This window comes from Micromonospora sp. NPDC002575, assembly GCF_042889525.1.
Lineage (GTDB): Bacteria > Actinomycetota > Actinomycetes > Mycobacteriales > Micromonosporaceae > Micromonospora > Micromonospora carbonacea.
The window spans coordinates 1-225172 of sequence record NZ_JBIARA010000009.1 but is presented as its reverse complement, the minus strand read 5'-3'; the positions used below and the strand labels follow the sequence as shown (position 1 = coordinate 225172).

219 protein-coding genes, 1 tRNA gene and 1 riboswitch (1 of these 221 cut by a window edge) are annotated in these 225172 nt (G+C 74.3%); of the genes, 92 read left to right on the top strand and 128 right to left on the bottom strand.

Annotated elements, in window-relative coordinates; translation table 11 throughout:
- Both ACFYWL_RS16450 and ACFYWL_RS16445 read left to right on the top strand, forming a co-directional pair.
- Positions 1–810 carry the 3' portion of an ATP-binding cassette domain-containing protein gene (locus ACFYWL_RS16450; protein WP_386973099.1) on the top strand. It extends 150 nt beyond the left edge of the window, so 810 of the gene's 960 nt are visible here — the last part of the coding sequence; its start codon lies off the left edge, out of view; it ends in the stop codon at positions 808–810.
- A complete protein-coding gene (locus ACFYWL_RS16445; protein ID WP_386973096.1) occupies positions 807–1667 on the top strand; it encodes an ABC transporter permease in 861 nt (286 codons plus the stop codon). Before ACFYWL_RS16450 ends, ACFYWL_RS16445 begins: the two co-directional genes overlap by 4 nt.
- Before the next feature lie 18 nt (positions 1668–1685).
- On the opposite strand, the gene ACFYWL_RS16440 is transcribed toward ACFYWL_RS16445, so the two are convergent.
- The 7 genes from ACFYWL_RS16440 to ACFYWL_RS16410 all read right to left on the bottom strand — a co-directional run bounded on the left by ACFYWL_RS16440 (position 1686) and on the right by ACFYWL_RS16410 (position 7933).
- Positions 1686–2060, bottom strand: coding sequence for a DUF4259 domain-containing protein (locus ACFYWL_RS16440; protein ID WP_386973094.1), 375 nt, complete (start codon positions 2058–2060; stop codon positions 1686–1688).
- Between the two features lie 196 nt (positions 2061–2256).
- Positions 2257–3888 (bottom strand): SulP family inorganic anion transporter, encoded by a 1632-nt coding sequence (locus ACFYWL_RS16435; RefSeq protein ID WP_386973091.1) that lies wholly within the window; start codon positions 3886–3888, stop codon positions 2257–2259.
- A 240-nt stretch (positions 3889–4128) separates the two neighbouring features.
- Positions 4129–4752, bottom strand: a complete 624-nt coding sequence (locus tag ACFYWL_RS16430) for a hypothetical protein (protein WP_386973089.1) — start codon at positions 4750–4752, stop codon at positions 4129–4131.
- Between the two features lie 191 nt (positions 4753–4943).
- The gene (locus ACFYWL_RS16425; protein WP_386973087.1) at positions 4944–6167 is read right to left on the bottom strand and encodes a S8 family peptidase; all 1224 of its coding nucleotides are present in this window, start codon (positions 6165–6167) and stop codon (positions 4944–4946) included.
- A gap of 106 nt (positions 6168–6273) precedes the next feature.
- Positions 6274–7050, bottom strand: a complete 777-nt coding sequence (locus tag ACFYWL_RS16420; protein ID WP_386973084.1) for a nucleotidyltransferase domain-containing protein — start codon at positions 7048–7050, stop codon at positions 6274–6276.
- Positions 7051–7076: 26 nt separating this feature from the next.
- The gene (locus tag ACFYWL_RS16415) at positions 7077–7565 is read right to left on the bottom strand and encodes a roadblock/LC7 domain-containing protein (protein ID WP_386973081.1); all 489 of its coding nucleotides are present in this window, start codon (positions 7563–7565) and stop codon (positions 7077–7079) included.
- A complete protein-coding gene (locus ACFYWL_RS16410; protein WP_386973079.1) occupies positions 7562–7933 on the bottom strand; it encodes a hypothetical protein in 372 nt (123 codons plus the stop codon). Before ACFYWL_RS16410 ends, ACFYWL_RS16415 begins: the two co-directional genes overlap by 4 nt.
- Positions 7934–8370: 437 nt before the next feature.
- Here ACFYWL_RS16410 and ACFYWL_RS16405 point away from each other — a divergent pair, with 437 nt between their 5' ends.
- The 4 genes from ACFYWL_RS16405 (at position 8371) to npdG (ending at position 11806) form a co-directional block, all read left to right on the top strand.
- On the top strand, positions 8371–8574 hold the full coding sequence (locus ACFYWL_RS16405) for a hypothetical protein (protein WP_036372683.1): 204 nt from the start codon (positions 8371–8373) through the stop codon (positions 8572–8574).
- A gap of 82 nt (positions 8575–8656) precedes the next feature.
- Positions 8657–9466 (top strand): histone, encoded by an 810-nt coding sequence (locus ACFYWL_RS16400; RefSeq protein WP_386973076.1) that lies wholly within the window; start codon positions 8657–8659, stop codon positions 9464–9466.
- Positions 9467–9596: 130 nt separating this feature from the next.
- Positions 9597–11015, top strand: coding sequence for an RNB domain-containing ribonuclease (locus ACFYWL_RS16395; RefSeq protein ID WP_386973074.1), 1419 nt, complete (start codon positions 9597–9599; stop codon positions 11013–11015).
- A gap of 92 nt (positions 11016–11107) precedes the next feature.
- Positions 11108–11806, top strand: a complete 699-nt coding sequence (npdG, locus tag ACFYWL_RS16390; RefSeq protein ID WP_386973071.1) for an NADPH-dependent F420 reductase — start codon at positions 11108–11110, stop codon at positions 11804–11806.
- Positions 11807–11955: 149 nt separating this feature from the next.
- Here npdG and ACFYWL_RS16385 read toward each other — a convergent pair whose 3' ends face one another.
- The 3 genes from ACFYWL_RS16385 to ACFYWL_RS16375 all read right to left on the bottom strand — a co-directional run bounded on the left by ACFYWL_RS16385 (position 11956) and on the right by ACFYWL_RS16375 (position 15367).
- Positions 11956–12465, bottom strand: a complete 510-nt coding sequence (locus tag ACFYWL_RS16385; RefSeq protein WP_386973068.1) for a hypothetical protein — start codon at positions 12463–12465, stop codon at positions 11956–11958.
- A 138-nt stretch (positions 12466–12603) separates the two neighbouring features.
- Positions 12604–13449, bottom strand: a complete 846-nt coding sequence (panB, locus tag ACFYWL_RS16380) for a 3-methyl-2-oxobutanoate hydroxymethyltransferase (protein ID WP_386973066.1) — start codon at positions 13447–13449, stop codon at positions 12604–12606.
- 127 nt (positions 13450–13576) lie between these two features.
- Positions 13577–15367: an NAD+ synthase gene (locus ACFYWL_RS16375; RefSeq protein ID WP_386973063.1), complete on the bottom strand. Its 1791-nt coding sequence runs from the start codon at positions 15365–15367 to the stop codon at positions 13577–13579.
- 225 nt (positions 15368–15592) lie between these two features.
- Between ACFYWL_RS16375 and glnA (ACFYWL_RS16370) the strand changes: the two genes are divergently transcribed.
- The 4 genes from glnA (ACFYWL_RS16370) (at position 15593) to ACFYWL_RS16355 (ending at position 18699) form a co-directional block, all read left to right on the top strand.
- Positions 15593–16942: a type I glutamate--ammonia ligase gene (gene glnA / locus ACFYWL_RS16370; protein ID WP_386973061.1), complete on the top strand. Its 1350-nt coding sequence runs from the start codon at positions 15593–15595 to the stop codon at positions 16940–16942.
- Between the two features lie 103 nt (positions 16943–17045).
- Positions 17046–17471, top strand: coding sequence for a DUF350 domain-containing protein (locus tag ACFYWL_RS16365; protein WP_077938941.1), 426 nt, complete (start codon positions 17046–17048; stop codon positions 17469–17471).
- A 35-nt stretch (positions 17472–17506) separates the two neighbouring features.
- On the top strand, positions 17507–18199 hold the full coding sequence (locus ACFYWL_RS16360; protein ID WP_386973058.1) for a helix-turn-helix transcriptional regulator: 693 nt from the start codon (positions 17507–17509) through the stop codon (positions 18197–18199).
- A gap of 122 nt (positions 18200–18321) precedes the next feature.
- Positions 18322–18699 (top strand): VOC family protein, encoded by a 378-nt coding sequence (locus tag ACFYWL_RS16355; RefSeq protein ID WP_386973056.1) that lies wholly within the window; start codon positions 18322–18324, stop codon positions 18697–18699.
- Positions 18700–18819: 120 nt separating this feature from the next.
- Here ACFYWL_RS16355 and ACFYWL_RS16350 read toward each other — a convergent pair whose 3' ends face one another.
- Together ACFYWL_RS16350 and ACFYWL_RS16345 are read right to left on the bottom strand one after the other, a co-directional pair.
- Positions 18820–19308, bottom strand: coding sequence for a hypothetical protein (locus ACFYWL_RS16350; protein ID WP_386973054.1), 489 nt, complete (start codon positions 19306–19308; stop codon positions 18820–18822).
- A 197-nt stretch (positions 19309–19505) separates the two neighbouring features.
- Positions 19506–20453, bottom strand: coding sequence for an LD-carboxypeptidase (locus ACFYWL_RS16345; RefSeq protein WP_386973257.1), 948 nt, complete (start codon positions 20451–20453; stop codon positions 19506–19508).
- A gap of 129 nt (positions 20454–20582) precedes the next feature.
- Here ACFYWL_RS16345 and ACFYWL_RS16340 point away from each other — a divergent pair, with 129 nt between their 5' ends.
- The 6 genes from ACFYWL_RS16340 to mptB (ACFYWL_RS16315) all read left to right on the top strand — a co-directional run bounded on the left by ACFYWL_RS16340 (position 20583) and on the right by mptB (ACFYWL_RS16315) (position 30488).
- The gene (locus ACFYWL_RS16340) at positions 20583–21350 is read left to right on the top strand and encodes a type 1 glutamine amidotransferase (RefSeq protein ID WP_386973052.1); all 768 of its coding nucleotides are present in this window, start codon (positions 20583–20585) and stop codon (positions 21348–21350) included.
- Between the two features lie 6 nt (positions 21351–21356).
- On the top strand, positions 21357–24593 hold the full coding sequence (locus tag ACFYWL_RS16335) for a bifunctional [glutamine synthetase] adenylyltransferase/[glutamine synthetase]-adenylyl-L-tyrosine phosphorylase (protein ID WP_386973049.1): 3237 nt from the start codon (positions 21357–21359) through the stop codon (positions 24591–24593).
- A 67-nt stretch (positions 24594–24660) separates the two neighbouring features.
- Entirely contained in the window at positions 24661–26247 is a 1587-nt protein-coding gene (locus ACFYWL_RS16330; protein ID WP_386973046.1) for a hypothetical protein, read from the top strand.
- 735 nt (positions 26248–26982) lie between these two features.
- The gene (locus ACFYWL_RS16325) at positions 26983–27309 is read left to right on the top strand and encodes a helix-turn-helix domain-containing protein (protein WP_386973254.1); all 327 of its coding nucleotides are present in this window, start codon (positions 26983–26985) and stop codon (positions 27307–27309) included.
- Between the two features lie 134 nt (positions 27310–27443).
- The gene (mptB, locus tag ACFYWL_RS16320; protein ID WP_386973044.1) at positions 27444–28859 is read left to right on the top strand and encodes a polyprenol phosphomannose-dependent alpha 1,6 mannosyltransferase MptB; all 1416 of its coding nucleotides are present in this window, start codon (positions 27444–27446) and stop codon (positions 28857–28859) included.
- A gap of 9 nt (positions 28860–28868) precedes the next feature.
- Positions 28869–30488: a polyprenol phosphomannose-dependent alpha 1,6 mannosyltransferase MptB gene (gene mptB / locus ACFYWL_RS16315; protein ID WP_386973041.1), complete on the top strand. Its 1620-nt coding sequence runs from the start codon at positions 28869–28871 to the stop codon at positions 30486–30488.
- 392 nt (positions 30489–30880) lie between these two features.
- Here mptB (ACFYWL_RS16315) and glnA (ACFYWL_RS16310) read toward each other — a convergent pair whose 3' ends face one another.
- A complete protein-coding gene (gene glnA / locus ACFYWL_RS16310; protein ID WP_386973038.1) occupies positions 30881–32305 on the bottom strand; it encodes a type I glutamate--ammonia ligase in 1425 nt (474 codons plus the stop codon).
- 255 nt (positions 32306–32560) lie between these two features.
- Between glnA (ACFYWL_RS16310) and ACFYWL_RS16305 the strand changes: the two genes are divergently transcribed.
- Positions 32561–32956 (top strand): RDD family protein, encoded by a 396-nt coding sequence (locus tag ACFYWL_RS16305; protein WP_386973251.1) that lies wholly within the window; start codon positions 32561–32563, stop codon positions 32954–32956.
- Positions 32957–32998: 42 nt separating this feature from the next.
- On the opposite strand, the gene ACFYWL_RS16300 is transcribed toward ACFYWL_RS16305, so the two are convergent.
- From ACFYWL_RS16300 to ACFYWL_RS16275, 6 genes are all read right to left on the bottom strand, one after another.
- Positions 32999–33688, bottom strand: a complete 690-nt coding sequence (locus ACFYWL_RS16300; protein WP_386973035.1) for a DUF4191 domain-containing protein — start codon at positions 33686–33688, stop codon at positions 32999–33001.
- A 51-nt stretch (positions 33689–33739) separates the two neighbouring features.
- Entirely contained in the window at positions 33740–35218 is a 1479-nt protein-coding gene (locus tag ACFYWL_RS16295) for an NAD(P)/FAD-dependent oxidoreductase (protein WP_386973033.1), read from the bottom strand.
- Between the two features lie 120 nt (positions 35219–35338).
- Entirely contained in the window at positions 35339–36406 is a 1068-nt protein-coding gene (gene lipA / locus ACFYWL_RS16290) for a lipoyl synthase (RefSeq protein WP_386973031.1), read from the bottom strand.
- 757 nt (positions 36407–37163) lie between these two features.
- Positions 37164–37553, bottom strand: coding sequence for a VOC family protein (locus tag ACFYWL_RS16285; RefSeq protein WP_386973028.1), 390 nt, complete (start codon positions 37551–37553; stop codon positions 37164–37166).
- 27 nt (positions 37554–37580) lie between these two features.
- Positions 37581–38222, bottom strand: a complete 642-nt coding sequence (lipB, locus tag ACFYWL_RS16280; protein ID WP_386973025.1) for a lipoyl(octanoyl) transferase LipB — start codon at positions 38220–38222, stop codon at positions 37581–37583.
- 29 nt (positions 38223–38251) lie between these two features.
- Positions 38252–40081 carry a DUF2079 domain-containing protein gene (locus ACFYWL_RS16275; protein WP_386973022.1) on the bottom strand — a complete coding sequence of 610 codons (1830 nt, stop codon included), beginning with the start codon at positions 40079–40081 and terminating at the stop codon, positions 38252–38254.
- 164 nt (positions 40082–40245) lie between these two features.
- On the opposite strand from ACFYWL_RS16275, the gene ACFYWL_RS16270 reads away from it, so the two are divergent.
- A complete protein-coding gene (locus tag ACFYWL_RS16270; RefSeq protein WP_386973019.1) occupies positions 40246–41487 on the top strand; it encodes a PHB depolymerase family esterase in 1242 nt (413 codons plus the stop codon).
- Between the two features lie 59 nt (positions 41488–41546).
- On the opposite strand, the gene ACFYWL_RS16265 is transcribed toward ACFYWL_RS16270, so the two are convergent.
- On the bottom strand, positions 41547–42446 hold the full coding sequence (locus ACFYWL_RS16265; RefSeq protein WP_386973016.1) for a TIGR01777 family oxidoreductase: 900 nt from the start codon (positions 42444–42446) through the stop codon (positions 41547–41549).
- Between the two features lie 114 nt (positions 42447–42560).
- Positions 42561–43574, bottom strand: a complete 1014-nt coding sequence (locus ACFYWL_RS16260) for an aldo/keto reductase (RefSeq protein ID WP_386973013.1) — start codon at positions 43572–43574, stop codon at positions 42561–42563.
- Between the two features lie 53 nt (positions 43575–43627).
- Here ACFYWL_RS16260 and ACFYWL_RS16255 point away from each other — a divergent pair, with 53 nt between their 5' ends.
- A complete protein-coding gene (locus ACFYWL_RS16255) occupies positions 43628–43987 on the top strand; it encodes a MerR family transcriptional regulator (RefSeq protein WP_386973011.1) in 360 nt (119 codons plus the stop codon).
- A 132-nt stretch (positions 43988–44119) separates the two neighbouring features.
- Here the strand turns inward: ACFYWL_RS16255 and ACFYWL_RS16250 are convergent, their stop codons facing one another.
- The 4 genes from ACFYWL_RS16250 to lpdA form a co-directional block, all read right to left on the bottom strand.
- Entirely contained in the window at positions 44120–45037 is a 918-nt protein-coding gene (locus ACFYWL_RS16250) for an LLM class flavin-dependent oxidoreductase (RefSeq protein ID WP_386973008.1), read from the bottom strand.
- A gap of 185 nt (positions 45038–45222) precedes the next feature.
- Complete coding sequence (locus ACFYWL_RS16245; RefSeq protein WP_386973005.1) at positions 45223–46548, bottom strand: low temperature requirement protein A; 1326 nt, start codon at positions 46546–46548, stop codon at positions 45223–45225.
- A 137-nt stretch (positions 46549–46685) separates the two neighbouring features.
- Complete coding sequence (gene sucB, locus ACFYWL_RS16240) at positions 46686–48482, bottom strand: 2-oxoglutarate dehydrogenase, E2 component, dihydrolipoamide succinyltransferase (RefSeq protein WP_386973002.1); 1797 nt, start codon at positions 48480–48482, stop codon at positions 46686–46688.
- Positions 48483–48554: 72 nt separating this feature from the next.
- Positions 48555–49946 (bottom strand): dihydrolipoyl dehydrogenase, encoded by a 1392-nt coding sequence (lpdA, locus tag ACFYWL_RS16235; RefSeq protein ID WP_386973000.1) that lies wholly within the window; start codon positions 49944–49946, stop codon positions 48555–48557.
- Between the two features lie 179 nt (positions 49947–50125).
- Here lpdA and ACFYWL_RS16230 point away from each other — a divergent pair, with 179 nt between their 5' ends.
- Complete coding sequence (locus ACFYWL_RS16230) at positions 50126–50455, top strand: hypothetical protein (protein ID WP_386972998.1); 330 nt, start codon at positions 50126–50128, stop codon at positions 50453–50455.
- A gap of 91 nt (positions 50456–50546) precedes the next feature.
- Here ACFYWL_RS16230 and ACFYWL_RS16225 read toward each other — a convergent pair whose 3' ends face one another.
- The gene (locus ACFYWL_RS16225; RefSeq protein ID WP_386972995.1) at positions 50547–52118 is read right to left on the bottom strand and encodes a leucyl aminopeptidase; all 1572 of its coding nucleotides are present in this window, start codon (positions 52116–52118) and stop codon (positions 50547–50549) included.
- 164 nt (positions 52119–52282) lie between these two features.
- Here ACFYWL_RS16225 and gcvT point away from each other — a divergent pair, with 164 nt between their 5' ends.
- On the top strand, positions 52283–53413 hold the full coding sequence (gene gcvT, locus ACFYWL_RS16220; RefSeq protein ID WP_386972992.1) for a glycine cleavage system aminomethyltransferase GcvT: 1131 nt from the start codon (positions 52283–52285) through the stop codon (positions 53411–53413).
- A 3-nt stretch (positions 53414–53416) separates the two neighbouring features.
- Here gcvT and ACFYWL_RS16215 read toward each other — a convergent pair whose 3' ends face one another.
- The 3 genes from ACFYWL_RS16215 to ACFYWL_RS16205 form a co-directional block, all read right to left on the bottom strand.
- Complete coding sequence (locus ACFYWL_RS16215; protein ID WP_386972990.1) at positions 53417–54736, bottom strand: DUF2314 domain-containing protein; 1320 nt, start codon at positions 54734–54736, stop codon at positions 53417–53419.
- Positions 54737–54801: 65 nt separating this feature from the next.
- Positions 54802–55590 (bottom strand): adenosylcobinamide-GDP ribazoletransferase, encoded by a 789-nt coding sequence (locus ACFYWL_RS16210; protein ID WP_386972987.1) that lies wholly within the window; start codon positions 55588–55590, stop codon positions 54802–54804.
- Positions 55580–57607 carry a bifunctional adenosylcobinamide kinase/adenosylcobinamide-phosphate guanylyltransferase gene (locus ACFYWL_RS16205; RefSeq protein ID WP_386972985.1) on the bottom strand — a complete coding sequence of 676 codons (2028 nt, stop codon included), beginning with the start codon at positions 57605–57607 and terminating at the stop codon, positions 55580–55582. Before ACFYWL_RS16205 ends, ACFYWL_RS16210 begins: the two co-directional genes overlap by 11 nt.
- A 237-nt stretch (positions 57608–57844) precedes the next feature.
- On the opposite strand from ACFYWL_RS16205, the gene ACFYWL_RS16200 reads away from it, so the two are divergent.
- Both ACFYWL_RS16200 and ACFYWL_RS16195 read left to right on the top strand, forming a co-directional pair.
- Positions 57845–58045 carry a hypothetical protein gene (locus ACFYWL_RS16200; RefSeq protein WP_386972982.1) on the top strand — a complete coding sequence of 67 codons (201 nt, stop codon included), beginning with the start codon at positions 57845–57847 and terminating at the stop codon, positions 58043–58045.
- Entirely contained in the window at positions 58042–58845 is an 804-nt protein-coding gene (locus ACFYWL_RS16195; RefSeq protein ID WP_386972980.1) for a site-2 protease family protein, read from the top strand. Before ACFYWL_RS16200 ends, ACFYWL_RS16195 begins: the two co-directional genes overlap by 4 nt.
- A 67-nt stretch (positions 58846–58912) precedes the next feature.
- Here ACFYWL_RS16195 and ACFYWL_RS16190 read toward each other — a convergent pair whose 3' ends face one another.
- Positions 58913–59911: an aldo/keto reductase family protein gene (locus tag ACFYWL_RS16190; RefSeq protein ID WP_386972978.1), complete on the bottom strand. Its 999-nt coding sequence runs from the start codon at positions 59909–59911 to the stop codon at positions 58913–58915.
- Between the two features lie 61 nt (positions 59912–59972).
- On the bottom strand, positions 59973–64739 hold the full coding sequence (locus tag ACFYWL_RS16185) for a WG repeat-containing protein (protein ID WP_386972975.1): 4767 nt from the start codon (positions 64737–64739) through the stop codon (positions 59973–59975).
- A gap of 160 nt (positions 64740–64899) precedes the next feature.
- Between ACFYWL_RS16185 and ACFYWL_RS16180 the strand changes: the two genes are divergently transcribed.
- The 3 genes from ACFYWL_RS16180 to ACFYWL_RS16170 are packed head-to-tail and all read left to right on the top strand — an operon-like array spanning position 64900 to position 67548.
- On the top strand, positions 64900–65751 hold the full coding sequence (locus ACFYWL_RS16180) for an ABC transporter permease (RefSeq protein WP_386972972.1): 852 nt from the start codon (positions 64900–64902) through the stop codon (positions 65749–65751).
- A complete protein-coding gene (locus tag ACFYWL_RS16175; protein ID WP_386972970.1) occupies positions 65744–66550 on the top strand; it encodes an ABC transporter permease in 807 nt (268 codons plus the stop codon). Before ACFYWL_RS16180 ends, ACFYWL_RS16175 begins: the two co-directional genes overlap by 8 nt.
- Positions 66547–67548: an ATP-binding cassette domain-containing protein gene (locus ACFYWL_RS16170; RefSeq protein ID WP_386972967.1), complete on the top strand. Its 1002-nt coding sequence runs from the start codon at positions 66547–66549 to the stop codon at positions 67546–67548. The genes ACFYWL_RS16175 and ACFYWL_RS16170 overlap by 4 nt, the downstream gene beginning before the upstream one ends.
- Positions 67549–67605: 57 nt before the next feature.
- Here the strand turns inward: ACFYWL_RS16170 and ACFYWL_RS16165 are convergent, their stop codons facing one another.
- The 3 genes from ACFYWL_RS16165 to nadA all read right to left on the bottom strand — a co-directional run bounded on the left by ACFYWL_RS16165 (position 67606) and on the right by nadA (position 71058).
- Positions 67606–68202 carry a DUF3043 domain-containing protein gene (locus tag ACFYWL_RS16165; protein WP_386972965.1) on the bottom strand — a complete coding sequence of 199 codons (597 nt, stop codon included), beginning with the start codon at positions 68200–68202 and terminating at the stop codon, positions 67606–67608.
- Between the two features lie 88 nt (positions 68203–68290).
- Positions 68291–69646: a UDP-N-acetylglucosamine 1-carboxyvinyltransferase gene (gene murA, locus ACFYWL_RS16160; protein WP_386972962.1), complete on the bottom strand. Its 1356-nt coding sequence runs from the start codon at positions 69644–69646 to the stop codon at positions 68291–68293.
- 212 nt (positions 69647–69858) lie between these two features.
- The gene (nadA, locus tag ACFYWL_RS16155; RefSeq protein WP_386972959.1) at positions 69859–71058 is read right to left on the bottom strand and encodes a quinolinate synthase NadA; all 1200 of its coding nucleotides are present in this window, start codon (positions 71056–71058) and stop codon (positions 69859–69861) included.
- Between the two features lie 96 nt (positions 71059–71154).
- Here nadA and ACFYWL_RS16150 point away from each other — a divergent pair, with 96 nt between their 5' ends.
- From ACFYWL_RS16150 to ACFYWL_RS16140, 3 genes are all read left to right on the top strand, one after another.
- Positions 71155–72291 (top strand): glycerate kinase, encoded by a 1137-nt coding sequence (locus ACFYWL_RS16150; RefSeq protein ID WP_386972956.1) that lies wholly within the window; start codon positions 71155–71157, stop codon positions 72289–72291.
- Positions 72292–72428: 137 nt separating this feature from the next.
- Entirely contained in the window at positions 72429–72797 is a 369-nt protein-coding gene (erpA, locus tag ACFYWL_RS16145) for an iron-sulfur cluster insertion protein ErpA (RefSeq protein WP_013735179.1), read from the top strand.
- Positions 72798–73086: 289 nt separating this feature from the next.
- Positions 73087–74064, top strand: coding sequence for a carbohydrate kinase family protein (locus tag ACFYWL_RS16140; RefSeq protein WP_386973248.1), 978 nt, complete (start codon positions 73087–73089; stop codon positions 74062–74064).
- A 193-nt stretch (positions 74065–74257) separates the two neighbouring features.
- On the opposite strand, the gene ACFYWL_RS16135 is transcribed toward ACFYWL_RS16140, so the two are convergent.
- Together ACFYWL_RS16135 and ACFYWL_RS16130 are read right to left on the bottom strand one after the other, a co-directional pair.
- Positions 74258–74482 (bottom strand): DUF397 domain-containing protein, encoded by a 225-nt coding sequence (locus ACFYWL_RS16135; protein WP_386972952.1) that lies wholly within the window; start codon positions 74480–74482, stop codon positions 74258–74260.
- 15 nt (positions 74483–74497) lie between these two features.
- On the bottom strand, positions 74498–75346 hold the full coding sequence (locus ACFYWL_RS16130; protein WP_386972949.1) for a helix-turn-helix domain-containing protein: 849 nt from the start codon (positions 75344–75346) through the stop codon (positions 74498–74500).
- Between the two features lie 105 nt (positions 75347–75451).
- Here ACFYWL_RS16130 and ACFYWL_RS16125 point away from each other — a divergent pair, with 105 nt between their 5' ends.
- On the top strand, positions 75452–75754 hold the full coding sequence (locus tag ACFYWL_RS16125; protein WP_386972946.1) for a hypothetical protein: 303 nt from the start codon (positions 75452–75454) through the stop codon (positions 75752–75754).
- Between the two features lie 97 nt (positions 75755–75851).
- Here the strand turns inward: ACFYWL_RS16125 and ACFYWL_RS16120 are convergent, their stop codons facing one another.
- Both ACFYWL_RS16120 and ACFYWL_RS16115 read right to left on the bottom strand, forming a co-directional pair.
- The gene (locus ACFYWL_RS16120; RefSeq protein ID WP_386973245.1) at positions 75852–76061 is read right to left on the bottom strand and encodes a sulfurtransferase TusA family protein; all 210 of its coding nucleotides are present in this window, start codon (positions 76059–76061) and stop codon (positions 75852–75854) included.
- 128 nt (positions 76062–76189) lie between these two features.
- A complete protein-coding gene (locus ACFYWL_RS16115) occupies positions 76190–77341 on the bottom strand; it encodes a cysteine desulfurase family protein (RefSeq protein WP_386972945.1) in 1152 nt (383 codons plus the stop codon).
- Between the two features lie 170 nt (positions 77342–77511).
- Between ACFYWL_RS16115 and coxB the strand changes: the two genes are divergently transcribed.
- Together coxB and ACFYWL_RS16105 are read left to right on the top strand one after the other, a co-directional pair.
- Complete coding sequence (coxB, locus tag ACFYWL_RS16110) at positions 77512–78483, top strand: cytochrome c oxidase subunit II (RefSeq protein ID WP_386972942.1); 972 nt, start codon at positions 77512–77514, stop codon at positions 78481–78483.
- Between the two features lie 10 nt (positions 78484–78493).
- On the top strand, positions 78494–78922 hold the full coding sequence (locus tag ACFYWL_RS16105; protein ID WP_386972940.1) for a cytochrome c oxidase subunit 4: 429 nt from the start codon (positions 78494–78496) through the stop codon (positions 78920–78922).
- A 219-nt stretch (positions 78923–79141) separates the two neighbouring features.
- Here the strand turns inward: ACFYWL_RS16105 and ACFYWL_RS16100 are convergent, their stop codons facing one another.
- The 4 genes from ACFYWL_RS16100 to ACFYWL_RS16085 form a co-directional block, all read right to left on the bottom strand.
- Positions 79142–79354 carry a hypothetical protein gene (locus tag ACFYWL_RS16100; RefSeq protein ID WP_386972937.1) on the bottom strand — a complete coding sequence of 71 codons (213 nt, stop codon included), beginning with the start codon at positions 79352–79354 and terminating at the stop codon, positions 79142–79144.
- Between the two features lie 241 nt (positions 79355–79595).
- Positions 79596–80642, bottom strand: a complete 1047-nt coding sequence (trpD, locus tag ACFYWL_RS16095) for an anthranilate phosphoribosyltransferase (protein ID WP_386972935.1) — start codon at positions 80640–80642, stop codon at positions 79596–79598.
- Positions 80643–80796: 154 nt separating this feature from the next.
- Positions 80797–81192 carry a hypothetical protein gene (locus ACFYWL_RS16090; protein WP_386972932.1) on the bottom strand — a complete coding sequence of 132 codons (396 nt, stop codon included), beginning with the start codon at positions 81190–81192 and terminating at the stop codon, positions 80797–80799.
- Between the two features lie 104 nt (positions 81193–81296).
- Positions 81297–82265 (bottom strand): cytochrome c oxidase assembly protein, encoded by a 969-nt coding sequence (locus tag ACFYWL_RS16085; RefSeq protein WP_386972929.1) that lies wholly within the window; start codon positions 82263–82265, stop codon positions 81297–81299.
- Positions 82266–82373: 108 nt separating this feature from the next.
- Between ACFYWL_RS16085 and ACFYWL_RS16080 the strand changes: the two genes are divergently transcribed.
- The 4 genes from ACFYWL_RS16080 (at position 82374) to ACFYWL_RS16065 (ending at position 86660) form a co-directional block, all read left to right on the top strand.
- The gene (locus ACFYWL_RS16080) at positions 82374–82973 is read left to right on the top strand and encodes a heme-copper oxidase subunit III (RefSeq protein WP_043967173.1); all 600 of its coding nucleotides are present in this window, start codon (positions 82374–82376) and stop codon (positions 82971–82973) included.
- A 72-nt stretch (positions 82974–83045) separates the two neighbouring features.
- Positions 83046–83882 (top strand): cytochrome c, encoded by an 837-nt coding sequence (locus tag ACFYWL_RS16075; RefSeq protein WP_074474819.1) that lies wholly within the window; start codon positions 83046–83048, stop codon positions 83880–83882.
- 67 nt (positions 83883–83949) lie between these two features.
- On the top strand, positions 83950–85038 hold the full coding sequence (locus ACFYWL_RS16070; protein ID WP_386972927.1) for a ubiquinol-cytochrome c reductase iron-sulfur subunit: 1089 nt from the start codon (positions 83950–83952) through the stop codon (positions 85036–85038).
- A complete protein-coding gene (locus ACFYWL_RS16065; protein WP_386972924.1) occupies positions 85035–86660 on the top strand; it encodes a cytochrome bc complex cytochrome b subunit in 1626 nt (541 codons plus the stop codon). Before ACFYWL_RS16070 ends, ACFYWL_RS16065 begins: the two co-directional genes overlap by 4 nt.
- A gap of 133 nt (positions 86661–86793) precedes the next feature.
- On the opposite strand, the gene ACFYWL_RS16060 is transcribed toward ACFYWL_RS16065, so the two are convergent.
- Positions 86794–88179 carry a transposase gene (locus ACFYWL_RS16060; RefSeq protein ID WP_386972921.1) on the bottom strand — a complete coding sequence of 462 codons (1386 nt, stop codon included), beginning with the start codon at positions 88177–88179 and terminating at the stop codon, positions 86794–86796.
- Positions 88180–88676: 497 nt separating this feature from the next.
- On the opposite strand from ACFYWL_RS16060, the gene ACFYWL_RS16055 reads away from it, so the two are divergent.
- A complete protein-coding gene (locus ACFYWL_RS16055) occupies positions 88677–89273 on the top strand; it encodes a sigma-70 family RNA polymerase sigma factor (protein WP_386972918.1) in 597 nt (198 codons plus the stop codon).
- Between the two features lie 97 nt (positions 89274–89370).
- Here ACFYWL_RS16055 and ACFYWL_RS16050 read toward each other — a convergent pair whose 3' ends face one another.
- Complete coding sequence (locus tag ACFYWL_RS16050; RefSeq protein WP_386972915.1) at positions 89371–90183, bottom strand: zf-HC2 domain-containing protein; 813 nt, start codon at positions 90181–90183, stop codon at positions 89371–89373.
- A 233-nt stretch (positions 90184–90416) separates the two neighbouring features.
- Between ACFYWL_RS16050 and ACFYWL_RS16045 the strand changes: the two genes are divergently transcribed.
- Positions 90417–91433 (top strand): methyltransferase, encoded by a 1017-nt coding sequence (locus ACFYWL_RS16045; RefSeq protein WP_386972913.1) that lies wholly within the window; start codon positions 90417–90419, stop codon positions 91431–91433.
- 45 nt (positions 91434–91478) lie between these two features.
- Here the strand turns inward: ACFYWL_RS16045 and ACFYWL_RS16040 are convergent, their stop codons facing one another.
- From ACFYWL_RS16040 to ACFYWL_RS16020, 5 genes are all read right to left on the bottom strand, one after another.
- On the bottom strand, positions 91479–92510 hold the full coding sequence (locus tag ACFYWL_RS16040; protein ID WP_386972911.1) for a methyltransferase: 1032 nt from the start codon (positions 92508–92510) through the stop codon (positions 91479–91481).
- Positions 92507–93685, bottom strand: a complete 1179-nt coding sequence (locus ACFYWL_RS16035; protein WP_386972908.1) for an aminotransferase class V-fold PLP-dependent enzyme — start codon at positions 93683–93685, stop codon at positions 92507–92509. Before ACFYWL_RS16035 ends, ACFYWL_RS16040 begins: the two co-directional genes overlap by 4 nt.
- Positions 93682–94983: a tryptophan 2,3-dioxygenase family protein gene (locus tag ACFYWL_RS16030; RefSeq protein WP_386972905.1), complete on the bottom strand. Its 1302-nt coding sequence runs from the start codon at positions 94981–94983 to the stop codon at positions 93682–93684. Before ACFYWL_RS16030 ends, ACFYWL_RS16035 begins: the two co-directional genes overlap by 4 nt.
- Before the next feature lie 62 nt (positions 94984–95045).
- Complete coding sequence (locus ACFYWL_RS16025; protein ID WP_386972902.1) at positions 95046–95741, bottom strand: tryptophan 2,3-dioxygenase family protein; 696 nt, start codon at positions 95739–95741, stop codon at positions 95046–95048.
- A 220-nt stretch (positions 95742–95961) separates the two neighbouring features.
- Complete coding sequence (locus ACFYWL_RS16020) at positions 95962–96636, bottom strand: HAD family hydrolase (protein WP_386973242.1); 675 nt, start codon at positions 96634–96636, stop codon at positions 95962–95964.
- Positions 96637–96816: 180 nt separating this feature from the next.
- Between ACFYWL_RS16020 and ACFYWL_RS16015 the strand changes: the two genes are divergently transcribed.
- Positions 96817–99618, top strand: coding sequence for a DEAD/DEAH box helicase (locus tag ACFYWL_RS16015; RefSeq protein WP_386972900.1), 2802 nt, complete (start codon positions 96817–96819; stop codon positions 99616–99618).
- Positions 99619–99783: 165 nt separating this feature from the next.
- Positions 99784–100674, top strand: a complete 891-nt coding sequence (locus ACFYWL_RS16010; protein ID WP_386972897.1) for an MHYT domain-containing protein — start codon at positions 99784–99786, stop codon at positions 100672–100674.
- A 98-nt stretch (positions 100675–100772) separates the two neighbouring features.
- On the opposite strand, the gene ACFYWL_RS16005 is transcribed toward ACFYWL_RS16010, so the two are convergent.
- Together ACFYWL_RS16005 and ACFYWL_RS16000 are read right to left on the bottom strand one after the other, a co-directional pair.
- A complete protein-coding gene (locus tag ACFYWL_RS16005) occupies positions 100773–101693 on the bottom strand; it encodes a 5'-3' exonuclease H3TH domain-containing protein (protein WP_386972894.1) in 921 nt (306 codons plus the stop codon).
- A 50-nt stretch (positions 101694–101743) separates the two neighbouring features.
- Positions 101744–101971: a hypothetical protein gene (locus tag ACFYWL_RS16000; protein ID WP_386972892.1), complete on the bottom strand. Its 228-nt coding sequence runs from the start codon at positions 101969–101971 to the stop codon at positions 101744–101746.
- A gap of 267 nt (positions 101972–102238) precedes the next feature.
- Between ACFYWL_RS16000 and ACFYWL_RS15995 the strand changes: the two genes are divergently transcribed.
- The 3 genes from ACFYWL_RS15995 (at position 102239) to ACFYWL_RS15985 (ending at position 104995) form a co-directional block, all read left to right on the top strand.
- Positions 102239–103381, top strand: a complete 1143-nt coding sequence (locus ACFYWL_RS15995; protein ID WP_386972890.1) for an acyl-CoA dehydrogenase family protein — start codon at positions 102239–102241, stop codon at positions 103379–103381.
- Positions 103382–103509: 128 nt separating this feature from the next.
- The gene (locus ACFYWL_RS15990) at positions 103510–104391 is read left to right on the top strand and encodes a peptidoglycan DD-metalloendopeptidase family protein (RefSeq protein WP_386972888.1); all 882 of its coding nucleotides are present in this window, start codon (positions 103510–103512) and stop codon (positions 104389–104391) included.
- 94 nt (positions 104392–104485) lie between these two features.
- Positions 104486–104995, top strand: a complete 510-nt coding sequence (locus ACFYWL_RS15985; RefSeq protein WP_386972885.1) for an Lrp/AsnC family transcriptional regulator — start codon at positions 104486–104488, stop codon at positions 104993–104995.
- Here the strand turns inward: ACFYWL_RS15985 and ACFYWL_RS15980 are convergent.
- Positions 104922–105536 (bottom strand): histidine phosphatase family protein, encoded by a 615-nt coding sequence (locus ACFYWL_RS15980; RefSeq protein ID WP_386972882.1) that lies wholly within the window; start codon positions 105534–105536, stop codon positions 104922–104924. The two genes, ACFYWL_RS15985 and ACFYWL_RS15980, sit on opposite strands and share 74 nt — an antisense overlap.
- Before the next feature lie 164 nt (positions 105537–105700).
- Here ACFYWL_RS15980 and ACFYWL_RS15975 point away from each other — a divergent pair, with 164 nt between their 5' ends.
- Complete coding sequence (locus ACFYWL_RS15975) at positions 105701–105895, top strand: CsbD family protein (RefSeq protein WP_386972880.1); 195 nt, start codon at positions 105701–105703, stop codon at positions 105893–105895.
- Positions 105896–105981: 86 nt separating this feature from the next.
- Here ACFYWL_RS15975 and ACFYWL_RS15970 read toward each other — a convergent pair whose 3' ends face one another.
- The 3 genes from ACFYWL_RS15970 to ACFYWL_RS15960 form a co-directional block, all read right to left on the bottom strand.
- Positions 105982–106947, bottom strand: coding sequence for an N-acetylmuramoyl-L-alanine amidase (locus ACFYWL_RS15970; protein WP_386972878.1), 966 nt, complete (start codon positions 106945–106947; stop codon positions 105982–105984).
- A complete protein-coding gene (locus tag ACFYWL_RS15965; RefSeq protein ID WP_386972875.1) occupies positions 106947–107099 on the bottom strand; it encodes a hypothetical protein in 153 nt (50 codons plus the stop codon). The genes ACFYWL_RS15970 and ACFYWL_RS15965 overlap by 1 nt, the downstream gene beginning before the upstream one ends.
- 315 nt (positions 107100–107414) lie before the next feature.
- Positions 107415–108821, bottom strand: coding sequence for a KamA family radical SAM protein (locus ACFYWL_RS15960; protein ID WP_386972872.1), 1407 nt, complete (start codon positions 108819–108821; stop codon positions 107415–107417).
- Between the two features lie 155 nt (positions 108822–108976).
- On the opposite strand from ACFYWL_RS15960, the gene ACFYWL_RS15955 reads away from it, so the two are divergent.
- The 9 genes from ACFYWL_RS15955 (at position 108977) to ACFYWL_RS15915 (ending at position 119191) form a co-directional block, all read left to right on the top strand.
- On the top strand, positions 108977–110026 hold the full coding sequence (locus tag ACFYWL_RS15955) for a zinc-binding alcohol dehydrogenase (protein WP_386973240.1): 1050 nt from the start codon (positions 108977–108979) through the stop codon (positions 110024–110026).
- Positions 110027–110030: 4 nt separating this feature from the next.
- Positions 110031–111602, top strand: a complete 1572-nt coding sequence (locus ACFYWL_RS15950; RefSeq protein WP_386972870.1) for an amidohydrolase — start codon at positions 110031–110033, stop codon at positions 111600–111602.
- Positions 111599–113158: a lysine 5,6-aminomutase subunit alpha gene (locus ACFYWL_RS15945; protein ID WP_386972867.1), complete on the top strand. Its 1560-nt coding sequence runs from the start codon at positions 111599–111601 to the stop codon at positions 113156–113158. The genes ACFYWL_RS15950 and ACFYWL_RS15945 overlap by 4 nt, the downstream gene beginning before the upstream one ends.
- Positions 113159–113211: 53 nt before the next feature.
- Positions 113212–113967 carry an OAM dimerization domain-containing protein gene (locus ACFYWL_RS15940; protein ID WP_386973237.1) on the top strand — a complete coding sequence of 252 codons (756 nt, stop codon included), beginning with the start codon at positions 113212–113214 and terminating at the stop codon, positions 113965–113967.
- Entirely contained in the window at positions 113964–114356 is a 393-nt protein-coding gene (locus ACFYWL_RS15935; protein ID WP_386972865.1) for a hotdog domain-containing protein, read from the top strand. Before ACFYWL_RS15940 ends, ACFYWL_RS15935 begins: the two co-directional genes overlap by 4 nt.
- Entirely contained in the window at positions 114353–115690 is a 1338-nt protein-coding gene (locus ACFYWL_RS15930; protein WP_386972862.1) for a glutamate mutase L, read from the top strand. Before ACFYWL_RS15935 ends, ACFYWL_RS15930 begins: the two co-directional genes overlap by 4 nt.
- 456 nt (positions 115691–116146) lie before the next feature.
- Positions 116147–117766 carry an apolipoprotein N-acyltransferase gene (gene lnt, locus ACFYWL_RS15925; protein WP_386973234.1) on the top strand — a complete coding sequence of 540 codons (1620 nt, stop codon included), beginning with the start codon at positions 116147–116149 and terminating at the stop codon, positions 117764–117766.
- Between the two features lie 27 nt (positions 117767–117793).
- A complete protein-coding gene (locus ACFYWL_RS15920) occupies positions 117794–118606 on the top strand; it encodes a polyprenol monophosphomannose synthase (RefSeq protein WP_386973231.1) in 813 nt (270 codons plus the stop codon).
- A gap of 60 nt (positions 118607–118666) precedes the next feature.
- Positions 118667–119191 (top strand): FxsA family protein, encoded by a 525-nt coding sequence (locus tag ACFYWL_RS15915; RefSeq protein WP_386972859.1) that lies wholly within the window; start codon positions 118667–118669, stop codon positions 119189–119191.
- A 67-nt stretch (positions 119192–119258) separates the two neighbouring features.
- Here ACFYWL_RS15915 and ACFYWL_RS15910 read toward each other — a convergent pair whose 3' ends face one another.
- Positions 119259–119600 (bottom strand): RNA polymerase-binding protein RbpA, encoded by a 342-nt coding sequence (locus tag ACFYWL_RS15910; protein WP_007070998.1) that lies wholly within the window; start codon positions 119598–119600, stop codon positions 119259–119261.
- Between the two features lie 382 nt (positions 119601–119982).
- Positions 119983–120576, bottom strand: coding sequence for a LysE/ArgO family amino acid transporter (locus ACFYWL_RS15905; RefSeq protein ID WP_386972857.1), 594 nt, complete (start codon positions 120574–120576; stop codon positions 119983–119985).
- A 69-nt stretch (positions 120577–120645) separates the two neighbouring features.
- Here ACFYWL_RS15905 and ACFYWL_RS15900 point away from each other — a divergent pair, with 69 nt between their 5' ends.
- The gene (locus ACFYWL_RS15900) at positions 120646–121518 is read left to right on the top strand and encodes a LysR family transcriptional regulator ArgP (RefSeq protein WP_386972854.1); all 873 of its coding nucleotides are present in this window, start codon (positions 120646–120648) and stop codon (positions 121516–121518) included.
- 76 nt (positions 121519–121594) lie between these two features.
- Here ACFYWL_RS15900 and ACFYWL_RS15895 read toward each other — a convergent pair whose 3' ends face one another.
- Positions 121595–122740, bottom strand: a complete 1146-nt coding sequence (locus ACFYWL_RS15895) for a hypothetical protein (protein WP_386972852.1) — start codon at positions 122738–122740, stop codon at positions 121595–121597.
- 123 nt (positions 122741–122863) lie between these two features.
- Positions 122864–124204 (bottom strand): MFS transporter, encoded by a 1341-nt coding sequence (locus tag ACFYWL_RS15890; RefSeq protein WP_386972849.1) that lies wholly within the window; start codon positions 124202–124204, stop codon positions 122864–122866.
- Positions 124205–124277: 73 nt separating this feature from the next.
- On the opposite strand from ACFYWL_RS15890, the gene ACFYWL_RS15885 reads away from it, so the two are divergent.
- Positions 124278–124940 carry a TetR family transcriptional regulator gene (locus tag ACFYWL_RS15885; RefSeq protein WP_386972846.1) on the top strand — a complete coding sequence of 221 codons (663 nt, stop codon included), beginning with the start codon at positions 124278–124280 and terminating at the stop codon, positions 124938–124940.
- Between the two features lie 43 nt (positions 124941–124983).
- Here the strand turns inward: ACFYWL_RS15885 and ACFYWL_RS15880 are convergent, their stop codons facing one another.
- Positions 124984–125730: an SAM-dependent methyltransferase gene (locus ACFYWL_RS15880; protein WP_386972843.1), complete on the bottom strand. Its 747-nt coding sequence runs from the start codon at positions 125728–125730 to the stop codon at positions 124984–124986.
- Between the two features lie 226 nt (positions 125731–125956).
- On the opposite strand from ACFYWL_RS15880, the gene ACFYWL_RS15875 reads away from it, so the two are divergent.
- Together ACFYWL_RS15875 and ACFYWL_RS15870 are read left to right on the top strand one after the other, a co-directional pair.
- Positions 125957–127273 (top strand): flavin-containing monooxygenase, encoded by a 1317-nt coding sequence (locus ACFYWL_RS15875; RefSeq protein ID WP_386972841.1) that lies wholly within the window; start codon positions 125957–125959, stop codon positions 127271–127273.
- A complete protein-coding gene (locus ACFYWL_RS15870) occupies positions 127270–128097 on the top strand; it encodes an SDR family NAD(P)-dependent oxidoreductase (RefSeq protein WP_386972838.1) in 828 nt (275 codons plus the stop codon). Before ACFYWL_RS15875 ends, ACFYWL_RS15870 begins: the two co-directional genes overlap by 4 nt.
- A gap of 79 nt (positions 128098–128176) precedes the next feature.
- On the opposite strand, the gene ACFYWL_RS15865 is transcribed toward ACFYWL_RS15870, so the two are convergent.
- The gene (locus ACFYWL_RS15865; RefSeq protein WP_386972836.1) at positions 128177–129118 is read right to left on the bottom strand and encodes a GlxA family transcriptional regulator; all 942 of its coding nucleotides are present in this window, start codon (positions 129116–129118) and stop codon (positions 128177–128179) included.
- A gap of 71 nt (positions 129119–129189) precedes the next feature.
- Between ACFYWL_RS15865 and ACFYWL_RS15860 the strand changes: the two genes are divergently transcribed.
- The 3 genes from ACFYWL_RS15860 to ACFYWL_RS15850 all read left to right on the top strand — a co-directional run bounded on the left by ACFYWL_RS15860 (position 129190) and on the right by ACFYWL_RS15850 (position 133082).
- Positions 129190–129525 carry a cupin domain-containing protein gene (locus tag ACFYWL_RS15860; RefSeq protein WP_386972834.1) on the top strand — a complete coding sequence of 112 codons (336 nt, stop codon included), beginning with the start codon at positions 129190–129192 and terminating at the stop codon, positions 129523–129525.
- A 58-nt stretch (positions 129526–129583) separates the two neighbouring features.
- Positions 129584–130054, top strand: coding sequence for a DUF1992 domain-containing protein (locus ACFYWL_RS15855; RefSeq protein ID WP_386972832.1), 471 nt, complete (start codon positions 129584–129586; stop codon positions 130052–130054).
- 424 nt (positions 130055–130478) lie between these two features.
- On the top strand, positions 130479–133082 hold the full coding sequence (locus ACFYWL_RS15850) for an ATP-binding protein (RefSeq protein WP_386972829.1): 2604 nt from the start codon (positions 130479–130481) through the stop codon (positions 133080–133082).
- Between the two features lie 7 nt (positions 133083–133089).
- Here the strand turns inward: ACFYWL_RS15850 and ACFYWL_RS15845 are convergent, their stop codons facing one another.
- The 6 genes from ACFYWL_RS15845 to ACFYWL_RS15820 all read right to left on the bottom strand — a co-directional run bounded on the left by ACFYWL_RS15845 (position 133090) and on the right by ACFYWL_RS15820 (position 138158).
- The gene (locus ACFYWL_RS15845; protein WP_386973229.1) at positions 133090–133977 is read right to left on the bottom strand and encodes a JmjC domain-containing protein; all 888 of its coding nucleotides are present in this window, start codon (positions 133975–133977) and stop codon (positions 133090–133092) included.
- A 20-nt stretch (positions 133978–133997) separates the two neighbouring features.
- Positions 133998–134417, bottom strand: coding sequence for a lasso peptide biosynthesis B2 protein (locus ACFYWL_RS15840; RefSeq protein WP_386972826.1), 420 nt, complete (start codon positions 134415–134417; stop codon positions 133998–134000).
- Positions 134414–134674, bottom strand: a complete 261-nt coding sequence (locus ACFYWL_RS15835; RefSeq protein WP_386972824.1) for a lasso peptide biosynthesis PqqD family chaperone — start codon at positions 134672–134674, stop codon at positions 134414–134416. Before ACFYWL_RS15835 ends, ACFYWL_RS15840 begins: the two co-directional genes overlap by 4 nt.
- Before the next feature lie 23 nt (positions 134675–134697).
- Positions 134698–136503, bottom strand: a complete 1806-nt coding sequence (locus ACFYWL_RS15830; protein ID WP_386972822.1) for an asparagine synthase-related protein — start codon at positions 136501–136503, stop codon at positions 134698–134700.
- Between the two features lie 116 nt (positions 136504–136619).
- Positions 136620–136742 carry a lasso RiPP family leader peptide-containing protein gene (locus ACFYWL_RS15825; protein WP_386972819.1) on the bottom strand — a complete coding sequence of 41 codons (123 nt, stop codon included), beginning with the start codon at positions 136740–136742 and terminating at the stop codon, positions 136620–136622.
- 249 nt (positions 136743–136991) lie between these two features.
- Positions 136992–138158, bottom strand: a complete 1167-nt coding sequence (locus ACFYWL_RS15820; protein WP_386972816.1) for an erythromycin esterase family protein — start codon at positions 138156–138158, stop codon at positions 136992–136994.
- A 382-nt stretch (positions 138159–138540) separates the two neighbouring features.
- Between ACFYWL_RS15820 and ACFYWL_RS15815 the strand changes: the two genes are divergently transcribed.
- A complete protein-coding gene (locus ACFYWL_RS15815) occupies positions 138541–139242 on the top strand; it encodes an AAA family ATPase (RefSeq protein WP_386972814.1) in 702 nt (233 codons plus the stop codon).
- 33 nt (positions 139243–139275) lie between these two features.
- Here ACFYWL_RS15815 and ACFYWL_RS15810 read toward each other — a convergent pair whose 3' ends face one another.
- Positions 139276–139851, bottom strand: a complete 576-nt coding sequence (locus ACFYWL_RS15810) for a maleylpyruvate isomerase N-terminal domain-containing protein (protein ID WP_386972811.1) — start codon at positions 139849–139851, stop codon at positions 139276–139278.
- A gap of 348 nt (positions 139852–140199) precedes the next feature.
- Here ACFYWL_RS15810 and ACFYWL_RS15805 point away from each other — a divergent pair, with 348 nt between their 5' ends.
- Positions 140200–140730, top strand: a complete 531-nt coding sequence (locus ACFYWL_RS15805) for a pyridoxamine 5'-phosphate oxidase family protein (protein ID WP_386972808.1) — start codon at positions 140200–140202, stop codon at positions 140728–140730.
- 30 nt (positions 140731–140760) lie between these two features.
- Here the strand turns inward: ACFYWL_RS15805 and ACFYWL_RS15800 are convergent, their stop codons facing one another.
- Positions 140761–141519, bottom strand: a complete 759-nt coding sequence (locus tag ACFYWL_RS15800; protein ID WP_386972805.1) for an alpha/beta hydrolase — start codon at positions 141517–141519, stop codon at positions 140761–140763.
- Positions 141520–141820: 301 nt separating this feature from the next.
- Between ACFYWL_RS15800 and ACFYWL_RS15795 the strand changes: the two genes are divergently transcribed.
- The 6 genes from ACFYWL_RS15795 to ACFYWL_RS15770 all read left to right on the top strand — a co-directional run bounded on the left by ACFYWL_RS15795 (position 141821) and on the right by ACFYWL_RS15770 (position 147219).
- Positions 141821–142516, top strand: coding sequence for a hypothetical protein (locus ACFYWL_RS15795; RefSeq protein ID WP_386972802.1), 696 nt, complete (start codon positions 141821–141823; stop codon positions 142514–142516).
- On the top strand, positions 142513–142866 hold the full coding sequence (locus ACFYWL_RS15790; protein ID WP_386972800.1) for a transcriptional regulator: 354 nt from the start codon (positions 142513–142515) through the stop codon (positions 142864–142866). Before ACFYWL_RS15795 ends, ACFYWL_RS15790 begins: the two co-directional genes overlap by 4 nt.
- 77 nt (positions 142867–142943) lie before the next feature.
- Entirely contained in the window at positions 142944–143714 is a 771-nt protein-coding gene (locus ACFYWL_RS15785) for a phosphotransferase (protein ID WP_386972797.1), read from the top strand.
- Positions 143715–143825: 111 nt separating this feature from the next.
- Positions 143826–144251 (top strand): Hsp20/alpha crystallin family protein, encoded by a 426-nt coding sequence (locus ACFYWL_RS15780; protein WP_386972794.1) that lies wholly within the window; start codon positions 143826–143828, stop codon positions 144249–144251.
- A gap of 276 nt (positions 144252–144527) precedes the next feature.
- The gene (locus ACFYWL_RS15775; RefSeq protein WP_386972792.1) at positions 144528–146204 is read left to right on the top strand and encodes an ABC-F family ATP-binding cassette domain-containing protein; all 1677 of its coding nucleotides are present in this window, start codon (positions 144528–144530) and stop codon (positions 146202–146204) included.
- A gap of 13 nt (positions 146205–146217) precedes the next feature.
- Complete coding sequence (locus ACFYWL_RS15770) at positions 146218–147219, top strand: tyrosine-type recombinase/integrase (RefSeq protein ID WP_386972789.1); 1002 nt, start codon at positions 146218–146220, stop codon at positions 147217–147219.
- A 4-nt stretch (positions 147220–147223) separates the two neighbouring features.
- Here the strand turns inward: ACFYWL_RS15770 and ACFYWL_RS15765 are convergent, their stop codons facing one another.
- On the bottom strand, positions 147224–148930 hold the full coding sequence (locus ACFYWL_RS15765) for an acyl-CoA dehydrogenase family protein (protein WP_386972786.1): 1707 nt from the start codon (positions 148928–148930) through the stop codon (positions 147224–147226).
- A 120-nt stretch (positions 148931–149050) separates the two neighbouring features.
- Here ACFYWL_RS15765 and ACFYWL_RS15760 point away from each other — a divergent pair, with 120 nt between their 5' ends.
- Positions 149051–149509: a hypothetical protein gene (locus ACFYWL_RS15760; protein ID WP_386972784.1), complete on the top strand. Its 459-nt coding sequence runs from the start codon at positions 149051–149053 to the stop codon at positions 149507–149509.
- A gap of 19 nt (positions 149510–149528) precedes the next feature.
- On the opposite strand, the gene ACFYWL_RS15755 is transcribed toward ACFYWL_RS15760, so the two are convergent.
- From ACFYWL_RS15755 to ACFYWL_RS15740, 4 genes are all read right to left on the bottom strand, one after another.
- Positions 149529–150248 (bottom strand): thymidine kinase, encoded by a 720-nt coding sequence (locus ACFYWL_RS15755; protein WP_386972781.1) that lies wholly within the window; start codon positions 150246–150248, stop codon positions 149529–149531.
- 55 nt (positions 150249–150303) lie between these two features.
- Positions 150304–151692, bottom strand: coding sequence for an MFS transporter (locus ACFYWL_RS15750; RefSeq protein ID WP_386972778.1), 1389 nt, complete (start codon positions 151690–151692; stop codon positions 150304–150306).
- 18 nt (positions 151693–151710) lie between these two features.
- The gene (locus tag ACFYWL_RS15745) at positions 151711–152478 is read right to left on the bottom strand and encodes a glycerophosphodiester phosphodiesterase (protein WP_386972775.1); all 768 of its coding nucleotides are present in this window, start codon (positions 152476–152478) and stop codon (positions 151711–151713) included.
- Between the two features lie 79 nt (positions 152479–152557).
- Positions 152558–153331, bottom strand: a complete 774-nt coding sequence (locus ACFYWL_RS15740; RefSeq protein WP_386972773.1) for a lysophospholipid acyltransferase family protein — start codon at positions 153329–153331, stop codon at positions 152558–152560.
- Between the two features lie 203 nt (positions 153332–153534).
- Here ACFYWL_RS15740 and ACFYWL_RS15735 point away from each other — a divergent pair, with 203 nt between their 5' ends.
- Both ACFYWL_RS15735 and cydB read left to right on the top strand, forming a co-directional pair.
- The gene (locus ACFYWL_RS15735) at positions 153535–154944 is read left to right on the top strand and encodes a cytochrome ubiquinol oxidase subunit I (RefSeq protein WP_386973227.1); all 1410 of its coding nucleotides are present in this window, start codon (positions 153535–153537) and stop codon (positions 154942–154944) included.
- Between the two features lie 14 nt (positions 154945–154958).
- Positions 154959–155957 (top strand): cytochrome d ubiquinol oxidase subunit II, encoded by a 999-nt coding sequence (cydB, locus tag ACFYWL_RS15730; protein ID WP_386972771.1) that lies wholly within the window; start codon positions 154959–154961, stop codon positions 155955–155957.
- Between the two features lie 97 nt (positions 155958–156054).
- On the opposite strand, the gene ACFYWL_RS15725 is transcribed toward cydB, so the two are convergent.
- On the bottom strand, positions 156055–156768 hold the full coding sequence (locus ACFYWL_RS15725; RefSeq protein ID WP_386972769.1) for a hypothetical protein: 714 nt from the start codon (positions 156766–156768) through the stop codon (positions 156055–156057).
- A 66-nt stretch (positions 156769–156834) separates the two neighbouring features.
- Complete coding sequence (locus tag ACFYWL_RS15720; protein ID WP_386973224.1) at positions 156835–157296, bottom strand: peroxiredoxin; 462 nt, start codon at positions 157294–157296, stop codon at positions 156835–156837.
- Positions 157297–157409: 113 nt separating this feature from the next.
- On the opposite strand from ACFYWL_RS15720, the gene ACFYWL_RS15715 reads away from it, so the two are divergent.
- Complete coding sequence (locus tag ACFYWL_RS15715) at positions 157410–158138, top strand: SDR family NAD(P)-dependent oxidoreductase (protein ID WP_386972767.1); 729 nt, start codon at positions 157410–157412, stop codon at positions 158136–158138.
- Positions 158139–158210: 72 nt separating this feature from the next.
- Here the strand turns inward: ACFYWL_RS15715 and ACFYWL_RS15710 are convergent, their stop codons facing one another.
- Entirely contained in the window at positions 158211–158540 is a 330-nt protein-coding gene (locus ACFYWL_RS15710; protein WP_386972765.1) for a TraR/DksA family transcriptional regulator, read from the bottom strand.
- 667 nt (positions 158541–159207) lie between these two features.
- Here ACFYWL_RS15710 and ACFYWL_RS15705 point away from each other — a divergent pair.
- Complete coding sequence (locus ACFYWL_RS15705; RefSeq protein ID WP_386972762.1) at positions 159208–160215, top strand: tyrosine-type recombinase/integrase; 1008 nt, start codon at positions 159208–159210, stop codon at positions 160213–160215.
- 138 nt (positions 160216–160353) lie between these two features.
- On the top strand, positions 160354–161166 hold the full coding sequence (locus ACFYWL_RS15700; RefSeq protein WP_386973221.1) for a bifunctional 5,10-methylenetetrahydrofolate dehydrogenase/5,10-methenyltetrahydrofolate cyclohydrolase: 813 nt from the start codon (positions 160354–160356) through the stop codon (positions 161164–161166).
- On the opposite strand, the gene ACFYWL_RS15695 is transcribed toward ACFYWL_RS15700, so the two are convergent.
- Together ACFYWL_RS15695 and ACFYWL_RS15690 are read right to left on the bottom strand one after the other, a co-directional pair.
- Entirely contained in the window at positions 161163–161942 is a 780-nt protein-coding gene (locus tag ACFYWL_RS15695) for an endonuclease/exonuclease/phosphatase family protein (RefSeq protein WP_386972759.1), read from the bottom strand. The genes ACFYWL_RS15700 and ACFYWL_RS15695 overlap by 4 nt on opposite strands.
- Positions 161943–162151: 209 nt before the next feature.
- Positions 162152–162763, bottom strand: coding sequence for a malonic semialdehyde reductase (locus ACFYWL_RS15690; RefSeq protein ID WP_386972756.1), 612 nt, complete (start codon positions 162761–162763; stop codon positions 162152–162154).
- A 98-nt stretch (positions 162764–162861) separates the two neighbouring features.
- On the opposite strand from ACFYWL_RS15690, the gene ACFYWL_RS15685 reads away from it, so the two are divergent.
- The gene (locus ACFYWL_RS15685; RefSeq protein WP_386972754.1) at positions 162862–163212 is read left to right on the top strand and encodes a winged helix-turn-helix transcriptional regulator; all 351 of its coding nucleotides are present in this window, start codon (positions 162862–162864) and stop codon (positions 163210–163212) included.
- A 35-nt stretch (positions 163213–163247) separates the two neighbouring features.
- The gene (locus ACFYWL_RS15680; RefSeq protein ID WP_386972751.1) at positions 163248–163991 is read left to right on the top strand and encodes a GNAT family N-acetyltransferase; all 744 of its coding nucleotides are present in this window, start codon (positions 163248–163250) and stop codon (positions 163989–163991) included.
- A 42-nt stretch (positions 163992–164033) separates the two neighbouring features.
- Here ACFYWL_RS15680 and def read toward each other — a convergent pair whose 3' ends face one another.
- Positions 164034–164537, bottom strand: a complete 504-nt coding sequence (def, locus tag ACFYWL_RS15675) for a peptide deformylase (RefSeq protein ID WP_386972749.1) — start codon at positions 164535–164537, stop codon at positions 164034–164036.
- A gap of 9 nt (positions 164538–164546) precedes the next feature.
- Positions 164547–165716 (bottom strand): chorismate-binding protein, encoded by a 1170-nt coding sequence (locus ACFYWL_RS15670; RefSeq protein WP_386972746.1) that lies wholly within the window; start codon positions 165714–165716, stop codon positions 164547–164549.
- A 147-nt stretch (positions 165717–165863) separates the two neighbouring features.
- On the opposite strand from ACFYWL_RS15670, the gene ACFYWL_RS15665 reads away from it, so the two are divergent.
- Positions 165864–166064: a DUF5999 family protein gene (locus ACFYWL_RS15665; protein WP_043969126.1), complete on the top strand. Its 201-nt coding sequence runs from the start codon at positions 165864–165866 to the stop codon at positions 166062–166064.
- Positions 166065–166229: 165 nt separating this feature from the next.
- Here ACFYWL_RS15665 and gcvP read toward each other — a convergent pair whose 3' ends face one another.
- The 17 genes from gcvP to ACFYWL_RS15580 all read right to left on the bottom strand — a co-directional run bounded on the left by gcvP (position 166230) and on the right by ACFYWL_RS15580 (position 182686).
- Entirely contained in the window at positions 166230–169052 is a 2823-nt protein-coding gene (gene gcvP / locus ACFYWL_RS15660) for an aminomethyl-transferring glycine dehydrogenase (RefSeq protein WP_386972744.1), read from the bottom strand.
- Between the two features lie 77 nt (positions 169053–169129).
- Positions 169130–169228, bottom strand: a riboswitch (glycine riboswitch).
- A gap of 59 nt (positions 169229–169287) precedes the next feature.
- Complete coding sequence (locus ACFYWL_RS15655) at positions 169288–170163, bottom strand: NAD-dependent protein deacetylase (protein WP_386972741.1); 876 nt, start codon at positions 170161–170163, stop codon at positions 169288–169290.
- A 78-nt stretch (positions 170164–170241) separates the two neighbouring features.
- Positions 170242–170862 carry a DivIVA domain-containing protein gene (locus tag ACFYWL_RS15650; protein ID WP_386972738.1) on the bottom strand — a complete coding sequence of 207 codons (621 nt, stop codon included), beginning with the start codon at positions 170860–170862 and terminating at the stop codon, positions 170242–170244.
- Positions 170859–172061 carry a globin domain-containing protein gene (locus ACFYWL_RS15645; RefSeq protein ID WP_386972736.1) on the bottom strand — a complete coding sequence of 401 codons (1203 nt, stop codon included), beginning with the start codon at positions 172059–172061 and terminating at the stop codon, positions 170859–170861. The genes ACFYWL_RS15650 and ACFYWL_RS15645 overlap by 4 nt, the downstream gene beginning before the upstream one ends.
- A gap of 2 nt (positions 172062–172063) precedes the next feature.
- Complete coding sequence (locus ACFYWL_RS15640) at positions 172064–173257, bottom strand: nitric oxide synthase oxygenase (RefSeq protein WP_386972733.1); 1194 nt, start codon at positions 173255–173257, stop codon at positions 172064–172066.
- Positions 173258–173593: 336 nt separating this feature from the next.
- The gene (locus ACFYWL_RS15635) at positions 173594–174178 is read right to left on the bottom strand and encodes a MerR family transcriptional regulator (protein WP_386972731.1); all 585 of its coding nucleotides are present in this window, start codon (positions 174176–174178) and stop codon (positions 173594–173596) included.
- A 196-nt stretch (positions 174179–174374) separates the two neighbouring features.
- Positions 174375–174842, bottom strand: a complete 468-nt coding sequence (locus tag ACFYWL_RS15630) for a bifunctional nuclease family protein (protein ID WP_043969119.1) — start codon at positions 174840–174842, stop codon at positions 174375–174377.
- A gap of 219 nt (positions 174843–175061) precedes the next feature.
- The gene (locus ACFYWL_RS15625) at positions 175062–175766 is read right to left on the bottom strand and encodes a MerR family transcriptional regulator (RefSeq protein WP_386973218.1); all 705 of its coding nucleotides are present in this window, start codon (positions 175764–175766) and stop codon (positions 175062–175064) included.
- Between the two features lie 50 nt (positions 175767–175816).
- Positions 175817–176269 carry an FHA domain-containing protein gene (locus tag ACFYWL_RS15620; protein WP_007071101.1) on the bottom strand — a complete coding sequence of 151 codons (453 nt, stop codon included), beginning with the start codon at positions 176267–176269 and terminating at the stop codon, positions 175817–175819.
- Between the two features lie 210 nt (positions 176270–176479).
- Entirely contained in the window at positions 176480–176860 is a 381-nt protein-coding gene (gcvH, locus tag ACFYWL_RS15615) for a glycine cleavage system protein GcvH (RefSeq protein WP_386972728.1), read from the bottom strand.
- Positions 176861–176925: 65 nt separating this feature from the next.
- Entirely contained in the window at positions 176926–177885 is a 960-nt protein-coding gene (locus ACFYWL_RS15610) for a DUF881 domain-containing protein (RefSeq protein ID WP_386972726.1), read from the bottom strand.
- Between the two features lie 11 nt (positions 177886–177896).
- Positions 177897–178229 (bottom strand): small basic family protein, encoded by a 333-nt coding sequence (locus ACFYWL_RS15605; protein WP_007071104.1) that lies wholly within the window; start codon positions 178227–178229, stop codon positions 177897–177899.
- The gene (locus ACFYWL_RS15600) at positions 178226–179188 is read right to left on the bottom strand and encodes a DUF881 domain-containing protein (protein ID WP_386972725.1); all 963 of its coding nucleotides are present in this window, start codon (positions 179186–179188) and stop codon (positions 178226–178228) included. Before ACFYWL_RS15600 ends, ACFYWL_RS15605 begins: the two co-directional genes overlap by 4 nt.
- The gene (locus tag ACFYWL_RS15595; protein WP_386972722.1) at positions 179185–179835 is read right to left on the bottom strand and encodes a CDP-alcohol phosphatidyltransferase family protein; all 651 of its coding nucleotides are present in this window, start codon (positions 179833–179835) and stop codon (positions 179185–179187) included. Before ACFYWL_RS15595 ends, ACFYWL_RS15600 begins: the two co-directional genes overlap by 4 nt.
- 275 nt (positions 179836–180110) lie before the next feature.
- Positions 180111–180578: a MarR family transcriptional regulator gene (locus tag ACFYWL_RS15590; RefSeq protein ID WP_386972720.1), complete on the bottom strand. Its 468-nt coding sequence runs from the start codon at positions 180576–180578 to the stop codon at positions 180111–180113.
- Positions 180579–180618: 40 nt separating this feature from the next.
- A complete protein-coding gene (locus ACFYWL_RS15585; RefSeq protein WP_386972717.1) occupies positions 180619–181806 on the bottom strand; it encodes a PP2C family protein-serine/threonine phosphatase in 1188 nt (395 codons plus the stop codon).
- Positions 181807–181939: 133 nt separating this feature from the next.
- A complete protein-coding gene (locus tag ACFYWL_RS15580; RefSeq protein ID WP_386972714.1) occupies positions 181940–182686 on the bottom strand; it encodes an SAM-dependent methyltransferase in 747 nt (248 codons plus the stop codon).
- A 126-nt stretch (positions 182687–182812) separates the two neighbouring features.
- Between ACFYWL_RS15580 and ACFYWL_RS15575 the strand changes: the two genes are divergently transcribed.
- The 3 genes from ACFYWL_RS15575 to ACFYWL_RS15565 all read left to right on the top strand — a co-directional run bounded on the left by ACFYWL_RS15575 (position 182813) and on the right by ACFYWL_RS15565 (position 184488).
- Positions 182813–183694, top strand: a complete 882-nt coding sequence (locus ACFYWL_RS15575) for a universal stress protein (protein WP_386972712.1) — start codon at positions 182813–182815, stop codon at positions 183692–183694.
- A 111-nt stretch (positions 183695–183805) separates the two neighbouring features.
- Positions 183806–184015, top strand: coding sequence for a phosphatidylethanolamine-binding protein (locus ACFYWL_RS15570; RefSeq protein ID WP_386972709.1), 210 nt, complete (start codon positions 183806–183808; stop codon positions 184013–184015).
- On the top strand, positions 184012–184488 hold the full coding sequence (locus ACFYWL_RS15565) for a hypothetical protein (protein ID WP_386972708.1): 477 nt from the start codon (positions 184012–184014) through the stop codon (positions 184486–184488). The genes ACFYWL_RS15570 and ACFYWL_RS15565 overlap by 4 nt, the downstream gene beginning before the upstream one ends.
- Here ACFYWL_RS15565 and ACFYWL_RS15560 read toward each other — a convergent pair.
- Positions 184485–184685, bottom strand: a complete 201-nt coding sequence (locus tag ACFYWL_RS15560) for a hypothetical protein (RefSeq protein ID WP_386972705.1) — start codon at positions 184683–184685, stop codon at positions 184485–184487. The two genes, ACFYWL_RS15565 and ACFYWL_RS15560, sit on opposite strands and share 4 nt — an antisense overlap.
- Before the next feature lie 196 nt (positions 184686–184881).
- Between ACFYWL_RS15560 and ACFYWL_RS15555 the strand changes: the two genes are divergently transcribed.
- A complete protein-coding gene (locus ACFYWL_RS15555) occupies positions 184882–185532 on the top strand; it encodes a hypothetical protein (protein ID WP_386972703.1) in 651 nt (216 codons plus the stop codon).
- Positions 185533–185557: 25 nt separating this feature from the next.
- On the opposite strand, the gene ACFYWL_RS15550 is transcribed toward ACFYWL_RS15555, so the two are convergent.
- The 11 genes from ACFYWL_RS15550 to ACFYWL_RS15500 form a co-directional block, all read right to left on the bottom strand.
- Complete coding sequence (locus tag ACFYWL_RS15550) at positions 185558–185743, bottom strand: hypothetical protein (protein WP_386973266.1); 186 nt, start codon at positions 185741–185743, stop codon at positions 185558–185560.
- Between the two features lie 75 nt (positions 185744–185818).
- Complete coding sequence (locus ACFYWL_RS15545; RefSeq protein WP_386972701.1) at positions 185819–186016, bottom strand: hypothetical protein; 198 nt, start codon at positions 186014–186016, stop codon at positions 185819–185821.
- 91 nt (positions 186017–186107) lie between these two features.
- Positions 186108–187874 carry a selenocysteine-specific translation elongation factor gene (selB, locus tag ACFYWL_RS15540; protein WP_386972699.1) on the bottom strand — a complete coding sequence of 589 codons (1767 nt, stop codon included), beginning with the start codon at positions 187872–187874 and terminating at the stop codon, positions 186108–186110.
- 38 nt (positions 187875–187912) lie between these two features.
- Entirely contained in the window at positions 187913–189211 is a 1299-nt protein-coding gene (selA, locus tag ACFYWL_RS15535) for an L-seryl-tRNA(Sec) selenium transferase (RefSeq protein ID WP_386972697.1), read from the bottom strand.
- Positions 189212–189233: 22 nt separating this feature from the next.
- Positions 189234–189329: transfer RNA gene (locus tag ACFYWL_RS15530), tRNA-Sec, on the bottom strand.
- A gap of 63 nt (positions 189330–189392) precedes the next feature.
- Positions 189393–190406, bottom strand: a complete 1014-nt coding sequence (nrfD, locus tag ACFYWL_RS15525) for an NrfD/PsrC family molybdoenzyme membrane anchor subunit (RefSeq protein ID WP_386972695.1) — start codon at positions 190404–190406, stop codon at positions 189393–189395.
- The gene (locus ACFYWL_RS15520) at positions 190403–191446 is read right to left on the bottom strand and encodes a 4Fe-4S dicluster domain-containing protein (protein WP_386972693.1); all 1044 of its coding nucleotides are present in this window, start codon (positions 191444–191446) and stop codon (positions 190403–190405) included. Before ACFYWL_RS15520 ends, nrfD begins: the two co-directional genes overlap by 4 nt.
- Positions 191439–194771 (bottom strand): formate dehydrogenase, encoded by a 3333-nt coding sequence (gene fdh, locus ACFYWL_RS15515; RefSeq protein WP_386972691.1) that lies wholly within the window; start codon positions 194769–194771, stop codon positions 191439–191441. Before fdh ends, ACFYWL_RS15520 begins: the two co-directional genes overlap by 8 nt.
- Before the next feature lie 112 nt (positions 194772–194883).
- Positions 194884–195171, bottom strand: coding sequence for a MazG-like family protein (locus ACFYWL_RS15510; RefSeq protein ID WP_386972688.1), 288 nt, complete (start codon positions 195169–195171; stop codon positions 194884–194886).
- A 95-nt stretch (positions 195172–195266) separates the two neighbouring features.
- Positions 195267–195971: a hypothetical protein gene (locus ACFYWL_RS15505; RefSeq protein ID WP_386973215.1), complete on the bottom strand. Its 705-nt coding sequence runs from the start codon at positions 195969–195971 to the stop codon at positions 195267–195269.
- 196 nt (positions 195972–196167) lie between these two features.
- Positions 196168–197310 carry a DUF3626 domain-containing protein gene (locus ACFYWL_RS15500; protein ID WP_386972686.1) on the bottom strand — a complete coding sequence of 381 codons (1143 nt, stop codon included), beginning with the start codon at positions 197308–197310 and terminating at the stop codon, positions 196168–196170.
- Between the two features lie 89 nt (positions 197311–197399).
- Between ACFYWL_RS15500 and ACFYWL_RS15495 the strand changes: the two genes are divergently transcribed.
- Complete coding sequence (locus ACFYWL_RS15495) at positions 197400–198236, top strand: MEDS domain-containing protein (RefSeq protein ID WP_386972684.1); 837 nt, start codon at positions 197400–197402, stop codon at positions 198234–198236.
- A 40-nt stretch (positions 198237–198276) separates the two neighbouring features.
- Here ACFYWL_RS15495 and ACFYWL_RS15490 read toward each other — a convergent pair whose 3' ends face one another.
- From ACFYWL_RS15490 to ACFYWL_RS15480, 3 genes are all read right to left on the bottom strand, one after another.
- Entirely contained in the window at positions 198277–198906 is a 630-nt protein-coding gene (locus ACFYWL_RS15490) for an MBL fold metallo-hydrolase (RefSeq protein WP_386972682.1), read from the bottom strand.
- The gene (locus ACFYWL_RS15485; RefSeq protein ID WP_386972679.1) at positions 198903–199991 is read right to left on the bottom strand and encodes an S-(hydroxymethyl)mycothiol dehydrogenase; all 1089 of its coding nucleotides are present in this window, start codon (positions 199989–199991) and stop codon (positions 198903–198905) included. Before ACFYWL_RS15485 ends, ACFYWL_RS15490 begins: the two co-directional genes overlap by 4 nt.
- A 106-nt stretch (positions 199992–200097) precedes the next feature.
- The gene (locus ACFYWL_RS15480) at positions 200098–201489 is read right to left on the bottom strand and encodes a nitrate/nitrite transporter (RefSeq protein WP_386972677.1); all 1392 of its coding nucleotides are present in this window, start codon (positions 201487–201489) and stop codon (positions 200098–200100) included.
- A 150-nt stretch (positions 201490–201639) separates the two neighbouring features.
- On the opposite strand from ACFYWL_RS15480, the gene ACFYWL_RS15475 reads away from it, so the two are divergent.
- Positions 201640–203097 (top strand): cryptochrome/photolyase family protein, encoded by a 1458-nt coding sequence (locus tag ACFYWL_RS15475; protein ID WP_386972674.1) that lies wholly within the window; start codon positions 201640–201642, stop codon positions 203095–203097.
- Positions 203098–203108: 11 nt separating this feature from the next.
- Here ACFYWL_RS15475 and ACFYWL_RS15470 read toward each other — a convergent pair whose 3' ends face one another.
- From ACFYWL_RS15470 to ACFYWL_RS15460, 3 genes are read right to left on the bottom strand one after another with little or no spacing between them, the layout of a single operon-like run.
- Entirely contained in the window at positions 203109–203960 is an 852-nt protein-coding gene (locus tag ACFYWL_RS15470) for an alpha/beta fold hydrolase (protein ID WP_386972672.1), read from the bottom strand.
- Positions 203957–204910: an SDR family NAD(P)-dependent oxidoreductase gene (locus tag ACFYWL_RS15465; protein ID WP_386972669.1), complete on the bottom strand. Its 954-nt coding sequence runs from the start codon at positions 204908–204910 to the stop codon at positions 203957–203959. Before ACFYWL_RS15465 ends, ACFYWL_RS15470 begins: the two co-directional genes overlap by 4 nt.
- Before the next feature lie 25 nt (positions 204911–204935).
- Positions 204936–206450 (bottom strand): flavin-containing monooxygenase, encoded by a 1515-nt coding sequence (locus ACFYWL_RS15460; RefSeq protein WP_386972667.1) that lies wholly within the window; start codon positions 206448–206450, stop codon positions 204936–204938.
- Positions 206451–206668: 218 nt separating this feature from the next.
- Between ACFYWL_RS15460 and ACFYWL_RS15455 the strand changes: the two genes are divergently transcribed.
- The gene (locus ACFYWL_RS15455; RefSeq protein WP_386972664.1) at positions 206669–207532 is read left to right on the top strand and encodes a pentapeptide repeat-containing protein; all 864 of its coding nucleotides are present in this window, start codon (positions 206669–206671) and stop codon (positions 207530–207532) included.
- A gap of 77 nt (positions 207533–207609) precedes the next feature.
- Positions 207610–207840, top strand: a complete 231-nt coding sequence (locus ACFYWL_RS15450) for a hypothetical protein (RefSeq protein ID WP_386972661.1) — start codon at positions 207610–207612, stop codon at positions 207838–207840.
- A gap of 22 nt (positions 207841–207862) precedes the next feature.
- Here ACFYWL_RS15450 and ACFYWL_RS15445 read toward each other — a convergent pair whose 3' ends face one another.
- From ACFYWL_RS15445 to ACFYWL_RS15425, 5 genes are all read right to left on the bottom strand, one after another.
- On the bottom strand, positions 207863–208087 hold the full coding sequence (locus tag ACFYWL_RS15445; RefSeq protein WP_386972658.1) for a ferredoxin: 225 nt from the start codon (positions 208085–208087) through the stop codon (positions 207863–207865).
- Positions 208084–209304, bottom strand: coding sequence for a cytochrome P450 (locus tag ACFYWL_RS15440; RefSeq protein ID WP_386972655.1), 1221 nt, complete (start codon positions 209302–209304; stop codon positions 208084–208086). Before ACFYWL_RS15440 ends, ACFYWL_RS15445 begins: the two co-directional genes overlap by 4 nt.
- 95 nt (positions 209305–209399) lie before the next feature.
- Positions 209400–209885: a ribonuclease HI gene (gene rnhA, locus ACFYWL_RS15435; protein ID WP_386972652.1), complete on the bottom strand. Its 486-nt coding sequence runs from the start codon at positions 209883–209885 to the stop codon at positions 209400–209402.
- An 88-nt stretch (positions 209886–209973) separates the two neighbouring features.
- Positions 209974–211161, bottom strand: coding sequence for a lycopene cyclase family protein (locus ACFYWL_RS15430; protein WP_386972650.1), 1188 nt, complete (start codon positions 211159–211161; stop codon positions 209974–209976).
- A gap of 61 nt (positions 211162–211222) precedes the next feature.
- On the bottom strand, positions 211223–212104 hold the full coding sequence (locus tag ACFYWL_RS15425) for an aldo/keto reductase (RefSeq protein WP_386972648.1): 882 nt from the start codon (positions 212102–212104) through the stop codon (positions 211223–211225).
- A gap of 207 nt (positions 212105–212311) precedes the next feature.
- On the opposite strand from ACFYWL_RS15425, the gene ACFYWL_RS15420 reads away from it, so the two are divergent.
- From ACFYWL_RS15420 to ACFYWL_RS15400, 5 genes are all read left to right on the top strand, one after another.
- A complete protein-coding gene (locus tag ACFYWL_RS15420; protein WP_386972645.1) occupies positions 212312–212794 on the top strand; it encodes an LPXTG cell wall anchor domain-containing protein in 483 nt (160 codons plus the stop codon).
- A gap of 85 nt (positions 212795–212879) precedes the next feature.
- Positions 212880–213500, top strand: a complete 621-nt coding sequence (locus tag ACFYWL_RS15415) for a class F sortase (RefSeq protein WP_386972643.1) — start codon at positions 212880–212882, stop codon at positions 213498–213500.
- Positions 213501–213563: 63 nt separating this feature from the next.
- Positions 213564–214673 (top strand): magnesium and cobalt transport protein CorA, encoded by a 1110-nt coding sequence (locus ACFYWL_RS15410; protein WP_386972640.1) that lies wholly within the window; start codon positions 213564–213566, stop codon positions 214671–214673.
- A gap of 341 nt (positions 214674–215014) precedes the next feature.
- Positions 215015–215683 carry a C39 family peptidase gene (locus ACFYWL_RS15405; RefSeq protein WP_386972638.1) on the top strand — a complete coding sequence of 223 codons (669 nt, stop codon included), beginning with the start codon at positions 215015–215017 and terminating at the stop codon, positions 215681–215683.
- Positions 215684–215752: 69 nt separating this feature from the next.
- On the top strand, positions 215753–216157 hold the full coding sequence (locus tag ACFYWL_RS15400) for a YchJ family protein (protein WP_386972635.1): 405 nt from the start codon (positions 215753–215755) through the stop codon (positions 216155–216157).
- A gap of 36 nt (positions 216158–216193) precedes the next feature.
- Here ACFYWL_RS15400 and ACFYWL_RS15395 read toward each other — a convergent pair whose 3' ends face one another.
- The 3 genes from ACFYWL_RS15395 to ACFYWL_RS15385 all read right to left on the bottom strand — a co-directional run bounded on the left by ACFYWL_RS15395 (position 216194) and on the right by ACFYWL_RS15385 (position 219645).
- Positions 216194–217108 carry a hypothetical protein gene (locus ACFYWL_RS15395; RefSeq protein WP_386972631.1) on the bottom strand — a complete coding sequence of 305 codons (915 nt, stop codon included), beginning with the start codon at positions 217106–217108 and terminating at the stop codon, positions 216194–216196.
- Between the two features lie 87 nt (positions 217109–217195).
- Entirely contained in the window at positions 217196–217915 is a 720-nt protein-coding gene (locus ACFYWL_RS15390; RefSeq protein WP_386972630.1) for a hypothetical protein, read from the bottom strand.
- 38 nt (positions 217916–217953) lie between these two features.
- Positions 217954–219645 (bottom strand): protein kinase, encoded by a 1692-nt coding sequence (locus ACFYWL_RS15385; RefSeq protein ID WP_386972627.1) that lies wholly within the window; start codon positions 219643–219645, stop codon positions 217954–217956.
- A gap of 328 nt (positions 219646–219973) precedes the next feature.
- Here ACFYWL_RS15385 and ACFYWL_RS15380 point away from each other — a divergent pair, with 328 nt between their 5' ends.
- Complete coding sequence (locus ACFYWL_RS15380; protein WP_386972624.1) at positions 219974–221107, top strand: peptidoglycan-binding protein; 1134 nt, start codon at positions 219974–219976, stop codon at positions 221105–221107.
- A gap of 150 nt (positions 221108–221257) precedes the next feature.
- On the top strand, positions 221258–221803 hold the full coding sequence (locus ACFYWL_RS15375) for a MarR family winged helix-turn-helix transcriptional regulator (RefSeq protein WP_386972621.1): 546 nt from the start codon (positions 221258–221260) through the stop codon (positions 221801–221803).
- A gap of 10 nt (positions 221804–221813) precedes the next feature.
- Here the strand turns inward: ACFYWL_RS15375 and ACFYWL_RS15370 are convergent, their stop codons facing one another.
- Genes ACFYWL_RS15370 through ACFYWL_RS15355 form a run of 4 tightly spaced genes read right to left on the bottom strand, consistent with a single transcriptional unit; the run spans position 221814 to position 224943 of the window.
- Positions 221814–222908: an ABC transporter ATP-binding protein gene (locus tag ACFYWL_RS15370; RefSeq protein ID WP_386972617.1), complete on the bottom strand. Its 1095-nt coding sequence runs from the start codon at positions 222906–222908 to the stop codon at positions 221814–221816.
- Positions 222905–223726, bottom strand: coding sequence for an ABC transporter permease (locus ACFYWL_RS15365; RefSeq protein WP_386972614.1), 822 nt, complete (start codon positions 223724–223726; stop codon positions 222905–222907). Before ACFYWL_RS15365 ends, ACFYWL_RS15370 begins: the two co-directional genes overlap by 4 nt.
- Before the next feature lie 6 nt (positions 223727–223732).
- On the bottom strand, positions 223733–224530 hold the full coding sequence (gene modA / locus ACFYWL_RS15360; protein ID WP_386972612.1) for a molybdate ABC transporter substrate-binding protein: 798 nt from the start codon (positions 224528–224530) through the stop codon (positions 223733–223735).
- Positions 224527–224943, bottom strand: coding sequence for a molybdopterin-binding protein (locus ACFYWL_RS15355; protein WP_386972609.1), 417 nt, complete (start codon positions 224941–224943; stop codon positions 224527–224529). Before ACFYWL_RS15355 ends, modA begins: the two co-directional genes overlap by 4 nt.
- Positions 224944–225172 lie beyond the last annotated feature (229 nt).

Sequence of the window (225172 nt, the reverse complement as noted above, 5' to 3'; positions counted from 1 at the left end):
ACCGTCCGGATCCTGTCCACCCTGCTCGGGGCCGACGCCGGTGACGTCCGGGTCGCCGGGCACGACCTCGCCCGCGAACCGGACGCGGTGCGCGCCGCGATCGGGGTCACCGGGCAGTTCTCCGCGGTGGACAATCTGCTCACCGGCGAGGAAAACCTGCTGCTGATGGCGGACCTGCGCCACCTGCCCCGGGCCGAGGGCCGGCGGCTGGCGGCCCGGCTGCTCGAACAGTTCGACCTGGCCGACGCGGCCCGTAAGCCGGCGTCGACCTACTCCGGGGGCATGCGGCGGCGGCTCGACCTGGCGATGACCCTGGTCGGCGACCCGCGGGTGATCTTCCTCGACGAGCCGACGACCGGGCTGGACCCGCGCAGCCGCCGGAACATGTGGCAACTCGTCCGGGACCTGGTGGCCGACGGCGTCACCATCTTCCTGACCACGCAGTACCTGGAGGAGGCCGACGAGCTGGCCGACCGGATCGCGGTCCTGCACCGCGGCCGAATGGTGGCCGAGGGCACCGCGGAGGAGCTCAAGCGTCGGATCCCCGGCGGGCACGTCCGCCTGCGGTTCGCCGACGAGCAGGGCCTCGACGCGGCCCGGCGCGTGCTGGGTCAGGTCCCGCGCGACGGCGACGCCCTCGCCCTGCGGGTGCCCAGCGACGGCAGCCTGGGCTCGCTCAGGACCCTGATCGGCCGGCTCGACGACCAGGCGGTCCAGGTCGACGAGTTGTCCGTGCACACCCCCGACCTCGACGACGTCTTCCTCGCCCTCACCGGCGGCCCCAGCGACGAGAAGGTGACCATCCGATGAGCACCCCCGCCCTCACCGGCCCCGCTCCGGCGGCCCTCCGCCTCCACCCGCTGCGCGACTCGGCGACGATGCTGCGCCGCAACCTCCGCCGCATGTTGCGGTACCCGTCGATGACCGTGACGCTCGTCGCGATGCCCGTCGTCTTCCTGCTGCTGTTCGTCTACGTGTTCGGCGGCACGCTGGGCGCCGGGCTCGGCGGGGCGGTGCCCGGCGGCGGCGGGGCGGTGCCCGGCGGAGCGGCCGGCGGGCGCGCCGCGTACGCCAACTACGTGGCCCCCGCGATCATCCTGATGACCGTGACGGCGGCGGTGCAGGGGACGGCGATCACCATCGCCATGGACCTGACCGAGGGGATCATCGCCCGGTTCCGGACGATGCACATCGCCCGTGTCTCGGTGCTGACCGGGCACGTCCTGGGCAGCATGATCCAGGCGATGTTCAGCGTGCTGGTCGTGACCGGCGTCGCCGTCCTGGTCGGCTTCCGGCCCGCCGCCGGGCCGGTCGGGTGGCTGGCCGCGGCCGGCTTCCTGGCGGCGGTGACCTTCGCGCTCGTCTGGCTGGCGGTCGCGCTCGGCCAGGTGAGCGGGAGCGTCGAGACCGCCAGCAACCTGCCCATGCCGCTCGTCCTGCTGCCCTTCCTCGGCAGCGGGTTCGTCCCCACCGACTCCATGCCGGCCGGGCTGCGCTGGTTCGCCGAGTACCAGCCCTTCACGCCCATCATCGAGACCCTGCGCGGCCTGCTGATGGACGAGCCGGTCGGCAACGACGGGTGGATCGCGCTCACCTGGTGCGCGGCCATCGCGCTGGGCGGCTACCTCTGGTCGAGGCGGCTGTTCAACCGGGAGCCCGCGCGCTGACGGTGGACCGGCATCGGCTCAGGAGCTGCGCGACGAGGCCAGCTCGGCGAGCTGGTCGAAGGTGCGGACGAGCACGTCGCGCCGCTGCGCCCGGTATTCGGGGCCGGGCGCCAGGCCGTCGATCGCCTCGTCCCAGACGGCCAGGAAGCGGCTCTTCCAGCCGGCGATGGTCTCTGGGTCGGGCAGCGTGACCCCGACGTGGCGCTGGCTGCCGATGAGGTGCAGCAGCTCCAGGTTGCAGGGGACGGCGACGCCCCAGTATTCGTCCGGCTCCAGCTCGACCGGGTCGCCGGACATCGCCGCCGCGATCTCGTCGACCAGCCGCCCGGTCACCGTCGACAGGTGATCGGCGGCGGTGTCGTCGTCGAAGTTGCCGCTGCCCCAGGTCCCCATGTTGCTCGCCCCTTTCGTGACCGTCGCTCGATCGACGCCCGAGTCAACCAGACACCACCGACGATCCGCCGCCGTCGACCGGTCCGCCGCCGTCGACCGGTCCGCCGCCGCCATGTCGGCGACATGGTGGCATCCGGCCGGTCGGGATACCCCCATGTCGCCGACATCGGGAACCCTCCGCCCCGGCCGGGCCCCGTCAGTCCGTCGCGTCGACCGTGCGCGGGCGGTCGTCCTCCGCCGGGCGCGGGGCGACGACGTGCACCGACACCCCCGCGTTGCGGTTGTGCGTCTCGATCCAGGTGTCCAGCGCGGTGCGGCAGGCGTGGTCGACGTGCCGCAGCCCGCGCAGGTCCAGCCGGACGGTCCGGTCGGCCGGCAGGTCGTTGAGCGTGGTGAGGATGGTGGGCAGCCGCAGGAAGGTGGCGTTCCCGGTGATCGCGACCTCGATGGGCCCCGGGCCGGCGTCGCGCGCGGGGACGTCGCCCACCGAGGCGCCGCCCACGGCGGCGTCCCGGACCACGGCGGAACCGCCCGCAGCGGAACCGCCCACGGCGGAACCGCCCACGGCGGAACCGCCCACGGCGGCGTCCCGCACGGTGACCCGGACGTGCGAGGTCTCCCACGCGGTCTTCACCACGGCCAGGCCGAGGCCGACGAGCACGCCGGTGAACATGTCGGTGGTGAGGATGGCCAGGGCCGTCACCGCCAGCACCGCCGCCTCGCCCCGGTGTTCCCGCCACAGCTCGGGCAGCGCGCGTAGCGGCAGCAGCTTGACCCCGGCGTGGACGAGCACGGCGGCGAGCGCGGGCAGCGGCATCAGCCCGATCAGGCCGGGCGCGGCGGCGGCGAACAGCAGCAGCCACAGCCCGTGCAGCACCCGGGACGCCTTCGTCCGCGCCCCGGCCCGCACGTTGGCGGAGCTGCGGACGATGACGGCGGTCATCGGCAGGGCGCCGAGGAGGCCGCAGAGGGCGTTCCCGGTGCCCTGCGCCACGAGTTCCCGGTCGAAGTCGGTGCGGGGGCCCTGGTGCAGCCGGTCGACGGCCGCCGCGCTGAACAGGCTCTCCGCCGACGCGACCAGGGTGAACGTGGCGATGGTGGCCAGCACCCCCACGTCCACGAGAGTGCCCCAGTGCCCGAGCGACGGCTGCATCGCCGCGAGCAGCCCCTCGACCTCGATGGTGTCGACGGGCAGCCCGAGCGCGGCGGTCACCCCGGCCGCCGCCACGACGGCGACGAGCGCGCCGGGGACCGTCCGCAGCCGGCCGGGCAGGCTGTCCCAGAACACCATCACGGCGATGGTGGCCGCGCCCACGGCGAGCGAGACCCGCGCCGGTGTGGACGTCGCGACCTCGCCCACCAGCCCCGGCAGGCCGGTGAACTTGCCCGGCCCGGTGTGTGGCGCGGCGACGCCGGCCAGCACGTAGAGCTGCCCGGCGATGAGCAGCAGGCCGATGCCGGCGAGCATGCCCTGCACCACCGACACGGTGATGGCCCGGAACCAGCGGCCGAGCCGCAGCAGCCCCAGGCCGATCTGGAGCAGCCCGGCGACCAGGACGATGGTGCCGAGGCCGGCGAGGCCGTAGCGGTCCACGGCCTCGGCGACCAGCACGGTCAGGCCGGCGGCGGGGCCGCTGACCTGCATGCTGCTGCCGGGCATGAACCCCACGACGAGGCCGCCGACGATCCCGGTGACCAGGCCGAGTTCGGCCGGCACGCCGGAGGCGACGGCGATGCCCACGCAGAGCGGGAGGGCGACGAGGAAGACGACGACGGAGGCGGACAGGTCGGCGCGCAGCGTGCGCCAGGGCAGGGCGGGAGGCGACATCGTTCACATCCGGAAAAGGCGGGCGAGCGGGGCAACGGGTTGGCCACCGACGCCGGCCGCCGGCTGCTCGCGCCGCCGGCCGGGCCGGGGGTACGGGTGCCGGCGGCGCGGTGGCCGGCGGGTGACCGCGTGGCGGTCAGGGGTACGGGAAGGTGCCCGACGGGCCGGGTGACGTCCTCGCCGCCCGTCGGCCGCACGTCGCCCGCGACGGCGGGCGGGCCGGGTTCCGGCCGGCGTCGCTCAGCAGCGCAGGACGCTCAGCCGGATCGGGTCGGGCCCCGCGTCGGCGGTGGCGGGGCGACCGTCGGCGGTGTTGCCCCGGCGGACGGTGGCGTCGGGCAGGGCCGACCCGACCTGCGGCACGGAGTCGCGGCGGTCGGTGCCCTGGCTGCCCCGGCCGGAGCGGCTGGCGGACCCGCATGCCTTCCCGTCGAAGCGGGGCACGACGGTGGGGTCCGGCGACTGGCCGGTGTGCGCCGCGAGCGTGGCCACGAGGCGGTACGCCTCCAGGGCGACCTGCCCGGCCCGCCCGGTGCGCGGCGGCACGCCGGCCCGGGGCGCTGCCTCGGGCCGGGCAGCCGCGTGGGCCCGGGCAGCCGCGTGGGCCCGGGCAGCCGCGTGGGCCCGGGCAGCCGCGTCGGCGTTCGGCGCGGCGGTGGCCGGGCTGGCGGGGACGCCCGGTGCGCCGGCCTGCAACGCGGTGTCGGCCTGAGGCGCGGTGCCGGCCTGGGCCGCGGCGTCGCCGTACGGCGCGCTGGACCGCGGTGCGACGTCGAGCGGGGCGCGGCAGACGAGGCCGATGTGCAGCAGGAGCGCGCAGGCGAGCAGCGGGGCGAGGAGAACGGTGACGGGTCTGCGCTGCACCGCTCACCCCCAGGCCGGTACGCGTGCACGCGCGCCGCGTGCCACCACACGGTAGAACTGCCGACCCGAGGTGCCGGTTACGCCCGTTTTAACAGATTAATGCGCTCTTGTGGGACTGTGGCGGTCCGCGCCCGGACGCGGTACGGCCCCGGAGCGATCGGGCGCTCCGGGGCCGTGCCTGGGGTGGGACGTCAGCTGGTGGGGGAGACGTACAGCAGGCGGTTCGGGGAACCGGTGCCGGGGCTGGTGACCACGCCGGCGGTGGCCGTGCTGGTCAGGTACGACGCGACCTGGGCCGGGGTCCAGGTCGGGTTGTTGGACAGGACGCGGGCGGCGGCGCCGGCCACGTGCGGCGAGGCCATCGAGGTGCCGCTGATGGTGTTGGTCGCCGTGTTGCTGCTGTACCAGGCCGAGAGGACGTCCACGCCCGGGGCGAAGATGTCCAGGCAGGTGCCGAAGTTGGAGAAGCTGGCGCGCGCGTCGTTGCTCTGCGTCGCCCCGACGGTGATCGCCGTGGGGACGGCGGCCGGCGAGGAGGTGCAGGCGTTGGCGTTGGAGTTGCCGGCGGCCACCGCGTAGGTGATCCCGTCGGCGATGGAGTTCGCCACGGCCGTGTCCAGCGACGAGTTCGCGCCGCCGCCGAGGCTCATGTTCGCCACCGCCGGCTGGCCGGCCTGGTGGTTGGAGGTCACCCAGTTGACGCCGCCGATGACGCCGGCGTTGGTGCCCCGGCCCCGGCAGTTGAGCACCCGCACGGCGACGAGCTTGACGTCCTTGGCCACGCCGTACGTGGTGCCGCCGACGGTGCCGGCGACGTGGGTGCCGTGGCCGTTGCAGTCGGCGGCCGGCAGGGCGTCGTCGACCGCGTCGTACCCGTCGACGGCCTGGCCGCCGAAGTCGTTGTGGTTGATGTTGATGCCCGTGTCGATGATGTACGCCGTCACGCCGGTGCCGGCGCTGGTGTAGTTGTAGGACTTGCTCAGCGGCAGGGCGGCCTGGTCGGTGCGGTCCAGCCCCCACGGCGGGTTCGCCTGGGTGGTCTGGATGCTGACCTCGTGGTTCTGCTCGACCCAGGCGACGGACGGGTGCGCCGCGAGGCGCTTCGCGGCGGCCTCGGACAGCCGCACCTCGAAGCCGTTGAGCGCCGCGCCGTACACCTGGGCGACGCTGCCGCCGAACCGCTCGGCCAGGCTGCTGGCGGAGCTGGCGACGGCGGCGGCCCGGGTGCCGGCCCTGCCGCCGACGGCGCTGTCCTTCAGGACCACGATGTAGCTGGAGGCAACGGCGGTGGCGCCACCGGCGTGGCGGATCTCGCCGATCGCGGGGGCCGCGGACACCGGACCGCCGATCATGGTGGCGGCCAGCGCCGACGCGGTCAGCACGCCGAGGGTGGTGGCCTTGCGGTGGAGCGTCATCTATCGGTCTCCTCTGTCGTCGACCGCGTCCAAGCTGCGCGTACGCGGTCTGAGATCATGAGGACAGGCTATCCATAGATCCACGGCGAGCTATATATCGAATGGGTCATAGCATCGCGCGTATCTCGTCGCGTACGCCCCGCTGGAACGCGCGGGCCGCCGCGCCGCCGGGTGGCGGGCCGCCGGCCCGGGCCGCGATCGCCCGCGCGATCAGGTCGGCCGCCGGGTGCCCCCGCCCGACCAGCCGCCGCCCCGCCGCCACCTTCGGCAACCACTCGCCGTCGCGGCAGCGCACCAGCGCGCGGCAGGCGCCGAGCACCGCGTCCTCGGCGCCGGCCGCCGGCTCGTCGCCGGGCGGGGTCGGCAGCGCCAGCCACCAGGTCAGCGCGTCCACCAGCAGCCGGCGCAGGTCGGCCGGCGTCAGGTCGGCGAACGCCTCCCCGGCCGGCGGCCCGAGCAGGGCCAACCCGCCGGAGTGCAGGATGCTGCGGTCCAGCCCGTACCAGAACCGGCCGTCGGCGGCCGGCCGCTCGTCGCCGGACCAGGTCACCCGCAGCGGCATCCGGTCGCCCGTGTTCAGCTCCACCTCGAAGCCCGGCTCCGGGGTGCCCGACCGGGCCACGTCCCGGCGGTAGACGACCAGCTCCAACCCGCGCGCCGGGCAGGGCAGCGCCTCGTGCCGCAGCCGGGCGACCAGCTCCCGCTTGCGTCCGGCGGGCAGGGCCCGCGCGCACAGCAGCGCCACGTCCACGTCGCTGCGCCCCGGCTGGTACGCGCCGAGCGCCACCGACCCCGCCGCGTACGCGCCGACGAGGTCGTCGCCGAGCACCTCGCCGGCCGCGGCGACCAGCTCCGTCAGGTAGCGCTCCACCTTCGTGTCCACCGTCGCATTGTGGCCTCCCGACCCGCTCAGTGGCGGTCCCGCTCCAGCAGGGCGGCGAGCCGCTCGGCCGTCGACGGCGCGTGCAGGTGCAGCCGGGCCACGTTGATGCTGTCCTGTCCCACCACGGCGAGCAGCGCCTGCCGGCTGACGGCGTAGACGCTGAGGTAGCCGTGGTCGTTGCGGACGGTGGACTGCTGGAACTCGCCCTGGCTCAGCCGTAGCCCCACCTGCCGGCCCAGGCCGTACGTGGTCGCGGCGAGCGCGGCCAGGTCGTTCGGGTCGACGTCGGTCTGCATGTTGTGCGTGATGAGCAGGCCGTCCACGCCGCCGAGGACGCAGCCGTGCACGCCGGGGATCTGCAACCGCAGGTCGGCCAGCGCCTGCCCGATCGCCGAGTACGGCAGCGAGGGGTTGCCCGCCAGCGACGGCGGGAACGACCGGGGCGCCGGCAGGTCCCCCGGCTGCCGCGCGGTACGTCGCGGCAGGACGGTTCCGGTGCTGTCGACCACGCTCACAGCTCCAGGCTCTCCTCGATGACGCGCAGCTGGTGGCGGGCCATCGCCAGGTTGGACCGGCTCTTGCTCACCATCAGGTACAGGAACAGGCCCTTGCCCGTCCGGCTGGTGACCGGCCGGATCAGGTGGTACTGCGAGCCGAGGGTGATGAGGATGTCCTCGATCTCGTCGTTCAGGTTCAGCATCTCGATGGTGCGCAGCTTGGCGCGGACCACGTCGGTGTTGCCGGCGGCGGCGACCGTCAGGTCGATCTCCCCCGTGCCGCCGGCCACGCCGAGCGTCATCCCGCTGTTGTAGTCGACCAGTGCGGCGCCGATCGCGCCATCGATATTCATCGCGCTCTTGAGTGCGACGTCAAGGTTCGCCACGGTGTTTTCCCCCAGGTCGGGCGGGCGGGCGTCGCCTGTGCGTTGCTGAGGGTCACGCGTCGGTGACAGGGGCGCCGCGCCGCGCAGAAGGTCTCGCAGAGGCTCGCACACGGCGGGGCGGGGCGCAGCCGCAAGCAGGCGTATCGACCTGAGCGGAGCGCCGAGCCGTCTCGCCGGTCCCGCAAATGGGACTCGGTGACGGATGGCACGGTTTCGTGCAGGCTGCTATGAACCCCTCAGGGCGGGTGGTAGGGGACGGGAGCGCCCTTACCGGCCGCCGCCCGGGCTCGCGGTGCCCCGAGCCGGAGCGGCAAGCCCGGCGCACGGGTTTCGCCGTTCCGGCCCGACGGCCGGGCAGCGCGTCTACTGTGGAAGCCGTCGGCGGCTGTTTGCCTGAACCGGTGGCGGCCGGGCGGTACGCGGTGCACAGTGATCCCATGAGCGACAGCGGAAGTGGTGGGCACTACTACTGGTGCACGCGACACCACCGGGTCGAGACCGAGGCCGACGTCTGCGCGGCGCGGCACGTGCTCGGGCCGTACGCCTCGGCAGCCGACGCGGAGAACGCCCTGCAACAGGTGCGGGAGCGCAACGACGCGTGGGACGCCGAGGACGCCCGTTGGGCCGGGGAGGACAGATAAGCGGCGCGGGACGGCCCGCGTCGAGGAACTCCGTGCCCCGAGAGGAGGCACGCGAGCGCATGTCCCCAAGGAGGGAACCACGATGGCCGAAGCACAAAAGGCCACCACCCGCCCGGCCACCCAACGTACGACCGCGAAGAAGACCGCCGCGGCCGGACGGGCCACGGGCACGACCCGGGCCGCCACCACGGCGACCCGGCGTCCGACCGTGACCAAGGCGTCCCCGAACGCCTCCGGCGCCGGGGCCGGCCGGGTGCCGGCGAAGAAGGCGGTCGCGAAGAAGGCCGCCGCGACGAAGGTCGCGACCAGCAAGACCCCGGTCGGCGGCAGGGCCGCGGCGAAGAAGGCGCCCGCCACGAGGACATCGGCGAAGAAGGCCCCGGCCGCCAAGACCACGACCGCCAGGAAGACCACCGCCGCCAAGACCGCCGCCGGGAGGAGCACGAGGAGCGCCACCGGCACGGCGGCGACCAGTCGGACGACGACATCGGCGAAGAAGGCGTCCCCGGCGGCGAAGCGCACGACCACCGCCGCGAAGAAGACCGGCGCGACCGCGGCGAAGCGCACGACCGCGGCGGCGAAGCGGACCGGCGCGACCGCGGCGAGCAAGGCCACCACGGCGAGCAAGGCCGCCACGGCGAAGAAGACCGCCACGGCGAAGAAGGCGCCGGCGGCGAAGAAGGCTCCGGCCAAGAAGGCGCCGGCGGCGAAGAAGACCACGGCCGCGAAGAAGGCTCCGGCGGCCAAGAAGACCACGGCCGCGAAGAAGGCTCCGGCCGCGAAGAAGACCACGGCCCGGAAGGCCACGTCGTCCCGGCCCACGGGCGTCACCCGCACGGCCACGGCCAGGAAGGCCCCGGCGAGGAGGTCGACGTCCCCCCGCACCCCCTGATCCCGCCCGCCCCACGTCGTTGACCAAGAGGTTTGCGTCAGGAGGCCGAGGGCCGGTGACGTGAACCTCTTGGTCAACCCCGGCGCGGTGCGGTGGGGCGGTGGGTGGGCGCGGGTGCCAGGATGGGGCGGTGGTGATCCGACGCGTCCTCGCGCCCCGCATCGACTTCGGCGCGCTACGCCGCGAGCTGGAACTGCCCGACGGGTTCCCGCCCGCGGCGCAGCGCGAGGCCGAGGCGGCCGCCGCCGCGCCGCCCCGGCCCGCCGTCGACCGCACCGACGTCCCGTTCGTCACCGTCGACCCGGCCACCTCGCGGGACCTCGACCAGGCGATGCACCTCGCCCGCCGCCGCAGTGGCGGCTTCCGGGTCCGGTACGCCATCGCCGACGTCGCCGCCCACGTGCGCCCCGGCGGCGCGCTGGAGGAGGAGACCTGGCGGCGGGGGCAGACCGTCTACCTGCCCGACGGCAACGTGCCCCTGCACCCGGAGACGCTCAGCGAGGGCGCGGCCAGCCTGCTGCCCGACCAGGACCGGGCGGCGGTGGTGTGGACGATCGACCTCGACGCCGAGGGTGGCACGGTCGCCGTCGCGCTGGAACGAGCCCTGGTGCGCAGCCGCGCCAAGCTGGACTACGTCGGCGTCCAGGCCGCCGCCGACGCCGGCCGGCTGCCCGAGCCGATCGCCCTGCTCCCCGAGCTGGGCGCGCTGCTCACCGCGCGCGGCCTGCGCCGTGGCGCGGTCAACCTGCCGCTGCCCGAGCAGGACGTCGAACCGGACGGCGACGGCTGGCGGCTGGTGCTGCGCGGCCCGGTCCCGATGGAGGAGCACAACGCGCAGATCTCCCTGCTCACCGGGATGGCCGCCGCCGACATCATGCTGGCCGGCGGGGTCGGCCTGCTGCGCACGATGCCGCCGCCGAGGCCGGAGGCGGTGGCCCGGCTGCGCACCGCCGCCGCCCCGCTGGGCGTGCACTGGCCGGACGGCGTCGGCGTCGGCGAGGTGCTGGCCGGGCTGAACGCCGCGGAGCCCCGGGCCGCCGCGTTCGTCGACCAGGCCGCCGAGCTGATGCGCGGTGCCGCGTACACCGCGTTCGACGGCGCGCTGCCCGAGCAGCCGGCGCACGGCGGGGTCGCCGCCGCGTACGCCCACGTCACGGCCCCGCTGCGCCGGCTGGCCGACCGGTACGCCACCGAGGTCTGCCTGGCCCTGCACGCCGGCCGGCCGGTGCCCGACTGGGCCCGCGCGGCGCTGCCCAGGCTGCCGCAGGTGATGGCCGCGACCGACCGGACGGCCGGCGCGGCCACCCGGGGCGCCGTCGAGCTGGCCGAGGCGGTGCTGCTGGCGCACCGGGTCGGCGAGACCTTCGACGCGGCGGCGCTGGACGTCGACGAGCCGAGGCCGGGCCGGCAGCCCGGCGGCACGGTGGCGCTGGACGCCCCGCCGGTGCGGGCCCGCTGCACGGGGCTGCTGCCGCTGGGCGAGCGGGTCCGGGTCCGGCTGGTCACCGCCGACCCGGCCACCCGGAAGGTCCTCTTCGCGCTGGCCTGACCGTGCGCCCGGAGCCCGCGCCGCGCGGGTCCGTTCGGCCCGCACCGCGCCCGACGCTGCTGCCGGCCCGCCTGGTTTGCGAGGATGGGCCCATGGCATACGACGCGAGCACGCTGCCCGACGTGTCCGGGCTGACCGTCGGCATCATCGGCGGCACCGGCGACCAGGGCCGGGGCCTGGCCTACCGGTTCGCCCGCGCGGGGCAGTCCGTGCTGATCGGCTCCCGGTCGGCCGAACGCGCCGCCGAGGCCGCCGCCGAGATCGCGGCCCTGCGGGGCGTGCCCGCCGCCGCCCAGGTCGCGGGCGCGGGCAACGAGGAGGTCGCCCGGCGCAGCGACGTGGTCGTGATCGCGGTGCCGTGGGACGGGCACGCGGCCACCGTCGCCGCCCTCGCCGGGCCGCTCGCCGGCAAGATCGTCGTCGACTGCGTCAACCCGCTCGGCTTCGACAGGCAGGGCCCGTACGCGCTGACCGTCGCCGAGGGCAGCGCCGTCCAGCAGGCCGCCGCCCTGCTGCCCGACTCGCGGGTCTGCGCGGCGTTCAACCACGTCAGCGCCCCGCTGCTGGCCGATCCGGAGGTCGACCGGATCGACCTCGACGTGCTGATCTGCACCGAGGACCGCGAGCTGGTGGGCGTCGTCGGCGCGCTCGCCGCCCGGATCCCCGGCATGCGGGGCATCTACGCGGGCCGGCTGCGCAACGCCCACCAGGTCGAGGCGTTCACGGCCAACCTGATCGCCATCAACAAGCGTTACAAGGCCCACGCCGGCCTCCGCGTCACCGACCTCTGAGCGACGCCCCGCGCGATGTCGGCGACATGGCGGTATCCCAACCGCCCGGATACCGCCATGTCGCCGACGTGGAGTCGATCACCACCTCTAGCGCCGGAACGGCACAGCGGCGGTAGAAGGCCGCCGGCGCACCCGGTCAGGCGCTCCGGTCAGAGGTTCGGGTCGACGCCGACCTTCTTGCAGGCGGCGTTGGCCTTCGCGCCGGCCTTCTCCAGGCCGGGGTCGTCCGCGGCGGTCCTGAGGTCCGCGGCGTTGGCGATCTTGCCGGCCTCCGCGCCGACCTCGGCCAGCGCGGTGGCCACCTCGCTGCCGGAGCCGCCCGTCGCGGTCGCCATCCCCTCCGCCATCTCGGTGTACGCCTTCTTCAGCGCCGGCGTCGGATCGCCGCTGCCCGACGACACGGCCTTGACCAGCGCCGCCTTCGAGTCGTCGCCGATCTTCTTCGCCGTCTCGCAGAGCTTCTTGTCGGCGGCCGGGTCGGCGGAGGCGGGGGCGGCGGCCGTCGGGGAGGCCGCGTCGGCGGTCGGGGACGCGGCAGCAGTAGTCGCGGCGGCCGAGGTGGGGGCGGCGGTCGACGCCGGCTCCTCCCCGCCGCACGCCGCGAGCGCCAGCACGGAGACGCAGGTCAGGACAACAGTTGAGATACGAACATGATCCACGAGCGGGTACCTTAGCTGCTCCGTCCGCTGGCCGGACGCCCGCGTCACCGCGTGCCGGTCGCCGCCGCCGTCCGCGCGAGCCGTCGGACGCTGCGGTGGACGGCGCGTGGCACGCCGCCCACCGCGGCACCGGAGGCGTCAGAAGGTGTGCTCGGCGGCCGGGAACTCGCCGCCCCGGACCTCGTCGGCGAACCGCCGGGTGGCCTCGGTCAACGCCCCGGCCAGGTCGGCGTAGCGCTTCACGAACCGGGGCGCCCGCCCGGTGCGCAGGCCGGCCATGTCCTGCCAGACGAGCACCTGCGCGTCGGTGTCCGGCCCGGCGCCGATGCCGACCGTCGGGATCGCCAGCTCACCGGTGATGCGCTTGGCCACCTCGCCCGGCACCATCTCCAGCACCACCGCGAACGCGCCCGCCTCGGCCACCGCGAGGGCGTCGGCGAACACCTCGTCGGCCGCGTCGCCGCGCCCCTGCACCCGGTACCCGCCGAGGGTGTGCTCGCTCTGCGGGGTGAAGCCGACGTGCGCCATCACCGGGATGCCGGCACCGACGATCGCGGCGATCTGGTCGGCGCAGCGCCGGCCGCCCTCCAGCTTCACCGCGTGGCAGCCGCCCTCCTTCATGAACCGCACGGCGGTGCGCAGCGCCTGCGCCGGCCCCTCCTCGTACGAGCCGAACGGCAGGTCGCCGACGACCAGCGCCTGCTTCGTCGCCCGCACCACCGCGCGGACCAGCGGCAGCAGCTCCTCGGCGGTCACCGGCAGGGTCGTCTCGTAGCCGAAGACGTTGTTCGCCGCCGAGTCGCCGACCAGCAGCGCCGGGATGCCGGCGGCGTCGAAGATCGACGCGGTGTACTGGTCGTACGAGGTGAGCATCGACCACTTCTCGCCGCGCTCCTTGGCGGCGAGCAGGTCGCGGGTGCGTACCCGCCGGGTGGCCGGGCCGCCGTAGAGGGCGGTCACCTCGGTCGGGGTGGACTCCACCATGGCTGTCTCCTTCCTCGAGGCCGCGTGCGCGGTCCCCGGGTTCCGTCGCAAGCGTCGCACCGCGCGACGGCCGACGGCAGGAGGCAGTGGAGGATTTCACTCCCCGGTGAGCCCGGCCCGGCCCGGCTCAGCCGTCCTCGCGCCAGCGGTTGGTGATCGGCAGCCGCCGGTCCCGCCCGAACGCCTTCATCGAGATCTTGGTGCCGGGGGCCGACTGCCGCCGCTTGTACTCCGCGGTGTCCACCATCCGCAGCACCCGGTCGACGACCGCCGGGTCGTGCCCCGACTCGACGAGCCCCGTCCGGCCCAGGTCGCCGTCGACGTACCCGATCAGGATCGGGTCCAGCACGTCGTAGTCAGGCAGCGTGTCGCTGTCGAGCTGGCCGGGGCTCAGCTCGGCGCTCGGCGGCTTGCCGATCGAGTTCTCCGGGATCGGCGGGGTCTCGCCCCGGCGCGTCGCGTCGGCGTTGCGCCACTTCGCCAGCCGCCAGATCAGCGTCTTCCACACGTCCTTGACCGGGTTGAAGCCGCCGACCGAGTCGCCGTAGAGGGTCGAATAGCCCACCGCCAGCTCGCTCTTGTTGCCGGTGGTGAGGACCAGGTGGCCCTCCTGGTTCGACAGCGCCATCAGGATCACCCCGCGCACCCGCGCCTGGAGGTTCTCCACCGTCACCCCGGACAGCGACATGTTCGCCAGGAACGCGTCCACCATCGGCTGGATCGGCTCGACCCGGTAGTCCAGGCCGGTGCGCTTGGCCAGGTCCTCCGCGTCGGCCCGGGAGTGCTCGGACGAGTGCCGGCTGGGCAGCGAGACGCCGACCACCCGGTCCGGGCCGAGCGCGTCGACCGCGAGGGCCGCCACCACCGCCGAGTCGATGCCGCCGGAGAGCCCCAGCACCACCGACGGGAACCGGTTCTTGTCGACGTAGTCGCGCAGGCCCAGCACCAGCGCCTGCCACACCTCCGCCTCGTCGGCCGCCGGCTCGATGATCCCGCCCACCGCCGCCGCGCCGCCGGGCGTCGGCGGGACGTCGCCGACCGTGGCCCGCACGATCCGCATGCCCGCGGCCAGCTCGCCGCCGGCCGGCGCCGCCCCGCCGGCCATGGCCGCGTCGCCGCCGGGCCCGTCGGCCGCCGGCAGCTCGACGTCGTGCACGAGCAGGTGCTCGACGAACTGGGGGGCGCGGGCCAGCAGCGTGCCGTCCGCGTCGACGATCAGCGAGTCGCCCTCGAAGACCAGCTCGTCCTGGCCGCCGACCATGTTGACGTACGCCACGGCGGCCCCGGCCTCGGCGGCCCGGCGGCGCACCAGCGGCAGCCGGATGTCGTCCTTGTTCAGCTCGTACGGCGAGCCGTTGATCGTGACGACCAGGCCGACGCCGGCCTGCCGGGCCGCCGCGAACGGGCCCCCGGCCTGCCACATGTCCTCGCAGATGGTCAGGGCGACGTCCACCCCGCCGACGCGGACCACCGTCAGCGCGCCGCCCGGGACGAAGTAGCGGTCCTCGTCGAACACGCCGTAGTTGGGCAGGTGGTGCTTGAAGTAGGTGGCCACCACCTCGCCGCCGTGCAGCACCGCCGCGGCGTTGCGCGCCCCCCGGCCCGGCTCGGCGTCGGAGCTGACCTGCGGCGGGCCGTCGGCGTCCAGGTAGCCGACCACCACCGGCACCCCGCCGAGGCCGTCGGCGGCCAGGTCGGCGGCGAGGCGGCGCAGCGCGGCCTGCGACGCGGCGACGAAGGACCGGCGGAACACCAGGTCCTCGACCGGGTACCCGGTGAGCACCATCTCCGGGAACAGGACGAGCTGGGCGCCGGCGTCGGCGGCCGTGCGGGTCCACCGGCGGACCAGGCCGGCGTTGCCGGCGAGGTCGCCGACGCTCGGGTTGACCTGGGACAGGGCGAGACGCAGGGTGGGCATGTCCACATCTTGCCCCAGCCGGCCGGTGCCGACACGGCGGCGGCGCGGAGACGGCGGCCACTCGTGCGGCGACGCCCGGCAGCCCGGGCGGTGGTCCGTCCGCCAGGGGGCGGGACACGACAGGACGAGGTCCGGGCCGGTCGCGTAACGTCTGCGTAAAGGAGCCGGTGGACACTGGGCGGCCAGGCCCCACCGGTGGTGGAGACAGTGGCACGAGGGGTGGAAGTGGACCGTCAGCAGGAGTTCGTCCTCCGTACGCTGGAAGAGCGGGACATCCGGTTCGTCCGGCTGTGGTTCACCGACGTGCTGGGCACGCTCAAGAGCGTGTCGGTGGCCCCCGCCGAGCTGGAGGCCGCCTTCGAGGAGGGCATCGGGTTCGACGGCTCGGCGATCGAGGGCTTCGCCCGGGTGTTCGAGTCCGACATGGTGGCCATGCCCGACCCGACCACCTTCCAGGTGTTCCCCTTCGAGGGCGGCGTCAGCGGCGAGAGCGCCCGGATGTTCTGCGACATCCTGCTGCCCGACGGCGGCCCGTCCTGGGCCGACCCCCGGCACGTGCTGCGCCGGATGCTGTCCAAGGCCGCCGAGAAGGGCTTCACCTTCTACACCCACCCCGAGATCGAGTTCTTCCTGCTGGAGAACGGCCCGCAGGACGGCTCGGTGCCGACCCCCGTCGACACGGGCGGCTACTTCGAGCACACCACGCACGCGGTGGCGCGGGACTTCCGCCGCCAGGCGGTGCTGGCCCTGGAGCGCATCGGCATCTCGGTGGAGTTCAGCCACCACGAGGTCGCCCCCGGCCAGCAGGAGATCGACCTGCGGTACGCCGACGCGCTGACCACCGCCGACAACATCATGACCTTTCGGCACGTGGTCAAGGAGGTGGCGCTCTCCACCGGCGTGCAGGCCAGCTTCATGCCGAAGCCGTTCACCGACCAGCCGGGCAGCGGCATGCACACCCACCTGTCGCTGTTCGAGGGCGAGCGCAACGCGTTCCACGACGGCGGCGACCCGATGAAGCTGTCGAAGGTGGCGAAGTCGTTCATCGCCGGGCTGCTCACCCACGCCCGGGAATACACGGCGGTCACCAACCAGTGGGTCAACTCCTACAAGCGGCTGTTCCCGCAGGCGTTGCCCGACCGGATCACCGAGAGCCCCGCGTACGTCTGCTGGGGTCACCTCAACCGGTCGGCGCTGGTCCGCGTCCCGGCCTACGGCAAGCCGAACTCGGCCCGGGTCGAGGTCCGCTCGCTGGACTCGGCGACGAACCCCTACCTGGCGTTCGCGGTGCTGCTCGGCGCCGGCCTCAAGGGCATCGAGGAGGGCTACGAGCTGCCCCCGGGCGCCGAGGACGACGTCTGGTCGCTGAGCAGCGCCGAACGCAAGGCGATGGGCTACGAGGCGCTGCCGGAGAACCTGTCCGAGGCGATCGACGTGATGGCCGGCTCCGAGCTGGTCGCCGAGGTGCTCGGCGAGCACGTCTTCGACTTCTTCCTGCGCAACAAGCGGGCCGAGTGGGAGCAGTACCGCCGCGAGGTCACCCCCTACGAGCGGCAGCGCTACCTGTCGCTGTGACGCCGCAGGCCGGCGCGGTCTGTCGGGGAGTTGCGGCGGGCCGCTATCGTCTCGATCACCGCGCCGGCACCCCCGCCGGGCGGCAGGTGGTGGGAGGCAGCCGGTGCTGGAGGACCTGCTCAGCGGAGCATGGCAGAGCGTCGTGTTCGGGGTCGTCGGGGTGGGGCTGATGGCGGCCGGCTTCGGCCTGGTCGACCTGCTCACCCCCGGCAGGCTGCGCGAGCTGATCTGGGTGCGGCGCAACGGCAACGCGGCGCTGCTGCTCGCCGCGAACCAGCTCGGCATCGCCGGCATCGTGTTCACCGCGATCCTGACCAGCTACAGCGACTTCGCCAAGGGCCTGGCGTCCACGGTCGTCTTCGGGCTGATCGGCCTGCTGATCATGGCGCTGGCGTTCTTCGTGCTCGACCTGCTGACCCCCGGCCGGCTCGGCGAGATCATCTGCTCCGACGAGCCGCACCCGGCGGCCCGGGTCAGCGCCGCCACCCACTTCGGCGCCGCGCTGATCGTCTGCGCCTGCATCGCCTGAGCCCGCCTGTCACACCCGGTGGCTAGCGTCGGGGCGTGAACCGCACGGATCGTCTCTACGCCCTGGTGGAGGAGCTGCGGGCGGTGTCGCCCCGGCCGCGCAGCGCCCGCTGGCTCGCCGGGCGCTTCGAGGTCAGCACCCGCACCGTCGAGCGCGACATCGCCGCGTTGCAGCAGGCCGGCGTGCCGATCTGGGCCGAGCCGGGCCGCACCGGCGGATACGTGGTCGACCGGGCGCACACCCTGCCGCCGGTGAACCTCACCGCCGTCGAGGCGGTGGCGATGGCCGTCGCGCTGCACCGCCTCGACGGCGGCCCGTTCGCCGAGGCGGGCGCGACGGCCCTGCGCAAGCTGCTCGCCGTCATGCCGCCGGCCGACGCCGCCGAGGCCCGCCGGCTCGCCGGGCGGGTGCACCTCGTCGGGGGCGGCCCCGCCGCGCCCGTCCCGGCGGCCGTCGCCGGGGCGGTCACCGCCGCCCGGGTCCTGCGCATCGGGTACGCCGATCGGGCCGGCGTCGCCACCGACCGGGTCGTCGAGCCGCTGGGCTTCCTCGGCAACCCCTGGCACTGGTATCTGCTGGCCTGGTGCCGGCTGCGCGACGGCCCGCGCGCGTTCCGCCTCGACCGGATCTCCTCGGTGACCGCGCTGGCCGAGCCGGTGACCCGGGAGCTGCGCCCCGACGCGCTGGACATCCCGCGCCAGGTCGTCCGTCAGCTCACCCTTGCCTGACCGCGCCGCGAGCCCTCGCGGCGATCCCCGTCGGAAACACCGACAGGACGCTGTCGCGGCACGGGGCGAGGCTGGGTCCCGACGCCGGTCGACGGGCCGGCGCGACGAACGGGAGGCAGTCCATGAGCACGACCAACGCGATCACCTGGTTCGAGATCGGCACCGACCGGCCGGACGAGGCCGAGCGCTTCTACGGCGAGCTGTTCGGCTGGGAGTTCGCCGAGCAGGGCGCGCCGGGCCGGTCGTACCGGGTGACCGGCGGCGGGGCCGACGGCGCGGGGATCGGCGGGGCGATCCGCGCCTCCGACGGCGGCACGCCGAACTACGCGATCTTCTACGCCGAGGTGGCGGACGTGGCCGACGCCGTCAAGCGGGCGGAGACGGCCGGCGGCCGGGTGCTGGTGCCCCCGATCAGCGCGCCGAGCGGGCTCACCTTCGCCCACCTGCTCGACCCGTCCGGCAACCACTTCGGCGTCTTCACGCCGCCTGCGGGGCGGTGAACGCCGCCGCGCCGCCTTGGGCGGGCGGTGAACGCCGCGCGCCATGACGCCGACGTGGCGGGGTCGGAGTGCTCCGGACCCCGCCACGTGGGCGACCTGGTGTTGCTCAGGCGCGCGGCGTCACTTGCCGGCCGGGCCGTCGTGGCCCCGGCCCCAGCCGCCGGGGAAGCCGCCCCCACCGGGGAAGACGCCGGCCTCGACGGCCTTGGTGATCGCGTCGGCCTGCTCCTGGGTCAGCTTGCCGTCCTTGACGGCCTGGGCCAGGCGCTCCTTCAGCGCGGCCTGCCGGTCGGCGGCGTCGGGCCGCTCGCCGCGCTCGCCGAGCTTGCCCCGCTCCGGCCGGTCGGCCTTGTGCTGCTCCCGGACCTTCTCCAGGGCGGCGGTCACCTTGTCGGTGGACACGCCCAGCTCCTTGGCGAGCGCCTCGGCGAACTCCGACTGCCGCTCGGCCCGCTGCTGCTGCCGATCCGTGTGCTCGCTGCTGCTGGCGCTCGGCGACGGAGTGCCCTCCTCGGCGAACGCGATGGTCGGCGCCGCGATCCCCACGCCGAGCACGCCGGCCGCCGCGAGGCCGGCCAGCACGTGCTTCTTCGACATCTTGCGGGACATCCTGTGTCCTCCAGACTCGTTGCTCGGATGCGATGACGTCACCGACAGTGACTGACCTAGCTGGGCCGGAGCCGTGGCGACCCTGTCAGCGAGCTGAAAATCGGCCCCGACTCACCGCGATCTTGCACTTCGGGCCCCCGGGACGGGTGTTTCGTGCCCTTTGCCCGGGCCGAAAGTGCAAGATCGCGTGGATGGGGTCAGTGGACGGCGGGGGCGGCCGTCAGGGTTCCGGCGTCGGCGTCGAGGGTGGCCCCGGTGCCGACGGGGACGGTGAGCTGGCCGTGGCCGTGGCCGATCGGCAGGCCGCCGAGGACCGGCACCCCGAGGTCGCCGAGGCGGTCGGTCAGCACGTCGACGACCGTGGTGTCCCAGCCGTCCGCGCAGTCGGTGAACTGCCCGACGGCCACCCCGGCCAGGCCGTCCAGCGCCCCGGCCCGACGTAGCTGGGTGAGCATCCGGTCGACCTTGTACGGGGGCTCCTGCACGTCCTCGACCAGCAGGATCGCCCCGGTCAGGTCCGGCATGTCCCAGGTGCCGAGGGTGGCGGCGAGCAGGCACAGGTTGCCGCCGAGCAGGGTGCCCGTGGCGCGACCGGGCACCCGTACCCCGAAGGTCTCCTCGCCGGGCACGGCGGCGACGGTGACCGGCGCGGTCGTCATCAGCGCCGCGTGCAGCGACTCGGCGGAGCGCAGCGGGGTGCGCTCGTCCACCCAGGCCGCGCCGGGGCCGTGCACGCCGGCCAGCCGGGCGCCCCGCCACAGGGCGAGCTGCAACGCGGTGATGTCGGAGAACCCGGCCACCACCTTCGGGTCCCGGCGCACCGCCGCCATGTCCAGGGCGTCCACGATGCGCTGCGCGCCGTAGCCGCCCCGGGTGCAGATCACCCCGCGCACCAGCGGGTCGGCGAACGCGGCGTTCAGGTCGGCGGCGCGCAGCTCGTCCGCGCCGGCCAGGTAGCCCCGCCGGGCGTACGCGTGCGCGGCGGGCACCGGCCGCAGCCCCCAGCCGGTGAGCAGCTCCACGCCCCGGGCCACCCGCTCCGGCCGGGTCGGCCCGGACGGCGACACCAGCAGCACCGTGTCGCCGGGGCGCAGGACCGGTGGGCGCAGCACGGCGGCGGGGCGCGGCACGGCGTCGTCGGCGATCACAGCCGCAGAGCCTAGCCGCCGGCCGGCCCACCGGCCCGCGCGCCGGCCGCCCCGACGGGAACCGGACAGCCGGCGCGGGCCGAGGCGTTCCGGGCCGTCGTCGACGTACCCGATAGCCTCGACGGCGTGGGAACCGCGCTGGTGATCGAGAACGACCCGACCGACGACCTCCGCCGACTGGGGGAGTGGCTGGTGGAGGGGGGCCTGGAGCTGCGGGTGCTGCGCCCGCACGCCGGCGACGACCTCCCCGACGACCTGGACGGGCACGTCGCGCTGGTGGTGCTCGGCGGCGACCAGCACGCCTACCCGGGCCCCGACGGCGCCCCCGGCGCACCCTGGTTCCCGAAGCTGGAGGGGCTGCTGCGCAAGGCCGTCCGGCACCGGGTGCCCACCCTCGGCGTCTGCCTCGGCGCGCAGCTGCTCGCCACCGCGCACGCCGGCCTCGTCGAGCGCAGCCCGTCCGGGCCCGAGGTCGGCCCCGCCGTCGTCGGCCGGCGCGACGCCGCCGAGACCGACCCGCTGTTCCGGTACGTGCCGCTGATCCCCGACGTGCTCCAGTGGCACACCGACGAGATCACCGAGCTGCCGCACGGGGCGACCCTGCTGGCCGCCTCCACCCGCTACCCGCACCAGGCGTTCCGGCTCGGCGACCGGGCCTGGGGCCTCCAGTTCCACATCGAGTGCGACACCGCGATGATCGCCGACTGGGCGGCCGGCTCCGCCCTGCTCGACGAGCTGGGCTACGACCCCGAGCTGGTCGTCGCCGCCTGCGACCGGGTGATGGCCGACGTCGAGGAGGTGTGGCAGCCGTTCGCGATCCGGTTCGCCGCCCTCGCCCTCGGCGAGCTGGGCGACGACAGCGTCCGGCGTCCCCTGCCGCTGCTGGGGCACTGACCGATGATGAGCAGACCCGCGCGGGGCCGGCTGGCCCGCTACGGCTTCGGCACCGACGACGGCTCCCGCGCCGCCGACCTGCTCGGCCCGGCCGGGCTCGACCTGTGGCACCCGCAGGAGCAGGAGCCCGTCGACGACCGGGCCGCCGAGCTGCTGGCCGCGCTGTCCCGGGCCGCCGACCCCGATCTCGCCCTGCGCCAGCTGCACCGCCTCGTCGAGGCCGAGCGCCGCGCCACCGGGGGCACCGGCGACGGCGACCGGCCGACGGACGCCGCCAACGGCAGCGCCGCCACCGCCCTCTCCGCCGCCGGCGCCGCCAGCACTGCCTCCGCCGCCAGCGCCCGCAGCGCCGCCAGCGCCCGCAGCGCCGCCAGCGCCCGCAGCGGCGGCGGCGATGGCCGGCCCGCTGGCTCGGCCGTGCTCGACGCCCTGCACGCCGACCCGGGGCTGCGCCGGCGGCTCGTCGCCGTGCTCGGCGCGTCCTCGGCCCTCGGCGACCACCTGGTGGCCAACCCCCACCAGTGGCCGGTGCTCGCCACCGACCCCGACGGGCTCGCCCCCGCCGCCGAGGGCCGGCTCGACCTGGCCGCCGCCGCCCGCCTCACCGCGTCCACCCAGCGGATCGCGGTGCTGCGGCAGGCGTACCGGCTGGCCCTGCTGCGCATCGCGGCGGCCGACCTGACCGGCGGGCGGGCCCTGGAACAGACCATGGCCGCGCTGTCCGCGCTGGCCGACGCCACCCTCGCGGCGGCGTACGACATCGCGGTCGGCGAGCTGCCCGAGGACGCCGCCGTGCCCCGCCTCGGCGTGGTGGCGATGGGCAAGTGCGGCGGCGGCGAGCTCAACTACGTCTCCGACGTCGACGTGATCTTCGTCTGCGCCGAGGACGACGAGCTGCCGGCGGCCACCACCATCGCCACCCGGCTGATCCACGTCTGCGGGCTGGTCGCCTGGCCGGTCGACGCGGCGCTGCGCCCCGAGGGCAACCGGGGCCCGCTGGTGCGCACCCTCGCCAGCCACCTGGCCTACTACCGGCGCTGGGCCCGCACCTGGGAGTTCCAGGCGCTGCTGAAGGCCCGCCCGGCGGCCGGCGACCTGGCGCTGTGCCAGGAGTGGATCGACCAACTCGCCCCGCTGGTGTGGACCGCCGCCGAGCGGCCCGAGGCCGTCGACGACGTCCGGTCGATGCGCCGGAAGATCATCGACAACATCCCGCCGAAGGAGCTGGACCGCGAGATCAAACGCGGCCCCGGCGGGCTGCGCGACATCGAGTTCGCCGTCCAGCTCCTGCAACTGGTGCACGGCCGCGGCGACGAGGCGCTGCGCGTGCCCGGGACGATCCCCGCGCTGCGCGCCCTCGTCGCCGGCGGCTACGTGGGCCGCGCCGACGGGGAGGCCCTGCTGCGCGGCTACCGCTTCCTGCGCGCCGTCGAGCACCGGCTCCAGCTCCAGGGCCTGCGCCGCACCCACACCGTGCCGACCGAACCGGCCGCCCTGCGCTGGCTCGCCGCCGCCCTCGGCTACGCGGCCACGCGGGGCCGCAGCGCCGTCGAGGAGTTCCGCGCCGAGTGGGTCACCCACGCCACCGAGGTACGCCGGCTGCACGCCAAGCTGCTCTACCGCCCCCTGCTGGAGTCGGTGGCCCGGGTGCCGGCCGACGGGCTGCGGCTCACCCCCGAGGCGGCCCGGCACCGGCTGGAGATCCTCGGCTTCGCCGACCCCGCCGGGGCGCTGCGCCACCTCCAGGCCCTCACCGGCGGGGTGAGCCGCACCGCCGCGATCCAGCGCACCCTGCTGCCGGTGCTGCTCAGCGAGTTCGCCGACGCACCCGAACCGGACCGGGGGCTGCTCAACTACCGGCAGGTCTCCGACTCCCTCGGCGGCACCCCCTGGTACCTGCGGCTGCTGCGCGACTCCGGCCCGGTGGCCCGCCGGCTCGCCCGCGTCCTGTCCTCCTCCCGGTACGCGGCCGACCTGCTGGCCCGCGAGCCGGAGGCGCTGCGGCTGCTGGCCGAGGAGAACGAGCTGACCCCCCGCCCGCGCGCCGTCCTCTGCGAGGGCTTCGCCGCCGCGGCGGCCCGGCACGCCGACGACCCCGTCGAGGCGACCCGTGCCGTACGCGCGCTGCGCCGCCGGGAACTGGTCCGCATCGCCTGCGCGGACATGCTGAGCCGCGCCGGCTCGCTGGCCCCCACCCCCGGCCGGGACGTGGACCGGAGCGCCCCGGGGCGGGACCCCGACGCCGCCGCAGGCCGCCCCGACGCCGACGGGCGGGCCACGGTCGGCCTCGCCGACGTCACCGCCGTCGGCACCGCCCTGTCCGACGTCACCGACGCCACCCTCGCCGCCGCGCTGCGCGCCGCCCGGGCCGCCCAACCGGCCCTGCCCGGCCTGCGGTTCGCCGTCATCGGCATGGGCCGGCTCGGCGGGTACGAGTCCAACTACCTCTCCGACGCCGACGTGCTCTTCGTCTACGACGCGCCTCCCGGGGCCGGCGAGGGCGCGGCCAGCGCCGCCGCCCACGCCATCGCCGAGGAGCTGCGCCGGCTGTTGGCCGCCCCCGCCCCCGACCCGGCGCTCGGCGTCGACGCCGACCTGCGCCCCGAGGGCCGGCAGGGCCCCCTCGTGCGCAGCCTCGCCGCGTACGCCCAGTACTACGCCCGCTGGTCGAAGGTGTGGGAGGCGCAGGCGCTGCTGCGCGCCCGGTTCGTCTGCGGCGACGCCGACCTGGGGGCCGAGTTCGAGAAGATGGTCGACCCCGTCCGCTATCCCGCCGACGGGCTCACCCGGGAGCAGATCGTCGAGATCCGCCGGATCAAGGCGCGGGTGGAGACCGAGCGGCTGCCCCGGGGCGCCGACCCGGCCACCCACACCAAGCTGGGCCGGGGCGGGCTCGCCGACGTCGAGTGGGCGGTGCAGCTGGTCCAGCTCCGGCACGCCGGCCGGCTGCCGGAGCTGCGCGGCACGCGTACCCTTGACGCGCTCGCGGCGGCGGCCGGCGCGGACCTGGTCGACCCGGCGGACGCCACCGCGATGGCCGCCGGCTGGACCCTCGCCGCGCAGGTCCGCAACGCGCTGATGCTGGTGCGGGGCCGCGCCGGCGACCAGCTCCCCCGGCACGGCGTGGAGCTGGCCGGGGTGGTGCGGCTGCTCGGCCGCGACGACCCGGGCGAGTTCCTCGACGAGTACCTGCGCACCGGCCGCCGCTCCCGCGCGGCGATGGAACGCGTCCTCGATGCCTGAGGCGCAAGGAAGGGCCCCTTCTTATCACTTTCTGCATAGCAGGGGACCCCTGTTAACACCTGCCGTGGTGGCGGCCGGCGCGGCGGTGCTGCTCGCGGCGGCGTACCTGATCGCCCCGCCGATGGGCACCGACCTCGCCGCGCAGGTCGCCCGGGCCGGGTTCGCCGACCGGCACGGCTTCACCCCGGTCGACCTCGGCTGGTACGGCGGGGTCGACCAGTTCGGCTACAGCCTCTTCACCGCCCGGCTGGCCGCCTGGGTCGGGCCCCGCCCGCTCGGGGCCGTCGCCGCGGTGCTCGCCGCCGCCGCGCTGGGCCACCTGTTCGCCCGGCACCGGGCCCGCCGGCCGCAGCTCGCCGGAGTCCTCGGGGCGATCGTGCTGGTCGGCAACCTGGTCAGCGGTCGGGTCACGTTCGCTGTCGGGCTGGCGCTGGGGCTGCTCGCGCTCTGCGCGGTCGGTGCCGACCCGGTGGGTCCACGCGGTTGGGCCCGCCCGGCGCGGCTGGCCCTGGCCGGGCTACTCGCCGCGCTGGCCACCTGGGCCAGCCCCGTCGCCGGCCTGTTCACCGGCCTGGCCGGCGCGGCGCTGCTGCTGGCGAGCCTGCGCCGGGGCCCCGGGCCGGGGCGGGCGCTGCCCGTCGGGTGGCGGGCTGACCGGCCGCTCGCCGAGAGCCTGATGCTGTGCCTCGCCCCGGCGGTCGCGCTCGCCCCGATGGCGCTGCTGTTCGGCAACGGTGGCACGCAGCCGTTCACCGCCGAGTCGATGCGGATCAACGTGGCCCTCGCCGTGGTCGTCTTCTTCGCGGTGCCGCGCCGCCGCCGCGTGCTGCGCGCCGGGGCCGCGCTGACCGTGCTGCTGCTGGTCGCCGCGCAGCTCGTGCCCAGCCCGATCGGCTCCAACGCCCTGCGGCTGCCGCTGCTGTTCGCGCTGCCCCTGCTCGCCGGATACGCTCCGCTGCCCGGCCCGTGGCTGGCCGGGCTGCTCGCCGCCTGCGTCTGGTGGCAGAACCCGGTGATGACCAACGACCTCGCTCGCGCCGGTTCGCCCGAGAGCGCGGCGGCGTACTACCGGCCGCTGGCCGACGAGTTGGCCCGCCGGCAGCCGGTGGGCCGGGTCGAGGTGGTGCCGCTGCGCGACCACTGGGAGTCGGCGTACCTGCCGGACACCGTGCCGCTGGCCCGGGGCTGGGAGCGGCAGGTCGACACCGCCCGCAACCCCCTGTTCTACGGCGACGACCTCACCGCCGACGCGTACGCCGCCTGGCTGCGCCGGGAGGCCGTCGCCTACGTCGCGCTCGCCCCCGACAGCGTGCCCGACCGGTACGCCCGCCAGGAGGCCGCCCTCGTCGCCGCCGGTCAGCCGTACCTGCGGGAGGTGTGGCGGGACGCCACCTGGCGGCTGTACGCCGTGACGGAACCCGCCCCGCTGGTCGGCGCGCCGGGGCGGCTGCTCGACTCCGACCGGGCCGCCGTCCGGTTCACCGTTGACGCGCCCGGCGACGTGCCGGTCCGGATCCGCTGGTCGCGCTGGCTATCCCTGCGCGGAGCAGATGGCTGCCTACGCCCAGGGCCGGACGGGCGGATCGAGGTGACGGTCCGTACCCCAGGCGATTTCTTGGTTTCTAGCGATCTCATACCTGTGAACCACTGCTGACCGCCTAAGCGGCTTGGGGGATAGATGGGTCCAGGCCCCTGCTGTAATAGCCCATCAGCAGATCGCGCCCGCCGACGAACCATGGATCGTCGGCGGGCGCGATTTGCTAGGCGTTATACCACGGGGTGCAAGAGGTGTCGGCGCCGTTCGGACCGGCGCACACCCGGAACATGGTGATGGTGCCGCCACCCAGGGGGGATTCGCTGCCGCAGGGGTCGCTGGCGCCGTTCGCGTCGCCGACGTGGTCCGTGACGCCATTGCTCGTCTTGTACCAGGTCCGGACGCCCCAGCCATCCTCCGCCCCGTCGCACGCGGAGACGCTGGTGTGGGAAGAGCTGACGCAGCCTGCGCCCCGGCCAGGTACCTCTCCGCAGGATCCATGTGCCTGCGCGGGGCCGGGCGCGGCGAGAATGAATGGGGCAGCGAGCAGCACCGCTCCCAGTGCTATCCGACGATTCTTCGGCATGTCAATGCTCCGTTCTCCCTCGTGGGGATAATGCTGTCAGCGTCTATCAAAGTTTTGTCTATCCGCCGGCTTCCGGTTGGAAGTGTCGGTTGTGTTGTGCGCTGACATGTCACAGTCTGGCGGGATGGCGAGTGTCCCGCTAGTCTGGCGAGAGAACATGAGACATTGAGGGATGTCTTGATTCTTGGTAAGGTGTTGGCTGCGAGCTGGGGGACTGGGGTTTGTGGAGGAAGTTGCCTGATGGTCTCTCTGAAGCGGAAAAGATCTTGGTGGTCGATCTGCGTCTTCTAAAAGACCGTTCTGAATTGAGCCTGACTCGGCTGGGTGCACGGACTAGCTTTAGCAGATCCTCGTGGGAGCGGTGGCTCAACGGTAAGCAACCACCGCCCTGGCAGGCGGTGGAGCGGATGAGCGCCGTGTGTGGCGGCGACGATGTCAGGTTGGCTGCGCTATGGGAGGAGGCAGCCAGGGCGCGTGCGGCCCGCCCGGTAGAACCCGCTCCGTTGCCGAAACACGCCGTGCTCTTCCTGGTGGCGGCCTGTGCTCAGGAGACACCAGGCCTTTTGGCGCTGTGGGAGGAGGTCACTGCCGGCTAGTGGGCGAGTAGCGTCTGGCGGCGGGGATCGTGAACGTGAGATGGCAGAATCGGCGAAGCCCGTCGAGGCTCGTGATGTCTTCCCGGTCGGATGCCCGCCGTCGGTTGCGTTCGATCGGCTGGCAGCATGATGGCGTGCCTCACCACCTCGCGCGCTGGACCGGGTTGGCCGGTTCCCTGCTGCTCGCCGTGTCCGGGTTCCTCGGTGGAGCGTTCCCCGGCGGCGACCTGCGCCCCACCCCGGTCAGCATCTGGCAGGGCCCGCACGGGCCGCTGATCATCGTGGCCTGGCTGGTGGGGACCACGCTGATGGCGTGGGCCTGGTGGTCACTGCGCGACGGCCCGCCGTCCGCGCGCTGGGCCCTCGTCACCGCCGGGCTCTGGCTGCTGCCGTTGCTGGTCGCGCCACCGATGGCCAGCCGCGACGTGTACGCGTACGCGTGCCAGGGGGCCAGCTTCGCCAACGGCATCAGCCCTTACGAGCAGGGCGTGTCGGCGTTGCCCTGCCCGTGGCTGGACACCATCTCGTACATCTGGCGGGATACCCCGGCCCCGTACGGTCCCCTGTTCGTGGTGCTCGCCGGCGCGGTGGTGAAGGCGACCGGGTCGCTGACCGCGAGCATCGTGCTGTTCCGGTTGTTCGCCGTGGCCGGGCTGGCGTTGACCGCCGCCTGCCTGCCGGTGCTGGCCCGCCGCTGCGGGGTCCCCGTCGGGCGGGCGCTGTGGCTGGCGCTGGCCAGCCCGCTCATCGGCGTGCACCTGGTGGCCGGGGCGCACAACGACGCGCTGATGGTCGGCCTGCTGGTCGCCGGCTTGGCCGTGGTGGCCGCCCGGCCGGGCCGCCCCGGGCCGATGCTGGCCGGGGGGGTGCTGCTCGGGCTGGCCGTGTCCATCAAGATCACCGGCGTGGTGGTGATCCCGTTCGCCGCGCTGGCCGCCATGTCCGGGCCGTACCGGATCCGCACGCTGCTGCGCGACGGCGGGTGGGTCGTCGCCGGTGCGGTCGCCACCGTGGTCGGGGTGACCTTCGCTGGCGGGCTGGACTTCGGCTGGGTCGGCGGGCTGTCCAAGGGCGGCGACGCGATCGCCTGGACCTCGCCGCCCACCGCCGTGGGGCAGACCGCCGGGTACGTCGCGTTGCTCTTCGGCGCGCACGTCGACGCGCTGCCCGTGGCTCGGGCGCTCGGCGTGGTGGTGCTCGCCGGGCTGCTGCTCTGGCTCTGGTTGCGGGCCCGCACGCGGGAGCCGCTGTGGCACGCCGGCCTCGCGCTGGCCGCCATGGTGGCGATGTCCCCGGTCGTGCACCCTTGGTACTGGATCTGGCCGCTGACCGTGCTCGCCGCGACGACCGTCCGCCCCGCCCGCTGGTACATCGTCGTGGCGCTCGTCTCGGCGTTCCTGATCCTGCCGGACGGCACCGGGCTGGCCCGGTACACGAAGCTGCCCGGTGCCCCGCTGATGACGCTTCTGCTGATCTGGGCGGCCGTGCGGTTGGTACGGTCGGCCAGGGCGGACCGCGCGCCGGACCCCGCCATCCGGGGAGCCGACTGAGCGAAGGGTGTGCCGGTGGCCGTCGTCGCCCGCTGGGCGGGACTGCTCGGTGCCGCTCTGCTCGCCGTCGCCGGCTGGCTGGGCGGGGCGCTGCCCGACCTGACCGGCGGCACGCCCGCGCAGGTGTGGCGGGGCCCGCACGGGCCGGCGGTGCTGGGCTGCTGGCTGGCCGGCACCGCGCTGATGGTCGGGGCGTGGTGGGCGCTGCGCGACGGCGCCCCGTCGGGCCGGTGGGCGTACACGACCGCCGGGGGATGGCTGCTGCCGCTGCTGGCGACGCCGCCGCTGGGCAGCCGCGACGTCTACTCGTACGCCTGCCAGGGCTGGTCGTACGCGCACGGGCGCGACCCGTACCGGTTGGGGGTGGCGGCGGCTGGCTGCCCGTGGCTGGACTCGGTCGCCCCGATCTGGCGGGACACACCCGCGCCCTATGGGCCGCTGTTCGTGCTGCTCGCCGCGCTCGCGGTGACCGTCGGCGGCGGGCTCGCCGGTGCCGTCGCGCTCCTGCGGCTGTACGCCGTCGCGGGCGTGCTGCTGGCCGCGTACTGCCTGCCGGGGCTGGCCCGCGCGGCGGGCGTGCCGGTCCGGCGGGCCGCCTGGCTGGCGCTGGCCGCGCCCCTGGTCGGGGTGCACCTGGTGGCCGGGGCGCACAACGACGCGGTGGCCCTCGGCCTGCTGCTGGCCGGCCTGCTGATGCTGGTCCGCCGGTGGGCGAGGCCGCCCTCGCCACCCGGGCCACCGTCTGCCGGGCAGACCCTGCCAGCCGGGGTGCTGCTGCTGGCCGGGGTGCTGCTCGGGCTGGCCGTGGCCGTCAAGGCGACCGCCGTGGTGGTGCTGCCGTTCGCGGCGCTGGCCGCCGTGCGGGGCCGGTGCACCTGGCGGGCGCTGCTGCGCGCCGGGGCCCTGCTGGCCGGCGGCGTCCTCGCCGCGCTACTGGTGACCTCCGTGGCGTCCGGGCTGGGCCTGGGCTGGGTCGAGGGGCTGGCCCGCAGCGGCGACTCCGCGCAGTGGACGTCACCGCCGACGGCAGTCGGCTTCGTCGTCGACTACGCGGGGGAGTGGGCCGGGCGGCGGCCCGACGCCGTGCCGGTGACCCGGGCCGCCGGCCTGCTGCTGCTCGCGGCGGCACTGGTGGCCCTGTGGTGCTGGGCGTGGCGGTCGCTGCGCCGGCTCGACGCCGTACCCCACGGGGCGGGCGCCCCGGCGGCGGCCCGGCCCCGGGTGGCGCTGCTCGGGGCGGGGCTGGCGCTGGCCGCCACCGTCGCCCTCTCGCCGGTCTTCCACCCCTGGTACGCCACCTGGCCGCTGACGCTGCTGGCCATCTCGGTGATCCGACCGGCCCGGACCACGTGGTTCGTGCTGCCCAGCGCGGTGGCCGCCGTCCTCGTCCTGCCCGACGGCACCAACCTGGCCCGCTCCACGAAGGCCCCGGGCGCGATCGCGATGACGGCGCTGCTGCTGACGCTGGCGGCAGTGGCGACGCTGGCGGCGGTTCGCGCCACCGGCGGTCGGCGCGGTGGCGGTGGCGGTGCAAGCGGCGGCGGAGGTGGAGGTGGCGGAGACAGCGGCGTGGGCGACGATGGCGAAATCGGCGGGGACGGGGATGGCAAGGCTCCGTGCGGCCCCTAGGGAGCTGAGTCATCGGCGACATCACGGCGTCGGTGGGCTCGGACGTCGAGGCGTCGGGTGGGTTCGGACAGCACGGTCTCGGTTGGGCTCGGACATCACGGTGTCGGGTGGGCCCGCAGCCGGGTGATGTCGTAAACGACTCAGCTCCCTAGGCGGTCTCAGCCCCTGTGCCACCCGGAACTCCCCGGCGGTCGATTGCCGTGCCCCGCCCGCCCGCCCGCCCGCCTGCCCGGCCCCGCCCGCCCCTGCCCGGTCCGCCTGCGCGCCTGTCCCGCGGGCAGACGCGAAGCGGCCGGGCCGGTTCCGCGTGCGGCGGAACCGGCCCGGCCGGTGCTGAAGGAGGTGCCGGCCCGAGGGCTCAGCAGTCCGCAGTTCTCAGCAGTCCGCAGTGCTCAGCAGTCGAAGTACATGGCGAACTCGTGCGGGGTCGGGCGCAGGCGCACCGGGTCGACCTCGTTGGCCCGCTTCCACTCCACCCAGGTGGAGATCAGGTCCGGCGTGAAGACGCCGCCGTCGAGCAGGTAGTCGTGGTCGGCCTCGAGGGCGTCGAGTACCTCGGGCAGCGAGCCCGGAACCTGCTTGACCGAGCCCCACTCCTCCGGCGGCAGGTCGTACAGGTCCTTGTCGATCGGCGCCGGCGGCTCGATCTTGCTCTTGATGCCGTCGAGGCCGGCCATCATCATCGCGGAGAAGGCGAGGTACGGGTTGCTCGACGGGTCCGGCACGCGGAACTCGACGCGCTTGGCCTTCGCGTTGCTGCCGGTCACCGGGATGCGGGTGCAGGCGGAGCGGTTGCGCTGCGAGTAGACCAGGTTCACCGGGGCCTCGTAGCCGGGCACCAGGCGACGGTACGAGTTGACCGTCGGGTTGGTGAACGCCAGCAGCGACGGGGCGTGGTGCAGCAGGCCACCGATATACCAGCGGGCGGTGTCCGACAGGCCGGCGTAGCCGGTCTCGTCGTAGAACAGCGGCTCGCCGTTGAGCCACAGGCTCTGGTGGGTGTGCATGCCCGAGCCGTTGTCGCCGAAGAGCGGCTTCGGCATGAACGTCGCGGTCTTGCCGTTGGTCCAGGCCTCGTTCTTGATCAGGTACTTGAAGAGCTGGAGCTGGTCGGCCGAGTGCAGCAGGGTGGAGAACTTGTAGTTGATCTCCGACTGGCCGGCGGTGCCGACCTCGTGGTGCGAGCGCTCCACGGTGAAGCCGGCCTCGACCAGGCGGCGGACCATGCTGTCGCGCAGGTCGGCGTAGTGGTCGACCGGCGGGACCGGGAAGTAACCGCCCTTGTACGCGGTCTTGTAGCCGCGGTTGCCGCCCGGCTCCTCGCGGCCGGTGTTCCAGGCGCCCTCGATCGAGTCGATGTAGTAGAACGACTGGTGGGCCGAGGTCTCGTGGCGGATCGAGTCGAAGATGTAGAACTCCGCCTCGGCGCCGAAGTAGGCGGTGTCGGCGATGCCGCTCGCGGCGAGGTACGCCTCGGCCTTCTTCGCCACGTTCCGCGGGTCCCGCGAGTAGGCCTCGCGGGTGAACGGGTCGTGGATGAAGAAGTTGAGCGCGAGGGTCTTCTGCGCGCGGAACGGGTCGATGAAGGCGGTCGCGACGTCCGGGAGCAGGAGCATGTCCGACTCGTGGATCGCCTGGAAGCCGCGGATCGACGACCCGTCGAAGGCGAGGCCGTCGTTGAAGACGCTGTCGTCGAAGGACTCCACCGGCAGGTTGAAGTGCTGCATCACGCCGGGCAGGTCACAGAAACGTACGTCGACGAACTTCACGTCCTCGTTCTTGAGGTATCGCAGCAGTTCCTCGGGATTGGCGAACACACGTCCTCCTGGCACGTCCACGGGTGGCTGGCTGTTGGCGACGCTATGACCGTGCGGTTGCCCGGCCGTATCTGCTGTGTTTCTGTCGTGTTACGTCGCTCGCGCTGCGTCATAAGCGCCGGTCAGTCGCCGTCCGATGTCCGTTCGGACGATACCCGGCGCGGCGATGTGCCGCAGAACGACACTCTTTGCCCGGTTCGACGACGGGGCTTCCGGCCACGTACCCGTCCCTGACTACCCTTGGCGGTCGTGACCATGCCGCAGCCTCCCGCGCCGCCCGCCGTCGACCCCGCGTTCGTGCCGCCCACCCTGGGTCGCCGGTTCGGCGCCCTGGTGATCGACTGGGTGCTCTGCCTGCTGGTGTCCAACTTCTTCGCCGACCCGGTCCGCGACGGCTGGGCCCCCGTCGCGGTGCTGATCGTCGAGTACGGCTTCTTCCTCGGCCTGTTCGCACAGACCCCCGGCATGTACGTCACCCGGATCCGCTGCCTGTCCTGGGCCGACGGCGGCCGGATCGGCCTGGCCCGGGCGCTGCTGCGCGGGCTCCTGCTCGCCCTGGTCGTCCCGGCCCTGATCATGGACGAGCACCGCCGCGGCCTGCACGACCGCCTCACCGGTGCGGTGATCGCCGCCGCGCCACGCAGCCGCTGATCGCCGCGAGCCGGGCCGGCAGGGCCGCAACCGGGCCGGGCGTTAGCGGCCCCGGGTCTGCCGGAACGCGCCGCGCGGCGGGCGCATGTTCTTCGGGATCGCGCCCTTGGGCATCTGCGGGCGGGCGGTGAGCGCCTTGAGCCGCTTGTCGAGGGCGTTGACGTCCTTGCCGCTGAGGGCGCGCGGCAGCCGCATCAGCGTCATCCGCAGCTTGCGGATCGGCAGCTCACCCTCGCCCTGACCGATCACGTAGTCGTGCAACGGCGCGGAGCCGATCACCTTGGCCAGCCGCCGCTTCTCCTGCCCCAGCAGGCCGCGGACCCGCTGCGGGTTGCCCTCGGCCAGCAGGATTACGCCGGGGCGGCCGATCACCAGGTGCACCATGTCCATCTGCGTGGTCGCGCTGACCGCCGGGGACACCCGCCAGTCGCCGCGCATGCTCTCCATGATCTGCGCCGCCGCGCCGGGCTGCCCCTCGGCGGCGTTCATCATCGCCTTGTTGGACCGCAGGTTGAGCACGATCAGCAGCGCGAGCAGCGCGACCAGGATGCCCAGCGGCAGCCACAGCCAGCCCCAGAGGAGCACCGCGACCACGGTCAGCGCGAGCGGGATCAGCACCGCGCCGGCGGCCAGCGGAGCGAACCACCTGTCCTGCTTGGCGGTGAACTGGAACACCATCCCGATCTGCTTCAGCCGCTGGCCGAACGAGACCTTCTCCTGGGGCTTCGCCATGCCGCAGAGTCTAGGTGGTCGCCGCCCGCCCCGTTGATCCGCGCCCGGGAGTCAGGGGCGGCGGGGCAGCACCGGGGCGGCCCGGCCCGTGCCGTGCCGCCCGCCGGCCGACGACGCGCCCGCCTGCTCGTGGTATTCCTCCTCCACGTTCACCTCCCACACGTCGTGGCCGGCGTCGTCGAGGATGTTCTCCACGGTCAGCATCGCCGTGAGCATCGAGTGGTCCTGGTTGTTGTAGCGGTGCATGCCGTTGCGGCCCACCGGGTGCACGTTCGGCAGCGCCTCGGCCAGCCAGTCGCGCATGATCTCGACGGCCTGCTCGTACCCGGAGTCGTACACCGGGTACGCCTTCGGCATCCGCACCACGTACCCGGCCGAGACCGCGCCGGGGCGGACCAGCCCGAGCGCCTCCAGCTCGGCCGTGCCCAGGGTGACCAGGTCGTCGTCGGCCGACTCCCACAGGTCGTCGCCCTCGTCGACGAAGTATTCCAGCCCGAGGCAGGTGAACCCGTCCCGCACCAGGAACGGCGACCAGGAGCCGAAGTTCTGGATCCGGCCCACCCGTACCCCCGGGGTGTGCACGTAGATCCAGTTGTCGGGGAACCCGGCGTCGGCCGGCACCACCAGCGCCACCGTCAGGAAGTCGCGGTGCCGCAGCGCGTCGGCGGCGGCCAGCACCGGCGACGGGGCCGGCGGGTCCACGGCCCGCACCAGCTCCGGCAGCGGCATGCTGGAGATCACGTGGTCGGCCTCGACGCGGCGCTCGCCGTCCGGGCCCGCCACTGTCACCGCGACCGCCCGGCCGTCGGCCCGGTGCACCCGCGTCACCGAGGTGCCCATCGTCACCGTGCCGCCGGCCTTCACGACCAGCTCGGCGCAGCGCTCCCACATCATCCCCGGGCCGAGCTTCGGATACTGGAACTCCTCGATCAGGCTGGTGATGTCGGCGCGGGCCCGGCGGGGCAGCAGCGCGTTGCGCACCGCGCCGGCCAGGGACAGGTTGCGGATCCGCTGGGCCGCCCAGTCCGCCTGCAGCTCGGTGGCCGGGAAACCCCAGACCTTCTCCGTGTACGTCTTGAAGAACATCCGGTACAGCCGGGTGCCGAAGCGGGCCGACACCCAGCCCTCGAAGTGGCTCTGGTCCGCCGGTGGCCGCAGCCGCGCCCACACGTACGACCCGACGCAGCGCACCGCCTCGACGATGCCCAGGTTGCCCAGCGCGTTGCCGGCCCGCAGCGGGTAGTCGAACAGCTTGCCCCGGTAGTGGATCCGGCTCATCCGGGGACGCAGCAGGAAGTCGCCGTCGGGCAGCACCTCGTGCCAGAACTCCTCGACCCGGGCGACCTTGGTGAAGAACCGGTGCCCGCCGATGTCGAACCGCCACCCGTCCCGCTCGACGGTGCGGCTGATCCCGCCCACGACGTCGTCGGCCTCCACCACCTCCACGGGGGCGTTGCGTCGAGTCAGCTCGTACGCGGCGGTGAGGCCGGCGGGACCGGCGCCGATGATGACGGTGTGCGGCAGGGGCATGACTAAATTCACCACCATCGACGTATCGATGGCAATAGCCGCCCCGTTTGTTGGGACATCATCCGAACAGGTGGATCTAGCGCCCGTGGGGCGTCGCCCGGGCGCGCACGGCGTCGCGGGTCAGGCGCGGACGGCCCCGCGGGCGTCGAGGGCCTGCCGGTAGAGCCGCCCGGCCCGGTACGACGAGCGCACCAGCGGCCCGCTCATCACCCCGGCGAAGCCGATCTCCTCGGCCTCCTCGCGCAGCTCCACGAACTCCTCCGGCTTGACCCACCGGGTCACCGGGTGGTGCCGGGGCGACGGGCGCAGGTACTGCGTGATGGTGATCAGCTCGCAGCCGGCGTCGTGCAGGTCCCGCAGCGCCTGGGACACCTCGGCCCGCTCCTCGCCCATGCCGAGGATCAGGTTGCTCTTGGTGACCAGCCCGTCGGCGCGGGCCTGGCGGATCACGTCCAGCGACCGCTCGTAGCGGAACGCCGGCCGGATCCGCTTGAAGATCCTCGGCACCGTCTCGACGTTGTGCGCCAACACCTCCGGGCGCGCGCCGAACACCTCGGCGAGCTGCTCGGGGACCGCGTTGAAGTCGGGGATCAGCAGCTCCACCCCGCAGCCGGGCTGGAGGGCGTGGATCTGGCGCACCGTCTCCGCGTACAGCCAGGCCCCGCCGTCGGGCAGGTCGTCGCGGGCGACGCCGGTGATCGTGGCGTACCGCAGGCCCATCGACACCACCGACTCGGCGACCCGGCGCGGCTCGTCGGCGTCAAACTCGGCCGGCTTGCCCGTGTCGATCTGGCAGAAGTCGCAGCGCCGGGTGCACTGGTCGCCGCCGATGAGGAAGGTGGCCTCCCGGTCCTCCCAGCACTCGTAGATGTTGGGGCAGCCGGCCTCCTGGCAGACGGTGTGCAGCCCCTCGCGCGAGACGAGCCCGCGCAACTGGGTGTACTCCGGCCCCATCTTGGCCTTCACCTTGATCCACGGCGGTTTGCGCTCGATCGGCGTCTCGGCGTTGCGCGCCTCGATGCGCAGCAGGCGTCGCCCCTCCGGGGCGACCGTCGCGGTACGCGAGGCGGGGCTGGTCGTCGGCTGCTCGGTCGTCGTCGGCGTCGTCGACGCGGCGTGCTCGATCGTCACAAAACCGAGCCTACGCCCGACGGCGGCCGTCGATGAACGGGACGCGACGCCCGTCACCTCCCGTTTCCTGTGACCCCGCCCACCGCGATCGCCGTAAACCCCGTTACACCGTCGCGTCCGGCTGCTAGCGTGCCCGCAAAGCTGCGACGGAGCCGAGTAGCGCGCCGCCCCGCCAGTCCAGAGAGCCGCCGAACGCTGCGAGGCGGTCTGGCGACGGCGCGCGAAGACCCTCCCGAGCTGCGGGAAGAACGGCGCTGGCGGCGACCCTGCCCACCCAGCTCGACCACGCCCCCGTCGCCCTGCGCCATCCGCGTCGGTCGGCGGCGCTGCGCGTCGCGGCGGCGGCGGTGGCCGGGTTCCGGGCCGCGCTCGCTTCGTCGCCCGCCTGGTCGGCGCGGCCAACGTCCGCGAGGTCACGGCCTTCCCCCGCGACCTGCACCGCCTCACCCCCTGACGCGCCCGCCCCGCCTGGCGGCTACCCACGGTGACGACTCGCCGATCTCGCGGCCCATGTGACCCTGAGTGACGCGCCCGGGCTCCTGAGGTGCGGCCATCCCGGCCGCGCCTCAGGTTGAGGCTGCTGACCTGGCCTACCTTCCCCACCCCACAAGACCCGCTTCCGGCCCTTTGCTCTGCACCCACATACGCAACGGCCACCATCCGTTACCGCTGCGCATGTGGGTGCAGAGCAAAGGGGAGGGAACGGGGTGTGGGTGGGAGGGCGTCGGTCACGTTGAGTGCATAGCGTTGCGGCCCGGGACCCGCCGCGCAGACGCCCGATTCGCGCCGACCCGCGCCGCGCCGGGGGCCCGCATCAGGGGCCGAGCAGGTCCCACGGGTTGCCGGCGATGTCGCGGAAGACGGCCACCCGGCCGTACGGCTCGGCGCGCGGCGGCCGGAGGAACTCCACGCCCGCGTCGGCGAGACGGCGATGGGCGGCGTCGAAGTCGTCGACCCGCAGGAAGAAGCCGACCCGCCCGGCCGTCTGGGCGCCGACCGCCGCCTCCTGCCGTTCGCCGTCGGCGCGGGCCAGCAGCAGGCCGGTCTGCGCGCCCGGCGGGCGGACCACCACCCACCGCTTCGGGCGGCCGTCGGTGGTCTGCGCGGGGGAGTCCTCGATCAGCTCGAAGCCGAGGACCTCGGTGAAGAAGGCGATGGCCGGGTCGTACTCGGCGACGACGAGGGTGACGAGGTCGATCTGCACCCGCCGAGCCTAGAGCGTGACCCGTGCCTAGAGCGTGACCAGCGTGGGCAGGTGGCGCTCCACCACCGGCAGCACGTCGGCCACGGTGATCGGGCGGCCCAGCTCCGCGGTGAGCGAGGTGACCCCGGCGTCGCGGATGCCGCAGGGCACGATCCGGTCGAAGTAGGTCAGGTCGCAGTCGCAGTTGATCGAGAAGCCGTGCTGGGTGACCCCGCGCGCGACCCGGATGCCGATGGCGGCGACCTTGCGGGCCGGGCCCCGGTCGTCCTCGGGCACCCAGACGCCGCTGCGCCCCTCGACCCGGTCGGCGGCGAGGCCGAACTCGGCGCAGACGTCGATCAGCAACTGCTCGGTGCGGCGCACGTACGCAACGACGTCGACCGGGTCGGGCAGCTTCACGATCGGGTAGCCGACGAGCTGCCCCGGGCCGTGCCAGGTGATCTTGCCGCCGCGGTCCACGTCGACGACGGGGGTGCCGTCCAGCGGCCGGTCCCACGGCTCGGTGCGCTTGCCGGCCGTGTAGACGCTCGGGTGCTCCAGCAGCAGCACCGTGTCGCCGCGCTCGCCTGCCACCACCGCCTCGTGCAGCCGCCGCTGCTCGTCCCACGCGGCCTGGTAGTCGAGCACCCCTGCACGGACGGCGGTCAGCCCCGGAATCGTCGCGGTCACGCCCACCAGCCTAGTCCCGTACCCGCCGGTCAGGCCGGTGGCACCCGCCACAGCCACACGTCGTCGACGCGCTGCGGTGGGCCGAGCAGGGCGGTGGCGGTGCGGCGCAGGGCGTCCTCGTCGAGGTCGTACTTCGCGCCTTCCACCCGGTCGGCGAGGACCACCACCTCGACCCCCCAGTACCGCAGGTCGGCCAGGGAGAGCCGGATGCTGCCCTCGGTGACGATCGGGACGAGCCCGGTGCGGCCGGCCTGGTCCATCAGCGTGTCGAAGGTGCGCGGCGGCGGCCCGATCCGGCCCCGGCCGTCCGGGCCGCCGGGGCCGAGGAAGAACCCCGCCGGGAGGCGGAACTCACCCTGCCGGTGGGCGAGCGCGTACGCCTGCCAGCGCTGCCCGTCCGGAGTCACGTCGAGGGTCAGCGGCAGCGGGGTGAGGGTCCCGCCCGGGGAGACGTACTCCTTCCAGGTGCCGGCGGTGATGAACGCCGGCACCGGCTCGCGGACCCTGGTCAACAGCGGCGTGGGCAGCAGCGGAAGCAGCGCCGCCGCGAGGCCGAGCCCCCAGGCGGCCCGCGCGGCCCGGCGGCGCGGGGGGTCGGCCCGCAGCCGGTCGACGGTGTACGCCAGCAGCACCCCGAGCACCGGGGCCACGATCAGGGCCAGCCGGGCGGGCAGGGCGGCGTTGACCACCGGCAGGTTGTCGAGCAGCAGGAACGGCAGCGGGGTGTCGGTGTGCCGGCCGGCCCACTTGGCCCGGGGCCCCCAGGAGAGCACGGCGAACACCACGGCGGTGCCGCCGAGGGCGGCGAGGGTGGCCCGCAGGGCCCGGTCCCGCCGCCACAGCCAGCCCAGGCAGCCGGCGGCGAGCAGCAGCAGCGGCACCCCGAAGAACGAGTTCTCCTCGGTCGGGTTGGGCGCGAGCGAGGTGCCCAGCCCCGCCTCGCCCGCCAGGGACCGGCGCGGGTACGCCCCGTACGCGGCGATGTCCTCGGCGTGGATGACCGGGTCGAACCCGGTGCCGTGGAAGCGCTGCGGGCCGGCGAAGTGCAGCCACAGCGGGTACGCCAGCAGCACCCCGGCGGTCAGCGCGGTCACGCCCAGCCCGCGCGCGAAGGCGGGCAACGCGGCGCGGGCCTGCGCCCGCCGGTCGGGGTGCAGCGCCCAGATCGGCAGGAACACGCCGAGCGCGAGGGCGGTGAAGAACAGCCCCTCGGCGGCGATGGAGAAGGCGACCGCGACGGTGACGCCGAGCACGACGCCGTTGCGCAGCCAGCGCCCCGGCTCGCGCAGCGCGAACACCCGCCACAGCAGCAGCGGCACCAGCCACCCGGCGGTCCAGTTCAGGTGGGCGTTGGCGTGCGACACCATCCCGGGGGAGTACGCCACGAACAGCGCCCCGACGCCCGCCGCGAGCCGGCTGCGCACGAGCTGCCGGGACAGCAGCAGATACCAGGCCAGCGCGGTGGCGGCGAGGTTGAGGGTCAGGATCACCAGGAACGTCGCGGGCGGCCCGATCAGGTACGTCAGCGGCGCGAACACGGCCGCGTACACGGTGATCGAGGTGTTGACCGCGAGGTTCACCCCGTCGGGGACGTTGAGCAGGGTCGTGAAGAGCGGGTTCTGCCCGTGGGTCAGCGCGTGCCCGCCGAAGGCGAGCAGCCACTCGAACAGCGCCTGGTCACTGGAGTTGACGGTGATCACCCGCTGGTCGGGGCCCAGCCACAGCCCGCTGGTGACCCAGCCGGCGAGGGCCAGCGCGGCCACCGCGAAGAGCGCGTCGGCGCGCCGGTCGCGGCGGCGGCCGGGGGCGACGGCGGGGGCGGGGGGAGTTCCGGCGGCCGGGGGCGGGGAGGACGGCACGCAGCGGACGTTACCAACCGGATCTGGGCACGCCGGGGCGACACGGGCACACGTCGACGGACGCGAATGTGTGACCGGCGGCCATGTCGGCGGGAGGAAACGCGGACGTAACCTCGCGGCAACTCGGAAGTGACTCAGTTCACAATCCGCGACAGGAGGTCGTCGTGCGCCGCTCCACCACTTCGCTCACCCGGCTCGCCGGGGCGGTCGCCGGGGCCGCGCTCGCCGCGGCGGCCCTGGTCGCCGTCGTCGCCGCGCCCGCCCGGGCCGCCACCCTCACCCAGGTCACCGGCTTCGGCGTCAACCCCGGAAACCTCGCCATGTACGCCTACCGGCCCGACGGCCTCCCGGCCAACGCGCCCGCCGTCGTCCTGCTGCACGGCTGCACCCAGAACGCCGCCGGCTACGTCGCCAACTCCGGCTGGCAGAAGTACGCCGACCAGTGGAAGTTCGCCCTGATCGTGCCGCAGCAGTCCGCCGCCAACCAGGCGCTGAGCTGCTTCAACTGGTTCACCGAAGGCGACATCGCCCGGGGCCAGGGCGAGGCGGCGTCGATCGCGCAGATGGTCGCGTACGCGAAGACCACCTACGGCCTCGACGGCAGCCGCATCGCCATCAGCGGGCTGTCGGCGGGCGGGGCGATGGTCTCGGTCATGCTCGCCGCGTACCCGGAGCTGTTCGCCGCCGGCTCGGTCATCGCCGGCCTGCCCTACCGCTGCTCGCCGCCCGCCTCCACCAGCGTCTGCCAGTACAGCGGGGTCGACAAGACCCCCACCGTGTGGGGCGACCTCGTCCGGGCCGCGTACCCCGGCTACGCCGGCCGCCGGCCCCGGGTGGCCATCTGGCACGGCACCTCCGACAGTACGGTCGTGCCGGCCAACGCCGTCGAGTCGCGCGACCAGTGGACCAACGTGCTCGGCGTGGCGCAGACCCCCACCGGCACGGCGTCGCTGCCCGCCGGCACCAGCCTCGAGGTGTACGGCGACGACGCCATCCGTCTCTACCGGGTCGCCGGGATGGGCCACGGCACCCCCGTCGACCCCGGCGCCGGCGTCGACCAGTGCGGCGCCGCGGCGGCGTACTTCCTCGACACGATCTGCTCGACGTACCGCGACGCGCTCTTCTTCGGCCTCGACGGCGGCGGCGCGTCGCCCAGCCCGACCCCGACGGCCACCGCGTCGCCCACGGCCTCGCCGACGGCCTCGCCCACCGCGTCGCCCGCCCCGACCGGGTCGCCCACGTGCGTCACCGCCAGCAACTACGCCCACGTCGCCGCCGGGCGCGCCTACCAGTCGGGCGGCTACGCGTACGCCCTCGGCAGCAACCAGCGGATGGGCCTCTACAACGTCTTCTACACGTCGACGCTGAAGCAGACCGCCCCCGGCTACTGGGTGCTCGGCTGCTGACCCGCTTGATTGCAGGGGGCCCCTGCTATGCAGAAAGCGTTAGCAGGGGGCCCTTCCTTTCAGTCGTTGAGGGCGGCGTGCAGGGCGCTCGGCAGGTCCGGGTGGTGGTACGCGAAGCCGGCCCGGGTCAGGACGGCGGGCAGCACCCGGGCGCTGGTGAGCGCCTCCTGGGCGAAGCCGCCCAGGGCCACCTTCAGGGCCAGCGCCGGGATCGGCACGATCGCCGGGCGGCGCACCTGGCGGGCCAGCTCCCGGGTGAACTCGGCGTTGGTGACCGGGGCGGGGCCGACGACGTTGACCGCCCCGGCCACGTCGTCGCGGTCCAGCAGGAACCGCGCCGCGCGCAGCCAGTCGGCCATCGAGATCCACGGCAGCCACTGCCGCCCGCTGCCCAGCCTCCCGGCGATGCCCAGCCTGAACGGCAGCAGCTGCGGCTTGAGCAGCCCGCCGTCGCGGTGCAGCGGCAGCCCGGTGCGCAGCCGGACGACCCGCACCCCGGCGTCCTCGGCGGGACGGGTGGCCGCCTCCCAGACCCGGCACACGTCGGCGAGGAAGCCCTCGCCCGCCGGGGCGTCCTCCTCGACCACCCGGTCGCCCGTGTTGCCGTACCAGCCGACGGCCGAGGCGTTCAGCAGCACCGTCGGCCGGTCGGCCGCCGGCAGGCCCGCGATCGTGATGGCGAGGGTGGTGGTCGAGTCGACCCGGCTGGACCTGATCAGCCTCTGGTACGCGTCGTTCCACCGCCTGTCACCGACGCCCGCGCCGGCCAGGTTGACCACGGCGTCGGCGTCGGCGACCACCGCCGGGTCGAGCTGCGCGGCCGTCGGGCTCCACTGCCGCTCGTCGCCGGTGCGCGCCGGCCGCCGGACCAGGCGGGTCACCCGGTGGCCGTCCGCGGTGAGGTGGTCGGCCAGCCGGGTGCCCAGGAAGCCGGACGCGCCGGCCAGGAGGATCCGCATGCCCCCATCTTCGGGCACGGGAGGGTGGTTGGATGCGGTGAGCGGGATGAAGGAGCCCGCTCACCTCACGGCGCTGCCCGGCCGGTCAGCTCCCGACACCGACCCGCCAGCGGATCAGCTTCCGACGCTGGTCGGGCGCAGGTCGGCCAGGAGGCGTTCCACCTCCGCGAAGGCGTCGGCCGGCAGCGGGCCCAGGGCGAGCGTGGCGAAGTTCTCCTCCGCCTGGGCCACCGTGCGGCACCCGGGGATCGGCAGCGTCCGGTCGCTTCGGGCCAGCAGCCACCCCAGCGCACCCTGCGCGAGCGTACGGCCGTCGGCCGTCAGCGCCTGGCGCACCTCGGCGACCCGGGCCGCCCACTGCGGCGTCGGCCGGCCGTCGGTGAACCAGTCAAGCCACTCCGGGGCCTTCCCGCGCACGTCGTCGCCGCCCAGCGCCGCCGGGCTGCCCTGGTAGCGGCCGGTGAGCAGGCCCATCGCGAGCGGCCCCCGGTTGAGGCTGGCCTGGTCCAGCTCGGCGCAGACGGCGAACATCGCCGCGTTGTCCTTCAGCACCGACTGGTCGTGCTGGATCGCCGCGCAGTGCGCGCCCGCCTCGGCGAACGCCCGCGCCGAGGCCGGGAAGTCGGTGCTCCACCCGTACGCCCGGATCTTGCCCTGGGCGACGAGGCCCTCCAGGGTGTCGACGAGGTCGAGCGCGGCGGGCACCGGCAGGTCGTTGAGGTGCAACTGGTAGAGGTCGACGTGGTCGGTGCCGAGCCGGCGCAGCGACCCCTCCAGGCTCTCCACCGCGTAGGCGGGGGAGGCGTCCGTGCCGGTGGCCAGCCGGGTCGCCTCGTCGGAGCGGTTGCCGAACTTGGTGGCGATCACCACCTGGTCGCGGCGGCCCGCCAGAGCCCGGCCGAGGACCCGCTCGCTGTGCCCGGCGCCGTAGTTGCTGGCCGTGTCGAACAGCGTCACCCCCAGGTCGAGGGCCCGGTGCACGGTGCGGATCGACTCGTCGTCGTCGACCTCGCCCCACCCGTACGGCTGCCCGTCGTCGCCCCAGAGCGGCCCGCCGATCGCCCAGCACCCCATGCCGATCGCGCTGACTTCGATCCCGCTGCGCCCCAGTGTCCGTGTCGTCGTCATGCGCCCAGTTTTCTACCTGGAGCGCGCTCCAGGTCAAGCGCTACTGTGCGTCCGTGACCGGATACGCCCCCTCGGAAGCCGCCCGCCGCAGCGGGTTCAGCCTCGACACCCTGCGCTACTACGAGAGGATCGGCCTGCTCAGCGGCGTCGGGCGCACCTCGGCCGGGCGTCGGGTGTTCACCGACGAGGACCTGGGCTGGCTGACGCTGTTCCGCTGCCTGCGCGACACGGGCATGCCGATCGCCGAGATGTGCCGGTACGCCGAGCTGGCCCGCGCCGGCGAGCACACGACCGGGCAGCGCCGGGCGCTGCTGGTGCGGCACGCGGAGCGGGTGGAGGAGCAGATGCGCCTGCTCCAGCGCCAGTACGACCACCTGCGCGAGAAGATCCGCTTCTACGACACCCTGGGCTGAGCGGCGTCTTGCGAGATCGCGCTCGATCGCGGAAGCAGTGGCCTCGCGCGCCGCCGGATGCCACTGCTTCCACGATCGAGCCCGCGAGTCGGCGCGAGTCCCCGCGAGTCCCCGCGTGACCCCGCGTGCCCGTCAGGTGGCGAGGCGGCGTAGGACCGGGGCGAGCGGGTCGAGGGCGTCGGCGCGTACCACGAAGCGGGTGACGCCCCAGCGGCGCTCGTGTTCGGCGACCGCCGCGACGATCTCCTCCTCGGTGCCGATCAGCACGAACGGCGTGGCCAGCAGCTCCGGGCCGGTCAGGCCGACGGCGGCCCCCCGCTGCGCCGCGACGGCCTCCGCGTCGTCGGTCACCGCCACCGTCTGCACCAGCGCCTCCAGCGCCGGCGGCCGGGCCCGGCCCGCCGCGCCCTCGGCGACGCGGGCGAGCTGCGCCTCGATCTGGTCGGCCCGCCACCGGGCCTCGTGCCGGTGGCCGTCGTCGAGGGTACGGCCGAGGCCGGCCAGCCCCACGACGTCGGCGTGCGCGCCGGCCCAGCGCAGCAGCGTCGAGTTGGACGTGCCGACGGTCAGCGGCACGCGCCCCTGGACCGGCCGGGGCGACTCCAGCCGGGCGGCGCGCACGGTCAGCTCGGGGGAGTCGACGGTCACCTCCTCCCCGTCGAGCAGGGCCCGCACCGCCTCGGCGGCGGCGACGCAGCGGCGTACCCGGCCGGCGACGTCGGGGCGTTCCCGGCCGACCGCGCGCCACTCGGCGGGGGTGTGGCCGGCCCCGACGCCGAGGCGGGCCCGCCCGCCGGAGACGACGTCGAGGGTGGCCACGGCGGCGGCGAGCAGCATCGGCTCGCGGACGCCGAGGTTCGACACGTACGAGCCGAGGCCGATCGTCGTGGTGACCGACGCGGCGGCGGCCAGCGCGACGAACGGGTCGCCGCACGAGCCGGGGTGGTCTGCCGCGAGCAGCGCGTCGAAGCCGGCGGCCTCGGCCCGGCGGGCCAGGTCGAGCCAACCCGCCGCGTCGGTCGGGGTGGACTGGAGCGAGAAGGTGGCCATCGGCCCAGCGTCCGGCACCGGCGACCGGCGGGCAACGCGCCGGGGGCGGATTCTGCCGACCGGCGAATCCGCCGACCGCTGAATCCGCACCGGCCGGCCCGCAGCCCCCGGCCCGCAGCCCCCGGCCCGCGGCACCCGGCTGGCCCGCAGCCCCCGGTCGGCCCCCGGCCCGCCCGCGGCCCCCGTCACTCCTCGTCCGGGTCGCCGTCGTGCCAGCGTCGCCGCCACTGCGCCTCCCGCGCCTCGTGGGCCGTCCGCTCGGCGAAGACCGCCTTGCGCAGCGCGTGCCGGGAGTCGGCCATCGTCACCACCTCGACGGCCACCAGGCCGACGCAGACGCAGGTGAGCAGGATGATCGCGGCCAGCGCCGGCATGCGGCTGGCGACCGGGATCAGGGCCAGGATCAGCACAACCGTGCCCACGCGGACCCAGGTGAGGGTGCGCAGCGTGCGGAGCTGGAAGAGTATGTCGCCGGACAGATAGCAGGCCACCCCTCCGTAGAGCAGCGGGATGCCGGGGCGGTGCAGCGAATCCTCCAGCGGCAGGTGCGGCTGGCCGAGCAGGTTCAGTATCTCCTCCGCCCCGAGGGAGAACAGGATCAGCCCGGTGATCATCGGCAGGAAGAGGTAGGCGTACGCGTCGCGGGCCAGCCTCACCCGGGTCCGGCCCCGGGCGGCGTGCAGGGCGATGCGGGCCGCCGGGCCGACCACGTCGAAATGCAGCCACCACAGCGTCGCGGCCAGGACGATGGCGATGCCGGCGGCGGTGATCGCCTGCCAGCCCACGGGCCGGCTGGCCAGGTTGGTGCCGATGCCGACGGAGATCACCGACTCGCCGAGCGCGATCATCAGGATCAGGTCGTACCGTTCGGTCCAGTGCTCGGCCGAGGCCACCCCGCCGCCCCCGGTGCCGGCCAGCAGCCCGGTGGCGTACTGGGAGACGACCACGACGGCCCAGAGCCAGTCGCGGACCAGCGCGCCGTCGTCGGGGTCGGCGAACTGGGCGGGGACCAGGGCGGCGGCGAGCAGCAGCCCGGTGCTGAGCACCAGCTCCGGCGCGAGCTTCATCAGGTGCCGGCTCTCCACCGGCTCGTTCCGCATCACGTGCCAGTGGATCCACAGGTGGACGACCCGGATGACCAGGTAGCTCACCGCGACGGTGAGCGGGCCGGCCAGCCCCTGCCCGTGGGTGCTGATCGTCTGCGGCACGGTCAGGGCGAAGGCGAACACCGCGGCCATCCCGACGACCATGACCACCGGCACGAAGCCCTCGCCGAGGCGGACCCGGGTGGCGACCACGCTGTGGATGACCCAGACCCACCAGAGCACCGCCAGCACGAGGAAACTGCGCAGCAGGGTGTGGCCGGTGATGTCGGTGGCGGTGGCCCGCACGATGACGAAGAACGAGAAGACGAAGACCAGGTCGAAGAAGACCTCGAACCGGTCCACCCGGGCGCCGGGCGCGACCGCCACGGCGGGCCCGAGGCTGCCCCGCCGCCGCTTGCCGCGCACCTGTCCACTCTCGCAGCGTCCGCCGGGCAGGCGGGCGGATTCGGCGCAGCCGCTTCCGAACCGGGAGATCCCACCGGTACGCCGACGGGCGCCCCGGTCGAGGTGACCGGAGCGCCCGTCGGAGGGGACAGCGGTGGTTACAGGCCCAGCTCGGCCTCGAAGTTGCCGCCCTCCAGCCGCTCCTTGACCGCGACCAGGAAGCGGGCCGCGTCGGCGCCGTCGATCAGCCGGTGGTCGTACGACATGGCCAGGTAGACCATCGAACGGACCGCGACGACCTCGCCCAGCTCCGGGTCGTTGACCACGACGGGGCGCTTCACCACCGCGCCCGTGCCCAGCATCGCCGACTGCGGCGACGGCACGATCGGCGTGTCGAACAGCGCGCCCCGGCTGCCGGTGTTGGTCAGCGTGAACGTGGCCCCGGCGAGCTCGTCCGGGCTGATCTTGTTGGTGCGGGTGCGCTCGGCCAGGTCGGCGATCCGCTTCGCCAGGCCGCCCAGGTTGAGGTCGCCCGCCCCGTGGATCACCGGCACCATCAGCCCGCGCTCGGTGTCGACCGCGATGCCGAGGTGCTCGGCGTCCGGGTAGGTGATCGTCCCGGCGTCGAGGTCCATGCTGGCGTTGACGATCGGGTACGTCTGGAGCGCCTCGACCGCCGCGAGGGCGAAGAACGGCAGGAACGACAGCTTCACGCCGTGCCGCGCAAGGAACGAGTCCTTGGCGCGGGCCCGCAGCTTGGCGACCTTGGTGACGTCCACCTCGACGACCGTGGTGAGCTGCGCCATCTCGTGCAGCGACTGCTGCATCCGCTTGGCGATCGTGGCCCGGATCCGGGGCAGCTTCTCCGTGGTGCCGCGCTTCGCGCTCGGCTGCGGCTTCGCGGCCGGCTTCGCCGGGGCCGCCGCGGCGGCCGGCTGCGCCGCCGGGGCCGGGGCCGCCTGCGCCGCCTTGGCCTTCTCGGCCGCCTCCAGCACGTCCTGCTTGCGGATGCGGCCACCCACGCCGCTGCCGTTGACCGAGGCGAGGTCCACGCCGTGCTCGCCGGCCAGCTTGCGGACCAGCGGGGTCACGTACCCGGACGCCTCCACGCCGCCCTGGGCGGGCGCGCTCGGGCGGGCCGGGGCGGCGGTCGGCGCCGGCGGCTGCGCCTGCTGCTCGGCCTGGACCGGCTTGGCGGCGGTCTCGGCCTCCGCCGCCGGCTCGTTGTACGACGAGCCCGGGGTCGGCTCCTCGGCCTTGGGCGCCGGGGCGGGCTCGGCCTTCGGCTCGGGCTTGGCCTCGGGCTTCGGCTGGGCCGGGGCGGCGCCGGCCGCGCCGACGACCGCCAGGTCGGCCCCGACGGCGGCGGTCTCGTCCTCGGGGACCTTGATCTCCAGCAGCGTGCCGGCGACCGGGGACGGGATCTCCGTGTCGACCTTGTCGGTGGAGACCTCCAGCAGGGGCTCGTCGACCTCGACGGTGTCGCCGACCTGCTTGAGCCAGCGGGTGACGGTGCCCTCGGTGACGCTCTCGCCCAGGGCCGGCATCTTCACCGGGGTACCCTCGCCCGCCGGGGCCGGGGCGGCCTGCGCGGCCGGCGGCTCCTCGACGGCCGGCTGCTCCGCCTCGGCCTGCGGCGCGGCGGCGGCCTCGGCGGCCTCCTCGGCCGGCTTCTCCTGCGGCGCGGCGGCCCCGCCGCCACCGCCCGTGGACTCGCCCTCGCCGGCGATGACGGCCAGCTCGCTGCCCACCTCGGCGGTCTCGTCCTCGCCCACCACGATCCGGCTCAGCACGCCCGCCGCCGGGGACGGGATCTCGGTGTCGACCTTGTCCGTCGAGACCTCGAGCAGCGGCTCGTCGACCTCGACGGTGTCACCCTCCTGCTTGAGCCAGCGGGTGACGGTGCCCTCGGTGACGCTCTCGCCGAGCCGAGGCATGGTGACCGATACCGGCATGTTCTAAGACTCCTTCTTCCCCTGGTGCGATCTCGCCCGTCTGCCGCCGGACGCCGCGGAATGAGTTCTCGATCAGGCGTGCGCGTGCAGCGGCTTGCCGGCGAGGGCGAGGTGCGCCTCGCCCAGGGCCTCGTTCTGGGTCGGGTGGGCGTGCACGAGCTGCGCCACCTCGGCCGGGTACGCCTCCCAGTTGTAGATGAGCTGCGCCTCGCCGACCAGCTCGCCGACCCGCGCGCCGACCATGTGCACGCCGACGACGGGGCCGTCCTCCACCCGGACCAGCTTCACGAAACCGGCGGTCTTGAGGATCTGGCTCTTGCCGTTGCCGCCCAGGTTGTAGTTGTACGTCTTGATCTTGTCGGCGCCGTACTGCTCCTTGGCCTTCGCCTCGGTGAGGCCGACCGACGCCAGCTCGGGGTCGCAGTAGGTGACGCGGGGGATTCCGGCCTCGTCGATCACGGCCGGGTTCTGGCCGGCGATCTCCTCGGCCACGAAGATGCCCTGCTGGAAGCCCCGGTGGGCGAGCTGGAGGCCGGGCACGATGTCGCCGACCGCGTAGACGTTCGGCACGCCGGTGCGCAGCCGCTCGTCGGTCAGCACGTACCCGCGGTCCATCCTCACGCCCTGCTCCTCGTAGCCGAGGTCGGCGGTGTTCGGGCCGCGGCCCACGGCGACCAGCAGCAGCTCGGCCTCGACGGTCTCGCCGCCGGCGATGGTGACCTTGACGCCGTTCTCGGTCTTCTCGACCTTCTCGAACGGCTTGCCCACCTTGAAGTTAATCTTCCGCTTGCGGAACGCCCGCTCCAGCGCCTTCGACGACTCCTCGTCCTCGGCGGCGACCAGCCGGGGCAGCGCCTCGATGATCGTCACGTCCACGCCGAAGGACTTCCACACGCTGGCGAACTCGACGCCGATCACGCCGCCGCCCAGCACGATCGCCGAGGACGGGACCCGGTCCAGGACCAGCGCGTGGTCGCTGGTGATGATCCGCTCGCCGTCGACCTCCAGCCCGGGCAGGCTCTTCGCGTACGAGCCGGAGGCCAGCACGACGTTGCGGCCGGTGTAGCGCTTCCCGTCGACCTCGACGGCGTTCGGGGCGACCAGCCGGCCGTGGCCCTCGACGATGGTGATCGCCTTGTTGCCCTTGAGCATCCCCTGGAGGCCCTTGTAGAGGCGGGAGATCACGCCGTCCTTGTACGCGTTGACGCCGGCCATGTCGATGCCGACCAGCTCGGCCTTCACGCCGAACTGCTCCGACTCCCGGGTGGAGTCGGCGATCTCGGCGGCGTGCAGCAGGGCCTTCGTCGGGATGCACCCGTTGTGCAGGCAGGTCCCGCCGAGCTTGCCCTTCTCGACCAGCGCCACGGTCAGGCCCAGCTGGACGGCGCGCAGGGCGGTCGCGTAGCCGCCGCTGCCACCTCCGAGGATGACGATGTCGAAGGTCGCTTCGTTCGGCTCGCTCACGTCCAACTCCCAGTTCGCGTCACTGCATCGGGGGTCACGGCAGGGGTGGCACGGACAGACCCCACCTCGGTCATCTTGTCACCACCGCGCAGCGGGCGCGTAGTGAGGTGCCCAACGACACGTCCCCGACACGTACGCTTGGCACCGGTTTCGATGACGGATGGTGGGGGAGACGGGCGGTGGCGCTGTTTCGACGACGCAAGAAGGCGCGCCCGGCGGGGCGGGACCGCGCGCCCGATCGCGCCGATCTCGACCATTTGGAGAACTTCGTCCGCACCCGGCGGGGCGTCGAGGCGTTCATCGAGCCCCGCACCACCGTCACCGAGACCACGGTGATCCTCATCGCCGACGACGGGGAGTGGACCCGCCGGCGCGTCGACGGCCCCGAGGGGGCCCGCCGGTTCGCCCACAAGCTGGCCATCCCGATCTACGACGTGCGCCTCATGGGCTACCCGCAGCGGATGCGGGACTACAACGAGCGCCGCAAGCGCCGCCCCGAGCTGTACTGAGCCGCCCGGCCCGCACGCCGCCCGGCCCGCACCGGTAGCGCGCGCGGCGAAGGGTCCCCGACGGACGCGGGGACCCCTCCGCGCGACCACGTCAGCCGTTGGCGGCGACGTCCTCCACCAGGTGCACGAGGGTACGCACCGGCACCCCCGTGCCGCCCTTGGTCCAGTAGCCGGTCGCCTCACCCGAGTGGTAGCTGGGGCCGGCGATGTCCAGGTGCGTCCAGGCCACCCCGTCGGTGACGAACTCGCGCAGGAACACCCCGCCCTGCAACATGTGCCCCGCCCGGTCCATCCCGGCGTTGACCTGGGAGATGTCGGCGACGTCGGACTCCATGCCCTTGCGCACCTCGTCGGGCAGCGGCATCGGCCAGGCCGGCTCGCCGACCGCGTCGCCGGCCGCCCGGACCCGCTCGCACAGCTCCGGCGTGCCCATCACGCCCGAGATCCGCTTGCCCAGCGAGACCACCTGCCCGCCGGTGAGGGTGGAGACCTCGAACAGGTAGTCGGTGCCGTCCTCGCAGGCCCGCGCCATGGCGTCGCCCAGGACCATCCGGCCCTCGGCGTCGGTGTTGAGCACCTCCACCTTCTTGCCGTTGTACATGGTGATCACGTCGCCCGGCCGGTAGCTGGTGCCCGACGGCATGTTCTCGGCCATCGGCAGGTAGCCCGTCACCGTCACCGCCGGCTTCAGCGCGGCGATCGCCAGCATGGCCGCGCCGACCGCCGCCGCGCCGCCCATGTCGGACTTCATCTCCCACATGCCCTGCGCCGGCTTGATCGAGATGCCGCCGGTGTCGAAGGTGATGCCCTTGCCGACCAGCGCCACCCGCTTGCCGTTGCCCCCGCCCTCGGGCGTGTAGGTGAGCTTGACCAGGCGCGGCGGGGCCTCCGAGCCCTGCCCGACGGCCAGGATGCCGCCGTAGCCGCCGGCCGCCAGGGCCGCCTCGTCGAGCACCTCGACGGCGAGCCCGGCCGCGCGGGCCGCCTCGGCCACCACGTCGGCGAACGCCGGCGGGCGCAGCAGGTTCGGTGCGGTGTTCACCCAGTCGCGGGTCAGCCGGACCGCGCCGGCCACCGCGTGCGCCCGCTCGATCTCGGCGCGGGCGCCCGCGTCGCCGGCCTCCGGCACCGCGATCAGCACCTCGGCGACCGGCTCGCGCCGGGCCGGCTGCGGGCGGGTCTTGTACCCGGCGAACCGGTAGCCCCCGAGCAGCGCCCCCTCGGCCACCGCGCGCAGCGCGTCGGCGGCGTCGGCGTCGTCGGGCAGCGGCAGGCTCAGCGCCACGCGGCGCGCCCCCGCCAGGGCCCGCACCACCGCGCCGGCGGCCCGGCGCAGCGTCTCCGGCGCGGGTGCCGCCCCCGTCGGCTCGGGACCGAGGCCCACCGCCGCCACCACCGGTGCCGTCACGGTGCCCAGCGTCGCCAGCTTGATCACCTCGCCCGGCGCCCCGGTCGCGCCGAGCAGCGCCAGCGTCTCGGTGAGCTTGCCGTCGAAGGCGGCGGCGATGCTCTCGGCGCCGCTGGCGAGCAGCAGCGTGCCGGCGGGGCCGCCGGCGACGTCCTGCTCCCCGGTCTGGCTGTGCAGGCCGATCACGATCGCGTCGACGGCGAGCTCGGCGGGGTCTGTGTCGACCAGGCTGAGGGTGGTGCTGGGCGATGTCACTGAAGCTACTCCGGGCGGGCCGGGCCGGCCGCGTCGTCGCGTACCGGCGGTGAAGGTCTCCGGCGGCAACCTACCCGCCGGACGGTGGGCTGTCCCGCCGAACACCGCCGACGGGGGTCCCGCCGATGCTAACCAGCCGTTCAGCCACCGGTAAGTTGCCACCCATGACCGACGCGACCTCCGACGCCGCCAAGACCCGGCTGCGCCGTTCCCCGCTGCACGAGCGGCACACCGCCCTCGGCGCCAAGTTCGCCCCGTTCGGCGGCTGGGAGATGCCCCTGGAGTACGCCGGCGGCGGGGTGCTGCGGGAGCACGCGGCGGTCCGCACCGGCGTCGGCGTGTTCGACGTGTCGCACCTGGGCAAGGCGCGGGTCACCGGCCCCGGCGCGGTCGGCTTCGTCAACGCCTGCCTCAGCAACGACCTCGGCCGGATCGGCCCCGGCCAGGCGCAGTACACCCTGTGCTGCGACGACGCCACCGGCGGCGTGGTGGACGACATCATCGCCTACCTGCACGCCGACGACCACGTCTTCCTCGTGCCCAACGCCGCGAACACCGCCGAGGTGGTGCGCCGGCTGCGCGCCGCCGCGCCCGAACCCGTCGTCGTCGCCGACGAGCACGCCGCACACGCCGTCCTGGCGGTGCAGGGCCCGCGCTCGGCCGCGCTGCTCGACGCGCTGGGCCTGCCCACCGACCACGACTACATGAGCTTCCGCGCCGCCACCCTCGGCGACGCCGAGCTGACCGTCTGCCGCACCGGCTACACCGGCGAGCTGGGCTACGAGCTGGTGACGCCCGCCGGGCACGCCGTCGCCGTCTGGGACGCGCTGGCCGCCGCCGGCCAGGCGTACGAACTGCGGGCCTGCGGGCTGGCCGCGCGGGACACCCTGCGCACCGAGATGGGCTACCCGCTGCACGGGCAGGACCTGTCGCCGGAGATCACCCCCGTGCAGGCCCGCTCGGGCTGGGCCGTCGGCTGGGACAAGCCGGCGTTCTGGGGCCGCGACGCGCTGCGCGCCGAGAGGGCCGCCGGCCCCGCGCGTACGCTGCGCGGCCTGGTCGCCGTCGACCGGGCGATCCCGCGCCCCGGCATGAAGCTGTACGTCGGCGACGCCTGCGTCGGCACGGTCACCAGCGGCACCTTCAGCCCGACGCGCAAGCAGGGCATCGCCCTGGCCCTGCTCGACACGTCCGCCGGCCTCGCCGACGGCGACCGGGTGGACGTCGACATCCGGGGCCGCCGCGCCCCGCTGACCGTCACCCGCCCCCCGTTCGTGACCCCCTCGGTGCGCTGAGCGTCAGGCCGGGGGTCCGTCGGCGTCGGATGACCGTCCGGCCGGGGGTTCGCCGGAGTCGAGGACGGCCTGGGTCCAGCCGCCCTCGACGACGCCCGCCGCGCCCAGGACGGCCCAGTCGACGACGTCCGCCGCCTCGACCACCACGGGGGCGCCGATGCGCACCGTCGGGTCGGTGCCGGCGTCGCTGGCGCTGGTCCCGACGATCCGCTCCGGGGCGTCCCACGACGTCACGCCCGCCCACACGTACTCGGGGCCCTCGTCGCCCGGCAGGCCGTACTTGACCACGAGCTGCGACTCCGCCGGTAGCCGGCCGGCCAGGAACCGGGCCCGCACGTCGTCCAGGCCGGCCCGCGCCGTGGCGATCGCCCGGCTCATGGCGTCGCCGGGGCGGGCGTAGCGCACGTCCGGCGCGATGCCGTCGAACAGCGTGGCGCAGGCCGCCGCGAAGTATCGCCCGTCCGGGCCCGGGTGCCCCGGCGGCGGGCGCAGGCTCAGGAACGAGTCGGCGTCCGGGTCGGTGGCCGGGTCCAGCTCCAGCCGCAGCAGCACCGGCGCGGTCGCCCCGTGCTGCTCCGGGTTGCCGTACGCGACCGCGATGTCGTGCCCGGTGACCGTGGCCAGCACCGGAAGCTGCACGAACGCCGGCACCTCGTCGCCGGCCAGCCCGTCGGTCCAGGCCCGCAGCAGTCGGCGGGCGGCCCCGGTGAGCACCGCGCCCCAGGCCCGGGTGAGGTGGTCGGGCACCCCCTGGGTCTGCAACTCCAGCAGCCCGAAGCGGCGCAGCCCCTTCGTGGTGAACCACAGCCCCTCGGCGTCGGAGGAGTAGGGCACGAGCACCCAGTCGACCAGCCGGATCCGCCCCTGGTCGTCCGGCAGCGACCGCAGCGCCGTGGCCGGGTCGAGGAACTGCAGGCCGAAGACGTCCACCACGTCCCCGCCCGCGCTCTCGGCGACGGCGGCGGCGACCGCCCGCGCCGCCCACTCGTGCGCGGGCGGCCAGCCCGGCCGGTATTCCGCCTGCACCACCACCAGGTGTGTGGCCGCGGCGAGCCGGTCGAGCTGCGCCTGGCTCGCCCCGAACGCGGTCAGCAGGTCCGGCGGCAGCGCCGGGAACTCGGCGACCGGCCGGGTGTCCACGCTCATCAGCGGGCTGTCCAGCATCTGCGTCGCCAGCCCGTGCACCGGCTCGGCGAGCCGCCCGGCCAGCGCCCGCACGGCCGTCCTCGCGCCGACCTTCGGCAGGCCCACCATCGGCACCAGGTAGGTGGCGGTGAGCGACTCGGGGACCGGGACGGGCAGGAAGTCGTCGGTGATGAGCATGTGGTCCCCTGTCTGCCCCGGGCCGGCCTGTCGCCCGAAACGCTACCCGCCCCGGCGCGTCCGGATCACCGGGTCGCCGCCAGCCCCAGGTAGGCCAGCGTGGTCACCACCTCCACGGTCGCGCCGAGCACGTCGCCGGTGATGCCGCCGAGGCGGCGTACCAGGTGGCGCAGCAGCAGCACCGCGACGGCGAGCGCGCCGAGCACGGCGGCCGGCCCCTGCCACGGGCGGCCCGGCACGGCGGCGACCGCGACGAGCGCGACGGCGGCCGTGCCGACCCCCGCCGCGACCGGGCCGACGGTGCCCGCGACCAGCGCGCCCAGCCCGTCCGGCCGGGCCGCCGGCACGCCGCGCCGGCAGGCCAGGGTGACCCCGAGCCGCCCGGCCGCCGTCGCCGTCACCACGCCCGCGAGCGCCGCCGGCCACGACCGGGCCGCCAGCTCCGCGAGGGCCGCGGCCTGCACCAGGAGCACGACCACCAGCGCGGCCACCCCGAACGGCCCCACGTCCGGCTTCTTCATGATCTCCAGCGCGGCGCCGCCCCGCCGGTACGACCCCAGCGCGTCGACGGTGTCCGCCAGCCCGTCCAGGTGCAGCCCCCGGGTGAGCAACGCGCCCGCCCCGAGGGTCACCGCCGCGGCGACCAGCGGCGCGGCGACGGCCCCGACGACCAGCAGCACCCCGGCCAGCGCCGCCCCGAGCAGGGCGCCGACCGCCGGGGCGAGCGCCATCGCGACGCCCGCCGCGGCGCGGTCGACCCGGCCGGCGCGCACCGGCCAGACGGTGAACGTGGTGAGCGCCAGCCGCAGGCCGTCGCCGGCCCGCCCGCCGCCTGGGTGGGGCTCAGTCGGCACGCCGCCCGGCCGGGTCCGGCTCCGGCGCGGCCGACTCGCCGGCTCCGGCCGGCGGGGTGGGCTCGGCGGGCTCGGTGGTGGCCGGGCCCGGGCCGGCCGGCTCCGGCTCGACGAACTCCGCCGCGTCCGGGTCCCCGGCGGCGTCGCCCGCGCTCGCGGCGTCGCCCGCGCTCGCGGCGTCGTCCGGGAGCGCCGCGTCGGCGAGCGCCGCGTCGTCCGGGCCCGGGCGGGCGGGCAGCGCGGCGGCCAGCGACAGCACCGAGCGCAGCAGCGGCAGCGCGGTCAGCGCGTTCGCCCCCTCGCCGAGGTCGAGCCGCAGGTCCAGCAGGGGATCGAGGCCCAGCACGTCGGCGGCGAGCCGGACCGCCGGGTGGCCGCCGTGGTCGGCCAGCAGGCACCAGTGCCGGGCCTGCCCGGCCAGATCCCGGCTGACCATGCCGGCCGCCAGGCCGACCGGGCCGTCCAGCAGCACCGGCAGCTGGCGGGCGGTCGCGCCGAGCAGCACGCCGGTGGCCACCGCGATGTCCCCGCCGCCCAGCTCGGCCAGCACGTCCTTGGCGTCGCGGGGCGAGCGCCGGGTGCGGTGCAGGGCGTCCCGGACCGCCGCGCAGCGCCGCATCCACGCCGCGTCGTCGATCTCGCCGCCCGCCGTCACCACCCGGCCGAGCACCGCGGGCGGCTCCGCGCCGGCCGTCGCCGCGAGCACCGCCGCCGCGGCGGCGTCCGTGCCGGCACCGCACGCTGCCAGCACCAGCAGCCGTACGCCCGCCTCGGCGGCCTCCTCGGCCAGCCGCCAGCCGTACCGCAGGGCCTGCTCCACCTGCTCCTGGTCCAGGGCCGGCAGGCGCTCGATGGGCTCGGACGCCGGCGTCTCGACGACCTGGAGGCTCGCGCCGTGCTCGGCGGCCAGCCGGGCCAGCACGCCCTGCCCGGCGCGGGCCTGCGCCGCCCGCCGGGCCGACTCGCCGGGCAGGGAGCCGGCGGCGGCCCCGCCGGCGTGGTCGCCGTGCAGCAGCAGCACCCGCACGTTGTCCCAGGGCCTCGGCGTCGGCGTGCCCTGGGTGGCCGCGGCGAAGCCCACCACCCGCTCCAGCACGCCCAGCCCGGCACCGGGCACGTCCAGCGTGGCCAGCCGCTCCACGGCCTGCGGCCCGGTGTACTCGTCGGGCATCGGCAGCTCCATGCCGGGCTGGATGACCAGGCCCGTGGAGACCACCGGCAGCGCCATCGTCGGCGCGGCCCACGGCGCGCCGGCCGGCTCCGGCGAGGTGGTCGGGGTCAGCACCTGCGGCAGCGCCGCCGCGCGCTCGTCGCGCCCGCCGCCGGCCGCCGCCGCGACCCCCGCCTGGACAGCCGTCGCCTGGACAGCTGTCGCCTGGACAGCCCCCGCCTGGACAGCCGTCGTCGGGCCCGGAGCCGGGACCGCTGCCTGCGGGGCGGAGGCCACCCCGGCGCCGACGCCTGGCGCGGCGGGGGTCTTGAGCCAGCACGCCTGGCCGGCGACCACCAGGACCACCGCGTCGCAGGCGTCGGCGACCGCCCGGTTGGCCGCGCCGAGGGCGTCGGTGAACGCCCGGCCCAGCGGGGTGGTCGGCACCAGCGACAGCCCCACCTCGGGACTGACCACCACCAACCGCGCCTGGCAGGCCCGCACCGCGTCGGCCAGCTCGGCGACGGTCGCCGTGTCGTCAGCCGGCTGGTGGGCCGGGTCGAGCAGCACGGTCACCCAGCCGCCGAGGTCGTCGACGAGCAGCGTCTCGTTCGGCCGGGCCGAGGCGACGACGTCGGCCAGCCGGCGCGGGTCGTCGGCGGTCTCCTCGGTGGTCCAGGCGTCCGGTCGCCGGGCGCGATGCGCCTCCAGGCGGGCCGCCCACTCGGCGTCGGTCGGGTCGCCGGCAGCCGAGGTCGCCACGTAGCGGACCGTGGGCGCGCCGGCGACCAGGGACTCCGCGAACTCGGACTTGCCGGAGCGGATCCCGCCGAGCACCAGGACCGTGTTCCACCCGTCAACGGACATGCCCCGTACCTTAAGGCCGCCGCGGCCCGCGCCGCCGGTCGGCCCGCGCCGGTGACCACGGTTCGGGCGGACGGGCCCGGCGGCGCGGTACCGGGCGGGGCCCGCCGCGCGGCGGCCCGGCGGGCGAAAGCGGCCGGCGGGGACGCCCGGTGGAGCGGCGGGCCGTCCGGCACGGGGCCGACTACGCTTGCGGGGGTTCGTCCCAGGGGGACTTTCAGCGGCGAGGGGAGACGCGGCATGGCGTGGAGCTGGCGGTACGAGGGCGCGGACGGCGCGGCGGCCGAGGGGCCGGCGGAGACGTTCGGGAGCCAGGCGGACGCCGAGTCCTGGATCGGCCAGACCTGGCGGGAGCTCGCGGCATCCGGCGTCACGACGGTCACGCTCGTCGAGGACGACCGGGTGGAATACCGGATGAGCCTCCAGCCCCCGGCCGAGTGACGACACCGGGCCGCCCGGGCGGCGGGGAGCCGCTGGTGCTCGGGGTGCCCCGGGCGGCCTTCCGGCCCAGCCCGGTGTTCCTGGCGTTGGTCGCGCTCTTCGCGGCCAGCGGCGTCATGGCCTGGAACCGGTTCGGCAACGTCCGGTTCGACGTGTTCCTCTTCGTCGTCTCGGGCTGGCTCGTCTCGTTGTGCCTGCACGAGTACGCCCACGCGGTGGTCGCCTACCGGGCCGGGGACCGCGACATCGCCCACCGGGGCTACCTGACGCTGAACCCGTTCAAGTACACCCACCCGCTGCTGTCGATCGTGCTGCCCGTGGTGGTGGTGCTGCTCGGCGGCATCGGCCTGCCCGGCGGCGCGGTGTGGGTGGACCGGCACGCCATCCCGGGGCGGCTGCGGCACACCCTGGTCAGCCTCGCCGGCCCGGCCACGAACGTGCTGTTCACCCTCGTGCTGGTGGCGGTGCTGCGGGTCGGCTTCGGCGGCGGCGGGTCGGTGGAGTTCTGGGCGGGCCTGGCGCTGCTGGCGTTCCTCCAGCTCACCGCCAGCGTGCTCAACCTGCTGCCGGTGCCCGGCCTCGACGGCGGCAACATGATCCAGCCGTGGCTGAACCCGCAGTGGCGGCGGATGTACGACCTGTTCGCCCCGTTCGGGTTCATCCTGCTGTTCGCGCTGCTGTGGAACCCACGCCTCGGCGGCTGGTTCTTCGACGGCGTCTTCGCCGTGGCGGACCTGCTCGGCCTGCCCCCGTGGCTCTACGCCGCCGGCCTCGACCTGATCCGCTTCTGGCAGGGCTGACCCGCACCCGCGCGACGGTGGTGGGCCCGGTCCGGCCGGCGCGCCGCGCCGGCCGGACCGGGCCGCCTCACGGCCGCTGGGCGGGGGACTGCGTCTTGCCCGGGTCCCGCTCGACGATCGGGTCGACGATCGCGTCGATCGCCTTGAGCAGGTCGGCGTCGAGCTTCACCCCGGCCGCCTTGACGTTGTCGTGCACCTGCTCGGGGCGGGACGCGCCGACGATCGCCGAGGAGACGTTCGGGTTCTGCAACACCCAGGCGATGGCGAGCTGCGGCATGCTCAGCCCGGCCTGCTCGGCCAGCGGCTTGAGCTGCTGCACCCGGGTCAGCACCTCGTCGGTGAGGAACCGGGCGATGAAGGTCGCCCCCGACTTCTCGTCGGTGGCCCGGGAACCGGCCGGCGGCGGCTGGCCCGGGAGGTATTTGCCCGACAGCACGCCCTGCGCGATCGGCGACCAGACGATCTGCCCGATGCCCAGCTCCTCGCTGGTCGGCACCACCTCGGCCTCGATGACCCGCCACAGCATCGAATACTGCGGCTGGCTGGACACCAGCGGGATGCGCAGCTCCCGGGCGAGCCGGTGGCCCGCCCGGATCTCGTCCGCCGTCCACTCCGAGACGCCGATGTAGTGGGCCTTGCCGGAGTGCACGACGTCGGCGAACGCCTCCATCGTCTCCTCCAGCGGCGTGCTGTGGTCGTACCGGTGGGCCTGGTAGAGGTCCACGTAGTCGGTCTGCAGCCGGCGCAGCGAGCCGTTGATCGACTCCATGATGTGCTTACGGGACAGGCCCCGGTCGTTGCGGCCCGGGCCGGTCGGCCAGAAGACCTTCGTGAAGATCTCCAGCCCCTCACGGCGCTCGCCCTTCAGCGCCCGGCCCAGCACCTCCTCGGCCTTCGTGCCGGCGTACACGTCGGCGGTGTCGAACGTGGTGATGCCCGTCTCCAGCGCGGCCCGGACGCAGGCGGTCGCCGCGTCCTCCTCGACCTGCGAACCGTGGGTGATCCAGTTGCCGTACGAGATCTCGCTGACCATCAGGCCCGAGCGGCCCAGGTGTCGGAATTCCATGGTCCGACCCTAGCCCGCCCGCGTCATGGTCACCTGCCCGCGGCTCGCGGGGCAGGTCGGGTCAGACCAGCGGGCTGGCGTCGGCGAGCAGGTGGTCGATCTGCTCGATCACCCGGTCCCGGCTCGGGTGCACCGGGTCGATCAGCGGCGCGCCCCGCCGGTCCAGCGCACCCCAGCGGCCGAGGCCGTCGCCGACCAGGTACGCCACCGGGTGCACCACCAGCGCCGGGTGCGCCGGGGCCACCAGCACCCGGCCCGTGCGGTCCACCACCCCGCGCCGGCCGTTCAGCTCGACCACGGCCAGCCCCTCCTCCGTGAAGCCGTCGACGTAGCGGCCGTCGGCCAGGGCCGTCGTGATGCCGTGGTAGCGGGTGGGCACCACCAGCGCGCCGGTGCGGTCCACCGCCCCCCAGCCGCCGCCCGCGCGGACCGTCGCCACCCCGCCCCGGAACGGCCGGACGTCGTCGAAGCCGGGCGGGATCACCACCATGTTGGACGCATCCACGGCCATCCAGTTGCCGGCGCCGTCCATCGACACCCAGGCGAGGCCGTCGGAGAACGAGCCGACCGACCGGTAGCCGTTGTTGGCCTGGATCAGCGTGCGGCCCGAGTCGTCGATCAGCGCCCACCGGGCGCCCTCCGGCCGGCGTACCCAGGCCACGCCCTCCCGGAACGGCTGCACCTCGGCGTAGTCGGTGCCGATCACCAGGTTGCCGTCGGCGTCGGCGTAGCCCCACCGGTCCTGGTCCTCGTCGTACGTCGGCACCGGCGGCCGGGGCGTCCGCAGGATCTCCGACCGCCCGCGCGGGTAGGGGCCGAAGCCGTCCCGCCCGGCCCGCTCGGCGACCGCGTCCAGGGCGATCCGGGTGCGGGCGAGCAGTTCCGGGTCGGCCGACCGGCGCAGGTCCAGGGCCCGCTCGAAGTGCTGGCACGCCTCGATCAGCCGGCCCTGGTCGTAGCAGCAGCGGCCGGCGTGCTCGTGCAGGGCCGCGCGCAGCCGGTCGGGCAGCTCCGTCGAGTTCGCCTCCGCGAAGAGCCGGTCGGCCTCGGCGAACTCGCCCCGCCAGCGCAGCACGTGGGCCAGCCGCGCCCGCGCCAGCGCGGTCCGCCGCAACTCGCCGGTGGCCTCGGCGTACGTCAGCGCCAGCCGGGCGTCGTCGACCGCGTCCCCCAGGTCGCCGAGCAGGCGCGACGCCACCGCCCGCAGGCTCAGCAGCCGGGCCCGGGACCGGTTGTCCAGGGCGACGTCGAGCTTGCCGGTCAGCCCCTCCCGTACGGTGCGCAGCAACTCCGGGTCGTCGATCTCCTCGCGCAGGGTCTCCGGGTGCAGACGCCACCGCAGGGCCGCGAGCGTCTGCTCCGGGTCGGCCGGCGCGGCCCGCCGCTCCTGGCCGGGCCGCGGCTCCGCCCCGGCGGCGGGCCCGGCCGGCGACACGGGCTGTGCGGGCACGCCGGAGACCGGCTGTGCCGGTATGCCCGAGACCGGCTGTGCCGGCACGGCGGACACGGGCTGTGCCGGCACGGCGGACACGGGCTGTGCCGGCACGCCGGACACGGGGCGCGCGGGCGGCGCCGAGACGGAACGCGGCTGTTCCGGCGTCGGGTGGGCGCCGAGCGGCGCGGACCCGACCGGAGGTGCGGACACCGGTGCGGACACCGGTGCGGCGGGCGCGGCGCTCACCGGGCGGGGGTCGGCGAGGGGGTCGGCGATCCGCCCGGTCGAGCCGGCGGCAGGCGGCGGGACGGGCTGCGGGGCGGGCGGTGCCGCCGGGTCCGGGTCGGCCGGGGCCGCGTCCTGGGCCGGGGCCGACGCCGAGTCCGCAATCGGGGTCGGGGTCGGGGTCGGAACCGGGGCCGCGGCGGGGACGGGGTCCGCAGCGGTGGCGGGAGTTGGCGACTCGGGGGCCGGTGACGTGGATCTGCTCGGCCGGAACCACGCGTCGGAGTGCTCCGGCGGGGGCGGTGCCGTCGCGCGCGCCGGTTCAGGGGCCGGCCGCTCGGCTGCGGCCCGGGGCCGGTCCGGTTCACCGGGGGCGTCGTCCGCACCGGGGGCGTCGCCGTCCGGTGCCCCGGCCTCCCGCGCCACCCCGGCCCGCACGTCGACGATCGAGGCGACCACGGCCCCGTCCGGGCCGGCGGCACCGTCCCGCCCAGCGTCGTCCTCCGGCGCGGTGGCCCGGGTCGCGTCGGCGGGGGCGTCCGGTGGGCCGGGGACATCCGGTGCTGCGGCGACAGCCGGTTCGCCGGGTAGCTCCGGGCCGGTCGTGACGCTCGACCCGTCACGCTCGGCGGCAACCTGTGGCCCGGCGGTCGCTTCGGGCCCGGCGGCAACCTCCGGCCCGACGGTGACTTCGGGCCCGGCGGCGTCCCGAGGTTCGGCGGTGAACTCGGGCCTGGTGGCGAACTCGGCTCCGGTGCTGGCCTCGGGTCCGGTGGCGGGGTCGGGTCCGGTGGCGGGGGGTCCCGTGGCCGCCTCGGGTTCGGTAGTGACGGTCGGGCCCGCCGGTGCGGCACCCGGCGGCTCGGGCGTTGGGTCCGCCGACTCCGGGGCGGTGGACGGCGCGGGCAGCCCAGGCTGCTCCGGCCGCGGGCGGCTCGGGGGCTCGGCCGCACGCGGAGCGGCGACCGGAGCGGCCTCGGCCGGCACGTCCCGCCGGACCGCGTCGCCCCTGGCGGCCGGTGGCGCGTCGGGCCCGGGCCCGGGCTCGGCCGGCCCGGGGGCCGGCAGGAACTCCAGCCGCAGCCGGGTGACGGGCGGCGGTGAGACCGGCGCGGCGGGTGGCGCGGAGACCGGCGATCGCGGGGGGACGGGCGCGGCCGGTGGCGCGGAGACCGGTGCCGGCGGCGCGGGGGATGCCGACGCGGTGAGCGGCGGCACGGGTGGCGCGGAAACCGGTGCCGACGGCGCGGCCGGCGCGGGATTGGCGGGTGGCGCGGAAAGCGGCCGGGTCGCCTGCGGTGCGGGGACCGGCGGGACCGGCGGCCCGCTCACAGGTGCGCTGCTCACGGGTATGCCGCTCACGGGTATGCCGGCGGCGGGCGGTCCGCTGAGAGGCACGGCGGGTGCGGTGGGCCGGGCGACCCGCGGGACGTCGGCGGCCGGCTCGACCGGGTGAGGCGGCTCGTTCGGCGGGCGCTGCGGCTCGACCGGCGCCCGGTGCGGGTGCGGCTCGGCCGGGAAACGCGCGGGCCCGGCCGCCGGACGCGGGGACTCCACCGGCGGGCGCAGCGGCTCGACGGGTGGGCGGTGTGGCTCGACGGGTGGCCGCAGCGGCTCGACCGGTGGGCGCGGCGATTCCCTCGGCGGGCGCAGCGGCTCCCTCGGCGGGTGCTGCGGCTCGACCGGTGGGCGGTGCGGCGGGGGGACGAACCGGGGTCCGGCGGCGTCGATGTCCTGCCTGGGTGGCGATCCGGCCCGATCGACCGGCGGGCGGGGTCCGTACCGGCCGGTGAGTGCCCGCTCGTCGCCGTGCTCCTCCATCGGCCGCTCGCCGCGGTACGGGTCGCCCCGGCGCGGGTCGGCGGGGGCGGTGTTCCGGCCCGGGTCCGGACGGAGCGGACCGGGCTGTGGCCAGGGCAGGGCACCGTCTCGCGGCGGCGTCGGCCGGACACCGGGCTCGCGATGCTCCTCGGCGCGGGCGGCCACGTCCCGCCCGTCCCGGTACGCCCGGCCGTCCCGGTGCTGCGCAGGCGTGCCCCGGTCGCCGGGGTGGCGCGGCGGGTCGGCGGCGGGGCGTCCTGCCGCGTCGGCGGCGGGCCGGCCGTACTGGCGGTCCAGCCGGTCCGCGGCCTGACCGGGGCTGGTTGCCGGCGGCGTCTGCCACCCGTCCGGGCCCGGACCGAACCGGCCGTCGCGGTCCAAGGTGGGACGGCGGTGCTCCGGCCAACCGGGCCCGGCCGGCCCCGGCCGGTCGCCGTACGGCCGATTCCGGTGTTCGTCCGGCTCGGGCAGCCAGCCGGTCTCGCCCCGGGGCGCGGGAGAGACCGGGGTGGCCTCGGCGGGCCCGGGCCCGGGCCGGCGGCCGGGGTCGGCGGGGCGCGGCTGGTCGTGCCGGCCGACGGCCGCATCGCGGTCCGGCGTCCAGCCGGGGGCCCGCCGGTCTTGCCAGCCGGGCTGGTCGTGCGCGGGCTGTCGGGGTGGGTACGCCTCGACCGGTCCGCGCTCGTCCCAGCCGCGCCGCGCCGGTCCCCACTCCTCCGGGGCGGGTCGCCGGTACGGGGCGTGGTCGTCGGCGGCGTGCCGGCGGTATGGGGCGGCCTCGTCGGCGGCGTGCCGGCGGTGCGGGGCGGCCTCGCCCGGTGCGGGGCGGCGGTACGGGGCGTGGTCGTCGGCGGCGGGGCGCGGACGGTAGGGGTCGTGCTCGTCGGGCGCGGGCCGGCGGTGCCTGTCGCGCTCGTCCGGGGCGGCACGGCGCTCGTCGCCGACCGGCCGGCGGTACGGGTCGTGCTCGGCGGCCGGCTGCCGGTAGCCGTCCTGCTCGGCGGCCGGCTGCCGGTAGCCGTTCTGCTCGGCGGGCGGGCGGCGGTACGGTTCGTGGTCGCTGGCCGGGCGGCGGTACGGTTCGTGGTCGTCCGGGCCGGGGCGGCGGTACGGGTCATGGTCGTCCGTCGCGCCCCACCGTCGGTGCCCGTCCGGGGCGGGGCTGACCGGCTGCACCTCGGCCCGGCCGACGGCGGCGCGACCCCGGGGCGGGGGCGGCTGGTGCCGCAGGCCGATGTCGCCCGGGTAGCGCTGCCCCGGGAACTGCGGCTGCCACTCGGTGGTCGGTTCGAACACCCAGGACGGTTCGGCCGGGTCACGCCAGCGGTCGATGAAGTCGCCGCTCATCCGCAGGTCCCGTCGCCGCCCGCGTGGCGAGCCCCGGTGCCCGGCTCGCGTCGCTCGCTCACGGCGATGTCACCTCGTTGGAAATTGTCGAGCTGGGCACCCCACCTGCCGGTAAAGTCGCCCGGTCCGGCGCGGGTGGCTGCGGAAGGAGGGTAACGGCGTGGGCTCTGTCACCGCCACTGTGGCACCGCCCACCGAGTCAAACGTTATCCTATGGTTTCGGACATTCGGTGCGATAGCGGGATCGGGATTCCGACGCTACGCCACATACCGCCAGGCCGCGCTGGCCGGCGCCGTCACCAACATCGTCTTCGGCTTCCTGCGCTGTTACGTCCTGCTCGGCGCGGCGGGCGCGGCCGGCGCCGCGGCCGGTTACGACCGGGAGCAGTTCGCCACCTTCGTCTGGGCGGGGCAGGGCATGCTGGCGGTGATCCTGCTGTGGGGCCGGCCCGAGCTCGCCGAGCGGATCCGCACCGGCGACGTGGCCAGCGACCTGCTGCGCCCGGTCCACCCGGTGACCAGCTACCTCGCCACCGACCTGGGCCGGGCCGGCTGGGCGTGCGTGTCCCGGCTGCTGCCGCCGGTCCTGGTCGGCCCGCTCTTCTTCCCCGTGCACCTGCCGGCCCGGTGGTCGACCGTGCCGCTGTTCGTGGTCTCCGCGACGGTCGCGGTGGTGCTCTGCTTCGGCTGCCGGTTCCTGGTCAACGCCACCGCGTACTGGCTCCAGGACGTCCGGGGCCCGCAGATCCTGTGGACCCTCGGCTCGGGGGTGCTCGCCGGGCTCTACTTCCCGCTGCCGTTCCTGCCCGACGGGCTGTTCCTGGCGTTGCAGCTCGCCACCCCGTTCCCGAGTCTCCTGCAGACCCCGCTCGACGTGCTGGTCGAACGGGACCCGACGGGCGTGCAGGCCGCGCTGGTCGGGGTGCAGGTCGGCTGGGCGGTGGCGATCCTCGCCCTGTGCCGGCTCGTGCAGCGCCGCGCCGAGCGCCGGCTGGTGGTGCAGGGTGGCTGAGGGGCGGCTGGCCGCGTACGGGGCGCTGCTCGGGGCGCAGGCCCGGTCGCAGGCCGCGTACCGGGCGTCGTTCGCGGTGGACCTGGTCGGCAACGTCGGGGCCACCGTCTTCGACGTGGTGACCGTGCTGGTGATCTTCGGGGTGACCCGGGAGCTGGGCGGGTTCACGCTGCGCGAGACGCTGGTCATGGTGGGCCTGTCGGCCTGCGCGTTCGCCACCGCCGACCTGCTGGTCGGCAACGTCGAGCGGCTGCCCGCGTACGTGCGCACCGGCCTGTTCGACGCGGTGCTGCTGCGCCCGCTGGGCGCGCTGCCCCAACTGCTGCTGATGGACCTGCCGCTGCGCAAGGCGTCCCGGGCGGTGTTCGGCCTGGCCGTGCTGCTGGTCGCCCTCGCCCGCGCCGGCATCGAGTGGACCCCGGGCCGGGTGGCGCTGGCGGTGGCCGCCCCGCTGGCCGGGGTGGTCTTCTTCGGCTCGGTCTTCGTGGCCACCGCCACCGTGTCGTTCTACTGGACCGACTCGGGGGAGCTGGCCAACTCGGTCACCTACGGCGGGCGCGACTTCACCTCGTACCCCGTCACGATCTTCGACGGCTGGTTCCGCGCGGCCTTCGCGTACGGGATGGGGTTCGCCTTCGTCAGCTACCAGCCGGCGCTGGCGCTGCTGGGCCGGGCCGACCCGCTCGGCCTGCCGGCCTGGGTCGGCTGGGCCTCGCCGACGGTCGCGCTGGTCGCCGCCGCCCTCGCCGCCGCCGCCTGGCGCGTCGGGGTCCGCCACTACCGGAGTACGGGATCATGAGCGTCATCGACGTGCGCGACCTGCGCAAGGAGTTCACTGTCCGGGTCAAGGCGGGCCGGCTGCGCCGCGAGAAGCGCACCGTCGCGGCGGTGGCCGGGGTCGACCTGCGCGTCGAGCGCGGGGAGCTGCTCGGCTACATCGGCCCGAACGGGGCGGGTAAGTCCACCACCCTGAAGATGCTCACCGGCGTGCTCACCCCCACCTCCGGGCAGGTGCGCGTGTGCGGGCTGCGCCCGGTGCCCGAGCGCACCCGGCTGGCGCTGCGCGTCGGGGTGGTCTTCGGCCAGCGGTCCCAGCTCTGGTGGGACCTGCCGCTGCGGGAGTCGTTCGACCTGCTGCGGCACGTCTACCGGGTGCCGGCCGCCGCGCACGCCGCCCGGCTGCGCCGCTGCCGCGACCTGCTCGACCTGGACGCCTTCGCCGACACCCCGGTGCGGCAGCTCTCCCTCGGCCAGCGGATGCGCGGCGAGCTGACCGCCGCCCTGCTGCACGGCCCGGAGGTGCTCTTCCTCGACGAGCCGACCATCGGGCTGGACGTGGTGAGCCGGCAGGCCGTGCGGGGCTTCCTGGCCGAGCTGGGCCGCGCCGGCGACACCACCCTCGTGCTCACCACCCACGACCTGGCCGACATCGAGCGGCTGTGCCCGCGCCTCGTGGTGATCGACCACGGCCGGGTGGTGCACGACGGCTCGATCGCCGCCCTGCACGACCGGTACGGCTCCCGCCGCCTCGTCGTCGCCGACCTGGACACCGCCCTGCCGCAGCCGCCGGAGCTGCCCGGCGCCCCGCTGGTGCGAGTGGAGGCCGACGGGCACCGGCTGGTCTTCGCGCTGGAGTCGGCGGGCGTCGCCGACGTGGTGGCCGCCCTGGCCGGGCGGGCCGCCCTGCGGGACGTCTCGATCGTCGAGCCCGACATCGAGGACGTCGTCGCCCGCCTGTACGCGGGTAAGGAGGGGCCCCTTGTTAACGCTTCCGGTAGAGCAGGGGCCCCTTCTTAACCAGCGCTGCGCCGAGCGCCGGCACGCCGGCGCAGCGCCTGCGCTCGGGGGAACCCGTCAGACCGGGTCGCCGATGTTGACGCGGGGCTCCGGGGCGCGCATCCGGCGGAAGGTGATCGACCGCATGATCGCGTACAGGTAGAGGGAGCCGAGGCGCTGGTCGGACTTCGGGAAGCGCGTCCGCACCAGCTTCTTGATCTTCCGGCTGATCAGGATCGAGTCGATCACCACGCCGAGGGCGAGCGCGCCCCACAGGATGTTGGAGAGCAGCCGGACGATCGGCGGCATCGCCTGGTTGGAGCCGAGCAGCACGATCAGCGCCCCGCCGAAGAACCAGGTGCCCACCGTGCGCCGGGAGTCGACCACGTTGCGCGCCAGCAGCCGCTCCGGGCCCCGGTCGCGCGGGCCGCCCTCGCGGCGGAACTCGGCCGCGGACTCGGCGCGCAACTGCCGCCGCCGCTCCCGGGCCTCCTCCTTGCTCAGCGGCTTGGTCGGCCCGGCGGGCCGACGCCCGGCCACGGGCCGCTTCGGCGTCTCGCGGCCCTTGGCCGGGGTGTAGCCCCGGCGGGCGCGCGCGGTCTCCTCGTCGGTCGTCACCGTGGTGACGGACTCCTCGACGAGGTCGGTGGACTTGCGGCGAAACAGCGACGGCACGCGGAAAGGGTAGCCAAACGCCCGCGCCCGGCGCACATCGCGGTGCACCGGGCGCGGGCGGACGTGAGCAGGATTACTGCTGGTGAGGTTACGGACGCTCGGCGTGGGCGCCCAGGTCGGCCAGCTTCGCCTCGAAGTCCTCGTAGCCGCGGTTGATCAGGTCGACGCCGTACACCCGGGAGGTGCCCTCGGCGGCGAGCGCGGCGATCAGGTGGCTGAACCCGGCGCGCAGGTCCGGGATGACCAGGTCGGCGGCGTGCAGCTTGCTCGGGCCGGCGATCACCGCGGAGTGCTTGAAGTTGCGCCGGCCGAACCGGCACGGGGTGCCGCCGAGGCAGTCGCGGTAGACCTGGATGTTCGCGCCCATCGTGTTGAGCGCCTCGGTGTAGCCGAGCCGCTGCTCGTAGACCGTCTCGTGGACGATCGACAGGCCCCGGGCCTGGGTCAGCGCCACGACGAGGGGCTGCTGCCAGTCGGTCATGAAGCCCGGGTGCACGTCGGTCTCCAGCGCCACGGCGTTCAGCTCGCCGCCCGGGTGCCAGAACCGGATGCCGCCCTCCTGGCCCGGGTCGCCCAGCTTCGGCGGCCGGGCGTCGGTCACCTCGTACTCGCCGCCGACGGAGCGGAAGATGTTGAGGAACGTCATCATGTCGGCCTGCTGCGCGCCGAGGACCTCGACGTGGCCGCGGGTGGCCAGCGCCGCCGCCGCCCAGCTCGCCGCCTCGATCCGGTCCGGGATCGGCCGGTGGGTGTAGCCGTGCAGCTTCGGCACGCCCTGGATCTCGATCACCCGGTCGGTGTGCACCTTGATGATCGCGCCCATCTTCTGCAGGATGCAGATCAGGTCGATGATCTCCGGCTCGACGGCGGCGTTGCGCAGCTCGGTGACGCCCTCGGCCATCACGGCGGTGAGCAGCACCTGCTCGGTCGCGCCCACGCTCGGGTACGGCAGCGCGAACTTGGTGCCGTGCAGCCCGTTCGGGGCCGACAGGTGCAGGCCCTCCGGGGTCTTGTCGACCGTGGCGCCGAACTCGCGCAGCGCCTGGAGGTGGAAGTCGATCGGGCGCGGCCCGATGTGGCAGCCGCCCAGGTCGGGAATGAACGCGTGGCCGAGCCGGTGCAGCAGCGGCCCGCAGAACAGGATCGGGATGCGGCTGGAGCCGGCGTGCACGTTGATCTGGTCGGTGCTGGCGCTCTCGACGTTGGCCGGGTCGAAGACCAGCTCACCGTCCTCGGCGCCGTCGGTGACCTTGACCCCGTGCAGGCCGAGCAGCCCCCGGACGACCTCGACGTCGCGGATCCGCGGCACGTCGAACAGCCGGCTGGGGCTGTCGCCCAACAGGGCGGCGACCATCGCCTTGGAAACCAGGTTCTTCGCGCCGCGCACGCGGATCCGCCCTTCCAGCGGAGTGCCTCCGTGTACGACCAGGACGTCGTCGGTCAATGCAACCTCCAGCGCGTCGGTGCTGCCGTAGTTGATGGTGATGCTGGCGATATGGGGGTTACCCGCGATGCGGCCGGATGAAAACGGGCGCGTGTGTCGTCGCCCCGGCAGCATAGCCCTCGGTGACGAATATGGAGACGGTCACCTCGGACCGGAGGGCACGAATCGGCGCTTCCGGCACCATAAGGTGCCGGAACAGTCACGCAGGGTGGTCAGGTGCTCGCCGGGGGCGGGGTGTCCGCGCCGGGGAGGGCGAGCATCCGGTCCAGCGCCACCCGGGCGTGGTGCGCGGTGTCGGCGTCCACGGTGATCTGGTTGACCACCCGGCCCGCCACCAGCTCCTCCAGCGCCCACACCAGGTGCGGCAGGTCGATCCGGTTCATCGTGGAGCAGTAGCAGACCGCCTTGTCCAGGAACATGATCTGCTTGTCCGGGTGGGCCAGCGCCAGCCGGCGCACCAGGTTCAGCTCCGTGCCGACCGCCCACGCCGAGCCGGCCGGCGCCGCCTCGATGGCCCGGATGATGTATTCCGTCGAGCCCACGTAGTCGGCGGCGGTGACCACCTCGTGCCGGCACTCCGGGTGCACCAGCACGTTGACCCCCGGCACCCGCTCCCGCACGTCGCGCACGCTGTCGAGGGTGAACCGGCCGTGCACCGAGCAGTGCCCGCGCCACAGGATCATCTTCGCGTCGCGTAGCTGCTCCGGGGTCAGCCCGCCGTTCGGCTTGTGCGGGTCGTAGAGCACGCAGTCGTCCAGCGACAGCCCCAGCTCCAGCACGGCGGTGTTGCGGCCCAGGTGCTGGTCGGGCAGGAACAGCACCTTCGACCCCTGCTCGAACGCCCAGTCCAGCGCCCGCTTCGCGTTCGACGAGGTGCACACCACGCCGCCGTTGCGGCCGACGAAGCCCTTGATGTCCGCCGACGAGTTCATGTACGTCACCGGGACGGTCTGCGCCGCGACGCCCAGCTCGGTCAGGGCGTCCCAGGCGGACTCGACCTGCGTCAGCACGGCCATGTCCGCCATCGAGCAGCCGGCGGCCAGGTCGGGCAGGACCACCCGCTGCCGCTCGGAGGTGAGGATGTCGGCGCTCTCGGCCATGAAGTGCACGCCGCAGAAGACGATGTATTCCGCGTCGGGCCGGGCCGCCGCCTCGCGGGCCAGCTTGAACGAGTCGCCGGTCACGTCGGCGAACTGGATCACCTCGTCGCGCTGGTAGTGGTGGCCCAGCACGAAGACCCTGTCACCCAGCTTCGCCTTGGCCGCCGCGGCCCGCGCCACCAGGTCGGGGTCGCTGGGCGCCGGCAGGTCGCCCGGACACTCCACGCCACGCTCGGTGGCGGGGTCGCTGCCACGGCCGAGCAGCAGCAGGGCCGTCGCGGTGTTGGAGGGTTCCACCCAGGTCGAAGTCACGCCACTCATGGTTCCACAGCCGGGCGACAAGGCGGCCCGCGCCGGTGTGTGCTGCCGCACTGCCCCGCGACTTTGTGGCCTGCCACACTGCTCGGCATGCGCGTGCTGCTCTGCCCCGACAAGTTCGCCGGAACCCTGGCCGCCCAGGAGGTCGCCGCCGCCGTGGCCGAGGGCTGGCGGGAGGTGGCCGACGGCGACGACCTGCTCATCCGTCCCCTCGCCGACGGCGGCCCCGGGTTCGTGGCCGTGCTCGCGGAGGCCCTCGGCGGGCGTCGGGTGCCGGTGCCGACCGTCGACCCGCTCGGCCGCCCCACCGACGGTGAGATCCTGGTCACCGACGACGGCACGGCCTACCTGGAGAGCGCCCAGGCGTGCGGCCTGCACCTGCTCGCCGCCGCCGAGCGCGACCCGAAGGCCACCACCTCGTACGGGCTGGGGGCGCTGGTCACCGCCGCCGTCGAGCACGGGGCCCGCATGGTGGTGATCGGGCTGGGCGGCTCCGGCACCAACGACGGCGGGGCCGGGCTGCTCACCGCGCTGGGCGTCACGCCGCTCGACGAGGCCGGCCGGGCCCTGCCGCACGGCGGGGCGGCGCTGGCCGCGGTCGCCGGGCTCGACGGCGCGCCCCGGCTGCGCGGTGCCACCCTCGTCGCCGCCACCGACGTCGACAACCCCCTGCTCGGGCTGCACGGTGCCAGCAACGTCTACGGCCCGCAGAAGGGCGCCACCCGCGAGGACGTGCTGCTGCTCGACGCCGCGTTGGAGCGCTTCGCCGGCGTACTCGAAAAGGACCTGCCGGGGTGCCCGCCGGGCCTCGGCGCGCTGCCCGGCGGGGGAGCGGCCGGCGGCCTCGGCGCGGCGATCCTCGCCCTCGGCGGCCGGTGCGCCTCCGGCATCGGCCTGGTCACCGAGGCCATCGGCCTGCCCGCCGCGCTCGACGCCGCCGACCTGGTGATCACCGGGGAGGGCTCCTTCGACCACCAGTCGCTGCGCGGCAAGGTCGTGGCCGGGGTGGCCGGGGCGGCCCGGGACCGGGGCGTGCCCTGCGTGGTGCTGGCGGGGCAGGTGAGCACCGGGCGGCGCGAGGCGGCCTCGGCGGGCGTCACCGACGCGTACAGCCTGGTGGAGCACTTCGGCGGCGAGGAGCGCGGCGGGCTCGACGCGGCGCTGAGCCGCCCGGCGGAGGGGCTGCGCCAGCTCGGCGCGCGGCTGGCCCGCCAGTGGAGCCGCTGAGCGGCCCCGGTCACGTCGACCGGGTGGTCCCGGCCGGGGCGGCGTACCATCGGAGCTGCGACCACATCGGGAATCACTGGGCGACGGACGACGTTGGCCAGTGCGTCCAGACCCAGACCGCGCAGGGAGATTTCCACGTGACCACGCCAGCGCAGACCGAGTCGACCGAGGCCAAGGCCCCTACTTCCGTCGTCCTCACCGACGTCGCGGCGCAGAAGGTCAAGGCCCTGATCGAGCAGGAGGGCCGCGACGACCTGCGGCTCCGGGTGGCGGTGCAGCCGGGCGGCTGCTCCGGCCTGCGATACCAGCTCTTCTTCGACGAGCGTTCGCTCGACGGTGACGTCGTCACCGACTACGACGGCGTCGAGGTCGTCGTCGACCGGATGAGCGCCCCCTACCTGGCCGGCGCCACGATCGACTTCGCCGACCGCATCGACGCCCAGGGCTTCACGATCGACAACCCGAACGCGGGCAACTCCTGCGCGTGCGGCGACTCGTTCAGCTGAGTCCCGCCTGACCTCAGCCGGTCGGCCTGGCCGACTCCGGCTGGGTCCCGCTCGGCCGACACGGCGGGGCCGCCCCCGGGGTGGGGGCGGCCCCGCCGTCCGTTTTCCCGCGCGGCCCTACCGTCCGTGGCCCCCGTCCACGGGCGTGACCGGCGCGGATCCGTCCCGGGCCCGCGCAGGGTGACGGTGGGGTGAGCGGGAGGTGACCGGTCCTCGTCCGACCCCCGACCACGGCACCGACCGGACCGGTAGGCTGACCCGCGCCGTGCTCCCGACCGCGAGGGTTGACATGAAGATCGCCGTGACCGGCTCGATCGCGACCGACCACCTGATGAGCTTCCCCGGCCGGTTCGCCGACCAGCTCATCGCCGACCAGCTCGACAAGGTCTCGCTGTCCTTCCTGGTGGACGACCTGGTGCTGCGTCGCGGCGGGGTGGCCGCCAACATCGCCTTCGGCATGGGTCAGCTTGGCCTGCGCCCGATCCTGCTCGGCGCGGTCGGCGCGGACTTCGCCGACTACCGCTCCTGGCTGGAGCGCCACGGCGTCGACTGCGAGTCCGTGCACGTCAGCGAGGTGGCGCACACGGCCCGCTTCGTCTGCACCACCGACACCGACATGTGCCAGATCGCCTCCTTCTATGCCGGGGCGATGAGCGAGGCGCGCAACATCGAGCTGGCCCCGGTCGCGCAGCGGCTCGGCGGGCTCGACCTCGTCCTGGTCGGCGCCAACGACCCCGACGCGATGCTGCGGCACTCCGCCGAGTGCCGCGACCGGGGGTACGCCTTCGTCGCCGACCCGTCGCAGCAGCTCGCCCGCATGGACGGCGCGGACGTGGTGGGGCTCATCGACGGCGCCGACTACCTCATGACCAACGAGTACGAGAAGTCGCTGCTCCAGAGCAAGGCCGGCCTGAGCGACGCGCAGCTGCTGGACCGGGTGAAGATCCGGGTGACCACGCTGGGCAGCAACGGCGTGGAGATCGCGGGCCGGGACTTCGACACCATCCACGTGCCGATCGCGCGCGAGGCGCAGGCCGTCGACCCGACGGGCGTCGGCGACGGCTTCCGGGCCGGCTTCTTTGCCGCCCTCTCCTGGGGGCTGGGCCTGGAGCGCGCCGCCCAGGTCGGCTCCCTGCTGGCCACGCTGGTGCTGGAGACGGTCGGCACCCAGGAATACCAGGTGCGCCCCGACGTCTTCGTCAAGCGCCTGGCGGAGTCCTACGGCGACCAGGCAGCCGACGACATCCACCCCCACCTCCTCCCCTAACCCCCCAGGCTGCCCACCCCCACCGCCCCCCCCGCCCCCCCGCCCCCCTGCCCCCCGCCGCCCCGCCCTCCACGCGGTGATCAAGAGGTTTGCGTCAAAGTCGATCACTCCGCTGACGCAAACCTCTTGATCACCGGGGAGGGACCGGGGGTGAGGGAGGGGGAGGGGCAGCGGGGGGGGTGGGGGTGGGGGGTTACTGCGGTGGGGTCAGGGTCTTGGTGGTGGTTGCCGTGACGAACGACGTCCACTGGTGGGGCGCGAAGGCGAGCGTCGGGCCGGAGCGGTCCTTGCTGTCCCGCACGGCCACCACGTCGGGCAGCACGGCGCACTCCACGCAGTCGCCGTTGTTGGCGCTGCGGCTGCTGGTGAACCAGCGGGCGGCGGCGAGGTCGACGGTGGCGAGGTCAGGGGTGGACATCGTGGCCTCCGGGGGTCAGGCCGCGCCGGCCAGCTCCCTGATCAACGCGCGCGACTCGGCGGGCGAGAGGGCGACCTGGCGCAGGTTGTCTGCCACCATGCTATAGGTCCGCACGCCGTCCGGATCCTGCACGTACATCGCCCCGTCCAGCACCTCCGTGTAGGCGATCGGCCGCACGTTGGCGAAGTCCAGCAGGACGAACTTGCCCAGCGGCGTCGCCGCGTGCGGCCCGTCCTCGGGCCGGAGCACCTGCACGGTCACGTTCGGCAGCTCGGACATCGCGGCCAGGTGGGCGAGCTGGGCCCGTCGGGTGGCGTCGCCGTTGACCCGCAGCCGCAGCGCCGCCTCGCCGACCACCGCGTGCAGGGTGAGCGGCTCGTCGTCGGTGAGCCGCCGGGCGCGGGCCTGCCGGAAGGACACGAACCGCTCGGCGTGGTCGGGCCGGACGAAGCCGGTGCCCAGGGTCAGCGCCTGCGCGTACTCCTCGGTCTGGAGCAGGCCGGGGATGACCATGGACTCGAACACGAACGCGCCGTCGGCCAGCCCTTCCAGGCCGACGTACGTCTTGAACCAGTCGGGCATCACGGCGGCCCAGGGCGCCCACCAGGTCTTGGCGTCGGAGCGGTTGGCGAGCGAGGTGAGCCGTTCGATGGCTGCCTCGTCCGCGCCGCAGGCCCGCAGCACGGTCGCGATGTCCTCGGGAAACTGCTGGTAGCGGCCGGTCTCCATGTGGCCGAGCTTCGGCTTGCCGATCCCGGTGCTGGCCGCCAGCTCGGTGAGCGTCATCGGCGCCTCGCGCCGGTAACGGTTCAGCTCGGCCCCGATCAGCCAGCGCAGCGCGGACGGATCCGTTCGCGTACCCATGCATCGCCTCCAGTTTTGTGTACCGACGAGAACATCATGCCGTTCCTACTTCCCTTAGGCAATGATCGGCGCTATACGTATAGCAACCGACTTGTGGAGGTGGCCATGCCTGGACCGACGCTCGAACCGCTCGGCACGCCCGAGGAGTTCCACCGGATGCTGGTCGAACTGGTGCACGAGTTCGCGCCCCGCCGGTTCGCCATCTGCGAGGAGCACGGCGACCGGGTCGACGGCGAAGTCGTCGCCTGGGGCATGGCGTTCGCCGAGAGTGCCCTGCTGCGCTGCGACGACCAGACGTCGACCGGGCACTTCACCAGCGCCGAGAGCGCGCTGCGGCTCTTCGCCCGCACCGGCCGCCGGCTGCGGCTGATCTGGATCGACGCCCTGCCGAGCGCCACGAGCCCCTGAGCGGCGAGGGGGCCGGGTCAACCGACGCGACGCACTGAGCCGCGAGGAGCGGCCCGGTCAACCGACGCGACGCACTGAGCCGCGAGGAGCGGCCCGGTCAACCGACGCGGCGCACGTCGTAGCCCGGCCCCTCGGCGTGGGCGGCGACGAACTCCTGGCCGCGCATCCGGCACCACGCCGGGATGTCCACGGCCGCCGCCGGATCGTCGGCCAGCACCCGCAGCACCGCGCCGACCGGCAGCTCCGGCAGCCGCCGGGCCAGCTTGATCACCGGTAGCGGGCAGCGCTGCCCCCGGCAGTCCAGCACCTCCGCCGGAGCGGCAGCGCCTCCCTCCGCCGGAGCGGCGGCGGCCTCCTGTGCCGGAGTGGCGGCGGCCTCCTGTGCCGGAGTGGCGGCGGCCTCCTCCGCCGGCCCGGCCTCCCGGTTCGGCCCGCTCACAACCCCACCACGCCCGCCTCGGCGCGCAGCTCCGCGACGATTCCGGGCAGCTCGGCGAGGAACCGCTCCACGTCGGCGTCCGTCGTCTCCCGGTGCAGCGAGACCCGCACGTTGCCGTGCGACAGCACCCCCATCGCCTCCAGCACGTGCGACGGGCGCAGCGTCGACGACGTGCACGACGAGCCGGAGGAGACCGCGAAGCCCCGCCGGTCCAGCGCGTGCAGCAGCGCCTCCCCGTCGACGTACAGGCAGGAGAACGTGACCAGGTGCGGCAACCGGTCCACCGGGTCGCCGACCACCTCGACGTCGGGCACCTCCGCCGCCACCCGGGCCCGGATCCGGTCCACCAGCGGCGTCAGCCGGGCCGCCTCGGCCGCCGCGTCGGCCGCCGCCGCGCGCAGGCTCGCCGCCGCCGCCACGACCGCCGGCAGGTTCACCACCCCGGGGGTACGCCCCGACTCCCGCTCGTCCGCCGGCCACGGCGACTCCCAGCGGGTGCCCTTGCGCACCACCAGCAGCCCGACGCCGGGCGGCCCGCCCCACTTGTGCGCGCTGGCGGTCAGCACCGACCAGCCCGCCGGCACCGACGCCCGGCCCACGAGCTGCGCCGCGTCGACGTACAGCGGCACCCCGGCGGCGGCGCACGCGGCGGCGGCCCCGGCGACCGGCTGCACCGTGCCCACCTCGTGGCTGGCCCCGATCAGCGCCGCCAGGGCCACCCCCGGCGCGCGGACCGCGTCGGCGAAGGCGTCGAGGTCGAGCCGGCCGAGCCGGTCCACCGGCACCGACACGGCGCTGCCGCCGTCGGCCGTGTGCCGCTGCGCGGCGTGCAGCACGGCCGAGTGTTCGATCGCGGAGTGCACCAGCGTCGCGCCCACCCGCCGCCGCCCGGCCAGGCCACCGAGCACCGCCGAGTGCGCCGCCGCCGTACCGCTGGGGGTGAAGGACAGCTCGTCGGCGCGGACACCGAGCGTGGCCGCGGCGGCCTCCCGGGCGGCATCGAGGAGCTGGCGGGCCCGGCGGGCCTGGCCGTAGAGGCGGGCCGGGTCGGCCCAGCCGTCGTCGAGGGCGGCCAGCAGCGCCTGCCGGGCGACCGGGTGCGGCGGGGCGGCGGTCGCCGCGTCCAGGTAGACCGGGGATGCGCTCACGGCCCCGACGCTATCGCGCCGGCCCGCCGGCGATCCCCCCGAAGGGGGCGCACGGCCACCCCAACACGGCTCTGCCCGTCATGGTCGAGTAATCTGCGACCGTCGGTGACGCCTTTGCCGCTGGTACGGGGACAACCAACCGCCACGGCGCGCTAGGGAGGCAGGACCAGGTGGTCGCAAGGAGTTCGGAGGTACGGCCCCCGGCCGTACGGCACAGCGCTTCTCCGGGAGCCGGTGGACGCCGGCGGCGTGGTGCTGGTCGGCTCGCCGGGCTCGGCCTCGGCGGCGCGGCGCTGCTGGTCTCGCTCACGGGCTGCGACGTCGGCAAGACGTTCGCCGGCTTTGGCTGGCCGCAGGGCGGCATCACGCCCGAGTCGCACCGCATGTACGACCTGTGGATCGCGTCCTGCATCGCGGCGCTCGCGGTCGGCGTGTTCGTCTGGGGCCTGATCTTCTGGTGCGTGGTGCGCTACCGCAAGCGGGGCAACGAGCTGCCGGTGCAGACCCGTTACAACCTGCCGATGGAGTTCCTCTACACGATCGCCCCGATCCTGGTCGTGTCGGTCCTCTTCTACTACACGGCGGTCGTGCAGACCGACGTGGTGCGCACGACGAAGAACCCGGACGTCACCGTCGAGGTCGTCGCCTTCAAGTGGAACTGGCAGTTCAACTACCGCGACGGCCAGGGCAGGGACGCCAACACGGTGGCGTCGGTGCTCGGCACCAGCGAGGTCATCCCGATCCTGGTCCTGCCGACCGGCCGGTCCATCCGGTTCGAGGAGACCAGCAAGGACGTCGTCCACTCCTTCTGGGTGCCGGAGCTGCTGTTCAAGCGGGACGTCATGCCCGGCAACGTCCGCAACGTCTTCGAGGTGTCCAGCCTCGACGCCGAGGGCGCGTACGTCGGCCGTTGCGCCGAGCTGTGCGGCAGCTACCACGCCTTCATGAACTTCGAGCTGCGCGTGGTCTCCCCGCAGCAGTACGACCAGTTCCTGGCCGCCAAGCGCGACGGCAAGTCGACGCAGGACGCGCTCACCGCCATCGGCGAGAACCCGTACGCCACCACGACCAAGCCGTTCGACACGCGGCGCAACACGGCCAACTTCAACCCCGACGACGTCGCGGCCGGCACGGGAAGCTGAGGGAGCGGGCATGAAGACCGAGTGGCGTATCTTCCTGATCATCGCCGGGTTCCTCTTCGGCGCGACGGTCCTCTACGGGGCCTGGACGTACGGCGACTCCGGCGGCCAGGTGGAGTGGGTCGGCACGGTGGCGCTGCTGCTGTCGTTCCTGCTCTGCTCGATGTGCGGCGGCTTCTTCTGGTTCGTCTCCCGCCGCATCGACCTGCGGCCGGAGGACCGGCCGGACGGCGAGATCGCCGACGGCGCGGGCGAGATCGGCTTCTTCAGCCCGGGCAGCTACTGGCCGTTCGGGCTGGCGCTGGCCGCCGCGATCGCCGGCCTGGGCCTGGTCTTCTGGCAGTTCTGGCTGCTGGGCCTGGGGCTGGTGGCGGTCGTCTTCGCCGCCTGCGGCCTGCTCTTCGAGTACTACAGCGGCACCCGGCGCACCGCCGAGCACTGAGCCACCCGCCGGCTTACGACAGAAGCCCGCGCCCCCGGTGAGGGGGCGCGGGCTTCTCCGCGTCGAGGACCCGGCGCAGGGGACCCGGCGTCGGAGACCGGCGTCGGGGGGCCCGGCGCAATGATCGACTCCATGTCGGCGACATGGCGGTATCGGCGGGGCCCGGTTACCGCCATGTCGCCGACATGGCGGCGCTCACGTCGGGGCGGGCGGGCCGGGTCAGGCCGCGCGGCGGCGGGGCGCGTGGGCGGCGCCGATGGCGTCGGCGGCGAGCCGGGTCGCCGGGAACGTGAACGTGGCGATCAGCAGTGCCGCGCCGCAGCCGGTGCAGACCAGCTCCGGGCAGTCGGCGCCGTGGCCGTCGGCGCACGGCGGGGTCTCGAACGGCCGCATGCCCTCGCAGGTGTCGCAGTGGAGCTCGCGTTCCGACACGGGCGTCCCCTCTCTTGGCCTGGGCAGAGTCCGAGAATCACTCGGCTGTAGTTTCCCACGGGAGACCGACAACTCCCGCCAGGGCGGGCCGGACGGCGAGTTCGCGCCGGTGGGCCGGGGGCGGGTGCGCGCCGACGCGCCGGGTGGCGACGCGCCGGGTGACGGGTTCGGGTCGACGGCCCGCGTGGCGGGTTCGCGTCGACAACCCGCGCGCGGCCGGCGGATCGGGCGGAACGGCCGCTCAGGCGGAGCGGGCCACCTCGACCCAGCGGTCCAGCACCGCCGCGGCGGCCCCGGAGTCGATCGCCTCGGCGGCGCGGCCCATCCCGGCGCGCAGCGCCTCGGTCAGGTCGCCGCCCAGCGGCCCCTGGGTGGCCAGCGCGGCGGCGGCGTTGACCAGCACCGCGTCGCGGACCGGGCCCGCCTCGCCCGCCAGCAGCCGACGGGCCACCCCGGCGTTGTACGCCGCGTCACCGCCCCGCAGGTCGGCGAGGGTGGCCCGGGGCACCCCGAGGTCCGCCGCGTCCAGCAGCGCCTCCCGCACGACGCCCCCCTGGGCCGCCCAGACCCGGGTGGGCGCGGCCGTGGTGAACTCGTCGAGGCCGTCCTCGCCGCGCAGCACCAGCACCGAGTCGCCCCGGGCGGCGAAGACGGCGGCCATCACCGGGGCCATCCGCGGGTCGAAGCAGCCGACCGCGCCGGCCCGGGGCCGGGCCGGGTTGGTCAGCGGGCCGAGGAAGTTGAAGAACGTCGGGACGCCCAGCTCGCGCCGGACGGGGCCGGCGTGCCGCATGCCCGGGTGGAACCGGCCGGCGAAGCAGAAGCCGATGCCGGCCTCCGTCACGCAGCGGGCCACCCCCTCCGGGGTCAGGTCCAGCGGCACGCCCAGGAACTCCAGCAGGTCGGCGGTGCCGCAGGACGACGAGGCGGCCCGGTTGCCGTGCTTGACCACGCGCACGCCCGCGCCGGCCACCACGAGGGCGGCCATGGTGGAGATGTTCACGGTGTGGGCGAGGTCACCGCCGGTGCCGACCACGTCGAGCGCGGACGACCGCAGCTCCTCCGGCAGCTCGACCGGGACCGCCTCGCCGAGCATCGCCTCGACCAGCCCGGCGACCTCGGCCGGGGTCTCGCCCTTGGCCCGCAGCGCGACGGCGAAGCCGGCGATCTGGGCCGGGGCCGCCGAGCCGGACATGATCTCGCCCATCGCCCAGGCGGTGTCCGCGGTCGACAGCTCCTCCCCGCGCAGCAGCGCGCCGAGCAGGTGCGGCCAGTTCCGTTCGCCCATGGCGGGCCTCCCGAGCGGGCGTGGGGGTAGCGGGCGTGGGGGTGCGGAGGGGCGGGTGCCGCCCGCCGTGCGGGCCGGCGCGACCGGGCCGGGCGACGCCGGTGGCGCGCGGGCCGGGGTGGCTCAGCCGGAGGCAGCTCCAGGCGGAGGCGACTCAGGCGGGAGCGTGGCTGCGCAGCAGCTCAGCCACGGTGGCGCCGGTGGTCACCGGGTCGAGCGGGTGCACGAGGGTGGCGTCGACCTCGGCGTACGCGGCCAGCCAGCGGTCGGCGGCGCGGGCGATCACCAGGCAGGTCGGGGGAGCGTCGTCCCGGTCGTCCTTGATCTGCCGGGCGATGCCGAGGCCACCGCCGGGGCTCGCCTCGCCGTCGAGCAGCATCAGGTGGATCTCGTACTCGTCGACCAGCCGCACGCACCCGGCGTAGTCGGAGGCGTCGACGAACTCGACGCGCAGCCCGGGGGCCGGGCGGGTGCCGACGGCCAGCCGCATCCGGTCGCGGACCTGCGGGTCGTCGCTGTAGAGCAGGACGGTGCAAAGACGATCGCTCATCGCTGGCTGACTCCCACCTCGTAGCTGCCGAGCATCGTACCCGCCGCCGCCGGTCGGCCGGTCTGCCGCCCGGGCGGGCCGGTGGCCGTACCGGAATCCGCTGGTCAGGCCGGGGACGCCGCGGCCTGGTCGGCGCGCTCGCGGGCCTCCTGGCGGTCCAGCTCGCGGTCGAGCCGGCGGGCCTCCCGCTCCGACTGGCGCACCCACTGCACCACCAGGACCGCGAGCATCGTCACGCTGACGAACTCGCCGCCGGCCCACAGGATGCCCCCGGCGACCACCTGGTCGTTGGCGGGGTCGGACCAGGTGAGGCCGAGCGAGGGGTACCAGTCGCCGCCGAACAGCGTGGTGCTCTGCATGATCGTGAGCCCGAGCACGGTGTGGAACGGCACCGACAGCACCATCAGCAGCGCCCGGGCCGGGTACGGCCAGCGCCCCGGCAGCGGGTCGAGCCCGAGCAGCGGCCAGAAGAACACGCAGCCGGTCATGATGAAGTGCGCGTGCGTCAGCTCGTGCGCCCAGGCGTGTTCGAGGGTGTAGCGGTAGAGGTCGCTGAAGTAGAGCGCGAACGGGTTCACCACGAAGATGGCGAACGCCACCAGCGGGAAGGTGTAGACCCGGGCGACGCGGCTGTGCACGATCGCCAGCAGCCGCTTGCGCGGCCCGACCGGCAGGGTGCGCAGCGCCAGGGTGACCGGCGCGCCGAGGGCCAGGAAGATGGGGGAGACCATCGACAGCACCATGTGCTGCACCATGTGCACCGACAGCAGCGCGGTGTCGTAGGCGTGCAGGCCGCTGACGGTGACCGCCGCGATGCCGCCGAGGCCGGGGCCGAGGAAGAACACGGTGCGGGCGACCGGCCAGCGGTCCCCGCGCAGCCGCAGCCGGTACACCCCGTAGAGGTAGAGGCCGGCGGCGAGCACCAGCCCGAGGGCCAGCCAGCTGTCCAGCCGGGTCTCGGTGAACACGCGGGCCACGGTGAACGGCGGCGGCAGCGGGTCCCCGCCGGCCGCGAGCGCCCCGGGCGCGGCGACCGCCGAGGTGGCGGCGAGGATCTGATCGACGTGCTGCACGCGTTTCAGGCTAGGCCAGGCGAACCGGACCGCCACGATCGGGCCACCGACGCCACCGGTTCAACCCCCCGCTGATCGCCGGCCGTGGTCAGGGGCAATAATGACCGCGTGACTGCGGCCCCAGCCATTGACAAGAGCCGGATCCACTCCCTGACGCGGCCCAACATGGTCAGCGTCGGGACGATCGTGTGGCTCTCCAGCGAACTCATGTTCTTCGCGGCGCTGTTCGCGATGTACTTCTCCATCCGCGCGGCGGCGCCGGAGCAGTGGGCGAAGCACACCGAGCACCTCAACATCCCGTACGCGACCACCTTCACGGTGATCCTGGTGTTGTCCTCGGTGACCTGCCAGCTCGGGGTGTTCGCCGCCGAGAAGGGTGACGTCCACGCCCTGCGGCGCTGGTTCACGATCACCTTCGTGATGGGTCTGATCTTCGTGCTCGGTCAGCTCAACGAGTACGTGACCCTGGTGCACGAGGGCGTGAAGATCAACGCGGACGGGTACGGGTCGATGTTCTATCTGACCACCGGCTTCCACGGCCTGCACGTGACCGGCGGTCTGGTCGCCTTCATCATCTTCATGGTCCGCACGACCATGGGCCGGTTCACCCCGGCGCAGGCCACGTCGGCGATCGTCGTGTCGTACTACTGGCACTTCGTCGACGTCGTGTGGATCGGCCTCTACGCCATGATCTACTGGCTTCAGTGATCTTGGCGCGTCACGAACCGCGCCGCTGCCCCGTCCTCTGAGACAAGGTCCCACCGGTTAAGGACACAGGTCATGACTTCTGACAACGACCGCCGACGCGGTCTGCTCGCGCGGTTGCGCGGCGAGCGGTCCGCAGCGCGCAGCAGGGGCCGCCGCCGGCTGGGCGCCGCGGTCCGCCTGATCGCCGCGCTCACGCTGGCCGGCGGCGCCTACACCGTCTTCGCCCCCGGCGTGCAGGCGCAGGAAAACCCGCCGCTCACCGGCGCCGCCGCCGAGGGCAAGGCGCTGTTCGACGTGAGCTGCGTGACCTGCCACGGCCGTAACGCGCAGGGTGTCGAGGGTCGTGGCCCGAGCCTGATCGGGGTCGGCTCGGCCTCCGTCGAGTTCCAGGTCAGCTCCGGCCGGATGCCGATGGCCCGGCAGGAGGCGCAGGCGATGCGCAAGCCGCCGGTCTTCACCGACGAGCAGGTCCGCCAGCTCGGCCAGTACGTCCAGGAGCTCGGCGGGGGTCCGCAGGTCCCCGAGGGCGACCTGCGTGAGGGCGCCAACCTGGCCACCGGCGGCGAGCTGTTCCGGATCAACTGCTCGCAGTGCCACGCCTTCGGCGGTGGCGGCGGCGCGCTGTCCTCCGGCAAGTACGCGCCGAGCCTGCGCCCGGCCAGCGACCGGCAGATCTACGCCGCGATGCTCAGCGGCCCGCAGAACATGCCGGTGTTCGGGGACAACCAGATCACCCCGGAGCAGAAGGCGGACATCATCGCCTACATCCAGGACACCCTGAAGCACGACCAGGACCAGGGTGGCTTCAACCTCGGCCGGTACGGGCCGTCCACCGAGGGACTGGCGATCTTCCTGATCGGCATCGTCGCGCTCGTCTTCGCCAGCCTGTGGATCGCGGGCAAGTCGTGACCGAGCGGATCATTCGATTCAGCGCTGCGGTGCCGCGGTCCGGCACCGCCCGTAGCGAGGTGACGGCATGAGCACCAAGACCGAGCACCAGGCCCACCAGGGCCCGGAGCCGCTCGACGTCCACGACCCGCGGCTGAGCCGGTTCGACATCGTCCGGGAGGGCGCGCGCCGGGACGACATCGAGATCGTCCACTACGAGGAGCAGGTCGTCCCGGGCAGCAAGGCCGAGCGCCGGCTGACCCGCACGGTCGCCTCGATGTTCCTGCTGACCGGCCTGGCCGCCACCGCCTTCCTGGTCGTCTACATCTGGTGGCCGTGGGAGTACGAGCCGGGCACCGGCGGGGACAAGTACTACACCCCGTTGCTCGGCCTCACCCTCGGCGTGGCCCTGCTGGGCATCGGCTTCGGCATCCTGACCTGGGGCAAGAAGCTGCTGCCCAAGGAGGTCTCGATCCAGGACCGGCACGAGAACGACCCGAACGCGGCGGAGAGCCGCAAGATCACCGGTGAGACGATGCTCTACCTCGCCGACGAGATGGGCGTGAAGCGTCGCCCGCTGCTGGGCATCTCGCTGCTCGCCGGCCTCGCGCCCGTCGGCGCGGTCGCGGCGGCCCCGCTGGTCGGCGGCCTGATCTCCAACCCGCACAAGAACAACCAGATGTTCACCACCGGCTTCGCGCCGGCCGACGGCCGCAAGATCCGGCTGGTCCGCGAGGACGGCCGGCCGATCCGCCCGGCGGACATCAGCGCCGGCGGCCAGCTCACCGTCTTCCCCGGCATCGAGCACGGGGTGAGCAACAAGCACGCCGACTCCCCGACGCTGCTGATCCACCTGCGCGAGTCCGACGCCCAGGTCTCCCGCGAGGCCAACCAGCGGGTCGGCCACGGGAACTACATGTGGGGCAACTACGCGGCGTTCTCCAAGATCTGCACGCACGCGGGCTGCCCGGCGAGCCTGTACGAGCAGCAGACCAACCGGCTGCTCTGCCCGTGCCACCAGTCGCAGTTCCTGATCACCGACAACGCCCGGCCGGTCTTCGGCCCCGCGAGCCGGCGGCTGCCGCAGCTGCCGATCGAGGTGGACGACGAGGGCTTCTTCGTGGCGCGGTCGGATTACACCGAGACCGTCGGGCCTGACTTCTGGGAGCGGCCGTGAAGCGTCGTAAGTTGGACATGGCGTCCGTTCCGGGCAAGGCCGCGGTGGGGGTGGACGAGCGCTTCGGGGTCTCCACGCCGCTGCGCAAGCTGCTGAACAAGGTCTTCCCCGACCACTGGTCGTTCCTGCTCGGCGAGATCGCGCTGTTCTCGTTCGTCGTGCTGCTGCTGACCGGCGTCTTCCTGACCTTCTTCTACGAGCCGGCGATGACCGAGGTGGTCTACAACGGCAGCTACGCCCCGCTGCGGGGCACGCCGATGTCGGCCGCGTACGCCTCCAGCCTGGACATCTCGTTCGACGTCCGCGGCGGCCTGATCATGCGGCAGATGCACCACTGGTCGGCGCTGCTGTTCATGGCCGCGATCGTCGTGCACATGCTGCGGGTCTTCTTCACCGGCGCGTTCCGCAAGCCGCGCGAGACCAACTGGATCATCGGCTCGCTGCTGTTCTGGGTGGGCTTCCTGGCCGGCTTCACCGGATACTCGCTGCCGGACGACGGCCTCTCCGGCACCGGCCTGCGGATCGCCTCCGGCATCATGCTGTCGATCCCGGTGATCGGCTCCTGGGTCACCTCGTCGATCTTCGGCGGGGAGTTCCCCGGCGACATCATCATCAGCCGGTTCTTCATCGCCCACGTGCTGCTCATCCCGGGCCTGCTGGTGGCGCTGATCAGCGCCCACCTCGGCCTGGTCTTCAAGCAGAAGCACACCCAGTGGCCCGGCCCCGGCCGGACCAACGACAACGTGGTCGGCGAGCGGATGTTCCCGCGCTACGCGCTCAAGCAGGGCGGCTTCTTCATGGTCGTCTTCGGCGTGATCGCGCTGATGGGCGGCCTGTTCCAGATCAACCCCATCTGGTACTTCGGCCCGTACGAGGCGTGGGTGGTCTCGGCCGCCAGCCAGCCCGACTGGTACGTCATGTTCCTCGACGGCTCGACCCGCCTCATGCCCGCGTGGGAGATCAACATCCCGATCGGCGACGGGTACGTCATCCCGCCGCTGTTCTGGCCCACCGTCGTGCTGCCGGGCATCCTGGTCGGCCTCTCCACGCTCTACCCGTTCGTGGAGGCCCGCCGGCTCAAGGACTACCGCAGCCACAACCTGCTCCAGCGCCCCCGCGACGTGCCGGAGCGGACCGCGATCGGCGCGATGGCGGTGGCGTTCTACATCGTGCTGACCCTCTCCGGCGGCAACGACGTGATCGCGGACAAGTTCCACATCAGCCTCAACGCGATGACCTGGGCGGGCCGGATCGGCCTGCTGGTGATCCCGCCGCTGGCGTACTACGTGACGTACCGGATCTGCCTCGGCCTCCAGCAGCACGACCGGGAGGTGCTGGCCCACGGCGTGGAGACCGGGATCATCCGACGGCTGCCGGACGGCCGGTTCGAGGAGGTCCACCAGCCGCTGGTCGCCGGTGGCCACGACGGCCACGGCGAGCTGGAGTACGCCGGCTGGGTGGTGCCCAAGAAGATGAACCGGCTCGGCGCCCTCGGGCCCGCCATCCGGGGCTTCTTCTACCCGATCGAGAAGCCGGCCGAGGCGCCGGTCTCGCCGGGACACCCGCCGGTCGAGCCCCGGCCGGAGCGCAAGGAGATCAGCAGCGGGGATTCCCGCCGCTGACCCCTCCCGCAAGCCGCACGTGGCGTCCGCCGTTTCTTCGGCGGACGCCACGTCTCGTGTTTTGACCGTTCTGTGGGCAGGGTGGTCTGGCGGTGTGGTGTGGGTGTTTTTGTGGTGGTGTGGTTGAGGGCTGTCATTTGCCCTTGTGGACGGCGTTGCGGCGGATGACCGGATAGCGAGTGCGGCGTTTGCGGCGTCTTCCGGTAGGGCGTCCGGGTCCGGGGTGTCCGGGTTTCGGGTGGCCTGGTGGTTGCCAGGCGTTGCGCAGAGCGGGCGAAACCTGCCGGCGTGTCTGTCCGGGGGTCGGGGTTGTGGTGGTGGTGGGTTCCCAGGGCAGCCGGTGGTGGGTGATGTGGTTGCGGGTGCAGAACAGGTGCAGGTAGGCGTAGGCGTGCAGGCGGAGCCAGGTGGTCAGGGTGCCGGGCTGGCGGGGGTGGAAGTCCGGGGCCTGGGCGGTGGTCTTCAGGTAGCGGAAGTAGTGCTCGATGTCGTAGCGGGCCAGGTAGGTCATGACCAGGGTGAGTAGGTCGCGGCGGGTGCCGGAGTACCAGAGTGCGAGGTCACCGGCGCGGCGGCTGGGGCGTAGGTGCTGGACGCGGGCGAGGAGCACGGTGCCCTCGACGATCGGGAGGGTGGCCTGGTTGGTGAATCCGCGGCTGGCGCGGGTGAGTTTCGGGTGGACCCGGTGCCAGGCCCGGACGGTGACGGTGCCGTAGATGTCGATCGGGCCGCTGACAGCGGCGTCCGGGGTGAGGTCGGGTTCGCGTAGGGCCAGGCGGAACCCGTGTCGTCGGGGGCGGCCTCCGAGGGGGTGAGCGGCCCGGCGTTCGGGTCGGGTCCACATGGTCTGCGAGGTCGCTAGCCTGACCAGGACGTCCGCGGGAATCCCGCGCTCGCGTAGCAGGTGGGTGATCCGGGCTGCGGGGTAGCCGGAATCCAGCAGGAACAGCGACGGATCGGCCGGGCGGGCGCCGTCCTGGGCGCAGACCCGGGCGATGTGGTCCACGGTGACCTCCACCAGGTCGTCGTCGGAGGCGATCCGGTCGGTCAGGACCGGCACGACCCACGAGTCCGGGGTCAGCGTCAACCGGACGACGTGCTGATACCGCCACCCGGTCCTGATCAGCGCCGCGCCACGCGGGCCGCCCGGGGTGTACTGCGGCTGCCGGTCCGGGCTGGTGGCTGCGTTCGGCCGTGGCCAGGCGGTGGTGTCGACGGCATACACCCGGGGCAGGCCGGACCGAGCAGCGATCCGGCACGCCGCCCGCAACGCCCGGCCGGTGTCCACCTCGCCGTCGCGCAACGCCCGATAGGCCGCGGCGTGCCCGGTGACCATGCCCAGCGACAGATGCGCCGGACAGCCACACCGGCCCTGCCCAGCGGCCAACTCATCGACCAGCGTGAACAACGTCCGTGACCGGGACGCCAGGACGCCCTCGTACAACTCCCGCCGCCACGCATCCAACAAGATCCGGCCCAGCTCGCCGTCACCAACACCAGTAGCCGTTACGCTCCTCATCGAGGACCCTGCCCATTGATGATCTTTGTGTGAGAACTCAGATCATGGACAGGGTCCTCCCCATTCCGCTAGACCTCGACCACCACGAATCCCCCCGATGGTCAAAACACGAGGAGCGGGCCGCCCCCGACGGGGGCGGCCCGCTCTCCCCGGTGATCAAGAGGTTTGCGTCATCGTCACGGTCGACCCTGACGCTTTTCTCTTGATCACCGGGGAGGGCGGGCAGGCGGGGCAGGGGGGGCGGGCGGGGGGCGGGGGGACGGGTGGGGGTTGGTGGGAACTTTTTGGGGGTGGGGGCCGACAAACCGGGGTGCGGCGCTTCCGGGCGGCGTATCGAGATCGGCCCTTCGCCCCGGCGAAGGGAGCCAACCGCCGGAGCTGGGTCGGGAGACAGACCACGTGAACCGAGCAGCGTCGTGGACCGTACCGGTCCAGGTGAGCGCCCGACGGCACCGCCCGTCGCGGCCGACGATCGGCACCGGCGCGGACGGCCGCCCGTGAGCGGCCCCGGGTGGGCAGCCGGCGCGGGGGCCGACGACGAGCAGGTGACCCGCTGGGCGCGGCTGGCCGGCGCGGGTGACCAGCCGGCGGCTGCCGCGTTCGTGCGGGCCCTACAGGGCCAGGTGTGGCGGTTCCTGGCCCACCTCGCCGGGCCCGGGGAGGCCGACGACCTGACTCAGGAGACGTTCCTGCGGGCGCTGCGCAGCCTGCCCGGCTTCGCCGGCCGGTCCTCGGCCCGCACCTGGGTGTTCAGCATCGCCCGCCGGGTCGCCGTCGACCACGTCCGCACGGCGGTGACCCGCCCGCGCACGGCGGCGTTGCCGGACTGGCAGGCGGCGGCGGAGGGGGCGGGCACGGCGGAGCCGGGCACGGACGACGGGGTCGTCCTGCGCCAGCTGATCGCCGGTCTGGCCCCGGAGCGCCGGGAGGCGTTCGTCGCCACCCAGGTCGCAGGGCTGTCGTACGCCGAGGCGGCGCAGGTGTGCGGCTGCCCCGTCGGCACGATCCGCTCCCGGGTGGCGCGGGCGCGGGAGGACCTCGTGGCCGCCTGGCACGCCGACAGCCGGCCGACCCGGTCGACGCGGGCCGGCTGAGCCCACCCGCCGCCCGCCCTGCGGGTGGGTCTCCCGCCCCCGTCCGGCGAAGGCGCGCTTGGGCCGCGTGGATCGGCGCGTCGGACCCGACGCCCGGTCAGGCGGCCTGCCGGTCGTCTCGCCCGCCGGCCGCTGCGGCGGGGCGGGCGTGGGCCCGCGCCGAGTACGGGTGCGGGGGCAGCAGCCGCAGCGTCGGCGTCGACGGCTCCGGCGCGTCCAGCTCGACGCGCCAGCGGGATCCCGACGACCGGCCCTGCCGGGGCGCGGGCCCGCCGGGCCGCAGCCCGGGCCGTGACAGCAGCGCGGTGAGCACCCAGCCGAACACCAGGATCGCGTGGCTGACCAGCCGCGACACGGCGACCTGACCGGTCACCAGGTCGTTGACCGACAGCAGCACCAGGGTCGCGACGAAGGCGCTGAGCATCGGCAGCACGCCGGCCGGCGGGAACCGCCGTGCCGCCACGAACAGGAACCCGGCGCCGACGGCGACGTTCCACGCCGCCGACTCGTGCCACAGGTGCTGGCCGGCGGCGTGCGCGTGGGCGACGGTGGTGCCCCGGCCGACCTGCACGAGGCCCAGCACCACCTGCACGGCTCCCACCAGCCCCAGCGCGGCCCGCAGCCCGGCGACCAGCCGCTCCCGCCAGGGACCCGCCGGCAGCCAGCACGCCGCCGTCCACCACCGCCGTCGCGGCGCGGCGGCGACGGCGGCGAGCACCGCGTCGGCCAGGTCGGGCGTCGTCGTCACCACCCGGGTACGCGCCCGGCGGGTCACCGCCGCAGCCGTCTCGAACCACGCCCGGCAGTCACCGCACGTGACCAGGTGCTCCTCGGCCGCGACCCGATCGGCCGGGGTCTCCTCCCCGTCCAGCTGGGCCGACAGCATCTCCCGCCACCGCTCGCACCGCATGTACCGATAGTCGCTCGGCGGCGCGGCGTGGTTCCCGCGATCGGCAGGGTTGCCTCACACGACCCACGGTGACGGATCGGTGGCGCGTGGTCAGGGGGGCGGGTTCGGGTTCCCCGGCGCGCCGCCGCGCGCGGCGGCCCGGGCGCCCAGCTCGACGGCTGCGGCCCGGGTCAGCCCGGCCAGGCCGGAGTGTCTACAGTGGGTTTCGGAAGGGCCTGTGATCTCATGCCTTCATGATCAATCCCTCTCCCCTCATGCGCCTCGTGGCCGGCGTCTGGGGGTTCAAGACCCTCGCCGTCGGCGTCGAGTTCGGGCTGTTCACCCGCCTCGCGGGCGGCCGGACGATCACCGTCGCCGAGGCCGCCGCCGAGTTCGGGCTCGACGAGCGCCCCGCCGACCTGCTGCTGGCCGCGAGCGCGTCCCTCGGCCTGCTGGAGCGGGCCGGCGACGGCTACCGCAACACCGAGCTCGCCGAGCAGTTCCTGGTGGAGGGGCGGCCCTACTACTTCGGCGCGCAGGTGCGCTACTCCGACCTGCGCACCTACCTGCCGTGGCACCGCATCGCCGACGCGCTGCGCACCAACCGACCGCTGACCTGGGACCCGCAGACGCAGCAGTCGCTGTTCGACACCGTCGACCCGGAGATGGTGGCGCAGTTCTGGGACGCCATGTTCTCCACCTCCAGCTTCACCGCCCGCGCGCTGGCCGACACGTACGACTTCGGGGCGCACGCCCGGCTGCTCGACGTCGGCGGCGGGGCCGGGGCGTTCCCGATCGAGCTCTGCCGGCGGCTGCCGCAGCTGCGGGCGACGATCCTCGACCTGCCCCACGTGTGCGCCAAGGCGCAGGAGCGGATCGCGGCGGAGGGGCTGACCGGCCGGATCGGCACGGTCGCGGGCGACTTCCTCGCCGACCCGACGCTGCCCGACGGGCACGACGTCGTCCTGCTCAGCATGATCCTGCACGACTGGGACGAGCCGACCAACCGGGCGCTGCTGGCCAAGTGCCACGCCGCGCTGCCGCCCGGCGGCGCGGTGGTCATCTGCGAGCTGCTGCTCGACGACGACCGCGCCGGCCCGCCGGAGGCGGCCCTGATGGGCATGAACATGCTGGTCGAGACCGAGGGCGGCAAGAACTACTCCGGCGCCGAGTACGCGGCGTGGCTCGCCGACGCGGGCTTCGTCGACATCGAGCGGCTGTCGTTCGACGCGCCGGGCGCCAACGGCGCCGTGGTGGGCCGGCGGGCCTGACGCGTCACCGGGGCCGGGCGGGCACGGGGCCCGCCCGGCCCCCGGTCAGCCCGCCGTGTGCGGCTTGTACGCGGTGACCAGCTCCCAGCCGCCGGGCAGCACCGCCACCCGTTCGAAGCCGATCTCCTTGAGCAGGCCCGTGTAGAACTCGACCTCCCGCAGCCGGCTGACGCAGGTGTCGACGCCGATCAGGAAGTAGCTCCAGAAGAACTGCATCGCCAGCCGGTCCGGGGTGCGGAACTCCTCGCCGATGAGCAGCAGCCCGCCCGGTTCGAGCGCCCGGTACGCCGCCTCGACCAGCCGGCGGGCGACGTCGTTGGGCCAGTCGTGCAGCACCCGCACGAACGCCAGCGCGTCGTAGCCGGTCGGCAGCGGCTCGGCGAAGAAGTCCCCGCCGACGAAGCCCAGCCGGTCCGGGTGCCCGCAGCGCTGCCGGGTGTCCGCCACCAGGGGCGCCACCGCCGGCAGGTTGTAGACGTCGGCCCGCAAATGCGGGGCGTCGTCGAGCACGCGGGCGGCGAGGGTGCCGTCGCCGCCGCCGACGTCGAGGAGGCGGCGGCGGTCCGCCCAGAGCCGGTCGGCGTGCCGGTGCAGCGTCTCCAGCACCGGGCCGAGCCCGACGGCCATGCTGCGCTCGAACGCGGCGGTCTGCTCGTCGGTGCGCGGCGGCCACGCGAAGTCCTCGTCGGTCATGCTGACCTCGCCGCGCAGGCTCTCGGCCAGCCGGCCGTGCAGCACCCGCCACGGGTAGCGGTCCCGGTCCCGCTCGACGGCGTCCGGCCCGACGACCGCCGCCACGGCGTCGCGCAGCCCCGGCTCGGCCCGGTAGCGGGCGGCGGCGATGTCGTCGTCGGGTTCCTCGCGGGTGACGACGCCGAGGCTCTCCAGGCAGTCCAGGAACTTGTACAGCCGCAGCGGCCGGAACCCGAACCGTTCGGCGAGGTCGCCCAGGCGGGCGGGACCGGGCTCCAGCGCGTCGAGCAGGCCCAGGGTGAGGGCGGTCTCCAGCACGTCCATCGCCTTCGGCCCGTTGGCGAGCAGGCTCATCAGCGCCCGCGGCGACAGGGTGACGTTCACCGGCGAACCTCCTCTTCCAGGGCATCCATGAACACGTCGATCTCCTCCAGGGTGTTGTAGACGTGCGGGCCGACCCGCAGCCAGCCGCGCCAGCTGCAGATCACGTCGCGCGCGGCGAGCCGCCGCTTGACCGCCTCCCCGTCGGGCACGTCGAGGCAGACGACGCCGCCGCGGCGGTGCGGCTCGGTCGGGCTGACCACCGCGATCCCGGCGGCGGCGGCCCGCTCGACGATCCGCCCGGTGCAGGCCAGGGAGTGCCGCCGGATCGCGGGCACGCCGACCCCGGCCAGCAGGTCCAGGCCCACCTGGGACATCAGGGAGGTGAGCGGGAACGGCGTGCCGCCGGCGAACCGCTGCGCGCCGGACGCCCAGCCGGTCGACGGCCGGAACGTCAGCGCGGCGTCGCCGGCCTGCCAGCCGGTCGCCGCCGGCTCCAGCCGGGGCGTCAGGTCGGGCCGGACGTAGCAGAAGGCGGTGCCGACGCCGCACAGCCACTTGTGCGCGCCGCCGAGGACGACGTCCACGCCCAGCGCGGTCACGTCCAGCGGCAGCACCCCGACGGTCTGGAAGGCGTCGACGATCACCAGGGCGCCGGCGTCGTGGGCGCGGGCGACGAGCCGGGGCAGGTCGAGGGTGTCGCCGGAGGCGAAGCTGGCGTGCGGCACGCACACCAGCAGCGTCCGCTCGTCGATGCGCGCTTCCAGGGCGTCCTGGTCGAACCGGACGCCGCCGGTGGCGACCACGTCGGCGCGCGCCCCGTAGCGGCCGAACGCGTTCCACACGAACGGCACGGTCGGGAACTCCAGGTCGGTGGTGACGACCCGGTCGCGGGGCGGGCGGTAGTCGAAGCAGGAGGCGATCCGGGCCAGCAGGGTGCTCAGGTTCGCGTCGGTGACCACGCTGCCCGCGGGCGCGCCGATGAGCGCGGCCACCGAGTCGGCGTACCGGTCGAGGCCGACGTGCCAGCCCTGCCACACGTCGTCGCGCCAGCCGCGCAGGGTCTCCCCGTAGTCGGCCAGCACCCGGTGCGCGCCCTCGGGGACCGCGCCGGTGGAGTTGTTGTTCAGGTAGACGCAGGTGCGCAGCAGCGGGAACTCGGCGCGCAGGGCGGCCTGCGCGCCCGCGTCGAGGCACCGTGCCTCGACGGCGGCCGGTGGCGCATCGGGCGGGCTCACTCGGGACAGCCTCCGGTGGTCGTCGGCGGTGACGCCGGGCACGGGTCGTGGCCGGCGGCGGTGAAGACGGGGATGGCGCGGACGGCCGCCAGGTAGGGGGTGCCCTCCGTGTATCCGGTGCCGGGGCGCACGCCGAGCATCCGGGTCGCCAGCCGGTAGTGGGTGCGCCGCCACCCGAGCACCGCGTCGGCGAAGGCGCGCATCTCCCGCTCGACCCGGGCGCGGTCGGCCCCGGTGAGCCGGCCGACGCGGGCCGCCGCCCGGTAGGCGGCGTCGACCGACGGGTGCCCGGCGAGCACCCACTCGCGCACCTCCGGCACCGAGCGGTAGGCCGCCGAGTCCAGCCGCGACCCCTCGGGGGTACGGCACAGCGCCTCCATCACCTTGTAGGAGCGGGACTGGATGGCGCTGGCCCCCTCGGTGTACTCCCGGAAAGTCCGGAAGGACTCCGGCTGCATGGTGGCCAGCAGCGAGAACAGCGGTCCGGCGGCGGCGAGCCGGTCACGGGCGTACGCCAGCCGGTCGGCCGCCGTGCCCGCGCGCCCGGCGTCGAGGGCGGCGACCGTGCCGCGCAGCTCGTCGGTGAGCCCGGCGAAGACGCACTCGTACGCCTGGAGCACCCGGACGAACAGGTACTCGTCGTGCGACCGGTACACCGGCAGCATGCTCAGCCGCAGCCGGCGCTCCTCGTCGCCGGTGGCGTCGGCGGCGGCGAGGGCGTGCAGGGCCGCCGCCGCGGCGGCCGGCTCCCGTTCGTCGACCGTCCGCGCCGGGTCCAGCCGGGACAGCGCGGGCAGCACGGCCCGGACGCCGAGCCGCAGGCGCTTCGCGACCGTCCCGGGGCCGGGGCGCTGCTCGGGAAGCAGGGTGGTGGCCCCGGAGGCGGCGGCCAGCTCGAAGGCCAGGGCGTCGGCGACCAGCCGCACCAGGAGCCGGTCGGAGGCGTGGCGGGCGCCCTCCGGGTCGGCCTCCGGGCCGGTCACGGCGTCGTCCGCCGTGCAGGGCAGCCGGAGCAGGGGCAGCGCCAGGTAGCTGCGGTAGTCGTACCGGCCGTCCCACTTGTCGAGCGCGACGTCGAGGAATTCGCTCAGCAACCGGGTCGGTCCCGCATCCCCGGCGTCGTCGCGCCCCGGCGGCGCGACGACGCGCGCCCGTATCTCGTCGAGAAGTGCGAGCAGTTCCTTTTCGACAAAGTGTTTACCGACCCGCTGGAACTCGTCGAGCACCGCAGAGTAGGGAAAGTCACCGGGATCGGATAGGCCGGATCGCCAAGACGTCAGCTCACGCACGAACGGCACCTCAACATTACGGTCGTGTTAAATACGGACGGTGAGGAACCGACGATTTCTGCGGCGGCCGGTCAGGCGCGCTGGGCGGCACCGGCGACGCCCGCCCGTAGCTGCCACAGCTCGGGGAAGAACCGGTGGTCGATCAGCCGGGCGAGCATCGTCGCCGGGCTGCCCGGGGTGCCCGCCGGGCCGTGGCCGCCGACGCGCAGGGCAACCTGGTAGTGCCGCACCCGCCAGGTCGCGACCCGCTCGTCCCACTCCACCATGGCCTCGGCCAGCCGGTGCAGCGGGTCGGCGGCGTCGGTGCCCGGCAGCGCGGACACCTCGACGCCGACGGCGGCGAGATGGTCGGCGAAGGCGCGACCGAGCCGCCGGCTGGCGGCCTGCACCTGCCGCCACCCAGGCGATTCGGCACCGGATCCGTTGCCGAGCGCCGGCTGCATCGCCTGGAAGTCCGCCGGGGACAGGTGGCGGAACATCTCCAACTGGTCGGTGACCAGCCGGATGCCCAGCGCCGCCCGGGCCAGCAGCAGCTCGGCCGCGCCCGGCTCGCCGGCGTCGAGCCGGGCGGCGGCCTCGCGCAGCTCGGACGCCGCGAGCTTGAGCCACAGCTCGGTCGACTGGTGCACCACCTGGAAGAGCAACTCGTCGCGGCAGATCACCTGCTCCGGGTGTCGCTGCAGGTCGAGCAGCTCATTGACGCGCATGTAACGCGCGTAGTCGGTGTCGCCGTCGCCCGGCAGCACGGGTGAGTGGTCCCGCTTCACGGAATTGTCCCCTTCGGTTGGGCGTCGGGGCACCTGGACGCGACCCGCGACGGCTCATCGCGGCGGACATTATCCAACGACGTCGAGCAATATGTCACGCCCCGGTCCCCGCCCCGTCGCCGGCAGGGGTAATTCGAGCCTTCTCGGCCGTTTTATTCGACGGAAAGGAGACGGCCGGCGGGCCGCCGAATAGGGGAGGCGCCGGGCCGGACGCCCGGGATCAGCCGCGCAGGGCCAGGTCGAGCACGGCGCCCAGCCCGTTGGGCCGGCCCGGGTCGGCCTCGGGCAGCACCAGCACCGCGCAGCCGGCCCGCACCGCCCCGGCGTCCGCCGCCGTGTCGCCCACCATCAGCGCCCGTTCCGCGTCCACCCCGAGCATCCCGCAGGCCCGCCAGAAGATCGCCGGGTCCGGCTTGCAGCGCCCCACCTCGTACGACAGGACGAACGCGTCCACCAGGGCGTCGAGGCCCCACGCGGCGAAGAACGGCCGGATGTCGAAGCCGATGTTGCTCACCACCGCCACCTTCACCCCCGCCGACCGCAGCGCCGCGAGGGTCGGCGCGGTGTCCGGGTAGGGCACCCAGCCCTCGGCCACCAGCACCCGCTCGTACAGCGCGTCGGCGAAGCCGTCGATCCCGGCGTCCACGGTCGCCGCCAGCCCCGTGTACGCGCCCCGGTGCGCGTGCGGGTAGAGGTCCCGCTCGGACCACAGCTCGGCCAGCGCCGGCGGCACCCGCGCCGGCAGCGGGCCGCCGGCCCGGCCGGCGGTGAGCAGCCGGTCGGCCAGCGCCGTGGCCCGCATCCGCTCCAGGCTCACCCCGCACGCCCGCGCGGCGGCGAGCACCCAGTCGTGGGGCTCCTCCACCTGGGCGAGGGTGCCGTGGAAGTCGAACAGGACCGCCTCGACGGGCCGACGGGACGCCCGGGCGCCCGCGGCGGCGTCGGCGCTCGGTGGGGTCGACTGGGTCGGTTCGGCATGATCCGGCACGCCGTGCACCCTACCGACCGCCCCCGACCCCCCTGTCGGACGGCCTTGAGGCGGTGGCCGTCGGAGGCACGCACTAATCTTGGTGACATGTCGAGCCCCGCCGAGCGGTACGCCGCGGCGCGCCGCCGGGCCGCGCAGGCCTCACAGTTCCCGGCGCTGGACGAGTTCACCCTTGACCTGGGGTTCGATCTCGACGACTTCCAGCGGGAGGCGTGCCAGGCCCTGGAACGGGGCAGCGGCGTGCTGGTCTGCGCCCCCACCGGCGCGGGAAAGACCGTGGTCGGCGAGTTCGCCGTACACCTGGCCCTGCGCGGCGCGCCCGCGCAGCCGGCGGCGGCCGACGGCGACGGCCCGCCGCCCACCCGGCGCAAGTGCTTCTACACCACGCCGATCAAGGCGCTGTCCAACCAGAAGTACCACGACCTGGTCGACCGCTACGGCGTCGAGCACGTCGGCCTGCTCACCGGCGACAACGCGATCAACGGCGACGCCCCGGTGGTCGTGATGACCACCGAGGTGCTGCGCAACATGCTCTACGCCGGCTCGGCCACCCTCGAGGGCCTGGCCTACGTGGTCATGGACGAGGTGCACTACCTGGCCGACCGGTTCCGTGGCGGGGTCTGGGAAGAGGTGATCATCCACCTGCCCGCCTCGGTGACCCTGGTCTCGCTGTCGGCGACCGTCTCCAACGCCGAGGAGTTCGCCGACTGGCTGGTCACCGTGCGCGGCGAGACCGCCGTGGTGGTCAGCGAGCACCGGCCGGTGCCGCTGTGGCAGCACATGCTCGTCGGCAAGCGGATGTTCGACCTGTTCCACGACGCCGACGCGGCGCGCAAGCACGACGTGCACCCGGAGCTGCTGCGCTACACCCGGGAGACGATGCGCCGCCTGGAGCTGGGGGAGGGGCGCAGCGCCGGGCCGGGCGGCGGCCGGCGCGGGCCGCGCTGGCGGGGCCCGCTGCGCCCGGACATCGTGGACCGGCTCGACCGGGAGGGGCTGCTGCCGGCGATCCTGTTCATCTTCAGCCGCGCCGGCTGCGCCGCCGCCGTGCAGCAGTGCCTCGCCGCCGGCCTGCGGCTCACCTCCCCGGAGGAGCGCGCCGAGATCCGCCGGGTCGTCGAGTCCCGGGTCACCGCCATCCCCGGCGAGGACCTGACGGTGCTCGGCTACTGGGAGTGGCTCGACGGCCTGGAGCGCGGCCTGGCCGCCCACCACGCCGGCATGCTGCCGGTGTTCAAGGAGGTCGTCGAGGAGCTGTTCGTCCGGGGCCTGGTCAAGGCGGTCTTCGCCACCGAGACCCTCGCGCTGGGCATCAACATGCCGGCCCGCTGCGTCGTCCTCGAACGCCTCGTGAAGTTCAACGGCGAGGCGCACGTCGACCTCACCCCGGGGGAATACACCCAGCTCACCGGCCGCGCCGGCCGCCGCGGCATCGACGTCGAGGGGCACGCCGTCGTGGTCTGGTCGCCCGAGACCGACCCCCGGCACGTGGCGGGCCTGGCCTCCACCCGCACCTACCCGCTGCGCTCCAGCTTCCGCCCGTCGTACAACATGGCCGTCAACCTGGTCGGCACGGTCGGCGCGGAGCCGGCCCGCGCGTTGCTGGAATCGTCGTTCGCGCAGTTCCAGGCCGACCGGTCGGTGGTCGGCCTGGCCCGGCAGGTGCAGCGCAACACCGAGACCATCGACGCGTACGGCGCGGAGGCCGCCTGCCACCACGGCGACTTCGACGAATACTTCGCCCTGCGGGTGGCCATCGCCGACCGGGAGCGCGCCATCGCCCGGCAGGGACAGCACCAGCGCAAGGCCGCCGCGGTGGCGTCGCTGGAGCGGCTGCGCGTCGGCGACGTGATCCGGGTGCCGTCCGGGCGGCGCGCCGGCCTCGCGGTGGTGCTCGACCCGGCCACCGGCGGGTTCGGCGAGCCCCGCCCGCTCGTGCTCACCCAGGACCGGTGGGCCGGGCGGGTCAGCCCCGGCGACTTCACCACCCCGGCCGAGGTGCTGGCCCGCATCCGGGTGCCCAAGCACTTCAACCACCGTTCCCCGGCGGCCCGCCGCGACCTCGCCGCCGAGGTCAGCGGCACCGGCCTGGACCGGCACGGCGGCCGGCGCGGCGGTCGTTCCCGGCAGGGCGCGGGCGAGGACCACGCGCTCAGCCAGCTCCGCGCCGAGCTGCGCCGGCACCCCTGCCACGCCTGCCCCGACCGGGAGGAGCACGCCCGCTGGGCCGAGCGCCGCCGCCGCCTCGAACGCGACACCGAGGAGCTGCGCCAGCGGGTCGCCGGTCGTACCGGCTCCCTGGCCCGCACCTTCGACCGGATCGTCGCGCTGCTCACCGCGCGCGGCTACCTGTCGAGCGACGGCGCCGTCACCGACGCCGGGCGGATGCTCGGCCGGATCTGGACCGAGGCCGACCTGCTGGTCGCCGAGTGCCTGCGCCGGGGCGTCTGGGACGGGCTCTCCCCGGCGGAGCTGGCCGCCGCCGTGTCGGTGGTCGTGTTCGAGGCCCGCCGCGACGTCGACGAGCGGGCGTCGCTGCCGCGCGGCCCCGTCGCGGAGGCGGTGGACGAGACGCTGCGCCTGTGGAGCGGCATCGAGGCCGACGAGGCCGCCCGGGGTCTCGCCGTCACCCGCGAGCCCGACCTCGGCTTCGCCTGGCCGATCTACCGTTGGGCCCGTGGCGAGGCACTGGCCAAGGTGCTCGCCAGCGGGCACCAGTTCGACGGCGAGATGCCGGCCGGCGACTTCGTCCGCTGGGCCCGGCAGGTCGTCGACCTGCTCGGTCAGCTCGCCGACTCCGGCGGCGCCTCCACGGAGCTGCGCGCCACCGCCCGGCAGGCCATCGCCGCCGTCAACCGGGGCGTCCTCGCCTACCACGCCACCGCCTGAGGTTCACTCTGCGTGATTCCGGCGCGAGTCCCGTGCGTCGGACCGTCACCGCGGCAGCACCCTCCGAAGTGGCCGGGGGGCCGCTGTTGCGGCAGCTCAGAGCGTCCCCGATCATGTCCCCGGCGCCTCGTTGACGCGTCGGTAACCGGGTGGGGAGACAACGCCGTGGCGGAGATCAATCACTTTGAGTACGGCTGGATCACCCCGGCGCTCAGCTACGCGCTGTCGGTGCTGGGCTCGTTCCTCGGTCTGGTCTGCGCGAGCCGCATCCGGGCCGCCGGCACCGCCGGCCAGCGCGTGTGGTGGGGCGTCCTCGCCGCCTGGGCGATCGGCGGCACCGCGATCTGGAGCATGCACTTCATGGCGATGCTCGGCTTCGCCGTCGAGGGCACCCGGATCCGCTACGACGTGCCGATCACCGTGGTCAGCGCCCTCATCGCCGTGGTCGCGGTCGGCATCGGCCTGGCCATCGTCGGCACCGGCCGGGTCTCCGCGCTGCGCATCGGCGTCGGGGGCGTGCTGACCGGGACCGGGGTCGTGGCCATGCACTACACCGGGATGGCGGCGATGCGGCTCGGCGGCTCCCTGGGCTACGACGGCGTCCGGGTCGCCCTGTCGGTGGCGATCGCCGTGGTCGCGGCGACCGTGGCGCTGTGGCTGGCCGTCACCGTGCGCCGCGTCCTGGCCGTCGTCGCGTCTGCGCTGGTGATGGGCGTCGCCGTCAACGGCATGCACTTCACCGGCATGAGCGCCCTGTCGGTGCACCTGCACGAGCAGCAGGGCGAGATCAGCGGCGCGGGCTTCAGCACCCTGCTGGTGCCCATCGTCCTCGCGGTGGTCCTCGTCGTGGTCGGGCTGGTCTACGCCCTGCTCGCCGCGCCGACCGAGGAGGACCGGGCCGGCGCGGCCTACCTCGACGCCCGCCGGGCCGACCCGGCCGGGTCGGCCGTGGTGGACCCGCAGCCGGCCCCGGACCCGGTCGGGCTGCGCGCCCGCGGCACCCTGGCCCGCCCCGGCAGCACGTTCCCGGCGCGCCGCGCCGACCCACCGCGCTGACCCCGCGGCCGGGCTGAACGCCGGCCGCGCCGGACCCGTCCGGCACGCTCACCGGGCGCGGGTCGGCCCCGCAGTCGCGGGTGGCGAGCCTGGCACGGTCAGTCGCGGGTGGCGAGGGCGTCGACGAGGCGGCGGCAGGAGCCGGCCAGGTTCCAGCGCTCGGCCAGCTCCAGCAGCCGGTCCGGGTCGGCCGGGGCCTGCGGCAGCGCCGTGGGCAGCTCCGGCAGCGGCACGTCCAGCGCCACCCGCACCACCGTCGGCGCGACGGCCAGGTAGCCGCGGGCGGCGTCGAGCCGGGCCCGCAGGCCGGGGGCGAACCCGGAGCCCGGGTCGTCGAGCGCGGCGAGGATGCCGGCGACGCCGCCGTACCGGTCGACCAGCCGGGCCGCGGTCTTCTCGCCGACGCCCGGCACCCCGGGCAGCCCGTCGCTCGGGTCGCCGCGCAGGGCCGCGAAGTCGGCGTACCGGTCGGCGGGCACCCCGTAGCGGGCGCGCACCGCCGCGTCGTCGCAGTCCTCCAGCTTCGCCACGCCCCGCCCGACGTAGAGCAGCCGCACCCCGCGCGCGTCGTCGACGAGCTGGAACAGGTCCCGGTCGCCGGAGACCACCTCGGCCGGCGCGGGCTGGGTCACCGACAGCGTGCCCAGCACGTCGTCGGCCTCGTAGCCGGTGGCGCCGATCGCCGTGATCCCGATCGCGGCCAGCACGTCCAGGATCACCGGCACCTGTGGGCCGAGGGTGTCGGGCACCTCCTCGCCCCCCTCCGGGGCCACCCGGTGCGCCTTGTACGACGGCAGGAGCGCCACCCGCCAGTCGGGACGCCAGTCGTGGTCCAGGGCGCAGACCATCCGGTCGGGGCGGCGGGTGCGCACCAGCGTGGCGAGCATGTCGAGGAAGCCGCGCACCGCGTTGACGGGGCTGCCGTCGGCGGCCCGCGCGGCGGACTCGGGGACGCCGAAGTAGGCCCGGAAGTAGAGGCTGGGAGCGTCGATCAGCAGGATCGGGGGTCGGTGTGCCACGCCGGACAGCCTGGCACAGGCGTCCGACGATCCGGGGTGCGGCGCGGCGGTCAGCGCGGCCCGTCGTGCCGGTAGACCGTTTCCCGGCGGGCGAGGCGCTGCACGGCGTAGCTCGCCACCAGCAGGACGAGGGCCACGGCCGCCTCCAGCCACGCGAGGGCCCCGTTGGCGACGGTGAGGCCCACCGCCAGCAGCACCAGCCCGGCGACGGCGAGGATGCCGGCCCACAACAGCCCGCGCCGACGCCGCGCCCCGCGGTCCCGCTCACCGCCCGCCATCCGCGCCGCCTCCCGTCCGTCGCCCGCCGTGCCGGCGTGGGTCCAGGCTATCGACGTCGTCGCCCGCGCCGGGCGCGTTCGGCGCGACACCGTCGCCCGGCTCGGCGGCCCGGCGTCGGCGGTGCCGCCTCCCCCGGACGGCCAAACGACCGTTAAGCTCACAGGGCGGGAACCGGCGGCGGAACCCCGCCATCGGCACCCGACGCCGCCCGCACGACGGGCGGCGTGACCCCGGCTCAACACCACCCCCACGGAGCTCAGCGCGCCATGACCGTCGACCGGATCCTGCCCACCGACGAGGCCCACGACCTGCTCGACCTCGCCACCGACCTCGCCGACCGGGAGCTCGCCCCCCGCGCCGCCGGGTTCGAGTCCCGCGCCGAGTTCCCCCGGGAGGTGCTGCGCACCCTCGGCCGCGCCGGCCTGCTCGGCCTGCCCTACGCCGAGGAACACGGCGGGGCCGCCCAGCCGTACGAGGTGTACCTGCAGGTGCTGGAGGTGCTCGCCAGCCGCTGGCTCGCCGTCGCCGAGGCGGTCAGCGTGCACACCCTGTCCTGCTACCCGCTGGCGCAGTTCGGCACGGACGCCCAGCGCGAGCTGCTGCCCGACCTGATCGGCGGCGAGCTGCTCGGCGCGTACTGCCTGTCGGAGCCGCAGGGCGGCTCGGACGCGGCGGCGCTGACCACGAGGGCCGTGCGCGACGGCGAGGCGTACGTGGTGACCGGCACGAAGGCGTGGATCACCCACGCGCAGGTGGCCGACTTCTACAACATCTTCTGCCGCACCGGCGGGCCCGGCCCGAAGGGCATCTCCTGCCTGCTCGCCGACCGCGGCACCCCCGGCATCGTCCCGCAGGCCGCCGAGCGGACCATGGGCCTGCACGCCTCCCCGGTGGCGCAGGTCGCCTTCGACGACGCCCGCGTCCCCGCCGACCGCCTCATCGGCGGGGAGGGCGCCGGCTTCACCATCGCCATGTCCGCCCTGGACTCCGGCCGCCTCGGCATCGCCGCCTGCGCCGTCGGCCTGGCCCAGGCCGCCCTCGACCACGCGGTCGGCTACGCCCGCGAGCGCCGGCAGTTCGGCCGGGCGATCGTCGACTTCCAGGGCCTCGGGTTCAACCTGGCCGACCACGCCACCCAGATCTCCGCCGCCCGCGCGCTCATGCTGGCCGCCGCGCGGCTGCGCGACGCCGGCCGGCCGTACTCGATCGAGGCGGCGAAGGCGAAGCTGTTCGCCACGGACGTCGCGATGCGGGTGGCCATCGACGCGGTGCAGGTGCTCGGCGGGGCCGGCTACGTCGCCGACCATCCCGTCGAGCGCTACCTGCGGGAGGCGAAGGTGCTCCAGATCGTCGAGGGCACCAACCAGATCCAGCGCCTGGTGATCTCCCGCGCCCTGGCCAGGGGCTGAGCGGCCCGTCCGCGGCGCGGGCCGACGCCCGCGCCGCCGCGACCCCGATGGCAACGATTGATCTCCGGCTATCCTGGGGCTAGCCTCTGCTTGCCATGGTCAGCCGACGACCGCACGGAGGCCCGCGCATGGATCACGAGAACGCGTCCGGCTGCTGCGGCGGCCCGTCCGCGCCGCCCCAGGCCGGGCTCAGCCGCCGTACGCTGCTGCGGGGCGCGGCGCTGACCACCGGCGCCCTCACCGTCGGCGTCGTCGGCCTGCCGGGGATGGCCCACGCGGCGCCCGCCATCTACAACCCGTTCGCCGGCTACCCGATCACCGGCAGCTGGCAGGACCACCTCAGCAGAGGTTCGCTGGGCGGCATCGACTTCGGGATGGGCGTCGGCACGAACCTGCCGGCCTGCGGCGCCGGGACGATCCAGAACATCCCAAACAACGGCACGGGCGGGCACACCGTGACCATCCGCCACGCCGACGGCTACCGCAGCCAGTACATGCACCTGTCGCAGTTCCTGCTGGCCGACGGCACCGCCGTCGCCGCCGGGACGGTCGTGGGGCGCTCCGGGGGCGCCGTCGGCGCCCCCGGCTCCGGCAGCTCCACCGGCCCGCACCTGCACTGGCACATGATCGACCCGAGCGGGGTGCGGATCAACCCGCTGACCTACGTCGGCCAGCACCCGGGCGGCGGCCTGCCCAAGACGACGACCGAGCAGGACGGCATCCCGGGCCCCGTCTGCTACAAGCGGATGCAGAACTGGCTGCGGATCACGTCGGGCTACACCGGCCCGATCGACGGCGTGCCCGGCGTGAACACCTACGCCGCCCTGCAGCGGGCCATGCGCGGCTACGGCTACACGGGCCCGATCGACGGCGTGCCCGGGGTCAACACCTGGAAGGCCGTCCAACGGCTCGCCTCCGGCTGGGGCTACACGGGCCCGGTCGACGGGGTGATGGGCCCGAACTCCTGGCGCGGCTTCGCCCGCTTCCTCAATCAGGACCAGTGGGACTGAGGCCCGACGCGCAAGGTCACCCGAGGCGCACCGAGCGTCACGCGGGACGGGGGCGTCGTCGCGTGGGAGCGCTTTTACCGGTAGGTTGCACGCCGTGGAGGAGATCGACCGGGCCATCGTCGCGGCGCTGACCGCCGACGGGCGGCTGTCGTACACGGATCTGGCGGAGAAGGTGGGCCTGTCGGTGTCCGCCGTGCACCAGCGGGTCCGCCGGCTGGAGCAGCGCGGGGTGATCCGGGGGTACGCCGCCCGGGTCTCCTTCGAGGCGGTGGACCTGCCGCTGAGCGCGTTCGTGGCGATCCGGCCGTTCGACCCGTCCCAGCCCGACGACGCCCCGGAGCGGCTGGCCCACCTGCCCGAGATCGACTCCTGCTACTCGGTGGCCGGGGAGGACTTCTACCTGCTGCTGGTGCGGGTGGCCTCGCCGGCGGACCTGGAGCGGCTGCTCCAGGAGATCCGCACGGCCGCGAACGTCACCACCCGCACCACCGTGGTCCTGTCCACCCCGTACGAGAACCGGCCGCCGAAGATCAGTGGCGGGGAGATGTCGGCCCGGGCGCGGTCCCGGACGGCGGGGGAGGCGGCTGGTTCCACCGCCGGATGACCGGCCGGCCGTGCTCGTGGCCGAGGACGCTGACCGTGGCGGTGTCCAGCCGCAGCAGCCCGCCGCCCGACGGCGGCAGGCCGATCCACCGGGCGCCCAGCACCCGCAGGCTGTGCGCGTGGCCGACCAGGGCGACGTCGCCGTCGGCGAGCGCGGCGGCGGCGCGGGCCAGCACCCGGTCGAGCCGCGCGCCCACCTCGGCGGGGGACTCCCCGGCGGGGCAGCCGTCGGTCCAGATGTTCCACCCCGGGCGCTCGGTGTGGATGTCGGCGGTGGTGACGCCCTCGTACCGGCCGTAGTTCCACTCGGCCAGGTCCTCGTCGACCGCCCCGACGGCGAGCCCGGCCAGCTCGGCGGTGCGCAGCGCCCGGCGGCGCGGGCTGGCCAGGACCAGGGCGAACCGCCGGTCGGCCAGGAGCGCGGCGAGCGCGCGGGCCTCCCGCTCGCCGTCGGCGGTGAGCTCCAGGTCGGTGTACGAGGTGTGTCGGCGGCTGGCGCTCCACTCGGTCTCGCCGTGGCGGACGAGGACGATCTCTCCCATCCGCCCAGTCAACCAGGCCCCCGCCTCCCGTTCACACCTAGCCTCCTAGGACGCCGTACGCGCCGTGACGCGCGTCCGCCCCCAGGTTTCCCCTGCCCACGCCCCGGGCATGCGTACGGTCAGGGGCAGCGAGGCCCCGTAACGCCGCAGCAGAGGGAGTCGACATGAGCTTCACCGACAAGGCGAAGAACAAGGCCCAGGAGCTGGCCGGCGCTGCCAAGGAGCGCGTCGGCGACATGACCGACAACGAGCGCATGCGGGCCGAGGGCGCCACCGAGCAGAGCGACGCGCGGGCCCGTCAGGCGGGCGAGCACGTCAAGGACGCCGGCCGGGACGTGCGGGACGCGTTCACCAAGTGACCCGACCGCGCGGCGGCCCCGGAGGGAGTCTCCTCCGGGGCCGCCGTCGTCGGTGCCGCCCCCCGCCGTCGGGGGAGGAGCGTGGGCTAGGAAACCCGGGTGAGGCGGATCGCGTCGGCGATGACGAGGCCGGTGCCGGTGGTCCACCGGCTCACGCCGACCCGGTTGGCGTCGCCGGCGGGAAGGGTGAACGTGCCGAGGGCGCGCCACTGGCCGCCGGTGGCGCGCTGGTCGGCGTAGACGGTCTTGTTGCCGGTGGTGGTGGCCACGAGGTACGGGGTGGCGTTGTTGTATCCGGCGTTGGCCGGCCACCAGGCGTCGACGCGGTAGGTGCCGGTGGCGGGGACGTTGACCCGGTACCAGGCGACGTCGCTGGAGGCGACGGGGTCGGCGTAGCGGTAGTCGGCGCCGTAGCGCTGGCCGGAGTAGGTGGAGACGCGCCAGTTGGCGCTGGCGGTGAAGCGGCCGGAGGTGGCGTTGTCGACGATCGTGCTCCAGGCGGTGCCGCCGCCCATCCGGGCGGCGGCACCGGCGCGCATGACGTCCAGGTCGATGAAGGACGGGTCGATCTTGCCGGTGGTGCTGGTCTCGCGGTGGCCGCGGGCGTAGCTGGCGTCCCGGCCGAGGCGGGTGAGCACGGCGACGGTGGCGCGCAGCGACGCCTCGTACTGGGCGGGGGTCATCTCCTGGCTGACGCCGTTGTAGTCGATCTCCCAGCCGATCATGAGGGCGTTGCCGTCGCCGGCGGGGATGGGGCCGCTGCCACCGCTGGCGCCGGCGTGGTTGGCGCGGCCGGCGGAGATGAGGTGGAACACGCCGTGGTAGTCGACGAGGGCCTGGCAGAGGGGCCCGGGCAGGTCGGAGCGGCCGTTGATGCAGATGCCCAGGGCGGGGTGGGGGTTGGTGGCGCTGGAGGTGGAGGCGGTGTGGTGCCACAGCACGCCGATGGGGTCGAAGTCGCCGGGGCGCATCCGGTTGCGCCAGTCGCCTCCCTCGACGACCTGGACGCCGGCGGCGCGCAGGACGTCGGCGAGCCAGCCGACGGTGGCCATCAGGACTGCTCGATCAGGTCGGCGAGGCACTCGGCGCGCGCCTCGGCCCGGGCGGGTGCGGGGCGCAGGACGACGGTGAGAGCGGCGGCGACGAGGGCGGGGAAGCCGAGGAGCCCTCGGCGGCGCAGGCGGGCGACGGGTGACGTGGCCACGGCACTCCTCACGGCGGCGGACGGTGGTCCGCCCGGTCGGTGGTCAGGGATGACGGCACGCTATCCGGTCACGCCCATCGATGTCGATACCCTTCAATCAGCCTCCGGGGGTTGAAGGTTTCCCGCAGCGCGGGTTCCGGCGGCCTGCCGATGCGGGCCGAGAGGGGTGCGGCACCGCCGCCAGCGCTGGTCCGCTCCGGCTCGGGGACCGTGACCCTAGTGTCCTAGGACGCTATAGAGGGCGTGGCGCGCCACGCCCAAACCAAAAACCATGGCCCCGGCATACGCCGGGGCCATGGGTCGAGCGGGTATGGCTCAGTCGTCGCGGTGGTCGTGCCACCACTGCTGGCCGGCAGCGGGCAGGGTGTCGATCGGGTCGTAGTAGGCGTAGCGCTTGTTGAGCGCCTCCAGGTCGGCCGACTCGATGGAGGTGCGGTAGTTCTTCGTCCAGTAGGAGATGCCGCGCTCGCGGTCGTAGTCGGTGAGCATGTGCACCCAGCGCTTGCCGACGAACGGCACGTCGCAGACGATCCGCGGGGTGGCGTAGCCGGGCAGGTAGCCCATGATGTCGTGCTGGAGCTGCTGGGCGTGCCAGACCGGGACCCGCCAGTGTTCGGCGTTGGGGATCATGTCGCACATGTAGAAGTAGTACGGCAGGATGCCCGCCTCGCCCTGGAGCGCGAAACAGAGGTCGAGCAGGTCGGGGGCGGTGGCGTTGACGCCGCGCATGAGCACGCCCTGGTTGCGCACGTCGCGTACGCCGACGTCGAGGGCGGTCTGGGCTGCCTTCGCGACCAGCGGGGTGATCGACTGGGCGTGGTTGACGTGGGTGTGGATGGCCAGGTTGACGCCGCGGCGGGCGGCGGTGCGGGCGACCCGTTCCAGGCCCTCGACGACGTCGGGCTGGAGCCAGTGCTGGGGCAGGCCCATGAGGGCCTTGGTGGCGAGCCGGACGTCGCGGATGGTTTCGATCTCCAGCAGCCGCATCAGGTACGACTCGAGGTTGCGCCACGGCACGTTGGCCACGTCGCCGCCGGAGACGACCACGTCGCGTACGCCCGGGTGGGCCCTGAGGTAGGTGATGTGGGCGTCGTACCGGTCGACGGGCTTGAGGGTGAGCTTGAGCTTGTCGACGGCGGGGGTGGAGTTGCCGACGAGGTCCATCCGGGTGCAGTGCCCGCAGTACTGGGGGCAGGTGGAGAGCAGTTCGGCGAGGACCTTCGTCGGGTAGCGGTGGGTGAGGCCCTCGGCGACCCACATGTCGTGCTCGTGCAGGGAGTCGCGGCTGGCGTACGGGTGGGAGGGCCAGTCGGTGCGCCGGTCGGAGGCGACGGGGATCATGTAGCGGCGGATCGGGTCGGCGAGGAGCGCGGCGGTGGTCAGCGGCGCGTGCGGCGCCATGGTGTTGATCATTTGGGGCGGCACGAGCATGGACATGGTGGCCAGGGTCTTCTGGTCGGCCTCCAGGTCGGCGTAGAAGGACTCGTCGACGGTGTCGCCGAGGACGGCGTGCAGCTGCTTGATGTTCTTGACGCAGTTGACGCGCTGCCACTGGGCGCTTTCCCACTGGTCTCGGGTGACGTGGCGCCAGCCGGGGAAGCGGGTCCAGTCGGGTTCGACCAGGGGGCTGCGGCGGTATTCGTAGGGCTGCCCGGCGGTCGGTGCGGCGACCGGGGCGTGACGGGGCTGAGGGATGGTCTCAACCGGTTGGGTCTGGGTCACGGCCCCTCCTCGGTGTGTGGTGCGGACGGTCGGCGGCCCGTACGCTACTGGAAATTATCCGGCGAAGAAATTAGTCTGCCGTAAGTTTTCCCGTGATGCGAGTCCTGGGCGGGGCTTCGGGCGGCTGGACAGGGGAGGTCGGCGTGGCGTCACCGGTGGGTCTGCACCGTGTTGTCGAACCGGCGGGGGTGCTGCCGCAGGCGGCGTGGCGGTTGGACGCCGGCGCGCGGATCGCGCCGAACGAGGTGCGGATCCGGGTGGAGCGGTTGAACCTGGACGCGGCGAGCTTCCGGCAGTTGTGGCAGAAGCACGGCGGGGACGGGGAGAAGGTCCGCGCGGAGGTGCTGGAGATCGTCGCGGCGCGGGGGAAGATGCAGAACCCGGTGACGGGGTCGGGCGGGATGCTCATCGGCACGGTGGAGGAGGTGGGCCGGCGGTCGCCGTTGGGGCTGCGGGTGGGTGATCGGGTGGCGACGTTGGTGTCGTTGACGTTGACGCCGTTGGCGATCACCGACGGGTTGGCCCGGTGGGACGGGCGCAGCGAGCAGGTGCCGTGTGACGGGTACGCGATCCTGTTCGCGCGGTCGATCGCGGCGGTGTTGCCGGCGGATCTGCATCCGGAGTTGTCGCTTGCGGTGTTGGACGTGTGTGGGGCGCCGGCGTTGACGGCGCGGGTGGTGGCCGATGAGGTGGCGCGGCGGGAGCGGGTGGGTGATGCCCGGCCGGTGTGTGTGGCGGTGATCGGTGGGGCGGGCAAGAGCGGGTCGTTGTCGTTGGCTGCGGCGCGGCGGGCGGGTGCGGCTCGTACGGTCGGGGTGGTGCCGGTGGTGGCGGAGCGGGATGCGTTGGTGGCGGCGGGTCTGGCGACGGAGGTGGTGTTGGCCGATGCGCGGGATCCGGTGGGGTTGTCGACGGCGGTGACGGCGGCGTTGGGGGTGCCGGCGGACGTGACGGTGGTGTGCGTGGACGTGCCGGGTTGTGAGCATGGGGCGGTGTTGGCCACGGGGGACGGCGGGACGGTGATCTTTTTCTCGATGGCGACGAGTTTCGCGGCGGCGGCGTTGGGGGCGGAGGGGTTGGCGGCGGACGTGACGATGCTGGTGGGCAACGGGTACGTGCCGGGGCATGCGGAGTTGGCGTTGGGGTTGTTGCGGTCGGAGCCTGGGGTGCGTGGCCTGTTCGAGGCCCGGTTGGCGGCAGACTGACGTCATGACTAGTCCCTCGATCTTGTACCGCGGTGGAGTGCTGCACTGTCCGGCGGATCCGCGTGCGACGGCGTTGTTGGTGCGTGACGGGCGGATCGCCTGGTTGGGGGTGGACGCGGAGGCGCCGGGCGCGGACCGGGTGGTGGATCTGGCGGGGGCGTTGGTGACGCCGGCGTTCGTGGATGCGCACGTGCATGCGACGGACACGGGGTTGGCGTTGTCGGGGCTGGATCTGTCGGGGGTGCGGTCGGCGGGGCAGTTGTTGGACGCGGTGTCGGTGTTTTCGGCGGGGTTGCCGGGTGACGCGGTGGTGTTGGGGCACGGGTGGGACGAGTCGACCTGGGCGGAGCGGGTGTTGCCGGATGCGGTGGCGTTGGGGCGGGCGGCTGGTGGGCGGCGGGTGTATCTGTCGCAGGCGTCGATTCATTCGGCGTTGGTGTCGGCGGCGTTGTTGGCGGCGTGCCCGGAGGTGGTGTCGGCGGCCGGGTATGACGGGTCGGGGTGGTTGCGGCGGGACGCGCATCATGTGGTGCGGGCGGCGGCGTTCGCGTCGGTGACGCGGGGGCAGCGGGTGGCGGCGCAGCGGCGGGCTTTGGAGCACGCGGCGTCGTTGGGGATCGCCGCGGTGCACGAGTGCGGTGGCCCGGACATCTCCGATGAGGAGGACTTCACGGGGTTGCTGGCGATTTCCGGGCGGGGTGTGCCGGAGGTGTACGGGTATTGGGGTGAGCTGCTGGGCGCGGCGAAGGCGCGGGAGTTGGGTGCGGTCGGTGCGGGTGGTGACCTGTTCGCGGACGGGGCGTTGGGGTCGCGGACGGCGCATGTGTCGGTGGCGTATCTGGACGGGGAGCCGGGGGCGTGTGGGCACGGGTACGTGTCGGCGGAGCAGGTGCGTGATCACGTGTTGGATTGTGTGGCGCACGGGGTGCAGGGCGGGTTCCACGCGATCGGTGATGCGGCGATCGGGACGGTGTTGGCGGGGTTCGCGGGGGCGGCGGAGCGGGTGGGGGTGGAGCGGTTGCGGGCGGGGCGGCATCGGGTGGAGCACGCGGAGTTGATGGGTCGGCGGTTGATCGCGGGTTTTGTGGAGTTCGGGATCGTGGCGTCGATGCAGCCGGCGTTCGATCGGTTGTGGGGTGGTGCGGGGCGGATGTACGAGGCGCGGTTGGGGTTGTCGCGGTCGTTGGAGTCGAATCCGATGGGTGCGATGCATTCGGTGGGGGTGGCGTTGGCTTTCGGTTCTGATTCGCCGGTGACGCCGTTGGATCCGTGGGGTTCGGTGCGGGCGGCGGCGGCGCATCACAATCCGGTGCAGCGGATGAGTGTGCGGGCGGCGTTCGCGGCGCATACCCGGGGTGGGTGGCGGGCGGTGCGTCTGGACAACGAGGGTGTGTTGGCGTTGGGGGCGCCGGCGACGTTCGCGGTGTGGGACACCCCGGCGGGGGTGGAGCGGGGGTTGCCGGTGTTGCAGGCGGAGGACCCGGAGTTGCGGGGTGCGGATGATCCGACGCCGTTGCCGGTGTGCCGGGCGACGGTGTTGCGGGGTGACGTGATTTTCGAGGAAGGCGTGTCGTGACGGGCAAGCTTGGGTTGGATCCGGCGCTGGTGGGGCGGGCGCGGGAGTTGGCGCGTCGGGCCGGGCAGCCGGTGGTGGATCTGGCGCGTAGCCACACGACGGTGTCGGTGGAGCGGGCGGTGTTGCGGCTCGCGGGGGTGTCCGGTGCGGATCCGGACGGGATTCCGTGGGTGAACCGGCTCGTGGATGCGGTGGTTGCCGATGTGGGGTTGGGGCATGGGGTGGCGGTGCCGGTGTTCGACGCGTTGGCGCGGGAGGGCGTGTCGGATGTGACGTTGCTGGCGCAGAAGGCGGCGGCGGGGTCGGTGCGGTTCGAGGTGCCGTCGGGGCGGGCGGCGACGGCGGCGCGGCGGGGGTCGCGTAGGGCGGTGGCGGCGGGGATCCGGCGGATCGATCGGCGGCGGGCGGAGCGGGATCGTCTGGTGAGGCGGTTCGGGGATCCGCCGCGGCGGCCGTGGATCTATCTGATCGTGGCGACGGGTGACATCTATGAGGACATTCCGCAGGCGCAGGCGGCGGCGCGGGCGGGTGCGGATGTGATTGCGGTGATCCGGTCGACGGGGCAGTCGTTGTTGGACTATGTGCCGGAGGGGGCGACGCGGGAGGGGTTCGCGGGGACGTACGCGACGCAGGAGAACTTCCGGTTGATGCGGGCGGCGTTGGACGAGTCGTCGCGGGAGTTGGGCCGGTATGTACGGTTGACGAACTATGCGTCGGGTCTGTGTATGCCGGAGATGGCGACGTTGGCGGGCCTGGAGCGGCTGGACATGATGTTGAACGATTCGATGTACGGGATTCTGTTCCGGGACATCAATCCGATTCGGACGTTCGTGGACCAGCGGTTTTCGCGGCAGGTGCATGCGCGGGCGGGGATCATCATCAACACGGGTGAGGACAACTATCTGACCACTGCGGACGCGGTGGACGAGGCGCACACGGTGACGGTGTCGCAGTTGTTGAACGAGTTTTTCGCGCACGAGGCGGGGTTGGCGGACTGGCAGTTGGGGTTGGGGCACGCGTTCGAGATCAATCCGGATGTGCCGGAGTCGTTGCGGTTGGAGTTGGCGCACGCGTTGTTGGCGCGGGAGTTGTTTCCGGATGCGCCGTTGAAGTGGATGCCGCCGACGAAGCACATGACGGGGGACGTGTTCCGGGGGAATCTGCTCGACGGGTTCTTCAACCTGGTGGGGGCGATGACGGGGCAGGGGATTCTGCTGGTGGGGATGATGACGGAGGCGGTGGTGACGCCGTGGTTGTCGGACCGGGACATCGCGTTGCAGAACGTGCGGTACGTGTTGGGTGCGGCGGGTGGGTTGCACGAGGATTTCGTGCCGGCGTCGGGTGGGTTCATCCAGCAGCGGGCGCGGCGGGTGTTGGGTGAGGCGGTGGAGTTGTTGGAGCGGATCGGGGATCAGTCGTTGTTGGCGGCGATCGCGGAGGGCACGTTCGGGATCATGAAGCGGCCGGCGGATCGGGGGAAGGGTCTTTCCGGGGTGGCGCGGCATGAGGGGGACTACTACAACCCGGCCACGGAGATCCTGGAGCAGTCGGCATGAGCGAGCGCACCGAGCGGAGCGAGGGCCGCGAGAGCATGTCCGGCGGGCGCGGCATGAGCGGGAAGTCGGTGGTGCGGCCGTACGGGGACACGACGGGTGACGGCATGGTGCAGGTGTCGTTCACGTTGCCGGTGCCGCACGACAAGCGGGCCGAGGGCGCGGCGGTGCAGCTGGCGAACAAGATGGGCTTGGATCCGGCGATGTTGGTGCACGCCAAGCCGATCGGTGACGGGTTCACGTTCTTCGTGGTGTATGGGCGGGTGAACCACCTGGTGGACCTGGCGACGGTGCAGGTGGTGGAGCGGGACTATCCGCTGTTGCCGGCCAAGGAGGTCAACGCGGTGGTGAAGCGGCGGCTGCGTCGCAAGCTGTCGGTGGTGGGCGCGTGCATCGGCACGGACGCGCACACGGTGGGCATCGACGCGATCCTCAACGTGAAGGGCATCGCCGGGGAGAAGGGCCTGGAGTACTACCGGGAGTTGAAGGTGACGAACCTGGGTGCGCAGGTGAGTGTGCCGGAGTTGGTGGAGGCGGCGCGGCGGGAGAAGGCGGATGCGGTGCTGGTGTCGCAGGTGGTGACGCAGCGGGATGCGCATCTGCACAACACGCGGGAGATGTCGGCGGCGTTCCGGGAGGCGATGCCGGCGGGGCGGCGGCCGTTGTTGATCGTGGGTGGGCCGCGGTTCGACGAGACGATGACCGAGGAGTTGGGGGTGGACCGGATCTTCGGTCGTGGCACCACCCCGGGTGAGGTGGCCAGTTATCTGGTCCATGCGCTGATCACGTCGAGGAAGGCGAGTGTGGCATGAGTGATCCCCGGGTCGGTCTGACCGTCGTGCATCGCCGGTATGTGCCGTATTCGCATGCCCACTATGCGGGGAACCTGGTGGACGGGGCGTACGCGTTGGGGTTGTTCGGGGACGTGGCGACGGAGGTGTGTATCCGTACCGACGGGGACGAGGGGTTGTTCGCGTCGTATTCGCAGGTGCAGTTCCGGGCGCCGGTGCGGGCGGGTGACGTGGTGGAGGTGGCGGCGACGGTGACGCGGGTGGGCACGCGCAGCCGCACGATCGACTTCGAGGCGCGGGTGGTGTGCCGGGGTCGCCCGGATCGGGGCGAGTCGGCTGCGGAGGTGCTGGACGAGCCGATCGTGGCGGTCACCGCGACGGGCACCGTGGTCGTGCCGCCGGTGGCGTGAGCGCGGCGGTCTGCGTCGACGTCGGTTCGACGTACACGAAGGCGGTGGTGGTCGACTTGGACGACGGCCGGCTGGTGGGTGCGGGGGCGTCGCCGACGACGGTGGGTTCGGACGTGCTGCTGGGGTTGGACGCGGCGGTGGGGGCGGCGACGTCGGCGGCCGGGGTCGCCGACGTGCCGTGGTACGTGTGTTCGTCGGCCGGTGGTGGGCTGCGGCTGGCGGTGGTGGGCTACGAGGCGCTGGTGACGGCGCAGGCGGGTCGGCGGGTGGGCCTGTCGGCGGGGGCGGACGTGGTGCATGTGGTGGCGGGCCGGTTGGGTGCGCCGCAGGTGTCGGCGTTGCGGGCGGCGCGTCCGGACGTGGTGTTGCTGGTCGGCGGCACCGATGGTGGTGACGCGGAGGTGTTGACGCACAACGCGACGCGGTTGGCGCGGGCGCGGTGGCGGGTGCCGGTGGTGTTGGCGGGCAACGTCGACGTCCGTGACGACCTGCGTGCGGTGCTGGCGGGGGCGGGGGTGCCGGTGACGGTGGCCGACAACGTGCTGCCGCGGATCGGGGTGTTGGAGCCGGGGTCGGCGCGGGCGGCGATCCGGGAGGTGTTCCTGCGGCATGTGATCGGTGGGAAGCGGTTGTCGCGGGGGCCGCGGTTCGGGCGGTTGGTGCGGGCGGCGACGCCGGATGCGGTGTTGACGGGGGTGGAGGTCCTCGCCGACGCCGTCGGTGGGGACCTGTTGGTGGTGGATGTGGGTGGGGCGACGACGGATGTGTATTCGGTGTTGACGCCGGACGAGCGGGCGGGCGGGCCGGGGCGGGAGGTCGCCGGTTCGTTGTGGCGGGCCCGCACGGTGGAGGGGGATCTGGGGGTGCGGTGGAGCGCGCCGGGGGTGGTGCGGGCGGCGGCGCAGGAGCGGCTGGTCGACGCGGCGGAGGAGGCGGCGTTGGCGGTGGCGGCGGGGGTGCGGGCGGCGGATCCGGGGTGGGTGGCGGCGGACGAGGCGGGGTGGGTGGTGGATGCGCGGATCGCGGCGTTGGCGGCGACGGTGGCGGTGCGTCGGCACGCGCGGGGTGGGGCGACGGGTGAGCGTGGGGGGCGGGATCTGCGGGACGTTCGGCTGCTGGTGGGGTCGGGGGGTGTGTTGCGTCACGTGCCGGCGGGGGTGGGCGCGGGGGTGTTGGGGGCGGTGTTGGCGGATCACGCGGGTGGGTGGGCGGTGCCGCGGGCGGCGCGGTCGGTGGTGGACGTCGAGTACGTGCTGGCGGCGGCGGGGTTGTTGGCGGCGGATCATCCGGGGGCGGCGGGGGCGTTGCTGCGCCGGCATCTGGCGGTGGATTGAGACTCGCCGACGCGACACGCCGGGCCGGGTGGGGCGACTGGCCGGGGCGGGTTGACAGGGGCCGGGGGGCAGCACGTACCGTCTTTGAGTCCTACTACGGGAAGTGGCTGTTGTTCGCTTCGTCCCTTCGTCCGCTGGCCGAGTGACCTTCGACGGTTGCGGCGGCCAGGTCCAGCGGGCGGGGGTCGGCGGGGCGGCGCGAACCGGCCGCGGTTACCGGTGTACGGGCAGGGTGAGGTGCGCGGCCAGTAGACAACGGCCAGGCGGGGGCAGCCAGTTCGCCGTCGGGTCGGTCCGAAGGTCGTGGCGCCTGATCCTCGCCCCACCGGCCGGGAAGGGCCTGGGAGCATCGGGGCGTGGCGCAGGCCGCGCCCCGATTTCCGTTTCGCAGGTGGCGTCTGTCGCCGGTTCGTCCGGGTGGGGCGGGTAGCCTTCGGCGGTGTGATCGCAGGTGAGTTGCCGGTGACGGCTGTCGCGCAGAATCCGTCGCCTCCGGCCGGGGCGCGTCGGGCCGGTGGGCCGCTGCCGTTGCAGGTGGCGGCGCCGGTGGCGGTGGCTGCCGGGTTGGTGCTGCTGGTGGCGTTTCCCCCGTACGACTGGTGGGTGGGCGCCCCGGTGGGGGTGGCGTTGCTGGCGGCGGCGACGTACCGGCGTCGGGTGCGGGGCGGGGCGGGGTTGGGTTTCCTGGCGGGGTTGGCGTTGTTCGCGCCGCTGCTGGAGTGGACGAACCTGCACACGGGGATGCTGCCGTGGGTGTTGTTGTCGCTGTCGCAGGCGGCGGTGGTGGCGGTGTTGGGTGCCGCGTCGGCGTGGGTGTCGCCGGTGGTGGACCGGTGGCGGTGGGCGTGGCCGCTGGTGTGCGGGGTGTGGTGGGTGGCGCAGGAGGCGCTGCGGTCGCGGGCCCCGTTCGGGGGGTTCCCGTGGGGCCGGTTGGCGTTCAGCCAGGGGGATGCGCCGACGGTGCGGTTGGCGGCGTGGGGTGGGGCGCCGTTGGTGACGTTCGCGGTGGCGGCGGCGGGTGGGCTGCTGGTGGCGGCGCTGTGGCGGCCGTGGCGGGTCGGGGGTGCGCGGGTGCGGTGGGCGGCGGTGGGGCCGGTGGTCGCGGCGGTGGCGCTGATGGTGGTGGGGTGGCTGGTGCCGGTGGGGGTGGCCGGCGGTGGGGCCGTGGTGGAGGTTGCGGTGGTGCAGGGCAACGTGCCGCGGCTGGGGCTGGACTTCAACGCCCAGCGGCAGGCGGTGCTGAACAATCATGTGCAGGCGACGTTGGACCTGGCGGCGCAGGTGGCGGCCGGGCAGCGCCGGCAGCCGGACCTGGTGGTGTGGCCGGAGAACGCCAGCGACATCGACCCGTTGCGCAGCGCTGCCGCCGGTGAGCGCATCGGCGCGGCGGCGGCGGCGGTGCGGGCGCCGATCCTGGTGGGCGCGGTGTTGGTGGGGCCGGGGCCGGGGCAGAGCCAGAACGCGGGGATCCTGTGGCGGCCGGGGGCCGGGCCGGACCTGGCGCAGATGTACACGAAGCGGCATCCGGTGCCGTTCGCCGAGTATGTGCCGTTGCGGGACGTGGCGCGGATGATCAGCAAGGAGGTCGACCGGGTCCGCAGCGACATGGTGGCCGGTGACCGGCCGGGGGTCGTGGACGCCGGCGCGGTGACGGTGGGTGACGTGATCTGTTTCGAGGTGGCCTACGACGGTCTGGTGCGGGACACGGTCACCGGTGGCGCGCAGTTGCTGGTGGTGCAGACGAACAACGCGACGTTCGACGTGGCGGAGGCGCGTCAGCAGTTGGCGATGGTGCGGTTGCGGGCGGTGGAGCACGGCCGTGCGTCGTTGATGGCGTCGACGGTGGGGGTGTCCGGGTTCGCTGGCGCCGACGGGCGGGTATCCGACGCCACCGGGTTCAACACCCGTGCCGTGGTGTCGCGGCAGCTGCGCCTCGGTGACGGGCGCACCCTGGCCACCCGGGTCGGGGTGTGGCCGGAGGTGGCGTTGGTCGCGGTGGCGGTGGCCGTGGCGGCCGGCGCGGCGGTGCTGCGCCGGCGGGCGGGCACCGGACGGGCCCGGGTGACGGTGGGCTGACGGATGCGCCGGCGACGCCGGCGGGAAATGGTGGGTGGTGCGGTGGTCGTGCGAGCGCGGGTGGAACGCCGGGCGCCGTTGCGGCGGGTGCTGGTGGTCATCCCCACCTACAACGAGGCCGACAACGTGACGTCGATCGTGGCGCGGGTGCGGGCTGCCGCGCCGGAGGTGGACGTGTTGGTCGCCGACGACGCCAGCCCTGACGGCACGGGGGTCCTCGCCGACGCCCTAGCAGCCTGCGACGGGCAGGTGCACGTGCTGCACCGGGCCGGTAAGGAGGGGCTCGGCGCGGCGTATCTGGCGGGGTTCGCGTGGGCGCGGGAGCGCGGCTACGACGCGGTGGTGGAGATGGACGCCGACGGTTCCCACGCCCCGGAGGACCTGCCGAGGTTGTTGGCCGCAGCCGCCGACGCGGACGTGGTGATCGGGTCGCGGTGGTGCCGGGGGGCGCGGGTGGTGGGCTGGCCGTTGCGGCGGCTGCTGCTGTCGCGGTGCGGGAACCTGTACGCGCGGATGGCGTTGGGGATGCCGGTGACGGACGCGACGGGCGGGTACCGGGTGTACCGGTTGGCGGTGTTGGACGCGGTGGACCTGGGGTCGGTGTGTTCGCAGGGGTATTCGTTCCAGGTGGAGTTGTCGCGGCTGGCGCATCGGGCGGGGGCGCGGATCGTGGAGGTGCCGATCACGTTCTCGGAGCGTCAGCGGGGGGCGAGCAAGATGAGTGGGTTGATCGTGGCGGAGGCGTTGTGGCGGGTCAGTGTGTGGGCGGTGCAGGACCGGCGGACGGCGTGGCGGCGGGGTCTGCACGGCACCGGTGACGGTCAGGTGCGGTGGCCGTGAGCGGCGGCGTGTCATGCTTGCGGGACCAGGTGGTGGGACGCGACGGGGCGATGGGGTGAGATGCGCCGAGGACTGAGGTTCGTGCCGGTGGCCGCGTTGGCGGCGGTGGTGGTGGAGCTGGCGGTGTTCGTGGGCGTCGGCCGGGCGGTCGGGTTCGGCTCGGCGGTGCTGCTGGTGTTCGCGGCGTCGCTGCTGGGGTTGGTGCTGCTGCGCCGGGAGGGCATGCGGGCGTGGCGGGGGTTCCGGGCTGCCGCGCAGGCGGGCACGCCGCCGGGCCCGCAGGTCACCGACGGGCTGGTGGGGTTGTTGGGGGCGCTGCTGTTGGCGGTGCCGGGCCTGGTTTCCGGTGTGGTGGGGGTGTTGCTGCTGGTGCCGCCGGTGCGGCGGCTGGCGGGCGCGGGAGTGCGGCGGGCCGCGGAGCGGCGGGTGTCGTCGATGGTCGCCGGTGACCTGTTCGGGCCGCGGCGGGTGCGGGTGCGTCGCGGCGACGCGCCACCGGCGGCGCAGCCGGAGGAGCCGGGGCGGGCGGCGCCGACGGTGGTCGACGGGGGTCGGGCCATCGAGGGTGAGATCGTCGAACGGTAGGGGCTGAGCCAGACGCGGACGCCCCCGCAGGGATGATCCCTGCGGGGGCGTCGTGGCTGCTGTGGGGTCAGGCGCGCCCGCGGCGGGTGCGGACCTCCTGGAGCCGTTCGGCGAGGATGTCCTCCAGCTCGGCGATGGAGCGGCGCTCCAGCAGCATGTCCCAGTGGGTGCGCGGCGGCTTCGCCTTCTTCTGCTCCGGCTCGGTGCCGTCGACCAGGCGGGCGACGCTGCCGTCGAACTTGCATTCCCAGGTCGTTGGGACCTCGGCGTCGACGGCGAACGGCACCTCGAACTGGTGGCCCTTGGCGCAGAGGTACTCGCGGGTCTGACGCGGCGCGAGCTCCGTGTTGCGGTCGGATTCGTAGCTGACCGCGCCCAGACGGCTTCCGCGCAGCATACGCTCGCCCATGATCGACTTCCCCTCGTTCGTGGTGCTGGTCTTCAGGTCCAACGGTGTCTGTCGGCCGGGTCATTCCCGCCCCGCCGGGCCGCACCCCGCCGGCCGGGCGGGACGCGGCACGCCCCGCCGCCCCTGCAAGGGTAGCCGGCCACGCCAGGCGCCCGGCGGGGTCGTCCCGGCCGGGCGAGTCGGTGGGAGTGTTCGGTGGCTCACCGGGATGCTACCCAGTCCCGGCCGGGCGCGGGCGTCGACGCCCGGTGACGCGCCGGTCACCGGCGAGGTGTCCGCGCCCGGCCGCCGCCGGTCCGCGCCACCGTCGCCGGCCGGGCGCGCGGTGGTCCCCGCGGTGGCCCGGTTCCCAGCAGGCGGGGTGCTCGCGCGGCGGCGGGGCTCAGCCGGCGGCCAGCGACACCGCCACGACCACCATGACCGTGGCGATCGCCGCGTCCACGAGCCGCCATGCCGCCGGGCGGGCCAGCAGCGGGGCAAGCCGGCGGGCGCCGACGCCCAGGCCGGTGAACCACAGCAGGCTCGCCGACGCCGCTCCGACGCCGAACGCCCACCGGTTCGGATCGTGGTGGGCGACCGTGCCGAGCAGCACCACCGTGTCGAGGTAGACGTGCGGGTTGAGGAACGTGAACGCCAGGCAGGCCAGCAGCGTCGCGCGCAGCGTGGCCGGCGGGCGGTCGGTCGGGGTGAGGGCGGCGGGGCGCAGGACACGGCGGGCCGCCAGAGCCGCGTAACCGAACAGGAACACGGCGCCGCCCCACCGCGCCGCCGTCACCACGGCGGGCACGTCGGTGAGGACCGCGCCGAGGCCGGCGATGCCGGCGGCCATCAGCGCGGCGTCGGTGGCCGCGCAGACCGCCACGACCGCGCCGACGTGTTCGCGGCGCAGCCCCTGGCGCAGCACGAAGGCGTTCTGCGCCCCGATGGCGACGATCAGCGCGAGGGAGAAGCCGAACCCGGCCAACACGGAACCCATGGCAGCGAACGTAGGGCGACGGGCGGCCACACTCCAGCTAAAGATTCTTCGGTGCCGTTAGCATCGCTTATGGCCCTCGACCCGGTGCAGCTCGCGACGTTCCAGGCGGTCGTCGAGCAGGGCAGCTTCGACGCGGCGGCGCGGGTCCTGCACGTCACCCCGTCCGCGGTCAGCCAACGCGTCAAGGCGTTGGAGCAGGCCGTCGGCCAGGTGCTGGTGCGCCGCGGCCGGCCGTGCGTGCCGACGGCCGCCGGGCGGCCCCTGGTGCGCCTCGGCGGTCAGGTGGCGCTGCTGGAACACGAGGCCCTCGCCGCCGCCCGCGGCGCGCTCGGGCGCACCCGCCTGGCCGTCGTCGTCAACGCCGACTCCCTCGCCGGCTGGTTCCTGCCGGTCCTGACCGCCGTGCCCGACGTCGCGTTCGAGGTGCACACCGACGACGAGGGGCACACCGCCGACCTGCTGCGTGACGGCAGCGTGATGGCCGCCGTCACCGCCGAACGCGTCGCCGTGCAGGGCTGCCGGGTGCAGCGCCTCGGCGCGATGCGCTACGTCGCCGTCGCCGCGCCCGCCGTGGCCTCGGCGTGGTTCGCCGGGCGCGACCCCGGCGAGGCGTTCGCCGCCGCGCCGATGGTCTGCTTCAACCGCAAGGACACCCTGCAACACCGTTTCGCCCGCGCGGTCACCGCAGCAGACGTCGACCCCCCGACGTCGTACGTGCCGGCGTCGGCGAGCTTCACCGAGGCGATCCGGCTCGGCGTCGGCTGGGGGCTGGTGCCCGAGGCCGTCGCCGACGTCGACGTGCCCGCCGGCAGGCTCGTCGAGCTGGCCGCCGGCCGGCACCTGGACGTGCCGTTGTACTGGCAGTGCTGGCGGCTGGAGTCGGCGGCGCTGACGGCGCTGACCGCAGCGGTGCGGGCCGCCGCCGCCACCGCGCTGCGCTGACCCGCCACCGGGGGCGCGACACCGGCCCCGGTCGACGGGCGGCAGGGGCCGCCGGCGGCCCACCGCAGGGGCGCCGTCAGCGCGGCGGGGCGCCCAGCCGGGCCAGCGCGGTGGCCAGGTCGCTGACCTGGTCGACCAGCTGCGCCGAGCGGCGCTGCGCGGCGTCGCGTTCGGCCTCGGCCGCGCGCAGCCGTACCTCGAGCTCACCGAGGCGGCCCTCGACGGCGGCGGCGGCCTCCCGCGCGGACGCCGCCTGGGCGGTGGCCGCATCGCGGGCGGCGCTGACCTCGGCCAGCCGCGTCGACAGCGCCGCCGCGTCCTGGCGGGCGGCCTGCGCCTGCGCCTGGGCGGCCTCGGCGTCGCGGCGCGCGGCGGCGGCGTCGGCGCGCAGCCGGTCGGCCTGCTCGCGGGCCCGCTGCGCGTCGGCGCGGGCGGCGTCGGCGCCCAGCGCGGCGCTGCGGGCGTCGGCGTGGGCCTGCTGCGCCTGCGCGTCGGCCTGCTCGGCCCGCTGGCGGGCCTGCGCCGCGGCCTCGGCGTCGCGGCGCGCGGCCTCCCGGGCGGCGTCGCGTTCGACGCTCAGGTCGGCGGCGCGTTGCCGCTGCGCGTCGCGTTCGCCGCGCACCGTGCGCAGCTCGTGGCGGGCCGCGTCACGGTCCCGTTCGGCCTGCACGCGCAGCGCCTGCGCCGCGTCCGCGTCGCGGCGCGCGGCGTCGCGGGCCGCCTCGGCGGCGTCGGCCCGCTGCCGGTCCGCCGCGGCGTCGGCCTGCGCCGCGTCGGCGCGTCGGGCGGCGGCGTCGCGTTCGGCGGCGGCGGTGCGGGCCTGCTGGCCGGCGCGGGCGGCGGCTGCCGCCGCGTCCTGGGCGTCGCGGCGGGCCTCGTCGCGTTCGGTGTGCGCCTGGGCGAGCTCGGCGGCGGTCTCCGCGCGCAGCTGCGCCAGCTGCCGCTGCACCCCCGCCGGGGACAGTTCGGCGTGCAGCGCCTCGGTGAGGGTCTGCACGATCTGGTCGAGCCGGTCCACCGCCTCCCACGTGCGGGCCACCTGGCCGGGCAGGCCGGGGGCGTTGCGGTGGCGCATCCGGCTGTTGCGCGAAGCGCGTTGGCAGGCGCCGTCGTTGTCGCGGCAGTAGCGGAACGGCCGGCCCGCGCCGGCCCGCTGCGGCACGTCGCGTCCGCAGTGGGCGCAGGGGCGGGTGTCGGCGGCGGGGGAGGGCTGGTCGTCCATCGAGGCGGAAGTCTAGCGACGGCGGCCGTCCCGCCCGGCGCGCGGCGGCGGGTGTTGGCCGGCGGGTGTTAACAGGGGTCCCCTGCTCTACCGGAAGCGATAGCAGGGGGCCCTTGCTTACCGTCAGCCGGCGGCGCGGGCCGCGCCGTCGAGGGTGTAGCGGCGTTGCAGCAGCACCGCGGCGAGCATCAACGCCGCCGGCAGCAACCCGAAGCCGTAGCGGATCGCGGCCCCGGCCGCGTCCGGCTGGTCGATCACCTGGCCGCCGGTCGAGGCGACGAACCCGCCGACGGTCAGGCACACCGCGTACGCGTAGGGGCCCAGCGCCGCGCCGGTGGCCTCGGTGGCCGTCCACACCCCGGTGTAGGTGCCTGCGCCAGTGGCGTCGGCGGCGCGGATGACGTCGGGCATCATCGCGAACGGCAGCAGCTGCATGCCGGCGAACGCGATGCCGAGCACCGCCACCGCCGCGACCAGGACGGGCAGGCCGGCGGGAGCTCCCACGGCCAGGACCAGCGATCCGGCCGCGAACGCGCCCTGCGCGACCAGCAGGGCCCGCTGCTTGCCGACGCGGCGGGCCGCGGCCAGCCAGCCCGGGGTGACCAGCAGCGCCGGGGCGACGAACGCGGCGACCAGCACCGTGGTCAGCGCCGGGCGGCCCAGCTCGTACTCGGCGTAGTACGGCACCCCGGCCAGCACCAGGTGCGTCGTGGTGGACATCGCCAGGTAGGCGGCGACGAGCCAGCGGAACTGCCCGTCGCGCAGCGCCGCCGCCAACGCCGGCCAGCCGCCGGGGGCGTGGCGGCGCGCGGTGACGCCGGCGGCCCGGCGCAGCCGGCCGATGCCGGCGACCCCGACCAGCATGGCGGCCAGGGCGCCGGCGCCCAGCAGCAGCCCCATCCGCTGGTAGCCGTCGCGGGTCGCGGCGTCGCCGCCGGTCAGCAGCGGCGCGAGCAGCCCGGCGGCCAGGATCCCGGCGGTGAGCACCACCATCCGGAACGCCATGAGGCGGGTCCGCTCGTGGTAGCCGATCCGCAGGTCCGCGGGGGTGGCCAGGTAGGGCACCTGGTAGGCGGCGAACAGCAGGTTCCCGGCGACGTACCAGGCCGCGACCCACGCCGCCGCGGCTGCGCCGGCGGCGTCGCCGGGCGGCGCGAACAGCGCGGCGAACGCCGCCGGCAGCGCGCAGCCGGCCAGCAACAGCCGCCGCCGGTCGCCGCGGCGGGCCGACTCGGCGTCGCTGCGGTGGCCGACCCACGGGTGGGCCAGCACGTCGACGATCTTCGGGGCCAGCAGCGCCAGGCCGGCCAGCCACGGCGGCACGGCGAGCACGTCGGTGAGGAAGTACAGCAGCAGCAGCCCGGGTACGGTGACCCAGACGCCCATGCCGAGGGAGCCGGCGGCGAAGCCGAGCAGCGGGCCGCGCGGGAGGTCCGCCTGTGGCGCGGGGGCCGGCTGGGTCATGGTGGGTGTCCTCCCGACGGCACGCCGCCAGTAAATCCAACGGTTGCTGGATTGTAGGGGGACAATGGTGGGCATGACCATGCCCCGACGACGTCCCGGCCGGCCCCGGCGTTCCGAGAGCAGGGACACCCGCGAGGTGGTGCTGACCGCGGCCACCGCGCTGTTCGCCGCCCGAGGCTTCGACGCCGTCGGGCTGCGGCAGGTCGCCGCCGCCGCCGGCGTCGACGTCGCCACGGTCTCCCACCACACGGGCACGAAGGCGCAGCTCTACGACGCCTGCTTCGCCCGGGTGTTCGTCGCCGAGCGCGACGCCCTCCAGGCGGCGACGCGGGCGGCCCACGACGCCCTCGACACCGGGCCCGCCGCCGCCCGGGGAGCGCTGCACGACCTGGTCGACGTGTTCGTCGACTTCCTGCAGGAACACCCCCAGACCACCGCCCTGTGGCTGCGGCGCTGGCTGGAGCCGCACCGGCACGCCGACCTCGACGAGCGTTACTCCGCGCCGCTGTACGAGCTGGTGGAGCAACTGCTGCGGGCCGCGGCGGCGGCCGGCGCGCTGGTCGAACCCACCCCGCACATCACGGTGCGCAGCCTGGTCTGGGCCGTGCACGCGCACGTGGTGGCGCTGGCCGCCGACGCGGCCTCGGCGCAGGGGGAACGCCAGGAGTTCCGTGCCTTCGTGCACCGGTTCCTCGACGGCCTGTACTGGGCCGGCGGGCACCCGGCCGCGCCGTAGCGGGCGGCGCGCGGGGCTGACCCGCGCGCCGCCCGACGGGCCGTCAGCGCCGCACCAGCGCGAACACCCCCCACCCGAGGTGGGGCCGCTGGTAGCGGACGTACTGCCACGGCGCGGTGTCGAGCTCGGCGCGCAGCTCGCCGGCCAGGTCGTCGTCGGGGTGGGCGTCGAGCCAGCGGCGCACCGACAACCACTGCGCGGCGACGTAACGATCCCAGCTGTCCTCGTCGGCGAGGACCATCTCGACCAGGTCGAAGCCGAGCCGGCCGTAGAGGGCGACCAGGCCCGGCAGGTCGTGGAAGTCCTCCCGGGTCGTGGCGTGGCAGGCCGCCACCGTCGCCTGGTCGGGCGGCTCGACCCGCCAGAACGGCTCGCCGACCAGCAGCAGTCCGCCGGGGCGCAGGGCACGTTCGAGCAGCCCGATGGTGCCCGCGACGCCGCCGCCGATCCAGGTCGCCCCGACGCAGGCGGCGACGTCGAACTCGGCGTCGGCGGTGTACGCGGCGGCGTCGCCGTGCACGAACGCCACCCGCCCGGCGACGCCCAGCTCGACCGCGCGCGCCCGCGCGGCGTCGACGAAGACGGTGCTGATGTCGACCCCGGTGCCGGTCACGCCGTGCGCGCGGCTCCACTGGCAGAGCATCTCGCCGCTGCCGCAGGCCAGGTCGAGCAGCCTCGTGCCCGGACGCAGGCGCAGGGCCCGCCCGAGGGTGCCGAGCTTCTCGGCGGTGAAGGGGTTGTGGATGCGGTGGTCGCGTTCGCGGATGACAAAACTACGTGGCAGGTCCACTTCTCGGTTTCCTCACGTCGGGAGCGGGGTCGGGGGCGTGCTGGGCGGGCGCGTTCGACGCGGGCATCCGAAACACCTCCACGGGACGTGAGGTCCGTAAGGTAACCGCGGCGAGTGGCGTCGTCGAGCGCATTTACCGGTCCTTTCGGGCCGGACGCCTTGACGCCGGGCCACCGGCCGCGCATTATCCATCGAGTGTTGGATTAACGTGGGGGAGGACGACGACATGGGGCAAGCCCCACGGGTCGCGGTGATCGGCGCCGGCGCCGCCGGCCTGGCCACCCTCAAGGCCCTCGCCGACGCCGACGTGCCGGCCGTGGCCTTCGAGGCCACCGACACCGTCGGCGGCCTGTGGGTGTACGGGGCGGACTCGCCCGCCTACCGCACCCTGCACCTGAACACCAGCCGGACCCGCACCCAGTTCGCCGACCACCCCATGCCCGCCCACTGGCCCGACTACCCCGACCACACCCGCGTCGCCGGCTACCTGCGCGACTACGCCCACCGCTTCGGGCTGCTCGACGCCGTCCGGCTGCGGCACACCGTCGTCGCGGTCACCCGCGGCCCCGACGACCGGTGGACCGTGCGGGCCACCGGCCCCGATGGCACCAGCGAGGTCACCGTCGCCGCCGTCGTCGTCGCCAACGGCCACAACCGGGCGCCCCGCCCGCCCGAACCCCGCCCCGCCGGCGACTGCACCGCCGAACAGATCCACAGCCACGCCTACCGCGGCCCCGACCAACTCGCCGACCGGCGGGTCCTCGTCGTCGGCGGCGGCAACTCCGCCATGGACATCGCCGTGGACGCCTCCCACACCGCCCGCCGCACCCTGCTGTCGCTGCGCCGCGGCGTGTGGGTGGTGCCCAAGCACCTGCTCGGCCGCCCGTCGGACACCCTCAACGGGGCGCTCGCGCGGCGGCTGCCCTGGCGGCTGCGCCAGCGCATCAGCCAGGCCCTGGTCACCGCCGCCGTCGGCCCACCCACCCGCTACGGGCTGCCCGCCCCCACCCACGGCTTCCTCCAGGACCACCCCACCCTCTCCGACGCGCTGCTGTCGCGCCTCGCCCACGGCGAGATCGAGGCCCGGCCCGGCATCGCGGCGTTCCACGGCGACCGGGTCGAGTTCACCGACGGCCGCGTCGACGCCGTCGACCTGGTCGTCTGGTGCACCGGCTACCGCGTCGAGGTGCCGTTCCTCGACCCCGCGCTGCTCGACGCCGGCCCCGACACCCTGCCGCTGTACCGGCACGTGTTCCACCTCGACGCCCCCGGGCTGGCCTTCGTCGGGCTGATGCAGTCAACCGGCGCGGCGTTCCCCCTGCTGGAGGCACAGGCCCGCCTCGTCGCCGCCCGCCTCGCCGGCCGGTACACCCCACCGGATCCGGCAGCCCAGCGCGCCGCCTGCCGCGCCGAACTGCGCGCCGCCACCGCCCGCTGGGGGCACCGCCGCCCGGCCATGCGCGTGGACTTCGACGTGTACCTGGCGCAGCTCGGCCGCGAACTGGCCGCCGGCGCCCGCCGCGCCGCCCGGGACGCGACGTGAGCGCCCTGGCCGGCCGCCGCGCCCTCGTCACCGGCGCGCGCGGCACCTTCGGCCGGCACCTGTGCGCCGGGCTGCACACCGCCGGGGCCCGCGTCGTCGGCCTCGACCTGCACGCCCACGACCACCCCGACACCCCGGTCCTCGGCGTCGACCTGACCGACCCGGTCGCCACCGCCGCCGCGGTGACCGCCGCCGTCGACCGGCTCGGCGGCCTCGACCTGCTGATCAACAACGCCGGGGTCGGCGGCCCCGCCCCCGCCGAACTGCCCCCCGACGACACCGTGCGCCAGCAGATCGAGGTGAACCTCCTCGCCGCGTGGCGCACCACCGCCGCCGCCCTGCCCGCCCTCGTCGCCGCCCACGGCCGGGTGATCTTCGTGGCCAGCCGGATGGCGGTGCTGCCGCTGCCCCTGGCCGCCGCGTACGGGGTCAGCAAACGCGCCCTTGTCGCGTACGCCGACGCGCTGCGCCTGGAGGTCGGCACCCACGTCGGCGTCACCGTCGTCTACCCCAGCATGGTCGCCTCACCCATCCACGACAGCACCGCCCGCGCCGGGCTGTCCCTGGACGGGGTGTCCCGGCCCGAACCGGTCGAGGGCGTCGTCGCGGCGATCCTGCGCGCCGCCGCCGCCCGCCGCGTCCCGCGCGACGTGGCCACCACCGCCCGGGGCCGCCTCGAACTGGCCGTCGCCCGGCACGCGCCCGCCCTGGCCGACCGCCTCGTGCGGCGTACCGTCGCCGGCCGGATCGCCGCCGGTGACCTCGACGCCGCGCCGTTGGCCGCCGGCCTGGTGCGCCGCCACCGCCGCCCCGGGACCCCCTGACAGTGATGATGTGGGAGCGGGTCACCCGGCCGGTCTGACTCACCCTCTGACAGTGACCGGTGAGCTGCGGCGCGCGGCGTCAGGTCGCGCAGGCCCGGAACGCCCGCCGGTAGGCGCCCGGAGTCGTGCCCACCCCCGCGCGGAAGCGACGGCGCAGGTTCGCCGCCGACGTGAGACCGACGCGGGCCGCGACGGCCTCCACCGGCAGGTCCGTCTCCTCCAGCAGGGCGCGTGCCCGCGCCACCCGACGGGACAACAGCCACGCGCCCGGGCTCGTGTCGAGCTGCTCGGCGAACCGCCGGGCCAGCGTCCGGGGCGAGACGTGCAGGTACGCCGCCAGGTCACCCACCGACAACGACGTTCCCAGGCGCGCGTCGGCCCACTCCAGGAGACCACCCAGACCGGCCGCGGCCGGCGCGGACGGCGCGTGCTGCGCCTGGCCGCCGTCGCGGTGCGGCGGCATCACCATGTACCGCGCGACCAGCGCCGCGTGCCCGACGCCGTAATCCTTGCCGACGAGGTGCAGGCACAGGTCGATGCCCGCGCCGGCGCCGGCGCTCGTGGCCACGTCACCATGGTCGACGTAGAGCACGTCCGCCTTGACCCGCACCCGGGGGAACTCCCGCCGCAGCTGCTCGGCGCGCGCCCAGTGCGTCGTGGCCGAGCGGCCGTCCAGCAGGCCGGTGCGGGCCAGCGCGAACACGCCGCCGCAGATCGCGACGAGTCGCGCCCCCCGGGCGTGGGCCCGCAGCAGCGCGCGGCGCACCCGCGCCGACAGCGGCCCCTGCGCCGTCGCCCAGCCGGGGATCACCACGGTGTCCGCGGAGCCGAGAGCCGAAAGGCCCCGCGACACCGACAGCGCGTACCCGGCTGACGTGGGCACCTGACCGGGCCGCTCCGTGCACACCTCGAACTCGTAGCGGGGAGGCGTGCCAGGGGGCACCGTACCGAAGACCTCGGCGGCGCAGCCGAGCGCGAACGTCGACTGCACCGGCCGTACCAGGGCGACCACGCGATGCATGGCGAGAAAGTACCCCACGGTGTCCTCGTCGCCGCTGTCGTGCGGGGCGCACCGGCGGCACCGTGGAGGGCATGCATCCAGAGATCCTGGCCCAGGAGGGCTACACCGCCGTACGCGTCGAGACGGCCCCCGTGCGCGAACTCTTCCCCGGCATCCGGCTGCGCCCGCTGTGGCGGGGACCGCACGGCGCGCAGGCCGCCGTGCTCGAGATGGACCCCGGCTCGTCGTGGCCGCGCCGCGACGTCCACACCCCCGGCCCCGAGGAGGTGTACGTGCTCGACGGCACGTTCCACGACGGCGCGCGCGACTACCCGGCGGGGACGTTCCTGCACGCCCCGGCCGGGTCGTGGCACGTGCCCGCGACCGTCACCGGCTGCACACTGTTCCTCTTCTACCCGGCGGGCTAGGCGCTCGGGGGCCAACGTCCGGCAGAGTCGCTACGGTTGGAGGCCGGGGAGGTGCCGGGTGAGCGACAGGTGGGAGGCCGCGGCGGAGGCACAGATCCGCACCGCGCAGGAACGCGGCGAGTTCGACAACCTGCCCGGGGCGGGCAAACCGCTGCCGGGCCGGGGCACGCCCTACGACGAGTCGTGGTGGATCAAGAGCTTCCTGGAGCGCGAGAAGCTGCCCAGCGACCTGCTGCTGCCCACGCCGCTGCTGCTGCGCCGCAAGATCGAACGGGTGCCCGACGAGGTGCGGGACCTGCCCACCGAGGCGGCCGTGCGGGCGTACGTCGCGGACCTCAACCGGGAGATCGTCGCCTGGCTGCGCAACCCGACCGGCCCGCAGGTCGTCGTGCGTCCCGCCAACGCCGACGAGGTGGTCGCCGGGTGGCGCGCCGACCGGGAACGGGCCGCGGCGGTGGCTGCGGCCCGGCCGCAACCGCCGCCGCCCCGCCCCCGCAGCCGGTGGCGGCCCTGGCACCGCCGGTCCTGATGCCGGACGAAGCGTGCCGTTTTCGTCCGCCGCCACCTGCGCGACCGCGACCTTCAGGGGAAGATCAACGAGGGCCTCAACGTCGTCGCCGGATCATCCGCGACGAGAGCAGATACTCGCAGCGCCAGCCGACGTAGCCGGCCACCTCGCGCAGAAGACCCGAACGCCTCATCCGCGCCCGTCAACGTGAAGTACCGGATCAGCTCCGCCCGATTGATCTCCGGAAGGCCCCGAAGCCACGCCAGTTCCCCTGCCGAAAACACCACCCGAGTCGCCACAGCCCACCGCCCGAGCATCGAGCGTCACCGAACGGGACGGGACGCTACGACTCGACGGAGAGCTTGATCAATCTTCAGTTCCTGGCATTGTTCTGCTCTGCAAACTACGGACAGGCACATAGGCATGCGCTGATAGCATTCTGTTCGTGACGAGGCTGCCGCGTCCCGGAACCGCGCGGACCACGGCGGACTTCGTCGTCCGGATGCGGGTGTTGAAACTCTCTTCCGGGCTCTCGTACCGCGCTCTGGAGCGACGGGCGCGCGCGTCAGGCGACCAGTTGCCGGCGAGCACCATTGCGAGCACCCTCAACCGGGTCTCCCTGCCGTCCGAAGAGTTCGTGGCAGCCCTGGTACGCGCCTGCGGCGGCGACGTGACGGTCACGACGGAGTGGATCGAGGCACGCCGCGCGTTGGTCCTGAACGACGCCACGACGATGGCAATTGCCCCCGAGCAGGCGGCGACGGGCCCCGCGCCCGCGGCTGGCTCCGTCGGACAGGACCCTGGGGAGCCCGGCGGAGCCCGGTCGGACGCCTCGTCCGGACGGCAGCTCACACCTCACCTGCTGCCACCGGACTCGCCGTTGTTCGTCGGTCGGGACGACGAGGTGTCCGAGGCTGTCCGGCTGCTCCGCCACGACACCACCGGGCCGGCGACCCTGCTCGTCACCGGCCCGGCCGGTGTCGGCAAGACCACCTTCGCGGTGCGCGTCGGTCATCTGCTCGCCCCCGACTTCCCCGACGGCCAACTGTACGCCGACCTGGAAGGGCTCAGCGACGAGCCGACGGAGCCGTTCACGGTCTTGGGCGCCTTCCTGCGCGCCCTCGGCGTTCATGGCGGCTCGGTGCCCCCGGACTTGACGAGCCGGATCCACCTCTATCGCACCCTGCTGTCGAAACGGAAGGTCCTCGTTGTCTTGGACAACGCGGCGACGACGCGGCAGATCAACTCCCTGCTACCCAGCGGAGACCGGTGCGCCGCCGTCGTCACCAGCCGGACGACGCTGGGAGAACTGGCCGGCCGACGTGTGCAGCTAGGCATTCTGGACCCCGTCGCGGGGCTCGCACTGTTGCGCGGGATGCTGGGCGGGGCCCGGACCGATGCCGAGGCCGAAGCCGCCCAGTTCATCGTGCAGACCTGCGCCGGTCTTCCCCTCGCGGTGTGGGTGGCCGGCGCCCGACTGGCGGCACGGCCGCACTGGCCGCTGGCCAAGGTCGCCCGGGCGCTCGCCGACGAGCAGCGCAAGCTCGATGAGTTGGCCGTCGGCGACATCGCCGTACGGGTCAGCCTCGAGCCGACCTATCGGGGACTGACCACGACCGCACGGCAGGCCCTACGGATGATCAGTCTGCTGCCCGGGCCCGACCTCGCCGGCTGGGCACTGGCCGCTCTGCTGGACGTCAGTCTGTCCGACGCAGAGGCGTTGCTCGACGACTTGGTTGAGGTGCACCTGGTGGAGATCGGGCGGGTCAGCGCCGCCGGGCTCCGCTACCGGCTGCACGACCTGGTACGGCTGTTCGGCCGGGAGCAGGCGGACCGGGAGATCCCGCAGCAGGACAGGAGGGCCGCCTTCACTCGACTGCTCAGCACGAGCCTGCACCTCACCGATTCCGCCGCAGAGATTCTCAGCGCCGACTTTCAGGGCATGCCGCAGACCGAACTGGTGTCCTGGCGGCTGCCCCAGGCGGATACCGACCAACTGCTCGCCGAGCCGCTCGCATGGTTCGACGACGAGCGCCGGTTTCTCCTCGCCGTGGTACACCAGGCCCTGGGCGAGCCGGTTGCCGCCTCGGCCGCCGGGCTGGCCATCGCGATGACGACGTTCTTTCAGGTCGGAAGTCACTTCGACGACTGGGAACGTCTCCAGGGTAGAGCCCTTCAGGAGTGCCTACGTCGCGGTGATCGCCGCAGCGCCGCCAGGCTGCATCGCTGCCTCGGTGAACTGACCACCATCCTGGACCGGTACCCGGAGGCCACGAACCACTTCGAGCAGGCCCTCCTGCTCGCCGACGATCAGGATTCGGCCTGCCGAGCCAGCGCCACCGCAGGGCTGGCCTACGTGCATCGGCTACTGGGCCGGTACGCCACCTCGTCGGACCACTTTGCTCGGGCCGCCGACCTGGCCCGGGCTGCCGGTAACGTCAACTGCCTGGTCTACGCGACCAACGGCATCGGCGTGATCGACCTGGAGCAGGGGCGGCTGGAACAAGCCCGGCAACGATTCGACGAGTGCCTGCGGTTGAGCCGGTCCGTCGGCTACCAACCCGGCGAAGCCCAGGCCCTACGCTGCCTGGGGCAACGCCACCGCGCCCTCGGCGAGTACCGCAGCGCCGCTGACTGTTTCCGGCTGGCCGCGTCGATCAGTCACGACCTGGGCGACCGGCTCACTGCCACCCACGCCACCTGCTGGCTCGGCGACGTGTTGGTACGCCAGGGCGAGCACGCGGAGGGACGTCGGTTGCTGGCCCGCAGCCTGTGGGTCTACCGGGAGTTCGGCAACCTGTGGGGCGAGGCGGCGGTTCTCTACGCGCTCGCGGAGGCGCAGCTCGCGGCTGGTCGTCCGCAGCTGGCCCGCCGTCGCGCCCAGGCGGCGGTCGACCTGTGGCGGCAGGTTGGCTCCCGATCCTGGCTGGCGATCGCCCTCGACACCCTAACCACGGCGTGCTACCTCACCGGTGACGTGCAGGCCGCCGGCCGGTCCCAGGGCGAGGCGACGGGCCTGCGCGCGTCGGCGGAGCGCGCCGAGCGCTGACGGCGCCTCAGCGGACGTCACGACGGTCGTGGGTAGGTGACCGGCCCTCCTGCATCGAATCCTCCTCGACCATCTCGAGCAACCCGTCGATGTCGAGCTCGTCCATGGCCGAGGCAAGCTCACGGGCGACGGCCGCCGCCCGGGCCCCGCGCTCGTGGAGCGGCCCCTCCTCCAGCCTGGTCTTGACGCGCAGCAAGGCGCGTTCGAACATTGCGAGCGCGAGATCCTTCGTCTCCGGCTCCTGGATGACGAACGACACATGGGTGCTCGTCTCACCGGTCGCCTGTGCCGTGTGCGCCACGCCGGGCGGCAGGTAGAGCGCCTGGCCGCGGCGGAGGGTGACGGGTGTGACGTCGGCGTCGGGACCGCCGGTGGGGAGGAATCCGGTCGACCACCAGTGTGCGGGAACGGTTCGCTCCACATGCCAGTTCTTCGAGCCGGCGATCTGCACCGCGATGACGTGCTGCCCGTCGCGGTGCCAGGTCAGCCCAGGGCTGTTGGCGGGGGTGTGGAACACGGTGGAGCTACAGGTGGCACGCAGCGCTGACGAGATGTGCGTGGCGATCGTGGCTAGCGAGTCGATCCAGTGATGCGCCTGGTAGAGCATGACAGTCGCCCCGCTGGCCACCAGGGACCTGGCCTTCGCCCTGTCCAGGAACCCGGTGTCCCCACCCGTCTGCCCGACGGTGACCTCGTGATCGGGGATCTGCCGGCCGCCCCGGGCGAACGACACGTACGGCGGTCGCAGTATCCGCTCCTCCAGCAGCCGTTCGACGGCGATCTGGTCCAGGACAGCCAGTAGGGGCGGTGAGATCGACATCGGAGCGGTCCGGCGTCCCCAGGCCGCTTCGATGCGCGAACTCTCTGTGGTGAGCAGGCTGAGCCCGCCTGACATCGACACCGTGCCGACTCCCATCACGATCGCGGTCGAATGACTACCATTCGGTGAAAGTGGGCGAGTTGCTCGACGTCCTCGTCCACCGGCAAACCATTCACCTGGACCCAGGCGTGCGCCCGGAAGGGCTCCGTCCGCACTCCCACGCACCACTCCGGCCAGGTGCCGCACAGGCGGCACAACAACGCGGTCGCTATCGACCTCTGTAGACACCACGGGCCCGTGCACAGCACGCTGCTGAAGACGACGGCGTTGCGGGCCCGACGGGCCTCGTCCAGGCTGCTCGCCCGCGCACCGAAGCGAAGGACCGTGAGCAGCCCGAACTGCCCTCCGGGCGGCAACCTCGCGACGGCCCGGGCCGCGAGCACCGCGAGCCTTGCGAGCGGCCGTATCCACAGCGGCGGCGCGAAAGCCCGCTCGTTGACGACGGGCGCGCTCATCGGGTGATCAGCCGAGCAGTGTGTAGTTGCCGCACCAACTCCTGTACGTCGGAGATGGTGTGGTCCTTCGCGTCGGGGTACTTCTCCCGAAGCCGGCTTGCCGCCGACTCAAGGCTTTCGCCGCTGAGCAGCAGTCGAAGCACCTCCGACCCCGTCCCGTTCAGTTGCCAGTACCGTCCGGTGCGTTTGTGTAGGAACACCATCCCGTCCTCGGACTCGATCATCGTGACGAACGGGGAAAGGGCGATGTCTGTCATTGAGATCCTCCTGATTCGACGATTCAGCCCAGCCGCTGGTCGATTCCAGGCGGCAGGCAACGCAGCCACGCCTCGCAGGCCAGGGTGCTCTCAAGCGGGTTGATGTTCGCCGCGTCCGGCATGATCGCGGAGAGCACCTGTCGGAAGCGTCCACGATCGATCAGGCCAAGCGCAACGAGCCGCGACTCCTCGCACATTTCCCGCATCTTCGCGAGATTGCGCTTCCGGCCGACGTACGTGTCGAGAGTGAAATGACCCTTGGTGGTGCGGTCGAAGACGAAGCCCGGCACGGTTCCGCGCAGGGCGGCGACCAGGACGGGCTTTGTTCGTCCCGTCACGTAACGGTCCGACAGTCGAACAGCCAAGGCAGCCTCGACGACTCGATCGTCAAGGAATGGGGCTTCGAAACTGACGTCGAAGCGTGCCCCGACTGCGCTCGCGCACCGGGTGATCGCGCCGTTGAGGACGACCGAACGCAGCATCTCGTGGTGCGCCGGGATCGGTGAGAGCGGCTGCGGATGAGTCTTCGCCGCCGTGCGCATCGTCTCCCGAACCAGCTCGGCGCCTTCACGGGTGATCCAGGGGGGAAGCCGCGGTGTGGGCTCCCAACCCACCTGCGACTCGAAGTTCGGCCGCGCGTCAAGCTCGTCGGCGCATCGGTGAAGCCAGACGGAGTAGTCCGGAAAGGGGCGGACCGCCCGTAGCGTCGTGCCGATCGACCAGCGTCGCATGGCTCGAATCGCACGGATCGACCGCAGCGATCCGATGAGGTCGCGCTGGGCGATCGCGTTCACGTAGGTTGCCCCGGTGGCCGCCAGTTCGTCGCTGCCGTGCCCCTGCATGTGTCTGCTGACCCCGTGCGACGCCATGATACGGGCGACGTCCACCATGTGACTCATCGTCGCGATGAACGGCGGTGGTCCGTCGACGTCGAGGTCGTCGCGATCCGGCGAGTCGTAGAACAGGGACGCTGTGCCCTGGTCCAGGACGATGTGCTCGGCATCGGGCAGGGCGGCCATGGCCCGGCCGGCGATGGCGTCTTCGGGATTCGCCGGATCCATGCTCTGCCTGCGGATCGTCACGAGCCGCAGGTCCTGCTCTGCGGCGACGAAGCAGAGGCTCGTCGAGTCCATCCCCCCGGACAGGTCCGCGCCGATGACCGACGACATGCCCGATCGGGCCGCGACGGCGGTGAACAGCGCCTCTCGGAAGCCGCCGGCGGCTGCGGCGATGGGGAGGTCCGGCTCCGGTGGGGTCCACCAGCGCGTGGCTTCGGCGGTGCCGTCAGGATTCAGGCGAAGGTAGTGCGCGAAGGAGACCGAGTCGACTTCCCGCCATACGCTGCGCTCGTTGAGGGGCCACGGTGGGGCGTAGGCGAGCAAACTCATCGCCACCTGCTCCTCGGCCAGGGTCAGCCGTCGCAGCTCTGCCAACGCGGATATTCGGTTCGCCGCCACCGTGACGCTGGCGATCGATGTGTGGAAAATCTGACGCGCAGTGGAGAGGCTGCCCTGGGCCCGGACGACACCACCGACGGAGGCAACCAGGTGGAAGCAGCCCGCTATTCGTTGCGCGGCCCTGTCGAGATCCCGTAGGTCCCGGACCTTCGCGAGATGGGCCGACAGTTCCTGTTCGGTGGTCCGCGCGGAACCGAGGAGCACCAGCCTCGACGGGCCGGATTGGGCGCAGATCGCGGCGTCGGCCGGCCAGCGCCCCACCAGCCAAGGACGGCCGGAATGGTGATGGAGCGTGTTCTTTCGGTACTCCGCAGGAAGCCGGGAGAATACCTCGTCGGCGACGGGGTGGTCCGGCAGGACGACGAACTCCATGGGTCGGTTCCCCACTATTAGATGGTCTACCACTGACAGCCGGGATTGGTGCACCGGTTGCGGTCGTCGGCGACGGGAGTACCGTTCGCCGCCGACGACCGAACCAGGTCAGGGACTTAGCCTCCGAAGGTGCCGAGCAGGTCCGGCAGCCAGCCCTGGTTCACCCAGCGGGTCTTCTCGGAGAACCCCCCGATCTCGACCAGCATGGGCGCCTCGTAGTACGTCTCGGTCGTGTCCATACTTCACACCTCCTTTCCATCTGGGTCGATCCCGATGCATTCGAGGATGTCTGCCGCCGCGTATCGCGGGCAATACTCGGAACCGTCCGAGACCGTACGGAACGCCTGCGTACACCGTCGAACAGCCGCCTAGGAGGGGTTTCACGATGGGGCGGCGAGGTCATCAGGCCCGAAAGTCCACCGGCCCTGGCGTCGATGCTCGGTCGGGCGATGCCTACGCCTTCCTGCCTGGGACGGTCGCGGGCCGTGTCAAGCGGGCCAACCCAGTTCGAGGGCCTGGCTGAGGAAGACCACGCCGTCGATCATGTCGAGCTGGGCCGGGTCCAACGGGACGTAGGCGAAGTCCTGGCAGATGCGCGGGGCGGTCGTGGTGACCTCCCGGGCCAGGCGGTGTCCGTCGATGAGGGACTCGTCCCACGGGAGAGTGGCCAGGATGCCCTCGACGGTGTCCGGTGGCGGGACGTCGTCGCCGACGGCGCCGAAGGCGGAGGCCAGGAAGGCGTACCGGTCGCCCAGGCGGGCCGCGGTGATCGCTCCCGCGCCCCACATCTGGATCTGTTGGTCGCCGAGCGCCATGCGGCTGCGGTGGCGTTGCAGGTGGAGGTTGTGGGCGAAGACCAGCGCCGGGCCGTGCGCGGCGACGGCACGCAGGTTCGCGGCCATCATCGCGTCCCGCAGCCCCGACAGCCGGGAGATCCGGGCCGCGCCGGTGTCGGCCATCGCATGGTGGTAGCGGAGCAGGCCGACGGCGGTACGCCCGTACAGTTGCGCCCTCTCCCGGTCGCGCGCGCCCAGCTGCGGCAGCTGCGTGTCGAGCAGCGCCACCAGGTCGTCGGCGATCACCCGCAGCCGCTGGGCGTCGGCGGACTGGCCGATCGACCGGGACGGGTCCATGACGGTGGCCTCGTCCGACCAGCGCTCGTCCGGGCCGAGGAGCGCGTCGAGGGTTTCCCGGGTGCAGGGCAGCGGGCCGTCGAGGAGGCCGTGCAGGGCGGTGAGCGCCTCGCGTGGGCTTGCCGCCCAGTATTCCAGCGGGCCGTCGATCCCGAAGAACCGCAGCTTGTCATCGCGGGCCTCGTTGTGGGCGCGCATCCAGCGCACGAGCTCGCGGTTGGCCGGTGACGCGCCGAAGCCGTGGCTGAAGCCGCGGGTCATGACGTCGTCGAGGTCACCGACGCCGGTCGCGATGTGATCGTCGACCACGAGGCCCATCAGGCAGTCGCTCTCGATGGCGAACGACCGGTAGCCCTCGTGTTCGACCAGGTGCCGGAAGATCTCGTTACGCAGCTCGCCCAGCTCCCCCACGAAGTGCCGGGCTTCGCCGAGGCCGAGCAGCAGGGGGCGGGCGGGCAGGGAATGCAGGAACGCCGAAATGGCGGCCCCGTCGAGTTTGCGGGCCATGTTCCGGATAGTCATTCCCTCAACCGTATCGTTGAACGAACGGTGTGGACTTTTCCCCGAAACCAGCAGCTCTCGTCAGGGAAAACCTTCTAACAGTGGGTCGCGCCGAGGACAGAACTGACCGCTTTTGGTGCCGCCCGTGCGATGGGCGTCGCCGGTCGGGCCTCGGCCGACGACCGCGCCGACGCCGTCGGTTATGGTGGGGGCATGGGTTGCTCCGCCGCCATGAACATCCGCACCGCCGCTCAGCGGCGGTATCGCGGTTGCCCGTAACCGCAGCCGGATCTTCGGCCCACCGGGGCCGACGCCAGGCGTACCGCCGGATCAGTGTCCCGCCGGCAGCCACCCGAGTCCCGCTGTGCTGCCGGATCGCCCTGCGTATTCGGGGAGCAGATCCATGCCACAGCGGTTCCCACCGGAGCACCACGGTCGCGGGTCGGAGACGTTCCCCGCCGGCGGCGACAAGCGGGACGAGGCCGCCACGGACGCGAAGCCGGACCACGAGGCGCGCCCCGGGCCCGCCAGGCTTTTCCTGATGGTCGGGCTTCCCGGCGCTGGCAAGACCACCCGGGCCAAAGAACTCGCCGGGGCGCACCGCGCGTTGCGGCTGACCCCGGACGAGTGGATGATCCCCCTGTTCGACGGATCGCAGCCCAAGGGCAAACGCGACTTGCTGGAAGGGCAGCTCATCGGGCTGGCCCTGCAGGCGTTGCGCCTGGGCACGAACGTCGTGCTCGACTTCGGGCTCTGGAGCCGAGACGAACGGTCGGCCCTGCGCTGGCTGGCGACATCGGCGGGCGCGGCCCCCCACGTCGTCTACCTACCGATCGACAGGGACGTCCAACGCGCACGGATCAGCCACCGCCAGGCAACCGCACCGCACACGACGTTCCCGATGAGCGAGGCGGACATCGACACGTGGCGCAAGCAGTTCCAGGCGCCAGACGCCGCCGAACTCGGCGGCGGCCGTATCCCCGGCCCACCAACGCGGTGGCGGGGCTGGCCGGAGTGGGCCGCGCACCGCTGGCCCACGCTGGCCCACGGCGACGCCTCCGAGGCGCAGCGACGACGGCCATCACCTCTTGCGCAGGGATCGTGATCGCCGGGCCAGGTAGCTGATCGGCCGGCGTGCTCAGGGCAGCGCGGCCTGCCACGTCCACGAGGTGCGGCGGGGTCGTCCGTCGAACTCGGCCCGCCCGGTCATCCACAGCAGCACCTGGGCCGGCGGGCCGGGCGGGGCGTCGGGGAACAGCCGGGCCAGCACGGCGGCGGCGAGCCCGGCGGGCGGCTGCCAGTCGACGCGCAGGCCCCGGGTGATGTCGTGGGTGTGCAGCAGGGTCTCCGCCACGCCCATGGCGGCGAATCCGGCCGGGTCGCAGGGGCCGAAGTGCCAGGCCCGCAGGTCCGGGTCGGCCGCGTCGACGGCGGTGGCGAGCAGGCCGCCGCAGGCGGCGACGACGGTGAGCACCTGGGCGGGCGTCGCGGTGGGGGAGACGCGCAGGTCGAACGGCAGGTAGCCGTCTGCCGGCCGACCGGCCAGCTGCCCGGCGTACGCGAGCAGGTCGTGCGCCACGTGGGCCGCCGTGGTCCAGCAGCTCCACTCCAGCGTGCCCGCCGGCGCCGTCCAGTCGGCGTCGGCGTGTGGCCCGAGGACGTCACTCATCCCGTCGATCGCGGCGCGTACGTCCGCCCCACCCGTGTGCGTCATGGCCCGACCGTGCCAGCCAGCGCCCCCACCGACAAGCCAGCCAATTATCGGATTACCGGTAACACCAATACGTAAATTAGATGCCGCAAAAGGGGTAAACCATCAGCACACCATAATGACAGTTATGTGCGGGATGGAGCCGGCGGGTAACGACGTGGAGCGTGGGCTGACGGCGGCGCCACGGGGCCGGGCATCCTGCCGATGATCACCGGGGCGGTGATGTCCGCAAGGCAGAGGAGGAAACATGACACAAGCTGTCAGGGTTTGGGGCGAGTATGGCTTTCACCGGTCGGCGTCGACCGCGCGGACCGGGCACCACGGATAAAGATGAGATGGACAAGGACCTCCATGCGCGAAACTTCAGCAGATCTCCAGGAGCTTCAGGCCCTCCTGGACGTCTCCCTCTCCCGCTCCACCTCGCACCTCCGCTCGATCATCAATGCTGAAAGAACACTGACCGCGGAGCAGCTCACCCAGGTCCTCACCGGCATGCGCACCCTCGCCTTGTCCACCGTGACGGCGAAGGGCGAGCCACGGATCAGCGGTGTGGACGGGCACTTCCTGCACGGGAAGTGGCACTTCGGCACGGCGCGCAACGCCGCCAAGGCGCGCCATCTCGCGGCGCGGCCCGCCGTCAGCGCCGCGCATATGCGCGGTGAGGACCTGGGCGTGTTCACGCACGGCAAGGTGGAGGTCCTCAACCCCCAGGACGGCGAGCCGGCCGCGGACTGGCCCGACCTGCTCGCGTACTTCAAGGACTTCTACGGCGACGACTCCTTCGACTGGGAGAACGAGGTGGTCTACTACCGCCTGCATCCGCACTGGATGACCGTCTACGCCCCCGACTTCGCGAGGCTCACTGCGGCGTCCCCGTCCTGATCCGCGGCCCGGGCTACGTCGGGACCAGCCTTACGCGTCAACTGGGGCGAGCCGGGACAGCAGATGCCGGGCGAAGAACCGGGCCGCGTCCTCCCCGGCGAACTGCGGGACACCGGTGTGTCCGCCCATGTTGGCGTGCAGCGTCTTCTCCGTGGAGCCGAAGGCGTCGAACAGGTCCAGGGCCGCCTGCCGGTCGTTGCCCTCGTCGTCCCACTGCAGCAGGACGTGCAGCGGAATGGTGACCTGTCGGGCCTCCTCGAACATGGCGCGGGGCACGAGGCTCCCGGCGAAGAGGCCGGCGGCCACGATGCGGGGCTCGACCACCGCGAGCCGGATGCCCACGGAGATCAGCCCGCCCGAGTATCCGACCGGGCCGCCGATCTCGGGCAGCGACAGGAGGGCGTCCAGGGCGGCCCGCGATTCCGGGACCGCCCTGTCGACGAGCGGGAGGACGAGGGCGTCGACGATCTCGTCGCTGACCGGCCCGCCGGCCGCCATGGCCCGGCGCAGGTCGGCGCGGGCCTGCTCGGCGGCGGCCCACCGGGGCCGGTCACCGCTGCCGGGGAGCTCGATGGCGGCTGCGGCGAAGCCGTCCGCCGCGGCGTGCCGGGCCCGGGCCACCAGGCGGGGGTACATCGTGCGCAGTCCGAGCGGGGGGTGGCCGAGCAGGATCAGCGGGACCGGCGCGGGTGCGGATACGGGCGTCCAGAGGATGCCGGGGATGTCGCCGAGGGTGAACTCGCGTTCGGCGACGCCGTCGTCGAGGCGCTGTTCGGTGGTGAATCGCATGGTCGTGCCTTTCGGGAGTGCTCGCAGCGGCGCTCCCGGGCGACCTATCGCCCGACCGTGACCCCAGAGGGGAGCACCCATGTCGAAACGTTCACGGGTACCACCTCCTCGGTCTCTCGCACGGCCTCCCGAAAGGTATCAGCGGCCGAGGCAAGCGCCCAAACGGGTTTCGCGCACGGCGCGCTGCGCCGGGTCGCGCGAGGGCGGCACGGTTGTCGGCTGGCCGCCGCGTGCAGGCGTCGCCGGAAGAAGCCCCGGTTCCGCACTAGCGCCAATAGGTTTGCTGTGGAAACCTATTGGCATGACTACTGAGCCGGTCGCTGCCGCTGGCGACCCCCGCCGACTGCTGTCCGACATTCGCTCCCTGGCGCACCAGGTGCGCCTCGACCAACGGATGACCTGGGTCGCCCTGCTGGTGCTGGGCGTGGTGACGCTCCTCGGAATCCCGTTCGACTGGCTCGGCATGAAGGCGCACTGCCACCCCGACACCAGCTGCGAGTTCGCTCGGCGGGGCGTGCTGTTCTACTGGCCCCCGGCCCTCCTGCTGGCCTACACGGGGATCGCCGTCTGCTACGTGCGGGCCGCCCGGTCACGGGGCCTGGGCGCCCGGGCGGTGCCGTACGCCATCGCCGGCGCCGCGACGACCGTCGTGTTCACCGCCGCGTGGGTGGCCGCAGCCCTGTACTTTCCGCATCACCCGCTGCCGGAGCAGCCGCTGCCGTACTGGTGGTTGCTCCTGGACCGGCTGGTCTCACCCTGGAGCATGATCGGGATCGCGTTGGTGGTGCTGGCCCGGATCGAGCGCAACATCGGGCTGCTGCTGTTCACCCTCGCCTACCTGGCCCTGGTCCTGCTGGTGCTGCCGATGAACGAGGGCTGGGGACCGGCAGGCTGGGGACTTGAGGCCCGATTCGCCGTGCCGCAGGTCGTCAGCGGCGCGCTGCTGCTGCTCGGCGCGGCCGGGTTCCTCCGCGCAGCCCGCAGGCGGCAGCGGTGACGGCGACGACCGGCACTCCGGACCCGGACGCAGGGCACCCGGCCAGCGGGCTGGACGAGGTGGTGCACCAGCGGGCACGGCTGGGCATCCTGACCATCGCGCACGAGGCCCGGCGGGTCGAGTTCGGCTACCTGCGCACCCACCTCGAGCTGACCGCCGGCAACCTCTCCAAGCACCTCAGCGTGCTGGAAACGGCCGGCCTGATCGAGATTGAGAAGGGCTACGAGGGACGACGCGGCCGTACCTGGATCACCCTCACCACCGCCGGAGCCACCGCCCTCGCCGACGAGATCGCCCGACTCAAGCAGCTCATCGCCCGCGTCGAGACGACCAACGGGCCGCGACATTGAGCGGACCCGCCTCTTCGGACAGTGCGCGTGCGCGGCGGGGGCAACCGGGTCGCTTGCCCGTGCGCGAGGATGGGACCGTGGACCAGGAGCAGCGATTGGCCGGCGGCAACACCGGCGGCGCGGTCCGCGTCGGCGACACGGTGCGGCGTACGCCGGGGCCGTGGACGCCGTCGGTGCACGCGCTGCTGCGGCACCTGGAGGCGGTCGGCTTCGACGGGGCGCCACGGGCGCGGGGCTTCGACGAGCAGGGCCGGGAGGTCCTGTCGTTCCTGCCGGGGGAGACGGTCGGCGTCACCCGCCCGTGGCCGGCCTGGGCGCACAGCGACGACGCGCTGCGTCAGGCCGCGCGGTGGCTGCGGGCACTGCACGCCGCGGTGGCGGGCTTCGTGCCGCCCGCCGGGGCGCGGTGGCGTGAGGGCGGCGCCTGGCGGCCGGGGCTGATCGTCGGGCACAACGACGCGGCCCCGTACAACGCGGCCTGGGCCGACGGGCGGCTCGTCGGGTTCTTCGACTGGGACTTCGCCGCCCCGGTCACCCGCGAGTGGGACCTGGCGTTCACCGCGTTCGCGTGGGTGCCGCTGCACGCCCGGCACGTGGTGGCCGCCGAGGGGTTCACGGCGTTCACGGACCGGCCCCGGCGGCTGCGGCTGTTCCTCGACGCCTACGGTCACGCCGGGCCGGTGGGGCCGTTCGTCGAGGTGGTCCGCCAGCGGGTGGCCGCCTCGGCCGAGGGCGTCCGCCGCACGGCGGCGGCGGGCGACCCGGCGTACCGGATGATGGTCGGCCACGGCGTCGACGCCGCGCTGGAGACGGCGGTGCGGGAGCTGGCCGGCTTTCCCGCCGGGTGAGGCGGCGTCGGGTTGACACGGCTGGCGGTGCGCGCTATCAAGGAACCAGGAACTTGAGTCACCCAGACTCAACTCGACGCCTTCGGCCAGGAGAACCGAGGAGGAACCACGATGTTGATGCGCACCGACCCGTTCCGTGAGATCGACCGGCTCGCCGAGCAGTTGCTGGGCACCAACTCCCGTCCCGCCGTGATGCACATGGACGCCTACCGCGACGGTGACTACTTCTACGCCGCGTTCGACCTGCCCGGGGTGGACCCGGACAGCATCGACTGCACTGTCGAGCGCAACGTGCTGACCGTCCGCGCGCAGCGCCGCCGCCCGACCGGCGACAACGTCGAACTGGTCGCGGCGGAGCGCCCCATGGGCACGTTCAGCCGGCAACTGTTCCTCAGCGACACCCTCGACACCGACCACCTCGAGGCGGGCTACGACAACGGGGTGCTGACCCTGCGCATCCCCGTGGCCGAGCGGGCCAAGCCCCGCCGGGTGGCCATCGCCACCGGCGGCAACGGCCACCGGCAGATCGACGCCTGACCCACCCTCGACACCTGCGGCCGGGGCGCCCGCCGCCGGGCCCCCGACCGCACCCCCGCCGCCGCCCACACCCGGTAAACCGGTCGCGGGCGGCGGCGGGGGGATGCCAGACTCGACGGCGTCCCCTGCCGCCGAGACACCGGAGCCGACCAGCACATGTGATCCCGCAGGCCGCGGCCGGGCCGACCGCCCCGCCGCCACGCGCACCGACCGGCCGTCCGTCGTGGGCGTCCCGGCCCGCCTGCCGTCCCGCGGAGGTTCACCGTGTTGAAGGCCGTGTCCGTCAGCTTGCAGTACGACGCCGAGCCGCTGTTCACCGGCGTCGACCTCATCGTCAACGCCGGCGACCGGGTCGGCCTCGTCGGCCCCAACGGCGTCGGCAAGTCCACCCTCCTGCGGGTGCTCACCGGGGCCGAGCCGCCGTCGACCGGGCACGTCGCCCTCGCCCCCGGCACACGGATCGGCTACTTCGCCCAGCAGCCGCCCGACCCGACGGTCACCGTCGGGGAGTTCCTCGCCGCCGGCCTCGGCGACGTGGGCCGGCTCGACCGGCGGCTACGGACGCTGGAGCGGCGGCTGGCCGGCGGGGACACCGCCGCGCTGGGCGCCTACGGCGAGGCGCAGGACCGCTTCGCCGCCCTGGACGGGTGGCGGGCGCAGGCCCGGCTGGCCGAGGTCCGCCAGCGCCTCGACGTGGCCGGCCTGCCCGACGACGCGCCGCTGCACCGGGTCAGCGGCGGCGAGCAGGCCCGGCTGACCCTGGCCCGGGTGCTGCTGGACACCCCGGACCTGCTGATCCTCGACGAACCGACCAACCACCTCGACGCCGACGGCATCGCCTGGCTCGGCGGCTGGCTCGCCGCGTTCGGCGGCGGCGTGCTGGTGGTCAGCCACGACCGGGCGTTCCTGGACCGCACCGTCACCCGCGTCGTCGAACTCGACGGCATCCACGACACGCCGCAGACGTACACCGGCGGGTACACCGCCTACCGGGCGGAGAAGACCCGCCGCTGGCAGCGGCTGCTGCTGGACTACGAGGCGCAGGAGAAGGCCCACCAGCGGCTGCTGGCCGACATCGCGCGCACCAGGGAACACGCGCGCGGGGTGGAGCTGACGGTGCGCCGCGGCCTCGGCGCCGACCAGGCGCGCCGCTACGCGAAGAAGGTGGCGCGCAAGGCCACCGCGCGGCAGCGGCGGCTGCGCCGGCAGATGGACTCGCTGCGGTGGCTGGCGCAGCCGCAGACCCGCCCGACGCTGACCCTGACGTTGCCCGACCCGGCCGGGGACGACGGCCGGGAGGTGCTCGCCGCGCGGGGCCTGGCCGCCCGCGTCGGCGACCGGACCCTGTTCGCGGGCGTGGACCTGCGGCTGCGCGCCGGTGACCGGGTGCTGCTCACCGGCGACAACGGCGCCGGCAAAACCACGCTGCTGCGGCTGCTCGCCGGCCTGCGCGACCCCGACGCCGGGGAGGTCACCCGCGGCGCGCCGGTGGCGCTGCTGCCGCAGACCCACGACGCGCTGCGCACCGACGTCCCGCTGCTGACGTGGTTCCGCTCCCAGGTGCCCGTGTACGTCGACGAGGCCGAACGGCTGCTCGACGCGCACCTGTTCGGCCCGGAGCAGTGGGGCCAGCCGCTGCGGCTGCTGTCGGCCGGGGAGCTGCGCCGGCTGGTGCTGGCGGTGCTGGTGAACGGCCCGGCGCGGGTGCTGCTGCTCGACGAGCCCACGAACTTCCTCGACTTCGACTCCCTCGACGTGGTGCAGGAGGCGCTGCGCGCGTACCGGGGCACGGTGGTGCTGGTGACCCACGACGTGTGGTTCGCCGACGCGGTCGGCTACGACCGGTGTTGGCGGGTCAGCGGCGGCGGGGTCGGCGACGAGCCGGCCGGCGGCGGGCGGCCGGGCCGGGAAACCCCTCGGGCGCGCCTCACCGCCGATGCGCACGAAGGCTGAGAACCTTTCACCCATGCTTCGTCCCGAGTTCCCGGTGCTGCCGCGTGGCGTGGCCCGTCCGGCCCTGCGCGGGGCCGGTCCGGGCGACTTCACCGAGGCGTGGCTGCGTAACCGCCGGTTGTCCGAGCACACCCGCGACGCCTACCGGCGGGACGTGGCGGGCTGGCTGGCGTGGTGCCGGGCGCGGGAGCTGGACCCGCTGCGGGCGAACTTCCTCGACGTCAACGCCTACGGCCGGGAGCTGGAGGCCACCCCGGCGGCGCGCAGCGGCCGGCCGTTGACCCCGGCGACGGTGGCCCGCAAGCTGTCGGCCCTGTCGAGCTGGTACGACTTCCTGGTCAAGCTGCGGGCGGTGGAGGCGAACCCGGTGACGGCCGCCGACCGGCCCCGCGTCGACCGGGACCACTCCTCGACGGTCGGGTTGACCCCGCAGGAGGTGGACGCGCTGCTGGCCGCCGCGCAGGCCGAGACGGGGCCGACGGCGGCCCGCAACCGGGCGGCGGTGGCGCTGCTGGCCGACCTCGGGTTGCGGGTGGGGGAGCTGGTGTCGCTGGACGTGGCCGACCTGGGCGCGGAGCGGGGGCACCGCAGCGTCCGGTTCGTCGGCAAGGGCGGCAAGCCGCGGCGGCGGGCGCTGACCCCGTCCACGGCGCACGAGGTGGACGCCTACCTCGCGCAGCGGGCGGCGGCGCGGGGGGTGGGCGTCCACGAGGTGACCGGGCCGCTGCTGGTCACCGCGACCGGCGCGCGGCTGGACCGGCACTCGGTGTTCCGGCTGGTGCGGCGGCTGGCCCGGGTGGCGGGCATCCCGGCGTGGGAGAAGCTGTCGCCGCACTCGCTGCGGCACGCGTTCGCCACGACGGCCCGCGCGGAGGGGGTGCCGTTGGAGGACGTGCAGGACGCGATGGGGCACGCCGACCCGCGGACCACCCGCCGCTACGACCGGGACCGACACAACCTGGACCGCGACCCCGCGTACGCGATCTGGGCGGCGCGGGCGCGGCGGCGCGCCTAGCTGCTCAGCAGAGCAGGTCGAGGTGGCGGTGCGCGTCGGCGGAGATGTCGGCGTGGCGCAGCCGCCGCCGCGCCCACAGCTCGGCGGCGACGCGGGCCTGCTCGTCGCCCCACGCGGCGTGCTCGACGAGCAGGGCGCAGGTCAGCGCCGCCGCCAGGCGCAACGCCAGCGCGCGGGCGCCGGCGACGACGCCGGTGGCGCGCGGGTCGGCGACGACGTCGGCGAGGGCGGCGGTCAGCTCCCCGGTGACGTCGGCGAGGGTGTCGGCCAGGGCCGGCGACAGCGGCCGGGCCAGGTCGACGGCGGCGGCGAGGCGGCCCAGCAGGGGCGCGTCGGCGTTGTCGCGGGCGACGGCGCGCAGCACGTCCAGGGCGAGCACGTTGGTGGTGCCCTCCCAGATCGGCAGGACCTGCGCGTCGCGCAGCAGCCGGGGCACGCCGGTGTCCTCGACGTAGCCGGCGCCGCCGAACGCCTCCACGTACTCGCTGGCGCAGGCCACGGCGAGGCGGCCGGTGGCGAGCTTCGCCAGGGGCGCGACGACCCGCAGCTCGGCGGCGGCGTCCGCGTCGGCGGCGGCCTCGACGCGGCCGAGCAGCGCGAACGCGTGCCCGGCCAGGGCGAACGCGGCGGCGGCGTCGACGGCGAGCGCGCCGAGGGTGGCCCGGTGCAGCGGGCTGTCGGCGAGGCGGCCCCCGGCGACGGCGCGGGCGGTGGCGTAGGCGCGGGCGTAGTCCAGGCCGCGGCGGATCCCGCCGGCCGCGGCGGCGGCGTTGTGCACCCGGGTCACCACCACCAGGGTCATCGCCCGGGCCAGGCCGGGCACGTCCGGGTCGCCCAGCGGCAGCGCATACGCGTCGGTCAGGCCGATCTCGGCGGTCGGCAGCGCCCACGTGCCCAGCTTGTCCTTGAGCCGGTGCACGGTGACGCCGGGGGCGGGCGAGTCGGCGGCGACGGTGACCCCGGACAGGGGCGAGTCGGCGGCGTAGCGGGGCACCAGGAACGGGGCGAGCACCCGGCTGCCCCGCCCGGCGCCCTCGGGTCGGGCCAGGGCCACCGCCATCGGCGCGTCGGCGGCGGAGCAGAACCACTTCTGCCCGGTCAGCCGCCACGACCCGTCGGCGGCGGGCCGGCCCACGGTGCTGGAACCGGACAGGTCGGAGCCGCCCTGCGACTCGGTCATCCACTGCCCGGACACGATCGCCGTGTCGGGGTCGGTGGAGGTCAGCCGGGGCAGCCACGCGTCGCGCACGCCCGCGTCGACGTCGGGCAGGCTCAGCAGCGCCGCCGCCCCGTCGGCCATGGCCACCGGGCAGGAGAACGTGGCCGACTCCGGCCCGTACAGGTGCAGCAGGGCGTGTTGGACGACCCGCGCGCCGGCCCCCCACCGCTGCCGCGCGGACACCTGGTAGGGCAGGGCGACCACCGCGTGGCGGGCGGCGGCGGCGCGTTGGGCCTGCCAGCCGGCGGAGGTGTCGATGCGGTCGACGCGCGCGCCCCACCCGTCGTAGCGGACCAGGACCGGCGGGTGGGCCTCGGCGTCGGCGTGCGCGGCGCGCAGCGGCCCGGCCACGTCGGCGGCCAGGTCGACCAGCCGGGGCTGCGCGGCGTCGTGCCCGGCGGGGCCGAGCAGGCGGCGCAGCCAGGACCGCAGCAGCCGGTCACCGGTGTACGGGTCGCCGGGGGTGGGCACCGGCTGCACGTAACGGGTCATCGTCGCCTCGCCTCCGCAGGGTCGCGTCCGTGTGCCGCCGACCGTAGACGATGCGGCCGGGCGGGGCGACCCGGGGCGAGTGCCTGCGCGGCGGCGGCGGGTGGGCCTACGGTCGACGTGATGGGCAGTGGGCAGCAGTGGACGCGGCCGGCGCGGCGGGGCCGGCCGGCGCGTACCGGTCTGCTGGCCGCCGGCGCGGGCCTGGGGCTGTGCCTGGTGGGGGTGGCCGGGCTGGGCGCGTGGAACGTGCAGATGCTGGCCGGGGCCGGCGACCAGGTCCGCGACAGCGCCGACGGGTTCCTGCGGGAGGTCGCCGCCGGCGACGTGGAGCGGGCCTACGAGCGGCTGTGCGCGCAGTCGCGCAGCCGCTGGAGCGCGGTCGGTTTCGCCGGCTGGGTGCGCACGCCGCCGGTGGTCACCGGCTACGAGATCGTCGACGTATCGGTGCGCACCAAGGGGGGCCGGCCGGCCGGGACGGTGCGCGCGCGGCTGACCCGCGACGGCGGCGCGGGCGAGGAACGCACGGTGCCGATGGCGCAGGAGGACGGCGACTGGCGGGTCTGCGGTGACCCGTTCTGACCCGCTGCCGCCGGCGCGGTCAGTCGCGGGGGCCCAGCTCGCCGGCGCGGTAGTGCCGCCGGCACAGCACCTGGTAGCGCACGTCGGCGGTGTCCACGGTGTCGCCGATGACGACCTGTTCGCCCTCGCGCACGACCCGGCCGTCGATGACGCGGGCGTTGAGCAGCCCCTCGCGGCCACACCAGCACAGCACCTCGACCTGGATGCGGGCGACGGAGTCGGCGAGTTCGAACAGCCGTCGGGCGGCGGGGAACAGGCAGGACCGGAAGTCGGTGGCCAGGCCGAACGCGTACACGTCGACGTCGTAGTTGTCGACGAGGTCGGCCATCTGCTCGACGTGTTCGAGGTTGTAGAAGGACGCCTCGTCGCAGATGAGGTAGTCCACGCGCACCCCCTCGGCCCAGGCGTCGTTGACCAGGTCGCGCAGGTCGAGGCCGTCGGTGACCTCGATCGCGGCGTGGGCCAGGCCGATGCGGGTGGTGACCTGCGGGCCCAGGGACCGGTCGATGCGGGTGGTGACCAGGCCGCGGCGGCCCTGCCGGGCGTGGTTGTGGTTCATCTGCAGGGCCATCGTGGACTTGCCGCAGTCCATCGGCCCCCAGAAGAACCTCAGGGCGGCGGCGTGCAGCGGCCGGCCGTCGGCGCCCCGGGTGGCGGCGCAGCCGCGGCGGGGGTCGTCGTCCGGGCCCGGGAGGGGCCGGGCCAGGCAGATCGGGGTGGCAGCGGCGTCGTCGGTCACGTCGGGGCAGCCTAGTCGATCGATGCTCGTCGATCATTTTGGTGCGTGGGCGGCCCTACAGCACCCTCGGGGGAGTGTTGCCGGCGGCGACGATCGCGCGGCGGATCGGCACGGCGGCCAGCAACGCGAACCCGACCACGAAGAAGATCAGCAGGGAGACCAGGCCCACCCGGTAGGACGCCGTGAGCTGGAACACCAGCCCGAACGCGAGGGGCCCGAGCCAGCTGGTGCCCTTGTCGCTGATCTCGTAGAAGCCGTAGTACTCGCCCTCCTTGCCGGCGGGGATGAGCTGGCTGAACAGCGACCGACTCAGCGCCTGGCTGCCGCCGAGGACCAGCCCGATGGCCCCGCCGAGGATCATGAACGGCAGCGGCGCCTCGGCGGGCAGCCGGAACGCGGCGACGATCACCCCGGTCCACAGCACGAGGCTCAGCAGCACCGTCTTCCACGCCCCGATGCGCCGGGCCAGCGCGCCCAGGCCCAGGGCCCCGCCGAAGGCGAGGAACTGCACCAGCAGGATGGTGGTGATCAGGGTGCTCTGCCCCAGCTTCAGCTCCTCGGTGCCGTACTGGCTGGCCAGGGTGATCACGGTCTGGATGCCGTCGTTGTAGACCAGGAACGCCAGCAGGAAGAACAACGTCAACGGGTACGCCTTGACCTCGCGCAGGGTGCGGCCGAGCTGCCGGAACCCGTCGGTGAGCACGTTGCCGCCGCCGGCCGACGCGGCGGCGGCGGGGCGCTCGCGTAGCCAGCGCAGCGGAACGAGGGTGAACGCCGCCCACCACACCCCGGCCGACACGATCGACCAGCGGGCCAGGTCCAGGGTGCGCTGCGGGTCGCCCTCCTCGGTGAGCATGGTCACCGCGACGAGGTTCGCGGCCAGCAGCAGCCCGCCGCCGAGGTAGCCGATGGCCCAGCCGCGGCTGGAGATGCCGTCGCGTTCGTCGGGCCCGCCCAGCTGCGGCAGGAACGAGTTGTAGACCACCACGGCCGCGCCGAAGGCGATGTTGGCCACCAGGAACAGCGCCCCGCCGAGCAGGTACCGCTCGCCGGTGACGAACGCGAACGCGATCGTCGCCCCCGCGCCGGTGAACGCCGCCGCGCCCAGCAGCCGCTTCTTGTGCGCCGACCGGTCGGCCACCGCGCCGACCACCGGCAGCACGAACACGGTCAGGAACACCGACAGGGAGATCAGGTACGGGTAGTAGGAGCCGGCGGCGACCCGGATGCCCAGCGGGTGCACGTACCCGTCGCAGCGGTCGGCGCCCAGCTCACAGCCGGCGGCCAACTCGGTGACGGTGGTCAGGAACGGGCCGAGGAACACCGTGATCACCGTCGTCTGGAACGCCGAGTTCGCCCAGTCGTAGAGGTACCAGCCGCGCCGCTCGCGGGCGGTGCTGGCAGGCGGCGGGGTCGCCACGTCGGGGGTGACCGTCTCGGCCATCGGTTTCCTCCGCCGGTCTCAGGCGGCCCAGTGGCCGCGGCTGCGGTAGACGTCGCGCAGCACGCCGACGTGATCGGTCATGATGCCATCCACCCCAAGATCAAGTAACTCGTGCATCTCGGCAGGTTCGTCGATCGTCCAGACGTGCACGTGCAACCCCAGCCCGTGCGCGTACGCCAGGAACCGGCGGTCGACCACGGGCAGCCGGCCGTAGCGCGGCGGCACCTGCGCCGCCACCACCGACGGGTGCAGCCGCACCGGCCGCCCGTGCAGCGACGCCACCCGCAGCCGGGCCACCCCCCGCGCGCCCAGCCCCGTGGCGACCCGCCCGCGCGTGGCCGCCCGCAGCCGGGCCAGCCGGGCGTCGCTGAACGACGCCAGCAGCACCCGGTCGCCGGCGGCGACCCGCTCCAGCGCGGCGACGGTCGGCGCGACCGCCCCGTCTGCCTTCACGTCGACGTTGAACCGCACCCGCGGCCAGGAGCCGAGCACGTCGTCGAGGCGGGGCACCACGGCCGCCCCGCCCACGCGCACCGACGCCAGATCCGCCCAGCGCAGGTCCGCGATGCGCCCCGGCTGCCCGGTGACCCGCCGCAGGGTCGCGTCGTGGAACACCACGGCCACCCCGTCGGCGGTGGCGTGCACGTCGGTCTCGACGTACCGGTAGCCCAGGCCCACCGCGCGGGCGAACGCCTCGGCGGTGTTCTCGTCGCCGTGGGCCGCGCCGCCGCGGTGGGCGAACGCCAGCGGCGCGGGCGCGTCGAGATAGGCGGCGGGGGACTGCACGCACGGCAGTATGCCCCGCCCCGGCCGACGCCCGATGACCGGCAGGCGAGCGGCACGCCACACCGGCGAGCCCGGCGCGTCAGGGCAGCCGGCGACGGTGCGCCCGGGAGGTGTCGACGGGCCGGCCCGGGTCGACGTGACGCGGCACGTCGGGCTCGTCGGGGCGCAGCGGCGTCAGGGTGTCGGTGATCGCGTCGATGATCCGGTCGGTGACCCGCCGGGCCGCGCCCGGCGCGTCGGCGGCCACGTCGCCCAGCGCGACCGGGTCGCCGAAGCGCACCCGCACCACCGGCCGCCGCCACAACGCCCGGGCCACGGCGCGCAGCATGCCCTTCGGCGCCCGGTACGGCAGCACCTCGTGCGCGCCCCACTGGGCCACCGGCACGACGGCCGCGCCGCTGGCCAGGGCGAGCCGGGCGGTGCCCGTCTTGCCGCGCTCGGGCCACAGGCCCGGGTCCAGCCCGATGCGGCCCTCCGGATACACCAGGATCACCGACCCGGCGGCCACGGCGCACGCCGCGTCGTCCAGGGCCCGGTGCACGGCGGCGGTGCCCCGGTCGACGCGCAGGTGCCCGGCCCGGCGCATCGCCGCCCCCAGCAGCGGGGCGCGGAACAGCCCGCCGGTGGCCATGAACCGGGGGGAGACGCCGCGGGCGCGGCAGGCGGCGGCCAGCACGAGCGGGTCGAAGGGACTCAGGTGGTTGGCCGCCAGGATCAGCGGCCCCCGACGCAACCCGTCGGGCACGTCGCCGGTGACCTCCAGGCGGGCCAGGGCGCCGACGACGGCGCGGGCGAGCAGTTGGGCGCCGCGCCAGATCAGGGGAGGCCGCCAGCGGGCGGTGGGCGTGTCCATCAGCGGTCGATGGTCGCACGCCCGCGCCAGGCCCGGGAGCTCGGCCGGCGGGGGAGAGGGGAGCACGCCCCCCGGGCCGCCCGGCGGGGGGTGATCAAGGTCATTGGGCCCGGGCCGGGTCGGGACCTCCGCCCCTGCCACATCGTCTACGACGACGAGTAGTATCTACTACGTCTCGTAGTATGAAAGGCTGGGGGTTCCAGGTGGACGCGTTGGACGTCGCCCGCTGGCAGTTCGGTGTCACCACCGTCTACCACTTCCTGTTCGTGCCGCTGACCATCGGCCTGTCCGTGCTCGTCGCCATCCTCCAGACCCTCTGGCACCGCACCGGCAACGAGCGCTACCTCAAACTCACCAAATTCTACGGAAAACTCTTCCTCATCAACTTCGCCATGGGCGTCGTCACCGGCATCGTCCAGGAATTCCAGTTCGGCATGAACTGGAGCGACTACTCCCGCTTCGTCGGCGACATCTTCGGCGCACCCCTGGCCATCGAAGCCCTCGTCGCCTTCTTCCTCGAATCCACCTTCATCGGCCTGTGGATCTTCGGCTGGGACCGCCTCCCCAAACGCCTCCACCTCGCCAGCATCTGGGCCGCCGCCATCGGCACCAACCTCTCCGCCTACTTCATCCTCGCCGCCAACTCCTTCATGCAGAACCCCGTCGGCTACCGCATCAACCCCGACACCGGCCGCGCCGAACTCACCGACTTCCTCGCCGTCCTCACCAACAAGGTCGCCCTCGTCACCTTCCCCCACACCCTCGCCGGATCGTTCCTCGTCGCCGGCGCCCTCGTCGTCACCGTCAGCCTCTGGCACGTCATGCGCCACCGCGACAGCGCCGACACCGACGCCTACCGCTTCGCCACCAGATTCGGCGCCTGGGTCGTCCTGGCCTCCTCGACCCTCGTGCTGCTCACCGGCGACATCCAAGGCAAGATCATGACCGAGGTGCAGCCCATGAAAATGGCCGCCGCCGAGGGCCTCTACACCACCGAAAGCCCCGCCTCGTTCTCCGTGCTCACCGTCGGCAGCCTCGACGGCAGCCGCGAGATCTTCGCCCTCAAGATCCCCTACCTGCTGTCGTTCCTCGGCACCGGCGACCCCAACGGCACCGTCCAGGGCATCAACGACCTCCAGGCCCAATACGCCACCCAGTACGGCCCCGGCGACTACGCCCCCATCATCCCCGTCACCTACTGGAGCTTCCGCTTCATGATCGGCCTCGGCCTCGCCGCCGCCGCCATCGCCCTGCTGGTGCTCTGGAGCCAACGCAAGGGCCGCACCCCCACCAACCGCTGGCTGCTCCGCGCCGCCCTCGTCATGCCGCTGCTGCCGCTGCTGGCCAACTCCTTCGGCTGGATCTTCACCGAAATGGGCCGCCAACCCTGGATCGTCTTCGGCGAAATGCTCACCCGCAACGGCGTCTCCCGCACCGTCTCCCTCACCGAAGTCCTCACCTCCTTCACCGCCTTCACCCTCATCTACGCCACCCTCGCCGTCATCGAACTCAAACTTCTCGTCCGCTACGCCAAAGCCGGCGTACCCGACCTCACCCCCGACCCCGAACCCACCGACGACGACACCGAGCGCCCGCTCGCCTTCGCCTACTGACCCGGAGCCCCACCGTGGAACTCACCACCATCTGGTTTCTCCTCGTCGCCGTGCTCTTCACCGGCTACTTCATCCTCGAAGGCTTCGACTTCGGCGTCGGCATGCTCCTACCCGTCCTCGGCCGCGACGACCGCGAACGCCGCGTCCTCATCAACACCATCGGCCCCGTCTGGGACGGCAACGAGGTCTGGCTCATCACCGCCGGCGGCGCCATGTTCGCCGCCTTCCCCGAGTGGTACGCCACCCTCTTCTCCGGCTTCTACCTGCCCCTCCTGCTCATCCTGCTCGCCCTCATCGCCCGCGGCGTCGCCTTCGAATACCGCCACAAGCGCCCCGAAGCCACCTGGAAACGCCGCTGGGACCACGCCATCTTCTGGGGCTCCGCCATCCCCGCCGTCCTGTGGGGCGTCGCCTTCGCCAACATCTTCCGCGGCGTACCCCTCGACGCCGACCACGAATACGTCGGCGGCCTCACCGACCTGCTCCACCCCTACGCCCTCCTCGGCGGAGCCACCACCCTCGGCCTCTTCCTCACCCACGGCGCCGTCTTCCTCGCCCTCAAGACCACCGGCGACATCCGCCACCGCGCCCGCGCCCTCGCCCCCAAACTCGGCGTCGGCACCGCCATCGCCGCCGTCGCCTTCCTCGGCTGGTCCCTCACCATCCGCTCCAACGCCACCGCCGTCGCGCTCGCCACCGGCGCCGCCCTCGCCCTCCTCGGCGGCCTCGCCGCCGCCCGCGCCCGCCGCGAAGGCTGGGCCTTCACCGGCACCGCCCTCGCCATCGCCCTCGCCGTCGCCACCCTCTTCGCCGCGCTCTTCCCCAACGTCATGCCCTCCACGCTGGACCCCGCCGGCACCCTCACCGCCACCAACGCCGCCTCCACCCCCTACACCCTCAAGATCATGACCTGGGTGGCGGTCATCTTCACCCCCATCGTCCTGGCCTACCAGGGCTGGACCTACTGGGTCTTCCGCAAGCGCATCGGCGTCGCCCACATCCCCACCCACTGACCACCCGCCCCGGGGCCGGCGCGACTCCCCACGCGCCGGCCCCACACACAAAACCGCCCCCGCCGCACACAGCGACGGGGGCGGGGGAGAGGCACCATCAACCCGCCTCGCGCAACTCCGCCAACCGCGCCTCGATCTCCGCCAACTCCGCCCGCAACTTCTCCGCCTGCTGCTCCGCCTCCGCCCGCTCCGCCGCCAGAATCTGCTCCACCGCCTCCTGCACCCCCGGAACATCCACCAACGCCACCATCCGCAACGCCTCCGCCGGCTTCACCACATACGGCTTCGCCAACGCCTTCGCACCCTGCTGCGCCGCCACCGTCCACTCACCCTCCGCATACGCCAACGTCACCGTCAACCCCGCCGGCCCCTTCGGCTTCACCGCCTTCACCGCCTTCACCGGCCTACGCGCCGGCTTCGCCTCCACCTGATCCTGCTCCTGCTCCACCCTCGGCTCCTCCCGCCGCTGCGCCGGCACCCGCGGCGTGTCCAACACGAACTCCGGCTCCACCACCGCCGGCTCCGGCTCAGACTCCGGCGGCGCCTCCGCCGCCGCAACCGCCTTCCGACCCGCCCCCCGCGGCGCCACCGCCACATCGGCGGGGGAGAACGGCAACTCGTCACGCCCGAACCGCACCACCACGAACTCGTCCGACACCGCCGGATCCGTCAACTCCACCACCTGACCCACCTGACCGGCGATCTGACCAGCCGACGAGGTGAACACCACCCTCGGCTTCCGGCCCGCCGCCAACGCCTCCCGGATGCTCTGCACCTCGTCAGTGGACAAACCCTGGCCCGCGGCAACCATCACAACCCTCTTCCGTACACCTGTTTGATCCTGCCTTGATACCAGCCCGCACCGACACCCCGAAGATCAACCCCCCAACGCCCGCAGCGCCCGATCCGCATGCTCGTTCATCCCCAACTCGCTGTGCACCACCTCCACCACCCGCCGATCCACCCCGATCACGAACGTCATCCGCCGCGTGCCCAACGGCCCCAACGGCAACCGCCGCAACACCCCGAACCGCCGCGCCACCACACCGTCGACATCCGACAACAACGGAAAGTCGAACCCGTGCAACCGCGAAAACTCCGCCTGTCGCTCCACCCCATCCCGACTGATCCCCACCCGAGACGCACCCACCGCCGCGAACTCCGCCGCCAGATCCCGGAAATGACAACTCTCCGCCGTGCACCCCCGCGTCATCGCCGCCGGATAGAAGAACAACACCACCGGCCCCGACGCCAGAAACTCCGACAACCGCCGAGACGCACCCGTCTCGTCCGGCAACGCGAAATCCTCCACCACATCACCGACCCGCACACCCGCCACCCCAACCACCCCTCTCCACGAACCGACGCCGGCAGCGTAAGCGATCACACCCGCCACCGCGCCCCACGCCACCGGTAACGTCACCACCACACACCGGGGGAGAGGACCACCCGATGCCACCCGTCACCATCGTCACCGGCGGCAGCCGCGGCATCGGCGCCGCCACCGCCCGCCGCCTCGCCCACGCAGGCCACCACATCGCCATCGCCTACCGCCGCGACCACACCGCCGCCACCGGCGTCGTCGCCGACATCCAGGCCACCGGCCGAAACGCCCTCGCCGTCCAGGCCGACACCACCGACCCCGACGCCGTCGCCCACCTCTTCGACACCGCCGCCACCCTCGGCACCCTCACCGGCCTGGTCAACAACGCCGGCGTCACCAGCCCCATCGGCCCCCTGGCCGACCTGCGCGCCGAAGACCTACGCCACGTCGTCGACGTCAACCTCATCGGGTACGTCCTCTGCGCCCAACAAGCCGCCCGCCGCCTCACCCGAGGCGGCGCCATCGTCAACGTCTCCTCCGCCGCCGCCACCCTCGGCAGCCCAGGGGAGTACGTCCACTACGCCGCCGCCAAAGCCGCCACCGACACCCTCACCGTCGGCCTCGCCAAGGAACTCGCCCCCCACGGCATCCGCGTCAACGGCGTCGCCCCCGGCATCGTCCGCACCGACCTGCACGCCCTCTCCGGCGCACCCGACCGCGCCGACACCGCCGCCGGTCGCATCCCACTCGGCCGCGCCGGCGAACCCGACGAGATCGCCGCCGCCATCGCCTGGCTGCTCAGCCCCGACGCCAGCTACGCCACCGGCACCGTCCTGCGCGTCTCCGGCGGCCTCTGACCAGCGCGGCGCGGCCGACACGGCGGTGGGCCGCCACCCCAGGTCGGGGCGGCGGCCCACGCGCCACCCACGTCAGCCGGCCGACCTCTCCTGACACGGCACGCAGAACCGGGCGTACGGCACCACCTCCAGCCGCTGCACCGGAATGGTCCGCTCACACCTCTCACACACGCCGTACCCACCCTCGTCGATGCGCCGCAGGGCGTCGGCGACCTGCTCCACGCCCCGCCGCGCGGCCACCACCAGCGCCGCCCGGGTGTGCGCCTCGCCCGGGTCGCCCGTGTCGGCGTTGAGCTCGGTCAGTTCCCGCAGCCGCGCCGTCTGCGTGGCGAACTCGTCCGCCAGGGACGCGCGTAGCTCAGCCAGCCACTTCTGGTCGACGCTGCGATGATCCACACTCATGGTCGGTCCTTCCGATGAGAAACCCGGGGAAAAGAAAAAGGGCCGAAGCTCTACGGCTTCGCCCTGGCGGTCGTTTCGGGGAGGGGAACCGCCGCCGGAGGGCCACGGCCGGTCGGGCTCGGCAGCCCGTAGGTGACCACGGCGCTGGCCTGGCCCACGACGACCGGCGCGCCCACGACGCTCGCACCGCACGCGACGTGTGCCCGCGTCACGAACGTGACGGCGGGTGAACAGGTCGACAGCGGAGGCATCGGACCAGCATAGGTTGATCATCAGGGGGAAGCCAGCGGTAAACGCGACGCCCACACGAGATTCGATAATGTACATTATGTCAAGTTGACTATTCCGGGGCTCCTCCGAGAGGGGCCGGAGCGCCCTGCGCGGGCGCGACCCACAAACGGCCCGGTCCGCCACCCCGAATCACCCGCGCCGTCGTGTGCCGCCCCGACCGTGTCGCCGGCCCACCGCGGCGATCACCCTGACGTGCCGCCGGGGCCCGCCGCGCGGGCGGCGTCCCGTGGCCCGCGTTCGTCGGGCACGCCTTCGACCGACCGCCCGCCGTCGAGGGCCCGCGCCGTTCTTTTCCTCGGCGTGGCGGGGCGGGTGGGATCCGCTCCCCCTCTGCCGGCGGTCGCCGCGAACCCGAAAATCATGCATAATATCGCTTATGCATGACAAACAGGACGAATCGGTAATGAGTCTCGTCGAGGAGTTCCTGACCGCCCGGGCCACCCGCAAGCCGTCCCCGCACACCCTCGCGGCGTACCGGCGGGATCTGCGGGCGGTGGCGGCGCTGGCCGCGGAGGTCGTCACCCCGGCCGTGCCGCCCGAGGCGCTGCCGGTCGTGGCCCTCTCCCCCAGGGTCATGCGGGCGGCGTTCGCCCGGTTCGCCGCGCCCCGCGCCGTGGCGTCGGTGCATCGGGCCTGGTCGACGTGGAACAGCTTCTTCTCGTTCCTGGTGGCCGAGCAGGTGGTGGCGGGCAACCCGATGCCGGCGGTGGGGCGTCCCCGTGCCCCGCTCCCCCAGCCCAAGCCGCTGCGCGGTGAGGACACCCCGGAGCAGTTGCTCGCGGCGGTGTCCCGGCAGGACGGTCGGCAGCGTGATCCGTGGCCGGAGCGGGACGTGGCGGTGCTGGCGTTGGCGCTGTGTGCGGGACTGCGCCTGGCGGAGCTGCTGGCGCTGCGGGTGGCGTCGCTGGCGGGGCGGCCGGGCGAGCGTCGGGTGGAGGTGGCGGGCAAGGGGGGTCGGCCGCGGGTGGTGCCGATCGAGCCGGAGTTGGACAGGGTGCTGGTGGCGTACCTGGACAGTCGGGCGCGGCGGTTCGGGTCGCGGTCGGTGCGGCCGGAGTCGCCGTTGCTGGTGGATCGGCACGGTGAGCCGTTGCGGCGGGGTGGGTTGCAGTATCTGGTGGAGTCGTGTTTCCGGCGGGCGGGGGTGGTCGACCGGGTGCCGCAGGGGGCGCGGTTGCACGCGTTGCGGCACACGTTCGCGACGCGGTTGGCGGAGGACGGGGCGAGCGCGGCGGAGATCATGCGGTTGTTGGGGCATGCGTCGTTGGCGTCGTCGCAGACGTACATCGAGGTGACGGCGGGTCAGCAGCGGGCGGCGGTGCGGTCGAACCGTACGAATCGGGTGTTGGCGGGGTTGGTGTCGGCGCGGGGGGACGCGGGGTGAGGGGTGGTTGCGGCAGGATGGGTGGCACGCGACTGGCGGCACCGGGGATGGGATGGACCATCGGGGAGCTCGTCGTGGGGGTCGTCCGCCTGGGCCCCTGCGGGCGAGGTGGTTGGCGTGTCCTCTTCGACGGGTTCTGTGGGTGTGGCGCGGTTGTTGCCGGGTGGGCCGGTGGCGGATCGGGTGTGGGGTGAGGTGGCGGCGGAGGTCGTCGCGTTGCGGGCGGCGGGGGTGACGCCGTCGTTGGCGACGGTGCTGGTCGGCGACGACGACGCGAGCGCCGGGTACATCCGGATCAAGCGGCGGCGGGCGGCGGAGTTGGGGTTCGCGTCGCCGCATGTGCGGTTGCCGGCGTCGGCGTCGCAGGTGGACCTGCATCGGGTGATCGAGGAGTTCAATGCCGACCGTGGGGTGCACGGGGTGTTGGTGCAGCATCCGGTTCCGGGGGGCCTGGATTACGGGCGGGCGTTGCAGGTGCTGGATCCGGACAAGGATGTGGATGGGATGCATCCGGTGAATCTGGGGCGGTTGGCGTTGGGGTTGCCGGGGCCGGTGCCGTGTACGCCGGCGGGGATCGAGGCGTTGTTGGCGTTTCATGGGGTGTCGGTGGCGGGTCGGGAGGTGGTGGTGCTGGGTCGGGGTGCGACGTTGGGGCGTCCGTTGGCGATGTTGTTGGGGCAGAAGCGGGCGACGGCGGATGCTGCGGTGACGGTGGTGCATGCGGGGGTGCCGGGGATCGTGCGGCCGGAGCATGTGCGGCCGGGTGCGGTGGTGGTGGGTGGTGGGGTGCGGTATGCGGGGCGGCGGTTGTTGCCGGATGTGGATCCGGCGTGTGCGCGGGTGGCGGGGGCGATCACGCCGCGGGTGGGTGGGGTGGGTCCGACGACGGTGGCGATGTTGTTTCGTAATGCGGTGGGGGCGGCGCGGCGGGCTGTGGGGTGGGGTGGTTAGCCGAGGTCGACGAGGAGGGGGCGGTGGTCGGAGATGGTGGAGGTGGGGGTGGCGGTGGAGGTGACGGGTGGTAGTCGGTGGCGGAGGTGGCGGTCGGCGAGGATGTGGTCGAGTTGGACGCGGGGGTGGGTGGCGGGGTAGGTGGGGCGGCGGGCGAGGGGGGTCCAGCCGGAGATGAGTCGGGCGGGGGTGGCGGGGAGGTTGAGGTCGCCGAGGAGGATGCGGGGGGCGGGGAGGGTGCGGAGGGCGCGGACGGTCTGGCGGAGTTGGTGGGCGTTCCAGCCGGGGACGAAGGAGAGGTGGGTGGCGGCGACGGTGATGTCGCCGTGGGGGGTGTCGAGGACGGCGGCGAGGATGACGCGGGGTTCGTCCTGTAGGAGGACGAGGCCGCCGTCGGGGCCGGGGATGTAGACGGGTGAGCGGACGGGGGCGGGTTTGAGGCGGGTGACCTGCCAGGTGTGTACGGGGTGGCGGGTGATGAGGCCGATGCCGTAGCGGGGTTCGCCGTGTCCGTCGTCGTCGTGGCGTAGGGGGCGGAAGTGTTCGCCGGGGGTGCCGACGAGGGCGGCGGCGAAGCGGTGGTGGGGTGCGTGGAGGGCGTGGGCGGCGATGGTGGTGAGGTCGTGGTTGCCGCTGCGGGTTTGGTCGCGGTCGACTTCTTGGAGGGCGAGGATGTCGGCGTCGAGGGCGGCGACGGCGGTGGTGAGTCGGTGGGGGTCGACGAGTCCGTCGGTGAGGGATCGGCCGTGGAGCAGGTTGAAGGTGGCCAGGCGCACTCTGTGCAGCTTACGTGGGTGTTGGGGGGTGGGTGGGGTGCTGAGGGTGTTGGTGTGTTCGATGGTGGTGTTCGTGGTGGTGGGTTGGGTGGGTGTGTGGTTGCGGCGGCGTCGGGGTCGGTGAGGGGTGGTGCCGGCCTGCCGGTCGCGCTGCCGCTGTCCGCACGGGCCGGCGCGTGGTGGTTGCGCGCCGGCCCGGCGGGGGTGGGTCAGGCGTGGCGGACGACGTCGTCGTAGTCGAGGCGGGGCAGTCGGGGGAACCAGGCGTCGGGGCCGGGTTTGCCGATGTTGACGACGAGCAGGGAGCGCCAGCTGCTGTCGGCGAAGAATTCGCGGTCGACGCCGGCGGCGTCGAAGCCGGCCATGGGTCCGGCGGCGAGGCCGGCGGCGCGGACGGCGAGGAGCCAGTAGGCGATCTGGAGGGTGGCGTTGAAGCGGGCCATGCCGTCGCGGGTGGCGGGGTCGGCGGCGAGGCCGTCGCGCAGTTCGGGGCGGATGGGGAAGATGCGGGGGATGTGGTCGTGGAAGTCGGTGTCGGCGGCGAGGATGGCGACGACGGGGGCGGTGGCGGTCTTGGTGCGGTTGCCTTCGGCCATGTGGGTGAGGAGGCGGTCGCGGGCGTCGCCGGGGCGGATGTAGAGGACGCGGAGGGGTTGGGTGTTGGCGGCGGTGGGTGGGTACTTGGCGAGGTCGAAGATGGCGCGCAGGTGTTCGTCGGTGACGGGTTCGTCGGTGAAGGTGTTGGCGGTGCGGGCGTCGGTGAAGAGTTGGGCTTGGGCGTCGGGGTGGAGGGTGATCAGGGGTGTGGTCGTGTCGGTCATGGTGTCCTCCGGGTTCGTGGGGTTGTTGCTGCGCCTACGGTAGCAGCTAGCTTTTTCGAAGCTGCTGTGTCGTGGCGGGTGCCACGTATCCTGGGGTCATGACGCTGCGCTCCCCTGCCGACGACGTTCCTCGTGTGTGCGACCAGGGTCTGACGCGGGCGTTCGGGTTCCTGGGCAAGCGGTGGAACGGGGTGTTGCTGGGGACGTTGGGGCTGGGGCCGGCGGGGTTCGCGGAGTTAGCGCGGGCGTTGCCGGGGATCAGCGAGTCGGTGTTGTCGGACCGGTTGGGTGAGTTGGTGCGGGTGGGGTTGGTCAGTCGCACGGTGCGGGAGGGTCCGCCGGTGGGGGTCAGCTACGAGCTGACGGAGCGGGGTGCGGCGGTGTTGCCGGCGTTGGATGCGTTGGCGCGGTGGGCGCACGAGAATCTGCCGGCCGAGGGGTGTCGCTGAGCGGGTTGGCGCGTGCCGAGCACGACCGTGGGTTGTTGGGTCGGCTGCTGGGGCGGGATCCGGCGTTGCACGCGTACGAGTTGGGTGATCTCGACGACTTCTTCTGGCCGTACACGTCGTGGTTTCGTCGTGGCGGGCAGGTGGCGTTGCTGTATCACGGTGCGGTGCCGCCGACGCTGTTGGCGTTCGCCGGGCCGGGTGGGCGGGCGGAGTTGGCGGGGTTGCTGGCGGATCTGACGCCGGTGTTGCCGGCGCGGGTGCACGCGCATCTGTCGCCTGGTCTGGTGGCGGCGTTGGGTGGCGGGTTCGACGTCGGTGGTGGTGTGGGGCACGTGAAGATGGCGTTGACGGATCGGGCCCGGTTGGCGGGGGTGGTCGCCGAGGGGCAGCTGTTGACGGCGGCGGATCTGCCGGAGTTGCGGGGTCTGTACGCGGCGGCGTATCCGGGGAACTGGTTCGACGCGCGGATGCTCGACACGGGCCGGTACGTGGGGGTGCGTCGGGGTGGGGCGCTGGTCGCGGTGGCGGGGGTGCACGTGTATTCGCCGACGTGGGGGGTGGCGGCGTTGGGGAACGTGACGACGCATCCGGGGTTTCGGGGGCGGGGGTTGGGTGCGGCGGTGGTGGCGGCGTTGTGTGGGCGGTTGGTCGGGGAGGTGGAGCACGTGGCGTTGAACGTGCGGGGCGACAACGGGGTGGCGGTGCGGATGTACCGGCGGTTGGGGTTCACGGTGGTGGCCGAGTACGGGGAGTACGCGCTGACGGCCCGGTTGGGGTGAGGGTGGCGGGGCGGCCCGCCGGTGCTCGGGTCGAGGCGGTGGTCAGCGGCGGGGTGTGTCGTAGCGGCCGGCGCGGATCTCGCGGAGGGCTTTGCGGCGGGTGTCGCCGCGCAGGGTGTCGACGTAGAGGCGGCCGTGGAGGTGGTCGGTCTCGTGTTGCAGGGCGCGGGCGAGGAATCCGCTGCCGGAGATGGTGAGTGGTTCGCCGTGCTGGTCGAAGCCGTGTGCGGTGGCGTGCAGGGCGCGGGGGGTCGGGAAGTAGAGGCCGGGGATGGACAGGCAGCCCTCGTCGTCGTCCTGGGTTTCGTCGGACAATTCCAGGGTGGGGTTGATCATGTGGCCGCGGTGGCCGTCGGCGTCGTAGACGAAGACCTGGGCGGGCACGCCGATCTGGTTGGCGGCGACGCCGGCGCGGCCGGGGGCGCCGAGCAGGGTGTCCATGAGGTCGGTGACCAGGGCGCGTAGGTCGGCGTCGAAGGTGGTGACCGGTTCGCAGGCGGTGCGGAGCACCGGGTCGCCGATGATCCGGATGGGGCGCATCGTCATGCCAGCAGGTTATCGGTTGGTGAGGGCGGCGCGGACGGGCTGGGCCTTGGCGGCGGCTTCGGCGACTTCGGCGTCGGGGTCGCTGTCCCAGGTGATGCCGCCGCCGGCCCAGGTGTGCAGGTGGTGGGCGTCGGCGGCGGCGGTGCGGATGGTGAGGCCGAGGTCGAGGTGGCCGGGGGCGATCCAGCCGAGGGCGCCCATGGCGGCGCCGCGGCCGACGGGTTCGCAGGCGGCGATGACGTCGCAGGCGGCGAGTTTGGGTGCGCCGGTGACGGAGCCGCCGGGGCAGAGCGCGTGGAGCAGGTCGGCGAGGCCGAGGCCGTCGGCGGGGGCGGCGGAGACGGTGGATTCGGCCTGCCACAGGTCGCACCAGCGGCGTACGGCGAACAGTTCGTCGACGGTGACGGTGCCGGTGGCGGCGACGCGGGCGAGGTCGTTGCGTTCCAGGTCGACGATCATGATGTGTTCGGCGCGTTCCTTGGCGGAGGTGAGCAGTTCGGTGCGGCCGGCGGCGGTGGCGGGGCGGGTGCCTTTGATGGGGCGGGTGACGAGGCGGCCGGCTTCGACGGCGATGAGGGTTTCCGGTGAGGCGCAGCCGATGGCCCAGCCGGGGCCGTGCAGGGTGCCGCCGTAGCGGGCGCCGGGGAGGCGGGCGAGTCGGGCGAGGGCGGGGTGGGGGTTGCCGGTGTAGGGGGCGGCGGCGTGGCCGACGAGGTTGGCCTGGTAGACGTCGCCGCGGCCGATGGCGGCGCGGACGGTGGTGACGGCGGCGGCGTGTTGGTGGGGGGTCCAGCTGGGGGTCCAGTCGCCGACCCACCAGGTGCTCTCGGGCGCCGGTGGCGGGGTGGGGCGGGGGGTGGTGTGGTCGTAGACGACGATGGCGAGGTCGGGCAGGGCGGGGGCGGGGGTGGGTGCGCCGGGTGCGGCGGCGGTCATGGTGGCGGCTGCGGCGGCGGAAAGGTAGAGGGCGGCGCCGCAGGGGCCGTCGGGGCGGTGGGTGGCGGGGCGGGTGAGGTCGTCGACGCCGAGGCCGTGGGCGGTGAGGAAGTCCTGGGCGAGCGCGGCGGGGTCGCCACCGTCGGTCAGCCGCCATTCGAGGCGGTCGCGTTCGGCGAGGCGGTCGCGGCAGCGGGTGGGGGCGGCGGGTGCGTCGACTCGCCTCAGTGGGAGCGCTTCCACGCCGTCCGGCCCATTCTCCCTCGTCCGTTCAGTGGATTTCCCGGCGACATGGCGTGAACCTGCTCGATGCGGCTCGCTGTCGCTTGGTACTGTGCGTCACTGGTCATGTGAACCATGACACAGTGCCCCCACAGTCCGGAGAACCCGATGTGCCAGCACCAACCCACCTGCCCCTCTGCCGAAGCGACCGACCGGGAAGCCGCCCGGATCATCGCCTGCTTCCCTGAGCAGGGCTGGAGCCTGCTCTGCAACGGTGTCATCGTCTTCGAGGACACCGGCGAGCTCCTTCCCGACGGCAGCACCATCGCCCCCCACCGTGGCCCCGCCCGACACGCCCTCGTGGCCTGACCGTTCACCCAGCGTCAACCTGACGCACACGTCGACCTCAGGCTAGCCCCCGCTCGCGGGGCTGCCCTCCCCAGGTCGACGCACCGGCCGGGGCGGCCACGTGCACCGCCCCGGCGTCCCGCGCCGGTCCTCGAACCGGGTGGGTCCCCCGTACGGCCGCGGCGCTCAGTCCTCGAACGCCTCCGGCGCGGGGCACGAGCAGACCAGGTTCCGGTCGCCGTAGGCGCCGTCGACGCGCCGCACCGGCGGCCAGTACTTCCCGGCCCGGTCCACGCCCCCCGGGTAGCCGGCCACCGACCGCGGATACGGGTGCGGCCACTCGTCGGCCGACACCATCGCCGCCGTGTGCGGCGCGTTGGCCAGGGGGTTGTCGCCGGCCGGCCAGCGCCCCGACGCCACCGCGTCGATCTCCGCGCGGATGGCGATCATCGCGTCGCAGAACCGGTCCAGCTCGGCCAGGTCCTCGCTCTCGGTCGGCTCCACCATCAGCGTCCCCGCCACCGGGAACGACATCGTCGGCGCGTGGAACCCGTAGTCGATGAGCCGCTTGGCCACGTCGTCGACGCTGATCCCCGCGGCCTTCGTCACCGGCCGCAGGTCCAGGATGCACTCGTGCGCCACCAGGCCCTTGTTGCCCGCGTACAGCACCGGGAAGTGTTCCCGCAGCCGCGCCGCCACGTAGTTCGCGGCGAGCACCGCCACCCCGGTGGCCCGGGCCAGGCCCGCCGCGCCCATCATCCGCAGGTACGCCCACGGGATCGGCAGGATCCCCGCCGACCCGTACCGGGCCGCCGAGATCACCGGCCGGCCGTCGCCGCCGTCGCCGCACGGGTCGCCGGGCAGGAACGGGGCCAGGTGCGCGCGCACCGCCACCGGGCCCACCCCCGGCCCGCCGCCGCCGTGCGGAATGCAGAACGTCTTGTGCAGGTTGAGGTGCGACACGTCCGCGCCGAAGCGGCCCGGCTTGGCGAACCCGACCAGCGCGTTGAGGTTCGCCCCGTCGACGTACACCTGGCCGCCGGCGTCGTGGACCTTCGCGCACAACTGCGCGATGCCCGTCTCGTACACCCCGTGCGTCGACGGGTACGTCACCATGATCGCCGCCAGCGCGCCCCGATGCTTGTCGATCTTCGCGTCGAGGTCGACCAGGTCGACGTTGCCGCCGTCGTCGCAGCCCACCACGACCACCCGCATCCCCGCCATCACCGCCGACGCGGCGTTCGTGCCGTGCGCCGACGACGGGATCAGGCACACGTCCCGGTGCGCCTCGCCCCGGTCGGCGTGATAGGCGCGGATCGCCAGCAGCCCCGCCAGCTCCCCCTGCGACCCGGCGTTGGGCTGCACGCTGACCGCGTCGTAGCCGGTCACCTCCGCCAGCCACCCCTCCAACTGGGCGATCAACTCCCGGTAGCCGGCGGTCTGCGACGGCGGCGCGAACGGGTGCACGTGGGCGAACTCCGCCCAGCTCACCGGCTCCATCTCCGTGGTCGCGTTCAGCTTCATCGTGCACGAGCCCAGCGGGATCATGCCCCGGTCCAGGGCGTAGTCGAAGTCCGCCAGCCGCCGCAGGTAGCGCAGCATCGCCGTCTCGGAGCGGTGCGCGCCGAACACCGGGTGGGTCAGGAACTCCGACGTGCGCGCCAGCCCCGCCGGCCACGCCGCGTCGACGACGCCGTCGAACGCGGGCACCCCGAACGCCGCCCACACCGTCGACAGGTGCGCCGCGGTGGTCGTCTCGTCGCACGAGATCCCCACCCGGTCGGCGTCGACCAGCCGCAGGTTCACCCCCCGCCGCTGCGCGTCGGCGACCACCTGCCCGGCGCGGCCGGGCACGGTCGCGACGACCGTGTCGAAGAACGCGACGTCCGCGACGCTCACCCCGCCCGCGCGCAACCCGGCCGCGAGCCGCGCCGCCATCGCATGGGTACGCTGCGCGATCGCCCGCAGCCCGTCGGGGCCGTGGTAGACGGCGTACATGCCGGCCATCACGGCGAGGAGCACCTGCGCGGTGCAGATGTTGCTGGTCGCCTTCTCCCGCCGGATGTGCTGCTCGCGGGTCTGCAACGCCAGCCGGTACGCCGGGTTGCCGTCGGCGTCGCGGGACACCCCGACGAGGCGGCCGGGCAGCATCCGCTCCAGGCCGGCGCGCACCGCCAGGTAGCCGGCGTGCGGGCCGCCGAAGCCCATCGGCACCCCGAAGCGCTGGGTGGTGCCGGCGGCGATGTCCGCGCCGATCTCCCCCGGCGCGCGCAGCAGCGTCAACGCCAGCAAATCCGCGGCCACCGTCACCAGCGCCCCGGCCGCGTGGGCCGCCGCGACCAGCGGCGTGTGGTCGCGTACGGCCCCCGACGCCCCCGGGTACTGCAGGTGCAGGCCGAAGAACTCCCCCGGCAGCTCGTCGGCGTCCAGGTCCACCACGCGCACCTCGATGCCCAGCGGCTGCGCCCGGCTGGTGATCACGGCGATGGTCTGCGGCAACGCGTCGGCGTCGACCACGTACACGCCGCTGCGGGACTTCGACGCCCGCCGGGCCAGGGTCATCGCCTCCGCCGCGGCCGTGGCCTCGTCGAGCATCGACGCGTTGGCCGTGGCCAGCCCCGTCAGGTCGGTGACCATCGTCTGGAAGTTCAGCAGCGCCTCCAGCCGGCCCTGGCTGATCTCCGGCTGGTACGGCGTGTACGCCGTGTACCAGGCCGGGTTCTCCAGCACGTTGCGGCGGATCACCGCCGGGGTGTGCGTGCCGTGGTAGCCCAGCCCGATCATGGACACGGCGACGGTGTTGCGGCCGGCGATCTCGCGCAGCTCGGCGAGGGCGTCGTGTTCGCTGGCCGGCTCCGGCAGGTCCAGGGCGCCGTGCCAGCGGATCACCTCGGGGATCGCCGCGTCCATCAGCTCGTCGATCGAGTCGTAGCCGACGACGTCGAGCATGCGGCGCTCGTCGGCGCCGTCGGGGCCGATGTGACGGGCGGCGAACTGCTCTGCGGTCATGTGGCGGCGCTCCCCGGGGTGAGGTCGACAGGTCGGCCTCCCCCTGAGTCGCACCCCGGGCAGGGCGCTCCACAGTGCCTGCCCACGTGGTCCTTCTGCCTGAGAGGTTCCGGGGAGGAAGCTGCCCCTTCGGCGCCGCCCCGAACACCTCGGGCGGTCTCTCCCACGCGGGGTACCGGCACCGACCACGCTACCAGCGCCGCTGTTACCGGCGGATGTCGTCCCCGCCCCGGGATCAGCCGTGGGCCACCGCGCCGTCGGCGCGCGCCGCGGCCAGGGGCACGGCGGCGGTGAGGCGGTCGGCCAGTTCCGGCAGCGCCACGCCCAGCGGGGCGTCGACGCGGACGGTGGCGTAGTCGTCGCCGCGGGTGGGCCCCTGGTTGACGATCGCCACCGGAATGCCCTGTTTCGCCGCCCGGATCACGAACCGACGCCCCGACATCACCGTCAACGACGAGCCGAGCACCAGCAGGGCCCGGGCCCGCTGCACCAGGTCGAAACACGCCGCGACCCGCGCCGGCGGCACCGTCTCCCCGAAGAACACCACGTCCGGTTTCAGCATGCCGGTGCGACAGCACTCACAGTCCACCGGCCGGAACCGGGCCACCTGCGCGTCGGGCAGGTCCACGTCGCCGTCCGGGTTGACCGCCGCGACCGCCGCCGAGAACCCCGGGTTCGCCTCCCGCAGCCGCCGGTCCAGCCTCTCGCGCGTGGTGCGGTCGCCGCAGTCGAGGCACACCACCGCGTCGAGACGCCCGTGCAACTCCACCACCGACGCCGACCCGGCGGCGGTGTGCAGGCCGTCGACGTTCTGGGTGATCACCGCGTCGACGAGCCCGCCGCGCTGCAACCGGGCCACCGCGGCGTGCCCGCCGTTGGGCGCGGCGCGGGCGATCGTGCGCCACCCCAGGTGGCTGCGCGCCCAGTAGCGACGCCGCGCCGCCGGGTCCTGCGTGAACGCCTGGAACGTCATCGGGGTGTGCCGGCGGGCCACGCCGCTGGGCCCCCGGTAGTCGGGGATGCCCGACTCCGTGGACAGGCCCGCGCCGCTGAGGACCACGACACCACCGGCGGCGAGCAGGCCGGCCACCGCGTCGATCGTCTGCGTCACGTCGTCCATGCTGCCTCGGCGCGCGCCGCGTCGGCGACCGCCGCGCGGGTGACGCTGCTCGCCCGCGGCGGCGTCGGGTTACCCGCCGAGGACCTGACGCAACTGCCGGTCGGCCTCGGCGGCCTGCTCCGCCTGTGCCCGCACCTGCTCCGCCTGCCCCGCCAGGTACGCCTGCCACCGGCCCAGTTGCTGCTGCGCCGCCGCCGCCAGCGCCGCCTGCCGGCCCTCCAGCTCGCGCACCCGCCCCAGCAGCCGCAGCTCCTCGGCGCGGGAATCCGCCGGGTCCGGGCGGGTGCCGAGCATTGCGCCCGCCCGCCGGTGCGCCTCGGCGACGATCTCCTCGGCCTGCCGCCGCGCGTCCGCGATGATCTCCGCGCTTTCCGCGCCGGCGTCCTCGATCGTGCGGTTCGCCTCCTCCTGCGCCCGCACCGCCAACTCGATCACCATCGGGTCCGGGCCCTGCGGGGCCGCGCTCGGCAGGGCGCCGTGCCGCAGCATCTCCACCTGCCGCACCAGCGCCTCGTTCTCCCGCCGCAGCCGCTCCAGCTCGCCGTGCAGCAACCCGATCCGCTCGTCGGCCGACCGGGCCACGTCGGCGACCTGGTCGACCGGCAGCCAGTCACCCCCACGGAACCGGCGGGCCGCCAACGTGCCCACCACCCTGGCCGTGCCGCCGTGGTCACCCGCGTCGACGCTCATCGGACCCCCGTCGCGCTGAAGTCCCGCACCGCCACCGCGGCGGCCCCACCCGCCAGCGGCGGATACAGGCGATGATCGTAGGACTCGGCCAGGATCCGGTGCGGGGCCACCCCCGATCCGAGCAGCGCCCCGATCGTCTCACGGGTCATCTCCGGGCTGCCGCACACCAGCACGTCGGCCTCCTCCCACGGCCCCAAACGCACCGCCGTGTCGCCGGCCGTTCCCACGGCCCCCGACCATCCCCAGCCCGTCTGCACCGTCGGCACGTACCGCAGCCAACCCGTCGCGCCCGCCAGCTCCCGCACGGTCGCGTCGTCGTAGAGGTCCTCCGGGGTCCGGCCGCCCACCACCAGCGTCGTGGGCCGCCCCGGGCCCGCCCGCAACGCCTCCACCACCGCCCGCAACGGCGCCAGCCCCGTCCCCCCGGCCACCAGCAGCAACGGCAGCTGCGGCGACCGATCGTACGCCGCGAGCGCGGTGCCCGTCGGCGAGCCGAGCAGCACCTGGTCGCCCACCCGCAGGCGGCGCACCAGGTGCGTCGAGAAGCGGCCCACCGCGCGCACGTGGAACTCGATCGTGCCGTCGGGGCGCGGCGCGTTGGCCGGTGACAGGTACCGCCACAGCCGCAACTGCGGCACCTGCACCGGCAGCGACTGCCCCGGCAGGTATTCGCACAGATAGTTGGGGCGCACCGTGAACACGCACAGGTCCGCGCGGCGTCGCTGCACCGCGAGGACCTGGGCTTCCCACGCCGGCGGCGACGACCGTTCCGCGTCCGCCGCGCCGGCCAGCATCAACCCCGACACCACCTCGTACGCCGTCGCCCAGTCCGCCCGCAACTCCGGCGTCCACTGCGGCCCGAGGAACCGTTCCAACGTCGCCAGCAACGCCTGGCCCACCCAGCGGTAGTGCCCCTGGCCCAGCGGCACCGTCCGGCCCTGCCGGTCCTCGCCCCGGAACCGGCGGTGGTCGGCGCCCAGCCGCCGCGCGAAACCGGCCAGCTCCCGCTCGTCGTCGACGTGACTCACGATGTGTCCCAACGCCGCCAGCAGCTTGTCCTCCTGGTAGCGCATGTTGGTCGGGAACATCGACCGCACCTCCGGCGCGATCGTGAACAGCGTCGCGTAGAAGTACTTCGCCGCCTCCGGGCCGGCCACCTGCAACTGCGCCCAACTCTGCCGTAACGCCGCGACGTCCATTCTCAGTCCTCCCGCCGGCGGGCCGCGTCGTGACGCTCCCGCAGGGTCGCCTCCGGCGCGCCGGCCGATCCGTACGCCCGCGGCGCCGGCCACAGGTTCGGGTTCGGCACCCCCGGGTCGTAGTAGCGGTGGTGCACGGCGTGCAGAGCCGCCCACCCGACGCTGCCGTTGAGCCACGACCAGTCACCGTGCACGGGCCGTCCCGCCCGCTCCTCCTGCGCGCAGAACCGCATGAACAACTCCGACTCGGTGTGCGGATCCGACACCCGCACCCCCGCCAGGCGGAACGAGTGCAACACCGCCTGGTTGATCACCAGCGCGGCGTGTTCCCGCCACAGCGTGTCCTCCCGTGACGTGTCCAACCCCAGGCCCCGGGCCACCGGCAGCAACTGGTCGTACCGGTCCCGGTCGCCCATGTTACGGGTGCCGATCTCGTCGCTGAGGTAGTGGCCGTTGAACGGCGCGCAGCTGTAGTCGACCCCGCCGACGCGCAACCGCATGTTGCTGATCACCGGCAACGCGTGCCACCGCAGCCGCAACCCCGCGAACCACGGATACGCCGGATGCGTCAGCGCGACCTCCCGCACCAGGTCCCGGGGCACCCGCACCAGCGTCGGATCCTCGTACGCCGTCTCGATCACCCACGGCAACAGGTCGAACCGGCCCGGCGCCGGCGGTGGCCGCCACCCCAGGGCCAGCGCCGCGTCCGTCATGGGCACCTGGGCGGGATCGCCCAGCACCGACCCGTCGGCGCACCGGTGACCGCAGTAGCGGATCAACTGGTCGTTCCAGATCCGCGCCCGTGGTCCCACCCCCGGCCGGTCCGGCGCGAACACCGTCATCACCGACTGGATCCGGCCGCCGTTGTCCGCCGCCGCCAGGTGCCGCGCCAGCTCCTGCGCGATCCCCGCCACCGTCGTCACGTCCCGGCGGTCACGCACCCGCAGACCGGCCCACCGCACCCGGCCCACACAGCGCACCGACTGCCGCCACGCCACCTTCGCGCCGTGCGTCAGCTCCTCCGGGGTGTGCCGGTACGTGCCGGTCACGGCGATCTCCTCCCGCACCTGCGCGATCCGCGCGGCCACTCCCGGCAGCCGCCGCTCCGCGTGGAACAGGTGCAGGAACTCCACCGCTTCCGCCAGCACGTCAGCCGCGGGCACGGGCGGCGGCAACGACAACGGCGCGTGCGCCACGGGGCACCCGGACCCGCCCGCGGCCCGTCTGCCGACGTCCACCAGGGTCACGCCGGCTTGCCTGTCAGTCTGCACTTCGGTTCAAATCCGATCGTCGGGCGACGCCGTCGCCGCACCCTGCGGCGTCCCGTCCACCGGCCTGCGGCTCGCCATCGCGCTCACCGACGGTGACCGACCGCGGCACGCCGCGAACGCCGCCACATAGGATTCCTGGCAACGCAAAAGCTGTCAACCGTCCCGACCCGTCCCGGGACCGCACACACACGGCGCTCCCGCACCAAAGCGGACCACTCGGGACAGCGCCCGACCATATTGCCGGCTGCCGGTGCGGCGGGCTCAGCCCGCCCGGCGGCGCGCCCGGCGCGCCGCCAACTCGTCCTGCACCGCATCGTCGCCCGCGGCGTCCGCCGCCGGCTCGGCCGGCTCCGCCGGAAGGTGCGACAACGACCCCTCGATCTCCTTGAACGCGCCACCGATGGCGATGCCGAACACGCCCTGGCCGCCCTGCAACAGGTCGACCACCTCCTCCGGCGACCGGCACTCGTACACCGTCGTGCCGTCCGAGATCAGCGTGATCCCCGCCAGGTCGGCCACCCCGCGCGAGCGCAGCGCCTCGATCGCCTTGCGGATGTTCTGCAACGACACCCCGGCGTCCAGCAGACGCTTCACGACCTTCAACACCACCAGGTCGCGGAACGAGTACAACCGGGACGTCCCCGACCCGGACGCGTCCCGCACGCTCGGCACCACCAGCGTCGTGCGCGCCCAGTAGTCCAGCTGCCGGTAGGTGATGCCCACCGCGTGGCACGCGGTCACACCCCGGTAGCCCACCGCACCGTCACCCTCAGTCGCCGGCCCCGCCGGCACCACACCCGTCTCCTGCGCTTGCGTGCCAGGCTCGGGATCTCGCGGCTCGTGCATCCGGACCAACCTCCCCGCCAGTGCGGTGACACGTCGCATCCGGGACGTGCACCCCTCGACACGGCAACCCTATAGCGCCCTTGAAGAGTTACCGCGCAGGAACGGTCGCGACACGCCGCGCAGCCACGGCAAAGATCACCGACACCCCCGGCAGATCACCCACAGTGACCACTTCCGGAGGGGCCGGGAAACACGGTCAGCCCGCGAAGTCCTCCGGACGCACCTGCTCCAGGAACTCGCGGAACTTCTCCACCTCGTCCTCCTGCTCGTCCGGGATCACGATCCCCGCCTCGGAGAGGACCTGCTCGGCACAACGAATCGGCGCGCCGACCCGCAACGCCAACGCGATCGAATCACTCGGCCGCGCCGACACCCGCACCCCGTCGTCACCGATCAACAGGTCGGCGTAGAAGACGTTCTCCTTCAACTCGGTGATCTCCACCGCCCGCAGCGGCGCCTGCAACGCCGCCAACACGTCCCGCAGCAGGTCGTGCGTCAACGGCCGGGCCGGCTTGACGCCCTGCTGCTCGTACGCGATCGCCGTCGCCTCCACCGCGCCGATCCAGATCGGCAGGTAGCGATCCCCCTCGACCTCCCGCAGCAGGACGATCGGCTGGTTGCTGGGCAGCTCCACCCGAACCCCGACCACGCTCAGCTCGCGCACCGCCGCCTCCGTGTCGTTGTCACCTACGCCCGTACCGCGACCTTCCCTGCACGGTACACGGGCCGCGACACGCACATCCCATGCGCTACCCGCACGCCCCGCGCCAGAGAAGGGTTACCCCGGCAAGCCTACGACACGCCCCCGGAAGCCGACCCCGCCCACCGCACCCGCCAACGCCGCGCGGCCCGGGCCAACGCCCAGGCCGCGCGTACACCACGATCACCGGCCCAACGTCGAACGCAGCCCCACCCGCACCAACGCCGCGTGCAACTGCTGGGACAACGCCACCAACTCCCGAGCCGTCTCCGCCGCCCGCGCCCGCGCCGCCGGATCGCTCTGCCGCACCAACGGCGCCACCAACTGCGCGAACAATCCCACCTCCCGGTCCGCCGCCGTCCGGTAACCCCGCAGGTGCCGGGGCTCCAGCCCGTACGCCGCCAGACCCGCCACCGCCCGCGCGATGATCAACGCGTCCCCGTCGTACCAGCCCGGCGGATCGGACACCAACACCCCGAGCCGCTCCAACTCGCCCAACGTCGACTCGTCGATCCCGCTGCGGGCGACCAGGTCGGACCGACCCAACCGCACCTGGGCGGAATCCGCCGGCTGATCCGGCGCGCCGGAACGACCGGGCACCTCACCGCCCGGGCCCACCGCCACCAGCGTCGGCCGGGACGGCGCCGGCCCGTCCGCCGCGTCCCACTGCGCCAACTGTTCACGGATCACCCGCAACGGCAGGTACTGGTCCCGCTGCGCGGTCAGCACGAACCGCAACCGCGCCACGTCGTCCCAGCTGTACTTCCGGTAGCCCGCAGCGGTGCGCTGCGGCTCGACGAGGCCCTCGGCCTCCAGGAACCGCAACTTCGAGATCGTGACGTCGGGAAACTCCACCCGCAACTGCCCCAGCACCTCGCCGATGCTCATCAGCGGTTGCGCGCGGGCCGCCCCGGGCGGCGTCGAAGCCGCAGGCTCGTTCACCCCCGGCCGGCCTCCTCCTCCGGGCGCGGACCGGCGATGAACACCACCCGGAACTTGCCGATCTGCACCTCGTCGCCGTTGCTCAACGTGGCCGCCTCGACCCGCTCCCGGTTGACGTAGGTGCCGTTCAGGCTGCCCACGTCCCGCACCGTGAACGTCCCGCCGTCGCGGTGGAACTCCGCGTGTCGGCGCGACACGGTCACATCGTCCAGGAAGATGTCACTGTCCGGATGCCGGCCGCTCGTCGTCACGTCGTGATCCAGCAGGAACCGGGCGCCCGCGTTCGGACCCCGACGAACCACCAGCAGCGCCATACCCGGCGGCAACGAACCGGACATCCGGCTCGGCACCACATCGGTGTCCGGCCCCTCCAGCACTTCGTCGAGCGAACCGAGATTGAGCGTCGAAGTGACGTCGAGCGGGGGGAACTCGTCGTCTGGCCGCGTCATGGGACCACCTCACGGATCTGTTTCGCGTCGGCGTCGGGTGATTCGGGTCTGGCCGCCGGGCAGCACACCCGGCGGCTGGCTCCCCGTGCCCGGAAAGGCAATTCCGCAACGCTCAACTTATGGGTTCTCGGTCGACTGGGCGAGCCTAGCCAGCGCCGAAATGCAGGGCAACCGGACGCGCGGCACGAACACCACACGCCCAACGGGCACTCAGCTCTCGGTGAGCTCGCGGTAAGCCCCGGCGGTCAGCAGCCCGTCCACCGCCGCCGGATCACCCGGCGTGATCTCCACCAGCCAACCCGCACCGTACGGATCAGAGTTGATCACCTCCGGAGTGTCCACCAACGCCTCGTTCCGCGCCGCCACGACCCCGCTCACCGGGGCGTAGATCTCGGACACGCTCTTGGTCGACTCGATCTCACCCAACGAGTCGCCCGCGGCCACCTCCGCGCCCTCCTCGGGCAACTGGACGTAGACGATGTCACCCAGCGCGTCCTGTGCGAAGTGCGTGATGCCGACCCGGACCGCGCCCGAACCGTCACCCGCCACCCACTCGTGCTCGGCGGTATACCGCAGATCCTCGGGAATCACCAGACGCGTCCTTCACCGTCGTACCGACCTCGGGTGCGCCGGCGGACCGGCGCGGGCCGCACCGGTCAGGAGACCGGACGGGCGTGCTCCAACTTCACGGGCGCGTGCAGCGCCGACACGTCGGCCACCTCACGATCCTCGACGATCACGTTACCGCCGTCACCGGCGACCGACGCGGCCACCCCGCCCGGAATCTTCAACGCCGTCGCCATCGTCGTCGGATCACCGATCACCGTGATCGTGAACGGACCCGACAACCGTCGTCCGTCGACCACCAGATCCCCGCCCGAGCCGTCCAGGAAGTACGTCGACGCGATGATCCGCACCGCCGCGCCGTCGCCGCCGGCGATCTGCATCGCCTCCGCGCCCGCGCCCCGCAGCTCCTGCACCGCGTCCAGCACCCGGTACGCCGAGATCGGCTTCGCCCCGGCCTCGAAGCGGACGCTCAACCCCGGCCCCCGCGCTGGCAGCGTCCCCGCCAGGATGCCCAGCTCGTCGGCCCGCCGCGTCGCCTCTTGCAACGCCGCCTGCCGGCCCTGCTCACCCGAGCGCAACTGCCGCTGGCTCTCCTCCAGCGCCTCGATGTCCTGGCGCAGCCGCTTCTCCCGCGAATCCAGATCCGAGAAGATCCGCACCAGGTCCTCCTGCCGCGTCGCCGCCGACGTCGGATCCGTCGACGTCGTGCGCAACTGCACCACGAGGGTGAACCCCAGCAGGCCCAGCAACAACGCGATCATCGCCCCGGCCGACGTGAACCGGCGCGCCACCGCGGCAGGCCCCGCCGGCGGGGCCTGCGTCGCGCCGGCCGAAGGGGTCACCGACGACAGGTCCACCGTCATCGCGTCGCCGGCATCCCGCTGCTCGTCCGGCGGCGGCGACTCCCGGCCCGGCGGCTCGCCCTGCGGCGAAAGCGGCGACGTCTCGTCGGAATCCGGCGCGCCCGGCCGCGGGTCCGGCCCCGTGGACCGGCCCGGAACCGCCGGCTGCGGCCACCCCGTGCCCGTGTCGGACTGCTCCTCGCTCATCGCCTCTGAGCCTACGCCCGGAACAGGTGGCGACGGATCGCCGCCACGTTGCCGAAGATCCGCACCCCGAGCACCACCACCACACCGGTGGACAACTGCCCGCCCACGCCCAGCTGGTCGCCCAGATACACGATCAGACCCGCCACCAGCACGTTCGAGATGAACGACACCACGAACTGCTTGTCGTCGAAGATCCGGTCCAACTTCGCCCGCACCCCGCCGAACACCGCGTCCAGCGCCGCCACCACCGCGATCGGCAGATACGGCTGCAACGCCGCGGGAACCGTGGGATCGAGGTACACCCCGAGCACCACCCCGGCGAGCAACGCCAGCACCGCGATCATCGGCCACCTCCGGAAGGACTGGGAGACGAAACAGAACCGGACGGCTCAGGACCGGACGACCCCTCGACACCCGAACCCGACACGGACGGACTCGGACTGACCGAAGGCTCGGCGTAGCGTAGCCGTGGCTCCGGCGCCGCCGGCAGGGTGAGGTCCTCCACCTCCCGGACCTGGAACGACAGCCCCACCGAGGTCACCAGCTCCCGCATCAGGAACGCGGCCCGGCTGTCGTCGAACCGGTCCCGCAACGCGCCCGGCCCGATCGCCGACACCTCGTACGGCCCCGTCACCGGCCGGAAGTCCACCAGGATCGCCGCGCCCGCCGACCGGATCGTCGACGTCGCCGTCAGCCGCTGGCCGTTGATCGCCACCGCCTCCGCGCCCGCCGCCCACAGGTCGTTGGCCACCTTCTGCAGGTCCGTGTACAGCACCCGCGGCGGCCCGCCCTCGGAACCGGTCACCGCCCCGTCGTCCTTCGGCGGGGCGTCCGCCAGGCGCACCACCACGCCGTCACCGCGCACCCGCCCCAGGCCGGTGCCCGCCTCCAGCCGCCGCAACCGCGACGCCTGCGAGCCGCTGAGCGCCGCGTCCCGCTGCCGGCCGACCTCCTCCCGCAGCCGGTCGGCCCGCGCCGCCATCTCGTCGGTCTCCGCCTCGCGCTCCTTGATCTGCGCGACCAGGTCCGCCCGCGCCTTGCTGCGCCCCGGCTCCTCCGCCATCGTCTGCCGGTACGCCACCGCGAACAGGAACCCCAACGCCACGACCACCGCCAGGCTGACCGTCCGCGCCGACCGGCTGCGCCACCCCGACGGCGGCGTCTGCCGGCGGCGGGCCGCCGCGTCGGCGTACCCGGGGTCGAGCGGGTTGCGGAACAGTTCGGTCAGGAAGTCCGGCGCGTACACCCGGGCCGCCGGGCCGGCGCCCTCCGCGGCGTCGGGCCGCCGTTGCGGGCCCGTCACGCCGCCGCCCCCGTCGCCGGGGAGCGCACCGCCCGCACCAGCCGCGCCGCCTGCACCACGTAGAGCGCGCCGGCCGCCCAGTACAGCACCAGCCCCCACCAGGCCAGCCCCCAGCCGACCGCTGCGGCCACCGTCGCCGTGGCCGCCGACGTGGCGTGCGCCAGCAGCAGCACCGGGAAGGCGGCCAGCAGCAGGAACGTGGCGGTCTTGCCGACGTAGTGCACCGGCGGCGGACCGTACCCGTGCCGGCGCAGCACCCCCAGCGAGGCCAGCAGCAGCAGCTCCCGGGCCAGCAGCGCCACGGTGAACTGCCACGGCACCACCTCGCGCGCGGTGAACGCCAGCAGGGTCGCCAGGATGTAGAGCCGGTCGGCCAGCGGGTCCAGCAGCTCGCCCAGCCGGCTGACCTGCCGCAGCCGGCGGGCGATCCAGCCGTCGACCCAGTCCGTGGTGCCGCCGAGCGCCAGGACCACCACCGCGGCCACGTCGGCGTGGGCGACCAGCAGCAGATAGAGGAAGAGCGGCACGCCGAGCAGCCGGACGAAGCTGATCAGGTTGGGCAGGGTGAGGACGCGGTCCCCGGTCGGCGCGGCGCCCGGGCCGCGGGTCTCATCCGGGGACGGGGCCCCCGCCGGCCGACGCGACACCGAACCTCCCTCCGCAGCACGGTCCGGCGTCCGGAGCGGACGCTGCGGAGGGACGTGCGCGTTGCCGGGCCGGCCGCCGCCGGCGCCTTCGGATCCCGGGCTGGGACCTCCCCTGGTGCGGCCCCCGATCGCAGGATCGGGGGCCGGTGAGTTGCGCTGCCACTATATCGGGCCTGGCTCCGGCTCCCGGTGGCCCGCGCTCGCCTCGCCGGGGTGGCCCTGCCACTGTGGCTCAGCTCACGTCGCGTCGGTCGTCGGGGGCGGCCGGGGCGCGGTCAGGCGGTCCGGGCGCCCGGCTCCGACTGGGCCGCCGCCGGGGCCGGAGCCGCCGCCTGGCCGAACGCCAGCAGCGACAACAGCAGCTCGTGCTGGGTGCGCGACGGCATCCGCTCCAGCACCGCGCGGACCGCCCGGTGCCGGCGCTCGGTGAGCTCCCGCAGCAGCGCCTCGGCCGCCGCCGTGGGCACCAGCCGCACCTCCCGCCGGTCCCGCGGGTCGGCCACCCGGCGCAACAGCCCGATCGCCTCCAGCCGGTCGCACAGCCGGCTCGCCGACGACGGCACCACGTCGAGCAGCTCGGCGAGGCGGTTGACGTTGGTGCGGGGGCGGGCGCTGATCAGCGACAGCACCCGCAACTGCGTGGGCGACACGGTCATCTGGTGGCGGGAGCCCGTGGGGTCGAGCACGCGCACGAGCGCCTCGGCGGCGGCGTCGATCGCCGCGGCGAGATCCGGTTGCTCCACCCGACGTCCCCTGCGATGTCCGTGTCCCGCTGCTGCCCCGTCACCGCGCCCCGCCGCCCGGGCCGCCGGCCCGGCCGCGCCAGTCGAGGCAGACGACCACCGCGTCGTCGCGCAGATCGGCGTCGGCGTGGTAGGACTGCAGCCCGCGCATCACCGTACCAACTGCCTCGGTCGCCGGCTGCAAGCGCGTCGCGCGCATCGAGCGCGCCATGGCGCGCTCGCCGTACGGTTCGCCGCCGCCCGGCGCCGCCGCGTACACGCCGTCGCTGACCACGAAGAGCCGGTCGCCCGGTTCGACGGTGAACTCCTGCACCTCGTAGCGGGTCTCGGCGAACATGCCCAGCGGCAGTTGCTGCTCCAGCGGCACCCGCTGCACCGAGCCGCCCCGCAGCCGCAGCACGTGGGGCGAGCCCGCGTCCACCGCCCGCACCCGGCCGTCGGTGGCGTCCAGTTCCAGCAGCAGCGTCGCCACGTGCCGCTCGCCGCGGTGCTGGAAGAAGACGGTGTCCGAGGCCAGTTCGGCCTGCTCGACCAGGCCGCCGCCGGAGCGGCGGGCGTTGCGCATCGCGTTGACCGCCACCGCCGTCAGCAGCGACGCCGACAGGCCGGTGCCCGCGCCGTTGAGCACGGTCAACGCGAGTCGGTCGCCGTCGACCGACCAGTCGAAGTGGTCGCCGCCCACGGTGTACGCCGGCTCCAGCTGCCCGGCCAGCAGGAACGCGCCGTGCGTGACGCTGCGGCCCGGCAGCAGGTCCCACTGCATCTCGGCGGCCATGCTCAGCCGCTCGCGGCGGCGGGCCCGGCGGTAGCGGTCGGTCCCCCGGTCGGCTGCGCGCAACGCCAGCGCCAGCTCGCCGGCGATGTCCCGGGCGACCTCCACTGTCGACGCGGCCGGGGCGGCCGGCAGCTCGACCAGGAGCACGCCGAGGCGCTCGCCCCACACCGTCAGCGGCAGGTAGACCCGGCAGCGGCCGTCGTCCCCGCTGTCGAGGACCGGTTGCTGGCTGCTGAAGCAGCGCTGTGCCACGCCGTGGCAGGCGAGGAACCCGGCGTCGGGCAGGTCGGGGTCCAGCACCGGCCACAGGCCGCTGATGCGGTAGTCGGCGACGAACACGTCGGTCCGGGACGCGCCGAGAGCAGCGCGGATGGCCCGGTCGGCGGCCTCCGCCAACCGGTCGGGCGGCGCCTCGCGCAGCGCGCGGGACACCGTTCCGGACGCCTCCGGCATGATCACCCTCCGACAACTCTTGCTGTAGGGCAAGCATCATACGGACGGCTCCGGTCAGCCGGCGGGCACGGTCACCCGAAGCCGGCCGGCGCGTCACCGGGCCGTGCCGGCCGGACGTCGCGGGAGCCGCCGCTCAGTCGGGGCGTCGGACGGCGAGCCCGCCGTAGAAGGCGTCCGGCAGGTCCGCCGGCGGGCCGTCGGGGCGCCACCGGGCGACCGGGACGATGCCCTCCGGCGTCGGCGTCCACCTGCCGAGAAGCGGGCCGAACGCCGCGGGCGGGCGCATCCGGAAGGCCGGGCCCATCATCGCCAGGGCCTGCGGATACGCGGCCAACTCCATGCTGTCGAAATCGACGGCGAGGAAGCTGCCGGGGGCGGTTGCCGCGTACAGCGCGTCGAGGGTGCGCCGCAGCGTCACGTCGTCGAGGAACGCCGCGAGGCCGAGGAAGACCACCCCGACCGGGCGGCGGCCCCAGTCCGGCACGAACCGGTGCAGCAGCGCCGGGTCGATCGTGGCGAGGTCGGTGGCGTCGCCGAAACCGTAGCCGGCCCGGTCGCTGCCGGCCAGGATCCGCTGCCCGATGCCGACCGTGACCGGGTCCACGTCGGTGTAGAGCACCGTCGCCTGCGGCGCCGCCTCGTGCACGTTGCCCCGGGTGGGCACGCCCGCGCCGAAGACCAGGAAGGCGTCCACCCCGGCGGCGGCGATCGTCCGCACGGCCCGGCCGAGGAACGCCCGCAGGTCGCCAAACAGCGGGGCGCACGGCCCGTACGCCCCCTCGAAGGCCCGGGCCGCCGCCACGTCGACGGGGAAGTGGTGCTCCCCGCCGAGCCAGAAGTCGATCATGCGGGCGGTGCTGGGCTGTGCGGCGTCGTCCATCGGCGTCCCTCTCCTGTCTGAGATGTCCGGTCACCGTATCGGCCTCCGGGCCTGGGCGGTATCGCCTCGGCGACGGCCGGCGGGCCGCGATACTGACCGCGGGCGCACGGCGGAGGAGGTACGGCGGTGAACGCGGCCAGCGGCGCGGCGGTGGTGGTCGGCGTGGACGGCTCGCCGTCGTCCCTGCGGGCCGTCCGGCTCGCCGCGGCGGAGGCGGACCGCCGGAACCGGCCGCTGCGGGTGGTGCACGGCTTCATCTGGCCGCTGCTGCGGGTGCCGCTCGGCCCGGCGGCCGGCGCACCGCCCGGCGCCGGACTGCGCGAGCAGGCCGAACAGCTCGTGGCCGACGCCGTCGCCGAGGCCGGGCGGGCCGCGCCGGACGTCCGGGTCACCGGGGAGATCATCGACGGGGAGGCGGCGGCCGTGCTGGTCGGCGAGTCCCCTGCCGCCGTGCTGGTCGTCGTCGGCGACCGAGGGCTGGGCGGGTTCGCCGCGCTGGTGCTCGGCTCCGTGGCGGTGCAGGTCGCCGCGTACGCCGACTGTCCCGTGCTCGTGGCCCGCGGCGCGGCGCGCACGGGCGGGCCGGTCGTGGTCGGGGTGGACGGCTCCGGGCTGGCGCGGGCGGCCGTGGAGTTCGCCGCCGAGGCCGCGGCGGCGCGCGGCGTCGCGCTGCGCGCGGTGCACGCCTACCGGCACCCCGCCTCCGCCGGGCCCGGCGACATGCAGCCCCTCGTGTACGACGAGGACCGGCTGCGCGGCGAGGAGCAGCGGGTGCTGGCCGACTCCCTCGCCGGGATCGGCGACCGCTGGCCGCAGGTGCCCGTCGAGACGGTGGTGGCCCGCAGGCGGCCCGTCGCGGCGCTCACCGACGCCTCCCGCGAGGCCCAACTGCTGGTGGTCGGCGGGCGCGGCCACGGCGAGTTCACCGGCCTGCTCCTCGGCTCGGTCAGCCACGCCGTGCTGCACCGCGCCGACTGCCCCGTCGCCGTGGTGCGCGCACCGGCCTGACCGGCGGCCCGCCGGGTCTGCCAGCGGTGGCCGCCGGGGGACGGTTGGGTGCGGCGCAGGCGGGTAGACGGCCTGCGCCAACGGCCCCACCCACCACCAGAGGAGGCGGCTATGCCAGGACCACGACCGGGCAGCAACGCGTACGACAAGGAACGGGCGCGGCTGCGCGACCTGATCGAGAACTCCGGACGGGCCGCCGACTCCGAGGCCAACCGGGTCGCCAACCGGATCCTCCAGGACGACCGGGGAAAACGCGGCGTCGTGCGGGGCGAACGGACGTACGGCCCCAAGGGCGAACGCGAACCGGGCGACCCGAAGTGAACCGGACGCCACTGGTCGACGGCGCCGTCGCCGGCGCGGTCGGCAGCGTCGCGCTCAACGTCGTCAGCTACGTCGACATGGTGCTGCGCGCCCGACCGGCGAGCAGCACCCCCGAGGAGAGCGCCCGGCGCGTGGCCGGGCTGGCGCACGTGGACCTGGGACCCGAGGACCGGGCGGCCAACCGCCGCGCGGGCCTCGGGCCCCTGCTCGGGTACGGGCTGGGCATCGCCGCCGGCGCCGCGTTCGCCGTGCTGGCCGCGCGCCGCACACCGCCCCTGCCGGTGGCGGTGCTGCTGCTCGGCGGCGGCGTCATGGCCGCCTCCGACACGTCGATGACGGCGCTGGGGGTGACCGACCCGCGCCGGTGGAGCCGCACGGACTGGCTGTCGGACGTCGTGCCGCACCTGGCGTACGGGATGGCCGCCGCAGCCACCTGGAACCGGCTGCGGCCACCATCCTCGCGGCGAGGCTAGTCGTCGCTGTCGTCGTCGGCGACCTGCGCCCCCGCCGGCCCGTACGGCGACACCTGGCCACGCGGGACGGTGCGGCCCCGGTCGCCTTGCGACGCGCCGCCGGGGCGGGGATGACCGGACGCGCCGGGGCCCTTGGCGTCCTGCACCGCGTCGTTGCGCCCGTTGCGGCGCAGCTCCGGCTGCTGCGGGTTCGTCACGGGATTCTCCCTTCCGGTGGACGGCGCGGCGGAGGGCCGCGCCACGCGCGGTCTACCCGCCACGGCACCCCCCATGCGGCGCAAGGAAGGGCCCCTTGTTAACGCATTCTGTTGTACAAGGGGCCCTTCCTAACCGCGTGCACAACCCCACCGTGCCCGCGCGGGTGGGCGGCTGCGGGGTGGGTATCCCGGGGGCGTGGCAGACGATCGGAGGACCGCGCGAATCCTGCTGGAGCAGCAGGGCCGCACCTACGCGCAGGAGGCCGGCATCCGGCTCGCCGACCGGCCCGGCCCGCTGTACCAACTGCTGGTGCTGGCCACGCTGCTGAGCACCCGGATCCGGGCGGGCGTGGCGGTGGCGGCGGCCCGGGAGTTGAACGCCGCCGGCTACCGCACGCCCCAGGCGATGCAGGCGGCGACTTGGCAGGCGCGCGTCGACGCGCTGGGCCGCGGGCACTACCGCCGCTACGACGAGCGGACCGCCACCATGCTCGGCGACGGGGCGCGGCTGTGCCTGGACCGCTGGCACGGCGACCTGCGCCGCCTGCACCGGGAGGCCGGCGGGTCGCCGGCGGCGCTGCGGCGGCTGCTCACCGAGTTCCCCGGGATCGGCCCGACCGGTGCGGACATCTTCCTGCGTGAGGCGCAGGCGGTCTGGCCGGACGTGCGCCCGTACGCCGACCGGCGTGCCCTGGCCGGCGCCGGGCTGCTGGGCCTGCCGGCCGACCCGCGCGGGCTGGGCGGGCTGGTCGACGGGGCGGACTTCGGGCGGCTCGCCTCGGCGCTGGTCCGCGTGGCCCTCGACGAGGACTGCGCGCGGGAGGTCGTCCGCGCCGCCGCCGGCTGAGACCACCGCCGGGGCGCGGTGGGGGTCACTTGGCCGCGGTGTCGCTCGGCTTGGTCAGGTGCCAGGCCAGGGCGGCGGCCAGCACCGCGAGGATCACCACGCCGCCGGACACGCCGCCGCCGTCGTCGGCGCTGCGGCCCCTGCTGCCGAAGTAGATGACCGCGAGGCCGGCGAGCACCGCGACGGCCGTACGCATTCCCCGGTCCTTCACCCTCCGCACGGTACGGAGCCCCACCGCAGCACAGCGGGGCGAACCAGACTTTTCACCCGACCGGGGCGGTGCCGGTCAGTCGGTCTCCAGGTCGTCGAGGGAGATGGCGTGGGCCATCAGCCAGCGGGCCAGGGCGGGCATCCCGAACAGCCACAGCGGGGCCGACTCGGTGGGGCCGTTCGTGGCGAACACGGCGAAGCGCAGGTCCGGTGCCCGGTACGCCTCGATCCGCCACCGGTGGCTCTTGTCCCGCCAGACCGCCGAAGGGTCCATGACCGCCACGCTAGGCCACCTGCGGCCCGCAGGGGGTCGCGTCACCTGCGAAACCCGCCCCGTCGGCCGGGGACCAGCGCGGGCGGACCGGTCAGGGTGGCGAGGACACCACCACGGTGCGGGCGTCGTCGGGCAGGCGACGGGTGACGCCCCGCCGGTCCAACAGCTCCAGCAGCGGCACCGCCACCCGGCGGGTGGTGTCCAGGGCCTGCCGGGCGGCGCTGAGCGTGAACGGCTGCGGCAGCCCGGCGAGGACCCGCACGGCGGCGTCCACGGCGCCGGGCAGCAGCACCACGGTGTCGGCCAGCCGCAGCAGCGCACCGGCCCGCACCGCCGCCCCGAGCTCCCGGGGCCCGAGCCCCCACTCGGCGAGGCGGTGCGCCTCCGGGGCCCGGAACGGCCGGTCGCCGTACTCGGCGTGGACGCGGGCCACCGCGCGGGCCACCGGCTCGGGCAGCGCGTCGCCGGCCGACGCGGTGACCCGCCCGGCGACCACCCGCAGCGGCGGGCGCACGAGGGCCTCGACCAGGGCCCGGTCGGGCAGGCCGAGCCGGTGGCGCAGCACGTCGACGGGAACGCCCGCCTCCAGGGGGTGCGCGGCGGCGTACCGGGTGGTCTCCGCGGTCAGCCGGGCGGCGAGGGCGGCCCAGTGCTCCGGGTCGGCCAGCCAGTCCCCGGCGACGGGGGCGGCGGTGACGGGCACCCCCATCCGGCGCAGCTCCCCCACCCGGGCCAGGGCGCGACGGCGCAGCTCCCCCACCAGGTCGGGGCGGCCGTCGAGGTCGGCGAGGACCCGGGCGCGGGCGGCGGCGGCCCCGCGCCGGGTCAGTGGCGGCGGGGCCACGTCCAGCACGGTCACCCCGCCGGCGATCAGGTGCCGGCCGGGGTCGCGCAGCAGCGCCCGGTCGCCGACGAGCAGCGGCAGCGGGCGGGCCAGCCGCAGCCGGACGGTGTCGACGCCGAGGGGGCGCACCCGGGCGGGCACGGCGGCGGAGCCGACGTGCAGGGTGAGCGTGCCCGGCAGGTCGGCTGCCGGTTCCCCGGTGACGCGCGCGTCGAGCAGGTCGGTGCGGCCGAACCGGCCGGGGGTGAGCAGCGCCTCGCCGCGGCCGAGCCGGTCACGGGGCACGTTGCGCAGGTTCACCGCGACCCGGGCCACCGCGTCGACCCGGTCGCGGGCGACGCCGAGGCGGTGCAGGCCCCGCACGCGCACCTGCTCGCCGGTGCCGGCCAGCTCCAGGTGGTCGCCGACGGCCAGCCGGCCGCCGCCGAGGGTGCCGGTGACCACCGTGCCGCTGCCGGTGATCGTGAACGACCGGTCCACCCACAGCCGCACCGGCGCGTCGGCCGGCGGGTCGGGCAGCCGGGCCGCCAGGCGGTCCAGGGCCGCCCGCAGGTCGGGCAGGCCGGCACCGGTGACGGCGCTGACCGCGACGGCCTCCACGTCGCCCAGGGAGGTGGCGGCGAGCTGCGCGCGGGCCTGGGCCAGCGCCGGCCCCGGGTCGGCCAGGTCCGCGCGGGTCACCACCAGCAGCCCGTACGCCACGCCGAGCGCGTGCAGCGCGGCCAGGTGCTCGGCGGACTGGGGCATCCAGCCCTCGTCGGCGGCGACGACGAACAGCGCGGCGGGCGCGGGACCGACCCCGGCGAGCATGTTCGGCACGAACCGCTCGTGGCCGGGCACGTCGACGAACGCGACCGTGGCCCCGCGGGGCAGCGTGGTCCAGGCGAAGCCGAGGTCGATGGTCATGCCCCGGCGGCGTTCCTCGGCCCACCGGTCCGGCTCCATCCCGGTCAGCGCCCGCACCAGCGTGGACTTGCCGTGGTCGACGTGCCCGGCGGTGGCCACCACCCGCACGTCAGTCCACCACCCGCAGGTCAGCTTCCGCCGGCACGTCAGTCCTCCGCCGGCACGGCAAGCACGGCGGCGCGCAGCGCGTCGTCTGCGGCGGCGGGGACGCAGCGCAGGTCCAGCAGCAGCCGGCCCCGGGCGACCCGGCCGAGCACCGGCGGGTCGCCGAGGCGCAGCGGCCGGGCGTACCGCTCGGGCAGGGCCAGCGCCCACGAGTCCAGCTCGACGCCGGGCGCGCCGCCGCCGCCGACCACGGCGGCGGCCGGCAGCACCTCGGCCTTGCAGCCGTCGGCGGCCAGCCCGTCGCGCAGGCGTTCGGTGCGCCGCCGCAGGACGCCTGGGTCGGCGTGCAGGGCCGCCCGGGTGGGGGTGTCGGGGTCGTGCAGGGTGGCCGCCAACGCGGCGAGGGTCAGCTTGTCGACCCGCAGGGCGCGGGCCAGGGGGTGCCGGCGCAGCCGGTCGACCAGGTCGGCGTCGCCGAGCAGCAGCCCGGCCTGCGGGCCGCCGAGCAGCTTGTCGCCGCTGGCGGTGACCAGGTGCGCGCCCGCGCGCAGGGTGCTCGCCGCATCGGGCTCGGCGGGCAGCAGCGGGTCGGCGGCGAGCAGCCCGGAGCCGATGTCGGCGACGACGGGCACGCCCAGGGTGGCCAGCCGATCGACGCCGACGGCGCTGGTGAAGCCGGTGACCACGAAGTTCGACGGGTGCACCTTCAACACGAACCCGGTGTCGGGGCCGACCGCGTCGGCGTAGTCGGCGAGGGTGGTGCGGTTGGTGGTGCCCACCTCCCGCAGCCGCGCGCCGGTGCTGGCCAGCAGGTCGGGCAGGCGGAACCCGTCGCCGATCTCCACCAGCTCGCCCCGGCTGACCACGATCTGACGGCCGGCGGCGAGGGCGGTGGCGGCCAGGACGAGCGCCGCCGCGCCGTTGTTGACCACGTGCACGCCGCCCGCGTCGGGCACGGCGGCGGCGAGCGCGGCGAGGGCGTCGCGGCCACGCCGGGCCCGCCGGCCGGTGGCCAGGTCCAGCTCCACGTCGGTGTGCCCGGCGGCGGCGGCCACGGCGGCCACGGCGGCGGCCGACAGCGGGGCCCGGCCCAGGTTGGTGTGCAGGACGACGCCGGTGGCGTTGAGCACCGCCGCAGGGCCGGCGGCGGGCAGCGCGGCGAGGGCGGCGTCGCGTACCCCGTCGGGGGTGATCTCACCGGCGCGGGCCCGGGCCTGCGCGGCGACGATCGCGGCCTTGACCCGGTCGCGGCCCAGCCGACCGGCGGCGGCGGCCAACCCGGGGTCGGCCAGCAGGGCGTCGGTGCGCGGGACCCGCCGGCGGGGATCGGCGTCGCGCATCGCGTCCTTCCCACGGGTTGCCTGGCGGAGACGGACGGGAATCGAACCCGCCTGGCCCGGGTCCCGGACCACACCGGTTTTGAAGACCGGGAGGGGCACCAGCCGCCTGAACGCCTCCACCGGCCATTTGACCACAGCGCCCCGCCCGGCGTGCGGGGAGGGCGTCGGCGGAGGAAGGTCGTCAGCCCTGCGCGGCGCGGCGGTCGACGCGTTCGCGTTGCGGCACCACCGTGTACTTCGGGTCGCGGGCGGAGGCGACGCCGCCGTGGAAGATGCCGAACCGGGTGGCGACCGACGCGGCGAGCAGCGCCGCGCCGGACAGGCCGGACAGCAGCCGGCTGCGGCGGCCGGCCAGCGCGCCGAGGACCCCGGCGGCGGTCAGCGTCCGGCCGGCGCGCAGCAACCGGCCGGGCACGCCGGTGCGGTAGGGCTCGCTGAGCAGGCCGAGGCGGGTCTCCACCCGGTGCGCGCCCCACAGCTCCAGGGCCGCGCCGGCCACCGCCATCCGCCGGGCCGGGCCGGCCTGGGCGCAGGGCGCGGCCAGCAGGCCCACGCCGGCGCCGCTGGCCAGGGCGCTGCCCGCGAAGACGACCGGCAGTTCCGGGTACGCCTCGTGCCACGACGGCACCGCCGTGTCGGCCAGCAGCACCCCCGTGTACGTGGCCAGGGCCGGCGCGGTGGCGGCGGCGACCAGGCCGGCGGCCCGCCCGGCCCCGGGCAGCAGCCGCCGCCCCACGCCCGACACGCCCCGCGCGGGCAGCCACGGCGCGGCCTCGGCGACGGCGGCGACCCCGGCGGCGGGACCGAACGCGGTGAGGATCCAGGTGCCCACCGACATCGGGGAGGTCGGCTTCGCCACCCGCAGCATGTGGTGGAAGCGCGCCGGCCGGCCCAGGTCGTTGACGAGGAAGTAGGCGCTGGCGGTGACCGCCGCCAGGGAGGTGACCCGGCCGGCGCGGCGCAGCGCCGGCCGCCCGGTGAGCTGCCCGCCGGCGGCCAGCAACGACGACCCGGCGGCCAGCCCGCCGGTGAACAGGTACGCCGCGATGTCCCACTTCCACACCGGCGGCTTGAGGATGGGCCGGCCGTAGTAGGAGGTGAACTCGGCCGGCGGGACGGTCAGCTGTTCCCCGCCGCCGCGTCCGCTGCGGTGGCGGCGGAACCGGTCACCGACCGGCCGGTGCTGTGCGCTCACGATGACCCTCCGACGAACGCGGCGACGGCCGCCGCCGCCATGGCCAGGGCGGCCAGCCCGGCCCGTTTCCACATCCGGGGCAGGTCCCGGGTGGTGACCACCGGGTCGGGCGGCAGCCCGTACACCTCCGGGTCGTCGAGCAGCAGGAAGAACGCGCCGTCGCCGCCGACGCCGTCGGTGGGGTCGTGGCCGTAGAGCCGGGCCTCCGGCACACCCCGCTCGTGCAGGGTCGCGACCCGGTGCGCGGCCCGCTCCCGCAGCTCGTCGAGGGGGCCGTACTGGATGGACTCGGTGGGGCACGCCTGCGCGCAGGCCGGTGTCGCGCCCGCGCCGAGCCGGTCGTAGCACAGGGTGCACTTCCACGCCCGGCCGTCGCCCCTGCGCTGGTCGATCACCCCGTACGGGCAGGCGGAGATGCAGTAGCCGCAGCCGTTGCAGATGTCCTCCTGCACCACGACGGTGCCGAACTCGGTGCGGAACAGCGACCCGGTGGGGCACACGTCGAGGCAGGCGGCGTGGGTGCAGTGCTTGCACACGTCCGACATCATCAGCCAGCGGAAGTCGGTGCGGTCCTGCGCGCCGGTGTCCCGGCCGGGCGGCCGTGCCCCGGGCATGCCGAGGAACTGCGGGCCGGCGGCCATCCGCGCCGCGGCGGCCGGGTCGCCCGCCGGCGCGCCGGGGCTGGTGCCGGTGTCGGCGTCGGTGCCGGCGGCCACCGCCGCCGACGCGGCGCTGACCGGCGCGCCGGTCGGGGTGCCGGCGAACGGCGCGGCGCGGCGCCCGGCGGGGCGGGGCTGCTCCACGAACGCCACGTGCCGCCACGAGTTCGCCGTCAGCGCGCCGGTGTTGTCGTAGGACATGCCGAGCAGGTCCAGCCCGGAGCCTGGCACGTCGTTCCACTCCTTGCAGGCGACCTCGCACGCCTTGCAGCCGATGCAGACGCTGGTGTCGGTGAAGAAGCCCATCCGGGGCGGGGCGTCGGTCCAGCCGGCGTCCGGGGCCGGGTCCAGCGGCCCGTAGAGGCTGTTGGCGTCAGGCATGCCCACTCCCGTCCCGCTCGTCGGCCGACGCGCCCGCCGAGCGTGCGTCGGTGCTGCCGGCCGCGTCGCCGCCGCCCGCCGCGTCGGTGGTGACGATCGGGATCCGCCGCTGCGGGCTCATCCCGGCCCGCCGCCGGTAGTCGGCGACCAGGTCGAGCAGGGCCGGCCCGGTGGGCCGCCGGCCGGGCCGCACGTCGCAGGTGCCGACCTTGCTCTCCTGGATCAGCACGTTCGGGTCCAGGGTGATGCCGAACAGGTCGTTGGCCGAGTCGCCGGTGACGAGCCCCTCGGTGCCGAAATGGTACGGCAGCCACAGCTGGTGGATGATCCGGCCGTCGACCCGCAGCGGGGTGAGCCGGTCGGTGACCAGCACCCTCGCCTCGATCACCGCCCGGCCGCTGACCAGGTGCGCCCAGCCCAGGTGCGTCAGGCCCACCTCGGCGGCCAGCTCCGGGGACACCTCCACGAACATCTCCGGCTGCAACTCGGCCAGCGGGCGCACGGTGCGGCTCATCCCGCCGGCCGTGTGGTGCTCGGTGAGCCGGCTGACCGTGAACACGTACGGGAAGACGCCGCTGTGTGCCTCCGGCGGGCTCGGGTTGACCGAGTTGACCGGATGCTCGTAGACCTTGCGGGTCGGGTTGGCCTGCTGCCCGTACAGGGGGTTGCGCATCGGGGACTCGGCCGGCTCGTAGTGCGCCGGCAGCGGGCCGTCGAGCACCCCGCTGGGCGCGAACAGCCAGGCCTTGCCGTCGCCCTGCATGACGAACGCGTCGTCGCCGGCGATGGCCTCCACCCCGGAGGCGCCCTCCGGCGGCCGGTACGTCGGCGGCTTCGTCTTCTCGAAGTCCGGCACGTCGTAGCCGGTCCACTCCCCGGCGTCCGGGTCCCACCAGACGTACTTCTTGCGTTCGCTCCACGGGCGGCCCTGCGGGTCGGCGGAGGCCCGGTTGTAGAGGGTGCGCCGGTTCGCCGGCCACGCCCAGCCCCACTGCGCGGCCACCCAGTCCTGCTCGTGGCGGGAGCGGCGGCGGGCCGCCTGGTTGACGCCGTCGGCGTAGACGCCGGTGTAGATCCAGCAGCCGATCGCGGTCGAGCCGTCGTCGCGGGCCTGCGCGAACGCCGACAGGGGGCGGCCGGTGGCCACCTCGTACCCGTTGATCTCCCGCAGCACCGCCTCGGCGCTGGGCTCGGCGTGCGGGCCGTGCGTCGGGTAGTCCCAGGTCAGGTCGAGCAGCGCCCGGTCGCGCGGGTGCGGCGACGCGGCCAGCTTCTCCCGCAGCCGCCGGCCGAGGTGGTAGAAGAACCACAGCTCGGAGCGGGCGTCGCCCGGCGGGTCGACGGCCTTCTCCCGCCACTGCAGCAGCCGCTGGGTCTGGGTGAACGTGCCCTCCTTCTCCACGTGGGAGGCCGCCGGCAGGAAGAACACCTCGGTGCGGCACTGCTCCGGCACGATCTCCCCGGTGGCCACCTCGGGGCTGTTCTTCCAGAACGTGGCGCTCTCGATGAGGAACAGGTCGCGCACGACCAGCCAGTCGAGGTTGGCCATGCCGAGGCGCTGGGCGCGGCCGTGCGCGGAGCCGACCGCCGGGTTCTGGCCGAGCAGGAAGTAGCCCCGGATTTTCCCGTCGATCATGTTGAGGACCTGCTGGTAGGTGCCGTGGTCGCCGGTCATCCGGGGCAGGTGGCCGTAGCAGAAGTCGTTCTCCGGCGTCGCCGCGTCCCCCCAGTACGCCTTGAGCAGGCTCGCCGCGTACGCCCGGGAGTTGCCCCAGAAGCCCTTCTGGCCGGGGTGGCGGATGCTGTCGACCCAGTCGTCGAACGTCTCGTGGTCGGCGTGGTGCGGCATCGGCAGGTAGCCGGGGAGCAGGTTGAACAGCGTGGGGATGTCGGTGGAGCCCTGGATGCTGGCGTGCCCGCGCAGCGCCAGGATGCCGCCGCCGGGCCGGCCCATGTTGCCCAGCAGGGTCTGGATGATCGCGCCGGTGCGGATGTACTGCACGCCGACGCTGTGCTGCGTCCAGCCCACCGAGTAGACCAGCGCGCCGGTGCGTTCCCGGCCCGAGTTGCCCGCCCACGCCTCGGCCAGCTCCAGGAACTTGTCCTGCGGGATGCCGCAGACCCGCTCCACCATCTCCGGGGTGTAGCGGGCGAAGTGCCGCCGCAGGATCTGGTAGACGCAGCGCGGGTGTTGCAGCGTCTCGTCCCGCCGGACCTGCCCGGGCACCGGCATGCCGTGCGACTCGTGGCGCAGCCCGGCCGCGCTGTCGCGTTCCTTGCCGGTGCCGGTGATCTCGGCGTGGCCCTCGTGGCCGGCGTACTGCCAGCTCGACGTGTCGTACGAGCCGGTGTCGGGGCGGTAGCCGGAGAACAGGCCGTCGAGGTCCTCGGTGTCGGCGAACTGGTCGCTGACGATCGTCGCCGCGTTCGTGTACGCCAGCACGTACTCCCGGAAGTCCAGCTCGTTCTCCAGGATGTGGCGCACCACGCCGCCGAGCAGCGCGACGTCGGTGCCCGCCCGGATCGGCAGGTAGGAGTCGGCGACCGCGCTGGTGCGGGTGAACCGGGGGTCGACGTGGAAGACCTTCGCGCCGCGCCGCTTGGCCTCCATCACCCACTGGAAGCCCACCGGGTGGGCCTCGGCCATGTTGGAGCCCTGAATGACGATGACGTCAGCGTTGACCAGGTCCTGTTGGAAGTCCGTCGCGCCGCCGCGACCGAAGCTGGTCCCCAGACCGGGGACGGTGGCGGAGTGTCAAATGCGGGCCTGGTTCTCGATCTGGAGCGCCCCCATCGCCGTGAACAGCTTCTTGATGAGGTAGTTCTCCTCGTTGTCCAGCGTCGCCCCGCCGAGGCTGGAGATGCCCAGCGTGCGGTGCAGCGGCCGGCCCGCGTCGTCGACGTCCTCCCAGGTGGCCTCGCGGGCGGCGAGGATCCGGTCGGCGATCATGTCGACGGCGGTGTCGAGGTCCAGGTCCTCCCACTCGGTGGCGTACGGCCGGCGGTAGCGCACCTTCGTCTGCCGCAGCGGGCTGGTGACCAGGCTCTTGCTGGCCGAGCCCTTCGGGCACAGCCGGCCCCGGGAGATCGGGCTGTCCGGGTCGCCCTCGATCTGGGTGACCCGCCCGTCGGTGACGAAGACCCGCTGCCCGCAGCCCACCGCGCAGTAGGGGCAGACCGAACGGGCCACGCTGTCGGCGGTCTCGGTGCGGGCGGTCAGCGCCGCCGAGCGGGCCGACTGGGCCGCCGCGCCCCGCCCGAGCGGGTCGGTGCCGGTGAGCTGCCGGTAGACGGGCCAGCCCGCGAGGAACGTCCGCAGACCCATCGCGAAGCACCCCCTCCCGGCGGCGGCGGAAGCCGACTCCCTCCGAACCCTAGGCCAGCGCCCGCCGCGCCGCGACCGGGGGCCGGTCTTTTCCCGCCGCCGGGGGCGGTGCTCACCGCTGCCGGGAGCCGACCTTCGCGGCGCACGCCAGCAGCGCGGCCCGCGCGTCGCCGCCGAGGCTCTCGATCGCCACCAGCGCCGTGAACGCCGCGTCGGCCAGCTCGGCGGCCACGTCGTCGCGGGTGTGGGTGACGCCCTTGCGGGGATTCTGCCCGAGGACGCCGATCCACGCCCCGGCGGCCTCGCCCGCCTCCTCGGTCAGCTCCGCGTCTCCGGCGCCGTTGGCGGCGTCGAGCCAACCGCGCGCCGCCCGCACCGCATCCCAGATCGACTCGTCCATGGGGAGAGTGAACCGCGACGGCGCTGCCGGGCCGCACCCGGGGAGGCGGACGCCCCCGTGCCGGCGGCACGGGGGCGGTGCGGGGTGTCGTCACGTCACCACAGCTGCGCGACGATGTCCGCGGCCTGCGCCTCCCACTGGGCGTACGCGTACGGGTACGCCGACACCTGCACCGTCTGCGCCGCGGCGGTCAGCGGCAGCTCCCGCCAGCCGCCGACGTTCTTCAGCGCCCCGAAGAACGCCTTGGACGCGTACTCGGGGTCGGTGATCTGGTCGGGCGAGCCCCAACCGGACGACGGGCGCTGCTGGAACAGGCCCTGCGAGTCGTGGTCGTTGTACGCGCCGAGGTGGCCGAGGTTGTACAGCTTCGACTCTTGCAGCGAGGTGGCCACGCCGATCACCGCGCCGCGCTCGCCGACGCCGGTCTCCTTGGCGGCCTTGACGATGGCCCTGGCGTTGGCCACCTGCGCGTCGTCGAGCGGGATGCGCGACTGCGCGCCCTCGACGCCGTGCGGGATCAGCTCGTCGCGGCTCGGCTTGCCCGTCGACGGGGTCGGCTTGGCGGTGTCCTCGCCGGTGGTCAGCGCGGACTCGACGGTGGCGGCCTCCCGGGTCTTGCCGGTGGCCAGGTCGATGGCGGCGACCGCGCCAGCGTGCGGGCCGGCGGTGACGGGGGCGGCGACGGCCGTGGGGCCGAACGCCAGGCCGCCAAGGACGGCGACGCCGCTGATGGTCAGGACGGTCCTGCGGTTCGTGGTCTTCGCGATGGCCGGGAGCCATCGAGTGAAGGACGCCTTCACGATGGTTGCCCTTTCGGTCGTCACGACGCGCTCCGGGGTGAGCGCCCCTCGGGACCCGCCCCGGCCGGATGGGTTTACCGGCGGGCGGTACGGGGGACACAACCAGCTTCACGTGTCCGTCATTCCGGATACGGGCGGCAGCGGCCCGGTTGCGGCCCCGGTCACGGCCGGAACCGGACGCGACGGCCTACACCGGTCAACGGGCGCGTGGGGCCCCGAACCGGACGAGCACGTGCCACAGCATCTTGAGGTCCTGGAGCGTGGCCGCCAGCGGGCCACGGTCGGCCCACCGGTCGGGCTCGGCGACCGCCGAAGCGGCGGCCCGGCCGATCAGCGCGGCGTCGACCGGCTCGCCGGGGCGGGCGAACTCGGCGTGGATCCGGGCGGCCAACGGCGGGATGCCGGGCCCCCGGAAGTCGGCGTCGACCCCGTCGACCGGCAGCTCGAAGCCGGCGTGCCAACGCAGCGCCGCCCCGCAGCGGGCCGCCAGGTCGACCAACACCCGGCCCACCCGGGTGCCCGCGAACGACGGGTCGAGCACGAACGCCTCGACGTCACGGCCGAGGACGACCTCGCCGTGGATCTGCGCCTCGACGTAGTCGTCCAGCGCACGGGCGGCCGGGCCGGCGCGCCAGGCGTACCGGTCGCGGCGGAACAGCAGGGCCCGGGCCAGGCTGGCCGGGTCCGTCCCGGCGACGCCGAGGCTGACGCCCGTGCCGGCGGTGGTGTCGAACAGCTCGGCCAGCACCGGCTCGGGCACGCCGATCGTGCCGAGGTGGGGCGGCTCCAGGTGGCTGTCGCCGAAGCAGAACGTGGCGCGGGCCAGCACCTGTGGCCGTAGCCGCAGGTGGCAGGAGCCGAACCGGGGACACGCGCCGTCGGGGTGGTCGAGCAGGTCGAGCCCGCCGTACGTCGGGCGGTCACGCGGAAGCACGCCCGCCCGCTGGTAGGCGCCGCCGAACATCGCCTCCTCCCAGCGGTCCCGGTCGCCGCCGGGGAACGCGGTCAGGCCGCCGTTGGAGATGCCCGTGGCGAACTGGCTGCGGTAGACGCCCTGCGCGGCCAGCGCGTCGGCCACCGTCCGCCCGTCGGCGAGCAACCGGTCGGGGTGGAAATTGACGGTGAGCCGGCCGCGCGCGCCGACCGCCGCGACCAGTTCCTCCGGCTGGTGGTCGACGCCGGAGGCGGCCAGGTGCCGCGCGAGCACGGCGCGCGCGGCCGGGCGACGCCGCAGCGCCGAGCGACGTACGTGAGCCAGGGCGGCGGCCTGCGCCGGGGTCAGCGGTGAGCGGTCGGCGGCATCAGCAGCGGGCGAGCCGGTCGGGGTGGTGTGGGGCACGGGCACCGATTGTGCCGGGCCGCCGCGACACCGGTCGCCGCACCGCTGCGGGGTTACAGTGGAGGGCGCGTCGACCGGAAGGCGATGAGGTGACCACGTCCGCGGTGGTGGACCAGATCGAGCTGGGCGACCACGTCTGCTGGTTCCACGACGACGAGGCCGACGGTCTCGACGCCGTGGGCCGGTTCGCCGCCGCCGGCCTGCGGCTCGGCCACCGCGTCGTCTGCTTCGTCGACGTGCTGTCCGCCGCCGACGTGCGGGCGTCCGCCGCGCGCCACGGCGTCGGGCCGCCGCCGCTCGCCGGTGAGCTGCGCATCGTGTCCTGCGGCGACAGCTACCTCGCCGGGGGCCGGTTCCGACCCGAACGGGTCGTCGACGCCCTCGCCGCCGAGATCGCCTCGGCGCACCGCGAGGGCCACGCCGGCGTACGGCTGGTCGGGGACATGGCGTGGGCGGCGCGCGGCACGGTGGACCTCGACACGCTGCGCCGCTACGAGGCCGCCGCCGGCGCGCTCTTCCTCGACGGCCGGGCGGCCGGCCTGTGCCTCTACGACCGGCGGGCCTTCTCCCCCGAATGGCGCCAGGCGATGATGTCGGCGCACCCGGGCGCCGGCCCGGCGTGCGGGCCGCGCTGGACGCCGCTGCTGCGCGCCCACCGCACGGCCGACCCGGCGGGGCTGCGGCTGGTGGGGCAGGTCGACCGGAGCAACCGGGACGCCTTCGCGGCGTTGCTCGCCGCGGCCACCGAGGAGGCGCCCGCGCGGCAGCCCGTCGTGTTGGACCTGTCCGGGCTGACCTTCGTCGACGTGCGCGCGGCGACGACGCTGGTGCGGGCCGGCCCGCGCGGCGTGCGGCTGGTCGGCTGCCGGCCGGCGCTGGCGCGGCTGCTGGACCTGGTGCGCGGCGGCCTGGCCGACGAGGGCTGACGCCGGCCGGGGAGCCCGGCCGGCCGGCGTCAGGTGACCGTCAGTGGCCCCGGGCCAGCCACTGCGCGAGGTGCGGGGCCTCCGCGCCGATGGTGGTGCTGTCGCCGTGCCCGGTGTGCACGACCGTCTCCGGGGGCAGGGTGAACAGCCGGGTCCGGATCGACTCGATGATGGTGCCGAAGTCGCTGTACGAGCGGCCCGTCGCCCCGGGCCCGCCGGCGAAGAGGGTGTCGCCGGTGAAGACGACGCCGAGTGCCGGGGCGTGCAGGCTACACGCCCCGGGGCTGTGGCCGGGGGTGTGCAGCACCCGCAGGCCGGTGCCCGCCACCTCGACCGTCGTGCCGTCGCGCAGCTCGCCGTCGGGGGCCACGTCGGGGTGCACCATGTCCCACAGCACCCGGTCGTCGGGGTGCAGCAGCACCGGCGCGCCGGTGGCCCGGGCGAGCTGCGGGGCCACCCGCACGTGGTCGTCGTGGGCGTGGGTGGCCAGGATCGCCACCACCCGCCGGCCCCCGACCGTACGCAGGATCGCGTCGACGTCGTGCGGGGCGTCGACGACGACGCACTCGCTGTCGTCGCCGACCACCCAGACGTTGTTGTCGACGTCGAAGGTCTGCCCGTCGAGGGAGAACGTGCCGGAGGTGACGGTGTGGTCGACGCGGGCGGTCACGGGAAGACCACCACCGAACGCAGCACGTCGCCGTGGTGCATCCGGGTGAACGCCTCCTCGACCTGGTCCAGGGCGATCTCCTCGGTGACGAACGCGTCCAGGTCGAGCCGGCCCTGCAGGTACAGCTCGGTCAGCAGGGGGAAGTCGCGGCTGGGCAGGCAGTCGCCGTACCAGCTGGACTTGAGGGCGCCGCCGCGGCCGAAGACGTCCAGCAGCGGCAGCTCGACGGTCATCTGCGGGGTGGGCACGCCGACCAGCACGACCGTGCCGGCGAGGTCACGGGCGTAGAACGCCTGCTTCCACGTCTCGGGCCGGCCGACGGCGTCGATGACGACGTCCGCGCCGAAACCACCGGTGGCGGCCCGGATCGCCTCCACCGGGTCGTCCTCGGAGGCGTTGACGGTGTGGGTGGCGCCGAACCTGCGGGCCCAGTCGAGCTTGCGGGAGTCGGTGTCGACCGCGACGATCGTCGTCGCGCCGGCCAGGGCCGCGCCGGCCACGGCGGCGTCACCGACCCCGCCGCAGCCGATGACGGCCACGGAGTCGCCGCGGGTGACGCCGCCGGTGTTCATGGCCGCGCCCAGGCCCGCCATCACCCCGCAGCCGAGCAGGCCCACGGCGGCGGGCCGGGCCGCCGGGTCGACCTTCGTGCACTGCCCGGCGTGCACCAGGGTCTTCTCGGCGAACGCGCCGATGCCCAGCGCCGGCGACAGGACGGTGCCGTCGGTGAGCGTCATCTTCTGCGCGGCGTTGTGGGTGGCGAAGCAATACCACGGCCGGCCCCGCCGGCAGGCGCGGCAGACCCCGCACACGGCCCGCCAGTTGAGCACCACGAAGTCGCCGGGGGCGACGTCGGTGACGCCGTCGCCGACCTGCTCGACGATCCCGGCGGCCTCGTGGCCGAGCAGGAACGGGAACTCGTCGTTGATGCCGCCCTCGCGGTAGTGCAGGTCGGTGTGGCAGACCCCGCACGCCTGGACGCGGACCACCGCCTCGCCGGGCCCCGGGTCGGGCACCACGATGGTGGCGACCTCGACCGGCGCGCCCTTGCGCCGCGAAATGACTCCCCGGACTTCCTGGCTCACGATGTCCTCCTGCTCCACACGCTTGTCGGTGTCGCCGCCACCGGGCCCGGCCGGCGACGCGGGACGCGCCGGTTCGACGCCCACGCGATCACGCTCCCCGGCGAAACTACCGCCGATCACCTCGCCGGACCCACCGACGTGCGGGGGTTACCACCGGCGGGGCGGCCTGGACCGGTTCGGCCGGTCGGCCGATGCTCTGCGCGGCGGCGAGGGCCCGGCGGGCGGCGGCGCGGTAGCGCAGCACCTGGACCGCGCCGAGCGCCCAGAGGGCGTACTGCGTGGCGAAGGCCCACCGGAACGCGGCCAGGTCGGGGGCGGCCCGGCCGGCGGGGGTGGCCAGGTCCAGCACGACCCCGACGGCCAGCACGAGCGCGATCGAGGCGACGAACCCACCGACGTTGACGATGCCGATGGCGCTGCCGATGCGGCTGGCCGGGTTGAACGTGCGGGCGTAGTCGAAGCCGATGACGGAGCCGGGGCCGTTCGCGGCGAGCACCAGCACCAGCACGACCAGCAGCCAGCCCGGTGCGCGGCCCGGCCAGGCGAGCACCACCGCCCACACCGCGGCGGTGGCCGCGGTGACGGCGAGCACGAGCACCGAGCGGCGCAGCGGGTACCGGGCGCACAGGTGGGCGATGACCGGGCCCGCCGCCAGGCTGGCCAGGGTCATCAGGGTGAGCAGGGACGCGGCGGCGGTCGGCGCCATCTGCTGCCCCTGCACCAGGAACGGGTAGCCCCACAGCAGGGCGAACACCGAGCCGGAGAACTGGGCGACGAAGTGGGTCCACAGTCCCAGCCGGGTGCCGGGCTGCGCCCAGGCCGCGGCCAGCTGCCGGCGCACCGTCGTCAGGTCGGGGGCCGGCACGGCGGCGGGCCCGCGGTGCGGGGTGTCCCGGACGACCGCGACGACCATGGTCAGCGCGGTCGCCCCGAGCGCGGCGGCGCCGAGGAACGCCGGGGTCCAGCCCGCGTGGTGCAGCAGCGCGACCAGCGGCACCGCGCCCAGCACCGCGCCGAGCTGACCGAGGGTGCCGGTGAGCTGCACCAGCATCGGGTTGCGCCGGCCGGGGAACCAGAACGCGACGATGCGCAGCACGCTGATGAACGTCATCGCGTCGCCCAGGCCGACCAGCACCCGGGCGGTGACGGCGAGGCCGACGTCGGTGGCGACGGCGAAGCAGAGCTGACCGGCGACCATCAGCGCGCCGCCGGCCACGAGCAGCCGGCGGGAGCCGTACCGGTCGAGCAGCACGCCCACGGGCACCTGCATCGCCGCGTAGACGGCGAGTTGGGCGACGGTGAAGGTGGCCAGCGCGGAGGCGCTGATGTCGAAGCGGTGCGCCGCGTCGACGCCGGTGACGCCGAGCGAGCCGCGGTGGAACACCGCCGCCACGTACGCGCCGAGGGCGACGGCCCAGACCCCGACGGCCCGGCGGCCGGACGCGGTGCTCGCCTCGGCGGTGGCGGCCACGCTCACCGCACGGCCGGGATGCGTCATGTATCTATGATGGGCGTCGATCGGTCAGGTGTCCGCAACGGGCGGGCGGAGCGTGAGGCGAGCCACCCGGGCGGCGCTGTGGCGTGCGCCACCTCATGGACACGCCGGTGCCGGGCGGCGGCATCGGAACGGACTGGGCAGAATCGACACATGTCTTCCCGCCGCCGGTGGCTGCTCGCCGATCAACTCGGGCCCCACTTCCTCGACGACGCGGCGCAGCCGGTGCTGCTCGTGGAGGCCCGGGAGCTGTTCCGACGCCGCCCGATGCACCGGCAGAAGGCGCACCTGCTGCTCTCCGCGCTGCGGCACCGCGCCGCCGAACTGGGCGACCGGGCCCTGCTGGTACGCGCCGACACGTTCCGGCAGGCCCTGCAGCGCGTCGACGGACCGGTCGAGGTCTGCCACCCGCCGTCGCGGGCCGGGCTGGCCTTCGCCCGCTCGGTGCCGGGGCTGGCCATCCTGCCGCCGCGTGGTTTCCTCGTCCGCCGGGAAGACTTCGCGGCGTGGGCCGACGCCGACCGCAGGGCGCCGTTGCGGGTGTCCGACTTCTACCGCTGGGCCCGCCGCGAGCACGGCGTGTTCGACGGCCCGCCCGGGCGGGTCCCCCGCCGCCCCCGCCGCGCCGACGCCGGCGCCGGGCTGGTCGCGCCGGCTCCCCCGCCGATCGTGGAGGACGACATCGACGCGGAGGTCCGCGACGAGCTGGACCGCTGGGAGCGCGACGGCGTGCGGTTCCTCGGCCGCGACGGCCCGCGCCGCTACCCGGCCACCCACGCCGAGGCCGACGCGCGGCTGCGGCACTTCGTGGCGCACCGGCTGCCCGACTACGGCCGCTACCAGGAGGTGATGAGCGCGGGCGACCCGCTGCTGACCCACAGCGTGCTGTCGTCGTCGTTCAACCTGGGGCTGCTCGACCCGGCGCAGGCGATCCGGGCCGCCGAGGGCGCCTGGCGGGAGGGCGCCGCGTCGCTGGCGGCGGTGGAGCCGTTCATCCGGGGGCTGTTGGGCTGGCGGGAGTTCCTCTGGCAGCTCTACTGGTATTTCGAGCCGGGGCACCGGGGCGCCGACTGGCTGGCCGCGACCGAGCCGCTGCCCGACTGGTTCGCCGGCCTGGACGCCGACGCCGTGGAGGCGCGCTGCCTGGCCGACGTGCTCGCCGGGGTCCGCGACCGCGCCTGGGCGCACCACGCGCAGCGCCTGCTGGTGCTCGGCAACTACGCGTTGCAGCGGGGCTGGCGGCCGGCGGAGCTGGCGGACTGGTTCCGGGACTGCTTCGTCGACGGCGTCGACTGGGTGATGAACGCGACCGTGATCGGCATGAGCCAGTACGCCGACCTGGGCCGCATCGACACCCGCCCGTACGCCGTCGACGGCCGCTACGTCGACGAGCTCAGCGACTACTGCACGGGGTGCCGCTACCAGCCGGAGACGACGCTGGGCGACCTGGCCTGCCCGTACACCGGGGGGTTCGACGCGTTCCTGCACCGCAACCGCGACCGCCTCGCCGCCGACGCGCGGCTGGCCGCGGAGCTGGCCGAACGCGACGATCCGCAGCTGCGTGACGCGGTGCTGGCGCAGGAGGACAAGCGCGGCAGCAGCCCGCCCTGACCGGGCGCGCCTCAGCAGTCGGCGGCCCGGACCGCCCAGAAGCCGGTGACGAGGCGGTGGAACTCCTCGGCCCGCTCGACCTGCGGCAGGTGCCCCGTGTCGGCGAACAGGTGGGTGCGGGCCCGGGGCAGCCGGGCCCGTGCGGCGTCGAGGTGGGCCGCCGGCAGGATCAGGTCCCGGTCGCCCCAGACGACCAGGACGGGCAGGTCCAGCCGGGCCACCGCGTCGAGCAGCTCCTGACGCCACGGCGCGGCGACGCCCCGCCACGTGCCGAGGCTGCCGACGAGTTCGCGCATCACCCGGGCGGCGTGTGGGCGGCGGGCCGCCGTCATCGCCGCGGCGAGGCGGGCGGCGGTGACGTGCCGCCGGTCGTGGAACAGGGCCCGCTCGACGCGGCGGGTCACGGCCCGGCTCGGCCGCAGCAGCAGCCGGCCCAGCGGCCGCACCGCCAGCAGCCGCAACGCGACGGTCACCTCCCGGCCGAAGCCGGCGCTGCCGACGAGCACCAGGCTGGCCGCGCGGGCCGGGTCGTCGACGGCCAGCCGCATGGCGACCGCGCCACCGAGGGAGTTGCCGAGCAGGTGGGCGGGGCCGGGCACGCCCAGCGCGTCGAGGCAGTCGGCGGTGGCCCGGGCCAGCGCCGGCAGGGTGTGCGGCTCGTCCAGCGGCGCGGATCCGCCGTGCCCGGCCAGGTCGACGCTGATCACCCGATGGTCGGGGGCGAGCCGCTCGTGCAGCTCGGCGAAGTCGGCGAGGGTGCGGCCGATGCCGTGCAGCAGCACCACGGGCGGGCCGTCGCCGGCGACCCGGCACCGGGCGGCGCGTCCCCGCACGGTGACGACGGTGTCGGCCGGGTCGCTCACTCCGGCTCCGCCGGCCCGCGGGCCGGCACCGGCGCGGCGGCGTTGGCCGCCGGCCCGCCGGGCCGGCCCGCGGCGGGAACGGGCGTCGCCGGCTGGTTCGCGTTCGCGTCGGCCGCCGGCCCCGCAGCCCGGTTCACGGCGAGGGCGAGCAGCCGGCCGTAGCCGGCGGGGGCGAGCCGGGCCAGCAGGTCGGGCAGCCGCGCCGACCAGCCGATCAACACCCGGCCCCGACGCCGCTGCACCCCGCGCAGGATGGCCTCGGCGGCGGTGGCCGGGTCGATGGACAGCAGCCGCTCGAAGCGGCGGCGGGCGGCCTCGTACTCCGCGGCGGACACGCCGCTGCCGACACGGGCGTCGGCGGCGATGCGGGTACGGATGCCGCCGGGATGCACGCACGTCACCCCGACCCCGTCGCCGGCCAGCTCGTGGCGCAGCGCCTCGGTGAAGCCCCGCACGGCGAACTTGCTGGCCGAGTAGGCGGCCTGCCCGGCGGGGGCGATGAGCCCGAAGAGGCTGGACACGTTGACCAGGTGCGCGCCCGGCTCGGCCTTCAGGGCGGGCAGCAGGGCGTGGGTCAGCTGCACCACGGCCCGGAAGTTGACGTCGAGCACCCACCCGAACTCGTCCAGGGTGACCTGGTCGAATCGGCCGCCCAACGCGACGCCGGCGTTGTTGACCAGCAGCCGCAGCCGCGGGTGCCGCCGCCGCAGCTGCTCGGCCACCCCGGCGGTGGCGGTCGCGTCGGCCAGGTCGACCACGACCGTGTCGACCCGCCGGCCGGGGTGGGCGGCGCGCAGCGCGGCGGCCACGGCGGCGAGCCGGTCGGCGTCGCGGTCGAGCAGCACCAGGTCGGTGCCGCGCCGGGCCAGGCCGTGGGCGAGGGCCTCGCCGATGCCGCCGGCCGCCCCGGTGACCACGGCGGTGCCGGACGTGAAGTCGAACCTGCGCACGTCGATCTCCCTTCGCCCCGCCCGGTCAGCCGGCGGTGGTGCCGGCCGGGTGGGCCGGGTCGCGGCGGTGCGTCGGGGACGCCTGCCCGGCGCGGGAGAACCGCACGCCGGCGTCGGTGAGCCGGCCGTGCCGCATGAGCAGCACGTCGCGGACGTAGTTCTGGTGCAGCCGCCACGGCGCGGACGCGCCCTGCTTGGGCAGCGCGTCGACGCCGCGCAGCACGTACCCGGCCTTCAGGTCGATGATCGGCTCCAGCGGGCCGCCGGTGGGAGCGAGGGGGGTGACGATCTGCTGGCCGGTGGCGTCGAGGTGCCGCAGCAGCCGGCACACGTACGTGGCGACGAGGTCGGCCTTGAGCGTCCAGGAGGCGTTGGTGTAGCCGATGGTCATCGCGAGGTTCGGCACCCCGGACAGCATCATGCCCTTGTAGGCGACCGTCGCGGCGAGGTCGACGCCGCGCCCGTCGACGGTGAGCGTCATGCCGCCGAGGGCGAGCAGGTTGAGGCCGGTGGCGGTGACGACGACGTCGGCGGTCAACTCGACGCCGGAGGCGAGCCGGATGCCGGTGGGGGTGAACGTGTCGATCCGGTCGGTCACCACGTCGGCCCGGCCGGAGCCCAGCGCGGCGAACAGGTCCCCGTCGGGGGCCACGCACAGCCGCTGGTCCCACGGGTCGTAGCGGGGCGAGAAGTGCCGGTCGACGTCGTAGCCGGCCGGGAGGCGGCCCTTGGCCGCGCGCCGCAGGAACCGCTTGACCACCGTCGGGGCGCGGCGGCTGAGCTGGAAGTTGGCGGTGCCGAGCAGCACGTTCTTCCACCGCACCACCGGATGGACGACCTTCGCCGGCAGTCGACGCCGCAGCGCGTCGGCGAGCACGTCGCGCGACGGCAACGCGATGACGTACGTGGGTGAGCGCTGGAGCATGGTGACGTGGGCGGCCCGCTGCGCCAGCGCCGGGACGAGGGTGACGGCGGTGGCGCCGCTGCCGATCACCACCACCCGCGCGCCGGTGTGGTCGAGGTCGGCCGGCCAGTGCTGCGGGTGGACCAGCCGCCCGGTGTAGGAGCCGACGCCCGGCAGGTCGGGGGTGTAGCCGGCGTCGTAGCGGTAGTAGCCGGAGCAGACGAACAGGAACCCGCAGGTGACGGTGACGTCCTCGCCGGTGTCGTCGCGGCGGGCGTGCACCGTCCAGCGGGCCGCGGCGCTGTCCCACCGCGCGGCGAGCACCCGGTGCCGGAACCGGATGTGCCGGTCCACCCCGTGCTCCCGGGCGGTGTCGCGCACGTAGGCGCGGATCGACTCGCCGTCGGCGATGGCGCGCGGGTTCGTCCACGGCCGGAACGAGTAGCCGAGGGTGAACATGTCGGAGTCCGACCGCACGCCCGGATAGCGGAACAGGTCCCAGGTGCCGCCGATCGCGGCGCGCGCCTCCAGCACCGCGTACGTCTTGTCGGGGCAGGCGCGGCGCAGGTGGCAGGCGGCGCCGACGCCGGAGAGGCCGGCGCCGACGATCAGCACGTCGACGTGGTCGCAGGCCATGACGTCTCCCGTCGCAGGCGGTGACCGGACACTATCCACCGCCGTCGACGGCGGTCAACGCCGGACCCGGGCAGCGCGACCGGGCGCAGGGCCGACGGGAGCCGCGCGACGCCGGCCCGACGCCCCCTGCCGACCGGGTGGCGGCCGGCCGGCGGGACAATGGGCGGGGCCCCGGGGTGTCGCCGGCGCCACCGCGGCGTCTGCGAGGAGGGCTCGACATGTCCGACACCGGTGACGAGCTGCGGGCCGACTGCGCCCGCTGCTTCGGGCTGTGCTGCGTCGCGCCCGCGTTCGCCGCCTCGTCGGACTTCGCCGTGGACAAGCCGGCCGGCCGGCCCTGCCCGAACCTCGGCGACGACTTCCGCTGCGGCATCCACCGGGACCTGCGGGCCCGGGGCTTCGCCGGGTGCACCGTCTTCGACTGCTTCGGGGCGGGCCAACGGGTCGCCCAAGCCACCTTCGCCGGCCGCGACTGGCGGGCCGCCCCCGGCGAGGCGACCCGCATGTTCGACGTGTTCGCCGTGATGCGGCCCCTGCACGAGCTGCTGTGGTATCTGACGCAGGCGGCGGCGCTGACCGGGCCGGGACCGCTGCGCGTCGAGCTGGACGCGGCGCTGGCGCAGACCCGGCGGCTGGCCGGCGGCACCGCCGACCAGGTGCTCGCCGTGGACGTCGACGCGCACCGGGGGCGGGTGAACCCGCTGCTGGTGCGGGTGAGCGAACAGGTTCGGGGCGAGCGGGCCGGCGCGGACCGGCGGGGGGCGGTGCTCGTCGCCGCCGACCTGCGCCGGGCCGACCTGGTCGGGGCGAACCTGCGCGGCGCGGTGCTGCTCGGGGCGGACCTGCGCGGCGTGGACCTCACGCTGGCCGACCTCACCGGCGCCGACCTGCGCGGCGCGGATCTGCGGGGGGCGGACCTGCGCGGCGCGCTGTTCGTACACCAGTCGCAGGTCGACGCGGCCCGGGGCGACCACCGCAGCGGTCTCCCGGCGGCGCTGACCCGCCCCGCGCACTGGTCGTTGCCGGTCGTCGCGGCCCGCCGCCGCAGCGCCGCCCCGGCGGGCCGGGGCCGACGCCGCTGACCGGCAAACGCCCGGCCGGCCCGCGTTCCCCGCCGGCCCGGACGTTTGCCGGCCGGTCAGCCGGGCACGACTGCCCCATGACCAGTGAGCGACGTGTCGACCGCGCCAGCACCGACGAGCCGGACGGTGTGCCGGCGATGGAGGCGTCCCTGCGCCCGCCGGGCGATTCGGTGCGCACCAGCACCGACAGCGGGGACGACTTCGCCGACCTGCCGGCGGAACAGGCCCGCCCGGCCCGGGACACCAGCCGGGCCGGCTACGACGTCGACGCCGTCTCCGGCGCCGCCGACCCCTCCCGGGAAACCTGACCCCGGCGGCGGCCCCGCACCGTCAGGGTCCCGTCGTCGACGTGAGGTGGATGGCGCCGGCCGGGCACGTCTGCACGGCGCGGCGGACCCGGTCGGCCGCCTCCGGCGGCGGCGTGGGCCGCCGCAGCAGCACCAGCCCGTCGGTGTCGTCCTGGTCGAAGACCTCCGGCGCGGCGACCACGCAGTTGCCGGACCCGCAGCACCTGTCCCGGTCCACCGCCACCTGCACCACACCCACCTGGCTCACCAGGTCACCGGCAGGCTGTTGAGGCCGAACACGACCGACGTGGCCCGGGTCGACACCTGCTGCGGCCCGACCTCGGCGCGCAGGGTCGGGAACCGTTGGGCCAACCCCACCAGGGCGATGCGCAGCTCGGCGCGGGCCAGCGGCTGACCGATGCACTGGTGCACCCCGAAACCGAACGCGAGGTGCTGGTGGGCCTGCCGGTACGGGTCGAACTCCTCCGGGTCGTCGAAGACCTCCGGGTCACGGTTGGCCAGCGACAGCACCGCGATGACGCCCTCGCCCGCCCGGATGACCTGGCCACCGATCTCGGCGTCGACCAGGGCCAGCCGGGGCAGCCCCATGCGGATCACGCTGAGGTAGCGCAGCAGCTCCTCGACCAGTTCGGCCGCCCGGTCCGGGGCCTCGCGCAGCGCCGCGAAGCGGCTCGGCTCGCGCAGCAGCAACAGGGTACTCAGGCCGATCATGTTGGCCGTGGTCTCGTGGCCGGCGACGAGCAGCAGCAGGGCCATGCCGACCAGCTCGTCGACGGTGAGCTGCCCGGTGGCCACCCGGTCGCGCACCAACCGGCTGATCAGGTCGTCGCCGCCGCTGTCGCCGCGGCGGGCGATGATCAGCTCGCGCACGTAGTCGCGCAGCTCCTGCGCGTGGGCCCGGACCAGCTCCGTCGACGTCGTGCGATCGAGTAGGGTGCGGCTGCGGGCCTGGAAGAAGTCGTGGTCGGCGTAGGGGACGCCGAGCAGATGGCAGATCACGATGGACGGCACCGGCAGGGCGAACGTCTCGACCAGGTCGGCGGGCGGGCCGGCCGCGGCCAGGTCGGACAGCGCCGCGTCGACGGTCTGCTGGATCAACGGCTCGATCCGCCGCACATTCTTGATCATGAATTCGGCGGTGAGCATCCGGCGCAGCCGGGAGTGCTCCTCACCGTCCATGCGGATGAAGCCGCCCTGCCGGTCCGTTTCCGTCTGCGGGGGCAGGGGACGTTGCAGCGGAAACCCGGGACGCTCCAGGTCGGCGCTGAAACCGGGGTGACGCAGCACCTGGCGCACGTCGGCGTGCCGGGTGACCAGCCAGGCGGGCGTGCCGGTGGGCAGCCGCACCCGGGTCACCGGCCCGGTGAGCCGGCGCCGCTGCTCCTCGTCGAGCAGCGCGAACGGGCCATGGTCGAGAGTGGATGCCGGCCAGAGCGGCAGGTCGGTAGCGGCGGTCGCGGTCACGCGGACACCTCCCGTGACAACTGAGGGTAACGCCATCGATTCGCAACGCTACCCATCGGCGCGTGTCGACACAACCCCCATACCGTGACGCAACGTCACCCCCGCCGGGCCGGTGCCCCCGCCCCCGCCCGCGCCTCGGCCATGCCCCGCCCGGCCAGAGCATCGGCCCGCTCGTTCTCCGGATGCCCGTTGTGTCCCTTCACCCACAGCCAGGTCACCTCGTGCCGGGCGCAGGCCGCCTCCAGCCGCTGCCACAGGTCGGCGTTCTTGACCGGCTGCCGCGCCGCCGTCACCCACCCGTTGCGCTTCCACCCGGCCAACCAACCGGTGATGCCGTTACGCACATAGGTGCTGTCGGTGTGCAACCGCACCGTCACCGGCCGGGTCAGGCTCTCCAACGCCCGGATCGCCGCCATCAACTCCATCCGGTTGTTGGTCGTCGGCGTCGCCTCTCCCCCGCACAGGTCCCGCTCGTGGACGCCGTAGCGCAGCACCGCACCCCAACCCCCCGGCCCCGGATTGCCGCTGCACGCCCCGTCGGTCCAGATCTCCACGACCCCACCGGCCGCCGCATCCACCATGCCCGCAACCTACCGCGCGCCCCGACCACCGCCGGGGCCGCATTCCGCGACGCCGGCATTGACGGCCTCGCCCGACCACAGCCCGGCCTCAAGGGCGGCGCAGCCGACCACGCAACCGCCCCACCGCGTCACCGACCACCGCCGCCGTCATCGGCGCCAGCGGACTCGACCGCATCACCGCCAACTCCTCCCCCACCCCGGTGTCACCGTCGAGGAACCGCAACACCCGCGACGCCGGATTACGGTCGAACAGCCGGTCGAAGAACTCCGGACCACCGACCCGGCCCGTGTCCAGGGCCCGCAACGCCACCGCGTCCATCCACAGGTGCCGCCGCGGATACGCCGGCGCCGGCACCGGCGCCCGCCCACCAGCCAACGCCACCGCCACCTGCTCGGCCTGCCGCAGCATCGCCGAGAACGTGAACCCCGTCGACGGCCGCGTCGCGCCGCCCGCCGTGCCCAACCGCACCACCCGCGGCGAGGGACGCCGCGGAAACGGCGCGTCGGTCATCGGAATCACCCCGTCCTCCACCTCCCGCACCACCAGCGCCGCCGGATCCCACCCGAGCCGCCCCAGATAGCCGCGCAACGCCCGGTCGTACCCGTCGCCGGTCAACCGGGCCGGAGAAAACTCGGTGTACTCCACCAACGCGAACCGGTCGCTGACCGGCAACACGTAACCGAACGACACCCCCCGCTGCGGCTGCGGGGTGCGGAAATCCATCAACACCGCCCGCCGCGGATCGAACAACGCCGCCTCCGAGGCGACCCACCAGCCCCGGAAGTGCTGCAACCAACTCGTCCGGCCCGGCCTCGCCGGCGGCCGGGGACGCGAGTCGAGCACCCACGACGCCCGCACCAACGGCACACCATCCCCGTCGCGCACCACCACCCGCGCGCCGTCGTCGTCGAGCCCCGCCACCGCCGCGTCGAACCGCACCGCCCCCAGCCGCCGCGCCGCCCGCGCCGCCCGCGCATATACCGGAGCCGACCGCACCATCGCATACCGCAACGGCGTCAGGTCCAGAACCCGCCGGCGAGCCGGCGTGACCACCTCGACCTGACCCCAACTGGCGCTGAGCGCCCCGTCGAGATCACCACCGGGACGGCCCCAGAACGCCCACGTGCGATCCTGGCCACGCCGACGCACCGGATCCACCACGGCGACCCGCAACCCCCGCAGCCCGTGCCGGTCCAGGGCCGCCAGGACCAGCGACGCGGCGCCCCCGCCGCCAACCAGGGCGACGTCGACGTCGACCGGCGCGCCACCATTCACCCCGACACGCTGTCACACCACCCGACCTGCCCCGCCACCGGCCGCGCCGACCACCGCCCAGTCACTCGCGGCGCTGGTGCACCGCCTCCAACCGGGCCAGGTCGTCGTCGGTCAACCGCACCGCACCCGCCGCGACGTTGGCGACCAGGTGATCCGGGTCGCCCGTGCCCGGGATCGCCATTACGTTCGGGCCCCGCCCCAGCGTCCAGGCAAGCCGAACCTGCGCGGTGGACACCCCGTGGGCCGCGGCGACCGCCCGCACCTCCGGGTCCTCCGCGCCGACCGCACCCGCCTCCCGGCCCGTGGTCGCCAGCGAGAAGAACGGCACGTACGCCACACCCTGCGCCGCGCAGTCCCGCACGAACTGGTCGTGACCCGGCCGGAACCCCAGACCGTAGGCGTTCTGCACACACACCACCGGCGCGACGGCCTGCGCCTGCGGCAGGTGCTGCGGACGGACGTTGGAGATGCCCAGGTGCCGGATCAGGCCCGCGTCGCGCAGCTCGGCCAACGCCCCGAAATGCTCGGCCACCGACTCCAGCCCGGCCTGCCGCAGATTCACCAGGTCCAGGTGGTCGCGGCCGAGCTGACGCAGGTTCTCCTCCACCTGCCCCCGCAACTCGTCGGGCCGCGCCAACGGCAACCACCGCCCCGACGCGTCCCGGCCCGGCCCCACCTTCGTCGCGATCACCAGATCCTCCGGGTACGGCGCGAGAGCCGCGTTGATCAGCTCATTCGCCGAACGCGACGCCGAAAAATAGAAGGCGGCCGTGTCGATGTGGTTGACACCCAACTCGACGGCCCGGCGCAGCACCCCGACCGCCCGCCCCCGGTCGCTCGGCCCGCCATCCGCGGCCCGCGTGAGCCGCATCGCGCCCAACCCGATCCGGTTGACCGTGAGGTCACCCAAGGTCCAGGTGCCCGCAACGTCAGCAGTGACCATCCCCGTATCCATGATCACAACTCTGGCACGGACGACCCACCGAAACCGCCCCGCCAGCACCGCCACGTGACGGCAACGAAGAATTCTCATTCTCACCGGATCGTGAACCCAACCCTCCTAGTGTGGGACACACCGGTGCGACACACGGAGTTGGCCACCCGAACGACGTCCCACGCGACAGCGGACGAAAAGTGAGGGAACACGCGTATGAAGACCCAGTCAATTCTCGGATCGGCCGCGCTCGGCGCGGGCCTCGGCACACTCCTGCTCCCCGCCGCCGCCCTCGCCGACACCACCGTCTCCCCAGCCACCACCCCGGTCGGCGGCACCGTCGTCCTCACCTCCACCTGCAACCCGAAATCCGGCGACGCGATCTTCCACGTCACCGGACCCGACCGCGACCAGAACGTCCGCTCCACCACCGCCGCAGCCGGCGGCGGACTCAGCGCCGAACTGTTCACCGCCGGATTCACCCTCGGCACCTACACGGTCACCGCCACCTGCGGCGACGGCACCTCCTCAGGCAGCGCCACCTTCACCGTCACCCCAATCGGCGCCGCACCCGCCGGCACCGGCACCGACAGCGACAACACCGGCCTGCTCGCCGCCGGCAGCACCCTCGTCGCAGCCGCCGCCACCAGCGCACTCATCCTCACCCGACGCCGCCGCCGCGCCACCGCGCCAGCCTGAACCACACCAGGCCCAGCCACGGGTGCCCGCGCCGGCCCACCGCCGACGCGGGCACCCGTCCCACACCCACGAAAGGAGGACACCCGTGGCCGCCCCCTACCACACCCCCCGGGCCGCCATCGCACTGACCACCCTCACCGCCACCGCCGGACTCGGACTCCTCACCGCCGCCGCGACCCGCACCCCACCGCAACCACCCCACCCCAACCCCGCCCCCAACCCCACCGCCACCACCAGCCCCGCACCACCACTGCCCCGCGCCACCCCCCTGCGCATCACCATCCCCACCATCGACGTACACGCCGACGTGACGCCCGTCGCCGCCACCACCGACGGCCAACTCGAAGTCCCCCCAGCAGACCCACCCACCGCCGGCTGGTACCGCCTCGGCGTCAGCCCCGGCGAAACCGGCAACGCCGTCATCGTCGGACACGTCGACTCCCGCGAAACCGGCCCCGCCGTCTTCTTCGACCTCGGCCGCCTCAAACCCGGCGACCCCATCCACATCACCCGCGCCGACAACCGCACCGCCACCTTCACCGTCGACAGCACCGCCGCCTACCCCAAGAACCGGTTCCCCACCGCCCTCGTCTACGGCCCCAGCCCCACACCCCGACTCCGCCTCATCACCTGCGGCGGACGCTTCGACCCACGCCACCACACCTACCCCGACAACATCATCGTCTCCGCCACCGCCGTGCCCTGACCCACCACCACACCCGAAGATCCCCTACGGTTGCCGTCAGTCCCCGCAAGGCGGAGGTGACCGGTGGACCCACAACCCGCACCGACCAGACGACGCGCCACACTGCCCGACCTGCTCCGACGCGCACTACGCCGCCCCACCCGCACCACACCACCCACCCCCCAGCCGACCAACCCCGACGCCGTCGTCGACTGCGCCGTCTACGTCAACGGCCAACGCCAACCCGGCCGCCCCCACTACGCCGACGCCCACGCCCACAGCCGCCGCAACCGCCGCTCCTTCGTCTGGCTCGGCCTACACGACCCCACCCCCGCCGCCATGACCGCAGTCGGCCACACCTTCGGCCTCGACGAGTTCCACGTCAACCAGGCCCTCACCGACGGACACCGACCCACCCTGCAACACCACGACGACATCACCCTGCTCGTACTCCGCACCGCCGCATACGTCGAACACACCGAACTGACCGACACCTCCGAGGTCATCGACACCGGCGACGTCATGATCTTCCTCGGCGACCGATTCGTCGTCACCGTCCGCCACGGCGCACCCGGCGCACTCACCACCGTCCGCCAGGACCTCCAACACCGCCGCGCCATCCTCGCCGAAGGCCCCTGGGCCGTCGCATACGCCATCTGCGCCCGCATGGTCGACCAGTACCTCGACGTCGCCAACCACGTCGAAACAGACCTCGAACGACTCGAAGAAACCGTCTTCGCCCGCGAACGCACCGCCGACATCCCACACATCTACCAACTCAAACGAGAAATCGTCGAACTCAAACGCGCCGTACTGCCCGCACAGGCACCACTGCGCACCCTGGCCGGCCCACCCACCGACGGCCCACCCCCGGCCCTACGCCGCTGGTTCGCCGACGTCGACGGCGACCTCGCCCGCGCAGTCGACCGCGTCAACGCCTACGACGACCTGCTCAACTCGATCCTGCAGTCCCGACTCGCGCAACTGGCCGTCGAACAGAACAACGACATGCGCAAAATCGCCGCCTGGGCCGCCATCGCCGCCACCCAAACCGCCGTCGCCGGCATCTACGGGATGAACTTCACCCACATGCCCGAACTGCACTGGCGCTACGGCTACGGCGCCGCACTGCTGCTCATGGCCACGGCCGCACTCACCCTGCACCGGCTGTTCCGCCGCTCCGGCTGGCTCTGACACCCCAGCACACACGAGCGACGGCCGACCGTCCGATTCGTCCCCCGGTGTCCGGTGGCCCGGGTCACCCCGGGGGCGGAATCGGGTCGGGGGCGGGGGCGTTGTACATGGCATGCGACCGGGCTCTGCCGCCCGGTCGGCCCCCGGTCCACCCCACTCCCTACGAGCCCGGTCGCGGGTCGGGGAATGGCGGACGGGCCAGGGTCGTTACACCCTCCCGACGCCCCGTGCAGGCCATCCCCTGGCCGCCGGATGTCGTCCCCCCAAGTCTTTCTCGCGGTGCCGCCGCGCGTATGCCCCTTTCGCGGTGCCGTTTCCCCCGAGCAGAGGAGCACGCTGTTATGCGTACCGATCTGATTCGTCGTACCGCCCTGACCGTTGCCGGTGTCGCTGCGACCGCTGGTGGGATCGCGGGTCCGGCGCTGGCCGCGCAGGCCGCCCCTGCCCCTGCTTCCGTGGAGCGGGTCGCGTCGGTGCAGGCCGAACGTCGTGCGGCGGGTGAGCGTCAGCTGGACGTGCGCTACGAGGCGCAGCCGAACTTCTACTACTGCGGCCCGGCGGCGGCGCGCAACGCGCTGAGCGTGCAGGGCAAGAACATCGACGTGGACACCATGGCCAAGGAGATGGGCACCACCGAGGCCGGCACCAACTCCATCAACGACATCACCCCCGTCCTCAACAAGGAGACCGGCAAGGCCGACGCCTACCGCAGCGTCGAGATCCGCACCGGCAAGGCAGACGACAAGCAGACCAACACCCTGCGCACCGACATCGTCCGCACCGTCGACAACGGCCGCGCAGTCGTCGCCAACATCGCCGGCACCACCACCGACACCGACGGCGTCACCCACTCCTTCGAAGGCGGCCACTACATCAGCGTCGTCGGCTACCGCGACAACGGCCACACCGTCAAGATCGCCGACTCCGCCAACCCCGACCAGGCCAGCTACTGGATCACCGTCGACCACCTCGCCGACTGGATCGCCACCCGCGGCTACGCCACCTCCTGACCCAACCACCGAAAGGGCCGGCCCCCACCGGGGCCGGCCCTTTTCGCACCACTACGGCAGGATGACCACGTGGCAAAACGACACCGCAACCCGGCAACCACCCCCTGCCCCTGCGGCACCGCCCAGCCCTACCCCGACTGCTGCGGCAAACTCCACCGAGGCGACGCCGACGCCGCCACCGCCGAAGCACTCATGCGCTCCCGATACAGCGCCTACGCCCTCGGCGACACCACCTACCTGCTGCGCAGCTGGCACACCTCCACCCGACCCACCCAGTTACGCCCCCAACCCAGCCAACGATGGACCCGACTGGACATCCTCCACACCGAACGAGGCGGCCTGCTCGACACCACCGGCACCGTCACCTTCCGCGCCCACTACCGCCAGGCCGGCCGCCCCGCGACCCTCACCGAGCACAGCCGCTTCACCCGAGAAAACGGCCGCTGGGTCTACCTCGACGCACAACCAGACTGAACCCCACCACCCCGGCCGACGCCAGCAGCCCCCACCTCACCGGCCGACGCCACCCCCGCCCGGCCGAGGAATGACCACCGTCGCCTCCTCGTCACCCACCACAGCCTCACGCCCCCCACCACGCTGCCCCAACGGCGGAATCGGCCGCGTCACCTCCGACTCCTCACCCACCCGAGGCACCACCTGCGTCCGATCGGCATCCTCCCCGGCCTCCGGCGAAGCCGCCGCCGCCAACCGCTCCGCCACATCCCGCCGCCCCGCCCGATACGCCCGCGCGTGCGTCGCCACCACCCGCGACTCCCGCTCCGCCCGACTCAACCACGACTCCCACCGACTCTGCATCGGACGCACCAACCCACCACCGACACCAACCACCAGGATCCCGCCCACCGTCGCCAGCACCGCCACCAACACCGGCGTCGTCACCGCCGTCGCCACCCCCACCTGATTGAGCGCCGCGATGACCCCCAACCCCACGATGAACACCGACGCCACGCCCGCCAACACCCGCCCGTACGACAACCCACCCAACGCACTGCTGATGATGTCCCGCACCGCCCGAGCGATCGCGGCAGCCACCACCACGATCACGATCGCCACGAACGCCCTCGGCAACCAGGCCACCACCACCGCGATCAAATCCGAGACCGGATTCGGCCCCCACAGACCGAACGCCAGATGCAACGTCACCAACAGCACCCCGTAATACGCCAGCTTCGCCACGATGTCACTCGCGTCGTACCGCGACCGGGCCAACGCCGCCTTGATCCCCCCGCGCTCCACCGCACGGTCGAACCCGACCCGCTCCAACACCCTGCCCACCACCCGCACCACAGCCTTGGCGACCAACCAACCCACCGCCAGGATCGCCACGAAACCCACCGCCCTGGGCAGGAAAAGCAGCACCCCACGCAGAGCGTCGCCCACCGCGTCGCCGAAGTCGTCTCTCATCGCACCGATCCTCCACACCAGGGACAGCGAACAACCGTCCGCTCTACCCCGACCCACCCGCGCGCAAACGACACCCCGGCCCGACCCTCACCGAACACGACAGGTGTACCGGACCTCCGTACCCGCCTGCGCCACCGACGGCTCCACAATGTTCACCGTCGCCGTCTCCCGAGCCACGCCCACACCCGCGAACGACCACCTCAACGGCAAGCCCACCGACCGCTGCCCCCGACCGACCCGCTCGCTGACCACACCACCCGGCGGCGAACCGGAACGCAACCACTGGTAACGGATCGTGCCGGCGTTGCCATTCGTCCGCACCGTCGCCACCACCTCCACCGTCACGTCACACCGGTCTCCCGCCGGCTCGACCACCGCGACGGTGACCCCCTCGATCTCCAACGGGCTCAGCCGCTGCCACAGGAACAACCCCACAGCCACCAGCAACACCACCGTCAGCAGGGTGGACAACACCGAGACCACCCGACGCCACACCGACCGGGACCGCCCCACCGGCGGCGGCCCCGACCGCGGCCAGGCCGGAGCCGACGGCGGCCCCACCGGCACCCCCGGACCGAACCGCGTCTCGCCACCCGCGACGGTCGCCACCGCAGGCTCCGTGAAAGCGGTACGAGACGCCCCCGACCCCACCACCGTCGCCTCCGAACCCGCCCCGGACACCTCCGTACGCCCCAACCCGACCGTCCAACCCAGATCCGCCGTGCGCCCCAGGTCCACGGTCGGCTCCACCCGACCCGACGCGCCCACACCCGGCAGCGCCTCCGTCGGCTCGTCCGCACTACTCAACGCCGCCCCTCCGTCCACCTCTGAACCCCCACCGCCGATCAACCCGGCGTACAGAACGACTGCAGGCTCACGTACACCGGCCCCACCGGCCCCGCGGAGTTGCCCGCAGCATCGACCGCCGTGACGGACACCGGGATACGAACCGCCGTCTCCGGCGTCGCGAACGGGCCCAACGTGCCCTGGAAGACGTCCTTCCCCACCGACGCCATCCCCACCGTCGCGGAAACCCGACCCACGGTGTACCGGAACGACACCCGCAACTCCCCCGCCGCCGAACGATCGTCGGTGACACTCACCGACACCGACGTCGACCTCGGCCCGTACTTGCAGTTCTCCGGCTCCAACGTCGTCAACGCGGTGCTCGGCGACCCCACCGACGGCGCGGTGACATCCGACGGCGGCGGCGACGTGCTCGCACCCGGGCTGGCAGTGGGGGGCACCGTCCGCGTGGGCCGGCTCGTCGGCGACGGCGGGCGCGTCGTGGCCGGCGCACCCGTGGTCGGGGCCGCCACCGTCGGACTCGCCGACGTCGGCGCGGGCGTCGCAGTGCCGCCCGACGGGCTCACCGCGACCTCCGGCGAGGCCGACGCCGACCCACCGCCCGAAACCGGCGTCACCGCCCCGCTCGGCTCCTTGGCACCCACCGGCGCGACGTCGGGCTCGGCGCCCGAGGCGTACCGGTAACCCGCGCCGCCCACCAGCACCGCCGCCACCAACGCCCCACCCACCAGAGCCGTGCGGGCCCGACCCGTACGCATACGCCGACCGGTGCGGATCTCCCGCCGGACGCCGAAGCCGGCATCCGACCCGAGCACCGTGCTCGCCACGCTCGTGCTGCCGCCCGAGGAGTCCGGGAACGGGAAGAACACGGCCAACAGGGCGGCCCGCCGGGCCAACTCCCGCACCCCGCGCTCCTCCCAGCCCGGCCCGTACGCCCCGCCCGCGACCTGCTCCAGGATCCCGAGGAAGACCTGCGCCGGCTGCGGCCGCTCGTCGGGCCGCTTGGCCATCCCCCGGCGCAGCAGCTCGTGCACCGGCGGCGGGGCCGGATCGGTGGGCACCGGCGCGCTGGCATGCTGGTCGCGCAGGGCCAACAAGCTCCGCCCGTCGTACGGGGGACGGCCGGTCAGGCACTCGTAGAAGGTCGCCGTCGCGGCGTAGATGTCGCAGGCCGGGGCGGCAGCCGCGCCCGTCCACTGCTCCGGCGCCATGTAGCGGGGCGTGCCCGTGACGGTGGTGCTCGACTCGCCGCCGATCGGCATGGCGATGCCGAAGTCGGCGAGCTTGCTCTCCCCCTGGGCGGTGACCAGCACGTTCTCCGGCTTGTAGTCGCGATGCACCACGCCCCGGTCATGGACGGCCGCCAGGCCGGCCAACGAGCCCTTGAGGACGCAGAGCGCCGCCTCCGGGCCGGTCGGCCCGTTGGCGCGCAGCATCTGCCGCAGCGATACGCCGTTGACCAGCTCCATGACGATCGCCGCGCCGGTGGGCGACTCGACGTACTCGTAAAGGCGGGAGACGTGCGGGTCGTCGATGTCGGCCAGCAGACGGGCCTCGGCACGGAAGGACTCACGGAACGACGGGTCACCGCCGAGGCCACCGACGAGGTACTTCACGGCGACCGGGGTGCCGGTCGCGTCGTGGGTGGCCAGCACCACCCGACCCGACGCGCCCGAACCCAGCTCACGAACCTCGGTGTAGCCGGAAACCAGCCAGCTGTTGGCGCTCATTCGACGGTCTCCACCGCTCCCCCGGGCCGCTTGCCCGCACACACCTCGAATCCGACGCCGCTCATTGTGACCGGCGTCGTCCATCCGGCCATCGGCGCAACGCATCCCCCGCTCCGCCTGTTCCGTCGTGCTGTGGGCAGGGTCCGGTGTGGTGGCGCGGCGCACGCCGCGTAATGCATCCTAGGAGGCTAGGTGAAGCGACGTGGGCCGGCGGGACGGCGACTGACCCCTGGCGCGCGCCCCGGTGTTGGCAATATCCTCCACATCACGCATTGCTCCTGGAGCTCCTTTTCACTCACGCGCCGTCGTCGGCCACAGAGGAGATGCCATGCACTTCGACCATCCGGAGCTCGACCGCCGCACCCTGCTGCGGGCCGGGCTCGGCGCGGCCACGGTCGCCGTCGTCGGCACGCAGCTCGCGTCCCCCGCCTCCGCGCGGGCGGCGACCGGCTCGGACCTCGACTGGATCATCGGCTGCGACGAGTGGGGCGCCCGGCCGCCGGCCGATCCCCTGTCGGTCAGCGAGATCGCCACCAACAAGATCATCGTGCATCACATGGCGTTCCCCAACGTCACCGACTACTCCCGCGAGCAGGCCGTGAAGCTGGCCCGGGACTGCCAGGACCTGCACATGGACGGCAACGGCTGGTCGGACACCGGCCAGCACTTCACCGTCAGCCGCGGGGGCTACGTGCTGGAGGGCCGGCACGGCAGCCTGGAACGGCTGGCCGCCGGCGACCGGCAGATGGTCTCGGCGCACTGCCCGGGCGAGAACGGGCGTGCCATCGGCATCGAGAACGAGGGCACGTACGTCGACGAGACCCCGCCGGAGGCGCTGCTGGACTCGCTGGTCGCGCTCTGCGCCACGATCGGCCGGCAGTACGGCCTGCACGCCCACGACATCTTCGGCCACTGGGACTTCCGCACCACCGCGTGCCCCGGAGCGGCGTTCTACCGGCAGTTCCCGGAGCTGCGCAGGCGGGTCTTCCGCGAGCTGGGCACCAGCCTCGGCGACGTGCCGGCCCGGCGCTGGCCGGACCTGTGGCGGTTCGTCAGCTCCCCCTCGGTGCGGGTGGTGCAGTACCTGCTCACCCACCGGGGCTACGCGGTGCCGGTGAACAGCACGTTCGACGCCGCCACCGTCGCCGCCGTCCAGGACTGGCAGGCCCGCAACGGCATACCCGTCGACGTCGACGCCACCCTCACCACGCCCACCTGGGAGACCCTCGCCCCCGAGCTGGACCGGGACGCCAGCGGCGCGCCGGTCAGCGCCGTGCAGTTCATCCTCAACTGGAAGGGCTACGCCGACGTCGCGGTGACCGGCGAGTTCGACCACGCCACCCGCCGGGCCGTGCAGGACGTGCAGCGGCTGCACGGCCTGCCGCCCAACGGCAAGGTCGGCACGAGCACGTGGTGCGCGATCGTCGGCGGGGTGGTCCGGCAGTCCCTGCGGCGGCCCTGACGAGCCTGCCGGGCGGACGGCCGTCGCCGTTCCGCCCGGCGTCGTCGCGCCACGCCGGCCTACTGCACATACCGGCCTGTCGCTGCGTAAATCGGATCAACCCCTGCCATACTGGGCTCCCGTGGCTCGAACCGCAGCCGGAGGTCCCCCATGGCCGATCCATCGCCCGGCATCGAGGGCGCGGCGGTGGCGGCGCTCCTGGCCGCCAGCGGCGCGCTCGTCGGGCTGACCACCCGGTCACTGGCCGGGATCGGCCCAGAGATCACCCTGCCCCAGTTCCGCACGCTGGTCGTGCTGGCCGCGCGGGGACCGCAGCGCGCGGCGGACATCGCCGCCGAGCTCGGCGTCGCCCCCTCGGCGGGCACCCGGATGTGCGACCGGCTGGCCGCCAAGGGACTGGTCCAGCGGACCCGCTCGACCAGCGACCGCCGGGTGGTGCGGCTGCGGCTGAGCACGGCCGGGACCGGCCTGGTCGACAGGGTGTTCCGGCAGCGGCGGGAGGCCCTGTCCCGCATCGTCGCGGCGACGGCGACGCACTGGTGCCCGGAGGCGGTCGCGGCCCTGACCGCCTTCGCGGCGGCGGCGGGCGAGATGCCGGAGCGGCAGTGGTGCCACGGCTGGCTGGTGGCGCAGGAGAACGCTCCCCGTCAACGCGACGGGCGCGCGCCGACCGCGCCGGAGGCGTCGACCACCTGAGCGCGGCGGATCAGACGCCCGCCGGGTACGCGCGGGTCTCGGCGGCCTTCACCGCCACCCACACCCGTTGACCGGGGCGCAGCCGCAGCGCGGCGGCGGCGGCCTGGGTGACGTCGGCGGACACCGGCAGCGGCCCGCCCAGCTCGACCCGCAGGTGGTCGCCGTGCCGCTGCACCCCGGCCACGGTGGCGGGCCAGGTGTTGCGGGGGCTGCCGTCGGGCCGGGCGGGGTGCAGGGCCACGGCGGCGGGCGGGAACGCGACGAACGCCTCGCCGACGACGCGGTCGACGGCGGTGAGGGCCAGCGCCCCGACGCGCACCTCATGGCCGTCGGCGTGGCCCCGGTGCAGGTTCAGCCCGACGAGGCGGGCGACGTAGTCGGTGCGGGGGCGGGCGGTGACGGTGGCCGCGTCCCCCTCCTGGACCACCCGGCCGCCCTCGACGATGACCAGCCGGTCGGCGAGCACCAGCGCGTCGAGCGGGTCGTGGGTGACGAGCACGGTCGCGCCGGGGTGCGCGCCGAGGTGACGGTGCAGCTCGGCGCGGGTGTCCACGCGGGTGCGGGCGTCGAGGGCGGCGAGCGGCTCGTCGAGCAGCAGCAGGGTCGGCTCCACGGCGAGGGCCCGGGCCAGCGCCACCCGCTGGGCCTGACCGCCGGAGAGCTGCCGGGGCCGGCGGCGGGCGTGCCCGGCGAGACCGACCCGGTCCAGCCAGGCGTCGGCGCGGGCCCGAGCGGCGCGCCGGTCCGCGCCGCGCCGGCGGGGACCGAAGGCCACGTTGTCGCGGGCGCTCAGGTGCGGGAAGAGCAGGTAGTCCTGGAAGACGACGCCGACCGGGCGGCGCTCCGGCGGGACCCACACCCGCCCGTCGGGGCGGTCGAGCTCGACCCCGTCGAGGACGAGGTGCCCGGCCGCGAGCGGGTGCAGGCCGGCGAGGGCACGCAGCGCGGTGGTCTTGCCCGCGCCGTTGGGCCCGAGCAGCGCGACCACCTGCCCCGCCCGCACGCGCAGCGCCACGTCGAGGTGGAACCCGCCCCGGTCGGCGACGAGGTGGGCGTCGAGCAGCGGCGTCCCGGCCGCCGGGCGGCGCGTCCCCGCGGCGGTCACGGGCCCGTGACCCAGCGGTCGCGCAGGCCGGCGAGGATCGCCACGGAGACGGTGAGCAGCACCAGGCTCAGCACGATCGCGGCCTCCAGATCGGTCTCCAGGGCCAGGTAGACGGCCAGCGGCATGGTCTGCGTGCGGCCCGGGAAGTTGCCGGCGAAGGTGATGGTCGCGCCGAACTCGCCGAGGGCGCGGGCCCAGCACAGCACCGCGCCGGCCGCCACGCCGGGGGCGACCAGCGGCAGCGTGACGTGGGTGAACGTGGTCCACCGGCCCGCGCCGAGGGTGGCGGCGGCCTCCTCGTAGCGGGTGTCGGCGGCGCGCAGGGCGCCCTCGACGGCGATGACCAGGAACGGCATGGCGACGAACGCCTCGGCGAGGACCACCCCGGCCGTGGTGAACGGCAGGGTGACGCCGAAGGCGGCGTCGAGCCAGCCGCCGAGCAGGCCCCGGCGGCCGAAGACCAGCAGCAGGGCCACGCCGCCGACCACCGGCGGCAGCACCAGGGGCACGGTGACCAGCGCCCGCACCAACCGCCGGCCGGGGAACCGCACCCGCGCCAACACCCACGCCAGGGGTACGCCGAGAGCGAGGCAGAGCAGCGTCGCTCCGGTGGCGGTCAGCAGGGACAGCCGCAGCGCGGTGAGCACCCCCGGCGCGGCGAGCCGCTGCGGCAGGGTGGCCCACGGGGCGCGGGCGAGCAGCCCGGTCAGGGGCAGCACGAGGAAGGCCAGCCCGAGGCCGGCGGGGACGAACAGGGCGACGGGCACCCGCCGGCCGGGGACGCGGCGACGCCGGAGCGGGGCGGGCGGGCGTACCACCGGTGGTCAGGCCCGTGGCGGCTGGAACCCGGCGGCGGTCAGCGCGGCCCGGCCCCGGTCGGACAGCACGTACGCGACGAAGGCCCGCGCGGCCGTCGGGTTGCCGGACTGCCGCAGCGCGACGATCGGGTAGTCGTTGACGGCCCGGGCCGACTCGGGAAACTCCACGGCGTCGACCTGGGACGCGGCGGCGGTGGCGTCGGTGCGGTAGACCAGCGCGGCGTCGACCTCGCCGAGGCGCACCTTGGCCAGCGCGCCCTTGACGTCGGATTCGAGGGTGACCGGGGTGAGCGCCACTGCGGCGGCGTCCAGGGCCGTGCGGGCCGCCGCGCCGCAGGGCACCTGCTCGGCGCAGAGCGCCACCTTCACCCCGGGCCGGGTCAGGTCGGCCAGCGCGCCGACGCGCCTCGGGTTGCCCTCCGGCACGGCGATGACCAGCTGGTTGCGGGCGAAGGTGGCCGGGTCGCCCGCGGCGTTGCCGGCGTCGGTGACCGGGCGCATGGTGGCCGGGGACGCGGCGGCGAACACGTCGGCGGGGGCGCCCTGGTTGACCTGGGCGGCCAGGGCGGAGCTGCCGGCGAAGCCGAAGGTGACGGTGGTGCCCGGGTGGGCGGCCTCGAACTCGTCGCCGAGCCGGGTGAACGCCTCCGTCAGCGACGCCGCGGCGAGGACCGTGAGCGGGCCGCGCACCCCGTCGCCGTCCTCCCCCGGCTCCGGCCGGTCGGCCCCGCCGGCGCAGCCGGCGAGGGCCAGGGCCAGGGCGAGGGCCCCGGCCAGGGCGGTGCGGGCTCCTGCTCCGGTCACGTGCCGGTCCTGCCTTTCGGGGCGGACGGCCGTTCCACCACGACCGTCGTTGACTTGATCACCGCGATGGCGATCGCGCCGACGGTGAGCCCGAGGTCGTCGACCGCCTCGCGGCTCATCAGCGACACGACCCGGAAGGGCCCGGCCTGGATGTCGACCTGGGCCATGACGGCGTCCTTGACCACGGCGGTGACGATGCCGCGCAGCCGGTTGCGCGCCGAGGAGAGCTCGGCGTGCTCCTCGGGCGCGGCGGCTGCCGCCCGGACGAACGCGGCCAGGTCCACGCCGTCGACCACCCGGTGGCCCTGCGCGTCGCGGGTGGCGGCGAGGCGGCCGGCGTCGACCCAGCGCCGCACCGTGTCGGTGCTGACGCCGAGCAGTTCGGCGGCCTCGCCGATCCGGAACATCGCCACGCCGGCACCCTACCGTGCCGCTTCTGCGAGGGGCGAAGCGGCCCAGCCCTGGCACGAGCAAGCCGTTTCCGGCTTCGGGGCCGGCAGATGCGGCCGATGGCAGGACGCGGGGAACGGCGAGCCGCGGGGGGGGGCCCCCCCCCCCCGGGGGGGGGGCCGGGGGGGGGGGCGGGGGGCGGCCGTAGCGTGGGGTGGGGTGCCCCCCCCCCCCCCCCCCCCCCCAACCGTA

Coding starts and splice junctions, on each gene's coding strand:
- ACFYWL_RS16445 (WP_386973096.1), top strand. CDS start 807: ATGAGCACCCCCGCCCTCACCGGCCCCGCTCCGGCGGCCCTCCGCCTC.
- ACFYWL_RS16440 (WP_386973094.1), bottom strand. CDS start 2,060: ATGGGGACCTGGGGCAGCGGCAACTTCGACGACGACACCGCCGCCGAT.
- ACFYWL_RS16435 (WP_386973091.1), bottom strand. CDS start 3,888: ATGTCGCCTCCCGCCCTGCCCTGGCGCACGCTGCGCGCCGACCTGTCC.
- ACFYWL_RS16425 (WP_386973087.1), bottom strand. CDS start 6,167: ATGACGCTCCACCGCAAGGCCACCACCCTCGGCGTGCTGACCGCGTCG.
- ACFYWL_RS16405 (WP_036372683.1), top strand. CDS start 8,371: ATGAGCGACAGCGGAAGTGGTGGGCACTACTACTGGTGCACGCGACAC.
- ACFYWL_RS16400 (WP_386973076.1), top strand. CDS start 8,657: ATGGCCGAAGCACAAAAGGCCACCACCCGCCCGGCCACCCAACGTACG.
- npdG (WP_386973071.1), top strand. CDS start 11,108: ATGGCATACGACGCGAGCACGCTGCCCGACGTGTCCGGGCTGACCGTC.
- panB (WP_386973066.1), bottom strand. CDS start 13,449: ATGGTGGAGTCCACCCCGACCGAGGTGACCGCCCTCTACGGCGGCCCG.
- ACFYWL_RS16375 (WP_386973063.1), bottom strand. CDS start 15,367: ATGCCCACCCTGCGTCTCGCCCTGTCCCAGGTCAACCCGAGCGTCGGC.
- ACFYWL_RS16355 (WP_386973056.1), top strand. CDS start 18,322: ATGAGCACGACCAACGCGATCACCTGGTTCGAGATCGGCACCGACCGG.
- ACFYWL_RS16350 (WP_386973054.1), bottom strand. CDS start 19,308: ATGTCCCGCAAGATGTCGAAGAAGCACGTGCTGGCCGGCCTCGCGGCG.
- ACFYWL_RS16335 (WP_386973049.1), top strand. CDS start 21,357: ATGAGCAGACCCGCGCGGGGCCGGCTGGCCCGCTACGGCTTCGGCACC.
- ACFYWL_RS16305 (WP_386973251.1), top strand. CDS start 32,561: ATGCCGCAGCCTCCCGCGCCGCCCGCCGTCGACCCCGCGTTCGTGCCG.
- ACFYWL_RS16300 (WP_386973035.1), bottom strand. CDS start 33,688: ATGGCGAAGCCCCAGGAGAAGGTCTCGTTCGGCCAGCGGCTGAAGCAG.
- ACFYWL_RS16295 (WP_386973033.1), bottom strand. CDS start 35,218: ATGCCCCTGCCGCACACCGTCATCATCGGCGCCGGTCCCGCCGGCCTC.
- ACFYWL_RS16265 (WP_386973016.1), bottom strand. CDS start 42,446: ATGCGGATCCTCCTGGCCGGCGCGTCCGGCTTCCTGGGCACCCGGCTG.
- ACFYWL_RS16260 (WP_386973013.1), bottom strand. CDS start 43,574: ATGACGACGACACGGACACTGGGGCGCAGCGGGATCGAAGTCAGCGCG.
- ACFYWL_RS16250 (WP_386973008.1), bottom strand. CDS start 45,037: ATGGCCACCTTCTCGCTCCAGTCCACCCCGACCGACGCGGCGGGTTGG.
- sucB (WP_386973002.1), bottom strand. CDS start 48,482: ATGCCGGTATCGGTCACCATGCCTCGGCTCGGCGAGAGCGTCACCGAG.
- gcvT (WP_386972992.1), top strand. CDS start 52,283: ATGACCGACGCGACCTCCGACGCCGCCAAGACCCGGCTGCGCCGTTCC.
- ACFYWL_RS16215 (WP_386972990.1), bottom strand. CDS start 54,736: ATGCTCATCACCGACGACTTCCTGCCCGTCCCGGTCCCCGAGTCGCTC.
- ACFYWL_RS16205 (WP_386972985.1), bottom strand. CDS start 57,607: ATGTCCGTTGACGGGTGGAACACGGTCCTGGTGCTCGGCGGGATCCGC.
- ACFYWL_RS16200 (WP_386972982.1), top strand. CDS start 57,845: ATGGCGTGGAGCTGGCGGTACGAGGGCGCGGACGGCGCGGCGGCCGAG.
- ACFYWL_RS16190 (WP_386972978.1), bottom strand. CDS start 59,911: ATGGAATTCCGACACCTGGGCCGCTCGGGCCTGATGGTCAGCGAGATC.
- ACFYWL_RS16185 (WP_386972975.1), bottom strand. CDS start 64,739: ATGAGCGGCGACTTCATCGACCGCTGGCGTGACCCGGCCGAACCGTCC.
- ACFYWL_RS16170 (WP_386972967.1), top strand. CDS start 66,547: ATGAGCGTCATCGACGTGCGCGACCTGCGCAAGGAGTTCACTGTCCGG.
- ACFYWL_RS16150 (WP_386972956.1), top strand. CDS start 71,155: ATGCGCGTGCTGCTCTGCCCCGACAAGTTCGCCGGAACCCTGGCCGCC.
- ACFYWL_RS16140 (WP_386973248.1), top strand. CDS start 73,087: ATGAAGATCGCCGTGACCGGCTCGATCGCGACCGACCACCTGATGAGC.
- ACFYWL_RS16135 (WP_386972952.1), bottom strand. CDS start 74,482: ATGTCCACCCCTGACCTCGCCACCGTCGACCTCGCCGCCGCCCGCTGG.
- ACFYWL_RS16130 (WP_386972949.1), bottom strand. CDS start 75,346: ATGGGTACGCGAACGGATCCGTCCGCGCTGCGCTGGCTGATCGGGGCC.
- ACFYWL_RS16125 (WP_386972946.1), top strand. CDS start 75,452: ATGCCTGGACCGACGCTCGAACCGCTCGGCACGCCCGAGGAGTTCCAC.
- ACFYWL_RS16105 (WP_386972940.1), top strand. CDS start 78,494: ATGAAGACCGAGTGGCGTATCTTCCTGATCATCGCCGGGTTCCTCTTC.
- trpD (WP_386972935.1), bottom strand. CDS start 80,642: ATGGGCGAACGGAACTGGCCGCACCTGCTCGGCGCGCTGCTGCGCGGG.
- ACFYWL_RS16090 (WP_386972932.1), bottom strand. CDS start 81,192: ATGAGCGATCGTCTTTGCACCGTCCTGCTCTACAGCGACGACCCGCAG.
- ACFYWL_RS16075 (WP_074474819.1), top strand. CDS start 83,046: ATGACTTCTGACAACGACCGCCGACGCGGTCTGCTCGCGCGGTTGCGC.
- ACFYWL_RS16070 (WP_386972927.1), top strand. CDS start 83,950: ATGAGCACCAAGACCGAGCACCAGGCCCACCAGGGCCCGGAGCCGCTC.
- ACFYWL_RS16060 (WP_386972921.1), bottom strand. CDS start 88,179: ATGAGGAGCGTAACGGCTACTGGTGTTGGTGACGGCGAGCTGGGCCGG.
- ACFYWL_RS16050 (WP_386972915.1), bottom strand. CDS start 90,183: ATGCGGTGCGAGCGGTGGCGGGAGATGCTGTCGGCCCAGCTGGACGGG.
- ACFYWL_RS16045 (WP_386972913.1), top strand. CDS start 90,417: ATGATCAATCCCTCTCCCCTCATGCGCCTCGTGGCCGGCGTCTGGGGG.
- ACFYWL_RS16015 (WP_386972900.1), top strand. CDS start 96,817: ATGTCGAGCCCCGCCGAGCGGTACGCCGCGGCGCGCCGCCGGGCCGCG.
- ACFYWL_RS16000 (WP_386972892.1), bottom strand. CDS start 101,971: ATGGCGGGCGGTGAGCGGGACCGCGGGGCGCGGCGTCGGCGCGGGCTG.
- ACFYWL_RS15995 (WP_386972890.1), top strand. CDS start 102,239: ATGACCGTCGACCGGATCCTGCCCACCGACGAGGCCCACGACCTGCTC.
- ACFYWL_RS15990 (WP_386972888.1), top strand. CDS start 103,510: ATGGATCACGAGAACGCGTCCGGCTGCTGCGGCGGCCCGTCCGCGCCG.
- ACFYWL_RS15980 (WP_386972882.1), bottom strand. CDS start 105,536: ATGGGAGAGATCGTCCTCGTCCGCCACGGCGAGACCGAGTGGAGCGCC.
- ACFYWL_RS15975 (WP_386972880.1), top strand. CDS start 105,701: ATGAGCTTCACCGACAAGGCGAAGAACAAGGCCCAGGAGCTGGCCGGC.
- ACFYWL_RS15970 (WP_386972878.1), bottom strand. CDS start 106,947: ATGGCCACCGTCGGCTGGCTCGCCGACGTCCTGCGCGCCGCCGGCGTC.
- ACFYWL_RS15950 (WP_386972870.1), top strand. CDS start 110,031: ATGACTAGTCCCTCGATCTTGTACCGCGGTGGAGTGCTGCACTGTCCG.
- ACFYWL_RS15940 (WP_386973237.1), top strand. CDS start 113,212: ATGAGCGGGAAGTCGGTGGTGCGGCCGTACGGGGACACGACGGGTGAC.
- ACFYWL_RS15935 (WP_386972865.1), top strand. CDS start 113,964: ATGAGTGATCCCCGGGTCGGTCTGACCGTCGTGCATCGCCGGTATGTG.
- ACFYWL_RS15920 (WP_386973231.1), top strand. CDS start 117,794: ATGGTGGGTGGTGCGGTGGTCGTGCGAGCGCGGGTGGAACGCCGGGCG.
- ACFYWL_RS15915 (WP_386972859.1), top strand. CDS start 118,667: ATGCGCCGAGGACTGAGGTTCGTGCCGGTGGCCGCGTTGGCGGCGGTG.
- ACFYWL_RS15910 (WP_007070998.1), bottom strand. CDS start 119,600: ATGGGCGAGCGTATGCTGCGCGGAAGCCGTCTGGGCGCGGTCAGCTAC.
- ACFYWL_RS15905 (WP_386972857.1), bottom strand. CDS start 120,576: ATGGGTTCCGTGTTGGCCGGGTTCGGCTTCTCCCTCGCGCTGATCGTC.
- ACFYWL_RS15900 (WP_386972854.1), top strand. CDS start 120,646: ATGGCCCTCGACCCGGTGCAGCTCGCGACGTTCCAGGCGGTCGTCGAG.
- ACFYWL_RS15895 (WP_386972852.1), bottom strand. CDS start 122,740: ATGGACGACCAGCCCTCCCCCGCCGCCGACACCCGCCCCTGCGCCCAC.
- ACFYWL_RS15890 (WP_386972849.1), bottom strand. CDS start 124,204: ATGACCCAGCCGGCCCCCGCGCCACAGGCGGACCTCCCGCGCGGCCCG.
- ACFYWL_RS15885 (WP_386972846.1), top strand. CDS start 124,278: ATGACCATGCCCCGACGACGTCCCGGCCGGCCCCGGCGTTCCGAGAGC.
- ACFYWL_RS15875 (WP_386972841.1), top strand. CDS start 125,957: ATGGGGCAAGCCCCACGGGTCGCGGTGATCGGCGCCGGCGCCGCCGGC.
- ACFYWL_RS15865 (WP_386972836.1), bottom strand. CDS start 129,118: ATGCATCGCGTGGTCGCCCTGGTACGGCCGGTGCAGTCGACGTTCGCG.
- ACFYWL_RS15860 (WP_386972834.1), top strand. CDS start 129,190: ATGCATCCAGAGATCCTGGCCCAGGAGGGCTACACCGCCGTACGCGTC.
- ACFYWL_RS15845 (WP_386973229.1), bottom strand. CDS start 133,977: ATGTCAGGCGGGCTCAGCCTGCTCACCACAGAGAGTTCGCGCATCGAA.
- ACFYWL_RS15840 (WP_386972826.1), bottom strand. CDS start 134,417: ATGAGCGCGCCCGTCGTCAACGAGCGGGCTTTCGCGCCGCCGCTGTGG.
- ACFYWL_RS15835 (WP_386972824.1), bottom strand. CDS start 134,674: ATGACAGACATCGCCCTTTCCCCGTTCGTCACGATGATCGAGTCCGAG.
- ACFYWL_RS15830 (WP_386972822.1), bottom strand. CDS start 136,503: ATGGAGTTCGTCGTCCTGCCGGACCACCCCGTCGCCGACGAGGTATTC.
- ACFYWL_RS15825 (WP_386972819.1), bottom strand. CDS start 136,742: ATGGACACGACCGAGACGTACTACGAGGCGCCCATGCTGGTCGAGATC.
- ACFYWL_RS15820 (WP_386972816.1), bottom strand. CDS start 138,158: ATGACTATCCGGAACATGGCCCGCAAACTCGACGGGGCCGCCATTTCG.
- ACFYWL_RS15815 (WP_386972814.1), top strand. CDS start 138,541: ATGCCACAGCGGTTCCCACCGGAGCACCACGGTCGCGGGTCGGAGACG.
- ACFYWL_RS15810 (WP_386972811.1), bottom strand. CDS start 139,851: ATGACGCACACGGGTGGGGCGGACGTACGCGCCGCGATCGACGGGATG.
- ACFYWL_RS15805 (WP_386972808.1), top strand. CDS start 140,200: ATGCGCGAAACTTCAGCAGATCTCCAGGAGCTTCAGGCCCTCCTGGAC.
- ACFYWL_RS15800 (WP_386972805.1), bottom strand. CDS start 141,519: ATGCGATTCACCACCGAACAGCGCCTCGACGACGGCGTCGCCGAACGC.
- ACFYWL_RS15795 (WP_386972802.1), top strand. CDS start 141,821: ATGACTACTGAGCCGGTCGCTGCCGCTGGCGACCCCCGCCGACTGCTG.
- ACFYWL_RS15780 (WP_386972794.1), top strand. CDS start 143,826: ATGTTGATGCGCACCGACCCGTTCCGTGAGATCGACCGGCTCGCCGAG.
- ACFYWL_RS15770 (WP_386972789.1), top strand. CDS start 146,218: ATGCTTCGTCCCGAGTTCCCGGTGCTGCCGCGTGGCGTGGCCCGTCCG.
- ACFYWL_RS15765 (WP_386972786.1), bottom strand. CDS start 148,930: ATGACCCGTTACGTGCAGCCGGTGCCCACCCCCGGCGACCCGTACACC.
- ACFYWL_RS15760 (WP_386972784.1), top strand. CDS start 149,051: ATGGGCAGTGGGCAGCAGTGGACGCGGCCGGCGCGGCGGGGCCGGCCG.
- ACFYWL_RS15750 (WP_386972778.1), bottom strand. CDS start 151,692: ATGGCCGAGACGGTCACCCCCGACGTGGCGACCCCGCCGCCTGCCAGC.
- ACFYWL_RS15740 (WP_386972773.1), bottom strand. CDS start 153,331: ATGGACACGCCCACCGCCCGCTGGCGGCCTCCCCTGATCTGGCGCGGC.
- ACFYWL_RS15725 (WP_386972769.1), bottom strand. CDS start 156,768: ATGGTTGCCGCGGGCCAGGGTTTGTCCACTGACGAGGTGCAGAGCATC.
- ACFYWL_RS15715 (WP_386972767.1), top strand. CDS start 157,410: ATGCCACCCGTCACCATCGTCACCGGCGGCAGCCGCGGCATCGGCGCC.
- ACFYWL_RS15710 (WP_386972765.1), bottom strand. CDS start 158,540: ATGAGTGTGGATCATCGCAGCGTCGACCAGAAGTGGCTGGCTGAGCTA.
- ACFYWL_RS15705 (WP_386972762.1), top strand. CDS start 159,208: ATGCATGACAAACAGGACGAATCGGTAATGAGTCTCGTCGAGGAGTTC.
- ACFYWL_RS15690 (WP_386972756.1), bottom strand. CDS start 162,763: ATGACCGACACGACCACACCCCTGATCACCCTCCACCCCGACGCCCAA.
- ACFYWL_RS15685 (WP_386972754.1), top strand. CDS start 162,862: ATGACGCTGCGCTCCCCTGCCGACGACGTTCCTCGTGTGTGCGACCAG.
- def (WP_386972749.1), bottom strand. CDS start 164,537: ATGACGATGCGCCCCATCCGGATCATCGGCGACCCGGTGCTCCGCACC.
- ACFYWL_RS15665 (WP_043969126.1), top strand. CDS start 165,864: ATGTGCCAGCACCAACCCACCTGCCCCTCTGCCGAAGCGACCGACCGG.
- gcvP (WP_386972744.1), bottom strand. CDS start 169,052: ATGACCGCAGAGCAGTTCGCCGCCCGTCACATCGGCCCCGACGGCGCC.
- ACFYWL_RS15650 (WP_386972738.1), bottom strand. CDS start 170,862: ATGAGCGTCGACGCGGGTGACCACGGCGGCACGGCCAGGGTGGTGGGC.
- ACFYWL_RS15645 (WP_386972736.1), bottom strand. CDS start 172,061: ATGGACGTCGCGGCGTTACGGCAGAGTTGGGCGCAGTTGCAGGTGGCC.
- ACFYWL_RS15635 (WP_386972731.1), bottom strand. CDS start 174,178: ATGCACGAGCCGCGAGATCCCGAGCCTGGCACGCAAGCGCAGGAGACG.
- ACFYWL_RS15625 (WP_386973218.1), bottom strand. CDS start 175,766: ATGAGCATCGGCGAGGTGCTGGGGCAGTTGCGGGTGGAGTTTCCCGAC.
- ACFYWL_RS15620 (WP_007071101.1), bottom strand. CDS start 176,269: ATGACGCGGCCAGACGACGAGTTCCCCCCGCTCGACGTCACTTCGACG.
- ACFYWL_RS15610 (WP_386972726.1), bottom strand. CDS start 177,885: ATGAGCGAGGAGCAGTCCGACACGGGCACGGGGTGGCCGCAGCCGGCG.
- ACFYWL_RS15605 (WP_007071104.1), bottom strand. CDS start 178,229: ATGATCGCGGTGCTGGCGTTGCTCGCCGGGGTGGTGCTCGGGGTGTAC.
- ACFYWL_RS15585 (WP_386972717.1), bottom strand. CDS start 181,806: ATGCCGGAGGCGTCCGGAACGGTGTCCCGCGCGCTGCGCGAGGCGCCG.
- ACFYWL_RS15580 (WP_386972714.1), bottom strand. CDS start 182,686: ATGGACGACGCCGCACAGCCCAGCACCGCCCGCATGATCGACTTCTGG.
- ACFYWL_RS15570 (WP_386972709.1), top strand. CDS start 183,806: ATGCCAGGACCACGACCGGGCAGCAACGCGTACGACAAGGAACGGGCG.
- ACFYWL_RS15545 (WP_386972701.1), bottom strand. CDS start 186,016: ATGGACCCTTCGGCGGTCTGGCGGGACAAGAGCCACCGGTGGCGGATC.
- selA (WP_386972697.1), bottom strand. CDS start 189,211: ATGCGCGACGCCGATCCCCGCCGGCGGGTCCCGCGCACCGACGCCCTG.
- ACFYWL_RS15520 (WP_386972693.1), bottom strand. CDS start 191,446: ATGCCTGACGCCAACAGCCTCTACGGGCCGCTGGACCCGGCCCCGGAC.
- ACFYWL_RS15510 (WP_386972688.1), bottom strand. CDS start 195,171: ATGGACGAGTCGATCTGGGATGCGGTGCGGGCGGCGCGCGGTTGGCTC.
- ACFYWL_RS15480 (WP_386972677.1), bottom strand. CDS start 201,489: ATGACGCATCCCGGCCGTGCGGTGAGCGTGGCCGCCACCGCCGAGGCG.
- ACFYWL_RS15475 (WP_386972674.1), top strand. CDS start 201,640: ATGTCTTCCCGCCGCCGGTGGCTGCTCGCCGATCAACTCGGGCCCCAC.
- ACFYWL_RS15460 (WP_386972667.1), bottom strand. CDS start 206,450: ATGGCCTGCGACCACGTCGACGTGCTGATCGTCGGCGCCGGCCTCTCC.
- ACFYWL_RS15455 (WP_386972664.1), top strand. CDS start 206,669: ATGTCCGACACCGGTGACGAGCTGCGGGCCGACTGCGCCCGCTGCTTC.
- ACFYWL_RS15450 (WP_386972661.1), top strand. CDS start 207,610: ATGACCAGTGAGCGACGTGTCGACCGCGCCAGCACCGACGAGCCGGAC.
- rnhA (WP_386972652.1), bottom strand. CDS start 209,885: ATGGTGGATGCGGCGGCCGGTGGGGTCGTGGAGATCTGGACCGACGGG.
- ACFYWL_RS15425 (WP_386972648.1), bottom strand. CDS start 212,104: ATGGTCACTGCTGACGTTGCGGGCACCTGGACCTTGGGTGACCTCACG.
- ACFYWL_RS15420 (WP_386972645.1), top strand. CDS start 212,312: ATGAAGACCCAGTCAATTCTCGGATCGGCCGCGCTCGGCGCGGGCCTC.
- ACFYWL_RS15405 (WP_386972638.1), top strand. CDS start 215,015: ATGCGTACCGATCTGATTCGTCGTACCGCCCTGACCGTTGCCGGTGTC.
- ACFYWL_RS15395 (WP_386972631.1), bottom strand. CDS start 217,108: ATGAGAGACGACTTCGGCGACGCGGTGGGCGACGCTCTGCGTGGGGTG.
- ACFYWL_RS15385 (WP_386972627.1), bottom strand. CDS start 219,645: ATGAGCGCCAACAGCTGGCTGGTTTCCGGCTACACCGAGGTTCGTGAG.
- ACFYWL_RS15380 (WP_386972624.1), top strand. CDS start 219,974: ATGCACTTCGACCATCCGGAGCTCGACCGCCGCACCCTGCTGCGGGCC.
- ACFYWL_RS15375 (WP_386972621.1), top strand. CDS start 221,258: ATGGCCGATCCATCGCCCGGCATCGAGGGCGCGGCGGTGGCGGCGCTC.